This is a genomic window from Sorangium aterium (assembly GCF_028368935.1).
GTDB lineage: Bacteria > Myxococcota_A > Polyangia > Polyangiales > Polyangiaceae > Sorangium > Sorangium atrum.
The window spans coordinates 518,211-748,896 of record NZ_JAQNDK010000005.1 but is presented as its reverse complement, the minus strand read 5'-3'; the positions used below and the strand labels follow the sequence as shown (position 1 = coordinate 748,896).

General features: G+C 70.8%; 165 protein-coding genes, 1 tRNA gene and 1 pseudogene (1 of these 167 running past the window's edge). 84 read left to right on the top strand and 83 right to left on the bottom strand.

All coding sequences use genetic code 11. The features are described from left to right. Positions 1-167: 167 nt before the first annotated feature. A complete protein-coding gene (locus POL72_RS41110; RefSeq protein ID WP_272102318.1) occupies positions 168-1,142 on the bottom strand; it encodes a Yae1 family protein in 975 nt (324 codons plus the stop codon). Between the two features lie 736 nt (positions 1,143-1,878). On the opposite strand from POL72_RS41110, the gene POL72_RS41105 reads away from it, so the two are divergent. After that, a complete protein-coding gene (locus POL72_RS41105) occupies positions 1,879-3,495 on the top strand; it encodes a serine/threonine-protein kinase (protein ID WP_272102317.1) in 1,617 nt (538 codons plus the stop codon). Between the two features lie 24 nt (positions 3,496-3,519). On the opposite strand, the gene POL72_RS41100 is transcribed toward POL72_RS41105, so the two are convergent. From POL72_RS41100 to POL72_RS41085, 4 genes are all read right to left on the bottom strand, one after another. After that, positions 3,520-4,185 carry a nitroreductase gene (locus POL72_RS41100; RefSeq protein WP_272102316.1) on the bottom strand — a complete coding sequence of 222 codons (666 nt, stop codon included), beginning with the start codon at positions 4,183-4,185 and terminating at the stop codon, positions 3,520-3,522. A 576-nt stretch (positions 4,186-4,761) separates the two neighbouring features. Further along, positions 4,762-5,862, bottom strand: a complete 1,101-nt coding sequence (locus POL72_RS41095; RefSeq protein WP_272102315.1) for an aldo/keto reductase — start codon at positions 5,860-5,862, stop codon at positions 4,762-4,764. A gap of 114 nt (positions 5,863-5,976) precedes the next feature. Next, complete coding sequence (locus POL72_RS41090) at positions 5,977-8,286, bottom strand: multiheme c-type cytochrome (RefSeq protein ID WP_272102314.1); 2,310 nt, start codon at positions 8,284-8,286, stop codon at positions 5,977-5,979. A gap of 80 nt (positions 8,287-8,366) precedes the next feature. After that, positions 8,367-10,418, bottom strand: a complete 2,052-nt coding sequence (locus POL72_RS41085) for an arylsulfatase (protein WP_272102313.1) — start codon at positions 10,416-10,418, stop codon at positions 8,367-8,369. Between the two features lie 564 nt (positions 10,419-10,982). On the opposite strand from POL72_RS41085, the gene POL72_RS41080 reads away from it, so the two are divergent. From POL72_RS41080 to metH, 3 genes are read left to right on the top strand one after another with little or no spacing between them, the layout of a single operon-like run. Continuing rightward, complete coding sequence (locus POL72_RS41080) at positions 10,983-11,936, top strand: ArsR/SmtB family transcription factor (RefSeq protein ID WP_272102312.1); 954 nt, start codon at positions 10,983-10,985, stop codon at positions 11,934-11,936. A 2-nt stretch (positions 11,937-11,938) separates the two neighbouring features. Beyond that, the gene (locus POL72_RS41075; RefSeq protein ID WP_272102311.1) at positions 11,939-13,144 is read left to right on the top strand and encodes a homocysteine S-methyltransferase family protein; all 1,206 of its coding nucleotides are present in this window, start codon (positions 11,939-11,941) and stop codon (positions 13,142-13,144) included. Beyond that, entirely contained in the window at positions 13,099-15,780 is a 2,682-nt protein-coding gene (metH, locus tag POL72_RS41070; RefSeq protein ID WP_272102310.1) for a methionine synthase, read from the top strand. Before POL72_RS41075 ends, metH begins: the two co-directional genes overlap by 46 nt. A 139-nt stretch (positions 15,781-15,919) precedes the next feature. Here metH and POL72_RS41065 read toward each other — a convergent pair whose 3' ends face one another. The 12 genes from POL72_RS41065 to POL72_RS41010 form a co-directional block, all read right to left on the bottom strand. After that, entirely contained in the window at positions 15,920-17,329 is a 1,410-nt protein-coding gene (locus tag POL72_RS41065; RefSeq protein ID WP_272102309.1) for a DUF1552 domain-containing protein, read from the bottom strand. Further along, complete coding sequence (locus POL72_RS41060; RefSeq protein ID WP_272102308.1) at positions 17,326-19,047, bottom strand: DUF1592 domain-containing protein; 1,722 nt, start codon at positions 19,045-19,047, stop codon at positions 17,326-17,328. The genes POL72_RS41065 and POL72_RS41060 overlap by 4 nt, the downstream gene beginning before the upstream one ends. A 303-nt stretch (positions 19,048-19,350) precedes the next feature. Then, positions 19,351-20,151 (bottom strand): BPTI/Kunitz domain-containing protein, encoded by an 801-nt coding sequence (locus POL72_RS41055; RefSeq protein WP_272102307.1) that lies wholly within the window; start codon positions 20,149-20,151, stop codon positions 19,351-19,353. A 184-nt stretch (positions 20,152-20,335) separates the two neighbouring features. Further along, on the bottom strand, positions 20,336-21,079 hold the full coding sequence (locus POL72_RS41050) for a hypothetical protein (RefSeq protein ID WP_272102306.1): 744 nt from the start codon (positions 21,077-21,079) through the stop codon (positions 20,336-20,338). 63 nt (positions 21,080-21,142) lie between these two features. Then, positions 21,143-21,997, bottom strand: a complete 855-nt coding sequence (locus POL72_RS41045; protein ID WP_272102305.1) for a hypothetical protein — start codon at positions 21,995-21,997, stop codon at positions 21,143-21,145. Continuing rightward, positions 21,988-22,611, bottom strand: a complete 624-nt coding sequence (locus POL72_RS41040) for an RNA polymerase sigma factor (protein WP_272102304.1) — start codon at positions 22,609-22,611, stop codon at positions 21,988-21,990. Before POL72_RS41040 ends, POL72_RS41045 begins: the two co-directional genes overlap by 10 nt. Next, on the bottom strand, positions 22,608-23,807 hold the full coding sequence (locus POL72_RS41035) for a hypothetical protein (protein WP_272102303.1): 1,200 nt from the start codon (positions 23,805-23,807) through the stop codon (positions 22,608-22,610). The genes POL72_RS41040 and POL72_RS41035 overlap by 4 nt, the downstream gene beginning before the upstream one ends. Positions 23,808-23,866: 59 nt before the next feature. Further along, complete coding sequence (locus POL72_RS41030) at positions 23,867-24,727, bottom strand: BPTI/Kunitz domain-containing protein (protein ID WP_272102302.1); 861 nt, start codon at positions 24,725-24,727, stop codon at positions 23,867-23,869. Positions 24,728-24,987: 260 nt separating this feature from the next. Then, the gene (locus POL72_RS41025; protein WP_272102301.1) at positions 24,988-26,703 is read right to left on the bottom strand and encodes a metallophosphoesterase family protein; all 1,716 of its coding nucleotides are present in this window, start codon (positions 26,701-26,703) and stop codon (positions 24,988-24,990) included. Positions 26,704-26,825: 122 nt separating this feature from the next. Beyond that, positions 26,826-28,079, bottom strand: a complete 1,254-nt coding sequence (locus tag POL72_RS41020) for a c-type cytochrome (RefSeq protein WP_272102300.1) — start codon at positions 28,077-28,079, stop codon at positions 26,826-26,828. Then, positions 28,076-29,467: a DUF1501 domain-containing protein gene (locus POL72_RS41015; protein WP_272102299.1), complete on the bottom strand. Its 1,392-nt coding sequence runs from the start codon at positions 29,465-29,467 to the stop codon at positions 28,076-28,078. The genes POL72_RS41020 and POL72_RS41015 overlap by 4 nt, the downstream gene beginning before the upstream one ends. 191 nt (positions 29,468-29,658) lie before the next feature. Next, complete coding sequence (locus tag POL72_RS41010) at positions 29,659-30,486, bottom strand: HAD family hydrolase (protein WP_272102298.1); 828 nt, start codon at positions 30,484-30,486, stop codon at positions 29,659-29,661. A 429-nt stretch (positions 30,487-30,915) separates the two neighbouring features. On the opposite strand from POL72_RS41010, the gene POL72_RS41005 reads away from it, so the two are divergent. The 3 genes from POL72_RS41005 to POL72_RS40995 all read left to right on the top strand — a co-directional run bounded on the left by POL72_RS41005 (position 30,916) and on the right by POL72_RS40995 (position 33,372). Further along, positions 30,916-31,917, top strand: a complete 1,002-nt coding sequence (locus POL72_RS41005) for a tetratricopeptide repeat protein (RefSeq protein WP_272102297.1) — start codon at positions 30,916-30,918, stop codon at positions 31,915-31,917. Between the two features lie 247 nt (positions 31,918-32,164). Then, complete coding sequence (locus POL72_RS41000; protein WP_272102296.1) at positions 32,165-32,875, top strand: hypothetical protein; 711 nt, start codon at positions 32,165-32,167, stop codon at positions 32,873-32,875. Between the two features lie 47 nt (positions 32,876-32,922). Next, a complete protein-coding gene (locus POL72_RS40995; RefSeq protein ID WP_272102295.1) occupies positions 32,923-33,372 on the top strand; it encodes a hypothetical protein in 450 nt (149 codons plus the stop codon). A gap of 53 nt (positions 33,373-33,425) precedes the next feature. Here POL72_RS40995 and POL72_RS40990 read toward each other — a convergent pair whose 3' ends face one another. From POL72_RS40990 to POL72_RS40965, 6 genes are all read right to left on the bottom strand, one after another. Further along, entirely contained in the window at positions 33,426-34,160 is a 735-nt protein-coding gene (locus POL72_RS40990) for a hypothetical protein (protein WP_272102916.1), read from the bottom strand. Next, positions 34,160-36,172 (bottom strand): DUF1585 domain-containing protein, encoded by a 2,013-nt coding sequence (locus POL72_RS40985; protein ID WP_272102294.1) that lies wholly within the window; start codon positions 36,170-36,172, stop codon positions 34,160-34,162. Before POL72_RS40985 ends, POL72_RS40990 begins: the two co-directional genes overlap by 1 nt. After that, a complete protein-coding gene (locus tag POL72_RS40980; RefSeq protein WP_272102293.1) occupies positions 36,169-37,725 on the bottom strand; it encodes an ABC transporter ATP-binding protein in 1,557 nt (518 codons plus the stop codon). Before POL72_RS40980 ends, POL72_RS40985 begins: the two co-directional genes overlap by 4 nt. Beyond that, positions 37,722-38,804 carry an ABC transporter permease gene (locus POL72_RS40975; protein ID WP_272102292.1) on the bottom strand — a complete coding sequence of 361 codons (1,083 nt, stop codon included), beginning with the start codon at positions 38,802-38,804 and terminating at the stop codon, positions 37,722-37,724. Before POL72_RS40975 ends, POL72_RS40980 begins: the two co-directional genes overlap by 4 nt. Positions 38,805-38,866: 62 nt before the next feature. Continuing rightward, a complete protein-coding gene (locus tag POL72_RS40970; RefSeq protein ID WP_272102291.1) occupies positions 38,867-39,964 on the bottom strand; it encodes an ABC transporter permease in 1,098 nt (365 codons plus the stop codon). 19 nt (positions 39,965-39,983) lie between these two features. Beyond that, entirely contained in the window at positions 39,984-41,018 is a 1,035-nt protein-coding gene (locus POL72_RS40965; RefSeq protein WP_272102290.1) for a BMP family lipoprotein, read from the bottom strand. Positions 41,019-41,380: 362 nt separating this feature from the next. Here POL72_RS40965 and POL72_RS40960 point away from each other — a divergent pair, with 362 nt between their 5' ends. The 5 genes from POL72_RS40960 (at position 41,381) to POL72_RS40940 (ending at position 46,042) form a co-directional block, all read left to right on the top strand. Beyond that, on the top strand, positions 41,381-41,968 hold the full coding sequence (locus tag POL72_RS40960) for a hypothetical protein (RefSeq protein ID WP_272102289.1): 588 nt from the start codon (positions 41,381-41,383) through the stop codon (positions 41,966-41,968). Between the two features lie 5 nt (positions 41,969-41,973). After that, positions 41,974-43,248, top strand: coding sequence for a c-type cytochrome (locus POL72_RS40955; protein ID WP_272102288.1), 1,275 nt, complete (start codon positions 41,974-41,976; stop codon positions 43,246-43,248). 195 nt (positions 43,249-43,443) lie between these two features. Next, positions 43,444-44,874 carry a sensor histidine kinase gene (locus POL72_RS40950; protein WP_272102915.1) on the top strand — a complete coding sequence of 477 codons (1,431 nt, stop codon included), beginning with the start codon at positions 43,444-43,446 and terminating at the stop codon, positions 44,872-44,874. A gap of 14 nt (positions 44,875-44,888) precedes the next feature. Beyond that, a complete protein-coding gene (locus tag POL72_RS40945) occupies positions 44,889-45,263 on the top strand; it encodes a response regulator (protein ID WP_272102287.1) in 375 nt (124 codons plus the stop codon). Positions 45,264-45,421: 158 nt separating this feature from the next. Then, entirely contained in the window at positions 45,422-46,042 is a 621-nt protein-coding gene (locus POL72_RS40940; protein WP_272102286.1) for a DUF1349 domain-containing protein, read from the top strand. Between the two features lie 123 nt (positions 46,043-46,165). Here POL72_RS40940 and POL72_RS40935 read toward each other — a convergent pair whose 3' ends face one another. Further along, on the bottom strand, positions 46,166-47,077 hold the full coding sequence (locus tag POL72_RS40935; RefSeq protein WP_272102285.1) for a LysR family transcriptional regulator: 912 nt from the start codon (positions 47,075-47,077) through the stop codon (positions 46,166-46,168). A 141-nt stretch (positions 47,078-47,218) separates the two neighbouring features. On the opposite strand from POL72_RS40935, the gene POL72_RS40930 reads away from it, so the two are divergent. Further along, on the top strand, positions 47,219-47,989 hold the full coding sequence (locus POL72_RS40930) for an SDR family NAD(P)-dependent oxidoreductase (protein WP_272102284.1): 771 nt from the start codon (positions 47,219-47,221) through the stop codon (positions 47,987-47,989). Positions 47,990-48,173: 184 nt separating this feature from the next. Further along, positions 48,174-49,709: a hypothetical protein gene (locus POL72_RS40925; protein WP_272102283.1), complete on the top strand. Its 1,536-nt coding sequence runs from the start codon at positions 48,174-48,176 to the stop codon at positions 49,707-49,709. A 70-nt stretch (positions 49,710-49,779) separates the two neighbouring features. Here the strand turns inward: POL72_RS40925 and POL72_RS40920 are convergent, their stop codons facing one another. Next, positions 49,780-50,253, bottom strand: a complete 474-nt coding sequence (locus POL72_RS40920) for a MarR family winged helix-turn-helix transcriptional regulator (RefSeq protein ID WP_272102282.1) — start codon at positions 50,251-50,253, stop codon at positions 49,780-49,782. 190 nt (positions 50,254-50,443) lie between these two features. On the opposite strand from POL72_RS40920, the gene POL72_RS40915 reads away from it, so the two are divergent. Beyond that, positions 50,444-51,610 carry a serine hydrolase domain-containing protein gene (locus POL72_RS40915; RefSeq protein ID WP_272102281.1) on the top strand — a complete coding sequence of 389 codons (1,167 nt, stop codon included), beginning with the start codon at positions 50,444-50,446 and terminating at the stop codon, positions 51,608-51,610. Positions 51,611-51,930: 320 nt separating this feature from the next. On the opposite strand, the gene POL72_RS40910 is transcribed toward POL72_RS40915, so the two are convergent. From POL72_RS40910 to POL72_RS40880, 7 genes are all read right to left on the bottom strand, one after another. Continuing rightward, positions 51,931-54,225 (bottom strand): substrate-binding domain-containing protein, encoded by a 2,295-nt coding sequence (locus tag POL72_RS40910; protein WP_373372295.1) that lies wholly within the window; start codon positions 54,223-54,225, stop codon positions 51,931-51,933. A gap of 77 nt (positions 54,226-54,302) precedes the next feature. Then, the gene (locus POL72_RS40905) at positions 54,303-55,226 is read right to left on the bottom strand and encodes an ATP-binding response regulator (RefSeq protein WP_272102279.1); all 924 of its coding nucleotides are present in this window, start codon (positions 55,224-55,226) and stop codon (positions 54,303-54,305) included. Next, a complete protein-coding gene (locus POL72_RS40900; protein WP_272102278.1) occupies positions 55,220-58,069 on the bottom strand; it encodes a hybrid sensor histidine kinase/response regulator in 2,850 nt (949 codons plus the stop codon). Before POL72_RS40900 ends, POL72_RS40905 begins: the two co-directional genes overlap by 7 nt. Positions 58,070-58,299: 230 nt before the next feature. Further along, the gene (locus POL72_RS40895) at positions 58,300-59,160 is read right to left on the bottom strand and encodes a sugar ABC transporter permease (RefSeq protein ID WP_272102277.1); all 861 of its coding nucleotides are present in this window, start codon (positions 59,158-59,160) and stop codon (positions 58,300-58,302) included. After that, positions 59,157-61,460 carry an extracellular solute-binding protein gene (locus tag POL72_RS40890; protein ID WP_272102276.1) on the bottom strand — a complete coding sequence of 768 codons (2,304 nt, stop codon included), beginning with the start codon at positions 61,458-61,460 and terminating at the stop codon, positions 59,157-59,159. Before POL72_RS40890 ends, POL72_RS40895 begins: the two co-directional genes overlap by 4 nt. Before the next feature lie 7 nt (positions 61,461-61,467). Continuing rightward, the gene (locus POL72_RS40885; protein ID WP_272102275.1) at positions 61,468-62,547 is read right to left on the bottom strand and encodes an ABC transporter ATP-binding protein; all 1,080 of its coding nucleotides are present in this window, start codon (positions 62,545-62,547) and stop codon (positions 61,468-61,470) included. A 39-nt stretch (positions 62,548-62,586) separates the two neighbouring features. Then, positions 62,587-64,536: an alpha-amylase family glycosyl hydrolase gene (locus POL72_RS40880; RefSeq protein ID WP_272102274.1), complete on the bottom strand. Its 1,950-nt coding sequence runs from the start codon at positions 64,534-64,536 to the stop codon at positions 62,587-62,589. 633 nt (positions 64,537-65,169) lie between these two features. Here POL72_RS40880 and POL72_RS40875 point away from each other — a divergent pair. The 10 genes from POL72_RS40875 (at position 65,170) to POL72_RS40830 (ending at position 84,316) form a co-directional block, all read left to right on the top strand. Next, complete coding sequence (locus tag POL72_RS40875; RefSeq protein ID WP_272102273.1) at positions 65,170-68,703, top strand: AAA-like domain-containing protein; 3,534 nt, start codon at positions 65,170-65,172, stop codon at positions 68,701-68,703. A 310-nt stretch (positions 68,704-69,013) separates the two neighbouring features. After that, positions 69,014-72,700, top strand: coding sequence for a serine/threonine-protein kinase (locus POL72_RS40870; RefSeq protein ID WP_272102272.1), 3,687 nt, complete (start codon positions 69,014-69,016; stop codon positions 72,698-72,700). Then, positions 72,697-75,870 (top strand): hypothetical protein, encoded by a 3,174-nt coding sequence (locus tag POL72_RS40865; RefSeq protein ID WP_272102271.1) that lies wholly within the window; start codon positions 72,697-72,699, stop codon positions 75,868-75,870. The genes POL72_RS40870 and POL72_RS40865 overlap by 4 nt, the downstream gene beginning before the upstream one ends. Further along, positions 75,870-76,484, top strand: coding sequence for a hypothetical protein (locus POL72_RS40860; protein ID WP_272102270.1), 615 nt, complete (start codon positions 75,870-75,872; stop codon positions 76,482-76,484). Before POL72_RS40865 ends, POL72_RS40860 begins: the two co-directional genes overlap by 1 nt. 160 nt (positions 76,485-76,644) lie before the next feature. Further along, positions 76,645-76,953 (top strand): hypothetical protein, encoded by a 309-nt coding sequence (locus tag POL72_RS40855; protein ID WP_272102269.1) that lies wholly within the window; start codon positions 76,645-76,647, stop codon positions 76,951-76,953. Between the two features lie 528 nt (positions 76,954-77,481). Continuing rightward, positions 77,482-78,576 carry a tyrosine recombinase XerC gene (locus POL72_RS40850; RefSeq protein ID WP_272102914.1) on the top strand — a complete coding sequence of 365 codons (1,095 nt, stop codon included), beginning with the start codon at positions 77,482-77,484 and terminating at the stop codon, positions 78,574-78,576. After that, positions 78,573-80,885, top strand: a complete 2,313-nt coding sequence (locus POL72_RS40845; RefSeq protein ID WP_272102268.1) for a sulfatase-like hydrolase/transferase — start codon at positions 78,573-78,575, stop codon at positions 80,883-80,885. The genes POL72_RS40850 and POL72_RS40845 overlap by 4 nt, the downstream gene beginning before the upstream one ends. A gap of 193 nt (positions 80,886-81,078) precedes the next feature. Continuing rightward, positions 81,079-81,504 carry a MarR family winged helix-turn-helix transcriptional regulator gene (locus POL72_RS40840; RefSeq protein WP_272102267.1) on the top strand — a complete coding sequence of 142 codons (426 nt, stop codon included), beginning with the start codon at positions 81,079-81,081 and terminating at the stop codon, positions 81,502-81,504. A gap of 78 nt (positions 81,505-81,582) precedes the next feature. After that, positions 81,583-82,554 (top strand): hypothetical protein, encoded by a 972-nt coding sequence (locus POL72_RS40835; protein ID WP_272102265.1) that lies wholly within the window; start codon positions 81,583-81,585, stop codon positions 82,552-82,554. A 199-nt stretch (positions 82,555-82,753) separates the two neighbouring features. Further along, on the top strand, positions 82,754-84,316 hold the full coding sequence (locus POL72_RS40830; protein WP_272102264.1) for an Eco57I restriction-modification methylase domain-containing protein: 1,563 nt from the start codon (positions 82,754-82,756) through the stop codon (positions 84,314-84,316). Between the two features lies 1 nt (position 84,317). Here POL72_RS40830 and POL72_RS52015 read toward each other — a convergent pair whose 3' ends face one another. After that, on the bottom strand, positions 84,318-84,620 hold the full coding sequence (locus tag POL72_RS52015; protein WP_373372311.1) for a DUF6334 family protein: 303 nt from the start codon (positions 84,618-84,620) through the stop codon (positions 84,318-84,320). A gap of 201 nt (positions 84,621-84,821) precedes the next feature. Beyond that, on the bottom strand, positions 84,822-85,778 hold the full coding sequence (locus POL72_RS40825) for a papain fold toxin domain-containing protein (RefSeq protein WP_272102263.1): 957 nt from the start codon (positions 85,776-85,778) through the stop codon (positions 84,822-84,824). Positions 85,779-85,802: 24 nt separating this feature from the next. Between POL72_RS40825 and POL72_RS40820 the strand changes: the two are divergent. Further along, positions 85,803-86,970: pseudogene (locus tag POL72_RS40820) on the top strand (IS3 family transposase). Between the two features lie 44 nt (positions 86,971-87,014). Here the strand turns inward: POL72_RS40820 and POL72_RS40815 are convergent. The 4 genes from POL72_RS40815 to POL72_RS40800 all read right to left on the bottom strand — a co-directional run bounded on the left by POL72_RS40815 (position 87,015) and on the right by POL72_RS40800 (position 97,238). After that, positions 87,015-87,248, bottom strand: coding sequence for a hypothetical protein (locus tag POL72_RS40815; protein WP_272102262.1), 234 nt, complete (start codon positions 87,246-87,248; stop codon positions 87,015-87,017). A 63-nt stretch (positions 87,249-87,311) separates the two neighbouring features. Next, entirely contained in the window at positions 87,312-87,704 is a 393-nt protein-coding gene (locus tag POL72_RS40810; RefSeq protein ID WP_272102261.1) for a hypothetical protein, read from the bottom strand. 20 nt (positions 87,705-87,724) lie between these two features. Further along, positions 87,725-96,763, bottom strand: a complete 9,039-nt coding sequence (locus POL72_RS40805) for a SpvB/TcaC N-terminal domain-containing protein (protein ID WP_272102913.1) — start codon at positions 96,761-96,763, stop codon at positions 87,725-87,727. A gap of 163 nt (positions 96,764-96,926) precedes the next feature. Continuing rightward, positions 96,927-97,238: a hypothetical protein gene (locus POL72_RS40800; RefSeq protein WP_272102260.1), complete on the bottom strand. Its 312-nt coding sequence runs from the start codon at positions 97,236-97,238 to the stop codon at positions 96,927-96,929. A gap of 95 nt (positions 97,239-97,333) precedes the next feature. On the opposite strand from POL72_RS40800, the gene POL72_RS40795 reads away from it, so the two are divergent. After that, positions 97,334-98,419 (top strand): ATP-binding protein, encoded by a 1,086-nt coding sequence (locus POL72_RS40795; RefSeq protein ID WP_272102259.1) that lies wholly within the window; start codon positions 97,334-97,336, stop codon positions 98,417-98,419. A 9-nt stretch (positions 98,420-98,428) separates the two neighbouring features. Next, the gene (locus POL72_RS40790; RefSeq protein ID WP_272102258.1) at positions 98,429-100,873 is read left to right on the top strand and encodes a DUF5682 family protein; all 2,445 of its coding nucleotides are present in this window, start codon (positions 98,429-98,431) and stop codon (positions 100,871-100,873) included. A 75-nt stretch (positions 100,874-100,948) separates the two neighbouring features. On the opposite strand, the gene POL72_RS40785 is transcribed toward POL72_RS40790, so the two are convergent. Both POL72_RS40785 and POL72_RS40780 read right to left on the bottom strand, forming a co-directional pair. Next, on the bottom strand, positions 100,949-101,905 hold the full coding sequence (locus POL72_RS40785; RefSeq protein WP_272102257.1) for a hypothetical protein: 957 nt from the start codon (positions 101,903-101,905) through the stop codon (positions 100,949-100,951). Positions 101,906-102,076: 171 nt separating this feature from the next. Next, complete coding sequence (locus tag POL72_RS40780; protein ID WP_272102256.1) at positions 102,077-103,057, bottom strand: LysR family transcriptional regulator; 981 nt, start codon at positions 103,055-103,057, stop codon at positions 102,077-102,079. A gap of 123 nt (positions 103,058-103,180) precedes the next feature. Here POL72_RS40780 and POL72_RS40775 point away from each other — a divergent pair, with 123 nt between their 5' ends. The 8 genes from POL72_RS40775 (at position 103,181) to POL72_RS40740 (ending at position 110,318) form a co-directional block, all read left to right on the top strand. Continuing rightward, complete coding sequence (locus tag POL72_RS40775; protein WP_272102255.1) at positions 103,181-103,501, top strand: putative quinol monooxygenase; 321 nt, start codon at positions 103,181-103,183, stop codon at positions 103,499-103,501. Between the two features lie 63 nt (positions 103,502-103,564). Beyond that, positions 103,565-103,864 carry a hypothetical protein gene (locus tag POL72_RS40770; RefSeq protein WP_272102254.1) on the top strand — a complete coding sequence of 100 codons (300 nt, stop codon included), beginning with the start codon at positions 103,565-103,567 and terminating at the stop codon, positions 103,862-103,864. Between the two features lie 89 nt (positions 103,865-103,953). Further along, positions 103,954-105,489: a sensor histidine kinase gene (locus POL72_RS40765; protein ID WP_272102253.1), complete on the top strand. Its 1,536-nt coding sequence runs from the start codon at positions 103,954-103,956 to the stop codon at positions 105,487-105,489. Further along, positions 105,486-106,871: a sigma-54-dependent transcriptional regulator gene (locus POL72_RS40760; RefSeq protein ID WP_272102252.1), complete on the top strand. Its 1,386-nt coding sequence runs from the start codon at positions 105,486-105,488 to the stop codon at positions 106,869-106,871. Before POL72_RS40765 ends, POL72_RS40760 begins: the two co-directional genes overlap by 4 nt. Before the next feature lie 239 nt (positions 106,872-107,110). After that, entirely contained in the window at positions 107,111-107,779 is a 669-nt protein-coding gene (locus POL72_RS40755; protein ID WP_272102251.1) for a UPF0158 family protein, read from the top strand. Between the two features lie 23 nt (positions 107,780-107,802). Continuing rightward, a complete protein-coding gene (locus POL72_RS40750) occupies positions 107,803-108,441 on the top strand; it encodes an OmpA family protein (protein ID WP_272102250.1) in 639 nt (212 codons plus the stop codon). Between the two features lie 50 nt (positions 108,442-108,491). Next, a complete protein-coding gene (locus tag POL72_RS40745; RefSeq protein WP_272102249.1) occupies positions 108,492-108,878 on the top strand; it encodes an AgmX/PglI C-terminal domain-containing protein in 387 nt (128 codons plus the stop codon). 198 nt (positions 108,879-109,076) lie between these two features. Next, positions 109,077-110,318, top strand: coding sequence for a VWA domain-containing protein (locus POL72_RS40740; protein WP_272102248.1), 1,242 nt, complete (start codon positions 109,077-109,079; stop codon positions 110,316-110,318). 909 nt (positions 110,319-111,227) lie between these two features. On the opposite strand, the gene POL72_RS40735 is transcribed toward POL72_RS40740, so the two are convergent. The 5 genes from POL72_RS40735 to POL72_RS40715 all read right to left on the bottom strand — a co-directional run bounded on the left by POL72_RS40735 (position 111,228) and on the right by POL72_RS40715 (position 120,697). Continuing rightward, the gene (locus POL72_RS40735; protein WP_308738140.1) at positions 111,228-113,417 is read right to left on the bottom strand and encodes an ATP-binding protein; all 2,190 of its coding nucleotides are present in this window, start codon (positions 113,415-113,417) and stop codon (positions 111,228-111,230) included. A gap of 16 nt (positions 113,418-113,433) precedes the next feature. Further along, the gene (locus POL72_RS40730; RefSeq protein ID WP_276597809.1) at positions 113,434-117,765 is read right to left on the bottom strand and encodes a HAMP domain-containing protein; all 4,332 of its coding nucleotides are present in this window, start codon (positions 117,763-117,765) and stop codon (positions 113,434-113,436) included. A 114-nt stretch (positions 117,766-117,879) separates the two neighbouring features. Next, on the bottom strand, positions 117,880-118,320 hold the full coding sequence (locus POL72_RS40725; RefSeq protein WP_272102247.1) for a response regulator: 441 nt from the start codon (positions 118,318-118,320) through the stop codon (positions 117,880-117,882). Further along, positions 118,317-119,891, bottom strand: a complete 1,575-nt coding sequence (locus POL72_RS40720) for a sensor histidine kinase (RefSeq protein WP_272102246.1) — start codon at positions 119,889-119,891, stop codon at positions 118,317-118,319. Before POL72_RS40720 ends, POL72_RS40725 begins: the two co-directional genes overlap by 4 nt. Positions 119,892-120,322: 431 nt before the next feature. Next, positions 120,323-120,697: a winged helix-turn-helix transcriptional regulator gene (locus POL72_RS40715; protein ID WP_272102245.1), complete on the bottom strand. Its 375-nt coding sequence runs from the start codon at positions 120,695-120,697 to the stop codon at positions 120,323-120,325. 142 nt (positions 120,698-120,839) lie between these two features. Here POL72_RS40715 and POL72_RS40710 point away from each other — a divergent pair, with 142 nt between their 5' ends. Together POL72_RS40710 and POL72_RS51050 are read left to right on the top strand one after the other, a co-directional pair. Then, on the top strand, positions 120,840-121,970 hold the full coding sequence (locus tag POL72_RS40710) for an alkene reductase (protein ID WP_272102244.1): 1,131 nt from the start codon (positions 120,840-120,842) through the stop codon (positions 121,968-121,970). Between the two features lie 184 nt (positions 121,971-122,154). Further along, positions 122,155-125,124, top strand: a complete 2,970-nt coding sequence (locus POL72_RS51050) for a HEAT repeat domain-containing protein (RefSeq protein ID WP_272102243.1) — start codon at positions 122,155-122,157, stop codon at positions 125,122-125,124. Positions 125,125-125,271: 147 nt separating this feature from the next. Here the strand turns inward: POL72_RS51050 and POL72_RS40700 are convergent, their stop codons facing one another. The 8 genes from POL72_RS40700 to POL72_RS40665 form a co-directional block, all read right to left on the bottom strand. Continuing rightward, on the bottom strand, positions 125,272-125,694 hold the full coding sequence (locus POL72_RS40700) for a response regulator (protein ID WP_272102242.1): 423 nt from the start codon (positions 125,692-125,694) through the stop codon (positions 125,272-125,274). A 105-nt stretch (positions 125,695-125,799) separates the two neighbouring features. Continuing rightward, positions 125,800-126,474, bottom strand: coding sequence for a hypothetical protein (locus POL72_RS40695; protein WP_272102241.1), 675 nt, complete (start codon positions 126,472-126,474; stop codon positions 125,800-125,802). Further along, positions 126,425-127,108, bottom strand: coding sequence for a ParA family partition ATPase (gene parA, locus POL72_RS40690; RefSeq protein ID WP_272102240.1), 684 nt, complete (start codon positions 127,106-127,108; stop codon positions 126,425-126,427). The genes POL72_RS40695 and parA overlap by 50 nt, the downstream gene beginning before the upstream one ends. A gap of 455 nt (positions 127,109-127,563) precedes the next feature. Next, the gene (locus POL72_RS40685) at positions 127,564-128,121 is read right to left on the bottom strand and encodes a flavin reductase family protein (protein WP_272102239.1); all 558 of its coding nucleotides are present in this window, start codon (positions 128,119-128,121) and stop codon (positions 127,564-127,566) included. A gap of 146 nt (positions 128,122-128,267) precedes the next feature. Then, positions 128,268-129,062 (bottom strand): glutathione S-transferase family protein, encoded by a 795-nt coding sequence (locus POL72_RS40680; RefSeq protein ID WP_272102238.1) that lies wholly within the window; start codon positions 129,060-129,062, stop codon positions 128,268-128,270. Positions 129,063-129,182: 120 nt separating this feature from the next. After that, positions 129,183-129,728, bottom strand: a complete 546-nt coding sequence (locus POL72_RS40675; RefSeq protein ID WP_272102237.1) for a GNAT family N-acetyltransferase — start codon at positions 129,726-129,728, stop codon at positions 129,183-129,185. Then, the gene (locus tag POL72_RS40670; protein ID WP_272102236.1) at positions 129,725-130,030 is read right to left on the bottom strand and encodes a MafI family immunity protein; all 306 of its coding nucleotides are present in this window, start codon (positions 130,028-130,030) and stop codon (positions 129,725-129,727) included. The genes POL72_RS40675 and POL72_RS40670 overlap by 4 nt, the downstream gene beginning before the upstream one ends. Positions 130,031-130,086: 56 nt before the next feature. Further along, a complete protein-coding gene (locus tag POL72_RS40665) occupies positions 130,087-130,611 on the bottom strand; it encodes a GNAT family N-acetyltransferase (protein WP_272102235.1) in 525 nt (174 codons plus the stop codon). A 948-nt stretch (positions 130,612-131,559) separates the two neighbouring features. Here POL72_RS40665 and POL72_RS40660 point away from each other — a divergent pair. The 3 genes from POL72_RS40660 (at position 131,560) to POL72_RS40650 (ending at position 138,218) form a co-directional block, all read left to right on the top strand. Then, positions 131,560-132,750 carry a PAS domain-containing protein gene (locus POL72_RS40660; protein WP_272102234.1) on the top strand — a complete coding sequence of 397 codons (1,191 nt, stop codon included), beginning with the start codon at positions 131,560-131,562 and terminating at the stop codon, positions 132,748-132,750. A gap of 138 nt (positions 132,751-132,888) precedes the next feature. Further along, complete coding sequence (locus POL72_RS40655; RefSeq protein WP_272102233.1) at positions 132,889-137,031, top strand: hypothetical protein; 4,143 nt, start codon at positions 132,889-132,891, stop codon at positions 137,029-137,031. Beyond that, positions 137,028-138,218 (top strand): UDP-N-acetylmuramate dehydrogenase, encoded by a 1,191-nt coding sequence (locus tag POL72_RS40650; RefSeq protein ID WP_272102232.1) that lies wholly within the window; start codon positions 137,028-137,030, stop codon positions 138,216-138,218. The genes POL72_RS40655 and POL72_RS40650 overlap by 4 nt, the downstream gene beginning before the upstream one ends. A gap of 38 nt (positions 138,219-138,256) precedes the next feature. On the opposite strand, the gene POL72_RS40645 is transcribed toward POL72_RS40650, so the two are convergent. Continuing rightward, complete coding sequence (locus POL72_RS40645; protein WP_272102231.1) at positions 138,257-140,005, bottom strand: FG-GAP-like repeat-containing protein; 1,749 nt, start codon at positions 140,003-140,005, stop codon at positions 138,257-138,259. Between the two features lie 728 nt (positions 140,006-140,733). Here POL72_RS40645 and POL72_RS40640 point away from each other — a divergent pair. Continuing rightward, positions 140,734-141,597 (top strand): nicotianamine synthase family protein, encoded by an 864-nt coding sequence (locus tag POL72_RS40640; RefSeq protein ID WP_272102230.1) that lies wholly within the window; start codon positions 140,734-140,736, stop codon positions 141,595-141,597. After that, positions 141,594-142,466, top strand: coding sequence for an ATP-grasp domain-containing protein (locus POL72_RS40635; RefSeq protein ID WP_272102229.1), 873 nt, complete (start codon positions 141,594-141,596; stop codon positions 142,464-142,466). Before POL72_RS40640 ends, POL72_RS40635 begins: the two co-directional genes overlap by 4 nt. On the opposite strand, the gene POL72_RS40630 is transcribed toward POL72_RS40635, so the two are convergent. The 3 genes from POL72_RS40630 to POL72_RS40620 are packed head-to-tail and all read right to left on the bottom strand — an operon-like array spanning position 142,459 to position 146,726. Then, complete coding sequence (locus tag POL72_RS40630) at positions 142,459-144,588, bottom strand: 2-aminoethylphosphonate--pyruvate transaminase (protein ID WP_272102228.1); 2,130 nt, start codon at positions 144,586-144,588, stop codon at positions 142,459-142,461. The genes POL72_RS40635 and POL72_RS40630 overlap by 8 nt on opposite strands. 25 nt (positions 144,589-144,613) lie before the next feature. Beyond that, the gene (locus POL72_RS40625; RefSeq protein WP_272102227.1) at positions 144,614-145,636 is read right to left on the bottom strand and encodes a TauD/TfdA family dioxygenase; all 1,023 of its coding nucleotides are present in this window, start codon (positions 145,634-145,636) and stop codon (positions 144,614-144,616) included. Between the two features lie 46 nt (positions 145,637-145,682). Next, positions 145,683-146,726, bottom strand: coding sequence for a TauD/TfdA family dioxygenase (locus POL72_RS40620; protein WP_272102226.1), 1,044 nt, complete (start codon positions 146,724-146,726; stop codon positions 145,683-145,685). 597 nt (positions 146,727-147,323) lie between these two features. Here POL72_RS40620 and pheA point away from each other — a divergent pair. The 9 genes from pheA to POL72_RS40575 all read left to right on the top strand — a co-directional run bounded on the left by pheA (position 147,324) and on the right by POL72_RS40575 (position 157,278). Continuing rightward, complete coding sequence (gene pheA, locus POL72_RS40615) at positions 147,324-148,403, top strand: prephenate dehydratase (protein ID WP_272102225.1); 1,080 nt, start codon at positions 147,324-147,326, stop codon at positions 148,401-148,403. 91 nt (positions 148,404-148,494) lie between these two features. After that, positions 148,495-148,620, top strand: a complete 126-nt coding sequence (locus POL72_RS40610) for a hypothetical protein (RefSeq protein ID WP_272102224.1) — start codon at positions 148,495-148,497, stop codon at positions 148,618-148,620. A gap of 89 nt (positions 148,621-148,709) precedes the next feature. Further along, entirely contained in the window at positions 148,710-150,059 is a 1,350-nt protein-coding gene (locus POL72_RS40605; RefSeq protein WP_272102223.1) for a hypothetical protein, read from the top strand. A 264-nt stretch (positions 150,060-150,323) separates the two neighbouring features. After that, positions 150,324-150,818, top strand: coding sequence for an RNA polymerase sigma factor (locus tag POL72_RS40600; protein ID WP_272102222.1), 495 nt, complete (start codon positions 150,324-150,326; stop codon positions 150,816-150,818). After that, positions 150,815-151,996 (top strand): tetratricopeptide repeat protein, encoded by a 1,182-nt coding sequence (locus POL72_RS40595; RefSeq protein ID WP_272102221.1) that lies wholly within the window; start codon positions 150,815-150,817, stop codon positions 151,994-151,996. The genes POL72_RS40600 and POL72_RS40595 overlap by 4 nt, the downstream gene beginning before the upstream one ends. A 204-nt stretch (positions 151,997-152,200) precedes the next feature. Next, the gene (locus tag POL72_RS40590) at positions 152,201-153,193 is read left to right on the top strand and encodes a hypothetical protein (RefSeq protein WP_272102220.1); all 993 of its coding nucleotides are present in this window, start codon (positions 152,201-152,203) and stop codon (positions 153,191-153,193) included. 61 nt (positions 153,194-153,254) lie between these two features. Beyond that, entirely contained in the window at positions 153,255-154,364 is a 1,110-nt protein-coding gene (locus POL72_RS40585; RefSeq protein ID WP_272102219.1) for a hypothetical protein, read from the top strand. An 84-nt stretch (positions 154,365-154,448) separates the two neighbouring features. After that, the gene (locus tag POL72_RS40580) at positions 154,449-156,515 is read left to right on the top strand and encodes a PEP/pyruvate-binding domain-containing protein (RefSeq protein ID WP_272102218.1); all 2,067 of its coding nucleotides are present in this window, start codon (positions 154,449-154,451) and stop codon (positions 156,513-156,515) included. 79 nt (positions 156,516-156,594) lie between these two features. Further along, the gene (locus tag POL72_RS40575) at positions 156,595-157,278 is read left to right on the top strand and encodes a DUF4956 domain-containing protein (RefSeq protein ID WP_272102217.1); all 684 of its coding nucleotides are present in this window, start codon (positions 156,595-156,597) and stop codon (positions 157,276-157,278) included. Positions 157,279-157,388: 110 nt separating this feature from the next. On the opposite strand, the gene POL72_RS52180 is transcribed toward POL72_RS40575, so the two are convergent. Next, positions 157,389-157,940, bottom strand: a complete 552-nt coding sequence (locus POL72_RS52180; protein WP_444547647.1) for a hypothetical protein — start codon at positions 157,938-157,940, stop codon at positions 157,389-157,391. 209 nt (positions 157,941-158,149) lie between these two features. Here POL72_RS52180 and POL72_RS40565 point away from each other — a divergent pair, with 209 nt between their 5' ends. Genes POL72_RS40565 through POL72_RS40555 form a run of 3 tightly spaced genes read left to right on the top strand, consistent with a single transcriptional unit; the run spans position 158,150 to position 162,148 of the window. Next, a complete protein-coding gene (locus tag POL72_RS40565; RefSeq protein ID WP_272102216.1) occupies positions 158,150-159,478 on the top strand; it encodes a hypothetical protein in 1,329 nt (442 codons plus the stop codon). Between the two features lie 32 nt (positions 159,479-159,510). After that, positions 159,511-160,902, top strand: coding sequence for a TolC family protein (locus POL72_RS40560; protein ID WP_272102911.1), 1,392 nt, complete (start codon positions 159,511-159,513; stop codon positions 160,900-160,902). Between the two features lie 10 nt (positions 160,903-160,912). Beyond that, positions 160,913-162,148, top strand: a complete 1,236-nt coding sequence (locus tag POL72_RS40555) for a CotH kinase family protein (RefSeq protein ID WP_272102215.1) — start codon at positions 160,913-160,915, stop codon at positions 162,146-162,148. Between the two features lie 77 nt (positions 162,149-162,225). Here POL72_RS40555 and POL72_RS40550 read toward each other — a convergent pair whose 3' ends face one another. From POL72_RS40550 to POL72_RS40540, 3 genes are all read right to left on the bottom strand, one after another. Then, a complete protein-coding gene (locus POL72_RS40550) occupies positions 162,226-162,582 on the bottom strand; it encodes a hypothetical protein (RefSeq protein WP_272102214.1) in 357 nt (118 codons plus the stop codon). Positions 162,583-162,693: 111 nt separating this feature from the next. Beyond that, positions 162,694-162,924, bottom strand: a complete 231-nt coding sequence (locus POL72_RS40545) for a hypothetical protein (protein WP_272102213.1) — start codon at positions 162,922-162,924, stop codon at positions 162,694-162,696. Between the two features lie 706 nt (positions 162,925-163,630). Next, positions 163,631-163,918, bottom strand: coding sequence for an RNA recognition motif domain-containing protein (locus POL72_RS40540; protein WP_272102212.1), 288 nt, complete (start codon positions 163,916-163,918; stop codon positions 163,631-163,633). Between the two features lie 573 nt (positions 163,919-164,491). On the opposite strand from POL72_RS40540, the gene POL72_RS40535 reads away from it, so the two are divergent. The 12 genes from POL72_RS40535 to POL72_RS40485 all read left to right on the top strand — a co-directional run bounded on the left by POL72_RS40535 (position 164,492) and on the right by POL72_RS40485 (position 181,726). After that, entirely contained in the window at positions 164,492-165,172 is a 681-nt protein-coding gene (locus tag POL72_RS40535; RefSeq protein ID WP_272102211.1) for a class I SAM-dependent methyltransferase, read from the top strand. 82 nt (positions 165,173-165,254) lie between these two features. Beyond that, entirely contained in the window at positions 165,255-167,501 is a 2,247-nt protein-coding gene (locus tag POL72_RS40530) for a glycosyltransferase (protein ID WP_272102210.1), read from the top strand. Between the two features lie 33 nt (positions 167,502-167,534). After that, positions 167,535-168,929 carry a DUF362 domain-containing protein gene (locus POL72_RS40525; protein WP_272102209.1) on the top strand — a complete coding sequence of 465 codons (1,395 nt, stop codon included), beginning with the start codon at positions 167,535-167,537 and terminating at the stop codon, positions 168,927-168,929. 260 nt (positions 168,930-169,189) lie between these two features. Further along, on the top strand, positions 169,190-170,458 hold the full coding sequence (locus POL72_RS40520; RefSeq protein WP_272102208.1) for a glycoside hydrolase family 62 protein: 1,269 nt from the start codon (positions 169,190-169,192) through the stop codon (positions 170,456-170,458). A 92-nt stretch (positions 170,459-170,550) separates the two neighbouring features. Then, entirely contained in the window at positions 170,551-171,312 is a 762-nt protein-coding gene (locus POL72_RS40515) for an SDR family NAD(P)-dependent oxidoreductase (RefSeq protein ID WP_272102207.1), read from the top strand. Between the two features lie 17 nt (positions 171,313-171,329). Further along, the gene (locus tag POL72_RS40510) at positions 171,330-172,658 is read left to right on the top strand and encodes an enolase C-terminal domain-like protein (RefSeq protein ID WP_272102206.1); all 1,329 of its coding nucleotides are present in this window, start codon (positions 171,330-171,332) and stop codon (positions 172,656-172,658) included. After that, positions 172,655-173,464 (top strand): fumarylacetoacetate hydrolase family protein, encoded by an 810-nt coding sequence (locus POL72_RS40505; protein ID WP_272102205.1) that lies wholly within the window; start codon positions 172,655-172,657, stop codon positions 173,462-173,464. The genes POL72_RS40510 and POL72_RS40505 overlap by 4 nt, the downstream gene beginning before the upstream one ends. Positions 173,465-173,838: 374 nt before the next feature. Continuing rightward, the gene (locus POL72_RS52010; RefSeq protein WP_373372294.1) at positions 173,839-174,111 is read left to right on the top strand and encodes an LUD domain-containing protein; all 273 of its coding nucleotides are present in this window, start codon (positions 173,839-173,841) and stop codon (positions 174,109-174,111) included. 310 nt (positions 174,112-174,421) lie between these two features. After that, on the top strand, positions 174,422-175,672 hold the full coding sequence (locus tag POL72_RS40500; protein ID WP_272102204.1) for a glycoside hydrolase family 62 protein: 1,251 nt from the start codon (positions 174,422-174,424) through the stop codon (positions 175,670-175,672). Between the two features lie 212 nt (positions 175,673-175,884). Then, positions 175,885-179,754 carry a serine/threonine-protein kinase gene (locus tag POL72_RS40495; protein WP_272102203.1) on the top strand — a complete coding sequence of 1,290 codons (3,870 nt, stop codon included), beginning with the start codon at positions 175,885-175,887 and terminating at the stop codon, positions 179,752-179,754. A gap of 142 nt (positions 179,755-179,896) precedes the next feature. After that, complete coding sequence (locus POL72_RS40490; protein ID WP_272102202.1) at positions 179,897-180,742, top strand: hypothetical protein; 846 nt, start codon at positions 179,897-179,899, stop codon at positions 180,740-180,742. A 159-nt stretch (positions 180,743-180,901) separates the two neighbouring features. Further along, positions 180,902-181,726 carry an SIMPL domain-containing protein gene (locus tag POL72_RS40485; protein ID WP_272102201.1) on the top strand — a complete coding sequence of 275 codons (825 nt, stop codon included), beginning with the start codon at positions 180,902-180,904 and terminating at the stop codon, positions 181,724-181,726. 52 nt (positions 181,727-181,778) lie between these two features. On the opposite strand, the gene POL72_RS40480 is transcribed toward POL72_RS40485, so the two are convergent. The 9 genes from POL72_RS40480 to POL72_RS40440 all read right to left on the bottom strand — a co-directional run bounded on the left by POL72_RS40480 (position 181,779) and on the right by POL72_RS40440 (position 193,595). Then, entirely contained in the window at positions 181,779-182,789 is a 1,011-nt protein-coding gene (locus tag POL72_RS40480) for a CE1 family esterase (RefSeq protein WP_272102200.1), read from the bottom strand. A gap of 391 nt (positions 182,790-183,180) precedes the next feature. Beyond that, entirely contained in the window at positions 183,181-183,981 is an 801-nt protein-coding gene (locus tag POL72_RS40475) for a hypothetical protein (protein ID WP_272102199.1), read from the bottom strand. Between the two features lie 370 nt (positions 183,982-184,351). Next, complete coding sequence (locus POL72_RS40470) at positions 184,352-185,740, bottom strand: sigma-54-dependent transcriptional regulator (protein ID WP_272102198.1); 1,389 nt, start codon at positions 185,738-185,740, stop codon at positions 184,352-184,354. Between the two features lie 240 nt (positions 185,741-185,980). Next, complete coding sequence (locus POL72_RS40465) at positions 185,981-186,883, bottom strand: DNA-3-methyladenine glycosylase family protein (protein WP_272102197.1); 903 nt, start codon at positions 186,881-186,883, stop codon at positions 185,981-185,983. A gap of 55 nt (positions 186,884-186,938) precedes the next feature. Further along, positions 186,939-187,538 (bottom strand): DUF488 domain-containing protein, encoded by a 600-nt coding sequence (locus tag POL72_RS40460; RefSeq protein WP_272102196.1) that lies wholly within the window; start codon positions 187,536-187,538, stop codon positions 186,939-186,941. Between the two features lie 185 nt (positions 187,539-187,723). Then, positions 187,724-188,062, bottom strand: a complete 339-nt coding sequence (locus POL72_RS40455; RefSeq protein WP_272102195.1) for a carboxymuconolactone decarboxylase family protein — start codon at positions 188,060-188,062, stop codon at positions 187,724-187,726. 235 nt (positions 188,063-188,297) lie between these two features. After that, positions 188,298-189,506 carry a cytochrome P450 gene (locus POL72_RS40450; protein WP_272102194.1) on the bottom strand — a complete coding sequence of 403 codons (1,209 nt, stop codon included), beginning with the start codon at positions 189,504-189,506 and terminating at the stop codon, positions 188,298-188,300. Between the two features lie 15 nt (positions 189,507-189,521). Next, positions 189,522-191,963 (bottom strand): proprotein convertase P-domain-containing protein, encoded by a 2,442-nt coding sequence (locus POL72_RS40445; protein ID WP_272102193.1) that lies wholly within the window; start codon positions 191,961-191,963, stop codon positions 189,522-189,524. Positions 191,964-191,999: 36 nt separating this feature from the next. Then, entirely contained in the window at positions 192,000-193,595 is a 1,596-nt protein-coding gene (locus POL72_RS40440; protein WP_272102192.1) for a sensor histidine kinase, read from the bottom strand. Positions 193,596-193,787: 192 nt separating this feature from the next. On the opposite strand from POL72_RS40440, the gene POL72_RS40435 reads away from it, so the two are divergent. The 3 genes from POL72_RS40435 to POL72_RS40425 all read left to right on the top strand — a co-directional run bounded on the left by POL72_RS40435 (position 193,788) and on the right by POL72_RS40425 (position 195,919). Beyond that, the gene (locus POL72_RS40435; protein ID WP_272102191.1) at positions 193,788-194,264 is read left to right on the top strand and encodes a hypothetical protein; all 477 of its coding nucleotides are present in this window, start codon (positions 193,788-193,790) and stop codon (positions 194,262-194,264) included. Positions 194,265-194,355: 91 nt separating this feature from the next. After that, positions 194,356-194,772 carry a thiol-disulfide oxidoreductase DCC family protein gene (locus tag POL72_RS40430; protein WP_272102190.1) on the top strand — a complete coding sequence of 139 codons (417 nt, stop codon included), beginning with the start codon at positions 194,356-194,358 and terminating at the stop codon, positions 194,770-194,772. An 856-nt stretch (positions 194,773-195,628) separates the two neighbouring features. Further along, on the top strand, positions 195,629-195,919 hold the full coding sequence (locus tag POL72_RS40425) for a cupin domain-containing protein (RefSeq protein WP_272102189.1): 291 nt from the start codon (positions 195,629-195,631) through the stop codon (positions 195,917-195,919). A gap of 137 nt (positions 195,920-196,056) precedes the next feature. Here POL72_RS40425 and POL72_RS40420 read toward each other — a convergent pair whose 3' ends face one another. Continuing rightward, positions 196,057-197,565: an FAD-dependent oxidoreductase gene (locus tag POL72_RS40420; protein ID WP_272102188.1), complete on the bottom strand. Its 1,509-nt coding sequence runs from the start codon at positions 197,563-197,565 to the stop codon at positions 196,057-196,059. 87 nt (positions 197,566-197,652) lie between these two features. On the opposite strand from POL72_RS40420, the gene POL72_RS40415 reads away from it, so the two are divergent. After that, entirely contained in the window at positions 197,653-198,297 is a 645-nt protein-coding gene (locus POL72_RS40415; RefSeq protein WP_272102187.1) for a TetR/AcrR family transcriptional regulator, read from the top strand. A 229-nt stretch (positions 198,298-198,526) separates the two neighbouring features. Here POL72_RS40415 and POL72_RS40410 read toward each other — a convergent pair whose 3' ends face one another. From POL72_RS40410 to metG, 6 genes are all read right to left on the bottom strand, one after another. Then, on the bottom strand, positions 198,527-200,668 hold the full coding sequence (locus POL72_RS40410; RefSeq protein WP_272102186.1) for a hypothetical protein: 2,142 nt from the start codon (positions 200,666-200,668) through the stop codon (positions 198,527-198,529). Between the two features lie 122 nt (positions 200,669-200,790). Then, positions 200,791-202,143, bottom strand: coding sequence for a group II intron reverse transcriptase/maturase (gene ltrA, locus POL72_RS40405; protein WP_272102185.1), 1,353 nt, complete (start codon positions 202,141-202,143; stop codon positions 200,791-200,793). A 674-nt stretch (positions 202,144-202,817) separates the two neighbouring features. Then, complete coding sequence (gene ltrA / locus POL72_RS40400) at positions 202,818-203,810, bottom strand: group II intron reverse transcriptase/maturase (RefSeq protein ID WP_272102910.1); 993 nt, start codon at positions 203,808-203,810, stop codon at positions 202,818-202,820. A 12-nt stretch (positions 203,811-203,822) separates the two neighbouring features. Further along, positions 203,823-205,946, bottom strand: a complete 2,124-nt coding sequence (locus tag POL72_RS40395) for a recombinase family protein (protein ID WP_272095864.1) — start codon at positions 205,944-205,946, stop codon at positions 203,823-203,825. Next, positions 205,943-206,362 carry a DUF5372 family protein gene (locus tag POL72_RS52005; RefSeq protein ID WP_373372238.1) on the bottom strand — a complete coding sequence of 140 codons (420 nt, stop codon included), beginning with the start codon at positions 206,360-206,362 and terminating at the stop codon, positions 205,943-205,945. The genes POL72_RS40395 and POL72_RS52005 overlap by 4 nt, the downstream gene beginning before the upstream one ends. Positions 206,363-207,479: 1,117 nt before the next feature. Then, entirely contained in the window at positions 207,480-209,552 is a 2,073-nt protein-coding gene (metG, locus tag POL72_RS40390) for a methionine--tRNA ligase (RefSeq protein WP_272102184.1), read from the bottom strand. Positions 209,553-209,739: 187 nt separating this feature from the next. Here metG and POL72_RS40385 point away from each other — a divergent pair, with 187 nt between their 5' ends. The 3 genes from POL72_RS40385 (at position 209,740) to POL72_RS40375 (ending at position 212,774) form a co-directional block, all read left to right on the top strand. Further along, the gene (locus POL72_RS40385; RefSeq protein ID WP_272102183.1) at positions 209,740-210,363 is read left to right on the top strand and encodes a Dps family protein; all 624 of its coding nucleotides are present in this window, start codon (positions 209,740-209,742) and stop codon (positions 210,361-210,363) included. Positions 210,364-210,484: 121 nt separating this feature from the next. Beyond that, a complete protein-coding gene (locus POL72_RS40380) occupies positions 210,485-211,774 on the top strand; it encodes a phytoene desaturase family protein (RefSeq protein WP_272102182.1) in 1,290 nt (429 codons plus the stop codon). A 19-nt stretch (positions 211,775-211,793) separates the two neighbouring features. Further along, positions 211,794-212,774, top strand: coding sequence for a sigma-70 family RNA polymerase sigma factor (locus POL72_RS40375; protein ID WP_272102181.1), 981 nt, complete (start codon positions 211,794-211,796; stop codon positions 212,772-212,774). 182 nt (positions 212,775-212,956) lie between these two features. On the opposite strand, the gene POL72_RS40370 is transcribed toward POL72_RS40375, so the two are convergent. Next, positions 212,957-213,289: a polyhydroxyalkanoic acid system family protein gene (locus POL72_RS40370; protein WP_272102180.1), complete on the bottom strand. Its 333-nt coding sequence runs from the start codon at positions 213,287-213,289 to the stop codon at positions 212,957-212,959. A 407-nt stretch (positions 213,290-213,696) separates the two neighbouring features. On the opposite strand from POL72_RS40370, the gene rseP reads away from it, so the two are divergent. The 3 genes from rseP (at position 213,697) to POL72_RS40355 (ending at position 218,644) form a co-directional block, all read left to right on the top strand. Continuing rightward, the gene (gene rseP / locus POL72_RS40365) at positions 213,697-215,367 is read left to right on the top strand and encodes an RIP metalloprotease RseP (RefSeq protein ID WP_272102179.1); all 1,671 of its coding nucleotides are present in this window, start codon (positions 213,697-213,699) and stop codon (positions 215,365-215,367) included. Further along, positions 215,360-216,823 carry an RsmB/NOP family class I SAM-dependent RNA methyltransferase gene (locus tag POL72_RS40360; protein ID WP_272102178.1) on the top strand — a complete coding sequence of 488 codons (1,464 nt, stop codon included), beginning with the start codon at positions 215,360-215,362 and terminating at the stop codon, positions 216,821-216,823. Before rseP ends, POL72_RS40360 begins: the two co-directional genes overlap by 8 nt. A 285-nt stretch (positions 216,824-217,108) precedes the next feature. Then, a complete protein-coding gene (locus POL72_RS40355; protein ID WP_272102177.1) occupies positions 217,109-218,644 on the top strand; it encodes a serine/threonine protein kinase in 1,536 nt (511 codons plus the stop codon). A 28-nt stretch (positions 218,645-218,672) separates the two neighbouring features. Here the strand turns inward: POL72_RS40355 and POL72_RS40350 are convergent, their stop codons facing one another. Next, positions 218,673-219,632, bottom strand: coding sequence for a PEGA domain-containing protein (locus POL72_RS40350; protein ID WP_272102176.1), 960 nt, complete (start codon positions 219,630-219,632; stop codon positions 218,673-218,675). A gap of 225 nt (positions 219,633-219,857) precedes the next feature. Between POL72_RS40350 and POL72_RS40345 the strand changes: the two genes are divergently transcribed. After that, on the top strand, positions 219,858-222,701 hold the full coding sequence (locus tag POL72_RS40345; RefSeq protein WP_272102175.1) for a hypothetical protein: 2,844 nt from the start codon (positions 219,858-219,860) through the stop codon (positions 222,699-222,701). A gap of 44 nt (positions 222,702-222,745) precedes the next feature. On the opposite strand, the gene POL72_RS40340 is transcribed toward POL72_RS40345, so the two are convergent. After that, positions 222,746-224,206 carry a WD40 repeat domain-containing protein gene (locus tag POL72_RS40340; RefSeq protein ID WP_272102174.1) on the bottom strand — a complete coding sequence of 487 codons (1,461 nt, stop codon included), beginning with the start codon at positions 224,204-224,206 and terminating at the stop codon, positions 222,746-222,748. 445 nt (positions 224,207-224,651) lie between these two features. Here POL72_RS40340 and POL72_RS40335 point away from each other — a divergent pair, with 445 nt between their 5' ends. The 6 genes from POL72_RS40335 to POL72_RS40310 all read left to right on the top strand — a co-directional run bounded on the left by POL72_RS40335 (position 224,652) and on the right by POL72_RS40310 (position 229,409). After that, positions 224,652-224,957, top strand: coding sequence for a hypothetical protein (locus tag POL72_RS40335; protein ID WP_272102173.1), 306 nt, complete (start codon positions 224,652-224,654; stop codon positions 224,955-224,957). Then, a complete protein-coding gene (locus POL72_RS40330) occupies positions 224,954-226,309 on the top strand; it encodes a hypothetical protein (protein ID WP_272102172.1) in 1,356 nt (451 codons plus the stop codon). The genes POL72_RS40335 and POL72_RS40330 overlap by 4 nt, the downstream gene beginning before the upstream one ends. A 189-nt stretch (positions 226,310-226,498) precedes the next feature. After that, a complete protein-coding gene (locus POL72_RS40325) occupies positions 226,499-227,836 on the top strand; it encodes a hypothetical protein (RefSeq protein ID WP_272102171.1) in 1,338 nt (445 codons plus the stop codon). A gap of 39 nt (positions 227,837-227,875) precedes the next feature. Continuing rightward, positions 227,876-227,949, top strand: a tRNA-Gln gene (locus tag POL72_RS40320). A gap of 225 nt (positions 227,950-228,174) precedes the next feature. Next, a complete protein-coding gene (locus tag POL72_RS40315) occupies positions 228,175-228,969 on the top strand; it encodes a sigma-70 family RNA polymerase sigma factor (RefSeq protein WP_272102170.1) in 795 nt (264 codons plus the stop codon). Continuing rightward, a complete protein-coding gene (locus POL72_RS40310) occupies positions 228,966-229,409 on the top strand; it encodes a hypothetical protein (protein ID WP_272102169.1) in 444 nt (147 codons plus the stop codon). The genes POL72_RS40315 and POL72_RS40310 overlap by 4 nt, the downstream gene beginning before the upstream one ends. Before the next feature lie 105 nt (positions 229,410-229,514). On the opposite strand, the gene POL72_RS40305 is transcribed toward POL72_RS40310, so the two are convergent. From POL72_RS40305 to POL72_RS40295, 3 genes are all read right to left on the bottom strand, one after another. After that, entirely contained in the window at positions 229,515-229,646 is a 132-nt protein-coding gene (locus tag POL72_RS40305) for a hypothetical protein (RefSeq protein WP_272102168.1), read from the bottom strand. 28 nt (positions 229,647-229,674) lie between these two features. Continuing rightward, the gene (locus POL72_RS40300; protein ID WP_272102167.1) at positions 229,675-230,448 is read right to left on the bottom strand and encodes a Stp1/IreP family PP2C-type Ser/Thr phosphatase; all 774 of its coding nucleotides are present in this window, start codon (positions 230,446-230,448) and stop codon (positions 229,675-229,677) included. Positions 230,449-230,622: 174 nt separating this feature from the next. Further along, positions 230,623-230,686 carry the final stretch of a S1C family serine protease gene (locus POL72_RS40295; RefSeq protein ID WP_272102166.1) on the bottom strand. 1,136 nt of this gene lie beyond the right edge of the window, so only the last 64 of its 1,200 coding nucleotides appear in the window; the start codon falls outside the window, past its right edge; the stop codon is at positions 230,623-230,625.

Sequence of the window (230,686 nt, the reverse complement as noted above, 5' to 3'; positions counted from 1 at the left end):
TCGGGCTCGCCGATGGCCCTGCGGAGCCCGAGCGGCGGAGCCCGACCCGCGCCGGAGGCCCCGTGGGCCTGTCACCGCTGACGGCACGGCGATCGTCGCTTCGGCGCGCGGCCGCGTCGAGCCCCGCGACGGAAGCGTAGACACCGTCGGCGAACGACGGATCTGTCTCAGCGTGCCGCCGGGTCCGCGAGCCAAGCGGCGAGCGCCTCGGGCGGGAGTGCCAGCTTTGCATCGTCGAGGCGATCGGCGCCCAGGCGCTCGAACCGTTCAGCCAACACGGAGTGCTCCATCTCGGTCAGCGGTCGGCCCAGCTTCTTCTCGAACTGCCTCGCCAGCACCCGGAGCTGCCCCTCCTGGAGGCCCTCCTTGCGCCCCTCCTGGAGGCCCTCCTTGCGCCCCTCCTGGAGGCCCTCCTTGCGTCCCTCGGTAAGGCCCTCCCTGCGCGCCTCGTCGCGGAGGGATTGCTTGAGCTGCTCGAACCACTGCTGAACTTCCGTCACGATCTCCTCCTCCTCCGCGTCTTCCGCGGTGCGCGCCGAGGGCTCAGCCGGGACCTCGAAGCGCAATCTTAACAGCCAGGGCAGGGCGATGCCCTTCTCCCAGGCGTCGTCGGGCAGGGCGATGAGCTCACGAATGGCATCCCGGAGCACGGCGCGCGCGCCGAGCAGGCGCAGCAGCAGGGTGTCTCGGGTGCGCGGCAGCTCGGCGATGACAACGAGGTCGATCCGCCATCCCGGCGCGGCCCGGTACAGGCCGGGGCGCCCGGGCACCGGGTCGAAGCCGAACGCGTCGAGCACGGTGGCGGGCCGGCCGCTGCTGAGGACGCATAGCCGCGGGAAGGGCACGGCGCCGCCGGCGCGGCGCTCGAGCTCATGATGCCAGTGGAGCTGCTTGCGGACGCAGCCGCGCAGCTCGGCCGGACCGGGGGTGTCGTGGAAGGGCTCGAACTGACAGGGCTCTGCCGCGAGCTCGCCGAGCAGGCCGAGCTCTGCGCGCAACGCGGCGCGGGCGGGATCGGGCACGTACCAGATGTCCATGGTCTGGGAAGTTGCGATGACCTCGACCTGAGTGTTGGCGCCGCCGACGAGACCGAGGGTCTCGCGCAGGACGCTCTTGCAGAAGGCGTCAAATCTGCTGCGCATTGATGCGGTGACGAGGATGGGATTCATCGAGCGTGCCAGCAAGCCAATTTTCGCGTGGTGCAGGCTGATTTTACGAAGCGACGCAGAGTGACGTCGCGTATGGGGAGGAGAAGAATCGGGCCATTACATGCTCCTCATCGATGTCGTTCAAAAATCGTGTCTTCAGCGCTGCGCCGCTGCGGCTTGGGGGTGCGAATCGATGGATAGGAGAGTGGCAGTTCGTCGGGGGGATGTTCGGGGTGCGCGTGCGCGTACCGCGGGAGAGCGCGAAGGACGCGGCGGTCGAAGGCGTGGACATCGACGCTGGGGATCGAGCTCCTGCGCACGCAGCGCGCTGGCCCGTGTCACGGACGAGCACGGCAGCTCGCTCTGGGCTGCATCGACGTCGGGGTTCGGCGGGCCCCGAGCGCCTGAACAGCGAGAATTTCACTAATATTGTATTCGCAGGAACGATGCCCTGGGCCACCTGGGCGAGAACGGCTTCTCCCTCTTCAGCGACATCGACCCCTCGCCTTGATGCCGCGGAGCGCCCGGAGGGCCTGGGAGCAGCCTGCCGATGCAGGGAGGAGAAGATGCGACAGCAGCCCGCTTGCGCTCGGCCTTCGTCGCGCCGCCGGGCCCGTGGCATGATGGGACGAGATGCCGGCCGCTGTAAGACGCGCGACATGGGGCCCGGCCTCTGCTAGACCGCGGAGGCCCGAACGGACGGACGCTGGGACGCGGAAGGCTCGATCGCATGCTGTCGCTTGAAGCGGGGAGCGTCGTCGGTGGGAAGTATCGCCTGGAGCGGCCGCTGTCGGGCGGCGCCATGGGCTTCCTCTGGGTGGCCCGGCACCTCCATCTCGACGTCGAGGTCGCGCTCAAGTTCATGATGCCGCAGCACGCCGACTCCCCCGTCGCGCGCGCGCGGTTCGAGCGGGAGGCGAAGGCGTCGGCCCAGCTCCGGACGCCCAACGTGGTCCACGTCTACGACTACGGCCTCGAGGGCGACACGCCTTACCTCGCCATGGAGCTGCTCGAAGGCGAGGACCTGGCGGCGTACCTCGCGCGCCACGGGCGCCTCGAGCCGGAGGAGCTGCTCGGCATCGTGAGCCAGGTGAGCAAGGCGCTCCGCCGCGCGCACGAGGTGGGGCTCATCCACCGCGACCTCAAGCCGGCGAACATCTTCCTCGCGCGGCAGGGCGAGGAGATCGTCAAGATCCTCGACTTCGGGGTCGCCAAGTCGACCGGCACCGGGCTGGCCGCCGACGCGACGAAGACCGGCACGCTCATCGGCTCGCCGCACTACATGAGCCCGGAGCAGGTGCGCCGGAGCAAGACGATCGACTTCCGCAGCGATCTCTGGTCGCTCGGCGTGATCATCTTCCAGTGCCTCACGGGCCAGCTGCCCTTCCCCGGCGAAGAGCTCGGCGACGTGCTCGTGGAGATCTGCACGGGCGACATTCCGGTCGCCTCGCAGCTCGCGCCGAACCTCTGGCCCGAGCTGGATCGTTTCCTGGAGCGCGCGCTCAAGCGCGAGCCCGCGGAGCGGTTCCAGAGCGCGAGCGAGCTCGCCCGCGCGTTCGCCGCGGCGGTGCAGCGCAGCGGGGTGGTGCCGGACTCGCGCGACTCGCTGGATTCGACCGAGGCGCTGGCTCAGGGCGTCGCGCCGGCTCACGGCGGCGCGCCGACTCACGGTATCGCGCAGGCTCTCGGCATCGCGCAGGCTCACGGCGTCGCGCAGGCTCACGGCGTCGCGCAGGCCGTCGGGGGTGGCACCGTGGCCCTGGACGACGCGGTGACCGCCGGCGGCACGCTGGCGGCGGGCGGGACGGTCGTGGCGGACCGCACCCAGGTCCCGGGAGGCGTGGGGGGCCCGGGCGACACGCTGGCCGCGGGCGGCACGCTGACCGCCAGCGGCACGCTGGAGGCCGTGGGAGGTGCGCTGTCCCCGCCCGTGGATCGTCGCGCCCCGTCGCGAGCGGCGCTCGCCGTGGCTGCCAGCGTACTCGTGGTCGGCCTGGGGATCGCCGCCGTCGTCCTGCTTCGCTCGCCTGCTCCCGAGGTCACCGCTGCCCCTGCGGCGGCGTCTCCGCCCCACGCTCCGGGATCCGCCGCAGCGCCGGCGCGGGTGGAGGAGGTGCCTTCCCCGCCTCCCCCGGACGAGAGCGCCGTCCCCGCCACGTCGGCTTCGTCGGCCCCGGCGGGCGCAGACGCCGCGTCGGCAGCTCCCTCACCCGCTCCCCCCTCCGGCTCGGCGAGGGCCACGCTCAGATCGACACGTCCGTCGGCGCCTCCGCCGGCGAGGCGGCCTTCCCAGGCTGCGCCCTCCAACAAGGGCACTTCCGAGAAGGATCCGACCTTCGGCTTCTAGTGTCCGGTCCCTGAAGAGCGCGAACTAACCGTCGACGAACTTGATTGTCTCGTCGAGCGGCGCCCGGCCCGTACGGGTGTAACCGACCGTGGGGTCCTCGTAGCCGATCGACATGCCGCAGAAGAGGATGAGCCCGTCCGGGGATGACAGGACCTGCGCGACGGTCTTGCGAACCTGCGACCACGCCATCTGCGGGCAACTGTGCAGCGCTTCGGCGCGCAGCAGCAGCATGACGGTCTGCAGATACATCCCGGTGTCGGCCCATTGGGCCGGGCCCACGTCGCGGTCGATGTAGCAGAACAGGGCGGCGGGCGCGCCGAAACAGTCCCAGTTCGCGATCGCGGCCCTCTGCCGCGCCTCCCAGTCCTCGCGAGCAATGCCGAGCGAGGCGTAGCGCTCCCTGCCGAAGGCGGACCGGCGCTCTCTGTACGGCGACTTCAGCCCCGTCGGGTACATTTCGTACTCCCGCTCGTCCCAGGGGTCGCCTGCAGCCACGCGCTCAACGGCGAGCTTCTTGAGCTCGGCCAGCGGCGCGCCGGTCACCACGTAGATGTTCCACGGCTGGAGGTTCGACCCGGATGGCGACCAAGCCGCCGCGGATAGCACGCGCTCCAGCACTTCCCTCGAGACGGGCTGGTCGGTGAATCCGCGCACCGCCCGTCGGCTCCTGACTGCCTCATAGACGTCCATGACCGCCTGCCTCTTCAGATCTTCTCATTGACATCACAAACCTATTCGACGACTTGACCAGGATCGAATCGCCGCGTGGCGGAGGGAGACCGACTCGGGCGGATAGTGCAAGCAAACGGGTTCCGTAAGTCAAGGGGCGTCTTATCCCACATCGCAGTGGGCAGAACATGCCATCCACCATCCTGGTCAAGTCGTCGAACAGGTTCGTGATTCATTGACACGCCGCACCACTGGACATCGACATGCAGGAGCCCCAACGCCCGGACGACATGGCCGACGCGTGCTCGACCAGGCCCCCCTGCATATCGGACATGGGCTCGCGCCTGGGCGGCGAGGCAGCCGGCCATATCGGACATGCAACCCTGATTCATTCACTCTCCTGAGAAAGCGACGGTAGTTCAAAAACCGATCGATGTCGTCGGCGGCGCTCTCTCTTGTGGGGCTAAAAAATCCATACGCTCGGGCACGTGCGGCGGCTGGCGCGCGCGGGGCGCCGGCGGAGGAGCAGGGCGCCGGCGCGGCGACGTCCGTTGCGAGGCTTGCCCCCTTGCGTTGGGAGCCCCGCGGGGCTCCTGCTCAGAGGTTCGCGGTCGTCAGCCAGTGGGGGTTCCTCGTCGTGCCGTCGAAGCGCTCCGTGGTCTTGAACTTCTCGTGTTCCCCTCTGGCGCCGAGCTCGGCGGTGCGCGCGAGGATCGCCGAGACGCGCTCGCTGCCGAGCGGCTGGAACGTGTAAGCCGCCTTGAGCGCCTGCTTGAGGACACCCAGGCTGTCACAGCCGGTGATGACCACCGACGTCGGCAAGCTCATGGGGTAGTGCAGGCAGGTTATCGGCGAGACCACGCCTGTCTTCGCGATCTCCCCGCCGGCGAACGGCTTCATTCCCAGCACCCCGATGCCCTGCTGCGCCAGCACCGGGAGCACCTTCTTCTCGAAGCTCCGGTAATGGGGATCCAAAACGTTGAGGGGCATCTGCACGGTGTCGAGCGGGACGCCCTGCCGCTCGGCCATCTTCAGCATGGCGAGGTGGATGTCCGGGTCCTTGTGTCCCGTGAAGCCGATGAACCGGATCTTGCCGGCCTTCTTCGCGGCCACGAGCGCCTCCATCGCGCCGCCGGGCCCGTAGATCTGCTCGGGATCGCCCATCCGGATGATCTCGTGCATCTGCACGAGATCGATGACGTCGGTGCGCAGCCGCCGGAGCGACTGCTCGAGCTGCGCCTCGGCGGTCGCCCGGGTGCGGCCGTCGAGCTTGGTCATCAGGAAGACCTTGCTGCGGTATCCGTCCTGAAGCGCCTTGCCCATGCGCTCCTCGCTCTTGCCGTCGTGATAGTCCCAGCAGTTGTCGAGGAAGGTGACCCCGTGATCGATCGCGAAGCGAACGAGCCGGATGCTCTCCTGCTCGTCGTCGGGAACCGCGATGTGGTAGCCGCCGAGGCCGAGGAGGCTGACCTTCACGCCGGTCCGCCCGAGAGTCCTCATCGGCATCACGCCGCCCGCCGGCAGTTCGACGTCCTCTTCCTCCGGCGCCCCGGAGGAAGGCCCCTCGGGAGGCTCCGGAGCGCCCGCGCCCGGGGATGTAGCGTTTTGCCGCAGCTGCGCGCTCCGCGCACACGCGCCGAGCGCGAGGCTGGCACCGGCGGCGTGGAGAAAGGTCCGCCGAGAAGGTCGCTTCGTCATGACAGGCAACGCTCCTTTTCAGGGCGAACCCCGACTGCAGGGGACATGCCATGCGAACGCAGGGACGAGCCCGCGTTCACGACCGAAGTGGTGACCGCTGAGGGCTGGAGGAGCTCATGGCCGTCCGAGACGCGGCTGGGCGTGAGCAGCCTGGGGGGATGATCGCAGGGCGGTCAGCGCGGCCTGGTAGACGGTCTGAAAGCGAGCCTGCTCGGACGCGAGCTCGGCGGCACGTTTCAGCGGCTCGAGCGCTTGATCCTGGTGGCCTTGCCGGACCAGGGCGAGGCCCAGCGAGTGGAGCAGCTCGGCCTCCTCGGGAAGGCGGGTGATTCCGCGCCGGAGCAGCGCGACGCCGTCCGCGTCGCGGCCGAGCTCGCGATAGAGGTCGGCGAGGTTCACGTAGGTGGGGACGTAGCCGGGCTCGATGCGAAGCGCGGCGAGGTAGGCGTGCTCGGCGTCGCGCGGCTTGCCCGTGCGGGTGAAGACGAGGCCCAGGTTGTTCTGGGCCTCGGCCCGATCGGCGTGGAGGGTCTGCGTGGCGATGTACTCGCGCAACGCCCCGTCCAGCTCCTGCGCGGCGCGCTCGGGCAAGGCGCGAAGGTCGACGCCCGCGAGCACGCGCGCGGCTTCGACGCGCACACCGCGGACGGGATCGGCGAGGAGCGGCGCGGCGACGGTCGCGGCGCGACGAGGATCGTAGCCCTCCAGCGCGCTGAGCGCAGCGCGCCGTAGCAATGGCTCGGGATCGGCGAGCGCCGCGCGGAGGACAGCGAGCGACGCGGCCGTCGGGGCGGCGCGCAGCGAGGCGAGCGCGGTGGCGCGCGCGATGGCGGGGATGGCGCGGTCGGTCGCGAGCCGCTGGAGCTCAGCGGCAACGGCCGGATCGCCAGGCGCGGTGCGCGCGAGAGCGAAGACCTCGGTATAGGTCTGGTAGCCCTGCGCGGGGCGGCCGAGCCAGGCTCGCACGGCGTCGGCGGCCCAGCTCGCGGGCTTTTGCGCGTGGCAGTCGGCGCATGGGTTCGGGATCCCGAGGCGGACCGAGAGATCCGGCCGAGGCACCCGGAAGCCGTGATCGTGACGGACGTCGACGCCCATGTACGTGCGCGCCGGCATGTGGCAGTCGACGCAGCGCGGAGCGGCGGGCGCGCCGGGCGTGGCGCTGGCGTTCGCTGCGGCGGCGTTCGCTGCGTGGTGGTGATGCGCGGGGACATCGAAGCGCGCCGGTTCGTGGCAGAACGCGCACACGCCGTTGCCCTCGGCGCGCAGGCGGCCGGAGTGCGGATCGTGGCAGTCGCTGCACGTCACGCCGGCATTCGCCATCTTGCTCTGCTGGAACGAGCCGTAGGTGAAGACCTCGTCGCTCATCACGCCGTCGGGCGTGTAGAAAGGCGCGGTCAGCAGCTCGAGCGCCACGCTGTCGAGCAGCGGGGCACCATGCCGGAACGGCTGCGAGAGGGTCTCGCGGCGGCTGTGGCAGAACGCGCACGTGGCGCTCTCGGTGCCGCTCGATGGACGCTTGCCACGCTGCGCGGTGCCGCTGGGCAGCCGCGTCCACGTGGCGTCCTGGCGCTCGTCGAAGCGCACGTCGAGGCCCTTCGAGGGGTCCGGCGTCCTCGCCTTGGTCCAGTCGAGGTGGCGCGCGCCGCCGCCGTGGCAGCCTTCACACCCGACGCTGATCTCGGACCAGGTGGTGGTGAAGTGATCCGCGGCCGCGTCGTACCCTTTCGTGACGTGCGTCGAGTGGCACTCGGCGCACATGTGGTTCCAGTTCTGGCTGGCGGCGGTCCAGTGCAGCACGTCGCCGGCGCGCACGTCGTCGCGCTCGTTCAGGTGGTACCAGCGCTGCCCACCGCGTGTCTGGGGGCGCGCGTCCCACGCAAATGGCAGCGCCTGCAAGCGTCCGCCCGGGCCGGCAACGAGGTACTGCTGGAGCGGTTCGACGCCGAAGGTGTACAGCACCTCATAGCGGTGCAGCTGACCATCGGGGCCGTCCGTGGTGACCCAGTATTTTCCGTCCTGGCGATCGAAGCGGTGGACCTGCCCGGCGTAACGCAGGCGCGCGCCCTCGAAATTCCCGAGCACGGTGGCGGCGCTCGCGTGCTGCATGGCCCGCGCGTGCTGCGAGCCCTGCCACGCGGCGTGCTCCTCGGCGTGGCACGGCGCGCAGCGGTCGCTGCCGACGAAGCCGGAGGCTGCACGCTCTGGCGACCGCTCCGCGGGGCTGACCCGCGTTGCGGCAGCCGACGAGGCCTCCGCGGCGTCGCCGCGCGCCGCCCCGGGTTTCACCCCCGGAGCGCTCGCCGGAATGGCGCCGGCTGGGGTGAGGGAGGACGCGCTCGTTGGCGCGCGCCAGACCACGAGCCCGCCGAGCGCCAGGATCACGACAGCGATGGGCCACGAGCGAGCGAGTCGGGAATCGGCCATGTGCGGGGCAGAGGCGAGCGCCGCCGCGAGACGCGGATCGTGCAGAGACGCCCGGGTCTCGCGCGCGGCGGGGTGCGCGTTTACTCGGTGAGGATGACTCCGCGAGCGGTGGCGTACTGCGCCCACGCGGCGGCGAGCTCGGCCGCCACGTCCGGATGAGCCGCGGAAACGTCGTTGATCTCGCCGCGGTCGGTGGCCAGATCAAACAGGCTCCAGGCGCGCGGCGTCGGGCCATAAGGCGCGCTGAGCCACAAGAGCTTCCAGTTGTCGCGGATCACGTAGCGGTGATTGCCGTGCTCCCAGATCAACGTCTCACCGGGCGCGCGCAGGCCGGTCGCCCGATCTTCGAGCACCGGCAGGATCGAGTGCCCGCTGATCGGTTCGACTTCCCTGCCCTTGTAGGTGCTCCCCGGATTGGGCACGCCGGCCAGCTCGAGCACGGTCGGCAGGAAATCGATCACGTGCGTGGTTCCGTCGAACTGCGGCCTGGCCTGGTGCTGTCCCGGCAGCCGTGCGATGGCCGGAACGGCGATGCCGCCTTCGGTCGTGTAGCTCTTCCACAGCCGGAACGGCGTGGCGCTCACCTCGGCCCAGCGGGGTCCGACGCCGATGTACGAGCCCGGTCGGCCCAGGTTCTCGAGCGTGTTCACCACCGGTCCGGAGCGGCTCGGGTCGGTGGCGGCGAAGCCCTCGCGCGTGCCACCTTCCGCGCCATTGTCGGACTGGAAGAAGATGAAGGTGTTCTCGTACTCGCCGACCCGCTTGAGGTACTGGATCAACCTGCCGATGTTGGCGTCGAGGTTCTCGACCATGGCGGCGTAGATCTCCATGCGCCGCGCCTCGTAGATCCTCTCGTCCGGTGTCAGCTCTTCCCAGGTCTTCGGGTTGCTGCCGCCGCTCGGCAAGCGGGGATTCGGCGTGAACGATCGGGGGATGACGCCTCGGCTCTTGAGCCGCTCGAGGCGCCGCTCGCGGATGGCGTCGTAGCCCGCGTCGTAGCGGCCGCGGTACCTGTCGATGTACTCTGGCGGAGCCTGGAGCGGCCAGTGCGGCGTTGTGTACGTCGCGAACGCGAAGAACGGCTTGCCGTCGGCGAGGTTGCTCTCGATGTACTGGATGAGCTTGTCCGTGTAGAACTCGGGCGCATAGAAGTCGCGCGGCGGCTGCGTGTACACGCCGTCCTCGCGATAGAGCTGAGCCTGCGCGGTCGTGGGCGGGTCGGCGAACTCGTTGAAGAACGTTGCCACGCCGGGGAGCAGGACGTACGATTTCTCGAAGCCGCGCGCCGGAGGGCTCTGATCCTCCGTGTCGCCGAGGTGCCACTTGCCGGCGATGTACGTATGGTAGCCGGCGTCCCTCAGGATCTCGGCGACGGACAGCGCGTTGTCGGTCAGGTAGCCCTCATAGCCGGGCTGCCCTGCTTGCGGTCCAGTACCACCGCCCATGCGGCCCAGCCCGACAGCGTGGCTGTCGGTGCCCGAGACCAGCATCGCGCGGGTCGGCGCGCACAGCGATCCGGAGCGGTGCCCGGTGAGGATGCGGCCTTCGGCGGCGAGCGTATCGAGGTTCGGTGTGCTGATCTCGCCGCCGAACGCGCCGAGGTCCGAGAAGCCCAGATCGTCGGCCACGATCGTGACGATGTTGGGCAACTCGACGATCGTGCCGCCGCCGCCCGTGCCGCCGTCGCCGCCACCCGTGCCGCCGTCGCCGCCACCCGTGCCGCCGTCACCGCCGCCCGTGCCGCCGTCGCCGCCACCTCCGCCGCCGCCGCCCGTGCCGCCACCTCCGCCCGTACCGCCGCTGCCGCCGGCACCGCCATCTCCGCCGCCCGTACCGCCGCCGCCGCCCGCTGCACCGCCGGCCCCGGCAGCGCCGCCCGAGCCCGCTGCACCGCCGCCGCCTTCGCCCGTCGCGCCGGCTTCACCCGAGTTGCCACCGCCGCCGGCTCCGCTCGTGGCGTTGCCGGTGCCGCCCGAGGAACCGCTCGAGCTGCTGGTCTGAGCAGCATTGCCGCCGCTGCCCGAGTCGTCGTTGCTCTCGCAGCCGATCGGGCCGAGCAGCGTGGCGAACAACCAGGGCCCGGTCGCGAGCGCCGAACCAATCCATCGGTGACGTTCGAAGAACCGCTTCATACCTGTCTCCTTGAGAGTGCTGGAAGCGCCGCATGCCGGAGTCGAACGTCGTCGACAGCGAGGTTCCGCCGTCCTCCCGAAGGGACGCCTCGGCTCACGCACTGGCCAAAAGTCAGCCGGGCGCGCCACGAGAAGGGCAACTCGGACGGTGATGAGCCGCGTGGCTCGGCCGTCACGACGAACGGCAGCGCGGCGCGCCCCGTGGACGCGGGTGCGCTGCCTCGCTGTTCTCCTCACCGCAGCTCGCGCCGCGGCCCATGCGGCTAACTACAGCAAGAGCGACGAGCGCTCGCTCGACAGCACCCGCCAGGGGCCCCCGAGTGAACACCGAACGCCCGCGTGGCCACGAGGAAAGAAGACATGTGTCCGCTATAACGGATTACATGACGCTATACAAGACAATTTTCGCGGTCGGCGGATCGTTCTGAACAGCGGCGGTCCGAAGCCCGGCCAGTGTTCCGGGCTCAGCTCGGCGGCCAGCGCTCGGCGCTCCTCGGGCACCGGCGCGCTTGACTCCGGCAGCCGGCGCCTCTATGACATTCGCACATCTAGATACATGAATACATGAGTCTTTCCGAATACATCGAGACGCTGAACCTCCTCGGGGACGAGAGCCGGATACGGCTCTGCGTGCTCCTCCGCGAGCGCGAGCTGCGGGTGACGGATCTGGTTCGCGTGACGGGCATCGCGCAGTCGCGCGTCTCGACGCACCTCGGGCGGCTCCGCGAGGCGGGGTTCGTCCGGGATCGGCGCCAGGGCCCGCAGTCGTTCTATGCGCTCGCGCTCGATACCCTGCCCGGGACCGCGAAGGCCCTCCTCGATGAGGCCACGAAGTCGCCCGACCCGACGCTGGAAGGCGACCAGCGGCGCCTCCTGGAGCTCGACGCCGAGCGGCGCGGCGGCCTCCCCGAGTCCTTCGCCGGCGAGATGGAGCGGCACTACTCCCCGGGCCGGACGTGGCAGTCGCTCGCGGTCGGCATCGCCGCGTTGCTCCGCCTCGGCGACGTCCTCGACGTCGGATCGGGCGACGGCGCGGCGGCCAGCGCGCTCGCGCCTTACTGCCGCTCGCTCACCTGCGTCGACTCGAGCAGCCGGATGATCGAGGCCGCGAGAGAGCGGTTCTCGACCCAGCCCCACGTCCACGTCCAGGTCGCGGATGTCCACGCTCTGCCGTTCGGAGACGCCTCCTTCGACTCGGTCCTCGTGTTTCACACGCTGACCTATGCCGAGGACCCGCCGCGGGCGCTGGAAGAGTGCGCCCGCGTGCTCCGCCCGGGCGGCAGGGTGGTCGTCCTGTCGCTCGACGCGCACCAGCAGCGGGAGATCACCGTGCCCTACGGCGAGCGCCACCCCGGCTTCTCGCCCGCCGACATCCGCGCCATGCTCACCCGCGTGAAGCTCGATGTCGTCGCGTCCGAAGTCGCCTGCCGCGAGACGAAGAAGCCCCATTTCCAGGTCGTGCTCGCCATCGCCGACAAGCCGACCCCCTGTCCCTCCAAGAGCGCCAAGCGAGGCTGATCATGCCGTCCAACAACCCCACGCCTCCCCTCCATCCACTCCAGAAGCTCCTCCAGAGCCGCATCGTCATCATCGACGGCGCGATGGGGACGACCATCCGCACCTACGGGATGAAGGAAGCGGACATCCGGGGAGAGCGATTCGCGGGTTCGAAGAAAGACCTGCTGAACAACGGCGATCTGTTCTCGCTCACGCAGCCGGAGATGATCTGCGACATCCACCGGCGGTTCCTCGAGGCCGGCGCGGACATCATCGAGACGAACACCTTCGGCGCGACAAGCATCACCCAGAGCGAGTTCTTCGTGGACGACCCGCGGGAGCACGGCGGGCGGAAGGATGCAGCCTTCTATCAAGGGATCATCGACGACCCGTTCCTCAACGACCTCGCCTGGGAGATCAACGAGCAGTCCGCGCGGCAGTGCCGCGAGTGGGCCGATCGCGTGGCGAACGCCGACGGGCGGCAGCGGTTCGTCGCGGGCGCCATCGGCCCGCTCACCGTCTCGCTGTCCAACTCCCCGGACGCCGACGACCCCGGCTTCCGCGTCGTGACGTTCGATCAGGTGAAGCAAGCGTACGTCCACCAGATCCGCGCCTTGATCGCCGGCGGCTCCGACGTGCTGCTTGTCGAGACCATCTTCGACTCGCTCAACGCGAAGGCCGCGCTCGTCGCCGTTCGAGAGGTGTTCGACAAGGACGGCAAGACCCTGCCGGTGATGATCTCGGCCGCGGTCGGGCGCGGCGGAGAGACGATGATCTCCGCGCAGACGGTCGAGGCGTTCTGGAACGCGGTGAAGCATGTGAACCCGCTCGCCATCGGGCTGAACTGCTCGCTCGGCCCGGACCTGATGTATCCGTTCCTGTCCGACCTCTCGGAGAAGTCCAGCGCCGCGATCTCCTGCTACCCGAACGCCGGCCTGCCCAACCCGCTCTCGCCCACGGGCTTCGATCTGGAGCCGCCGGACATGGCGCGCCACATCGGCGGCTTCGCGGACGCAGGCCTCCTCAACATCGCCGGCGGCTGCTGCGGCAACACGCCCGAGCACATCGCGGCCATCGCCAAGGCGCTCGCCGGCAAGCCCCCGCGCGCGCCCTCGCCCCGAAGACCCCCGACGAGGCCCCGCCCGGCGGCGCGCCCTCGTCCGGCCCGCCGATCCCCCTGCGCTTGTCCGGCTCGCAGCCGTTCACGCAGCAGCCCGGCGTTTACATGATCCTGGGCGAGCGCACCAACGTCGCCGGGTCGCCGAAGTTCGCGAAGCTCATCAAGGAAGGGAAATTCGAGGAAGCGGTGAGCGTGGCGCGCCAGCAGGTCGAGAACGGCGCCAACGTCATCGATATCTGCATGGACGAGGGCATGATCGACGGCGTCTCTGCGATGACGCGCTTCCTGCTGCTCCTGGCCAGCGAGCCCGAGGTGGCGAAGGTCCCGTTCATGGTGGACTCGTCGAAATGGGAGGTCATCGAGGCCGGCCTCAGGTGCATGCAGGGCAAGGGCATCGTGAACTCCATCTCGCTCAAGGAGGGCGAGGCGAAGTTCCGCGAGAACGCGAGGACCATCCTCAAGTACGGTGCCGCCGTCGTGGTCATGGCCTTCGACGAGCAAGGGCAGGCCGCCACCTACGAGGACAAGATCCGGATCTGCAAGCGCGCGTACGGCATCCTCGTCGACGAGGTGGGGTTTCCTCCCGAGGACATCATCTTCGATCCGAACATCCTCACGGTCGCCACCGGCATGGAGGAGCACAACAATTACGCCGTCGACTTCATCGAGGCCACCCGCTGGATCAAGGCCAACCTGCCGCACGCCAAGGTCAGCGGCGGCGTGTCGAACATCTCGTTCAGCTTTCGCGGCAACAACCGGGTGCGCGAGGCCATGCACTCGGCGTTCCTCTACCATGCCATCCGTGCCGGCATGGACATGGGCATCGTCAACGCGGGCATGCTCGAGGTGTACGAGGAGATCGAGCCGGAGCTCCGCGAGCTCGTCGAGGACGTCCTGCTCAACCGGCGCCCGGACGCGACGGAGCGATTGGTCGATTTCGGCGAAGCGCTGAAGGCCAAGAGCGCCGGCGCCGCCGCGACCGAGAAGAAAGAAGAGGAGTGGCGCAGAGGCACCGTCGAGGAGCGGCTGTCGCACGCGCTGGTCAAGGGCATCGACACGTACATCGATGTCGACACGGAGGACGCGCGCGCCAAGCTCGGCCGCCCGCTCGCCGTGATCGAGGGCCCGCTGATGGATGGAATGAGCGTCGTCGGAGATCTCTTCGGCGCCGGCAAGATGTTCCTGCCGCAGGTGGTGAAATCAGCGCGCGTGATGAAGAAGGCCGTCGCGTACCTCACGCCGTTCATGGAGGAGGAGAAGGCTGCGATGGCCGCCGCTGGACAGGAAGTGAAGACGCAGGGGAAGATCGTCCTCGCCACGGTGAAGGGCGATGTCCACGACATCGGCAAGAACATCGTGGGCGTCGTGCTCGCGTGCAACAACTACGAGGTGATCGACATGGGCGTCATGGTCCCGTGCGAGAAGATCCTCGAGCGCGCCAGGCAGGAGAAGGCGGATCTGATCGGCCTGAGCGGGCTGATCACGCCGTCGCTCGACGAGATGATCCACGTCGCCCGCGAGATGGAGCGGCAGAACTTCAAGCTGCCGCTCCTGATCGGCGGGGCGACGACCAGCAAGGCGCACACCGCCGTGAAGGTGGCCCCGCATTACAGCGAGCCGGTCGTGCATGTGGTCGACGCGAGCCGCGCCGTGCCCGTCACGACGAGCCTCCTGAGCGAGGAGGGCAAGGCGGCGTTCGTCGCCCAGCACCGCGCCGAGTACGAGAAGCTCCGCCGGCTCCACGCGGCGCCGAAGCACAAGCTCGTCTCCATCGAGGCCGCGCGCGCGAACCGGACGCCGATCGAATGGCGCGCCGAGGATCTGCCGGTGCCCGAGTTCACCGGCGTGCGCGTGCTCGAGGACTTCCCGCTCGCCACTTTGCGCGAGTACATCGACTGGACGCCGTTCTTCCACACGTGGGAGCTGAAGGGCGTCTATCCGCGGATCCTGGAGCACGAGAAGTACGGCGAGCAGGCGCGCCAGCTCTTCTCCGAGGCGAACGCGCTGCTCGACACGATCATCGAGCAGAAGCTGCTGACGGCGCGCGGCGTCTACGGCTTCTTCGCCGCGAGCGCCGTGGGCGACGACGTGGAGGTGTACACCGACGGGACGCGCACGAAGGTGCTCGAGCGATTTCACTTCCTGCGCCAGCAGACGGCGAAGGAGAACGGCGAGCCGAACCGGTCGCTCGTGGATTTCATCGCGCCCAGGGAGACCGGCCTCCGGGACCACATCGCCGGCTTTGCGGTCACCGCCGGGATCGGCCTGAAGGAGCTGTGCGAGCGGTTCAGGGCGAAGCACGACGACTACAACGCCATCATGGCCGAGGCGATCGCCGATCGCCTGGCCGAGGCGTTCGCCGAGTGCCTGCACAAGCGGGTGCGCGACGAGTGGGGCTATGGCCGGCAGGAGGACCTGACCAAGGCCGAACTCATCGAGGAGAAGTACCGCGGCATCCGGCCCGCGGCGGGGTACCCTGCGTGCCCGGATCACACGGAGAAAGGCACGCTCTGGCGGCTCCTCGACGTCGAGAAGAACACCGGCATCCGGATCACCGAGTCGTTCGCGATGTGGCCCGGATCGAGCGTGAGCGGCCTGTACTTCGCGCACCCGGAGGCCCGGTACTTCAGCCTGGGAAAGATCGATCGCGATCAGGTGGTCGACTACCACGCGCGCAAGGGCATGACCGTCGGGGAGGTCGAGCGCTGGCTCGGCCCGAACCTCAACTACGACGCTTCAAACTAGTAAAAATCTCGCCAGGGATCTGTCTCGCGAACGAGGAGAAATTTCGACGCAAAGACGCCAAGGGCGCAAAGTCGCAAAAATGCACAGAATCTGTTCTTTTTTGCGACTTTGCGCCTTTGCGTTGAAATCTCTCGCCGGATCAGGCCTTGAGCTCGCCGAACTCGCCGGGCTCGCCGAAGGAGCCGAAGTTCGCGATCGGCCCCCCGCCCTCCTCGGTGCAGCCGACCGCGTTCGCGAACGTCGTGAGCAGCTTGTTGTGGGGCGCGTCCTTGTCCTGCACCGTGCTCGACTGCCGCGTCACCTTGATGTACTGCCCCGTCTTGAAGTAGCCACCGCAGCTCCCCGCGATGATGTACGGCAGGTCGCGGAAATCGTGGCGCTTGCCGTCGGAGAGCTCGTTCATGAACACGACGGCGCTGTTGTCGAGCACCGTGGCCCCACCCTCCTCGTAGCCCGCGAGCCGGTCGAGCAGATAGACATACTCGCCCACGTACCAGCGATCGATGTTGAAGAGCATCTCCTCGTAACCGTCCACGGCGCTCCCGGTGTCGTCATCCCTCGTGTTTCCGTGGGAGAGCTTGTGGTGGTTGTACTCGTGGGCCATCCCATCCCACTTGAAGATGGGCCCCGCCGCGCCCGAGCCCCATTGCAGCGTCGCCGCCCGCGTCGCACCGGTCGCGATCGCCAGCGCGAGGATGTCCATCTGCATCCGACCGACCTTCTTGAACTCCGCGTCGAACGCCACCGTGTCCGGGTCGATCGCCTCGATCTCCGCCGCTCGCTCCGGCGAGAGCTCGCGCGGGATGATGCCCGTGCCGCCCATCCCCACCTCGAGGTCGCGCACCGTCTGGAAGTGCATCTCGAGCTTGTCGCGATCGGCCTTGCTGAGCTTCTTCTTGAGGAGGGCCTCGTACTCGACCGAGACCAGGTCGAGCACGCTCTCGCGGCGCTTCGTGAGCCGCACGAGCGCCTCCTCTTCGAGGTCCGTCCCGCCGACCAGGTCCCGGTACGCGAGCCACGGGTTGTTCTCGCCGCTGACCGGCGCCTCGCTGGCGGTGTACGAGATGTGCCCGCGCACGTTCGGCGTCTTCGACCCGACCATCAGCGTCAGCGCGGGCGTGCCCGGCGGGTTGAGCTTGTTCGCGATGAACTGGTCGAGCGAGATCCCCGCCGCGTACTGGCTGCCCTGGACGAGCGGCTGCGCCGTGAGCTTGCAGCCCATCCCCTTCGCGTGATCGTCGCCCGCGCTCGGGTCGAAGCCGTAGCCGCGCGGCGCCATGTGGATGCCCCGCGGGATCAAGAGCTTGTCCCGGTACGCGGCGAGGGGCGCTATCGCGCGCGTCGCCCCGAACGACGCGGCCGTCAGCGCGCCGTACTGCGTGCTCGGGAAGAACTTCGCCATGTTCACGCCGTTGCACATGAAGAAGGCGATGAACCGGCGCGGCGCGCTCGCCGGATCGGCCTTGGCGTCGCGCGGGCGCAGCGACTCGAGGAGCGGGAGGCCGAGCATCACCCCGCACGCGCCCCGCAAGAACGTTCTGCGATTCATTGGTCCACCTCTTCCACGGCCCGGTACCTGAACGTCTTCGTCTGCGTGAGCGCGACCAGCAGCTCCTTGATGTTGTACCCGGACGCGCCGAGCTTCGCGTCGAGATCGGCGATCGTGCACGCGTCCTCGCGCGAGAGCTGGCGCGCATTGCCGTAGCGGTACCAGTTCGTCAGATAACACCGCTGCGCCACGGGGCTCTCCGCGAGCTGCGTCGCGAGGTCCACGGCGCCGTCGAAGCTGATCTCACCGTCCCCGACGGCTATCGTGCCTGTCGCGTCGATCGTCTCGCCGTCCTCGTCGGCCCGGTAGCGCCCGACAGCGTCGAAGTGCTCCAGCGCGAAGCCCGGGGGGTTGATCACGCCATGGCACTTGTTGCACGCGTCCGGCGACGTGTGCACCTCCACCTGGTCGCGCGTCGTCTTGATCTCGCCCTGGATGGGCGGCAGCGTCGTGTTGATGTTCGCCGGCGGGTCCGGGAGGTCGGTGCAGAGGATCTGGCGCTGGATGAACACGCCGCGGTGGATCGGCGAGCTCTTGTTGAAGAACGCGTGCGAGCTCAGGAAGCCGGCCTGCGTGAGGAGCCCCGCCCGCTCCGCCGGGTCGAGCGGCGTCTCCACGAGCTCGCTCGTGAACGACCCCTCGACGCCGTAGATCGGGGCGAGCTTGTCGTTCACGAAGCCGACGGGCGCCGTCATCAGCGTCCTGAAGTCGCCTTCCATCTCGAGGACGACGTGCCGGATGAACTGCTTCGTCTCGCCCACCATGGCCGAGGACACGCTGGCGTCGAAGTCCTCGTAGAGCGCCGGATCCTTCGAGAGATCCGCATAGCGGCTCATGTGGAGCCACTGGGCGTGGAAGTCGTCCAGGGCGCTCGTGGCCTTGGGGTCGTCGAGCATGCGCCGCGCCTCGGCCTCGATGCCCTCGGGCGTGCCCAGCGCGCCGCCCTCCGCCGCTTCGAGGAGCGCGTCGTCGGGCAGGCTGTTCCAGAGCAGGTACGAGAGCCTCGTCGCGACCTCGTAGGCGTCGAGCGGGATGATCCCCGCGCCGTCGAGCTCCTCGCTGAGCTCGATGCGGTAGAGGAAGTGCGGCGACTGGAGCATCGCCTCGATGACGTGGCGCACGCCCTGCTCGAACGGCGTGCCCGCGTCGAAGAGGCCATTGCCGCGGGCATATGCGGCCACGTACGCCTCCTCCTGCTCCGCCGAGAGCGGCCTCCTGTAGACGCGCTTGCCGAGCTCCCGGATGAACTGCCGGGCGCAGGCCGCGCCGTCGCCCTCCGGCGCGCACGGCAGGATCTTGCCGAGCACGGCCTGGTCGACGACGGCGTCGGCCGCGATGGTCTCCGCGGCGCGGCGGTAGTCGCGGGCGAGGCGGTCGGAGACGAGGAGCCCCTTGGCGTTGTTGTTGAACCCCTCGAACGCCGGGTCCGCGAGGAACGCCGCCGAGGCCTTCATGTCCTTGCCGAAGAGGTCCCGGATGCTGTTGTCGTACTGCGCGTGCGTGAGCCGCGTCAGGCGCGGGGTCGGACCTGGCGCGGTGACGCCGGGCTCGCACTGGGCGCCGGGGTCGGTGCCGGGACCTGGGCCAGGACCGGTGCCGGTGCTGGTGCCGGGACCGTCGCCCGGATCCGATCCGCCGTCTCCCGACGTTCCCGAGCACGCGGCAGCGCTGAAGAGCGCGATGGCCGCGAGCAGCATCCTCGGGGTGCTTCGATTCACGGGCAGCTCCTTCGTGAATGAGGTCGAAGAAAGATGAATCTACGAGCGCTCCATGGGAAAGGCTATCGGGGCCACGCGCCCAGCGTCAATGCGAGGTGGCGGTGGAGCGGTCCGCTTCAGTTTCTTCAGTTTCCGTCCTTCCCGTCCAGTGCGCCAGAGCTGTTCACCGGAATCGGCGCAGCGCGGCCATTGACGCGCCGAGCCTCGAAAGGCGTCCAGGTGGGCACAGGAAAGTGCCTTATCTACGATTCAGGAGACAGCGCCTGACCGCGCACGCCGGGAGCGCTGGTCGTTCCTGGTCGTTCAAGGTGTCGCGGGCATCTGCGGCTGACACCTGCCCGACGAGCAGACCGCCGTCATCCCGTCCGGGAACACGGGCGCGCACGGGGGGCACGCGCCCATGCCGGCGGGGCAGACAAGGGCATCGAGCTCCGCGCTCTGGCTGAGGGCGACGATGCCTGTCCCGTCGCACCCCTCGCAGCAGCCGAGGCCGTCCCGCAGGGCGCAGTCCAAGTCGACCGTGCACTCCGTCAGCGGCGACTCGCGCACGTCGAGGACGACGCAGCGCCCCGCCTCGCACGTGGCGGTGAAGTACTGGGTCGTGCGCTCCGCCTCGGTGACCTCCGGGCACGCCCCGCACGCGACGCCCCCGCACCCGTTGATGATCTCGTCGAGCTTCGTCCCGGCGCGGTTGATGGCTCTGAAGTTCTCGGCACTGGCCGTGTCACAGGCGCCGCAGCAGCCCCGCGACACCAGGACGCAATCGCTCGGCGCGTTGCAGACGCCTATGTCGGGAAGCTCGCCCCGACAGGCTTCCTCGCACGCGTCGAGGGAATCGAAGCGGTTCTCGTTGCCCTCACAGCCGCCGTAGGTGAACTCCCTGCACGCGCCGGCGGCCGGGTCGTACCAGTATTTCGGGAACGCCGCGTCACACCGGCCAGGATCCGCCGGCAGCAGGCACCGGACGGGCAATTGCCCGTCGCCGCCAGCGCCGCCGCCGCCGGTCTCCGCAGACGAACCGCCGCCGCCCGGGTCCCCGCCGCCCGAGCCTGCGCGGTCCACCTTCCCGGAGCAGCCTGCGGCGAGCAGAAGGGATGTAAGCAAGCCAAGACCCAGGGATAAGCGCCGAGGCATGCCGGGCGAGTTGCAACGGGCATGCCCTGGGCGTCCGGCCGAGGCGCCGGCCGATCGCAGCCCAGATCGCGCGAGCGCTGGGCCTCGATGTGCCAGGCGGCGCGGCACACCATGACGGCGTCGTCGAGGGGACCGGTCCCTGAGCTGCTCGCCGTCAGGGGTCGCGCGTCAGCCGGACGTTGTAGAGCTTGCTCCCGAACGTAATGCTGCCGTTCGCCTCCTGCTCGTCGATGGCAACATCGAAGCCGACCGCACTCTGCGCATCGACGGTGCACCCGGACTCACGACAATCGCAAATGAAGCTTCCACACAGCTCCAGGTATCCGCAGTCGGCGGGCTGCCCGCCCTGGTAGCAGACGTCGGGCCCTCCACTCCACCCCTCGTTGGGCATGCAGAGGTAGGTCTCTGAGCCAGGAGACACGGGGTACGACGCTTGAAGCTCGCACCATCCCTTCCAGAGCTCCCGGGGGTCGATGGAGAACAGCAGCCGGCGGTCGGTGAGCTGCGCACCGAACATGGTGAAATCGAACCCTTCGGAAGGCACGTGGGTATCGTATCGGTGGTCCGGGTCGGCGCTCGGGGGATAGCCCACGTCCGGATCCACGGGCGGGGGGACCGAGGCCCCCGCGCCGAAGCGCACCTTCCCCTGAATCGACGTGCCCTCCACGGTGTCGATGTCGAGCTGGATCACGTCCGTTCCCGAGGGGAATTGGTAGTTCTCGATATATCCCTCCCAGCGCGCGATGAGCAGCGCGGCCGCGCTGGAGTCGTTGCTGTCGTTGCTGTCGGGGCTGGGTTCACCGCCGCCAATGGGCCGGTCCTGCGACTGACAGCCGGTGTTCCCGAGCGAGGCAGCGGTGAAGAGCAACGCGAGCGCGACGCGAGTCGAACTATTCATGTGGTTCCTCCTGTCTCTTGCGGTCCATCGGTACATGGCCGGCGCGAGGAACATCCGTCTCTGTCAGTCGAGATTTTCTCGGAACGCGCATGATGCGCGGACGCGGCCCGCGTGCACCGAGCCCGTTGCTTCGCCGAGGAGCCGCTCGGCCTCCGCGCGCGCCTCCCGCGCCCGCCCCGCGGCGCAGAGGGCGAGCACGCGCGCGGCCATGCGCTCCTCGCGGAGCTGGCCCTCTGGAAACCGGGCGCCGAGGTCGTCGAGGCGCTCGAGCGCGGCCGACGGATCGCCGTCCCGCACGGCGTCCTGCGCCTCGCGCAGCAAGGCCATCTCCGCGGCGAGCGTGCTCGGCCTCGCCGGCTGTCCGCCGCGCGAGCGCGCCGGCTCGCGTTCGCCGCCACCTGTCGAGGGCGCTCGTGCGGCGTCCTCCGCGCCCAGGTCCAGCGGCCGCGGCGGTGCCGGCGCGACCGCGCGAGGGGCGCGCGGGCGCGGGGGCGCCGCCTTCGGCGCCGGCGCGGTCTCCGGAGCCGCAGCGGGCGGCGTCGCCGCGGGCGGCGCCACCGCGGGCGCGCTCGCCGGCGGCGCCGCGCTGGCCGGAGGAGGGGCGTCGACGGTCGCCCTGCCGGTGAAGAAGCCGCCGGCGAAGGCGACGGCGCCGATCAGCGCGCCCGCCGCGATCACCTTGCCCGAGAGCACGCCGCCGGCCGCCTTGCCCGCGAGGACGCCGCCGCCTGCCCCGCTGCCCGCGAGCGGCGGCGGGGGCGAGGTGGGCGCCTCCCCGGACGGCTCCTGCGGCGCGCCGACCGCCAGCTTGCCCGCGAGCGCCGCGCGGAGCCGCGCCTTGTCGGACGGCGCGAGCCCGTCCGCTCGGGCCGCCCTCAGGAGCGCGCGCGCCCTCTCGCCCGGATCGCTCATGGCCACCCGCCCCCGCTCCTCGCCAGCGCCAGCTCGAACTCGCGGCGCGCTGCGCGCAGCCGCGAGTAGACCGTGTTCAGCTTCACGTCGAGCGCCGCGGCGATCTCCGGCGCGCTCATCTCCTCGATCTCCGCCATCACGAGCACCGCGCGCTTGTCGTCGTCGAGCGCCGAGAGGAGCGCGTCGACGAGCTTCAGGGCCTCGACCTGCTCGAGCCGCTCCGCCGGCCCCGGCGCGCGGTCCGCCACGCCGCCCGGCAGCTCCTCGAGCCCTCCCTTGCGCCGGACGAGGCGCCGGTGATCGCGCGCCACCCGGCAGAGGATCGCGAACAGCCACGCCTTCACGCTCGACCGCGGCTCGAACTCGCCGAGCCGCCGGTGGACCACGACGAAGACGTCCTGGAAGGCGTCGTCCAGGCTCGCCTCGCTGACGCCGAGCCGGCGCAGGTTTCGCCAGACGAAGTCGGCTTGCTCGTCGTAGAGCGCGTCGAAATCGAGAGAGACGGGCGCGTCGTGGACGCCAGGGTGCGGATCGAACACGGACCCCGCGAAGGGAAGCGCCGACGCGGGGGACGTCCTCGTCACGCGAAGTACATGGCCGGCGCCGTCTGGATCCGTCACGGAAATCGCACCTCGACCCCCAGCGAGGCGCGGAGCGTGGCGGCGGCGCTCCGGTGGACCGCGCCGATGCCGACGAGCACGAACCGATCCCGCGTCACCGGGAACGGGACGTCGATCGCGAGCGGGACGCGGATCTGGTCCGAAAGGGCGAAGCTCGCGAGCGCTCCGGGGTGCGGCGCGACCCAGAGCGCCCGGTTCGAGCCGGGCGACGCCGCGCCGAAGCTGGCCGCGCTCATGACGCCGACCTCGATGCCGGCGCAGGGCCCGAGCTCGAACGCGCGATAGCGCATGGCATAACAAAGGCGCAGCCCGCCGGTGATCAGCTGGACGTCGCCGCCCATCGTCGTCCGCTCGACGAACGCTTGCTGCGCGCCGAAGTACGTACCGGACAGCTCGGCGCGGACGGCTCCGATCAGCACGCCTGCGGCGATGGCGGCGCCCGGGGCGACCGCCGGGAGCGAGGCGGTGTCGAGGACGCCGGAGGCCCTGAGCGTGCCGCGCAGCTCGAGGGGACGCGACGGGTGCTGCGCCGGGGCCGCGCTGGCCCCCGGCGGGGACGAGACCGCGGGCGGCGCATCGGCGGCGGTGGGCGCATCCGGAGCAGCGTCCACCTCTGGATCCGCGCCGGCGCCTGGATCCGCGCTGGCGCCCGGATCCGCGCCGGCGCCTGGATCCGCGCCGGAGAGTTCGCCTGGCCCCGCGCCAGTGTCCGGATCCGCCGTCGGGGTGCTGCGGCTGGCTGCGTCGGGATCGATGGCGAGCGCGATGATCAGCGCCGCCGCGTCGGCGAGTTCGGCGCAGGTCTCGCCGTGGAGCTCGCGCGAGTGTGTCGTCTCGCCGAGCGTCGTCGTGAGGCGGAGGTCCCACGACCCGCGCTCGTTCCGGGACACCACCGCGCGCGCCTTCAGCGACGGCTCGCCGTTCGCCGCGGACGACCGCCCGAGGCGCTGCTCGATCTCGGCCAGCACGCGCCCTCGATCCGCGCATTCTCCGGGCGCGATCCAGTCGAGCTCGACGCCGCCCGCGCTCACCGCGATGTCGGCACGGGCATCCCCCGCCGCCGCGACGAACGCGGGCGCGGCGAGGAGGAGGATGGCCTTGGCGGCAGCGAGGAAGTCCCGCCGGTGGGGGTCGAGCGGGCCCATCACGTCTCGCGGATCGAGAGCGACGGTGGCGCCGGGCTCCTTCGCCCCCATCCTGCACGAACTGCCCCTGGTTGGGGCCGACGGCGGCGCACGCCGGGCGCGCTTCTCGCTCAAGGTGTGGCGGGCATCTGCGGTTGACACCTGCCCGACGAGCAGACCGCCGTCATCCCGGGCGGGTACACGGGCGCGCACGGATTGCACGCGGCGCCGAGGTTGCCGGGACAGATCATGCCTTGGAGATCCGCGCTCTTGTTGAGGGCGACGATGCCTCTCCCGTCGCACCCCTCGCAGCAGTCGAGGCCGTCGCGCAGGACGCAGTCCGACGCGATCGCGCATTCTGTCAGCGGCGACTCGCGCACGTCGACGACGACGCAGCGCCCGGCCTCGCACGTGGCGGCGAAGTACTGAGAGCTGCGCTCGGATTCGTCGACATCCGGGCACGGCGCGCACGCCACCCCCTCGCACCCGGTGGCCATCTGGTAGTCGTGCACGCTCGCCCGGTTGAGCGCGACGAACGCGCGGGCATCGACGGGATCGCAGGCGCCGCAGCAGCCCGGCGATGCGAGGATGCAATCGCCCAGCGCCTCGCACGCATCCATGTCAGGAACGCCGCCCTGACAGGCCTCCTGGCACTGCTCGAGCGACTCGAAGCGATTCTCGTTGCCCTCGCAGCCGCCATAAGAGAAAGGGACGCACACGCCTGTTCGCGGATCGTGCCAGTAGCGCGGGATCGCGCCATCGCAGGGCCCGATATCCTGCGGCAGCGTGCATCGCGCGGGCAATCCCCCGCCGGCGCCTCCCGCTCCGGCAATCCCCGCGCCTCCGGTCCCCGCGCCTCCGGTCCCCGTCCCCGAGCCGGTCCCCGTCCCCGAGCCGGAGCCGCCCGTGCCCGCGACCGAGCCGGAGTCGCCGGTCCCCGCGACCGAGCCGGCGCCACCCGGATCCCCGCCGCCGGTACCTGTGTGGTTCACCGTCCCGGAGCAGCCCGCGACAAGCAGAAGGGAGGTAAGCAAACCAAGACCCAGGGGTAAGCCGCGGAGCATGCCGCAGCATGTGGCAACCGGTGTGCCCACGACGTCCGGTCGATGGATCTGCGAAACGCCCGCGGAATCGAGGGGGCTGCAGGGCGCGGTGTGCCAAGCGGCGCGGCACATCATGACGTCGTCGTCGAGGGCGACGCCCGCCGCCTCGCGCGCGAAGCGTGGGAGACGTCATCCCGCCTCGCAGCCGATCAGGGCCGGGGGTTGTCCAGATCGGCGGTGATATCGAGCGGCGGCAGCTGCTCGCGGAAGAACGCGTTGTACTTGGGATCGTTGTACCGCTCGTACTCGATCGCGAACGGCGTCAGCTGGCTGACCCCGCCCTTGTACCGGATGGTGAGGGCCATCGGCGTGACCTCGCGGTAATTGCTGGTCGCTGGCAGGTCGTCGTTGGTCTTCCCGCCCGCGGAGAACAGGGTCAGCAGCACCCCGTCGGGGTCGTCGTGAACGACGCGGAAGCCCTCCGGGACGCGCTCGTGGCCGCGGATCAGCGTGGTACAGCCGAGCTTCTGCATGAAGCTCTTGAACTGCCGCTTGCCGAAGGGAAAGCGCGCCGTGGACCTCTGGAGCTCCGCGGGGATCGCGTCGACCTCGCTGGGGTCGCTCCAGAGCATCTGGAACCGGATCTCCGGGTCGTTGAGCGAGGACACCGACGTCCACCGGGCGGCGATGGTCTCGTCGCGCGGGATCCCCGCGTGCACGAAGAGGATCCGGTCGAAGACCAGCATGTTGGGGAGCGCCTCGAAGAGGCGCATGTAGGCGGCGAACACCTCGTTCGGGGCGATGGCCGCGAGCGAGCTCATCGCCTCGGAGGGCCGCACCGGCGCGAGGACGCGGCCGTTCAGCTCGACGTAGTACTCGTGATTGCCGCGCAGCACGAAGACGCTGTCGGGCGCGGCGAGGAAGAGCTGCATCACCGTGCGCAGGATGCCGTTGTAGCTGAACCTGCCGCGATCGATGTAGTCGCCCAGGAACACCAGCATCATCCGCGGGTTGTGCGCGGGATCGTCCCGGTGGGCCTGCACCTTGGCGAAGAAGTCGGCCTGCATCAGCGCCCCCTTGAGGCACGAGTAACAGCCGTGCAGATCGCCGATGACCAGGAGCTCGACGTCCTCGGCGGGATCGGGCGAGGCGACGTAGACGTGGCCGTCGAGGAAGGGCGCCTGCCCGGCGAAGCCCGCGAAATCCGCCGCGCCGTCGAGCCGGCCCGCGCCGCGCGCGCGCTGCTCCTCGAGCTTCGCCTCGAACCTGCGCATCAGGTCCATGTCGACCTTGGCCTGCTCCGCGAACGTGGCCGGATCGCTCGCGTAGTCCCACTCGAACGCCTTGAAGAACGGGTGATCGACCTCGCGCGCCTGCTTGCGCGTGGCCGGATCGATCACGACCGCGCCCTGCTCGATCGTCTCGATGTCCACGTCGTCGATCTCGATCGGGGACGCCGACAGGAGCGACGACAGCTCGTCGCGGAAACGCTGCTCGTTCGGGTGGACGACGCCGTCGGCGAGCATGAGCTCGTCGACGGTCGCGAGCAGCGCCTTCCGGTTGTCGTCGTCGAAGCCGTCGAGGAGCTCGAAGCAGCGGAGCTTGATCTTGGAGAGGACGAAGTCCTTCGGGTCCTCTCCCTCGGCGACGCTCTCGGTGAAATGGCTCTGGATCTGGTGGTCGATCTCGGAGAAGACCTCGTGGAAGTGGCTGGTCCACCGGCCGACGACGTCCGGGTTCTCCTGCCCCTCGCCGCCGAGGGCGTCGCGCGCGCGCTGCCGCACGAGGTCGTGGATGTAGCCGCGAATGAAGGACTTCTCGGTCGGATCGAGCTCGCCGTCGATGTACCCGAACCCGGTGAGGTAGTAGATGATGGCGTGCATCTGCTGCTCTGCGACGCGCGGATCCGGGCTGAACGACATCATCAGGCAGCTCTCCTCTTCGCGATGGTGCCCCAGGGTAGCGCAAGACGGGCGCGCGGCGGCGGCGAGCGCGCCTCACGGACGCGCGGGCGAGCGCGCATCGCGGCCCCGGCGGCGAGCCCGCATCACGGCCGCGCGGGCGGCCCTGCGCGCCGGACGAAGGCGCGGATCCGCGCGCGGTCGGCCTCGGACAGCGTGTTTCCCGGGGGCGGCATATTCCGCTCGTCGACGACCCGGCGCGCGATGGCCTCGCGGAGCGAAGCCCACGCGGCGGGCGTGGAGAGGTCGACGCCGCCCTCGCCGCGCGGGCGGTGGCAGCGCGCACACGCGCGGGCGAACACGGGCGCGATCTCGCCCCAGGCGGGCCCGGCGTCGTCCTCTGCGGCGAAGCGCCGGAGGGCGCCCGACGCGAGCAGCCACACGTCGCCGCTCGGCGAGCCGACGAGCCTGCCGCCCTGCGGGAGGCGCGCGCCGCGGGTCTCGCGCGCGCCGGCCTTGTCGAGCACGCCGAGCTCGTCGCCGTCGGCGAACCACGCGCGGTCGCCGGAGACGGCGAGCCCGTGGAGCGCGGCGCGCGCCCGGAACCGGAGGCGCAGGACGCCGGCGCCGTCCTCCGCGTAGAGCGCCTCGGGCGTCGCCGCGAGCAGCGCGCCCGCGCCGGTCAGGGCGAGGAGCGGCGCGGCGCCGTCCGCCGGGAGCGGGTACGATCGCAGCGCCCTCGTGGCGACGTCGAGGGCGCCGAGCCCGTCGCCCCCGGCCGCGAAGGCCACGCGCCCGGCCCCCGCCGCGAACGTCGCGAGCGGGCCCGTCGCGTAGCGCGTGACGGTCTCGCCGTCCGCCACCGCGATCTCGCGGTCCAGCGCGAAGGTGGCGCCGCCCTCGCCGAGGCCGATCGCGGACCGCACCGCGGCGCGCTCGAGGCCGTAGCGGTCGGAGACGGCCTCGAAGGTCCCCTGGCCCGGGAGCCGGAGCAGCCGGCCCTCGGCGTCGACGCCGACGATCCACGTGCCGTAGCCGTCGGGCGCGGGCAGGGCCGCGGCGCTCACCCAGCGGTGGGGCGCGCGCTCCACCCTCGCGAGGGCGCCGTTCACGAAGACGGCCGCGGCGCCGTCGTGGAACACCACGACGCGGCGCCCGTCGTCGGCGACCGCGCGCACCGGGCCGAGCTCCCCCGGGGACGGCCACGCGACCTCGCGCACGACGAGCGGCGGGAGGGGCGCCGCGGCCTGCGCCGCGCATCCGGCGAGCGAGAGCGCCAGCGCAGACGACGAGAGCGCCAGCGCAGACGACGAGAGCGCCAGCGCAGACCGCGAGAGCGCCAGCGCAGACGACGAGAGCGCCAGCGCGGCGGCGGACGCCGCTCGGCGGAGGAGCGTCACGGCGACCGGAGCAGCTCCGGCACCACCTCGCCGTCGCGCAGGTGCTCGCGCGGGGAGATGCCGAAGGCGAACAGGAAGGTGGCGAGCAGATCCGGCGGGGCGATCGGCCGCGGCCCGCCCTGGAACGTCTTCGCCGGGACCGGCAGGAGCTGCTCCGGGTCGGTCTTGCCGAACGCGAAGCTCCCGCGGAAGCGCGGGGAGATCACCATGGCGGAGTTGTTGGGGTAGTGGTCGCGGCCCATCGCCGTGTTGAGCTGGGGCGTGCGGCAGAAGTCGCTCGTCACGAGGATGTGGGTGTGATCCGAGAGCTTCTTGCCGGCCCGGGTCGGGTGCGGGGTCTTGTCGAGCGAGCCGAGGAGCGCGGCGATCAGGTCGAAGAGCTCCTGCTGGGTGGCCGCGTGCTGGCGGTAGGTGCTCGTGTGCGTGTCGAACCCGCTGCTCGAGAAGCTCACGCAGCGGACCACGTTCCGCCGCATGGCCTCGATCGCGAACGCGGCGTTGACGGCCGCTTGCCTGGCAAAGCGGGCCGCGTGGTTGAACTCCGGGTGCGCCTGGATGAGCTTGCCCCTGGAGAACACCTCCTGGAGGCCTGCGCTCAGCATCTTACCGAGGCCTTCCGCCTGGATGGCGAAGCTGTGCAGGGCGTCGGTGTGGCTGGATCGCGCGGCGAGGGAGCTGGCTTCCTCGGAGAGGAGCGCTGTCACCGCGGCGCGGTCCTCGTCGGTGTCGTAGTGGCGCGCGCGGAACAGCGAGCGGCTCAGGGTGCCGATCTCCCCGACCATGAGCGGGACGGCGCGCCGATCGAGGCGGTCGCCGACGAACGCGGAGGGGAACTGGACCGAGACGACGGGGAAGGTCTGGCTCGCGCCGAGCTCGCTCCCGCAGATCGCGTCGACGCTGGAGGCCACGGTGCGACCGCCGCTGAGGTGTCGTCCCGTGGTCGAGAAGGCCGTGCCGTCGGGGTGGCTCACGGTGTTCATCGCCAGGCCGTTGAGGATGCACAGCCGGTCGTGCATGTCCGCGAGGGCGCCGATGCCCGGGCCGAACACGAGGCTCGATCCCTTGGGCGTGATCGGCGCGAAGCTCTTCGCGCCGCCGGCCGCGGGCGCGTCGACCCAGAGGCGGAGCCCTGCGGTGTCGGTGTTGTCGGTCGTCGCCGGGCTCACGAGGCCCCTGGCCTCGTTCCGAGGATCGGCCCAGAGCGTCACGTCCCAGCCGCCGGACGCGTGGATGAAGAGGAAGAACTCGTCCTCCGCGGCCTTGCCCTGCGCGGCGAGCACGCGCGCCGGCAGGCCGAGGACGCCGGCGAGCGCCGCGCCTGCAGCGGCCTCGAGCAGCGCGCGGCGCGGGACGGCGAGGCGGCGGGGGCAAGGGGCGTGGCGAGGCATCGGGCGTGCTCCTCAGGATACCCTCCGGGGCCGCGCGCGCCCGCACGACCTTGCCGTCGAACGCGACCGCCGTCGCGTGGACCGGCGCTACACGAGCGAGCTCATCGGGGATCTGGTCGTGATGCCGCCTCGAGGTGGCGAGGCCGAGGTGCGCTCTGATGCCGCCTCGAGGTAGCGAGGCCGAGGTGCGCTCAACACCAGCTCGGAACGAAGCCGAGGTGCGCGAGCCGCTCGAGCACGAGGGCGACGCCGTCGTGATCGTTGGCGCTCGTGACCTCGTCGGCGGCGGCGAGCACGTCGGGATGGGCGTTGGCCACGGCGACGCCGCGCCCTGCCCAGCCGAGCATCGGCAGGTCGTTGGGCATGTCGCCGAACGCGATCACCTGCGTCGCCGCGATGCCGTGCTCGGCGCAGTACGCCTCGAGCGCAAGCGCCTTGGTGACGCCAGCCGCGGCGACCTCGACGAAGTTCGAGCCCGAGTGCGTGACGCTCGCGAGCGCGCCCGCGTGGGCGCGCGTGATTTCCAGCAGCTCCTCGAGCGGCCAGCCGGCGTGCTGGACGATCAGCTTGGTGACACCTGCCCTGCACAGCGCGACCGCATCGTCCCGCCGCATCCGCGGGTCGTCGCGATCGTTCGGATGTTCGCCGGGGATCACATAGCCGTGCTCGCACCCGTACTGGATCCCCGCCTCGACGGCGAAGGCGACGCCGGGTACAGCGGCGCGCAGGCTCTCGATGAGCACCGACGCGGAGGCAGCCGACAGCAGGTTCTGCCGCAGCACGGCGTCGTTGGTCACGTCATAGACGAGCCCACCGTTGCTGCAGATGGCCGTACCGCGCAGGCCGGTCTGAGCCGCGACCTGTCGAACGCGCCGGGGCGGCCGCGCGGTCACCGACATGAGCGTCAGACCTGCCGCCTCGGCCATCGCGAGGGCGCTGCGCGTCCGCGCGGAGATCGAGCCATCCGTCCGAAGCAGCGTGCCGTCGAGATCGAGCGCGACGAGTCGGAGGGCTTTCATGCTGGCCAATGCGGCGCATAACACGCCTCATACGGCAGCTCAACTCACCGCGCGAAAGACACCCTCGCTGGGGGCCTCCCGCAGAACCAGGAACGAATTGCGGCAGTGCGTTATCAATACCGATGAAACTCCGGGTACCGGGCAGCCCGCGAGCGCTCTTGCCGTGCAAGGGCCATCCTCCACGCGGGTGCGATTTCGGAAGGATGAGACGGCGAACGATGCAGGTGGGATGAGAAATTTCGTCACCGAAATGCAATGCAACGCCAGATGCCTCGCGGCATCGCTCACATGCCGGGAGCGCTGGCCAGGCACACACGGAGGATGGTAGAGAGCGAGCGTGACGCTGGCGCGCGGTCACGTGCGTTGGCGCGCCCGAGGTGGAGCGTGCAAGGTCCTCGATCAGCATCCTGGCTTCCGTCGTGGGCAGCGTTGCTCCTCGTGCTGCTCGCGGCTGCTTCCGCGCATGCGGAGGCGCCTCCGAAGCGCTCGCGAGCCGTCAAGGAGCTCATTCGCGAGGCGGGGGCAGCGCTGGATCGGCTCGACATCGCGCAGGCCCGGGAGTTCTGGGGCGAGGCGTACGATATCGAGCGGTCGAACGTCGCGATGTGCAACATGGGGCAGCTCGACCTGCGGATGGGCCGCTGGGAGGAGGCCGTGGTGGAGCTCTCGCAGTGCGTCGAGCACATGCCGGCCCCGCGCACGGAGGTGGAGCGGCGCCTGTATGAGCACCGGCACGCCGACCTCGCCCGGGCCCGGCGGCGCGTGGGCGAGGTGGTCCTCATGCCGCCGCCCGGCGTCGTGGGCATGTTCGTGAACGGCCGGGGGGTGAAGGACGGCAGCCGCGTCTACGTGAGGCCTGGCCAGCACGAGGTGATGGCCGTCGGGCAGGAGGGGCAGGTCGCGCGCGCGGGCGTGAAGGTGGAAGCAGGCGAGTCGAAGGCGGTGCCGCTCACGTTCGACAAGCCGGCACAAGCGCCGGAGGACCACGCGCAGCCGCCGAAGGACCACGCTCAGCCGCCGAAAGCGGCTTCCGGGCCTGGAGCGCCCGGGCCTGCGGCGCCCAAAGGGCCGCCGCAGGGCGCGGGCCGGCCCGGGCCGGACCTCCGGATCGTCACGACGGGCGCGGTGGCCTCGGTCGGGTTCATGGTGGCGGGCGCCGTGTCCCTGCAGAGCGCGCAGGGGTACGAGCAGGAGGCGAAGGCGGCTTGGTATCACGCTCAGGAGATGAGCAAGCTCGATCCCGCATTTCAGCCTGACTACAATCAAGTCATTGATCCTGCCGCCAACTGGAAGCTGATGCGTCTCCTGGGTACCAGCGCGTTGATCGCTGGGGCGGCAGCAGGCGCGGCCACACTCGTGTACGTCTGGTTGCCAAACGACACGCAGATTCGAGTGGCGGCGCACGGCGCGGAGGTTCGCGTTCGATGGTGAGCGTCGGCGAGGTCGCTTTGGGCCGCCAGCGCGCGAGCATGGTGAAGCTGGCACGGAGGCATTCCTGATGCGACGTCCGATGTTGCTGTTCGTCTCCGCGACGGCGCTGCTCGCGTGCGAAGACGAGTGGTATGTACCGCTGCTTCCGCCACCTGCCGATTCGGGTCCAGTGCTGTGGATGTGGGTAGGTCCGGAAGACGATGCGCCTCCCTGTATCGACGGCCAGCCGCCGAAGTGGGAAGGCTGGATGGCTGACGCGCCTGAAGGGCTGCCGGACACGTGCGATGGGTGCGAATGCGGTCCGGCGGCGTGCGAGCTGCCCTCCACGGTCATGGCGAACGCGATGACCTGCCCAGGCGGAAGCACCTCGATCGCGCTCGACGCCGGAGCGGGATGGGATGGGACGTGCGCTGCGCTCCCGTCGACCGTCCAGCCGGACGATTTCGCGTCCGTCGTCTACGAGGCGCCGACGCTCTCGCCGTGCACCCCCTTGGCGACGCCCGAGCCGCCGCCCGTTCCGGCAATGTTCATCCGGGTGTGCGCCGGCAACACGGCGCAGGACCCGCCGGGGTTCATCCCCTGCATGCAGGCCAGCAGCGAGGGGACCTGCAGGCGTGGCCTGACACGACACGAGTTCTTCGAACAGCTCATCGACAACCGCGCCTGCGCTCCGTGCGAGTGTGGTCCCCCAGCGGGCGGCAGGTGCGTCGCCGACATCGGCTTGTATGCGGACAGCGCATGCAGCGACCGCATGGACGCGGGGCTCCCCGTCGGCCTCGGGGAGATGCCCTGCGCGGACGTCACCTCGCCCCTCCCGCTCAGCGCGATCCGCGCCACGCTCGTGGAGGAAGAGCCAGGCGCCTGCTCCCCCAGCGTCGCTGCCGTGCTCGGCACCCTGGAGCGACGCGAGCCGCACGTCGTATGTTCCTATTCCGAGATCTGGTGGGACACCCCGTGAGGCGGATGACGATGTCCATGTCGAGCGCGCGGCACACGCTCCTGGCCGTGCTGTCGCTGCCAGCGATGGCGTGCGTCAACCATCCGGACATCGCGGGGAAGGCGGTCGTCGCGCTCGACGGTGAAACCCTGAGTTACGATACTGGCGATGATGGACGGAGGTTCGTGAAAACAGGGGAGAGGTGGTCGACGGGGTGCTTCCTGAAAGACTCCGCGCCGGAGATGGCCCTGGACCGCGCGCGCGACGACGACCCGCCAATCAGCGGAATTTCATTGGACGTCGAGCGCGAGGATGACGACGGCGAGCCTCTACCGAATGTCACGATGGACATAGGAGAGGATTTCTACGATGGCTTTTGCCACGTCGTGGCGACAGTCGGCAGCGACCCGCACGAGGTGGACTTCTCGACGGGCGATTGCGAGCTGCAGCGGGCCCTCGACGGCCATCCCGCGCTGCTCGTCTCCGCTCTGTTTCACGTCAAGGAGTGCGACGAGTAGGTCACGGCCGGCGCGGCCGGAGCCACGCGCGCCGTGGCCCGCTGAGAGTACCCCTAATACAGGTGGAACTCCGGGTGCCGCACGAGCCCATAACAGACGGCCGCCCACCCCGCCTCCTCCGGCGAGAACCGCGACTTCGGCGCGCCCTTCGCGCGGTGCCGCGCGACCGTGCCCTGGTAGAGCGCGAAGAACTTCGCCTCCCGGTCCGGCGGCGCGAGGCGCGCCGGGTAGCTCAGGAACGTCCGGTGCAGCACGTCGAAGCGCGGGGCGAAGGCCGCCGCGTCGAGGTCCTGCGCTGGCAGGTCGAACGCGAAGATCAGCCGCCGCTCGATCGGGACGCGCTCCTTTGCCTTGAGATCGTGCTCCAGGGCGCGGTCGCAGAGCGCGATCCCGAGCCGCTCGAACGCCGCCAGCATGAGCGCGTTGGTCTGCGTGGCGCGCGGGAGATCCAGGCCGTAATCGGGGAGCCCGAGCGCCGCGAGGTAGTCTCCCCAGGTGTCGAACAGCGCCGCCTTGTCGTCCCCCCGCGCGCGGCGCTCGACCTCGGCGGGCGCGAGGCCGCCGAAGAGCCGGAGATAGGTCCTCAGGTACGCCTCTGCCGGGATGAGCCGCAGATCCTGCTTCGGAGCCCGGCTCTGCGCGACGCGCCCCGTCTCCCGGAGCGGCGCTGCAGGCCGCGGCGCGATCGCCTCCGACGGGCCGCACGCGCCAGCCAGCGCGGCCACCGCGGCCACGCCAGCAAGGACGAAGGCCCCCGTCCGACCGGGCGCCCTCCCCCGGCCCTGCATCACCGCGCCCCCTCGCCGCGCGTCTCGCCGCCCCGCTCCCCCGCCCCGCCCTTCGCCGCCCCGCCTCGCTCCTCCGCCTCGCCCTTCGCCGCCCCGCCCCGCTCCAGCGCAGGCCGCACGTTGCTCGCGCGCGCATACGCCGGCGAGCGGACGATCGCCTCGACCAGCGGCCGCATCCGGTAGCCGCGCGACACGAACCGCTCGCGCAGCGCGCTGAGCAGCGCCTCGTCCTCCTCGCGCAGCGGCCGCCCCAGGAACGACTCGGTGACGCGCTCGACCGCGCACGACGCGAACTCCGGCATGCGCGTGAGATCGGCCGCGGCGCCGGCCGGGCCGCGCTCGGCGTGATCCGCCGAGGCATAGGCGCCCCGCAGCACGCCGCGCTCCCGGCTCGAGAACACGGGGTCGTAGAAGCGCTGGCACGATTGCCCCGTCTTCCCCTCCGCGTTCAGCTTGCACACCGGGTTCTCGATCGGGAACCTCTCGGCGGGCAGATAGGTCCACGTCGTCTCCTCGACCCGCGTGAAATACGCCGCGAGCGGCTCCAGCGTCGCATGACAGCTCGCGCAGCCCGGCCGGATCATGAGGTCGGGCTCCTCCGACGGCGGGAGCTCCGCGTGCTCGGCCGTGAAGCTCTTGCACAGGAACGCGCTGTAGAGCGCCGCCGCCCGCGCGCGCCGCGAGGAATACTTCGTGAGGAACACCGGCGTCGTGAGGATCCCCGCCGCGCGCGGCCCGCGATCCGGGATGAACGTCCAGGTCGAGACGTCGTGCGGCGCGACGACCGGCGGCACCGCGCCCGGCAAGAACAGGGGCGCCTCGTCCTCGCGCATCCCAAACGACGGGTGCAGAGAGCAGCACGCCGCGGGCGCGCTCGACCGATAAAACTGCGCGAGCGGGCCGTTGATGAACGTATAACGACCGGTGAGGATCTCCCGAAAATCGCGATCCGCCGCAAAGACGTGATTCATCGTATGAATCGCCTCCTGCGACCACCAGAACTTGTTCCAGCCGGTGATCGTGTGCGGCGCGGAGCCGATGGGATCCTCGATGCCGAGCGGGATATGGGCGGGCAGCACGAAGCCGCGCGGATCCCTGCCCGCGCTGTCGGCGGGAAGGCAGTGCTCGAGGCCGATCCCGCAGCCGCAGTCGACGCTCATCGCCGGCGCGAGCGCGCTCCGGCACGAGATGGGCTCGCCCCGGTGCGCCTGCGCATAACGATCCTCGCGCACCGGCGGGCGCGCGCGGCCCGGCGGCGGAGCGCCCTTCGGCGACGAAGGGATATCGCTCGCATAGATGTGGCCGACCTCGGCGGTCTGCGCCTCTTCCTTGCAGACCCTGACCTCGACCGTCGGCGTCTTGCCGTCAGGCTCGACAAGGAGCTGCGGCAGCGGGACATAGGCGCTGTCCGGGTCCTTCCACCCGTCACCATAACGCTGCGTCGGGACGACGGAGAGGTAATCCCGGTAAAGCCAGTAGGGGCGCACGAGCGTTGTCCGCTCGTCGAGCAGCCGCTGAGAGATGCGGGCAGGCGTCCCCGTGACGGGCGCGTAGGCCGCGACCCGGAGCCCGCTCTCGGCGTCGGAGAAGCAGAACTCCCCGTCGATCACCGGGTTCAGGCGGCGCTGGCTGACGCGGTAATAGACGTAGAGCGGCTTGCCCTCCGGGCCGAGCACCTCCACCCGGCGGAGCGTCGTCGCGGGCGGCGTGAACAGCCCCGTCGGGCCGAGCTCGAGCCGCAGGACATCCATGTAGATGCGCGTGAGCCGCTCGGCATACCCCGGGCCGTCGAGGTGGCGCTCTATCCAGGCGTCCAGATCGAAGCCCGGCGACTCGAGCTCGGCGAGCTCCTCACGCGTCGGGAGCCGCCCCTCCAGGTCGAGGGAGAGCGCCCGGAAATACCGGTATTGCTCCAGCGTCGGGGCGGCGGCGGACGGCGGCGCGAACGAGGCCGCGGCCGACGCCGCGAGGGGCGCCGCCACGGCCAGCACGCGCAGCGCGCGCCCCCTCATGCGTCGACCTCCTCCGCGGCGGGCGGCGGAGCCTCCTCGCCAGGGACCACCCCGGCCATCAGCATCCCGAGCTCCGTCCGCGATACCGCACCCGCGTCCCGCGTCGCCACGATCTCGCCCCGGTACATGACCGCGATCCTGTCCGACAGCGCCAGGATCTCGTCGAGCTCCGCCGACACGAGCAGCACCGCCGCCCCCGCGTCGCGGGCCGCGACGATCTCGCGGTGGATGTGCTCGATCGACCCGACGTCCACGCCCCGGGTCGGCTGGCTGGCCACGAGCAGCTCCACGGGGCGGCTCATCTCCCGGGCGAGGATCACCTTCTGCTGGTTGCCGCCCGACAGCGCGGAGACGGGCGTCTCCGGGCCGGGCGCGCGGATGTCAAAGGTCTTTATCAACCGCCTCGCGTTCTCCTCGCGGGCGTCGTCGCGGAGCACGCCGCGCACGGCGAACGGGGGCTCGTGGTAGGTGCACAGGACGAGGTTGTCCGCGATCGCGTACGAGAGCACGAGCCCGTGGCGCTGGCGGTCCTCGGGCACGTGCGAGACGCCGCGCTCGATCAGGGCGCGGGGCGGCGCGCCGGTGACGTCGCGGCCACGCAGGAGCACGCGCCCGGCGCGGGGCGGCGAGAGGCCGGTGATCGCCTCGCAGAGCTCGGTCTGGCCGTTGCCCTGCACGCCGGCGATCCCGAGGATCTCGCCCGCGCGCACCGAGAAGCTCACCTCGCGCACCACGTCGCCGCCGGACCCGCGGCGACCCGCGACGCCGAGGCGCTGCACCTCCAGCACGACGTCCTTGGGGCTCGCCGGCGCCTTGCTCACCTGGAGCGCCACGTCGCGGCCCACCATCGTCGCCGCCAGGCCGCGCTCGTCCGTCTCCGCCGGGATCGCTGCGCCCACCACGCGCCCGGCGCGCATGACCGTCACCCGGTCCGCGACCGCGAGCACCTCCCTGAGCTTGTGCGTGATGAACAGGACCGAGACCCCCCGCGCCGTCAGCCCCCGCAGCACGCGGAACAGGTCGTCCGCCTCCTGGGGCGTGAGCACGGCCGTGGGCTCGTCGAGGATCAGGATCTCCGCCTTCCGGTAAAGAGCCTTGAGGATCTCCACCCGCTGCTGCACGCCGACCGGGAGGTCCTCCACCCGGGCGTCGGGATCGACGTCCAGCCCGTGGCGCGCCGAGAGCTCGCGGACCTCGGCGCTCGCGCGCCGGCGGTCGAGCAGGGCGCCGCGCACGGGCTCCGCGCCGAGCACGACGTTCTCGGCGACCGTGAACACAGGGATCAGCATGAAGTGCTGGTGCACCATGCCGATCCCGAGCGCGATCGCGTCGCTCGGCGAGCGCAGCGCGACAGGGCGCCCGCCCCGGAGGAGCGTCCCCTCGTCCGGGCGCAGCAGCCCGTAAAGGATGTTCATCAAGGTCGATTTGCCGGCGCCGTTCTCCCCGAGCAGGGCGTGGATCTCGCCCTCGCGGAGGTCGAGATCGACCCTGTCGTTCGCCAGGACGCCGGAGAACCGCCTGGTGATCCCCCGGGCCTCGAGGACCGCCGTCACCGCCGCCCCTCCCGCTCGTACGGCAGGCCGTCGGCGGCCGGCGACGTGGTCTTGCCGATGACGCCGGTCAGGAGCAGCAGCGTCAGCAGATACGGCACCAGCCCGACGACCGACGATTGCTGCAGGAACGACCACGACGGCGGGATCTGGTCGCGGAAGAGCTGGAGGTTGATCTGGAACGCCTGCGCCGCGCCGAAGACGAGCGCCGCGGCCCACGAGCCGAACGGCGTCCAGTCGCCGAAGATCATCGCCGCGAGGGAGATGAAGCCGCGCCCGTTCGTCATCATCGGCTCGAAGGACGGCACCGACTCCAGCGTGAAATACGCCCCGCCGAGCCCCGCGATCGCGCCGCCGATCACGACGTTCACGTAGCGCACGCGGGCCACGTCGATCCCGACCGTCGCGGCCGCGCGGGGGTGCTCGCCCACGGCCCGCGCGCGCAGGCCCCACCGCGTGCGGAAGAGCACGAGGTGCGTCAGCGCGACCAGCGCGACGGCGGCGACGGCGATCGGCTGCTGCTCGAACACCGGGCCCACGACCGGGATGTCCGCGAGCAGCGGGACGCCGAGGCGCGGAAGGACGCCCGGCGCGTGAGGCACCTGCCCGCCGAACGCGCTTCCCGGCCCGAAGAAGAGCTGGCGGTTGAAAAAGCCGGTGAGCCCCACGGCGAGCAAGTTGATCACCGTCCCCGCGAGGATCTGGTCCACCGAGAAGGTCACCGCAAGCGCGGCGAGCAACAGCCCCAGCGCGGCGCCTGTGGCGACCGCGATCACGACGCCGAGCAGCAGGCTCGGCAGCGGGGGAAAGCCCAGGATCGAGCTCGCGTAGATCGACCCGAACCAGCCCGAGAACGCCGCCGCGAGCATCATGCCCTCGATGCCCAGGTTGACGACCCCGGAGCGCTCGCAGAAGACGCCCGAGAGCGCCCCCAGGGTGAGCGGGGTCGCGACGGCGAGCGTCGTGGCCGCCATGCTGGCCACGATCGTCAGCGGCGGCACCTGCGACGCGCCGACGAGCGCCACGACGAGGACCAGCACGCCCACGACCACCGCGATGAATGCGTAGCGTCGATAAGCCATCTTCGTCCTTCCCTGCTCGCGTTCCCCGCTCTGGTCCCCGGCCGCTCGCTCGAGCCGGCGCGCTAACCGCCCCACCCGCGCGTGAGCACGAGCCGCTCGCTCGAGCCCCGGACGCGGTAGATGCGCCGGACCAGGGCGTCCGCCGCGACGAAGAGCAGGACCAGCGCCTGGATGACGGAGATCACGTCGATCGGCACCTGCGTGAGGTACTGCATCCGGGTCGCCCCGCTGCGCATCACGCTGAACAGCAGGGCCGCGAGCACCGTCCCGCCGGGGTGCGCCTTGCCGAGCAGGGCGATGGCGATCGCGTCGAAGCCGTATCCCTGCGAGAACCCGAGCTCGTGCCGGTGGTGCAGCGCGCTCACCTCGATGGCGCCGGCCAGCCCGGCGAAGGCGCCCGAGAGCGCCATGGTCGCGATCACGGTGCGGCTCACCCGCACGCCGGCGTAGCGCGCGGCGTCCGGGCTCTGCCCGGCCGTGCGGATCTCGAAGCCGAACGTCGTCCGCCGGAGCGCCCACCCGACGAGCGCCGCCGCGAGCAGGGCGAGCGGGAAGCCCCAGTGCAGCCGGTAGCCGTCCACGAGCGCGGGGACCCAGGCGCTCTCGTCGATGAGCGGCGTGCGGGAGAGCACGTTGGACGCCTCGGGGTCCTTCATCGGGCCGTTCAAGAGGAAGCTGACCGCGTTGAGCGCGACGTAGTTGAGCATGATCGTGCTGATCACCTCGTGTCCCCCGGCGCGCGCCTTGATCCAGCCGGGCACCGCGGCCCACAGCCCGCCCGCGAGCGCGCCGAACAGCAGCGTCACGGGGACGTGCAGCGCCGCGGGCAGGCCGCCGCCCACGAGCTGCGGCAGCCAGTGGCCCGCCCAGGCCGCGGAGAGCGCCCCGAGCGCGAGCTGCCCCTCCGCGCCGATGTTGAAGAGGCCGCCCTTGAGCGCCAGCGAGACCGACAGGCCAGCCAGGATGTACGGCGTCGCCCAGACGAGCGTCTCGCTCACCGCCCGCGGCGACCCGAGCGCGCCCTCGAGCATGCCGGCGTAGGCCTCGAGCGGGTTGCCCCCGGCCACGGCGATGAGGACGCCGCCCAGGACCATCGCGGTGAACACCGAGAGGGCCGGAAGGAGCAGCGGCTCGAAGCGCCGGATCAGCTTCTCTCGCATCCTCGGGAGCCCAGGGCGGTCACGGCCCCTTGGCCGGCGGCACCGCTGTCTTGAGCGTCCCGTCGAGGAGCCCTTTCCGGAGCTCCTCCATCTTCGCCTTCACGTCGGCCGGGACCTTGGCGTCGAGATCGTGATACGGCGCATACCCCGACTTGCCCTGGAAGTTCCCCGACGGCAGCTTCCCCTCCTTGGCCGACTTGATGAGCTCGAAGGCGCCGTCGGAGATGAGCTTGACGGCGCTGGAGAGGAGGACCTTCTGGGCCTCGGGCACCGTGAAGTACTGGTCGGTGTCGACGCCGATGGCATAAACGCCCTTCGTGGCCGCGCCGAGCAGCGCGCCGTTGCCCGTCTTGCCGCCGCCGCCGAAGACGATATCGACCCCCTTGTCGATCATCGAGACGGCGGTCGTCTTCCCCCACTCGGGATCGGTAAACGTCTTATCGAAGCCGACGTCGTTGTGATAGACGACGCTGAGCTCGATGTCGGGCTTGACGTGGCGCGCCCCGGCGCGGAAGCCCTCACCGAAGCGGAAGACGGGCGGGACGGCGTCGGTGGCGAGCACGGCGCCGATCTTCCCCGTCTTGGTCATCATCGCGGCCAGCGCGCCGACGAGGAAGCCGCCGTGGTCCTCGGGGAAGACGAGGCCCACGACGTTCGGCTTGGTCGCCATCTGGAACTGGTCGATGCCGATGAACTTGACGTCCTTGAACTGATCCGCCGCGCCGCGCGTCGCCTCGGTGAGCCCGAATCCCGACGTGACGACCACGTCGTAGCGCTCCTCGGCGAACGTCGCGATGTTCTTGGGGTAGTCCTTCGGATCCGTCGTCTCGATGTACTGCGTCGTGGCGCCGAGCTCCTTCTGCGCCCGCTGGATCGCCTCCCAGGCCGACTGGTTGAACGACTTGTCGTCGATCTTGCCCATGTCGGTGACGAGGCCCACGCAGAACACCTCGGGGCTCGCGCAGTCGGCCTTCTTGCTGCTGCTGTTGCACCCCGGGAGCGCGCTGGCGAGGGCCAGCAGGACCGCGATCGCGACGCGCCGCTTCTTCAACATGCCGGATCTCCTTGGAAGGCCCGCATTGGACACCGGGCCGCGCACCAAGGCAACCACCGTATCGCAGCGGCGCACCTTTGCTCACACGAGCGGTCTCATCTGCTGGGCGGGAGCACGGTCGACTGCGCGGGAGCACGGCGCGCCGTCCCTCGAGTTCGCGATCGGGGAAGCAACATTTTTTCCTCGAGCGTTGTCACAGTCGATCGGCAGCGCCCGATGAGCGACGGGGCGCGCCGGCGCAGCCTTCCCGAGGAGGTCCTTCCATGAATGGTCCCGCCGTTCGATTCACGCTTTTTTGTGCTCTCATCGCGTCCGCCCTCGTCCCTTCGGCGGACGCGTCGGCCTGCGGTGGAGTCGAGATCATGCCCGCGATCGACCACCGCGTGATGGGGATCGCCCAGGCCGAGCAAGCGCTTCACGACGGCCGGTTCACCGCGGCGGCGGGGAGCGTGATCCGGATGTTCCCCGAGATCCGGCGGATCTCTTATGACAAGGACCCGCTGATCAACAGGGCCTTCCGCGTCCTCGCGGTGGCCACGGCGCGCGCGGACGGGGCGCTCCAGGTCGGCCCGCAGCTGCCGCGCGAGCTGCTCGAGACGTGGGGCGGGGCGTCGGCCGAGGAGCGCAAGGGGAACATCGACTGGTCGATCCGCGCGCTGCGCCGGCTGAACGAGCAGCGGAAGAACGATCCGGCGCTCCAGACCGACCTGGGCGAGGCGCTCGCCAGGGCGCCCGAGCACCGCGGCGAGGCGCTCAAGGTGCTCGGCGATCTGGCCGAGAAGGACCTCCTGACGAGCCCCGAGGCGTACGCGGCGCTGGCGCGGCTGCGCGCGCTCTCGGGGGACAACGCGGGGCACGACGCCGCGGCCACCCGGTGCGAGACGATGGCGCAGAACAAGGCGCTCTGCCGGACGACCGGCGCGGTCGGTGCGGTCGGCCAACAGAGCTGACGCCGATGCGCGCACGTCCGCTGCTCGCCCTGCTCGCGGCGCTCGCCTCGGGCGCCGCGGGGTGTACCTCCGAGGACGCGCGAGGGTCCGCGCTGGCCGCGCCGCCACCCGCCAGCGACGGCGGCGCCGGGGCGAACGCTCCGGCCGCCGCCGCGGCGCTGGCCGGCGATCCGGCGCGCGGGGAGCGGCTCGTCGCGGAGTTCCAGTGCAACCGCTGCCACGACGGGACGGGGCACGCGCCCGCGGCGCGCGACGCCCACTGCGTCCAGTGCCACCAGGACATCGCGGCGGGGCGGTTCCAGGCGCCGGCCGCGGCGATGAAGCGGTGGAACGAGAACCTCGTGCAGCTGCGCGACGTGCCGTCGCTCGCCGCCGCCGGCGACAGGCTGCGCCGCGACTGGATCCGCGGGTTCTTGCTGTCGCCGCACGACGTGCGCCCGCGCCTGCACGCGACGATGCCGCGGCTCGCGATCGGGCCCGAGCAGGCGAGCGATATCGCGGCCTACCTCACGCGCGAGCGGCGCGAACGTCCGACTGCGCCGCTGGAGGGCGCGAGCGCGGCCCGGGGGCGCGAGCTCTACGAGGCCAAGGGGTGCGGGACGTGCCACGCCTTCTCCGGAACGACCGGGCTGACGGCGGTCGCGCCCGTGAAGGGGATGGAGAAGGAGACGCGCGCCGCGATCGCCCTGGCGCCGGATCTGAGGCACGCGCGCGACCGGATGGAGCCCGCCGATCTCGCCGCGTGGGTGCTCGACCCCGCGGCGATCAAGCCGGGAACGCCGATGCCCCAGGTGCCGATGTCGCCCACCGAGGCGCGGGACCTCGCGGCCTTCATCACGACCGCGGAGCTCTCGCCGCGGGCGCCGGCGAGCACGCCCGAGCGGCTGCCGCTGCTGTCGCGGCGGGTGACCTACGCCGAGGTCGATCGCCGGGTGTTCCGCGTCACGTGCAGGCACTGCCACTCCGAGCCGGATTACGCGCTCGGCGACGGCGGGCCCGGGAACACGGGCGGCTTCGGGTTCAAGCCGCGCGGGCTGAACCTCGCCACGTACGAGGGGATCGCCGCGGGCTACGTCGACGATCAGGGCGAGCGGCGGAGCGTGTTCTCGCGCGGGCCGGACGGCGCCCCGCGCCTCGTCGCCGCGCTGCTGGCGCGGCAGGCGGAGGAGGCGGGCCGCGCGGCCCCGGCGGTGCGCGGCATGCCGCTCGGGCTGCCCGCGGTCGGGCCGGAGGAGATCCAGCTCGTCGAGAGCTGGATCGCGCAGGGGCGGCCGCAATAGCGAACGAGCGGGAGGGGGCGATCGCCAGGGTCGGTCCAGCGTTGTCGTGGTGCCTCCCTTGCTTCCACGGCGACACCGAGGAGGTGGCCAATGCCTCGGTGGTCTCAACGCGCTCAGCACGCGGGCTCGCCTCCGAGCGGCGGGGGCAACGGTCTTCCGGGGAAGATGTCCATAGGAAGGCGTCTTTCCTTGCTCGTGTTGAGTCAGCTGATCCTGGCCGCCCTGGGCGTCACGATGTCCATTGTCGCGCTCAAGCGGCTGGCCACCGAGACAGCCTACCTGCGTCACTACGTCTTCCAGCCGTTCGTCGTCATCAGCAGCGGCATCGAGTCATCGAACGCTCTCTATCCCCTGCTCGCTCGCCCGCCGTCGGACGTCTCGATGGAGGTCCGAGAGCCGATGGTGCGGCTCCGCTCCTTCATCGATCGGTACCAGCGAGAGTGGTTGACGGCGACCTCGACCCTACCGGAGGCCATTCACCTCCGCGCTGCGCTCGCTCGGGCCGGTGAGCTCGTGCTCCTGGAGGAAGAGCGCGAGGCGGCGGACACCATCGCCGCTGTCGTGATGCACCTCGAGCGCACGACCGGGCTCATGGGTCCAACGCCCGCGCCGCACGTGCGGCGCGCCGACGTGGAGCACCTCAGCGACGCCCTCGTCAAGCTGCACAAGATCAACCTGCGCTACATGGAGGTCGCTTACGACACGTTCGACCGAGTCCGGCGGCGCATCCTCCTCGTCTTCATGGCCGTCGGCCTCGGGGGCGTCACGGCGGCGTCGCTCTTCGGCCTCGCGGTGCGCCGCGCGATCGCGCCGCGCATCCACCGGATGGTGACCGCCGTCCAGCGCTTTCGCGAGCGCGGCGTGTACGAGCCGCTCGGGGACCGGGGGGACGACGAGCTCGCCGTGCTCGCCCACACGCTGAACACGAGCTTCAAGGCCATCGCCGAGCGCGACAAGGATCGCGACAGGTTCCTCGCCGTCGCCGCGCACGAGCTGAAGACGCCGCTCACCACCATGAAGGGGTTCTCGCAGGTCGCGCTCACCCACCGGAACGACACGGCCATCCGCGAGCGCGCCCTCGCGATCATCGATCGCCAGGCGACGCGCCTCGGCCGCCTGGTCCAGGATCTCCTGTGGTCGGCGCGCATCTCCGGAGGCGAGCTCCCCTTCAAGCCCGAGGCGATCGACGTCGAGGAGCTCGCCCGCCGCGTGATCGGAGAGTTCGAGCTCGTGGCCAAAGATCACAGCATCCGCCTGGTGCCCAGGGGAGACGCGCACCTCCTTGGCGATCCAGAGCTCGTCGAGCAGGCGCTCTGGAGCCTGCTCGTCCAGGCCGTGTCCATCGCGCTCGAGCGCGATCCGGTGCTCGTCACGATCGACGCCGGCTCCGCAACGCGCGTGCTCATCACGATCGAGGTGCGGGGCGGGAAGGATCTCCCGGAGGACCTCGAGAAGCTGCTGGAGCCCTTCGCCGTCGTCGCGTTCGAGGGGCGGCGTGACGAGCCGCGCAGCACGGGCATCGGCCTCCACCTCGTCCAGGGGATCGCCCGGCTCCACGGCGCGAGGTTCTGGATCGAGCGGAGGGCCGGTGACCTCATGGTCTTTTCGCTGGAACTGAGGCGCTAGCTAGCAGAGGGAACATGCTGCGAAACCGCGTGCTGGTCATCGACGATGACCCCGATTTCCGGGAGCTCGTCGCCCTCAGCCTGACCGGGTGGGGGCTCCATTGCCTCCAGGTCGCCGACTGCGCCGGGGCGCTCCCGCTCCTCGAGCGCGAGCGCGACGGGCTGCGGGCGGTGCTGTGCGACTACTTCATGCCAGGGCTCTCTCCCAGCGTCTGCGCGAAGGCGATCCTCGCGCGGGTCGATCCGGCGGTGCGCGTGGTGCTCGTGAGCGCGGCGGTGGACGTCTCGGCGCTGGCCGCGGAGCTCGGGCTCGCGCGGTTCCTCCCCAAACCCTTCGATCTCGACCAGCTCCACGACGCGGTGCTCGGCCCGCGCGAGCCCTCGGCGTGAGCGGCACGGCCGGTCGCAGCGGGGCGCGGCTGGATCGCAGCGGGGCGCGGCTGGATCGCAGCGGGGCGCACCCGGACGCGGCGCGCTCCGTGGTAGCCTCCCGGCCCTCGCCGCGCGCGGGCGGACCGCGCGCCGTGCGGCGCTCGGAGGTCTGCGTCATGACAGGACAGCTTCTGGAAGAGGGATTTACCAACCCTGGAATCGATCCGCGGCTCACGTGGCGCAACCCGCCGGCGCGCTGGGCGGTGGCGCCGGAGCGGAGCGTGCTCGTCGTCGAGCCCGCCGCGAAGACGGACTACTGGCAGCGGACGCACTACGGCTTTCGCAACGACAACGGGCCTTTCCTCTTCACCCGCGCCGGCGGCGACTTCGTGATGACCTGCCATGTGCGGTTCCGGCCGGCGCACCAGTACGATCAGGCAGGGCTCATGGTGCGGATCGCGGAGTCGTGCTGGCTGAAGACGTCGGTCGAGTTCGAGCCGGACGGCCCGAGCCGGCTCGGCGCGGTGGTGACGAACGCGGGCTACAGCGACTGGTCGACCCAGCCGTTTCCCTCGGATCGCCGCGAGATCTGGCTGCGCGTCCGGCGGGAGGGGCCGGATTACCTCGTCGACAGCTCGGGCGACGGCGCGGCGTGGACGCAGATCCGCATGGCCCACCTTCACGAGGACGACGGCGCGCGCGAGGTGGAGTGCGGCCTTTACGCTTGCAGCCCGCTGGGCGAGGGCTTCGTGGCGGAGTTCGATCTGCTGCGGATCGCGCCCGGGCGCGCGGGTTAGAGCGGCGGTCACCCGCACAGGAGACGGGTCCAGATCGGCGTTTTCGGCGCGGAAGCGCACTCCGGTGCGCTGAGCACCGAAAACGTCGAGATGGGCCCGTATCCGAAGCGGGTGACCGCCGCTCTAGCGGTCGAGCGCCTCGAGGTGCGGAGAGAGCACCTCGGTGATCCAGCTCATCACCGCGCGCACGCGGCGCGGCACGCTCCTGCCGTGCGTGTGGAGGAGCGAGACCGGCATCGGCGCGCAGGTGAGGGAGGGTAAAACCTCGACGAGCTCCCCCGCGGTGATGCCGGCGAACTTGCCTACCCGCGGCGCCTGGATGATGCCGAGGCCCGCCAGGCACGCCGCGAGATAGGCGTCCGCGCTGTTGACCGTCACCACGCTGCGCATCGGCCACTCGCGGTAACCGCCGTCGTGGGGGTACTCGAACGACGGCGCCTCGGCGCCGAGCGTCGACGAGTAATGCACGAGGAGGTGCCGTTCGAGATCCTCGAGGCGACGAGGCGTACCATACTCGCGCAGATAGGACGGGCTCGCGAGGTTCACCATCCGCAGGACGCCGAGCCTGCGGCCGACGAGCCCGTCGCCCCCCGGGGCGCCGATGCGCAGGACGCAGTCGAAGCCCTCGCGGAGCGGCTCGACGCGCCGATCGGTCGTGCTGAGGAGCACCTCGAGCTCGGGGTGGCGCGCGAGCAGGTCGGGCAAGCGCGGGATGATGACGTCGCGCGCGAAGTTCACCGGCAGATCGATCCGCACCCGCCCGCGCAGGCCCCGCGCGGCCTGGAACATCGCGCCGAGCTCGTCGGCCTCGAGCGCGAGGCGCCGCGCCCGCGGAAGGAGCTCCTCTCCGTCCGGCGTGAGGCGCACGACGCGCGTCGACCGCTGGAGGAGCCGGGTGCCGAGCTCGGCCTCCAGGGCCTTCAGCCGCAGCGACACGCGCGCCTTGGGCATGCCGAGGTGCTCGCCAGCGCGCGTGAAGCTGCCAAGCTCCGCCACCTTCACGAAGATCTTCAGCGATCCGACGTCGACGGTCATTGTTTCGATTGACGAAACAGTCTGTCGGAGCCTCGGGCCTTCCGCAACCGGGATCGGATCGCTATTCACACTCACAGACGGCGGCGAGCAGCCGCCACGGACAGCGGCGAGCAGCCGCGTCGCCATCGAAAGGACCCGACCATGAGCACATCCAAGCGTAGCCCCGTCGCCCTCATCACCGGCGGAAGCCGCGGGCTGGGAAAGAGCATGGCGCTCCACCTCGCGGATCGCGGCGTGGACGTCATCATCACCTACCGCGGCGGCGCGGCCGAGGCGGCAGATGTGGTGAAGCAGATCGAGGCCAAGGGGAGCAAGGCGGCGGCCATCGCGCTCGATCTGGGGAGCACCCGCGGGTTCGACGCGTTCGCCTCCGCGGTGAAGGCCGAGCTCGCCGGTCGCTTCGGGCGCGATCGCTTCGATTACCTGGTGAACAACGCCGGCATGGGCGGCCACGCGAGCTTCGCCGAGACGACCGAAGAGCAGTTCGACGCCCTCATGAACGTCCACTTGAAGGGGACGTTCTTCCTCATACAGAAGCTCCTTCCGCTCATCGCGGACGGCGGGCGGATCCTCAACGTCTCGTCGGGGCTCACGCGGTTCAGCTTCCCCGGCTACTCCGCCTACGCCGCGATGAAGGGCGGGGTGGAGGTGCTGACCCGCTACCTGGCAAAGGAGCTCGGGCCGCGGAAGATCGCGGTGAACACGCTGGCGCCCGGCGCGATCGAGACCGACTTCGGGGGCGGCGTCGTGCGCGACAACGCCGAGCTGAACAAGATGATCGCCGCCCAGACCGCCCTCGGCCGGGTCGGCCTCCCGGATGACATCGGCGGCGCGGTCGCGGCGCTCCTCTCGCCCGAGGGCCAGTGGATCAACGGCCAGCGCATCGAGGCGTCAGGCGGGATGAATCTCTGAGGCGCTCCGAGCCCGCGGCAGGCGCGTGGTCGTCGGGCCAGCGCCTGCAGCGGGAGCAGCGAGCACATCGAACATTCCGACACAGAACGGCACAAGCCATCGAGCGTGAGGGCGGCTTTTGCGGAGGAGCTCGACTGGCACGTTTGGTGCTGGATGAGAGCGCATCGCAAGGAGGCGAGCGCTCATGCGCAGAGAATTGCAGTTGCTCACCGTTCGAATCCTCGGGGCCGGCATGCTCGCCGGCCTGTCGCTGACGCTCGGGTGCCAGGGAGATACCAGCGTGCCAGCTGGCACGGGAGGGGCCGGCGGCGCCGGGGGTGAAGGCGGCGCCGGCGGTCGAGGCGGCGCCGGCGGTCAGGGCGGCGCCGACGGTCAAGGCGGCGCCGGCGGCGGACCGGTGACGTGTGATTCGCAGCGGGGCGACCACGGTGACGCCTGTCCCGCGGACGCGCCTTGCGCGATCACGCTCGACGTGGAGGTGACGTGCACCGACTTCGACTTTGCAGCGGGCGGGGTGCGGGCCGTGCCGGCGACGGGCGCGACGTACCTCGTGACGAGCAGCAACGCCCCGACGCGGCTGTTCGAGCTCGACGGCGATGGGGCGACGCAACGCGACTTCGACGTGCAGAGCAATAGCGTGAGCGTGGCGCTCTCGCCGGACGGAAAGGCATATGCCGCGGTGGACGAGACGCAAGGCAGCGGTGACGGTTATCCCGGCGGTGTCGTGTTCCTGCCGCTCGCAGACGGCGCGGCCGAGAAGCAGATGGTGTTCGATCGCGACGACAAATACGTGCCGGTCCTCGATGTCGCGGTGGACTCCCAGGGTGAGCCGCACATCTGGATCCTCACGGACGCGCCGGAGAGCATCGCGCACGCGACGCGCACCTCCGGCGGCGCCTGGGACGTCGCGCCGGCGAGCCGGCCGGTCGACAGCGGCTGGACCCGCTTCGCCCTCGCGCCCGACGACGCGCCGCTGGCGTTTGGCATGGTCCAGGCGCGCTCCGATAGCTGGCAGCTCGAGGTGCTCGACGGCACCACGGAGCGCAGCATCGGCGCTCCGGTCTCCGCGAGCTCGCCGCTCCGTTACGAACCCGTCCCGCCGCCGCAGCCCCCTGGTCAAGCGACGATTCCGCGCTTCGCGGCGGTCGTGCAGCACCCCGACGGGCTGCGGCTGGAGAGCGCCGGCGAGGACGACGGCGTCGACGAGGTGGCGATCCCCGGCACAGCGACGCCGACGTACAGCTGCCAGCGCGGCTTCGGCGACCCCGCGTCGGAGGGCTGCCCGGCCGAATGCCACGAGGTGACCTCCGGCCTCGAATGGTCGGCCTTCTCGGCCGCGCGCACGAGCGACGGCGACGTGTGGATCGCATTCCTGATAAGCCACATCGACTGGACGATCGCCTACGAGGTGCAGAACGTCGATCTGCCGACGTGCGTCGGCAACATCGCGGCGGACGCGAGCCGCGGCGAGCTGCGCCTCGTGCGCGTGCCTGCCGCCGGAGGGGCGCCCGAAATCGCTGTGACGCTGCCGCTCCCCGCGATCGCAGGCGAGAGCCATTTCAGCGATGTGTACCAGCGCCACCCGCTCGTCGATGTCTCCGCGTTCGGCACGGAGCTCACCGTAGCCATGCGCACGCAGGCGTCACGCGTGGGGCCCTTCACGGCCCGCGTGCTGCGCGTCGACACCTCGCTCCTCACGCCTGCCGCGCCGGGCGACTGAGACGCGCGCTGCGCTTCTACGCCTCGGTCGCCGCCCCGGCCGCGCAGCCGCCGGGTCGGACCCGGGCGCGCTACGGCTGGCGGAGCCGGCGCGAGGACAGGAGCTCGAGCCCCCCCGTGCGCTCGGCGACGCGCTGGAGCGACGCGAGCAGCGCGCCGGCCTGCTCCTCGCCGAGCAGCGCGCGGAGCCGCCTGTTCACCGCGGCGCGCGCGGCGCGCCCCGCCTCGACCGCCGCCCACCCGCGGTCGGTGAGCTCCACGAGGCGGTTGCGCTGGTCGTCCTCGGCGACGCGCCGGCGCACGTAGCCGAGCTCCTCCAGCTCCGCCACCGCCTTCGAGGCGCCCTGCGCCGTGATGCCGAGCCGCTCCGCGAGCTCCCTCACCTTCACCGGCCCCGGGATGAGGTGCTGGAACACGTAGCCATGGCTCGGCCGGAGATCGCCGTGGCCGGCCCGCTCCACGCGGCGCATCACCTCGTCGCTGTTCGCGGCGGCGATGGCGGCGAAGAGCAGCACGAGGTCCTCGTCCGGGCGCGCAGGCTTCACGGCCGGAGCGTGTAACCCGCAACCGAGGTTGCGCAAATGACGTTGACGGCCGCGGGCGGCGGTCCTATCCATCAACCAAGGTTGCGCAACATGGGTTGCGTATCATCGGGGTCGGGCTCGAAGGGCCGGGCGGCTCGCCCGCGCGCGCCCGGGCCCGTGCTGCCCCGAGGAAGGGACGAAGGGACGAGCGATGCACCTCGCGATCCATGGCACGTGCGACCCGGCGTTTGCGCCCGTGCGCGCGGCGTTCGCCTCGAATTTCGAGCGGTTCCCCGAGCTCGGGGCCGCCGTGTGCGTCGCCGTGCGCGGCCGCGTGGTCGTCGACCTCTGGGCCGGCTTCCGGGACGCGGCGAGGACCGCGCCCTGGCGCGGCGACACGATCGTGAACGTCTTCTCGGCGACGAAGGGCGCCGTGGCGCTGTGCGCCCACGCGCTCGCAGAGAAGCGCGCGCTCGACGTGGATGCGCCGGTCGCCGCCGCCTGGCCGGAGTTCGGCGCGGCCGGCAAGGGGCGCGTCCTCGTGGCCCAGCTGCTCGATCACAGCGCCGGCCTGCCGGCGCTCCGCGCCGAGCCGAAGGAGGGCGCGCTCTACGACTGGCAGGCCATGACCGCCGCCCTCGCCGCGGAGGAGCCGTTCTGGGAGCCGGGCGCCCGGCACGGCTACCACGCCGTGACGTTCGGCTTCCTCGTGGGCGAGGTGATCCGGCGCGCGAGCGGCCGGCGCGTGGGCGCGTTCCTCCGGGAGGCCGTCGCGGGCCCGCTCGGCCTGGACCTCCACATCGGCACCGGCGCCGAGCACGACGGGCGGATCGCCGAGGTGCCGCCGACCATCGCGAGCCCGACAGGCCTGGGCGGCGCGTTCGGCGCGAGCTTCCGCGACCCGGCGTCGCTCACCTCGATGGCCTTCACCAGGCCGCGCGACCTCGTGTCGCCGGGGCTCGTCAACACCGTCCGCGCCCGGCGCGCGGAGATCCCGGCGCTGAACGGCCACGCGAACGCGCGCGCGCTCGCGCGGATGTACGGCGCGCTCGCGAACGGCGGGGCCCTCGCCGGCGCCGCGCGCGTGCTGTCGCCGGAGGCGATCGAGGCCGCGCTGGCGGAGCGGTCGGCCGGGCTCGACGCCGTCCTCCTCGCGGAGAGCCGGTTCTCGCTCGGGTTCATGCTGCCGAGCGCGCTGCGCCCCTTCGGGCGCGGCCCGCGGACCTTCGGCCACCCCGGCGCGGGCGGGGCGCTCGGCTTCGCCGACCCCGACGCGGGGCTCGGGTTCGGCTACACACCGAACCAGACCATCGCGAGCGGCGAGGGCGGCGACCCGCGGTGGCCGGCGCTGATCGAGGCCGTGTACTCGTGTCTATGAGCGCTGGGTCCGCGCGGCCGGGGTGCGTGCGTGGTCTTTTGAGAGGACGACCCGTGAACACATACAAGGTATCTAGGAGAGGACGAAACCAGGACTACGGGTCAGGAGTCCTGCCGTGCGGCTCAGGACGACTTCTTGTTACGCACGAGCTGGCGCTCGTTGCCCTGCTCGGCACTCGACGTGCTGCGACGGACACCTGTACTCACAGGCCTGCTCGCCCTCTTCATGGGCAGAGATCAACCGCTTTGCCTTGGCGTTCACCGCCTCCGCGTGCTCGGAGCGAACCCCCGAACCACAGCCGAGCGGGCTCCCACCGGCCATCAGGCGATGCGCGCCGCGCGGCGCCTCGCGCCGGCACGGCGGCGGCCCCTCGCCGTCAGCTCGTGAAGGGCGGCCGCAAGGGACGAGTACGTGGACAGATCGCCGAGCTCCACGTCCACGAGGCTCCTGGCGAGCTCGGGGCGCACGCCGACCAGGACGACGCGCGCCCCGAGCAGGGCGACCGCGCGGCTCGTCTGGCCCAGCGCGTGGGCGACCTGGACGTCCACCGCCGGCACGCCGGTGATGTCGAGCAGCACGAAGCGCGCCTCGTGCCGGTCCACGCCCTCGACGACGGCCGTCAGCACCTGGAGGGCGCGGTCGCGGTCGATGGCGCCGATCAGCGGCACGAGCAGCACGCCGGGCAGGAGCGGGATGAGCGGGCAGCCGAGCTCGCGCACCGTGTCCGAGAGCGCTCGCTCGCTCGCGTAGGCGGTCTGCAGCTCCGCGTTCTTGGCCGAGAGCGACTGGACGAGCTCGTTGCGCTCGAGGGCCGCGGCGAGCAGCGACGCCCAGACCCCGAGCGTGCCCTCGTCGCCGGTCAGCTCGCGGAGGGTCGACCCCATGAGCGCCAGGACCCCCCAGTCGCGCCGGGCGGTGCGGATCGGCAGGAGGATCATCATGAGCGCGCCGCTCGCGACCGAGGGCGGCAGCAGATCCGCAGGCGGGAACGCCTCCTGCCGATAGCGGCTGCCGATCGGGGGCGTCGCGTCGCCGTCGCGGCTGTAGGCGCCGGCGACGACGAGCGTGGACGCGTCCTCCCGGAGCGCAAGGCACGCCCAGCCCGCTTTGGTCTTTGCAAGCCATGAGAGCGAGAGGGATTCTTCCTGGGAGCCGCTGAACAGCGCGAGGCCCACGTCGTGATTCGACCTCACGAGCATCCCGAGCTGCGCCACGAACTCGGCCTCGACGCTGAGCCGAGCCCGAGCGATCGAGAGGTGCGCGCTGTCCAGGAACGCCTCGACCCGCTGCGCGGACGCCGCATCTCCGCCCAGCCGCTCGCGGCGCCGCTCGTGGGCCCGGCGGAGCACGCGGACGATCGCCATCAAGGTGCCCATATCGGACGAGATGCCGACGGCCTCCTGGTAGGCGCGCTCCAGCGCCTTCGCCGGAGGGAGCGCGGCGCCCTGGATCGCCGCTTCATACGCCTCGAGCACCAGGCCGACCCCCGGCCATACGGCGGCAGCCGACGTCTCCGGCGCGAGGCGCTGGGGCGCGAGGAGCAGCTCGACCATCCGTCGGTCCAGGTCGCCGCCGGCGCCCTCCGCCGGCGCCGCGTCCTCGTCGAGGTAGCTCTGGAGCACGTCGCATCCGCACGAGATCCGCTGGATCAAGGTGTTCGGCGTGAGCACGAGATCGGGCGGGGCGGCCTCGCCGGCGACCATCGAGACGACGAGATCACACGCGGCGCTCCCCAGCATCTCGAACCGCTGGCGCACGGTGGTCAGCGGCGGGTCGGCCGTTTGCGCCTCCGGCACATCGTCGAAGCCGACGATCGCCATGTCTTCGGGGATACGGACGCCCGCCGCCTTCAGCAACGGCATCATCCCGAGCGCGTTCTTGTCCGTCCCGAAGATCGCCGCCGTGCACGCGTGCCGCCGCGCGATGAGCTGCGGGGCGGCCTTCTCGCCGCCGGGATACCAGTTGTCGTCGGTCCGGATGACCAGCTCTGGATCGAACGGTATCCCCGCCTCGTCGAGCGTCCCTCGGTAGGCGTCGAAGCGCTCGCGTACATCGGACTCATGGAAGCAGCCGACGAACGCGATGCGCCGGTGACCGTGGCCGATCAGGTGGCGCACCGCGCTCCGGATCCCGCTGTGGTTGTCCGGGATCACCGACGGGCAGTCGCCCTTGTGGACATGGGTGCCGACGACGACGCGCGGGACCCGCTCGCCAGCGAGCTGCTCGATGCCGTCCACCCCGATCACGACGATCCATCCATCCACCTGCTCTCTGGCGAGCGAAGGGGCCTTTAGCGAGGCGGGCGTGCCGCGCATCACCAGCGTCCGACAACCGTGCTGCTGCGCTGCCTCGTGGATGCCCGTCAGGACCGGGTTCCAGAAGGAGCCGTCCAGATAGGGGGTGATGACGCCGACGGTCATCACACGTGGTGTTTCATCGACGCCTGTTCCGCCGAGGGGCGGCTCCGCGAGGCGATTCGCGACGCGCGTCGAGCCGCCGGCGTCTCCTCCCGTGGCTCGCTGTCCGGCAGCGCCATCTCCCTGGACCGAGCCGTCAGATCCGCCGCCCCGCTGCCCCGGCGACTCGACTTCACTGCCCCGGCTACCCTGAACCATCACCTCGCTCTCCCTGCTCCCCCGTCCCACGGCTGCGCGCGCTAGCGCCGAGGATAGCAGGTCGCGTCGCGACGGCGTCAGCCGCCGTCCTCGCCCGGCTCGCCGCTGGCCCCCGGCGAGCGACACCGCATCACCATGCGGATCTCGTTGCCCTTCTCGTTGTGCCGCACCTCGTCCATGAACGTGCGGATCAGCATCAGGCCGCGGCCGCTCGGCTTGTCCAGGTTGGCGAGGTCGGTCGGATCCGGCAGGTTGCGTGGGTCGAAGCCGGGCCCCTCGTCGCGCACCACGTACGTCGCCTCGGTGCGCGTCTCCCGCGCCACGACGACCACGCGCCGATCCCGGAAGGGGCTCTCCGTCCGGCGTCGCTCGACGAGCGCGGAGAAGGCGCTCGGCTGCTCGTCGAGCAGCTTCGAGCTGACCTCGAGGTTGCCGTGCACGATGGCGTTCACGAGCGCCTCGCGCAGCGCCACCGCGACCTGGATCCGGCCCGTCTCGTCGCACAGCCGCATCCGGCCGAGGCTCTGCTCGACGTGGCCCACCAGCGCGGGGACCTTCGCCACGTCGTTGTCGAGCTCGAAGTGGGACTCGGTCGCCGTCAGGCACGAGAGGAGCTGCTGCTCCCGCCGATCGAGCCGCGCCACCGCGAGGACGTTCTCGACCGTGTTCACGAGCTCCGCCGCGAGGCTCCGCTTCGCGACGTAGCTCGCGGCGCCGCGCCGCAGCGCCTGCACCGCGATCTCCTCGCTGCCGTGCGCCGTCATCAGGATCACCGGGAGGTACGGGTGCTCGCGGCGGATCGCCTCGACCAGCTCCAGGCCGTCCATCTCCGGCATCTGGAGATCGGTCAGCACGATCTCGGGCATCGACCTGGCGATCGTCTCGAGCGCCTCGACGCCGTTCTCGGCGTACACGGGCTCCATCCCGGCGCGCTTCTTGAGCAAGCTCCCGGAGAGGCGCCGATCCATCGGGGAGTCGTCCACCACGAGCACCCTCACCATCGCGTCACCTCGCTATCAGAGCGCCGCTCGCCCTGCACCGGCGGCGCCGGGTCCGCCGGCGCGCCCTCGCGCACGAACGCGGCGAGCTCGGGCAGCAGGCGCTCGATCTGCGCCCGCAGCGCGAACTGCGCCTCGGCCAGGCTGCCGAGCTCGTTCGCGCGCGCCATCTTCTCCAGCGCGAAGGAGGCCTCGAACGCGCCCCGCGCGCCGAAGCTGTCGACCCCGCCCTTCAGGCTGTGCGCGGCCCGCTGGAGCTTGCGGGCGTCGCCGGCGGCCACCGCGTCGTCGATGTCGCCCATCCAGCGCGGGCACTCCTCCAGGAAGACCTCGGCGAGCTCGCGCAGGAGGTCGGCGTCGCCGCCCGTCCGCTCCAGCGCCTTGGTGCGATCGAACATCGGCCGGGCCGCGATCGAGGAGGGCGAGGGCTGCAGCCGCTCCTCCGCCCGGGTGCTCGGCGGCCCGCTGTCGAACGTCGACGAGGGCACCGACGCGTACGAGCTCGGGGCGCCGAGCGACATGCGCGCCGGGTCCTCGATCTCCAGGGCGGCGGGCCCGGCGGCGAACCGGTCGAGCATGTCGTAGAGCTCCTCGACCTGCACCGGCTTCGACACGTAGCCGTCGAAGCCGGCCCGGAGGCAGCGCTCGCGATCGCCCTTCATCGCGTAGGCGGTCACGACGATGAGCGGCATGTGCCCGCCCACGCGCCGCTCGCGGGCGCGGACGACCCGCGCGACCTGGAGGCCGTCCATCTCGGGCATCTCCACGTCGAGCAGGGCCACGTCGTACTGCCCGCCCGCGATCTTCTCGACGGCGAGGCGGCCGTTCTCGACGATGTGCACGTGGTGGCCCTGCCGCTCGAGCCAGCGGCGCATCAGCTTCTGGTTGATCGCGTTGTCCTCGGCGACGAGCACGCGCAGGCCGCGCGCGCGCATCCCGGACGCGGCGCGGCGCGGGTCGGCCGACCGGAGCGAGGTCCGCGTCGGGATGCCGAAGGCGTGGAACACGGCCTCCTGGAGGTGGGACGTCTTCACGGGCTTCGTGACCATGCCGAAGACGCCGAGATCGCGGCAGCGCGCGACGTCCGCCTGCGCGGACGTCGAGCTGAGCAGCATGAGGACGCGCCCCTTCAAGATCTCGCGCTTCCGGCAGTGCTCGACCACGGCGAAGCCGTCGACCTTCGGCATGCGGGCGTCGACGATGGCGAGGCCGAACGAGCTGCTCGGCCCCACCGCGTTGCCCCCCGGCTTGCCCCAGGGCAGCGCCCACACGCCCGAGTCCTCCGAGAGCGCGGCGATCGCCGCCGCCCCCGAGTCGACGGGGACCGCCTTCATCCCCCAGCCCTCGATGGTGTCCGCGAGGATGCGCCGCGCGGTCGCGTTGTCGTCCGCGATGAGGACCTTCGTGCCGAGGAGGTCCTTCGGGATCTCCAGGCGGCGCGACCGGGCGGCGCCCTCGAGCGCCCGGAGCTGGAGGGTGAAGTGGAACGTGCTGCCCTTGCCGACCTCGCTCTCGATCCAGATCTTGCCGCCCATCATGTCGACGAGGCGGGCGCAGATCGTGAGGCCGAGCCCCGTGCCGCCGTACTTGCGGGTGGTCGAGCCGTCCGCCTGGGCGAACGCGTCGAAGACGAGCCGCTGCTTGTCCGGGGCGATCCCGATGCCCGTGTCGATCACGCTCACGCGGAGCACCACGGCGTCGCCGAGCGCCTCGCCCGCGTAGAGGCTCGGCGTGCCCTGGCTGTCCGCGCTGGCCTCCTCCTCCGGCGTGAGGGGGGCGCGCGAGTCGACCTCGGCGCGGACGACGACCTCGCCGGCGTCGGTGAACTTCACCGCGTTGCTCACGAGGTTCACGAGGACCTGGCGCAGGCGCAGCGGATCGCCGACGAGCGCCTCGGGCACGTCGGGGCCGACGTCGTAGGCGAGCTCGAGCCGCTTCTCGTGGGCGCGGAGCGCGAGCGTCTTCACGGCGTCGCCGATGATCTCGCTCGGGTCGAAGACGACGGGCTCCATCTCGAGCTTGCCGGCCTCGATCTTCGAGAAATCGAGGACGTCGTTGATGATGGAGAGCAGCGCGTCGGCCGAGATCTTGACCATCTCGAGGTACTCGCGCTGCTCCTGGGTGAGCTCGGTCTGGAGCGCGAGCGACGTCATGCCGATGATGCCGTTCATCGGGGTGCGGATCTCGTGGCTCACGCTGGCGAGGAACTCGCTCTTCGCGCGGCTCGCCGCCTCGGCGGCCTCCTTGGCCTGCTGGAGCTCCTCCTCGACCGCCTGGCGCTGCATGAGCAGGGCGCGCAGGCTCGCGGAGTGCTCGCGCTCGTTCTCGAGCGAGGCCTCGCCCATGGCGTCCGCGCGGCGCTTGGCGATGCTCGCCATCACCGCCATGGCGGGGGTGGTGACGGCGTAGACGACGACCCGGAGGAGCTTGTCGTCCTCGTACGACAACAGGACGCCATCCTTGGAGAAGTAGAGCGCGAAGTACACGCACGAGATGAGCGCGGTGACGATGCCGCTCCAGAGGCCGCCGCTGAACGCCGCGAAGACGATGATCATCGAGAGGATCGCGGGCGGGTTCGGGACGGTCCAGTCGAGCGCGGCCTCGAGCGTGGCGACCGCGCCGATGACGAGCAGCGCGAGCACGGGGCCGAGCAGCGGGAGCACGAACTTCTCCCACGAGGGCCGGCTGAGGCGCCGCTGCAGCGCGGAGGGGAGCGGCAGGAACGTGCCGCGGCCGTCGGCGTCGCCGCCCAGCGATGGGCGGGGCTCGCCGCCCAGCGACGGGCGGGGGTCCGCGTGAGCGGTCCCCGGCGCGGCGACTGGCGGGGGATCCTCGGCCTTCGGCATGGCTTCATGGAGATAGCGGGGTCGCGATCGGGCGTCCACGGCCGCGAGGGTCGGGTCCCATGGACGGGCGACGCCGGGGCACAGCGGGCAAGTAGGAGGGACGCCGCTCGACCCCGAGCACCACGAGGCCGAGCAGCGCGGGTCGCGTCGCCGGCGGACCCGGCGCTGACGGCCCGCGCCGCCGGTGCGCGGCGGCCGAGGCGCCCGCCGCCGCGCTCACCGCGGCGCGCTCACCCCTTCACGCCGCCCGTCGTCAGCCCCGCGATCAGGTGACGCTGCACCACATAGAACGCCGCCATGACCGGCAGCGACACGAGGAGCGCCCCCGCCGCGAACCGCTCCCACTGCGCGTCGTACTCGCCGATGTACCGCTGCAGCACCACCGGCAGCGTGAACATCTCCTCCTTGCCGAGCAGCGTCGCCGCGAGGATGAACTCGTTGTACGCCGTCATGATCGCGAACAGCGCCGTCACGGCGATCGCCGGCCGCGCCGCCGGGAGCACGACCCGGAGGAAAGCCTGGAATCGCGTCGCCCCGTCGACCATCGCCGCCTCCTCCAGGTCGACCGGGATGGCCTCGAACGCCGCCCGGAGCTGGAAGATCGAGAACGGCACCGCCGTCGACGCGTAGCAGAGCACGAGCCCGGTCCGCGAGTTGAGCAGGCCGAGCGCGTCGAGCAGGAGGTACAGCGGGATCGCGCTCGCCACCGTGGGGAACATCTGCGTCGCGAGCAGCGCGCGCAGGCCGCGGTCCTTGCCGAGGAACTGGAAGCGCGCGAGCGCGTACGCCGCCGGGACCGCGACGGAGACGCCGACCGCCGCCGTCGCGAGCGCGACGACGATCGAGTTGGCGAGCTGGCGGGGGAAGAGCCAGATCGGCTCGCCGCCGACCTTCTTCGACGTCGTGACCACCGCCACGAGGTGCTCGAACGTCGGCTGGTTCGGGATGGGCAGCACCTCCGGCACCGGCGGGCGCGCCCCGGAGAAGGCGATCGAGGCGACCCAGAGCACCGGGTACAGCGCGAAAGCGACCGCCGCGATCAGCGCGGCGTGCACCGCGATCGACTCGACCGGAGAGGGCCTCCGCGTCACGCGGCCTCCGTCGCCGCCGCCGGCACGGGCGCCGATCCCGCCTCGGCCCCGCCCTTCGGGAGGGCCGACACAGGCGTCCGCCGCCGGAAGCGCCACTCCCGCGTCGCGAGCGTCAAGAGCAGGAAGATGAGCACCGAGTACGCCGCCGCGTAGCCGTACTGGGCCTCGCGGGTGAACGCCCACCGGTACGCCTCGGAGACGAGGATGTCCGTGGTGCCGTCCGGGTCGCCGCCGGACACCAGGAACACGACGTTGAACATGTTGAACGTCCAGATCGCGCCCAGCGTCACCGCGGGCGCGAGCACCGGCCTGATCAGAGGCAGCGTAATTTTCCGCAGACGCTGCCACCGCGTTGCGCCGTCGACCTCGGCGGCCTCGAGCACATCGTCCGGAACGGCGGTGAGCGCGCCCAGCGTGACGACCATCATGAACGGGAACCCGAGCCAGACGTTGGTCGTCACGTTGGCCGTGAACGCCGTCGTGAAGCTCGAGAACCAGGAGATGGGCTCGATGCTCGTCCCGAGCGCGGAGTTCACCGCCTCGATGAGGCCGGTGACGGCCCCGAACTGCCGGTGGAACATGCCCTTCCAGGACAGCGCGGTCACGTAGCTCGGCACGGCCCAGGGCACGATGAGGAGCACCCGGTAGAGCGCCCGGAGGCGCAGGGTCGGGCGGTGCAGGAGCAGCGCGAGCGAGACGCCGAGGAGGACGTGGAGGCAGAGGTTCACCGCGGTCCAGAGCACGGTCACCGCGAGCACGAGGTAGAACGAGCCGCTCGCGAAGAGCGGCCCGCCGCGGGCCGTGAGGATGCTGATGAAGTTGGCGAGGCCGACATACCGGAGGCCCTCGCCCCTGCCGGCGAAGAGCGACGTCGCCGCGCCGATGACGAGCGGGACGACGACGAGCACGCCGATCGCGACGACCGCGTGCGCGACGTACTTGTAGGCTGGAATCGAGCGTCCGAACGAGCGTTTGAGGGACCGCCGGAACAAACGCCAGTGCGCGGTGCCAGGCGCCGCGCGCCTCGAGGCGCGGACCCACCGGAGCGCGAGCAGCAGCGCGAGCGCGCCGAGCGCGGCGAGGAGCGGCGCCGGCGAGGCGGGGGGCGGGAGCGGCCGGCGGACGTCGTCGAAGCGGCGCTTGGCCTCGGAGAGCGCGGCGTCGGGGGGCGCGTCGCCCCGGAGCACCTTGCGGATCGCGCGCGTGGACGGCTCCCAGGTCGAGCGCATCGCCGGCGAGGTCGGCATCGGGATGGCCACCTTGGCCTGCTCGGTGAACGCCACGATGAAGGCGTCGCCGGCCGGGATCGCCACGTCGCTCCGCACCGGCGGCGTCCGCGCCACCCGGAGCCGCGTGGCCGCGGCCGCGGCGCCGGCGAGGTGGCGCGCGAGCGCTCGCGCCCCGGCGCGCCGCGCGCCCTGGGGAGAGAGCATCACCGCCTCGACGGTCAAGAACGGCCGCATCGGGAGGCCGGTCTCGCGCACCTTCGGGAGCGGGACGACGCGGGCGCGCCGCCTCGCCTCTTCCCGGAGGCCGCCCGCGAACCACGGCCCGCTGATCACGAACGCGGCGCGGCCCGCGTTGAACAGGTCGGTCACCAGCGCGCCGTTCGCGTCCTCCGGGACGATCCGCCGCGCGATCAGCGAACGGACGAGCTCGAGCGAGCGCTCGGGCCCCGGGCCGACGAAGCCGAACTCGTCGTCCTCGCCCAGCATCGCGCCGCCGAACGCCGCGAGGATCGGCATGTGCGCGTAGGCGTTCGCCGCCTCGTACGCGAGCGGATAGACGCCCTGCGGGAGCGAGCCGGCCAGCGCCTCGATGTCCTCGAGGGTCGCCGGGGCCTCCTTCACGAGCGCGGTGTTCATGTAGAGCGCCACGCATTTCTGGCTGATCGGCAGGCCGAGGATCTCGCCCCCCTGCCGGACCGCGGCGAGCGCCGGCCCCTGGAACACGGCCTCGCCGCCCGGCTCGAGCGCGTCGCCCACGGGCGCGACGAGGTCGCGCGCGCGGAAGTCGCCGAGCCGCTCGTGGGCGTCGATGAACAGATCGGGCCCCTCCCCCATCGGGATCGCGGCCTGGAGCTTCGAGGCGTAGGCGTCGAACGGGACGGCGAGGACCTCGACCTCCTCGCCCTCGAAGGCCGCGACGATGGCGTCGAGCGCCCTGGCCTCGTCGTCGCGGTAGGCGTGCCACAGCCGGATCGGTGCCGCGGCCGCGAGCGCGGGCAAGAGGAGGATCAGCGCGGGCGCAGCGAGCGTGAGCGCGAACGCGAGCGCGAAACGACAGCGACGGCTCGGCACGGTCGCCTCACGCTTCTCGCAGGCTCAGCCCGGAGTCCGCGTCGAACAGGTGCACCTGGCGGAGCGCGACGCGCACGGTGTCCCCCTTGCCGACGCGCGCCGCCGGGTCGAGGCGCGCAACGAACGGCGCCCCCGCGACGGTGCCGTGCGCATACGACTCGGCCCCGAGGGCCTCGACGATCGCCACCTCGAACGGGGTGCCGCCGTCGCGCGGGGCGAGGTCCACCTCGTGCGGGCGCACGCCGACCGTCACGCGCCGCCCGGACGAGAGCGCGCCCGGGAAGTCGGCCGCGTCGATGTCGATGGCGAGGTCGCCCTGGGCCGCGACCCACCTGTCGCCGCGCCTCTCCAGGCGCGCGTCGACGAAGTTCATGGCCGGGCTGCCGAGGAAGCTCGCCACGAACTGGGTGCGAGGCCGGGCGAAGACCTCGAGAGGCGGACCCGACTGCTCGACGACGCCCTTGTTGAGCACGAAGATCTCGTCGGCGAGCGTCATGGCCTCGACCTGATCGTGGGTGACGTAGACGCTCGTCGCGCCGAGCCGATCGTGCAGCTTGCGGATGTCGACCCGCACCTGCGCGCGCAGCGCGGCGTCGAGGTTCGAGAGCGGCTCGTCGAACAGGAAGAGCTGCGCCCGCCGCACGATGGCCCTGCCCATGGCCACGCGCTGCCGCTGGCCGCCGGAGAGCGCCCGGGGGTGCCGCTCGAGGAGCGGGCCGAGCCCGAGCATCTCCGACGCCTCCTTCACGCGCGCCTCGATCTCGGCCGGCGGCGTCTTCCGGAGCTTCAGGCCGAAGGCGAGGTTCTCGCGCACCGTGAGGTGCGGGTAGAGGGCGTACGACTGGAACACCATCGCGATGTCGCGATCGCGCGGCTCCAGCCGCGTGACGTCGCGGTCGTCGAGCGCGATCGTGCCGTCGTCCGCCTCCTCGAGCCCGGCGAGCAGCCTGAGCAGCGTCGACTTGCCGCAGCCGCTCGGGCCCACGAGGACGGCGAACGATCCGTCGGGCACGTCGACCGAGACGCCGCGCAGCACGTGGGTCTGGCCGAATCGCTTGTTGAGTCCGCGCACTTTGACAGACGCCATATTGGAGACTCTCTTGGAAGGCAGGAGTGCCAGGGAGGATCAGAGACCATGGATGACCTGGTCTTCCGGGATGAGCAGCGCCCCGCTCACCGGGGGCAGCGTGACGGTGACGGCGCCGTTCGCGCCCACCCTATATCTCTTTTTTTCGGGCGAGAGCACGTCGACGAGCACGGTCCCCCGCGTCAGGCCCGTGGTCATCGCCGCCCCCTCGAAGCTCGTGGCGCTCTGCTTCCGGGGGTGCGTGTTGAGCACCACGAGCGCGTAGTCGCCGTCCGGCTCCCCCCGGTCGAACGCGAAGATCCCCGCGTCCTCGTCCTGTTCGCCCGTCCGCTCCGTCGACCAGCGCACCCGCTGCTCGCCGAGGGTGAGCGCCTGGTAGCCCCTGCGCAGCGCCGTGAGCCGCTGGACCCACCGGAAGAGCGGGCGCTGCGTGTCATAGCCGCTCTCCCAGAGATCTTCGCGGTTCGCCGGGTCGTCGCCGCCGCTGAAGCCCTGCTCCGTGCCGTAGTACAGGCAAGGGATGCCGTCCTCGGTGAAGAGGAACAGGAGCGCGTTCTTGAGCGCCGCCTCGGGATCGGCCTTGAAGGGCGAGGCGCCCGGGCCGACATGGAGGAAGCGCGGGACGTCGTGGTTGTCGATGAAATTGACCAGCGCCTTCAGCGGCGGAACACCGATGCCGTTCGCGTTCGGCTCAGCGCCGTAGTTGAGCGCCCGCGCGTCCCAGAGCTCCTCGATCCGCCGCGTGGCCCGGGCGTCCCGGAAAACATCTCGAAAGACCTGATAGTGCTGGGGGAAATACAGGACGGAGTCGACCGAGTCCCCCGTGATCGGCGCGGTGCCCGGACAGCCCCCCTCCGCCTCGCCGCCGTTCTCGCGCGCGAGATCGCCGCCGAGCGCTTGGTCGTGCGGGTGAGCCGGGACCTCGTGCCTCGTGAAGCTGCCGACGAGGTCGTCCTCGCCGTCGAAGGCCTCGCCGAACATGAAGAAACGGGTCTTGCCCATCGCGGCCAGCTGCAGCCGGACGTTCTGCGTGAAATAGCGCCAGAACTCGTGCTCGACGTGCTTCAGCGTGTCGATGCGGAACCCGTCGACGTCGGTGAGCTCGACCCAGCGCACGAAGACGTCGACCATCGCCCGCTTCACGTCGCAGCGGGAGGTGTCGATGTCCTTGAGGCCGCCCGGGAGATCGCCGTGCACGAGCTGGTCGAGATCCTCGAAATCGAGGATGCGCCCCTTGCGGTTGTACACCTCGGGGTTCTGGAAGACCTCGGGCCGCGGCGGGAGGTGGTTGGTCGCGGGTTCGCGGCGGAAGACGATCGGCGCCCGACCGGACTTGCCGAGCGGCGTCCGCGCCTGGACGCCGCGAGGGTCGAACTCCGGATCGTACTCGTTCACCGCCTCGAGCTGGAGGCGCCCGTCCCCGCCGCTGCCGTGGGCGTCCGCGTCGGGCTGCCCGTTCTCGTTGATGTCGTAATAGAACAGCTGGCCGACGTGGTTCGTCACGATGTCGAGGATGACCTTCATGCCGCGGTCGTGGGCCGACGCGACGAGCCGGCGCAGCGACGCGAGGTCGCCGAAATGGGGGTTCAGCTCCGTGAAATCCTGCGTCCAGTAACCGTGATATCCGTCGACACCCGCGTCGGTGTCGACGTTCTTGACGATCGGCGAGATCCAGAGCGCGGTGACACCGAGCTCCTCGAGGTAGGGCAGACGCTCCTCGAGCCCCTTCCAGTCGCCGCCGTGCCACCTGCCCGGCCCCGAGGACACCCGGGTGTTGTTCCCCGCGTCGCCGTCGGCGAAGCGGTCTATCAGCACCTGATAGATGATCTCCTCCCGCCAGTCGCTCGCGTGCGTCCCGAGCGAGAGCGAGACCGACCGCGCGGGCTCCTGGTCGAGCTCGGCGCACGCCCCCGCGAAAAGCGCGAGCGAGGCGGCCCCGGCCGCCCGCGCGGTCCGCCAGAGGGAGAGTCTCGATCGCCGCCGGTCCATCGTGATCACCTTAGCTCGGCGTGTCGCGCCATCACACATCCACGCGAGCCGACACACGCGCCGGACGAGAGCCCATCTCGCCTGATGAGCCCGATGGGCAGCGGCGCGGCCGGCGCGAGCGCGTCCGGGTCAGGCCGCCCGCGCGCTCCGGCAGGCACTTCTGGAGTGTCAGGCAAAGCCGTAGTATCCGCAGGAGCCCTCCGAGCCGCAGAGCGCAATGCACAGACGAGCAGCGGCACGGCGGCCAGCGCGGCCACGACGCGATTCTGCCCCACCCTCAACGCACCTCGCACGGCGCGGACGCTACACCGGCAGCAGTGGACCGGTCCACGATTTCTGGACGTAAAAGCGGGCTTTCGCGGCGCGACACGATCGGCGCACACGCAATCGCGCCGCGCGCAACGCAGGCGCGCAGGCGCGCAGGCGCGCAGGCGCACAGCAGAGCCCGGGCCGCGCGTCGCCGGCGCCTCCGCGGACGAGTCCCGATCGCGTGAGCGCCAGCCCATCCGGTCGAGGCGACATTCGCGTGACATTCACCGCGCCGTCGCGAGCCCTGTTGTTTCACCGCGGACGCCAGCGACACGGGCTGTCGTTCCGTTGACGGTCCTGGCGTCGCATGGCACCGTCAGATTCGTGACCTTCTCGGCGCCTCCCGACCTCGATCAGGCGAAGGCCAGTGCCCGAGATCACAGGCGCCGGTTCCAGGCGGGCGGGACCGTGGGCGAGGGCGTGATCTATATCGAGCGCCCCGCGGACAGAGAGCTCTTCGAGGCGCTCCTGCGCGGAGAGCTCTGCTATGTGCTGTCGCCCCGACACATCGGGAAGTCCAGCCTGCGACTCCAGGTCTCGATGCGGCTCCGCGCCGAGCAGGTGGAGTGTGCGAGCGTCGATCTCGGGGCGCTCGGCACCGACACCACCTCGCCGGTGAGCTGGTACCTCGGGCTCGCCTCGGAGATCGCCGAGCAGCTCGGGCTGGAGCCGCCGGACGAGTTCTGGGACGCGCACTGGCACCTCGGGCCGGTGCACTGCTGGTTGCGCTGGCTCGAGGACGTCGTGCTCGTGGAGATCTCCTCCGCGATCGTCCTGTTCATCGACGAGGTCGACGCCACGCTGAACCTGCCGTTCTCGCGGGACGATTTCTTCGCCATCCTCCGGGCCTTCGTGAACCGGCGCGCGGAGCGCCCCGCCAACGCCCGGCTGACCTTCTGCCTGCTCGGGGCGGCGGCGCCCTCGGAGCTCGCCGCGGATCCGGCGCGCGCGCCGTTCAACATCGGCCGCCCGATCCGGCTCGACGACTTCACCCGCGCCGAGGTGCGCGGCTTCCGCGCCGGCCTGGAGGGGCTCGCGGCCGACCCCGACGCGCTGCTCGACGCGGTCTTCGCGTGGACCTCGGGGCACCCTTACATGACGCAGCGGCTCTGCGCCGATCTCGCCGGAGAGCGGCGCGATCTCGACGTCGACGAGGCCGTGGCGCGGCGGTTCCTGGACCAGGGCCGGACCGAGGACCCGAACCTGCGCCACGCGGAGCGATGCCTGGAGGCGCAGGGGCCCCGCTGCGGGCGGGCGCCGGCGCTCCTCCGGCTGTACAAGCAGCTGCTCGATGGCCACCGGGTGGGCGTCGACGCCGGGGACCCGATCCAGCGGACGCTGCTGCTCTCGGGGCTCTCCGTGGAGCGGACGGCGGCCTCGGGCGCGCCGTACCTCGACGTGCGCAACCGCGTCTTCCGCCGCGTCTTCGACCGGGCGTGGGTCCTGTCGCGCGAGGCGGACCGGGCCACGAGGGAGCCTCTCGCGCGCTGGCTGTCGCACGGGCGGAGGGACGACTACCTCGTCGGCGGCGTGGCGCTCGCGGAGCTCACGTCGTGGTGCGACGGCCGGGGGGACCTCTCGGCGGAGGAGACGGCGTTCCTCTCCGCCTGCGCGCGGGCGGAGGGCCAGAGGCGATCGACGCGGCGTCTCATCACCGTGCTCGCCGTCGCCGTCACGCTGCTCGGCGGCCTGATCCTCGTGCTCGTCTGGCAGATGGGGAAGGAGGAGCGGGCGCTGCTCCGCGCGCAGCAGGAGTCGCGCGAGAACGACGCCCGGCGGCTCGCGGCCCAGTCGGCGAAGGAGCGCGCCGAGGGCCTGCTGCCCCGCGCGCGCCTGCTCGCCGTGGAGGCGGCCCTCGCCGCCAGGGCGAGCGGCCGCCCCGCGGGCCCCGCCGTGGTGCAGGCGCTCGGCGACGCGGTCTGGGGCCCCGCCGTCGACCAGGAGGTGCTCGTCGGGGGCGGCGGCGCGGTCCAGCACGCGGCCTTCAGCCCCGACGGCCGCCTCGTCGCCACCGCCTCGGCCGACGGGGCCGCGCGGATCTTCCGCCTCGGCGGGCACGACGAGCCGCTCGTGCTGCGCGCCCGCACCCCCGGCGGCGTCGTCGCCGTCGCGTTCAACCACGACGGGAGCCTCCTGGCGACCGCGTCGACCGACGGCGCGGTGCGCCTGTGGCGCCCCGACGGCCGCGAGGACCGCGCGCTCAGCACGAGGGACGTCGCGCCGACCAGCGTGGCGTTCAGCCCGGATGGCAGCCGCGTCGTCGCGGGGACGACGGGCGGCGCGATCTACGTGTGGCGCCCCGACATGGAGGGCGAGCCGCCGCTCGTCGTGCCCCTGGGCGAGCGGCTCATCCGGCGCGCGGTGTTCAGCCACGACGGCGCCCGGATCCTCGCCACGGCGATCAGCGGGACGGTCTACGTCGTCCGCGCCGACGGGCACGGCGCCCCCGCGGCGCTGAAGGGGCTCGGGCCGGGCGTCGAGGGCGCGGACACGAGCCCGGTGGACGACCGCGTCGTCCTCGCGACGGGCGACGGGACGGCGCGCATCCTCGGCGCGGACCGGCGTGAGCCCGTCGTCCTCCGCGGGCACGAGGGCGCGGTGCGCAGCGTCGCGTTCAGCGCCGATGGCGCCGCGGTCGTCACGGCCTCCGCGGACGGGACCGCGCGCGTCTTCCGCGCGGACGGCAAGGGCGCGCCGATGGTCCTCGAGGGCCACGAGGGGGTCGTGAACAGCGCCGCCTTCAGCCGCGACGGCGCGAGCGTCGTCACCGCGTCGGAGGACGGCACCGCGCGGGTGTGGCGGCTCGACGGGCCGGGCGAGCCGCTGCTCCTGCGCGGCCATGCGGGGCCGCTGACCGGCATCGCCGTCAGCCACGACGGCAGCAGGATCGCCACCGCCGGGACCGACAAGACCGCGCGCGTCTTCCGGGCCGACGGCTCGGGCGAGCCCGTCGTCCTCCGCGGGCACGAGGACCACCTGCTCAGCGTCGACTTCAGCCCCGACGGGAGCCGCGTCGTCACCGGCTCGGCCGACAAGACGGCGCGGATCTGGCGCGCCGATGGGCGGGGCCAGCCGATCGTGCTCGGCGTCCACGACGACCGGGTGGTGGGCGTCGCCTTCAGCCCCGAGGGCACCCGGATCGTCACGACCTCGTGGAACGGCATCCTGCGCGTGTTCGAGGACGGCGTCCCGGGCGAGCCCGTCGTGCTGCGCGACGAGCGCGCGGGGCTGCTCAGGGCGGCGTTCAGCCCCGATGGCCAGCACATCGTGGCGACGTCGGGGCCCAACGTGAAGGTGTGGCCCGCGGACGGCCGCGGCGTCCCTCGCGTCCTCCCGTCGGGGTACGAGGATCGCGCGATCGCCGCGATCGCGGTGAGCCCGGACGGGAACCACGTCGCGATCGCCGCGCTCGACGGCTGCGTGCGGCTGCTCCGCGTCGACGGCCAGGGCCAGCCCCTCCTCCTGAGCGGCCTCGGCGCGGCGGTCCGGACCGTCGCGTTCAGCAGCGACAGCGCGCGCCTCGTCGCGGTGTCGAGCGACGGCATCGCGCGGGTGCTCCCCGTCGACGGGCAGGGCGAGGCGATCACCCTCCGCGCCGAGGGCGTCACGCTGACGGACGCCGTGTTGAGCCCGGATGCCACCCGGGTCGTGACCGCCGCGAACGACGGCGCGGCGCGCGTCTTCTCGATCGCGGCCGAGCCCCTGATGGCGCGCGCGTGCGCCTACGCCGGGCGCAACTTCACGCGCGAGGAATGGGCGCAGCTCATGCCCGGCATCGACTACCGCGCCACGTGCCCCGAGTGGCCAGGCGCCCCCGAGCAGGACGCCGGCGCAGCGCCGCGGCTGGACGTGCGCTGAAGCGGGGAATCGTCGGTGATTGTCCGGGAGTGTCGGCGCTCTCCGCGCTGGGCCGTGCTCGTCTATCGGCTGCACGCGTAAACGTGAACCGGCGTGAATCGACGTGAACCGACGTGAACCGGCGTGAACCAACGCGAACTGCGAGCGGCAAGGCGCATGGCAGCAGCCCCACAGGATGCCTCTCCCACCTTTATTCCGTGGGGGCGGACGTTCTTGTCATGGTTCGCGCTTGAGCGGGAACCATGTATGCTCGGCCAGGCTTGCTCGCCCTCTGCCGCGCACTGCGCGGCCCCTGATCGCTGCCCGGTCTATGGCCCCGCTCGACCTGCACGCCGAGGAGCCCAACCTCGTGGACACCGCCGCTGCGCGGATCGGGACAGCCCTGAACGCCAAGTGGCGGCTGGACGATCTGCTCGGCGTCGGCGGCATGGGCGCGGTGTTCGCGGCGACCCACCGCAGGGGGACGCGGGCGGCGGTCAAGGTCCTCCACATCGAGTTCGCGCGCAACGCCGAGCTGCGGGACCGCTTCCTGCGCGAGGGCAAGATCGCGAACCGGGTCGATCACCCGGCGCGCGTCGCCGTGGTCGAGGACGACCTCAGCGACCGCGGGGAGCCGTTCCTCGTCATGGAGCTGCTCTCCGGCACCACGCTCCAGCGGCTCGCGAGCAGCGCCGGCGGCACCCTCCCGGTCGCCCAGGTGCTGCCCGTCTTCGACGTCGTGCTCGATCTGCTCGAGAAGTGCCACTCGATCGGCATCGTCCACCGCGACATCAAGCCGGCGAACATCTTCGTCACGAGCGCCGGCCACGTGAAGGTCCTCGACTTCGGCATCGCCCGGATGCGCGATCCCGAGCGGCAGGCCACGCGCGCGGGGCTCACGTTCGGCACGCCGGCCTTCATGTCGCCCGAGCAGGCGATGGGCGTGTCAGGCATCGACGGCCGGTCCGACCTCTGGTCGGTCGGCGCGAGCCTGTTCACCCTCCTTTCGGGCAAGCGGCTCAACCGCGGCCGGAGCGAGTCCGAGTCGTATTTCCTCGCGGCGACGCAGACCGCGCCGTCGATCGCGACCGAGGTCCCCGACCTGCCTGTCGAGATCGTGGCGTTCGTCGACAAGGCGCTCGCCTTCGAGCGCGGGGGCCGCTTCCAGAGCGCCGCCGCGATGCGCGGCGAGCTCCGCCGGCTGACGGCCGCGCACGCCGCCGGCCAGCTGACGCCCTCGCGCGAGAAGAAGGCGCCGCGCGTGCTCGTCCGCGGCAACGACACCATCGACGAGGACCAGGATCCGCCGTCGATCGCGCTCGTCGAGCAGACCTGCCAGCGGCTCGTCGGCGTCTGGAAGCAGCTCGCGCTCGTGCTCAGCAACATCCGCCAGTACGGGTGGAACCACCCCCACGTGAACAAGGGCATCCACTTCGCTTTCGACGAGATCACGCGGACGCTCTCGCAGAACCCCCTCGGCGTACGCTGGGAGGTCACCCCGAGCGCGTTCACCTCGGGCGGCCAGCCGATCTGGCAGCCCGACAGGCCCCCGTTCGATCGCATCCCCTACCAGCTCTTCGCCGACGGCATCCGGAAGATCCAGATCAAGGCCGGCATCACCGAGGCCGAGCTCCGCGATTTCGCCGCCATCCTGCTCCGCGACCAGAGCTTCGGCATGGGCGAGGACGACGACGCCGTGACGGCGCTCTGGGACCGGCGCTTCGAACACATCGCGTACATGGCGATCGACCAGTTCGCCGAGGGCGACGAGGATCTGGAGGATTTCGAGGAGCAGTGCCGGGAGGTCGCGGTAGGGGCGCGCGCCCTCGCGCAGATCGAGAGCCTCTGGGACGAGAGCTCGCTCGCGGGCAGGGCGCTGCAGAGGAACGTCGAGGCGGCGCTCGCGGAGACCGGCGCGGCCGCCTCGGCGCTCGCCATCGACCCGCTGACCCGGAGCACGCTCGGCGCCCAGATCTCGCTGCCGTCGGAGCAGTGGAACGAGCGCTACATGGACGCGTTCGTCGACGGCTACGTGGACGCCGTCCGGCACGGCGACGAGGTCCGCATGACGGGGGCGCTCACCGCGTGGACCGCCGACCAGATCGTCCTGCACAGCTACGAGCTCGCGTTCGAGGTGCAGACGATGCTCCGGCGCGCGTTCTTCGCGCGGCTCGACGGCATGCAGCGCGGTACGACGGGTGCGGCAGGTGCGGCAAGTCGAGCGAGCGCCGCGCTGCCGCAGCTCTCGCCGCGCGCCGTCGACCGGGCGCTCGCGCAGGCGATGTTCCCGGTCGAGGCGCTCAGGGCGATCCTCAACGATCTCGCGACGGCTCACCCGGAGGAGCCGGCGGCCGCCGGCGCGGCGGCCGCGGGTGCGTCAGCCCCCGGCGCGGCGGGCCATGGCGCGGCGGCCACCGGCGCCGCGTCCGCAGGCGCTGCCCTCGGCGGCGCGGCGTCCGCAGGCGTGGCAGCGCAGGCCGGCGCGGGCAGAAGCGCGGCGCAGGCCGGCGCAAGCCGGAACACCATGCTGGCCGGCGCAGGCCGGAGCGCGGCGCAGGCCGACGCAGGGCGCAGCGCGGCGCAGGCCGGCGCAAGCCGGAACACCATGCTGGCCGGCGCGAGCCGGAACGCGGCACAGACCGGCGCGAGCCGGAGCGTGGCGCCGCTCGACCCGGCGATCGTCGAGGGGCTGGCCCACGCGCTCGACGCGCTCGAGGACGGCTCGCTCTTCAGCGCCGCATGCCAGTGCCACGGCGCGGTGCAGTCCGAGCGCCTGCGCGAGGTCCTGTTCGCGTACATGCGGCGGTGGGCGCCGGGCCGGGAGGCCGAGCTCGGGGACCTGCTCTCTCGCGCCCCGGTCCCCCTCGCCCTGACGCTCCTCCAGCTGCTCGCGCAGCTCAAGACCCCCGGCGCCCTCGCCGCGCTGGAGGCGGGCTTCGTGAGCCCGCACGTCGAGGTGCGCATCAGCGCGCTCGCCGAGCTCCCCGACGCCGCGGCGAGCGAGAGCGGCTCCGCGAGCTCCGCCGCCGAGCGCGTCCGGGACGAGCTCCAGAAGCTCCTCGACGACCCCGCGCCGCCGGTGCGCTGCGAGGCCCTGCGCCTCATCGGCAAGCTCGGCGTCCTCGCCGCGGGCCCGACGCTCGTGCGGAGGATCGTCGCGCCGTCGTTCCACGACCTCTCGGGGGCAGAGCGGCGGCAGTGGCTCGAGACCGTCGCGCAGCTGAACCCCGCGCGGGCCGAGAAGCTCGCGATCGAGCTGCTCGAGAAGCGCCAGCTCATCCCGTCCGAGGCGATCGAGCAGACCCGCGAGCTGGCCGCGCACTTCCTCTGCCAGGCGCGGAGCTACGAGGCGCTCCGCGCGGTCAAGGAGGCGACCAAGCCGCGCTGGTGGAACACCCCGCCGGTGCGCGACGCCGCCGCGCGCGCCGCGGTCGCGATCGCCGCGCGCCTGGTCGCGCCGACCCGCCCGAGCGAGCGCCCGCCGGTGCCGGCGCCCCCGGACGCGAGCGCGCCGCCCTCCCGCGCAAAGCGCTCGTACTCACCCGTCTCGGTCCGGCGCGTGAGCCCGGGCGGGCCGCTCAGCCTGCCGGACCAGCTCGAGCCGTGGAGCACCCCGCGCCCCGGAACCATGGCCCCGAACGGCGGCGACGCCGGCCGACCCGCCTACAGGGCGCCGCTCGTGTCGCCGGTGCCCGCCTCGACGAGCGCCGCCTCGGCGCCTCCCACCTCCGTGCCGTTCAGCCGGCGTGGGCCGCCGCCGCCTTCCTCTGCCGCGTCGTCCACCCCGACGGCCGCGCCGCCGCCGATGCCGGCGTCGATGCCGCGCCCGGCCATGCCGCCGAGGTCCCCCGCCCCGCCCTCGAGCGCCAGCGCCACGCCGTACAGCGTGCGGCAGGGCCCCGCCTCGTTGTCGCTCGGCGCGCCGTCCCGCACGGCCGTCGAGCCCGCGCCGAGCAGCGCGGTCCCCTCGACGAAGCCGGCGCCGTCTCCGTCCCCCCGGGGCGGGAGGAAGCCGTGAGCGAGGAGAAAGCCAACCTCCACGAGAGCACCGGCGACACGGCGATCTCGGGCGTGAAGGCCGACGTGCGGCGCCGCGCGGCGCTCGGCCTCGTGCAGATGATCTACCGGCTCGCGAAGGCGTGCCTCCTGCACAGCGACTCGAACCAGGCGGTGCTGTCGCTCGTTCCATCCGCGATCGACAGCATCGTCCAGTTCTGCGAGCTGTCGGGGAGCGAGGCCGCGACGATCGTGTTCGCGGGCAACACCCTCTTCATCAACGGCCAGATGCTCCGCGCCTCGCGCGAGACGTACGAGGTCGCCCTGGAGCTCGGCAGCTTCTTCGAGGCCTGCGACGTCTCGGAGCTCGTGCTCGACAAGACGGTCCGTCGCGCCGAGCTCGCCGCCTTCGCCCGCCTCCTCGCCGACGCCCAGCGCGACCGCAGCATCGCCGCGCGGCTCCTCCAGTCGAGCCTGAGGGGCGTCCGGGTCCGCAAGCTCACGAACCCGTTCCCTGGCGGGGCCATCGACGGCGACGGCACGCGCATCGGCCGGATCAGCCGCACCTACGCGGCGGCGATCCTCGTGATGCGGTCGTTCTACGCGGCCCTGCGCTCGTCCCCGGCGATCCTGCCGCAGCGGGTGAAGCGCGTCGCGCAGAAGCTCGTGGCCGCGGCCGAGGAGGACGCGCGCCTCCTGCTCTCGGTCGCGGCGGGCAAGATCGCCGACCCGGACGAGGCGGGCATCAGCGTGTCCACGGCGATCGTCGCGCTGGGCATCGCCCGGCAGCTCACGACCGACAGGAGGATGCTCGGGAGCCTCGTCACGGCGGCGCTGCTCTACGACGTGAGCCGGCTGCGGCTCACGGGGGTGCTCGCCGGCTCGGCCGACGGGGGCGAGCCTGTCGCGCGCTCTCTCCTCGAGCGCGGCCTGAGCGACGATGAGAAGGAGCGGCTGCCCGCGAGCGCGGCCGTCATGTTGACGGCGCTCGGCAAGCTGCACGCGCCCTCGATCACGCGCACGGTGATCGCCTACGAGGCGCTCGGGCTCCGGCAAGGCGGCCGGCAGGGCCCGCTCTACGGCGGCCGGCGCAGCCCCACGGTGCTCGCGCGGATCCTCGCGGCGGCCCGCCAGTTCACGGAGCTCCGGACGGCGCCTTTCCCGACGATCGAGACCGCGTCGGGCGGCGCCTCGTCGCTCGACGCCGTGCTCCAGCGCATGATCGCGGGCGCCGAGAGCGCGACCGACCGGGCGATCGGCAAGCTGCTCGTCGGCGCGCTCGGCATCATCCCGACCGGGACGTTCGTGCAGCTGAGCACCGGCGAGCTCGGGGTCGTCCTCTCGACGCCGCTGTCGCCCGCGCACTTCGCGCAGCCGCCGGTGCGCGTCCTGTTCGACGAGCAGGGTCACCTCCTCGGCGCGCCGCTCGACGTCGACCTCTCGGTGCGGGCGCCGGGCGCGGAGCCGTGCTTCATCGTCCGGCCCGTCGAGGTCGAGCCTCACCACGAGCGGGCGATCCGCGCCGCGTTCGGCTTCCGCCCCGGGAGGGGCGGCGCAGCGGGGGTGGAGTCGCGCGTGACGGCAGCCGCGCCGGTGCTCTTCGGCGACGAGGTCCCGCCGACGGAGCCGGGCGACACGCTCGCGCCGCGCGCGCTCCGCTCGGAGGACGGCGCGCGCTCCGCGCAGGCGCGCAAGGAGGCCGCGTGGCTCGGCAAGCCGCTCACGAGCGCCGCGCAGGCCGGATCGTCGCCGACCAGCGTGCAGCCGCGGCAGCCCGCGCAGGCGGAGCGCCCGGCGCCGGCCGAGCGGGGTCGCGACGAGAACCTCATCTCGACGCAGCCGCCCCCCTCGACGGCGGCGGCGCGCGCGGCGATGGCGGTCCCTCCTCCGCCGCGGTTGCCGCGGGACTCGCGGCCCTTCGGGCAGGTCGCGTCGACGAGGTACTCCGTGCCCGCGCCCGAGCCGACGCGCCCGTCGCGGCAGACCGAGCGCCGGGACGACGCGCCGGCGCGGGACCAGGGCGTGGGTCAGCTGCCGACGATCGGCCCTCCGGCGGGGTTCCCGGCGTCGCGGAGGTCGGGTGATCTCCGGCTCGGCGCGTCGGCGCGCCGGTCGGATTCCCGAGTCGATCCGGAGGATTGGGACTGGGACGACGAGCTCCCGACCATCGATCCGCCGCCGCCGGGGCCGCCGCCGACCTCGCGGAGCCCCTCCTTCACGTCCGAGCATCCGCCCGCCAGCGCGCTCGATCACGCGCCCACGTACACCCCGCCCCGTCCTTCCAGCCATGCGTCGGACCGCGCCCCTGGCTACCTGCCGCCCCGTCCTTCCTGCCATGCGTCGGACCGCGCCCCTGGATACGCGTCGCCACGTCCTCCCAGCCACGCGTCGGACCGCGCCCCTGGCTATCTGCCGCCCCGTCCTTCCAGCCATGCGTCGGACCGCGCCCCTGGCTACGCGTCGCCACGTCCTCCCAGCCACGCGTCGGACCGTGCCCCTGGCTACGCGCAGCCCCGCATCCCCAGCCCGGCGCCGGCCCGTGCTTCCAGCCACGCATCGGACCGTGCCCCTGGCTACGCGCAGCCCCGCATCCCCAGCCCGGCGCCGGCCCGTGCTTCCAGCCACGCGTCGGACCGTGCCCCTGGCTACGCGCAGCCCCGTATCCCCAGCCCGGCGCCGGCCCGTGCCTCGAGCCATGCGCCGGGTGGTGCCCCGAGCTACGCCCCGGAGCCTGTCCCGACGGAGCGGAACGCGCCGCGCGCGTTCTCCAGCTCCGGGTCCGGCCCGAGCCTGGACGAAGCGGACCTGACGTGGACCGACGAGCTGCCGACGCTCGATCCTCCCCCGCCGCCGAGCACGGAAGAGCTCGAGCGCGATCGGCTGCTCGCGGCGTACCTGGCCGAGCGCACGCCCTTCCCACAGGCTGGTCTTCATGAGTGGAGCGCGACGTCCAGCGAGGCGCCGGGGCGGGCCGAGGCGGACGTCGACGGCAGGTGGCGCGGCGACGCGCTGTCCCAGCGCGCGACGCCGGACTCGCGGGTGATGGCGCCGATCACCATGGCGCCGATCACCATGGCGCCGACCAGCTCCAGCTCCTTGGGCGCCACGAGGCGCCCGCGCGCGCCCATCCCGCGGGAGGAGCCGGAGGACGACGGGGATGAGCCTCCGGCGCCGGAGGGGCGGGACCGCTGATGGTCTGGCCCGCTGCGGCGAGCCGTGGGCTCGCTGCGCTGCTGCTCGCCGCGCCGGCGTGCGCCGACGACGGCGGGGATCCCCCTCCGGTCGAGGACGCCTGCAAGCTCGGGTACCTGGGCGAGGAGGGCGCCGACATCCGCATGGAGGTCACCGCGCTCGACTCGAGCGACGCGGCGCACCCGGTGAGCGACGGCGACGGGATCGACATCATCATGCCGCCGCAGGGCGGGCGGGTGCTCTTCCTGGGCGTCCGCGCGACGAACCTGAGCGCCTGCGGTGTCCAGCTGTCGGGCTCGCTCCGCGATCCCATGTCCGGGCGTGTGATGTCCGAGTCGAGGACGGTCAACCTCAAGCCGACCGGCGACGGCTGGGGAGCGAGCGTCGACGCCGACATCTCGACCTTCGCGAACGTGGGAGTCTGCCCGAACAACTGGTCGAGCAGCGACATCTTCGATCACGACTACGAGATCGTGGTGCAGGTGAAGGACAGGGAGGGCCGGACGGCGAAGCAGGTGCGGCAGGTCCGGCCGGCGTGCAACGAGCCCGAGTTCGAGGTCGAGTGCCGCTGCATCTGCAAATACGGGTACGTCCTCGGCGAGGCGTGCGAGTAGGCCGAAGCGCTGCGAGTCCAGCAGCGGAATGGCTGATCCGAAAAAAATAAAACTCGTTGGCAATGCGATCTCGTGATGCGCATGCACCGCCGCGCGTAACAGGCCAATCGCCAAGAACACGGCGCTCGCATGGGTGCTCGGCATGGTAAGATTCACCGCGATGTCGACGACCGTGCGCGAAGAGCTGCTGTGGTGGGTTGGCAAGGGGGAGGACCCAGAGGTCAAGGCGCGGGAGCGGGAGATCCTTCAGGCTCTGCTGGGCGCAAACCCGGACGTGCAGCAGAAGCTGGTCGAGCGGGGCCGCCTCTCCGAGGCCCGAACTGCGCTGCGCAGCGTGCTCGCGCAGCGGCAGCTCGCGCTGCGTCCTGAGGAGGACGCACGCATCGAGGGCTGCACCGAGCTCGAGGTCCTGGAACGGTGGCTCGAGCGCGCCGTCACCGCCATGACGGCGGCCGAAGCGTTGACGTAACGTCGAGCTGCCCTCCCTGGAGACGCCGCTCGTGGGGCAACCGGCTGAGCCGGCCGGCGTCGGGCCCTCGCCTCGCTCGCGCCGACGCACCGCCTCGCCCTACACTGCATCCCGTCGCGGTCCGTCATGGGCAACGACGATTGAGGGGCTCCTTCGCTGCGAGCGAGCGGGCGTCGGTCTCACGCGCGTCGAAACAGCAGATCGTCACCGCCTTGCTCGGCAGTCCCATTCACGGTTCGACAGCGCAGCTCATGGACCATCCTGGACAGCACGGCGCTCACGCCATGTCGCCCACCGGGTGGGTGTTCGCTCGTGATCCGTGAAGTGCGTTTTTAACAGGGCATGGCGCGACGCGCCCTGCGACCTCCACCTGCCGCCGGGACCTGGCGACCGCCGACCGCGGTCCCCTCCGGCCAGCGCCCGGCTCCCTCGCCGGGCCGCGCAGCGGCGCCGGCCGAGCGGCGCTCCAGCTCGGCCAGCGGCGAGTCTTTGCCTGCGGCGCCGTCCTGGTGGTAGGGCAAACCCGTGATGCACGCGCGGCGGAGCGGCGATCGATCCGGCGGGACCACGCTGGAGCAGGCGATCGCGCGTTTCCTGACCTACCTCACGGCCGAGCGGCGGGCCTCGCGCCACACCGTGGACGCGTACCGGCGCGACCTCGAGCAGCTCGCGCGCTTCGCCCGCGAGAAGGCGGCCGCGAACGCCGACCACCGCCCTGCGCCAGCGCGCAGCAAGGCCTCGGCCGCCGGCAAGGCCTCGGCCGCCGGCAAGGCCCCGGCCGCCGGCAAGGCCCCGGCCACCGGCGAGGCTCCCTCTCCGGACGAGGCCCCGGCCGTGGATGGCCTCGACGTGCTCCTCCTGCGCGGCTGGCTGGGCTCGCTCGCGCGCACCCACGCGCCCGCCTCGATCGCGCGCAAGGTGGGCGCCGCCCGCGCCCTGCTCCGCTACCTGGAGCGGCGCGGCGAGGTCGACAAGAACGCGGCGGCCCAGCTCGCCCTGCCCAAGGTCCGGCGCCCGCTGCCCACCTTCCTGGACGTCGACGCCGCCGCCGAGGTCATGGAGATCCCCGGCGCCGAGACGGCCGAGGGGCTCCGCGACCGCGCCATGCTGGAGACCCTCTACGGCGCAGGCCTGCGCGTCTCCGAGCTCTGCGGGCTCGACCTCGCCCACGTCGACCGGCACCCGGCCGACAGGGCCGCGGTGCGCGTCGTCGGCAAGGGCAACAAGGAGCGGATCGTCCCGCTCGGCTCCCACGCCCTCGCCGCCATCGAGCGCTACCTCGAGCGGCGCGACGAGCTCACCGATCCGACGACCGGCGCCCGCGACCCCCGCGCCCTCTTCCTGTCCCGCCGCGGCGCGCGCATCGGGGTGCGCCGCGTCCAGGCGCTGGTGCAGCGCTACGGCGCGCTCGGCGCCGGCCGGGCCGACCTGCACCCGCACGCGCTCCGGCACACCTGCGCGACCCACCTGCTCGACGGCGGCGCCGACCTCCGGGCCATCCAGAAGCTGCTCGGGCACGCCTCGCTCGCCACCACGCAGCGGTACACGCACGTCTCGATCGACCACCTGCTCAAGGTCTACGACGCCGCTCACCCCATGGCGCGGAAGCGGAGCCCGGCGTGAAGCGAGCCTCGAGCTCGCCGGGCCCCGCGGTCCCGACGCTGGCCCGCGCGTGGGCGGGGCGGCTCGCCAGGAGCGCGCTCGGCGCCAGCGTCTTCGGCGTCGTGGCCGCGTCGCTCGACGCCGGGTGGGCCACGGCGGGCGCCGGCGACGACGCCACCTTCCAGCTCGCCACCTACCTCGCCGACATCGGGGTGTTCGCGCCCGTCGCGCTCGTCGTCGGCCTGCTCGCGGGCGCCTCCGCGATCGTGGTCGACCCGTCGGGCCCGCCGTCGCCGGCCACGCTCGTCGGCGCGCTGCGGGTGCGGGCGATCGGCCGGCCCGCCGACATCGCGGCGTTCGTGCCGCTCGCGGTGCTCGCGGCGTTCCTCTGGATGACCCTGTGCGCCCACCTGGCCCGCGCCCTGCTCGGCCTCGAGGCCGCGCCCCTCCTGGTGGGCACCGCCGTCGCCGCGGGCGCGCTCGGCCTCGGCCTCATCGCGGGCCTCGCCGTCCTCGCCCTCACGCCGCCGCTCCGGCGCGCGCTCGCCAACGCCAGCGACGGCCGCCCCGCCTGCGTCGATCCGGCGGTCACGGGCGGCGTCGCGCTCGGGATCGCCGCGGCCCTGTTCGCGCTCGGGGTCGCCACGGGCGGCGTCTCGGGCGAGGGCGGCTTCCTCGGCATCTACGGCATCTTCAAGCGCCCCGAGCTCGACCTGCGCGCCCCGGCGCTCCTGCTCGTCGTCGCGCTCGCGGCCTTCCTCGCGCCGGCCGCGGTCCGGACGGCGCGCGCCCCGGTCGCGCTCCTCGCCGCGCTCCTGCCGCTCGCGCTCACCACGCGCGCCGCCTCCGCGCTCAACGCGGAGCCCGCGGTGGCGCAGGCGATCGAGCGCGGCGCGCCCGTCGGGGGCAAGAGCCTCGCGGTCCTGCGCCGCCTCGCCGATCGCGACGGCGACCACGCGGCCGCCCTCTTCGGCGGCGGGGACTGCGACGACCACGACGCGCGCGTCCACCCGCTGGCCCAGGAGATCCTCGACAACGGCGTCGACGACGACTGCTCCGGCGGCGATCTGACGTCCGCGGCGCTCGCCGCGCTCGCCCCCGCCCCCAAGGCGGCCCCGGGCGCCGACTCGCCCGGGTCGTCCGCCGCGCGCCTGCCGGCGGACCTGAACGTCGTCCTCGTCACGGTCGACACGCTCCGCGCGGACCTCGGCTACGCGGGCAACCAGCGGCCCGTGTCGCCGAACCTCGACGGCCTCGCGGCCCGCTCCACGGTGTTCGAGCGCGCGTACTCGCTCGCGTCCTACACGGGCAAGAGCGTCGGCCCGATGCTCATCGGCAAGTACGGGAGCGAGACCCACAGGAACTGGGGGCATTTCAACAAGTTCAGCGAGGAGGACACGTTCGTCGCCGAGCGCCTGAAGCGCGCCGGGGTGCGCACGATGAGCGTGCACGGGCACCGCTACTTCGGCAGCTTCGGCGGGCTCGATCGCGGCTTCGACGTGGTGGACATGTCCGCGGCGCCGCCCGAGGGCGCGCCCTGGGACGTCGACAACAAGGCGACGAGCGCCGCGCTGACCGACGCCGCGCTGCGGCTGCTCGGGTCGACCGAGAACACGGGCGGGCGCTTCTTCCTGTGGGTCCACTACCTCGACCCGCACGCCGACTACCTCCGGCACGACGACGTGGCGGGCTTCGGCGCGGCCTCGCAGCGGGATCTCTACGACGGCGAGGTGGCGTTCACGGACCGGCACATCGGCCGGCTGCTCGACGCGATCGCGGCGGCGCCGTTCGCCGGGCGCACGGCGATCGTCGTGACGAGCGATCACGGCGAGGCGTTCGGCGAGCACAAGATGTTCCGCCACGGCTTCGAGCTCTGGGAGGAGCTCGTGCGGGTGCCGCTGCTCGTCCACGTGCCGGGCGCGGCGCCGTCCCGGGTCTCGGCGCGGCGCAGCCTGATCGATCTCGCGCCGACGCTGCTCGATCTGATGCGGGCGCCCGGGCCTGGCGAGGGCGCGCACGCGAGCGACTTCCTGTCGGGCGCGTCGCTCCTGCCCGACGTGTTCCTCGCCCCGGGCGAGCAGGCCGAGGCGCGCGACGTGCTGATCGACATGCCGGCAGGGCCGTACAACGACGCGCGGCGGTCGTTCCTCCGCGGCGACATGAAGCTGACGATCTCGGGCGGCGCCCGGTTCGAGCTCTACGACCTGGCGAGCGACCCGGAGGAGCGGAAGAACCTCTGGGGCACGCCGGCGGCGAAGGAGATCGAGCCGTACTACGCGGCGGCGCGGGCGCGCCTCCGCGAGGTCCACGTGACCGGCGCGCGGAAGTGACCGGCGCGCGGGGGCCGGCGCAGAGGTGACCGGCCTACGCACGTGATGCGCCGGTGACCGGCCGCGCGGCGCGTCGCCGAGCCGGTGGCCTGCCGCGCGGCGGCCTCGTCCGATCTCCGCGGCGGACGGACCCGCACGCGATCACGCCGAAAATTACTTGCGCATAAGCAATCAATGCGTAAACAATAATATTGTGAGCAAGCAAAAGGTCCTGGGCTCGCCGATCGAGCAGTTCGCGCGGATGATGTTCTCGCGCATCATCGCGGGGCTCGCGCGGACGCTGCACGAGGAGGACTTCAGCGTGGCGCAGGTGGCCGCGCTGCACCTCGTCGATCAGGAGGGCGCGATGCGCGTCACCGCCCTCGCCACGTCGCTCGGGCTCTCGGCCTCGGCCGGGAGCCGGCTCGCCGATGGCCTGGTGCAGCGTGGGCTCCTAGCGCGGGAGGAGGATCCCGAGGACCGGCGCGCGAAGACGCTCGCGCTCACGCCGCTCGGCCGCCGCTTTGTCGACCGGGCGAGCGTGGAGCGGGTGCGGGTGATCATGGAAACGGCCAGGTCGCTGCCGGAGGAGATCTCGGCGGCGATGCTGATCGCGGTCCGCGCGTTCCGGCGAGAGTGAGTGTCTTTCATCGAATCTCGCGTGAGGTGTGGTGTGTGAAACCCCTTGTGGGAAGAGGAGGTCAACATGGATATCGTCGTGCTTGAGTCTCATGAGATCCCGGCCGCGCTCGCCGCGCTCCGGGAGGTGGCCCTGGCCGACGGCATGCTCGCGCCCGCGGAGCGCGGGGTCCTCGAGGAGATCGCGGCCCTGCACGGGGCCCGCATCGACGTCGTCGACGTTGACGCGCTGCCGCGCGTCGCGCCCGAGGCGGTGGCCCGCGCCATCCCGGATCGGCACCGGCGCAAGCGCCTGGTGCAGCTCGCGCTCGTGACCGCCATGGCGGACGGCGAGGTGACGGCGGCCAAGGTGGACACCGTGGAGGCGCTCGACCGGGCGCTCGGCGTGCGCGAGCCGGGCGTGGGCGTGCTCCGCCTCGTGGCGCGCGGCCACAGGCGGCTCGCCCAGACCGCCGTGAGGCGCCGGCTCCTCGGCTCGTTCATCCGCGAAGCCATGGACGAAGCGGGCCTCTCCGGCGTGCGCAGGCTCATCGGGCCCTTGTTCGGCGCGGGCGTCGAGGATCGCGCGCGGGCCTTCCGCTACAAGCAGCTCGGGCTCCTGCCCGAGGGCACGTTCGGCCGGGTGTTCTGGGAGCACTGCACCGCGCGCGGCTTCCTGTTCCCCGGCGAGAGCAGGGACGCGATCGCCGAGCGCATGGTGTTTCACGATCTCGGCCACGTGCTGGCGGCGTACGACACGGATCCGGCGGGCGAGATCCAGGCCGGCTCCTTCCAGGCCGGGTTCATCCGGCGCGACGGGTTTTCCTACCTGATCTTCGTGCTCCTGCAGTTCCACCTCGGGATCCAGATCACGCCCATCGCCGCGCCGGAGGTGGGCTTCTTCGACGCGCACAGGGTGCTGCGCGCGGTGGCGCGCGGCGCGGCCTGCAAGGTCGACCTGAGCGATCGCTGGAACTTCTGGGATGTCGTCCACTTGCCGCTCGACGAGGTGCGCGAGCGGTTCGGGATCCCGCCGCTCGCCGCGGTGGCGGCGCGGCAAGAGGCGGCCTGAGCGGCGCGCCCGCCCGCGGCCTCCAGGACGGTCGCTTCACCGCGCCGCACGCGCGCGCCTGCTGGAACCCGTCCATCTCCTTCCGGTGCGCGTCGAGCTCGAGCGCCGTGGGCGCCGCCTCGCTGGCAAGGCGCCCCCGGAGCGTTCACCGCCCAGGCACGGTTGGCTCGATGCCCCAGCTGCGGTAACCACGTCATCGATGAGCCGGGCAGCGAGACTCGAGGCAGCCGCCCTGCCGCCGCTCCTCGACCGCGTCGACCTCCACCGCATCGAAGCCGCACGGGCGCTCGATCCCCGCACGCGGTCCGAGCTGGGTCAGTTCCTCACGCCGCCGCCGGTGGCGTCGTTCATGGCGTCGCTGTTCGAGCGGTCCTGCGAGGAGATCCGCGTGCTGGACGCCGGCGCCGGTGTGGGCAGCCTCCTCGCCGCGTTCACGGCCAGCGCATGTGCCCGCCGGATACGCCCGAGCGCGATCCGCGCGACTGGCTTCGAGATCGACCCGCGGCTCGCCGCGTACCTGCGTCGGTCGGCGCGCGCGTGTCGCGACGAGTGCGCCGGCGCCGGGATCGACTTCACTGCCCGCGTCATCGAGGCAGACTTCATCCGGTCGGCCGTCGAGCAACTCGACGGCGGCCGGCCTCGCCCGGGCATGCCGCGCTCGTTCACGCACGCGATCCTGAATCCACCCTACAAGAAGCTCAACTCGGACACCGAGGCCAGGGCGGCGCTGCGACGCGTGGGCCTCGAGACCGGCAACCTGTACACGGCCTTTCTTGGTCTCGCGATCCTTCTTCTGGAGCCGGGCGGGGAGCTCGTCGCGATCACCCCCCGGAGCTTCTGCAATGGCCCTTACTTTCGACCGTTCCGGGAGCTGTTCTTCCGAGAGATGTCGCTGCGAAGGGTGCACGTCTTCGAATCGCGCAAAGCGGCGTTCGCGGAGGACAAGGTCCTTCAAGAGAACGTCATTATTCACGCCGTCAGGGGCGGCCGGTGCGATTCTGTCACCATCTCGTCGTCGCGCGGTCCCGGGGGCGGGCCGTTGTCCGTCCGCTCCGTGCCGTTCGAACACGTCGTCCGACCTGGAGATGCCGAGCTGTTCGTGCACGTGGTGCCGGACGACGCCGGGGAGAGGGTCGCTGCCGCGTTCGCGCGCATGCCATCCCGATTGACGGATTTGGACGTGGGCGTCTCGACGGGAAAGGTCGTCGACTTCCGAGCGCGCGAGTTCTTGCGGCAGGAGCCCGACAGGGGCACCGGTCCGCTGATCTACCCGACGCACCTCGCGTCCGGCGTCGTTCGCTGGCCCAAACGCGGCAAGAAGCCGAACGCCCTCGTGGACGCCCCGGGGACCGCCGACCTCTGGATGCCCAGCGGGAACTACGTGCTCGTCAAGCGCTTCTCGTCGAAGGAGGAGCGGCGGCGGGTCGTCGCTGCCCTCTTCACGCCCGAGAGCGCGCCGGGAGCCAGGATCGGGTTCGAGAACCACCTCAACGTGCTCCACCGAAGCGGCAAGGGGCTGCCGGCCGTGATGGCGCGCGGCCTCGTGGCCTTCTTGAACTCGACGCTCGTGGATACACACGTTCGACAGTTCAACGGGCACACCCAGGTGAACGCAACCGACTTGAGGAACCTCAGGTATCCGACGGTCGAGCAGATCGAACGGCTCGGGCGGCGAGCACCTGATCCCGGCCTTCCACACGATGAGCTCGATCGGATCGTCGGCGAGGTGCTCGGCCTGGAGCATGTGCGCAGCGCCTGCTAGACTAAAGCACACGCAGCACAAGCGTCGAAGCGCGAACCAGGATCTGCAGCGAAATCGAAGGATGGTCAACAGCACCAAACTCGATCTGCAACCCATCGATCCTGCCCTGCGTATTGGTCATTACCCACGCCCATAGAATGGGACATCCGATCGCCGAGGACCATCCGACAGGCGCCGCTGTGCCACGAATCGACGCGTCCGAAAGAGCAGTGGGGAAAACCTCCGAGACACGCACTGAATCATCGACTCCTTCTGCATAAGCAATAGCTCTTTCTCCGAGAACGCGAGGCGGACACCGACGCATTGCCAACCAAGGTCCTCATCTATGTACATTTCAGCCACAGTCAACAATCTACCTTCGTCGACAAATGGCCGCATCGCGTCAAGCACGCTCATCGCTCTCCGTCTACTGACCGTGATTTTTGCCGCTTGGTCCAGAGCCGTTGTGCGGCTCCCACGGTATTAGGACCAAACTCCGACGCCCTGCTCCCCTTGCAGGATGGGCTCATTCCATTCCTGACACGGACCTCCTGAACTCTTCCCATAACGCAACAAAGGCTCGAAGCCCGCTGATGTCGGCTCCCTCGAACACACGGATCATCGCATACCAGGAAGCACCCGACTGGGCATAACGATCGGACAACCATTGTTCAAACAAATCAAATCGCTCTCGTTCATGCAGAGCTGCATTCGGGTCGACCTCGTCCAGTCCTGCGAGAAAGCCTTTCCAGAAGTTCGCGCACCAATCAACGGTAGGCTCAGCGAGCACCATTCCCGTTCGCCCACTCACGATAGGCTCGCGCACGATCTCCACAAACCCGAGCTGTGCATTCGCCGGCCGACTACCTGTCAATGCCGGCTCTGCAGCAAGCATTGAGCTCAGCGCGTCCAACACACGTCGAAGGGCATGCTCCGTGTTCCGAGCGCTCAGATACGCTCGCGTGCATGCGTCTGCCTGATCCGGCCCCTCGAATCGCCTTGTAAGCTCATGAAGAATCGGAGCGCAATTTTCGTTCGCCATCCGATACCCAAACAGAAAGGCTCCGAGGGCCAGCACGCACGCCTCGGTGAGGTACTCCCCCGGATTCTTTCGAATCGCGTCGATCTCGCTCGCAAGTCCCATTACTGCTCTCCAAAACCCAACAGCTTTGATTGCCACACCGCCGATCGCGTGCAGTGAGTCGACGTACGTCTGATATGGAACGCCTCCGGGAAAGAAGTTGTCGAAGACCGTGTCCCCGACGCGGACGGCCTCATGGTAGCCGTTCCGGGTGATGCTTGTCGTGCCCGATTTGACGAGGTCGCTAGCGATGAACTCGCCAGCCTTGGCACGAATTTGCAGTACCTGCCCCGGAATCCCTCGAGCTTTCAAGGCATTAGCCATGGCACTCGCGCACTGCACGCATTGCAAGGGCTTGAACAGGCTCCCGGAGACCTGGTCCTCCCCCGCTTCTGGGGACACCCCCGGAGGCACCAGGAGGCAGGGATGGGACGGAGAAAGAGCATGGCGTTCACGCCCGAGTTCAAGGCGGAGGCGGTACGGCTGGCGACCGCGGGCGACCGGAGCATCGGCCAGGTGGCGAAGGACCTCGACCTGACCGAGACGGCGCTGCGCGACTGGATCAAGCACGCGAACATTGACGCGGGCCACGGCCCGCCGGGGGCGTTGACGACGGCGGAGCGTGAGGAACTGCAGCGGCTGCGCCGCGATGTGAAGCGGCTGGAGATGGAGCGCGACATCTTAAAAAAAGCGGCGGCCTTCTTCGCGAAGGAGAGCGAGTGAGGTTTGAGTTCATCGACGCGGAGAAGGCGCACTACCCGGTGCTGGTGCTGTGCGCCGTGCTGCAGGTCGCGCGCAGCGGCTATTACGCATGGGCCAGTCGCTCGGAGTCCGCGCGGGCCCAGGCCGATGCCCAGCTCAGCGCGCAGATTAGGGCCGTGCACCACAAGAGCCGGGGCAGATACGGCAGCCCGCGCGTCCACGCCGAACTGCGTGCTCGCGGCATCCGTGTCGGGAAAAAGCGGGTCGCACGGCTGATGCGCGCGGAGCGGCTCGCGGCACGCAGCAAGCGGCGCTTCCGCCGCACCACCGACTCGCGGCACAAGGGCCCGATCGCGCCGAACGTGATCGCGCGGCAGTTCGAGGCCCAAGCCCCCAACCAGGTCTGGGTGACCGACGTGACGTACATCCCCACCGGCGAGGGCTGGCTGTACCTGGCCGTCATCCTGGACCTGTTCTCGCGCCGCGTGGTCGGCTGGGCCGCGAGCGCGACCAACGATCGCGCCCTGGCGCTTGCCGCGCTGGCGCCCGCCTTGAGGGCGCGCCGTCCAGCGCCTGGGCTGGTGCACCACTCGGACCGCGGTAGCCCCTACGCCAGCGACGACTACCGCGGAGTGCTCGGGCGCATGGGCTCATCCCGAGCATGACCCGCGCCGGCGACTGCTGGGACAACGCCGTGGCCGAGAGCTTTTTCGCGACGCTGAAGGTGGAGCTGGTCGAGCAGGAGCACTACCCGACGCGCGCGGCCGCCATCGCGTCAATCGGCGACGACATCGAGAACTTCTATAACCTGAAACGACGGCATTCACGGCTCGCCTACGTGAGCCCGATCGAGTTCGAATTGAAGACCTATGTGACCGCGTTCGCGGCATAGTGAAACTGTCCGCGGAAGCGGGGGAGGACCACCATCCGCGTGCGTCACGATGCTCGTCCGGTACGCATGCACCCCGTACACCCCCGGCGCTCCCTCCACGCCCTATCCATCTCCCCGAGCGCCCCCTCGCTCGGCACGACTAGGTTGCCCTCCCGCTGGTAGTCCAGCTCGATGCTCCCGCCGAGCGGCCGGCTCACCCGCCGCAAGAGGTTCGTCTTGCCGAGCGCGTTGACCCGCGCGTACACCGTCGCGTCGCCGTCCGGCTTACAGGAACCCACTGGCCGCAGAGCAAACAACGTCTCGCCCTTGCGGCCGGGAAGATGCTTTCACAGTAGACGGCGTCATGCCAGATGCGGGTAATGCTCTGCGAGATCGAGCCACTCGAGCGAGAAGTCCTCGCACACAACGGCGATCACCATACCACTTCCATGAATACCAACGATCCAAAATGGACGAGCAGCATCCCCATTTTCAATATATTGGTATCGACGAAGCTCCTCGCCACTCATAACCCTGTGCTCCGCAGTTGTCTCAACAACATTATACCGAGTTTCGTCGCGATCGGTAGAATCGTGCGAGCAGTTCAGATAGACAAGACCAAGCGGAACGAACCTTAGCAATCGATCCAAGCACAGAAGATCAATAGTCCACGTTGCCGATGGCTCGTCCAATCTGATGGCAAGCACGGCTGATACATTTTCGATTGGTTGACGCTTGTGCCCAGAGTCTGCCACGGCTGACATCTCACTTCACCCTACTTTGTCTTCAGAGTTTCCTTTGGATGCTGGTCGTGCGGCAGCTCGCGAGGAATTGATTTACCTGTTGCGTCCAAGCGCTGCCCCTTGTTGGTTATCGTACGCCCGTCAGGTCCTCGCTCCGGAGCGGCAGTTCTTACCATTCTTCCTGTTCTCCAGTTGATATCGACCTTCGATCCATCCGGATGCTTCCAGGTCTGCCATCCGCCATCCGAAACTTTCTTTCCATTGAACCCCGCTTCGGCCAAAGCTCGTTCCGCCTCGCTCCTCGTCATGTCGCTCATGTCCCGAAGTCCCGCCGCACCCGTTGCAGGCCTCTGCGGTGGCTCCGGCGATTCCGCCGCAGGGGGCGCAGGCGGCTTCGGGGGCTCCTTCGCCCCACCCCCGCCCGCTGCAGGCGGTGGGGGTGGCGACGGTACTTCCGCGGGAGGCGCGGGTGCAGGCGCAGCTTCAGATGGCTTGGGGGAGTCTCCATCCGAGATGGCATCGTAGATCAAATAGCCCACGAAGCCTACGCCTCCGATAATGACCGCGCCAGCAACGATCACCTCCCCAAATGGCGAGGGCTCGGCCAGTGCCATCGCAGTGGCCGACCCGGCTGTCTTCGCGGCAGTTTCCAAAACCTGCGCAGCTTCCTTTGAATACCTCCCATCCGGATCAACGAAAGCTACGGGGTTATTCCATGTATACGTGTACAGGCCCAGGTTGATCGGCTTGAATACCCCGCCGTTGATCCTGCCGACCATGTACTCTGCCAGCACCGGATCCGGGCTCACCCACACCCCCAGCCGCGGCTCATAGCTCCGCGCCCCGTAGTGGTAGAGCCCCGTCGACAGGTCGAGCTCCTTCCCGTTGAACAGGTACGGCTGCCGGTTCTGGAACCGCGAGTCCGTCTGGTCCGCCCACAGCTCCCCGCTCGGCAGGTATTCCACGTGCTGGCTCAGCGCCTGGTCCTGGTCGGTGACGTACTGCGTGCTCCCGAGGTGGTCCGGGTGGTAGTACAGCACCGGCGGCCTCTGGTAGTAGTCCGCGTCGATCTTGCTCGCTATCCGCGTCTCCCCCGCGAACAGGTGCTTCGTCGCGATCACCCCGTTGCGCACCACGAGGTGCTGGTCGACGTACGCCGTCTCCTCCTCCCCGGCCACCCGGTGCAGGTGCACCCGCCGCTCCCCCGCGCCGTCGTACAGCGCACGCGACATCTCCTGCCCGTTCTCGCTCACCGACACCAGCCGGTTGTCCTCGTCCCAGCTCAGCGTGCGCTGCACGCTGCCCCGGTACTTCCACTGCTTGTGGTTGCCGTTCGCGTCGTACGACAGCTCCCTCAGCCGCGGCTGCGACTCCGCCGGCACGTACTCGTCCACCTGGTTTGCCGCGTGCGGCCTCGGCCCCGTGTAGCGGTAGTCGTTCCGGTACGTCCTCTCCCGGATCGGGTACTGCATCTGCCAGTTGTTGCCCCCGCTCCGCGCGTACCGGGCGACCTCCTGCCGCTTCGCCGTCGCGTTCCCGAGGACGTCGTAGTCGATGCCCAGCGTGTACCGCTCCTGCTCGTTTCCCCGCTCCTGGTAGATCCCCGACGCCTCCGTCAGCTGGTTCAGGTCGTCGTACGCGAACCGCTGCTGCGTCCGCGCGACCATGACCGCCCCGCCCAGCGACTCGTCGAACGGCACCTCGTTGTTCAGCTCCCGGATGTTACCGACGAGGTCATACCGGTAGCGCAGCCTCTGAAACGGCCTCGGCGGCCGTCCCATCGACCGCATCTGCGCGCTCTGGTGGTCCGCGTTGACCTCCGTCATCCGCCGCGTCGACTCGTCGTACCGGTACTTCGTCTCGATCCCGTTGCCCGCCACCACACGCACCCGCTGCCCGAACTCGTCGTACCCGATGTGCCTCAGGTACTCCGTCGTCCTCGGCTCGCTCGGGTGCTGCGGATTGACCCGCTGGTTCTCCCCGACCACCGACACCACCGCGCCGCCTCGGTCGTACCTGTAGCGCACGATCTCCTCGCCAGAGCCCGGGAAGTGGAGCTCCTGCATCCGCCCCAGCGCGTCGAACACGTACTTCAGCGTCGCCTGGTACGGCCCACGGTGCGGCTCCCGCAGCCGCGGGAACTCCGAGGTCAGCTCCGCCGTGTTGCCGAACCGATCGTAACGGAAGCTCCGCTTGCCCGCCGCGCTCGTCTCCTCCACCAGCCGCGCCGCTCGGTTGCCTTCCTCGTCCCCGGCATCGTCCGGCTGGCCGTACGTGTAGACCACGTCCTGCGTCACCGGATAGTCGATCTTCCGCAGCCGGTTGAAGTCGTACTCGTACCGGATCAGCTGCCCCCGCGCCGCGAGCTCCGCCGTCTGCTTCTCTCGAAGGTTCCCGACCAGATCGTAGCGCCACTCCGTGCGGCCCGCGTCGGGGCTCACCAGCGCCACCATCCGGCCGACCGAGTCGTAGGTCGCCGTCGTCGCGTTGTTGCGCGCGTCGGTCACCCGGACGAGCTCGCCGAGGGGGTTATGCTGGTAACGCGTCACGATCCGCGTCTCCGTCCCCTTGATCCGGTTGAACTCCTCCACCGTCGCGATCCGCCCACCCACGTCCCGGTACGTGTTCCGCACCTTCCTGTTGGCGTCGATCACCATCTCCTGAAAGAGCAGCTGTCCTTCCAGCGCCACCAGGTCGTGCTCGATCGCCGTCCGCGCGTAGCCGCCCGGCGCGCTCGTGTCCGGCATGGCGACCTCCCGCACACGCGAGACCGCGTCGTAGCGCGTGAGCGTCGGCCGCAGCAGCGCCAGGCTCACGAAGGCCGTGTCCGGCTCCGCGCTGAAGCCCGGCTGCCCTTGCTCCACCACGCGACCGAGCGCGTCGAACGCCACCGCCCCGCTGACCGTCATCCCGACCTCGGTGCCCGTGCCCGTGTCGCGCTCGTGGTCCTTCTTGGTCTGCAGCACCCGCCCCAGACCATCCGCGAGCGTCACCGTCACGATCGGGTCGCCCGGATGCTCCACGTCCTTGTGGCTCGTCTTCGCCCACGCCGGCAGCGCCGCCGTCTGACCCGGTTGGAGCGCATACTCGAATCCGATCGTCGGCTCCCCTTCTCCCGCCGGCGCCTCCGCACTCCAGACCTTGCTCGGCTCGCACCCGACCGGCACAGCGTCCTCGCCGTCCTCCGCGAGGTCGCTCGGTCCCCAGACCTCGATCAGCCGCCCGAAGTCGTCCATCCGGTGCACCATCGTGTGCCCGTTGACGTCGGTCTCCTGCGCCACCGTGCCATACAGCAGATTCGGCACGCTGTTCGAATGGTACCCAAAGCTATCGCTCGCGCACGTGCGGTAGCTGTGCGTCACCTCATCGTAGCTGTAGGTCAGCTTGTAGCTGTTCGGGTCGGTCGACGTCTCGAGGTTGCCGAAGTCGTCGAACACATAGCTCCACGTGGCCTCCGCGTTGGCGTAGGTCGTCCCATCCGCCCGCTTGCCACCCGAGATGACGTTCGTGACCGCCCGCAGCGCGCCCGTTCCCGGCCAGTACGTCGCCGTGCGCCGGCGCAGCACGCGCCCCAGCTCATCCGTCGTCTCGACGAGCTCCGGCTTCACAATGTAGGCCGAGCCAGGCTCCGTGTACTCCACCCTCTGATGCACATCGTCGTCCGGCGTATTCGCCTCGCCGTCGGCGTGCAGCTCGATCAGGTTGCCGAGCTCGTCGAAGACCCGCGTCTCGCGCGTGCTCTTGTGCGGCGCGCTCGGGTCGTCGGTCGTCCCCTCGTAGAACGCGCTCCTCCTCTCCGTCTCCTTCGGGAAGAACGAGCCCACCCTGGGCTCCAGCCCCTCGGGCGGCGGCGCGTAGTCCACCTCGTTCACCGTGTAGAGCAGCCCGTCGCCGTCGCGCAGCGTCGAGCGCGCGACCAACCCGCGGCGGTAGACGTCGTGGTTCAGGTGCTCGACGTCCTCGCTCGACATCGCCGTGACGCCATCCTCGCCGAGCGCCGTCGTCGTCACGAGCCCGTACCCGAGCTCGACTCGCTCCTCCCGGTCGTAGACCCCATCGGCGTGCGTCGCGATGCTCGTCCGGTACGCATGCACCCCGTACACCCCCGGCGCTCCCTCCACGCCGTCGTGCACCGTCACCTCGCTCAGCACCCACTGGCTCGACGGCATGTCGACCTGAGGCGCCCTGTCCACCTCCCCCAGCGCCCCTTCGCTCGGCACGACCAGGTTGCCCTCGCGCTGGTAGTCCAGCTCGATGCTCCCGCCGAGCGGCCGGCTCACCCGCCGCAAGAGGTTCGTCTTGCCGAGCGCGTTGACCCGCGCGTACACCGTCGCGTCGCCGTCCCGCTTGAGCACGTGATCCTGAAGCCCATCGCCGTCGATGTCCTCGAACGCGAGGTGCGATGAGCCGGCGCCCTCCGAGTAGAACACCGAGCCGCCGACGCACACGAAGTAGCAGACATCGACCTTGAAACTGCCCTCGTAGCTCTCCGACCTGCGGAAGCTCACCGCGTCGCCCCCGCCCATGAACGCGTACTCCGGCGGATCGATCGACACGCCCCACGCCCCCGCGGGCCAGGACTCCTCCGGCGCGAACCGGCTCCCGAGGTTGAGCTGCACACGGAACCACGGCTCGTCCGGCGCCTTCATCACCTTGTCCGGCAGCCCGTCGCCGTTCACGTCCGCGAAGTCCACCACCGTGCGCGCCGTCGTGTAGGTGTACCCCGCGCCGACGGCGGCCACCGTCGCGTCCACGCCGACGCCGACGCTGTTCGCGCCCGTGTCCTCCAGCCGCACCGCGTCCACCCCGGCTGCGTCCGTGAACTCGCTCAAGATGTCGCCGAGCGTCTCGCGCAGCGTTCCCGCATCGAAGTCGCTCTTCTCGAAGCGCGCCCGCTCCAGCGCCACCGGCCCCGCGAACCGATGCCCCAGGTTGAACGCCACCGTCATCACCCCGCTCTGCAGATCCTGCGTCACCTGGTCCACCAGACCATCGCCGTTGACGTCCACCAGATCCACGTGCGTGGCGGACAGGCCGTAGCTCGTCCCCAGGCGGAATTGCGTGTGCAGGTACCCCTCGAAGCGCCCCTCGCTCGTGGTCTTGGAGATCGTCTGGATCTCGCTATCGACAGTGACCGAGGCGCTCCCTTCCAGCCGGATCGCGCGGTGCTCGATCCGCCGCAGCGCCTCCGGCAGCCACCAGCTGTCCCGCGGGCCGAACCCTCGCCCCGTGTTGAGCACCGCGCCCTCGCGCGTCACGCTGTCGGGCAATCGGTCGCCGTTGACGTCGATCAGGTCCAGGTCCGACGTGGTGCTGCCGAAGCTGTAGCCCGCCCCCAGCGGCCCGAGGTTGGCGCCGATCTCCGCGTTCCACGTCTCCGCGCTGCGCAGCCGGCCGAGCTGACCGTCTCCCCGCCTCACCCTGCCCACGATCGACGGTTTGACCGAGCTGCCGCCGACGAACGCCTCCGACGCGGCCGCACCCCACACCGGCGCGCTCCCCTGCGGCAGCGGCACAGCGAGCGTGAAGCCGCGCTCCGGGTGGAGCGTCGGAAAGGCGATGTCCGCCTCCGAGAACGCGCGATCTCCATCGAGGAAGCCGACCGACCAGCCATGAAACCCGCCGGCCATCGGATCCTCTGACCCGCCGCTCGTCGCCGCCTCGGGAGCGAACACGCCGAGCGACACCGGCTCCCCGTCGATCGTCGCGTGCAGGGCGGCGCCCGTGGGCGCCTCCTGCGCGAAGGCCGTGACGAAGATGGGCTCGCCGGCCTGGACCTCCAGGTCGAGGTCCACGGGGAATGCGGTGCCAGCAGCGCTCGGCGCGGAATACGCCTGCTTGAAGAGGAGCCGATGCACGCCCTGAACGACCAGGGTCAACGGCTGAGAGAATGGGTTGGTCCCCGGCACGAACAGCATTCCCTCGAGCCGCGCTGTCCCCGTGCTCGGCGCGATCCACGGCCTCGGGCGCGTCGCATGCGACCACCTCGCGACAGGCATCGATACATGCGCCCGCTGCTCGATGAGCGCGAGCGGCAGCGGCGCGTCCCCGGGCCCGTCGTTGTGCAGCGTGCAGCCGGTGCGGCCGTTCGGCTGCGCGCCGCACTGCACTTGCCCGCGCCGCGGCGCGCCCGTCGCCCGGTCCACGCGCGTGTACTCCTCGTAACGGACCACCGGGCTCCACGCGATGCGCGCCGGGTCGTCGGGCAAGTCCGCCTTCACCCGGAACCGGAGGCGATCGCCCGCGAGCACCGGGATCGCCTCGGGCAGCAGCGCGCCCATCCCGAGCCCACCGGCGCCCGCGTCAACGTGCTGCGGCGCCAGGATCGACTCCGCCGCGGAGCTGCCGCGCTCCCGCACGATCTCCACCCACAGCTCATCGCTCGTCGACCACTTCGAGAGGTCGCCCGTGATCCGGACGCTGCCGTCGGCCGGCGCCACCCACGGCACGTCGGGGCGCCCCGCGAGCCGGTGGTCGTGGCTGTACTCGAAGCGGTGGATCGGCGCCCCGTCCGGCCCCGCCTGCGCGAGCTGCGTTTCGCTCACCTCGTAGGTGATCGACGGGCTCCACGAGACCAGATCAGCCGCCGTGTCCACGCGCCGCTCGGGGTCGACCGTCGGCGCCGCGCTCACCCGGAAGTAGATCCGGTCGCCCGCGGCCACATGCGTCGTGAGGACATCGCCGCCGCACCGATGCGCGCCAAGGAGGCAGGGAGTCAGCTCATCCCAGTCGAGCACATCGTCGAATAGCGGCTCCTCCTCGCCGCTCCGCACGATCTGCACCCGCACCCCATCGCCGCCCGCCTCCTGCTTCTGCAGCGCCCCGCCGATGCGGATGTCTCCCTCGAACGGCGCGATCCAGCGCAGCAGCGGATCGGCCGGATGCAAGTCCTTGCGCGCCGCCTGGGCCAGGTCGGGACGGCCGGACGGCGCGCCGCTCGTGTCGAGCGCGCCCCACGGCTGCTTGCTCCCGAAGCGACCTCGCCGGTCGTTGAGCGCGGCGTAAACGCCCCCGAGCGGGCCGCCCGACACCAGATCGGGGTAACCGTCGCCGTTGATGTCCGTGACGATCTGCTCGTCCTCCGCGCTGCTCCGCGTGTACCCCACCGAGCCGCTCAGCGCCGCGACGTTCAGGCCCGCATACACGCTCCATCCCGAGCGGTCCGTCAGGCCGAGATCCCTGTCGAACAAGCCGAGCGCGCTCGCCGCCGTCAAATGGCTCCCGGACGCCGCGCGAAGAAGGTTGAGCCCGACATCGCCGCTGTCCTCCAGGAAGTCGGACACCCCGTCGCCGTTGAGATCGAACACGCTCTTGCGCACCGTCTCGTCGCCGAAGAAGCCGCCCCCGCCGACCGAGATCGAGAACATGCCGATGCCCAGCCCCACCGACGCGCTGCCGCCCGCGGTCGATTCCTCCGTGCGCGACAGGCCGTCCTTCGTCTTGGCCTGTCCCCATGCCTCGGCCGCCTGCGCGAACGCAGCCACCTCGCCGGACGCGGTGCGCGGCGCCGTGAAGTACTCGAACGTATGCCGGTACAGCTCCTCGCCGAGCGTCACCTGCCCGCCCGCCTGCCGCGCGCCTCGCCCATGGAACGCGATGGCCTGTAGAAGGCGCTTGCCGAAATCGCCGTCGATGTAATGGAGCGCGTAGCTGCGGACCACGACGTCGCCGAACCGCACGTCCACACGCGAGAGCCGCTTTTCGGTCTGCTCGAGAAAGCCGGGCCTGCCGCTGAGCATGACGTCGGGCCGCCCTCTCTCGGACACGAAGTCCACGGCATAGGCCGCTTCGACCCCTCGTGACGCGTTCGCCGTGTACTCGATGCGCTCGGGGTGCACCTCGATGCGCGGCGGCGGACCGGCCTCGACCTCCCGATCATAGCGGACCCGCATCTGGTTGCCGAACGTGTCGCGCACCTCGTCGAGGTACCAGCGGAACACGTTGCGCGGCTGGCCCGGCCCCGGCTCGGGATCGTCGAGCCGCGCGTCCGCGTCGCGGCCGTAGACAACCGTTGTCCCGTCCTTGTCCGTCACCTCCCAGAAGTAGCTGGCCGCGCCGGTGCCGTGCCGCACGATGCGGTCGAACCGCCCTTCCACCCGCCGCCGGAACAGGCACGGGTCGCCGCAGGCGCCGCCTTCGGCCTGCACGAGCTCGCTCCCGTCGAGCAGGTAGCGCGGCGTCTCCCCCGCCGCGTACGTCGGCACCCCGAAGCGCGTGTCGATCTCGATGCTCGACAGCCGCAGATCCCAGCCCACGCCGAGCCATCCGTTGCGGTGCTCGCTGTCGTACCCGATCGCGAGCGCCGGCTGGATCCCGTTGCGCCCCGGCGGAACCTCGATCGCATGGCTCAACCGCGCCGCGCCGCTGGAGCTCGCCTCCGGCGGCGCGACCACCGTCACCGCGGCGAACGGGCTCCCCAGCGCGAGCCCCTTGATGCTGTTCGGATCGAAGCTGCGCGTGCCCGGCGCGTCCGGCATCGCGAGCGTGGCATTCACGAAGTCGGTGAAGTGGTCGGTCAGGCTCGCCAGCTTGCCCTTTGCGGCCTCGCCGTCCCGCGCGACGCGCTCCCACTGGCCCTGCGCCTCGTCGAAGTAGAAGCCCATCACGTGCTGCGCGGTCATCCCCGGGGGAATCGCGTGCTCGTCATAAGGCAACGTCAGCCGCACGGGCTTCTTGAACCTGAGCCCGTGCGGCCCGAAGCGATACGCCCTCCCCGCGGGCGTGACGTTGACCATCGCGCGCCCCATCAGACGCACCTCGCCCTGGTCGAGCGGGCGAATCGTGATCCGCACCGGCTCGTCCACCGCGCCTTGAGGGATCTCCAGCACGGCCCCCTCGAACGCCACCACCCGCGCCTTGTCGGGCACCACCATCTCGCCGAACGGCGCCCCCGCGTCCTCGACCAGCGGCGCATCGACCCGAGGCCCCAGGGACAGCCCCCCGACACCGTCGCTCGGCAGCCGGAAGGGAATCGAGGAGAGCGCTACTCCGCCGCCCGGCGGCGACAGCTGCATGAGCCGCGGCTCCGGCGGCCCTGCCAGCGCGAGGCCTTCATGCCCCCGCCCGAGCATCAGCACCACCGCACAGAACAAAGCAAGACGATACAACCAGCCCGCGTGTCGCATTCGAGACACTTCCGACGCAAGGTCTGTTGAATTCGAGGCCACCTATGTCCGGCGTCACACGCGATGTCAACACCCGCTCGATTATAAGCGATTACAGATCGCGGCGCGGTCAGCCCCTCGCGGCTTCCCCTGCGAGGGTGCCTGAAGGCCCTCGACTCGAAGACAGCCCAACAACAAGCCGAAGGCTCAGGCGAAGAAGCTCAACACCAGCGGCAAGCAACCCTTCCTCACCGAGGACGCCGAGATCGCACGCCACCACTTCCGATCCATCGTGGAGCAGACTCCAGAGGACGATCTCGACCCCTGAACCGGCGACGCGCTCATCGTCCGTCTCAACCCGGCCCGCGCCGTCGGTGCGCTGAGGCCCCATGAGGCGCGCCGCCGCCACCCCGCCGTCGAGCGCCACGACGCCCGCCGCCATGCCGCCCGCGGCCCCGCCGGCCGCGCAGCCCGCCGGCCGCTGATCTCCCCGGAGGGACGCCTCGCCCGGTTCTGCGGTAACCTCCTGCGCCACCCATGAGCGACCTGCGCCAGCCCGCCGAGACCAAGTACGAAAACGAGCTCGCGGCCCTCGCCGCCAACGACACGGCGCCGAGGCCGCCCGGGTGGCGCCTCTCGCCGAGGGCCGTCGAGACGTACATCCTCGGCAGCGACAAACCCGTCGGCGGCGTCGCGATCTCCCCCAAGTACATCGGCGATCGCGCCCTCGTGCAGGTCGCCCTCGCGACCCTCGCCTCCGACCGCGCCCTCATGCTCGTCGGCGAGCCGGGCACCGCCAAGAGCTGGCTCTCCGAGCACCTCTCCGCCGCCATCAGCGGCACGAGCGCCCTCGTCGTCCAGGGCACCGCTGGCACCAGCGAGGAGCACGTCAAATACGGCTGGAACTACGCCCTGCTCCTCGCAGAAGGGCCCTCGCAGAAGGCGCTCGTGCCCTCGCCCATCCTCCGCGCCATGCGCGACGGGCGCTTCGCGCGCTTCGAGGAGATCACCCGCACCTCGTCGGAGATCCAGGACGCGCTCATCTCCATCCTGTCCGAGAAGCAGATCGCCGTCCCCGAGCTCGACCAGGTCGTCCCCGCGCAGCGCGGCTTCAACCTCATCGCCACCGCCAACACACGCGACCGCGGCGTCAACGAGATGAGCGCCGCCCTCAAGCGCCGCTTCAACTTCATCACCGTCCCCGTCGTCGACGACCTCGAGCAGGAGATCCGCATCGTGCAGAAGCGCGAGGCCGAGCTCCGGGGCGACTACCAGGTCGGCGTCGAGCCGCCCGCCGAGCTCGCCAAGCTGCTCGTCACGCTCTTCCAGGAGCTCCGCGCCGGCGTCACCAAGGACGGCAAGACCAAGGTGAAGACCCCGGGCTCCGTCCTGTCGACCGCGGAGGCCATCAGCGTGCTCTTCAACAGCGGCATCCTCGCGCAGCACTTCGGCACCGGGAAGGTTACCGCCGACGACCTCTCCCGGTCGCTGCTCGGCGCCGTGAGCAAGGAGGGCGGCGACGACCTCAAGGCCGTCCGCGAGTACTGCGAGACCGTGGCCAAGGGCCGCGCAGGGCTCTGGAAGGAGTTCTACGCCTCCGCCAAGAAGCGCCTCGCGATCTGAAGGGACCCGATGGACCTCGACCGGCTCGCCGCCGTGCACCTCTTCCCGGTGCGCCACCACTCGCCGCGCTCCAGCGCGACGCTGCGCGCCTACCTCGACGAGGTGCGCCCGAAGGCGATCTTCGTCGAGGGCCCGAGCGACGCTACGCCGCTCCTCGAGGCGCTCGTCGACCCGAAGACCGTCCCGCCCGTGGCGATCCTCGGCTACCGCACCGACGGGGAGCCCGCGTCGTCGCTGTGGCCGTTCGCCGCCTACTCGCCCGAGTACGTCGCGGTGAAATGGGCCTTCGAGCACGGCGCGCGCGTCGAGCTCATCGACATCCCCGTCGGCACGACGCTCGCGCCCTTCGACGGCGCCCCGGTCGGCCACGACGACGCCGACGATCCGGGCGGCCACGAGCGCGAGATCGACGAGGACCGCGGCGAGCACGGTGACCACGGTGAACACGGCGAGCACACAGACGACGGCGGCGCAGGGGACGGCGGCGACGGCGGGCCGCCCAGCGCGGAGGAGCCGCAGGAGAGCATCTATGCGGCCTGCGCGCGCGCCCGGGGCTTCCGCTCGTTCGAGGAGTTCTGGGAGGCCTCGTTCGAGGCGCCCCGCTACGATCCCGGGCCGTTCCGCGAGGCCCTGCTCGCGTACGCGGACCTGGTGCGCAGCGACGGGGACCGGCTGATCCACCGGGCGCGCGACGCCTACATGGCGCGGAGCATCCTCGAGCGCATGGGGCCGGACCTCGCCCCGCACGAGGTCGCGGCCGTGCTCGGCGCGGCGCACGCGGCGGCGTTCGCGGCGCGCGACGTCGATCCGGCGCTCGAGGCGCGGCTGCCGGCGCCGATCCCGTGCGCCGTGACGCTCATCCCGTTCAGCTTTCCGCGGCTCTCCGAGCAGCTCGGCTACGGCGCGGGCAACCGGGCGCCGCAGTACTACCAGCGCGCGCACGACGCGGGCGGCGACTTCCGGCGCGCCACCCTCGAGGTGCTGATCGACTTCACCGAGCACCTCCGCCTCCGCGGCTTCATGGCCTCGCTCGCCGACACCATCGAGGCCTTCCGCCTCGCGGTCTCGCTCGCCGAGCTCCGCGGCAAGGCGGAGCCCGGCCTCGACGAGGTGCGCGAGGCGACGATCGCCACGATGTGCCGCGGCGACGCCACGCACGTCGACGGCTTCCTCTGGCCTGCCGTCATCGGGCGCAACGTGGGCCGCGTCGGGGGCGGCATCGGGAAGAACTCGCTCCAGGAGGAGTTCTGGCGCGAGGTGCGCGAGCGCAGGCTCCCCGCCACCGACGCGCCCGAGTCGTTCCGGCTGTCGCTCACGAACGAGGTCGAGGTCGGGACGAGCGTGCTCCTGCACCGGCTCCGCATCGCGAAGATCCCCTACGCGGCGTACGCCGGCGCCCGGGCGGCCGGGCGGGGCGGCGCGGGCGCTCGCGGGCAGCGGCGCGGGCAGGCGGCGAGCGAGGTGCCGCCGGACGAGCTGCTCCGGCAGCTGAGCGAGACGTGGGAGGCGCAGTGGACGCCGGCGACCGACGTGGCGCTCGTCGAGAAGATCGTCCTCGGCGACACGCTGGAGCAGGTGGCGACGCGGCTGCTCGAGGAGGACCTGGCGGCGTGCCACACGACCGGCGAGGCCGCCGACGTGCTGCTGAACGCCGTGCTCGCGTCGAGCGCCCGCGCGGCGGCCTCGGCGCTCGACGCGTGCGACCGGTTCGCCGCGGGCGACAGCGACCTGCCGTCGCTCGCCCGGGCGTGCCGCGCCTTCGCGGGGCTCGCGTCGTTCGGGTCGTCGCGCTCGCTGTCGTCGCTCGGCGACGGCGTGATCGCGACGATGCTGGAGAAGACGTTCGCGCGCGCGGTCCTGCGCGTCCACGGCGGCTGCACGGGCAGCGACGAGGCGGTCGCCCCGGCCAAGGAGGCGCTGCGCACGCTGCACGACGTGGCGCTGTCGCAGCCGATCGTCGACCGCGCCGCGTGGTTCGAGGCGGCGCGGGCGCTCGTGGACAGCGACGCGGTGAACCCCACGGCGTCGGGCCTCGCGTGCGGGCTGCTCTACCTGGCGCAGGTGATCGACGACGCCGAGGTGGCGAGGATCGTCGGCCTGCGGCTCGGGAGCGCGGCCCCGCCCGAGGCGGCGGCGTCGTTCCTGGCCGGCTTCCTCGAGGTGAACGCGCTGGTGCTCGTGAAGAGCCGCCCCGTGGTCGAGGCGCTCGACGCGTTCCTCGGGGGCATCCTTCCCGAGCGCTTCAAGGACACGCTCCCGGTCCTGCGGCGCGCCTTCGCGGCGCTCGGCGCGACCGAGCGGCGGTACCTGCTCGAGAACGTGCTCGCCGCGCGGAAGCTCGGGGACAAGGCCCGCGCGGCGCAGGCGGTGCTCCTGGAGAAGGACCGCGAGAAGCTGAAGGAGATGAGCGAGGACCTGTCTCAGGCCATGGACGACCTGGACGACCTGCTCTGACGCGGGGCCGTGACCGCGGCGCACCGCGCGCCGCCCTCGTCGCGCGGCCGGCCGAGCCAGCGTGGCTCGCTCGGCTCACTCGGCCCTGCCGGCCCGCGACCAGCCGCCGACGATGAGGTCCGGGTGCTCCGCCAGGAAGCTCTGCATGCCGGACGGCGGGGACGCCCACGCCGCGAGGCGCTCCGGCGCCTTCTTGGCGGGCACCACCGCCGAGCGCGTGTAGGAGCTCCACGCGCCGTCGCCGCAGGCATAACACGCAGAGCGCGCGAGCTTCGCGGTCACCCGGAGCGCTCCCCGCGCGTCGTAGGCCGGCGCGATCTGCACGAGCTCCGGCGCATTCTCCTCTTGCCGGGCGGCCTCCGGGTCGTCCTCATCCTCGTCGAGGAGCGCCTCGGCCTCGCCCTGCAGCGCCGGCACGCTGGACACCTCGGCGAGCAGATCGACGATCGCGCCCTTGTCGGCGTCCCACACCATGAACCCCACGCCCACGAAGCCGTGCGCGCCGCACGCGTCGCTGTACGTCCGCTCCTCGATGAACAGGTACGGCCCGACGCTCCCGATCGCCTCCGCCTCGTGCTGAATCACGTTGCTCCCGTCCGCGTCCGACGGCGCGATCACCTGCTGGCGCGCGCCCGTCCCGCGCAGCACGAGCTCCGCGCGGTGCGCGGTCCCCTCGCCCGGCTCGCGCGTCTCCCCGGGCCCGAACTCGCAGGCCGAGGTCTCCACCTTCACCTCGCTCACCTCCCAGCGCCACTCCCCTCGACCGGTCGCCACGACGATCCCGGGCTCCTCGCGGATCACCGCGCCTTCGTCGGTGAGGTGCCATGTCCGAGGCGGCCCATCGCCCGTGCGGCCCCAGACCAGGAGCGCCCCGCCGGGCGCGGCGTCCTCAGCGCCCTTGGACTCGGACGAACGCGGGGCAGGCGGGCGCGGGACGTCGAGGGCAACGGGAAGGGCCGACTGCGGGCGGGCGGCGCAGCCGGAGATGAGCGCAAGCAAAGCGATCGACGAGGCGAGTCGGGAGCACGGCATGCCGGCCGGAGGAGCACGGCACATGCCGCGAAGCGCCGCCCAGAAAACCCACACTGCGCCGAGGACCGGTGTCGCCGCGGGCCCACGCCGCGTGGCAGGCCAGCCCCATCGCGAGCCGGCCTCGACCTGCGCCTCGCGGAGGAACTCCCGCTCCACGTCAGGAGCTGATCCTCAGCCGCCTTCGCCCAGCCCCGCGACCGGCTCACACGCGACGGCGCGCTCGATGGCGGCGCGAAGCCAGCTGTGGCCCTCGTCGCCCTCGGAGCGTTCCGGCCAGACGAGCGTCAAGGTGTAACCTCTGGCATCGAGCGGACACGGCCGCACCACGAGATCGAGCTTCCGGGCCAGCGCCACGGCGACCCGCGCAGACACGGTGAGCAGCAGGTCAGAGCCGGAGAGGATGAACGGAGCGACGAGGAAATGCGACACGGTCAGGGTCACCCGACGACGCAGCCCCCGCGCCGCCAGCTCCTGATCGATGACGTTGTGGTCCTCTCCGTGCGGCGAGATCATCAGGTGCCCGCAGGCCGCGTAGCGCGCCGCGGTGAGCGCCTTCCGGGAGGCCGGGTGGCCCCGCCGCATCAGGCAGACGAGCTGCTCGGCCGCGAGCTGCGTGGACCGGCATCCGTCGGGCACCGGCCCGCCGCGCCCCAGCTTGGCGTCGAGCTCGCCACGGCGCAGGAGCTCGGCGAAATCCGGCGGGATGTTGCGGCACCGCAGGTTGACGTGCGGCGCCTCGGCGGCGAGGATCCTGGTCAACGACGGGAGCACGAGCAGCTCCAGGTTGTCGGTCGCGACGAGCCGGAACGTGCGGGTCGAGCGCCTCGGATCGAACCGCTCGGCCTGGCCGAAGACGTGCTCGAGCCGCTCGACGGCCTCGGCGGCTCTCGGCAAAAGGTCCCGCGCTCGCTCGCTCAACGTCATCTTTCTGCCCACCTGGACGAGCAATGGATCCCCGAAATGGGCGCGCAGCCGTGAAAGCGCGTGGCTCATCGAGGGCTGCGTCACGCCCACCCGGCGCGCAGCGCGCGTGACGCTCCTCTCCTGGAGCAAAGCGTGCAAGGCCACGACAAGGTGGGTGTCCACCGATTGCAAACGCATCGTCGATGTATAGTACGCCGACCCATAGACATCGTCTATGAATCGGCTCACCGACTGTCGATTCGACGCTCGATCCGCCGGCGCGTATCTCTGGTCCCCGGACGGCTCGTGCTGCCGCACGGCGCCCCCAGGTGCCGCCGCACAACCCCTCAGGCCCCCAACCAGGAAGCTGCCATGATCATCGAGTACATTCGCTACGCCATCCCCGCAGAGCAAGCGCAGGCGTTCCTGTCCGCTTATCGCGCTGCAGCCACGGAGCTGCGCGGCTCCGTGCATTGCCTCGACTACGAGATCTCCCGATGCACCGAGGAGCCGACGAGCTTCGTCGTCCGCATCCGCTGGGACTCGCTGGAAGGCCACCTCCAGGGGTTTCGAAAGGAGGCTTCGTTCCCGTCATTCTTCGCCAAGGTGAAGCCCTTCTTCGAAAATATCCAGGAGATGAGGCACTACGCCTTGACCGATGTCGCCGGCGCGGGGGGCCGCCCTGGCGGCTGAACGCGCGCGCGTACGACGCGGGCTCTCCTGGTCTCACGCAGGCCATCGTGCGATGCTCCGTCGGTGACGCGGAAGATCGCATTGGTCCGGGCGCGCTGGCCCCTCGCGGCGCTCCTCATGCTCCTCGCGGCGGGCGCCGCGCTCGCCGCCTGCTCCAGGGTCACCGGCGCGCCGAAGGGCCGCGAGGCAGCGCCGGAGCGCGACAGCGCCTGCGCGGATCCAGCGAAGCCGAAGGCGTACTTCTATCCTGCGGAGAACCGGACGGACTACGCGCCTGACGACCCCTGGAAAGACGGCTGCGCCATGCTGGTGCCAGATCACCTGTTCTGCTGCCCAGAGAAGGCGCCCGCCGGGCCGCGGTAACAGGTCCTACCGGAGCGGGCCACCAGGCTCCGCCGAGGAGCGCGCTCCGGCGGCCCGCGCGGCCCATCGCCGGTGCCGCAAAATGCGGCATGTCGTACTTTGCGGCGGCGTCGAGCGGCGATGGCTCGCCGCGCTCCACCTGCGCTACGACGTCGGGCATGAAGCTGGCGCGCAAGCTGACGCTCGCCCTGGTGTTCGGCGTTTTCCTTGTGCTCGCGCTGAGCGCCTACGTGCAGATCCGCAGAGAGGCCAAGACCTTCGAGAACGATGTCCAGCGGGACCATCACGCGATGGGCCGCGCGCTGGCCGCCGCCATCACGGGGGTGTGGCGCACGGAAGGGCCCGCCCGGGCGCTGCGCCTCGTCGAGGACGCCAATGAGCGCGAGAGACAGGTGGACCTCCGGTGGGTCTGGCTCGACGAGCAGGCGGATGACGCCCATCGGCCCCAGCTCGCGCCGGAGCTGCTCGTCCCCGTCTCGCGAGGGGAGGCGGTCGTGCACAGGCTCCCTCGTGAAGACGCGGACGTGCTCGTCACGTGCGTGCCGGTGCCGGTGCCGGTGACCGGCGACCGCGTCGGCGCGCTGGAGCTCTCCGAGTCGCTGGCGGGAGCTCGCCGCACCACCCACGGCATGATCCTGAACACGGCGGTCACGACGGCCGCTCTGACGCTGGTATGCGGGTTGCTCGCGACGTCCCTCGGAGTCGGGCTGGTGGGACGTCCCATGCGAACGTTGATCGATCAGGCGCGGCGGATCGGCGCCGGCGATCTCTCCCGGCGCCTGTCGCTGCGCCAGGAGGACGAGATCGGCGAGCTCGGACGGGAGATGGATGCGATGTGTGACCGCCTCGCCGCGGCGAACCGAAAGCTCGAGTCCGAGGCCGTCGCGCGGCTCGCCGCGCTCCAGCAGCTCCGCCACGCCGAGCGGCTCGCTACCGTCGGCAAGCTCGCGTCCGGGATCGCACACGAGCTGGGAGCGCCCCTCCAGGTCATCGTGGGGCGCGCGCGCATGCTGGTGGACGGGGACGTCACGGGAGAAGAGGTGCCGGCCAACGGGCAGATCCTCCTCGAGCAGTCACAGCGGATGACCCAGATCATCCGCCAGCTGCTCGATTTCGCCCGGCGCCGCAGCGCAGAGAAGCAGGAGACCCCGCTGAGGAGCGTCATTCACAGCACGTTCGTCATGCTGAGGCCGCTGGCCGAGAAGCAGGGCGTCACGATGGTCCAGGAAGGGGACACACCGGAGCTGGTCGTCCACGCAGACGCCGAGCAGCTCCAGCAGGCGCTCACCAACGTGGTGGTCAACGCGATCCAGGCCATGCCGTCCGGCGGCACGTTGGCCGTGGGCCTCCGGGCGGAGCGCGCCAGTCCCCCGGCCGACCAGGGAGGGGCCGAGGGGGATTATGTCGCGCTGTCCGTTCGTGACGAGGGGCAGGGCATACCGGCCGACGTCCTGGAGCACATCTTCGAGCCGTTCTTCACGACCAAGCCCGTGGGCGAAGGGACCGGGCTCGGCCTGTCGGTCGCCTACGGCATCATCAAGGAGCACGGCGGCTGGATCCACGTCGACAGCCGGGCGGGCTCGGGGAGCCGCTTCACCATGATGCTGCCGCGGGGGAACTCATGACAGGGCGCGTCCTGATCGTCGACGACGAGCGCGGCGTCTGCGAGCTCCTCGACGCCGGGCTCAAGAAGCGCGGGTTCCGGACGGCATGGCGGACGTCGGCCGCAGAGGCGTTCGAGCTCCTCGGCGTGGAGGATTTCGACGTCGTGATCACCGACATGACCATGCGCGGCATGAGCGGCCTCGACCTCTGCGAGCGGATCGTCGAGAACAGGCCCGATCTCCCGGTTATCGTCATCACCGCGTTCGGGAGCCTCGACACCGCCACGTCCGCCATCCGCGCCGGCGCGTACGACTTCGTGACCAAGCCGTTCGAGCTCGAGGCGCTCCGGCTCACCGTGGAGCGCGCCCTGCGCCACCGCGCCCTCCGCGAGGAGGTGCGCCGCCTGCGGCGCGCCGTGGCCGACGCCCACGGGTACGAGCAGATCCTCAGCGGCAGCCCGGTGATGAGGAGCGTATTCGATCTGCTCGATCGCATCGCCGACTCGGACACGTCGATCCTCATCACGGGAGAGAGCGGGACCGGCAAGGAGCTCGTCGCCCGCGCCGTGCACCAGCGCAGCCGGCGGAGCGAGGGCGCGTTCGTGGCGGTCAATTGCGCTGCGGTCCCGGACGCCCTCCTCGAGAGCGAGCTCTTCGGCCACGCGCGAGGCGCGTTCACCGACGCCAAGGGGGCCAGGAGCGGCCTGTTCGCGCGGGCCCACGGCGGGACCCTGTTCCTCGACGAGATCGGCGAGCTGCCGATCGGGCTCCAGCCGAAGCTCCTGCGCGCCCTCCAGGAGCGCGTCGTCCGGCCCGTCGGCGCCGACGAGGAGCTCCCGGTGGATGTCCGGCTCATCGCCGCGACGAACCGCGACCTCGAGACAGCGATCGAAGAGCGCCGTTTCCGCGAGGATCTCTACTACCGGATCAACGTGGTTCACGTCGACCTGCCGCCGCTCCGCTCCCGCGGCGCCGACGTGCTGCTGCTCGCGCAGCATTTCCTTGAGCACTTCGCGACCGTCAAGGCGAGGCCCATCCAGGGACTCTCGGCGCCCGCCGCGGAGAAGCTCATGGCCTATGCGTGGCCCGGCAACGTGCGCGAGCTCCAGAACTGCATCGAGAGGGCGGTCGCGCTCGCTCGGTACGATCACATCACCGTTGACGACCTGCCCGAGAAGATCCGGACCTACCGGCGCTCCCACGTCCTTGTCTCGAGCGACGACCCGACCGAGCTCGTCCCCATGGAGGAGGTCGAGCGGCGCTACATCCTGCGCGTCCTGGAGGTGGTCGGCGGCAACAAGAGCCAGGCGGCGCAGATCCTGGGCTTCGACCGGGCGACCCTCTATCGGAAGCTCGAGCGGTACGGCATGCGCGGAGGACGCTCGAGCGACCCGAAGCCGTGATCCGCCCGGCGGCCCCGCCGCCGCGCGCGCTCGACCGGGCCCGCCCTGAGCTGCCGCGCCCGGGCCGAGCGCGCTGCGACCTCCCAGGGGGCCGCGAGGCGCGCGACTCCCCTCCTCATCGACCTGTTGCACAACGCGACACCCGCAGCTGCCTGCGGAAAACAGGCTCTCGGGCGCCCCGCGCAGGCGCGTGCGTCCTGCACGCCTGGCATGGGAGCTGCCTACAGGCCGGGCTCGCAATGTGCACCACCACGCCGGAGTCCACTGCTGCGAACCGGAGAATCCCTGTCGACTGGAACGCTCTCGCGAACGCCTTCGACAACACCGCTGAGCATATCCGCTATTTCCTTCACCTCGAGACAGGCGCCGTGATCCGGCTGGTCGATGGGCTCACCGACCCGGACACGTGCGCGCGCATCGAGGCGGATCCGCGCTGCGTGCGCGTCGAGGCGATCGGCGCGCGGGAGCAATACGGATGGCTGGAGGCGTTCATCCCGACGGTCGACGACCTCGAGCTCCAGGTGACGCTCCTGCATTCCCTCCAGGGCCGGGGATCGTTTCGGCGGTTCAAGGCCGTGCTCTCTGGCAGGCCAGAGCAGCTACGACGCTGGCGCGTCTTCCGGCTCGCACAAATCCGTGCCAGCATCCTCGCGTGGTTTCACACCCGCGGTCTGATACCGGCTTCGTTCGAGCATGCGTGGCCCAGCGAAAGCGCTGAGCCGAGGAGATCTCACGCCGCCGACTCGGCTCGCCGGCGGCTCCACGCGGCGGCGAGCGCCCTCGCGCCCGGCGATCTCCACGCGCTCACATCGCTCGCCGAGTTCCTGCGCGCGACGCGCTCCGGCGTGCCGATTCCCGCGGTTTCATCGAGGGGCGACGCAGAGCGCCCCGGTGGCCTGGGCCCGTGACAGCGGGCCATGGAGACGCGATCATGAATGAGTTCGACGATAAACGAGATGTGACGAGCCGCCCGAGCCCCCGCTGGCTCGTCGCACGGCGCAGCGCGCGGCGGGCCACGGGCCTCGGGCCCTGGGTCGCCGCTGCCGCGCTCACGGCGGTGGGCCTGGGCCCCATCGCCTGCGGCGGCGTCACCACGTTCGAAGGAGGGAAGGCGCTCGCCGTCGTGGGCCGGCCGCCCGCGCCGCCCCCGCCGCCCGCGCCCCCGCCGGAGCGCGTGGTCGTGACGGACGACAAGATCATCATCAACGAGAAGATCCAGTTCGAATACGACCAGGCGACGATCCGGTCGGAGTCACACAGCCTGCTGGACGAGGTCGTCAGCACGATCAAGAAGCACACGCACATCAAGAAGATCGCCATCGAGGGTCACGCGAGCGCCGAGGGATCGGACGACCATAACCTGAAGCTCTCGGATCGCCGCGCGAAAGCCGTGATGAAGTACCTCGTCGACCACGGGATCGCCGCCGGCATGCTCACCGCCAAGGGCTTCGGCAAGTCGAAGCCCATCGCGGACAACGACACCCCGGAGGGGCGCGAGAAGAACCGTCGCGTCGAGTTCAACATCGTCGAGCAAGACACCGCGCAGAAGACCGCGGACGCCGGCAAATGAACGCTGGTCCGAAACCGAGCCGCAAGGGCGCTCCCCGCAAGGAGGCGAGCATGAAGAAGTTGTTTTCGGGTCTCACCATGATGGTTCTGGCGAGCGCGTCCGCGGGCTGCTCCTTCGCCGTGCGGAACGCCGAGATGTACCGCGACGATACGGCAGCGCTGCTCGAGACGAGGCGCGACGAGATCAGCGCTTGTTATGACGCAGAGCTCGCACGGAACCCCCGCGCGCAGGGCAAGGTCACCGTCGCTTTCACGGTGCTCGAGGACAGCGGCCGCATCACGAACGTCGCCGTCGATCCCGCCGGCACCACCGCGTCGGACGATGTGGCGAGCTGCGTCGTGAAGTCGATCGACGGGCTCGTCCTCACCCCGCCGGACGAGAAGCAAGGGAAAGGGAAGTTCGTCTGGGAGTTCACCGTCGGGGCTCCGAAGGCGTAGCGCCGGCGGCGGCGGAGCGCGGCGGCGCCGCCGCGCTCCGCCGCGCCGTCCTCCTTGTGCCTCGCGGCCACGCCCCCTATCCTGCCGCTGTGCGGCACGCACGCACCGCGCTCGCTGCTCGCGCCGCGGGGCGGCTCATCGGGCTTCCGCCAAACAGGCTCTCTGGAGAGCTCGCGACCCCTCCGACACCCCACAGCGATGAGCGCCCGCACCCCCAAGAAAGCCCCTCCGCCCCCCTCCCCTGCCGGCGCGACGGACGACCTCACCGACGGCGATCGCGACGCCCTCCTGCGCTGGCGGCTCGCGCTCGGGCCCGAGGCCGAGCGCGTCGATCCCCGCCTCTCCCTGGGCGGCCTCGGCGGCGCGGCGTCCGCGCTCCACGTCGACCCGCGGCGGCTCGGCGACCTCGACAAGGCCCTCTCGTTCATCTACGACGAGCGCGCCGGCAACCTGGGCGGCTCGCGGCCGTACGTCCCCGAGTGGCTCTCCGCGGTGCGCGAGTTCTTCAGCCACGACATCGTCGCGCTCGTCCAGAAGGATGCCATCGAGAAGCGAGGGCTGACGCAGCTCCTCTTCGAGCCCGAGACGCTGCCCTTCCTCGAGAAGAACGTCGAGCTCGTCGCCACGCTCATGAGCGCGAAGGGCCTTATCCCCGACGCCGCCCGGGAGACCGCCCGGCAGATCGTGCGTGAAGTCGTCGAGGAGGTGCGGCGCGCGCTGGAGTCCGAGATCCGCACCGCCGTCCTCGGCGCCCTGCGGCGGAACACGACGAGCCCGCTCCGCGTCCTCAGGAACCTCGACTGGAAGCGCACCATCCGCAAGAACCTCAGAGGATGGGACGCGGAGCAGCGCCGCCTCGTCCCGGACAAGCTCTATTTCTGGGCGAACCAGACGCGGAGACACGAGTGGGACGTCGCGATCCTCGTCGACCAGTCGGGCTCCATGGGCGAGAGCGTCGTCTACAGCTCCATCATGGCCGCGATCTTCGCGTCCCTCGACGTCCTCCGCACTCGGCTCCTCTTCTTCGATACCGAAGTCGTCGACGTGACTCCGATGCTCGTCGATCCGGTCGACGTGCTGTTCACGGCGCAGCTCGGCGGCGGCACCGACATCAACCGCGCGGTGGCCTACGCCCAGGCGAACTTCATCGAGCGCCCCGAGAAGACGCTGTTCATCCTGATCACCGACCTGTTCGAGGGCGGCAACGCCGAGGAGCTCGTCGCCCGCATGCGCCAGCTCGCCGACAGCAAGGTGAAGTCGATCTGCCTCCTCGCGCTGTCCGACAGCGGCAAACCCTCGTACGACCACGACATGGCGCAGAAGCTCGCTGCCCTCGGGACCCCCTGCTTCGGCTGCACCCCGAAGCTCCTCGTCAAGGTGGTAGAGCGGCTCATGCGAGGTCAGGACCTCGGCCCGCTGCTCGACGCCGAGGCGCGCTGAGCGCCTGGCGAGGGCACAAAACCACGGAGGCACAGAGGACACAGAGGTTCATTTCCTTCCTCTGCGTCGTCTGTGCCTCCGTGGCCCTCGCACCGCCAGAGCGGGGCGCATCGTCGCGCCGTCGCGCGCTACAGGCTCCTCCGCGTCGCTCGGCTCGCTGCGGCGCGCTCTCTCGAACACCGCCGGCGTCAGCGAGCGCGTCCGCGGCGCCCCGCGCCGCCGGCCCTGTCACCGCGCGCGGCGGGTCGACTTCGCCGAGCGCTCGTCCGTCCGCCGGGCGGCGGCGCGCTTCCGGGACGTGGCGCCCCGGGCAGCGCTCGCAGAGACCCGCCGACGGGCCCCGGCCGCGCGAACCACCTCTTCCAGAGAGGGTGTCTTGACCAGAAGGGGACCCGCGCTGCTCTCGGCGCTGATCGAGGGGCCAACTAGGCTGATAGAAAGTTTCACTTGAACTACCGATAGATGTTGCGGACTGATCACGTCGCTCGGCGAGGGCTCATCACCTATAAACTGTTTTGATCTTTTACGCAGCGTCGCAGTGCGGAGATCACGAGCCCTGAGCGCCCGTCCGGACGTGAACTTGTCCACCCGGGAGATCCACTCGCCTTCCGCCTCTCACGGCGGATGCACGCATGCACCACGGAGGCACGAAGGCACGGGTCTGGGTTCGCTCCGTGCCTCCGTGTCTCCGTGGTGATCGGCGAGGGACTGCCCCCGGGTGTCGCACCGGGCGCTCTGTCACGAGCTTGTTGCACGATGCAGGCCAACGATGGCCGGATGCCGGCGTCGCCGCTTTTCACGGGGGGACCGTGAGCCGTCTTTCACGGTTGAAACCACCGGTTGCAACGGTGGCGCAGCGCGACCGCATCCCTGCCCCACGGACGGCAGGTGAGCTCAGGAGAGCGCCTCTCAGCCGGCGGGACCGGTCAACGACGATCCAGGGCGCTCGCCCAGGGGCCCGGACGGACCAGCCGCTCGGGGCGGGAGCGGCAACGCCACCTGGAATCTGGCCCCCATGCCCGGGGCGCTATCCACCTGGATGCTGCCGCCGTGAGCCCTCAGGATCTGGTCCACGATGTACAGGCCGACACCGAGCCCGCCATACGAGCTGGTCGGCGCCGCGCGCTCGAAGCGCCCGAAGATGCGGGCGATGTACTCCTGAGCGATCCCGATGCCCTGATCTGCCACCTGGAGCACCGCGGACCGCCCATCCACCGAGATGCGCACCTGGATCGGCTTACCCCGCCCGTATTTGATGGCGTTCATGAGCAGGTTGGTGATCACCTGATCGATCCGCAGGCGGTCCCACCGGCCGACCGCGGTCACCGGCATGTCCAGATCGAGCGTGCAGCCGGCCCGCTCCAGCTCGGCTTCGAGGCGGCCCGCCACCTCGCGCGCCACGTCGCACAGATCGACGTCATCGAGGCTGAGCTCGAGGTGGCCGCTGTTGATGCGCGCCACGTCGAGCAGCGTGTCGATGAGCCGCGTGAGCCGCTCGATCTGTCCGCCGGCCTGGGAGAGCTTCGCCAGCACCTGATCCGCCGGCAGCCCGCCGTCTGCCCGGTGGAGGGCGCGCGTGAGGCCCTGGACCTGGAGCACCAGCGCGCTGAGCGGCGTCCTCAGCTCGTGCGAGGCGACCGCCACGAAATCCTCGCGGATCTGCACGGCTTCGCGCGTCATCCGCAGCAGCCGGGCGTTCTCGAGGCAGAGCGCCGCGCGCTGCGCGACGTCGAGGGCGACCGCGAAGTCGGGCGGCTCGAAGCGCTCGCCCGGCTCGACCCACACCATGCTGAGCGCCCCGAGCACCTCGCCGCGCGTGACGAGCGGCACGCACAGGTAGCTGCTGGCGCCGATCTCCTGGATCACGGCGCGATCGTCGATGTCGAGCGCCACGGCGACGTCGCGCGGAGCGCACTCGACGCGCAGGTCGGGGCGGCCGGTCGTGAGCACCGCGCCGACGCCCTCCGCGGTCAAGGCGAGCTCCCTCGGGCCGAACCGATCCATGAACCGCGCCCCGTCGCGGGCCCGATGAGCGGCCGCGAGCCTGCGCGCGCCGCCGTCCTCCCGCAGGTCGAGCACGCACCAGGTGCAGATGCGCTCCGCGGCGACGCGCACGAGGGCCGTCGCGACGCTGTGCTCGTCGAGCGACGCCGAGAACGAGCTCGACGCCTCCGCGAGGATCTCCGAGCGGCGCACGGCGGCCTCGGCCTCCGCGCGGGCCGCCCGCTCGCGCGTCAGGAGGTGCAGGCGCTCCTGCTCGTGGCGCTTGCCGTCGTCGATGTCCGTGAAGCTGCCGAGCCAGGCGACCACCCGCTTCCAGACGTCCCGCTCCGGCACCGCCCGGCACAGGTGCCACCGGTAAGCGCCGTGGATCGACCTGAGGCGACACTCGCCCTGAAAGGGCTCGCCCGACTCCAGGCAGCGCCGCCACTTGCTGACGAACTGGTTCAGATCGTTCGGGTGTACAGCGGCCTGCCAGCCCCAGCCGCGGAGCGCCTCGAACGCGAGCCCCGTGTACTCCAGCCAGCGCGAGCTCACGTAATCGATGCCGCCGTCGAGCTTCGCCGTGAAGACGCACTGCGGGATGGCGTCGGCCAGGTTCTGGTACCTCGCCTGCGCGGCGCGCCGGAGGTCCTCGACCTCGGCGTCGCGCCGCCGCTGCTCGGCCTGGCGCAGGAGCTCCGCCTGCTCCTTGATCTGCTCGCCGCGCCGGTGGAGCTCGACGAACACGGCGACCTTCGCCTGGACGACCTCCGGCTCGAGCGGCTTCAGGAGGTAGTCGACGCCGCCCACGGCGTACGCCCTGTAAATGGCCGCGAGATCGTCCGTCGCCCCCGTCAGGAAGATGATCGGCGTGTGGCGCGACCGCTCCCGCTGCTTCACGAGCGAGGCGACCTCGAAGCCGTCGATGTCGGGCAGCCGCACGTCGAGCAGGATGACCGCGAAATCCTCGGACAGGATCCTGAGGAGCGCGTCCTTCCCGCTCGCGGCGGTCACGAGGCGGTAGCTCTCGTCGGCCAGGATCGCCCTGAGCGCCGTCAGGTTCTCTGGCTGATCGTCGACTAGGAGAATGCTGGTCGTCGCGGGCGCGGTAGACACGGTGCGGCTCCGTGGCTCAATCCGGCCGCACCCAGTGCAGGATCGTCGACATCAGCCGCCCCTCGTCCACCGGCTTGGCCACGAAATCGTTCAGGCCGGCGTCCAGGCACTTCTGTCGATCTTCCGGCATCGCCTTGGCCGTCACCGCGATGATCGGCAGCTCGTTGAAGCGGGGATCGCTCCGGATCTCCCGCGTCGCCTCGTAGCCGTCGAGCTCGGGCATCATGATGTCCATGAGGACAATATCGATGGGCGAATCGGCGTCGCGCAAGATTTCGATACCGTGCCTCGCGTTCTCGGCCAGGACCACGTGCGCCCCGCGCCGCTCGAGCAGGCTCGTGATCGCGAAGACGTTGCGCGCGTCATCGTCGATGACGAGCACGCTGCGCCCCGCGAGCGCGACCGAGGAGGTGCCGTTCGTGAGGAGCGGCGCGACCGGCTCGGTCAGCTCGGCGCGCGCCGGCCTCGTCCCCTTCTGCTCCGTCCGCTCCGCAGGCAGGTACAGGGTGAACTTGCTGCCGAGCCCGGGCGTGCTGTTCAGCAAGATCTCCCCGCCGAGCAGGCTGGCCAGCTCCCGGCTGATCGTCAGGCCGAGCCCTGTGCCGCCGTAGGTGCGGCTGGTCGACGCGTCGGCCTGCTGGAACGCGTCGAAGATGAGCGTCTGCTTCTCCGCCGGGATGCCGATCCCCGTGTCGGTGACGGCGAACGCCACGACGGTCTTCGCCTTGATGAGCGTCTCCCGCTTGAACGTGAGCGCCTTGCTGGCCACCTCGATCTCGAGCGAGATCCGCCCGGACGACGTGAACTTGAACGCGTTGGACAGCAGGTTCTTCAGGATCTGCTGGAGCCGCTGCAGATCCGTCATGATCCCCGCGGGGACGCCGGTCGCGACCCGGACCCAGAACTCGAGCTCCTTCTGCTCGGCGATCTGCCGGAAGCTCCGCTCGACGTACTCGGCCAGCTCGGAGAGCAAGACCCGCTGCGTCTTCACGTCGATCTTGCCGGCCTCGATCTTCGAGAGGTCGAGGATCTCGTTGATGAGCTGCAGGAGGTCCTGCCCCGCCGCGGCGATCGTCTTCGCGTACTCGACCTGCTTCGACGTGAGCGTGTGCTCCTCGTTGTCCGCGAGGATCCTGGCGAGGATGAGCAGGCTGTTCAGCGGGGTGCGCAGCTCGTGCGACATGTTCGCGAGGAACTCGGACTTGTACTTCGACGTGCGCGACAGCTCCCTCGCCTTCTCCTCCAGAGAGGCGCTGGCGCGCGCGATCTCGCGGTTCTTGATCTCGAGCTCCGACGCCTTCTCCTCCAGCTCCTGCGACCGCGAGCCGAGCTCGGTGTTGGACCTCTGGAGCTCCTGGAGCAGCTCCTCCGTCCTCATGCTGGCGCCGATCATGTTGAACACGACGCCGATCGACTGCGTGAGCTGCTCGAGGAACGTGAGGTGGATGGGCGTGAAGTTCTGGAAGCTCGCCAGCTCGATGACCGCCTTGAGGCCGCCCTCGAAGAGCACCGGCAGGACGCAGATGTTGCGCGGCGGCGCGTCGCCGAGGCCCGAGCTCACCCGGATGTAGTCGTCCGGGAGATCGGTGACGACGATGCTCTTCTTCTCCAGGCCGCACTGCCCGACGAGCCCCTCGCCCAGCGCGAACCGGTTGGAGATGCCCTTGCGCTTCTGGAACGCGTAGCTCGACGTGAGCTTGAGCGCCGGGTACTTCTCCTCGGACTCGAGCACATAGAAGGCCCCGTGCTGCGCCGACACGAGCGGCGTCACCTCGGACATGATGAGGCGAGAGAGCGCCTCGATCGTCCGCTGCCCGGCCATCATCCCGGAGAAGCGCGCCAGGTTCGTCTTCAGCCAGTCCTGCTCCTGGTTGGCGCGCGTCGTGTCCCGCAGGTTCGAGATCATCTGGTTGATGTTGTCCTTCAGCTGGAGGACCTCGCCCTGCGCCTCGACCGAGATGGCCCGCGTGAGGTCGCCCTTCGTCACGGCGGTCGCGACCTCGGCGATGGCGCGCACCTGCGTGGTGAGGTTGCCCGCGAGCTGGTTCACGTTGTCGGTGAGGTCCCTCCACGTGCCGGCCGCGCCGGGCACCTTGGCCTGGCCGCCGAGCTTGCCCTCGATGCCGACCTCGCGCGCGACCGTGGTCACCTGCTCGGCGAACACGCGGAGCGTGTAGGTCATGTCGTTGATGGTGTCCGCCAGCGACGCGATCTCGCCCTTGGCCTCCAGGGCGAGCTTCTGGCGGAGATCGCCGTTCGCGACCGCGGTCACGACCTTGGCGATGCCGCGCACCTGCGAGGTGAGGTTCGAGGCCATGACGTTGACGTTCTCCGTCAGGTCCTTCCACGTGCCGGAGACCCCGGGCACCTGCGCCTGGCCGCCGAGCTTGCCCTCGGTGCCTACCTCGCGCGCGACGCGCGTCACCTCCGCGGCGAACGCGCGCAGCTGATCGACCATCTTGTTGATGGTGTCCTTCAGCTCGAGGATCTCCCCCTTGGCCTCGACCGTGATCTTCTGGGACAGGTCGCCGCTCGCGACCGCCTTCGTGACGAGGGCGATGTTGCGCACCTGGTTCGTCAGGTTGCCCGCGAGCTGGTTCACGTTGTCGGTGAGGTCCTTCCACGTGCCGGCGACGCCCGGCACCTGCGCCTGGCCGCCGAGCTTGCCGTCCGTGCCTACCTCGCGCGCGACGCGCGTCACCTCCGCGGCGAACGCGCGCAGCTGATCGACCATCTTGTTGATGGTGTCCTTCAGCTCGAGGATCTCCCCCTTGGCCTCGACCGCGATCTTCTGGGACAGGTCACCGCTCGCGACCGCCTTCGTGACGAGGGCGATGTTGCGCACCTGGTTCGTCAGGTTGCCCGCGAGGACATTCACGTTGTCCGTGAGGTCCTTCCACGTCCCGCTGACGCCGCGCACCTCCGCCTGCGCGCCCAGCTTGCCCTCCGTGCCTACCTCGCGCGCGACGCGCGTCACCTCCGACGCGAACGCGCGCAGCTGCTCCACCATCTTGTTGATGGTGTCCTTCAGCTCGAGGATCTCCCCCTTCGCCTCGGCGGTGATCTTCTGAGAGAGATCGCCCTTGGCGACGGCCGTCGTGACGAGGGCGATGTTGCGCACCTGGTTCGTCAGGTTGCCCGCGAGCTGGTTCACGTTGTCGGTGAGGTCCTTCCACGTGCCGGCGACGCCCGGCACCTGCGCCTGGCCGCCGAGCTTGCCGTCCGTGCCTACCTCGCGCGCGACGCGCGTCACCTCCGCGGCGAACGTCCGGAGCTGCTCCACCATCTTGTTGATGGTGTTCTTCAGCTCGAGGATCTCCCCCTTCGCCTCGACCGTGATCTGCTTCGACAGGTCGCCGTTCGCCACCGCCGTCGTCACGACCGCGATGTTGCGCACCTGGTTCGTCAGGTTGCCCGCGAGGACATTCACGTTGTCCGTGAGGTCCTTCCACGTCCCGCTGACGCCGCGCACCTCCGCCTGCGCGCCCAGCTTGCCCTCGGTGCCTACCTCGCGCGCCACGCGCGTCACCTCCGACGCGAACGCGCGCAGCTGCTCCACCATCTTGTTGATGGTGTTCTTCAGCTCGAGGATCTCCCCCTTCGCCTCGACCGTGATCTGCTTCGACAGGTCGCCGTTCGCCACCGCCGTCGTCACGACCGCGATGTTGCGCACCTGGTTCGTCAGGTTGCCCGCGAGGACATTCACGTTGTCCGTGAGGTCCTTCCACGTCCCGCTGACGCCGCGCACCTCCGCCTGCGCGCCCAGCTTGCCCTCCGTGCCTACCTCGCGCGCGACGCGCGTCACCTCCGACGCGAACGCGCGCAGCTGCTCCACCATCTTGTTGATGGTGTTCTTCAGCTCGAGGATCTCCCCCTTCGCCTCGACCGTGATCTGCTTCGACAGGTCGCCGTTCGCCACCGCCGTCGTCACGACCGCGATGTTGCGCACCTGGTTCGTCAGGTTGCCCGCGAGGACATTCACGTTGTCCGTGAGGTCCTTCCACGTCCCGCTGACGCCCTGCACCTCCGCCTGCGCGCCCAGCTTGCCCTCCGTGCCTACCTCGCGCGCCACGCGCGTGATCTCCGAGCCGACGGTCTGCAGCTGCTGGACGACGTCGTTCACCTCATCGGCGATCTGACCGATCGTCCCCGGCACCTCGCCGATGCCGACGCGCGCGGAGAAGTTGCCGGCCTTCACCGCCTTGAGCACCTCCAGCACCGCCTGGAGCTGCATCTCCCGCACATCCAGGTGGCTCCCGTTGGCGCCGCGCTTGCGGGGCGGCGACTTCTTGCTCGCCCCGCTCCCGTGCTTGTCCTTCGAGGTCGCCGCGATGTTGTTCGATTGCATGACCACCTTCCTGACGACGATAGCGCGCCTGGAGTGCTTGTTCCCGTTTCAGGTGTTCAGGCCTCGTCGATGCCGGGGGAGCTCGGCGTCATGAGACCCTGGAGTACCGCCGTTTCACGACTTGCCGCGGCGCAATACTTCTGCGACTTGCCGCTGGAGACGAGCATGCTCGATATCGCGAGCGCGACGCTCGAGCGCGCGTCGCATGCGAGAGCTTAGCTCATCGGAGCGGAAAGGTTTGGAGAGGTAGTCGGAGGCGCCGACGCGGAGGGCGCGCATCCCGGTCTCGACGGAGCCGAACGCGGTGATCGCGATGATCGCCAGCGACGGATCTTGCTTCTTCGCCCGCGCGATCAGCTCGATGCCGTCCATCCCCGGCATGCGGATGTCGGTGATCAGCAGGTCGAAGTCCCCCGACGGCAGCAGGCCGAGGCCCGACATCGCATCGGCCACGTGCGTCGCCTGGTAGCCGTGGTCCTTGGCGATGTCAACGACGAACCGGCCGAGATCATCGTCGTCTTCGACAACCAACACGCTCGGTGAGCTCAGACTCATGCTTTCTGCCCTTCCTCTCTACCCCCTCTACTTGACTCCGAGCTCGCTTCCGCGCTCGCCGGTGAATCGGACACGATCGCGGGCAAGGTGATCCTGAAGCGCGCCCCGCCTGTCGCCGAGGCGGCGGTCTCCACCGAGCCGCCGGCTTCCTCGACGATCCCACGGACGATCGCGAGCCCGAGCCCGCTCCCGCCGCCGGCCGCCTTCGTCGTGAAGAACGGGTCGAAGATCCGGTGCAGATCCTCGGCGGGGATCCCCGGCCCCGCGTCGGCGACCTCGAAGCAGGCGACGCTAGAGCCCGCTGGACCATCGCACTCGGGCAGGACGCTCACCACGAGCTCGCCGCCGCGGGATTGGGCCTCCACGGCGTTCAGGCACAGATTGAACACGACCTGAAACAGACGATCGGAGTCGAGGGCGACGCGCACCCTGGCGGCGCCCTCGAGCGGGCACAGGACGCTCGGCTCGATGCCGCGCCTCCTGCACTCCGGGCCCAGGAAAGCGACCACATCGTCGATGACGCGCCGGAGATCGCTGTCCGCCTGCTGCGGTCTCGGCGGACGAGCGAGGGAGACGAGGCGAGAGACGACGCGCGTGATCCGCTCGGATTGCCGCGCGATGGTCTCCAGCTCGGCGCGCAGGTGCTCTGGGCAGCCGGGCAGGTCGGCCGCGCGGCGCGCGCGGCCATGGATCACGTTCAGCGGCGAGCCGATCTCATGGCCGAGCGAGGTCGCCACCTGCCCCGCGGCGGCGAGCGCCTGCGCCTGCTGCAGCTTGCGCTCGCCGTTCACACGCGCCGCCTCCTCCCGCACCGCGCGCTCCCGCGCCTCGCGGAGAGAACAGGTCATCGTGTTGAAGGCGCTCGCCAGGCGAGAGAGCTCCTCCGCGCCACGCTCGGGCACGGCCGCGTCCAGATCGCCGCTCGCGACGCGCTCGGCCCCGGCGAGGATGGCCCGCGCGGGGAGCGCGACCGTGAAGCGCCCGACGAGCCCGGCGACGACCGCGCTGATCAGCAGCAGCACGACGCCGGTCACAGCGAGGCCGTGGTTCAACGTCCTCTCCAGCACCTCGACGTAGTGACGATCGCGCACCAGGACGGCGACCAGGGGCTGATTGGCGCTGCTCGGCCGGATGGAAACCGTGCGGAGCAGCACGGATTGCTCGGCCAGGCTGGCTGTCTCCTCGATGTCGCCTCCTTCGAGGAACGCCCGGCGCGCGAGCTGCTCGAGGCGCTCCGCTTCGCGCTCGACTCCCTTCGTGATGAAGATCGCCTCACCTTCCCTGGTGAACGCGGCGATGCCAAGGATGCGCTCGGCGCTCGCGAAGTCCTCTGCCCTCCGCCGGACGAGCGCGACGTCCCTGCGCTGCAGCGCGCTCTCGACGAACGCCTGAAGCAGGGTGGCGTAGTTGCGGAGCTCCGCCGTGGCCTCCTCCCGCAGGACCTGCTTGCGATGCGCCGACGCGAAGATGCCATACAGCAGGATGGCCATCGCGATGGGGAGGACGAGAGACAACCAGAACTGGTGCGCGAGCCTCATCCCCCCCGGTCGGCGCTGGTGCTGCAGTACCATACGGCGATCCACCGCGACCCCCAGGGGACGCCCTCGCGTTGACGCTTCGCGTTGTCGCGGGGTGCGTCTTCCTATTTGGCGAGCTCATCCGCGTCGTTCGGCGCGCTGCAGCGTACTTTCGTACGCCTCGCTCGCCGGCCTAACGGCTGAGCTCGTATCCCACGAATCTGCACCCCATTTTATCAGCCACCGAGATGCGAAGCCCTCGAATTACATCACCATTCCACCGGAGCGGCAAGCGCAACCTCGAGATCGACAGAGGCGCTCATCTCGCTACCTTGCCGCTACCTCGCCGCACGAGCGCTCGGCGTCAGGTATTGCCTGAGCGCTGCTCAGGAGCGGGCGGACTCCTTCGTGGCATCCGTCACGCGACCTGCGTGGACGCTACGTGGATGACGTGGATGACGCCCGCGCGCGGTTCGCCGCGGTCGTCACCGTGCCGCCCGCGCCGCGCGCGCGCCACGCTTCACCCCTCCGCCGCGCGCCGCGCTCACCGCGAGCCGCTCTCCCCACCGCGAGATCGCCTGCGCCACCTCGCCGAATCCCCGCCCGGCGTCGGTCAGCTCGTACTCCACGCGCACGGGGGGCCCCGGCAGGACGCGCCGCACCACGAGGCCCAGCGCCTCGAGCTCCTTCAGCCGGCTGGAGAGCATCCGATCGCTGATCGCGTCGAGCCGCTCGCCGATCTCGCCGAAGCGCAGCGCCCCCTCCTCGAGCGTCGCAATGATGAGCCCGTTCCAGGGCTTCGCGAGCACGTCCATCGCGACCTGAAACTTCTCGCAGAGGTGCTGGCACGCGTGCTTCATGTGTCGTCCCAGACACCAGCATGACCTGTTCACTTCCAAAAGGGAAGTGACTTGACATCGTGCAGTGCAGATTCATCATGCTCGCCGAACGGATGCCACTTCCCTTTCGGAAGCTACATCTTCTTTGCAAGGAGCATCGATCGTGACCACCGCCAAAGACCTGCTCTTCAGCCCCTTCGCGCTCGGCCCCCTCTCGCTGCCGAACCGCCTCGTGATGGCGCCGCTGACGCGCTGCCGCGCCGGCGAGGGCAACGTGCCGACCGAGCTCAACGCGCGGTACTACGAGCAGCGCTCCTCTGCGGGCTTCATCATCACCGAGGCGACGCAGGTCACCCCGGAGGGCGTGGGATATCTCCGCACACCTGGCATCCACACGGACGCGCAGGTCGCCGGGTGGCGGCTCGTGACGGACGCGATCCACCGGGCGGGGGGGCGCGGCTTCCTCCAGCTCTGGCACGTCGGGCGGGCGTCGCACCCCTCGTTCCAACCGAACCGGCAGGCGCCCGTCTCGTCCTCGGCCGTCGCGATCCGCAAGGGCCACGCGTACACGCCCGAGGGCCCGCAGCCGTACACCACCCCGCGCGCCCTGGAGACGGACGAGATCGCCGGCGTGATCGCGCGGTTCGAGGACGGCGCGCGCCGGGCCAAGGCGGCCGGCTTCGATGGAGTCGAGATCCACGCGGCGAACGGCTACCTCATCGACCAGTTCCTCCGGAACGGCGTGAACCAGAGGACGGATCGGTACGGCGGCTCGATCGAGAACCGGGCGCGGTTCCTGCTCGAGATCACCGAGGCCGTGACCGGGGTGTTCGGCGCCGACCGGGTCGGCGTGCGGGTCTCGCCGCTGGCCGACTTCAACGACATGAGCGACTCCGATCCGAGGGCGCTCTTCGGCCACGTCGCCGCCGAGCTCTCGGCGCGCAAGGTCGTCTATCTGCACGTCGTGGAGCCGCTCTCGGGGCAGGCGCTCGGCGCCGCGGAGCGGGTGACGCCCCTCCTCCGCGAGCGGTTCCGCGGCGCCCTCGTCGTGAACGGCGGCTACACGCTGGAGACCGCGGAGGAAGCGCTGCGGACCGGCGCGGCGGATCTCGTCTCCTTCGGCGCGCCGTTCCTGGCCAACCCCGATCTTCCGGAGCGCCTGTCGCGCCGCGCGCCGCTCAACACGCCCGACGTCGCGACCTTCTACTCCGAGGGCCCGCGCGGCTACATCGACTACCCGCGCCTCGGCGAGGCCGCGGCGGAGCGCGCCAGCGCCGCCGCACAGCCGGCCTGACGGCCCGAGGGCCCGATCTCATGAGCCGATGGCCCGATCCGGGGGAGGCGAGCGGAGGCAGCGAAGAGCTCCCGCGCCGTCGCCCGTGATAGGCTTCCAGGCCGATGCCGGCCGCCTATCCGCTGCTCCCGAACGACGAGATCCCCACGTCGCCGCGCCCGGCGCGCTCGCCCGCGGAGGCGCCGTGAGCGCGGCCCCGGGCGACGTGAAGCGCATCGGGGCCGGCGAGCTCCGGGCGTTCATCCAGGACGCGGGAGAGCTCAAGAAGGGCACGCTGCTCTACGACGGCGGGCAGCTCCTGAACCTCGCGCGCTACGAGAACAAGCTGTTCTGCGACGCCAAGGGCTCCGGAGCCTCGCCTTACAAGGTGTCGCTCGTCTACAGCGACGCGCCGGCGCCGGCGTTCAAGGGGCGCTGCTCCTGCCCGGCGCGGACCTTCAACACAGCGTTCTGCAAGCACGCGGCGGCGCTGCTCGTCGCGTGGGCGCGCGCGCCCGAGTCGTTCGCCGTGAGCGAGGCGGCGCCGCCGGGCGCGCCGGGCGGGGACACCGCGCGCAAGAGCGTGAAGAAGGGCAGCGCGAACGCGCAGGCCATGATGAAGTCCGGCGTCGAGCAGGTCGGCACGCTCGTGCGCGAGCTCGGCGTGTCCGGCGTCGCGACGATCGGGGGCGACCGCATCGAGCAGATGGAGAAGCTCGCCGAGGCGCTCCGGGAGAACCGCCTCCGGCGCCTCTCGGCGCGGACGCTCGACCTCGCCGCGCTGCTCCGCAGGCAGGCCGCGGGGGGCCGGCAGGCCAAAGGCGCTCCCCGCGGCGCGCTGCCGGCGGTCGCCTACGCCAACGTGATGGCCGATCTCCTGCTCACCGCCCGCAAGCTGGAGAAGCACCTCGCGGGCGAGCCGCTCGACGACCGCCACGTCGAGGAGCTCGTCGGCAAGACGTGGAAGGCGTCCGACAGGAAGCCCGCCGGGGACCTCACGCTCGTCGAGTACGCCTTCTCGACGCGCACGACGAGCGACGATTTCGTCATCCGGGAGAGCCGCTTCATCGACCTCGAGTCCGGCCGCCACTTCAGCGAGAAGCAGATCCTCCCGGTGTTCCTGGCGAAGCGGACCGAGCCGAAGCGGAGCTTCGCCGGCGAGGTGCTCGCCGGGGCGCGCGCGACGACCTACCCGGGCTACCCGCCGCTGCGCGTCGACTTCAGCGATCTCGGCGACAAGCGCCCGCTCGACGCCGGCGCCCTCGAGTCCGTGCTCGCGCGGGCGCTGCCCGACGTCGGCGCGGCGCTCGCGGCGCTCCAGGAGCACCGCAAGGACGTCTTCGCGCCCGACCTCGTGCCCGTGGCGGTGCTCACCGACACGCTCTTCGCGCGCGGCGCGCGGCTCTCGGCCGTCGACGACAAGGGGGAGGCGCTCCACCTGCCCGACGACCCGGCGCTCGAGGAGCGGCTCGCCGGCTCGCTCCGCGACGCGCGGCTCCGCGCGCTGCTCGGGGACGTCGGCATCGACGCCGCGCTGCCCACGCTGTGGCCGCTCGCCGCTGTCGTCGAGGGGCCGCTCGGCCTGGAGCTGCGCGCTGTCTTCGATCAGGGCGCCGAGCAGGGGAGCGCGGCGCGGGGCGGGCCGCTCGAGGGCTCCGCGTGGAACGCCGCCGCCCGCGAGGCGGGCGCCTCGCCCGCGGCCATCGCGCTCGGCGAGGTCCGCGAGGAGCTCGCCGAGGCGCTCGTCACGGGCCTGACCGGGCTCAGCGCGCGCGCGACCGACCCGCTGGCCGCGCGGCTGCGCGACCTCCGCCTCGAGAAGCAGGCCGCGCTGCTCCAGGCGCTGCCGCAGCGGACCGAGCCGGCCGATCGGCTCGACGACTTCATCAAGCTCTACCAGGTGCTCGAGATGGCGCTCGTCCGCCTGGCCGGCGCGACGCAGATCGACCGCGCCTCGACCGAGCGCGTGCCGACCTACGAGAGCGTCGCCGTGGCGCGGCCCGACGAGGCGCTCTCCCCGGACGAGGTGGCACGTCGGCGCGCGGCGGGCGCGATGAACCGCTACGTCGCCGCGGTCCACCACGCGCGCTACTACGCGGCGCTGCCGGCGAGCGAGCTCGTGGCGAACATCTTCCCGATCTGGGCGGACGGCACCGCGACGCCGACCATCGCGAGGACGTTCGCGCCGCTCGGGGCGGAGGCGATCGCCGCCGCGGAGAAGGCGCTCACGGTGAAGGCGGGCCGCGTGGCGAAGCTGACGGCGGTGCGGGTGCTGCAGGCGGTCGTTCTGCACGGCGGCCCGGCCCGCGCCGAGGCCACGGCGATGCTCCGCAAGGTCGAGGAGCACGCGAAGGACGCCGGCCTGCGGGCGCTCGCCCGCGACGCGCTCGACGTGATCGACGTCGCGCACGTCACGCACGCCACGCAGCCGGCCGGGCCGGGGGGCGACTGGGTGCGCGCGCGGCGCGCCGCGCGGCTCGGGCGCGTGCACGAGCTCGCGAAGACGCTGGGCGCCGCGCCGACCAAGGAGGAGCGGCTCGAGGCGCTGAAGGCGCTCTCCGAGCTGGGCGACCTCGCCGCGCTGCCGGCGCTCCGCCGCGCATTCTACGGGGACGTCGCCCGCGGCGTCCGCGAGGAGGCCGCCTACGCGCTGGCGCAGCTCGGCGACGTCGAGATGGTCGAGACCTTCGTCCGGATGCTGGCGAGCCGGAGCGAGAACGAGCAGGAGGCGAAGATCGCCGCGTACGCGCTCGGCTTCCTCGGCGACGTCCGCGGGCTGAGCGAGCTCCTCTCGGCCTACGCCGACGGCTACAAGCCCGGCATCGTGGCGGACGCGATCCGCGCGTTCGGCCCCGTGGCGCTCACGCCGCTCGTGGACCTCATCGAGGCCCGGCCGGAGCTCGCGAAGCGCGCGGCGGCGCTCGACGCGCTGAAGAAGATGGACGACGCCGCGGTGGCCGCCTGCCTCGTCGAGCGGATCGAGGCGCGGCGCGGCGACGCCGATCTCGCCGACAAGGCGCAGCTCTACCTGAAGCTCGCGGACGTGCACGCGCACAGCCGGCGCGAGGTCGCGACGGCGCTCATCGCGGCGCTCTCGAGCGCCCCCGGCAAGGAAGCGCAGGCGGCCGTCAAGGCGGCGCAGAAGGCGCTCGGCGTCGTCAAGCGCAGCAAGTAGCCGCGCTTCCCCGGGCCGCCTCCGCTCAACGCGCGACGCACGGGATCTCGGCGGACGCCTCCTCGGCCGACGCTCCGACCGCGTGTGTGCGCGCGCCGCGCGGGGCGCTCGCCGTCACGACAAGAACGAGAAAGACGATGTGTTTCGCTACGGTAGCTCCACAAGTCTCCAGTACTTGTTCAGCGCCGCCATGAGCTCGACGAAGCTGAGGAATGTGACCGGCTTGAGGAGATAGCCAGCGACGTTGAGGTTGTAGGCTCCCACCTTGTCGCGATCGTCGTTCGATGTGGTCAACACGACAACCGACGTGGCCCCGAGCTCTGGATCGGCCCGCAGCTCGCGCAGGAACTCGATCCCGTTCATCTTGGGCATGTTCAGGTCGAGCAGGATGAGGCGCCGCTCCACCGGGACGACGCCGCTGCGCAGCATCTCGAGGGCCTCGACGCCGTTCCCGGCGACCCAGAGGGGATTCGAGATATTGTTCCGCTTGAACGCCCGGCGGACGTTCATCACGTCGACGTCGTCGTCTTCGACGAGGAGGATGTTCAAGAGTTTTTCTTCGACGTCCATTGTCTCCTAGCTTCTCATTGGCGAGACGGACGCGAACGTCAACTCCTGTCGAGGCGGCCGCGCCAGTCAGGTGCGAGAGGGGCGGAGTCGATGCGCGCGGGTCGGTCAGCTCGCCCTGGGCCGCTGCCGCCAGAGCGTCATCAGCACCCGGCCGACCTGGACCACGCGACCGACCCGCCCTTTCGGGCCGGTGTCCGCCGGACGGAACGGTTCGGTGCGGTAGCTCGCGCTCGGGGGCGGCGCCTCGCGGGGGGCGGCGGCGGCCTCGGCCGGGGCCGCGGAGACGGACGCCGGTCCGAGGCGCTTGTCGAGGTGGACCTCGACCGCCTCGCCGACCAGGTTGCTCATGTCGCGATCGTTCTCGATGCAATGGAGCAGCAGCCGATCCGCGAGCGGATCGGGCAGGTAGACGGTGACCGCGCGCCGGGAGCGGCCGTCGTTCCCGAGGAGCACCGGCGGGCCGGCGTGCGGCTCCGAGGTGGTGGCGAGCGCCTGGGGCCCGGCGGCGGCGCTCGCCGCCTGCGGCGCCGTCGCCGCGGGCGGCTCGGCGTCTGGACGCGCCTCCTGCGAGCGCTCCTGCTGCGCCTCGGGCGCCTCCGGCGCTCGCTCGTGGCGCGCCTCGACGGGCTTCTCGCCGTCGTGCGCGCGCGGATCTGCGGCGGGCCTCGACCTCACGACGTCGTCTGCCGCTTTGCCGCCCTCGCCGCCCGCGACGAACGCGTCGGCCTTTTCAGGCGACGGCGGCTTTCGTAGCGAGACCGCGACTTGCTTTTTGGCCATGGTGAAGCTTCTCCAGTTCTTCGAGAAGGTGGGTGATCTCTCTGGCCGCGGCGTCCCGCGGTGCGTAGCCCGTCACCCCTTGCCCGCAGGCGAGGGACTCCTGGTAGGCGATGCGATAGCCGAGCTCCGTGGAGAGCACCGGCAAGCCCGACGTCTCGAGCACCGCGCGCGCCGATTTGCCGAGCGCCGTGCGGCCTTGCTTGCGTGTGATGAGGATGCAGCCCTTGAGCGCGCTCCGCAGCGCGGCGGCCTCGCGGAACACCTCGAGCGCTGCGGTGAGGGCCCACGCGTCCGCGGCCGTGGGGCCGCAGGGGTAGATGGCGATGTCGGCGACCATGAGCGCCGATCGCGCGATCTCGCCGTGGCGCGGCGGGCAATCGATGACGGTGAGGTCGTAGGCGGCGGCGACTTCCGGCAGCTGTCCCGGCTTGTGCATCGAGGCGCCCATGGCCATGACGGTCGGCGTATCGTGCCCCGCCTCGGCGGCCACGTCGCCCCACGTGCGGACGGTCCCCTGGGGATCGGCGTCGACGAGCAGCACACGCCGGCCGTTCGCCAGCGCGGCCACGGCGAGGCTCACGGCCGTGGTGCTCTTGCCGATCCCACCTTTCTGTCCGGTGAGCGCGATGATCATGATAGACCCCCCTAGCAGAACCTTCGCCGCGCGGTCCACTTTCTTGCAAGCGCGGACAGGGCTTCTACCGAGCCGTCCTGAGGGGAATTCCCGACGAGGACGTTGATTTCTCGGTCGTGTCGGCGGGTTGGCCGGCACATCGCAAGAGGTTGTTCAGCTCTCTATCCGGCGGGAGCGTCTCCTCGCGCGCGTCGCATAGCCGTCATGATGAGGATGCTCACGGAAGAGGTGCGCACGGCGCGCGAGCGGCGCCTCCGGTGCGCCCGCCGCGCTTCGTCGCTGCGGGCGCGCACGGCGCTGGCGGGCGAGCGGGCGGGAGCCATTGCCGGATCGCGCAGGCGATTGAATCGAAGCGGCAGCGATAACACTTCGGACGGTCGGCCTCGGGGTGCGGGAGCTGCGGATCGCGGCAGCGGGGCCTCGGGAAGCGACGTTGCAGTCCTGCGCCGGGCGACCTACAGGTTCTCCGGTTTGAAGAGCCTCCGGTAGCTGACGTTGCGACCGGACACCATGAACACCCCGTCGCCGCGGTAGTGGACGGTCGTCGGATAGCGCGGCGATGTCGCGACGTGCGCCTTCACCACCTCGAAGACGAACAGGCTGAAGCGCTTGACGGCGCTCGTATCGACGAGCTTGCACTCGAAGCTCGCATAACACTCGGCGATGAGGGGCGCGCCGACCTTCGTCGCCTCGACGGCGGTGAGCCCGAACTGCTCGAACTTGTCGACCTCGGATCCGTGGCTGTTCCCTATCCCGATGACGGCGCGCACGAGATCGACCGTGGGCACGTTGATCACGCACTCCTTGCTGCGCCGCACCATCTCATAGCTATCGTTCTGGTCCCAGAGGAAGCACCCCACGAGGGACGGCTCCTGCATCATGACCATGTGCCAGCCCATCGTCATGATGTTCCGCTGGCCCTTGTGCGCAGAGCTCACCAGCACCACAGGACCCGGCTCCAGGAAGCGCCGGACGTTCGCGACAGGAAAATCTGCCTTCTTGTAGGTCTTCATGCGATCACCCGACGCACGGATGCACGACGAGCAGGCCGGACCCTGACTGCCCGCATGGCCGATCGGCAGCGACCTGCTCGGCGGCAAAGCGCATTGTGCCATGCGCATCGCGGGCAGCAACGTCGGCTACCAGCGCACGAGCGGCGTCAGAGCACCTGTTTGAGCAACTTCAGCGGGCTCAACCGGTCCCAGACGTCCGCCTCGCGAAAGCTCGGCCGCGCCTTGACGGCCTTCGCATACCGGGCGAGGTGTGCTCGCCTGGCGATCTCGGCGTCGAGGCGCACGAAGCCCATCCGTGCGAGGAACACGGTCCACACCACGTCCGCGGGCCCGTAACCACCGGGGACGAGCGACTCGCGCCCATCCGCGAGCGCATCATCGAGCGCGTCCAGGAGCTCGAACGCCGCGTGCTTGCGCTCGCCGAACATCGCCACCACGCCCTCCGGGTCAAACGTCTTGATGCGCCCGGCGAACACCTCGGCCCGCCGCGCGTAGATGTCCGCGAGGTCCGCGTGCTCGGTCGCGAGCTGGCGCAGGCGCTTCTCCGTCGCCACGAGCGTCCTTCGCACGGCCGGTCGCGCGAGCGGGTTCCACGAGAGCAGCCACCCGAACGTGAGCTCCTCGATGGGGAAGGCGTAGTGGCGGTCGAGCCAGCCCCGCGTCGCGTCGTCGAGCGCGGCCTCGGTCGTGCCGAACGCGAACAGGAGGATGTCGCGGCTCTGCGAGAGCACGCGGCCGTCGACCTGCAGCGTCGGCACCGTCAGGTTCGGGTTGAGGCGCGCGTAGTCCGGCGCGAGCTGCTGCGCCCTGCGGTGGATGTCGACGCTCACCGATTCGAAGGGGACGCCGCGCTCGACCAGCGCGAGGCGCGCGATCATCGAGTAGTACGACGAGGCAGCGTGATGGAGGCGGAGGCGTGCGGGGCTCGCGGAAGCGCTCATCGCGCCGCAGCGTACCACCGCCGCGCCCGAGCAGGTGCCTGGCCAGGCGGCGATCTGCTCGGCTGCGCCTCGCTGTCGGAGGGCGACGCGAGCCGCGCGCGCGTCGACGTGCTGACCAGATCAGAGCTTGCGGTACATCCACACGCTGGGGATTTCGATGTCGAACCCCGCCTTCCGGTACGCGCGTCGCGCCGGAGCGTGGCTCGGATCGCCGCCGGTTCCGACGGTGGCGACCTTCATCCCGGCCTGCTTCAGGCACGCCGCCGCGAACTCGTACATCGCCGTGCCGATTCCGTTGCCGGCCTGCGCGGGGTCGACGGCATTGAGGCCGATCTCGCCTACAAGCGTCTCCGGAGCGAGCCGAAGCGCCACGAAGCCGACGACCTCGTCGCCGGATTGCGCCACGTACAGCTCCCAGCCCGAGTCGGCCGCCATCAGCGACGTCAGCAGCCCTTCCTGCGCTTCGTCGTCTCGCCGCTGCGCAAGTTCGTAGAGATCGTCGCCGAGGATCGAGCGGAACGACGCGAACACGGGAGCAAAGGCCGCGCGCCGGATGTCCTGAAGGCGGGCCGCGTCCTCGGGATGGGAACGGCGGAAATGGAGCTCAGGCAACTGGCTTTCCTCCTGCAGGGCGCCATGCACAGCATGGCGCTCGTGAAGCTTCATGCGGACTCACCCTCCTGAGAATTCCGCGATCCGAGCGCCGCGAGATACCCTCGGAGCCACTTCATCCTCGAGCTCTCAGCCCATCCCATCGCCGCCATGGCGCGCTCGATGGCGTCAAACTGGGCTTGGTCGACCGGGAGATCGAGGTCGGCGATCCAGTCGATGACGTGCTCCATGGCGAGCCCCCACTCCCCGTACCGGTGAACCCAGTCGTGCGCATCGCGGAAGCGCTCTGGGGGGAGCACGTCCTTGAAGGACTCAAGCGCGACAGCGCATAAGGCTTGGATCTCTTGTTTCGTCACAGGGTCGACGGCCTCGATAGGGTGCAATGAAGCTGGCGCAGGCCCAGCGTCCGCGCTCAATCTCGCGCGTCGCTCGCAGCGCCTCGCTGGGCACCCAGGCGCAGCTCTGCCAGTCGGGTTGCGAGCACCACCATATACACGAAGGATGCGACGCCGGGGTCATCTTCCGGGTACGGGCTTTCCACGAAGCCCAGCCTCCGGTATAACCGCATTGCGGGCGTGTTGTCCGCAACGACGAACAAGGAGCATTCGCCGACGCCGAGCTCCTGAACGCCAAGCTCGACAAGGCCACCGACGAGCCACCGGCCCAGCCCCGCACCCCGGTGCTCGGGCGATATCACGAGCCGTCCGAGATGACAGCGACCGGCCCTCAGGTAATACTGGCCAAAACCGAGAAGCTGGTCACCAGCTCCGAGCATCACATAGGAGGGCAGCACATGGCTACGCGTGTCCTCCAGGAAGGTGCTGTCCGTAAACGGGAGCCTGAACTGCGGACCACCCCATATCTCGCAGCTTCGCCGATCGGGGAACCATTTCCTCATCGCCATCACATGGCTGTCTTCTGCGCGTATGAGCTTCATCTTCTTGGTATCGATCCCTGCGCTAGAGGTCATAAATGTGCACGGACAGTCCGGCGGCACAGAACGTTCTCTGGACAATGGACTCGACCTCTGGCCACTCCCCGCCAGGCCGCAACCGATCCTTGGCATATGGATTGATGCGCTGACACGCTGCGCGTGCTCCGTGAGCCGGGCGGTTGCAGACGTGGCAGATGATCCTTGCGCCCTCTCCGACGGGATCTGTCGCATCACCCGTGCGGTAGTCGATCGCGTTCATGGTAGACGCCGCGCCTCCTCGTCCTGTCGAACGTAACCGTTCACGAATGGGCACACCAGAGGGGATTCGCGAGCTCCGCGACGCGCGCCACCCGCTGAAGCACCGTCTCGTGCGAGTGGCGCCGCCGCACTTGACCGGTCTCGCCGCGCGGATACGTCCGGGTCGCGAGGAACACCCACTTCACGGCCGCTCACGACCCGCGTTGGGCTACCTTCAGACCAAGGCGTCGCGCAGCTCGCCCCGGTCCGTGCCGTCACCAAGGTCCGCCGCAACATGACGGCGGCCCCCGCTCCATGTGTGCCTTGTGCCTCGAAGGGCTCGACCCCGCGGGGCGGCCCAGGTTGGCGGCGGCACATGGGGGCGACCCCGCAGGCTGGAACCCCCTGGGCGACCCAGGTTGGGCGGCGGCCGCCTGCACACCCGCCGGCGAAGCGCATCCGCGCCCTGTCCCTGCGCGCGCCCACGCGCGGCTCACAGCAACCCGCCCCACCGTCGGTCAGGTCACGCCCGCCTGCGGAAGTCCGCATTTGCGCCCCAACGAAGTTCATCTCACAAGCTCGGCTCACCTATCGTCCTCCCTGCCGGCCTCCCGTCGCTCGTCCTCGACACCGACAGCCAGCCCCGTTTACCTTGGACGAAAGATGATGAGCACAGGGACTGCTCCCGGATCTCCGGGCCTCGCCGCGAGTTACATGAGGGCTGTCCGCAGCGCGCCTTTCGCGGTGATCGAGTGCGCGGGGAACCTCGACGAGCTCGTGGTCGCCGAGTGGAACGCCGAGGCAGAACGCATCTTTGGATATACCGCTGACGAAGCGGTGGGCCGCCGCCTCGCGGACACGATCGTGAGCGAGCCGGACGCCGAGACCTTCGGGCGTGCGCTCGGGAAAGAGAGCGCCCCGCTCCGCTGCACCCACGCCCGCAAGGACGGGCGCGTTGTCGTGTGCGAGTGGCGGTATGCGCCCGTGCTCGACGACGGCGGCGAGCCGATTCGGCTGCTCTGCTTCGGGCAGGATGTCACGGAGCAGGTCGAGGCCGTCGAGAAGTTCAAGGAGGGCGACATGATCCTCCGGGCCATCCTCGGCACCGTGGATGCGGCCGTGACCCGGATGGATCGGGATGGAGTCTGCACCTTTCACGAGGGCAAGACGCTCCAGTCCCTCGGCCTCCGATCGGGCCAGTTCGTCGGATTGAACGTGTTCGACGAACCTCCCGCGCCGATGGACATGGAGCCGATGCGCAGGGCGGTCCGGGGCGAGTTCGTCCGCACGCGCGTCGAGGCGTTCGGGATGGCCTGGGAGACGTGGCTCGTCCCGCTGACCGACGAGCGCGGGGAGCGCAACGGCGCGGTCAGCTTCACGCTCGACGCCACCGAGGCGAAGGTCAGGGAAGACGAGCTGAAGGCGCGGCTCGACCTCATCGAGCGCCAGCAACAGGTGATCCGCGATCTGTCGACGCCCATCATCGAGGTCTGGGACAGCGTGCTGACCCTCCCGATGGTGGGCGTCGTCGACAGCAGGAGGGCCGCCGACGTGATGGACGACCTCCTGGCCGCCATCGTGGACAAGCGGGCCCGCTTCGCGATCCTGGACCTCACCGGCGTCGAGGTCGTCGACACGGAGACAGCGAGTTATCTCATCGAGCTCATCCGCGCCATCCGGCTCCTGGGCGCCGAGGGGGTCATCACGGGCATCCGGCCCAACGTGGCGCAGACGATGGTCTCCCTCGGGCTCGATCTGTCGGGCATCGCGACCGTCGGAAATCTCCGCGCGGGCCTGAAGCTCTGCATGCGGCGCGTGGCAGCGGACGGCGCGGCGCCGCCCGGAGCGCCGCCGCGCGCCCCCGGGGGCGCAGCGCCGAGGCTCCCGGGAAGCGACGGGCGCTGAGGTCCAGGACACGAGGCTGGCCTTGGAGGTCGGGGAGATCGCGGTGGCCTGCCGAAGTTCACCTTTGCGTCGGCAATCCCAGGCCCGTAAGGAACGGCGGACAGGCACCGCGCGCGCGGCGCCGTGGAGACGCCGATCGTGACCACCCACCCCCGCAGCCCCACGAGCGCCGGCCAGCGCCCCGGGAGCCCTCGCCCCGCCGAGCGCCCCCACGTCGCCCGCCGCCCCCTCCTCGTCGCTCGCCGCGCCGCCCTGGCGCTCACCCTCGCGCTCGCCGCCGCCGCGCCCGCTGCGTGCGCGCCTCGGGGCGCCGCGTCGCCGCTCGCCGCCGACGCGCCGCTCCCCTCCGCGTTCTCCGCCGCGCTGGAGGCCGAGATCACGAGCTCCGCCGCCGCCGCGCCGTACCTCGACGCCCTCGACCGCGCCGTCGACGCGCCGAGCGCCGAGGGCGCCCTCGCCACCGTGATCGCGTCCCTCGACGCGCTCGTCTTCGGCGCCGGCACCGCGGGCGGCCCCGACCCCGACGCCGCGGCCATCGCCTTCCGCTCGCGCGGGGCGCTCCCCGAGGTCGCACGGCGGCTCCAGCGCGCCTGGGCGTTCGCGGACGTCTCCGGCCGCGGCGCGCCGGAGATGCCGTTCGTGCGCGGCGCCCTCGCGAGCGCCCTCCACCGCATCGCCCTCTTCGTCGGCGACGAGGCCGCGGCAGCGACCTGGAGCGCGCGCCGCGGCTGCGCGGGCGAGGCCGCCATCGTCGGCCCGCTCGACGCGGCGCCCCTCCACGGCCTCGCCCGGCCGTCCCCCGTGAGCTCCGCGCCGGGCGCGCCGCTCGCCAGGGCCTACCCGGGGCTCGCGCCGTTCGCGCAGAGCGCCTCGCCCATCGTCGTCCGCGCCGATGCGTGCGCCATCGACATCGACGCGGTGAGCGCCCTCCAGGGGACGCGTGCCGTGGTCGTCGACCTCCACAACCCGATCGCCCAGCGGGTGAGCCTCGCGCTCGCCTCGTCGTCCGCCGCCGTGCTCGAGGTGGGCGGCGTTCCCGCCCTCCAACGCGACTACGCGGCGGGCGGCGCGCAGGTCACGCGCTTCGCGACGGTCGAGGCCCAGCCGGGGACGCTGCGCGTCGTCGTGCGCGTGGCGCAGAAGGGCGACGGCGACGCCATCGAGCTCACCGCGTGGGGCGAGAACGGCCTGCCGCTCCGCGCCCGCGCGCCGCGCCCCGGCGCCGCCGCGACCGCGTCGGCGTCCCGGCCCGCCGCCGTGAGCCTTGCTCCGGCCGCGGCGTCGAGCGGCGCCGCCGGCCAGCGCCCCGGCGCGGCGAGCATCGAGGTCGCTGCCGCGGCCCTGCTGGCCCTCGGCGACGCGCGCACGGCCGAGCACCTCCTCGATCCTGACGGCGACGGCCGCCTCCACCAGAGCGACGCGCGCTCCGCAGCCTCCGCGCCACGCCCGGCCGCCTCTGCGCCACGCTCGCCGGCCTCCGCGCCGCCCCCGGCTGCCGCCGCGCCACGCTCGCCGGCCGCCGCGCCGCCCCCGGCCGCCGCCGCGCCGCGCTCGCCGCGCCTCGACCTGCTCTACGCGAGGGCCATCCGCCGCGTGGGCGATCTGCCCGAGGCCGAGGTCGTCGAGCGCATCCGCGCCGCCGTCGATCGCGTGCTCGCCGCATGGCCCGCGTCGTGGGAGGCGCGCCTCTACAAGGCGGAGCTCGCCGAGCGCCGCGGCGGCCGTGGCGAGGGCACCATGGACGCCCTCCGCGAGCTCGGCGTCCGGGTCGCGCCCCCCGGGCCGACCGGCCCGAGCGCGCCCACCGTCGCCGACGCCGATCGCATGGTCCTCGCGGAGCTCGCGGCGGTCGCTCACCGCGCGAACGTCACCGACGTCGCCGAGGCCGCCTACGCGAAGCTCGCCGCGGCGGCGCCCGGCTCGACGCTGCTCGCCGTCGTCGACGACCGCATCCACGGCCGCGCCGGCGTCGACGCGGTGAAGGCCGCCTGCGAGGGCGGGCTCGATCGCTCGAGCGCCGCGTGCCTCGGCGCGCTCCTCGGCGCGAGCGATCGCGACGCGGTCCTCGCCGAGATCAAGCGGCTGCGCCGGCTCCGCCGCGCGCCCGACGCCCTGCGCGACGTCGAGCTCCGCGAGCGCGTCGCCCGCGGCGACCTGCGCGGCGCGCTCGCCGTCTACGACGCGATGCCGCCGGGGCAGCGGGCGATGCTCGAGGCGCTCGGCCTCGCCGCCGGCCGCGGCGACGCCCGCGCCGTCCGGGGCCGCCTCGCCCGCGACCGCACGACCGCGCGCGACACCCCCGCCGGGATCGGCCCCATCACCCGCGCCCTCGGCCTCGCGCCGGATCCGGCGCCGGCGCTCGAGGCCGAGGGCCGCAAGCTCGTGCTGGAGGACCAGCAGAAGGCGTTCCTCCCCGGCGCCGCCACCGCGGTGCTCCGCCACGTCGAGCGGTTCACGATCTCGCCCGACGGGCTCGTCCACTACGTCACGTACGACCTCCGCCGCGTCTCCGGCACCACGGACGTCGCCCAGGGCACGGCCACCTACGGCCCGCTCATCGAGGGCCGCGCCATGCCGCGCCTCCTGCGCCGCCGTATCCACAAGCGGGACGGCCGCATCCTCGCGCCCGACGCGGCCTCGAACGCCGCGCAGGACCAGAGCGACCTCTCCCAGCTCGAGCAGGGCGACTACGTCGAGCAGGTCACCGAGGGGTACGCGCTGCCGGGCGACGGCGGCCAGCTCGTCATCGACACGTGGGACCTGCTCCCCGAGCGCACGAGCGTCCGCGAGGCGACGATCGAGGTCAGCCGCCCGACGTCGCTCCCGCTCGCGCTCTGGTCGCACCCGCTGCTCGGCGCCGCGGAGCAGCGCGCCGAGGGCGCCTCCACGGTCAGCGTCTGGCGCATCAAGGATCAGCCGCCGCGGCGCATGGAGGACGGCGTGCCTCGCGTGGAGATGGGCGTCGGCGTCAGCCTGGGGACGCAGACCTGGGACCACGTGGCCGCGGCGCTCGACGAGAACATCCGCGCGCTCGAGGACCGCGATCCCACCATGACCCGCTGGGCGCGGGAGGCCGCGGGCGCCGACCGGACGCCGTCGCCCGCGCTGCTCGAGCGCGTCGTCGCGGCCGCGGGCAAGGCGGTGAAGGTCGCCGGCGGCGCCGAGCTCTCGGACATGGCGGCGCTCCTCGGCGGCGGCCCGCAGCGCACGACGGCGCGCGCGATGATCGAGCTCGGCCAGGGCAGCCGGTCGTGGGTCGTCTACCGCGCGCTGCGCGAGCTCGGCGTGCGCGCCGATCTCGCGATCGCCGAGACCGAGCCGTTCAGCTCGTCGGCGGACTTCCCGCCGCACGCGGGGCGCTTCCGCCACCCGCTCGTGATCGCCCGCCTTCCGGGCGGCGACGTGTGGATCGACGCCGACGTCGAGGGCCCGCCGCTGCCCCCCGGCCGCATCAGCCCCGAGCTGCGCGGCCGCGCCGCCATGCTGCCGAGCGGCGAGCTCGTCACCGTGGCCGGGACGAGCGGCGAGACCGGCGACGAGGTCGACCTGCGCCTGACGGTCGACGCGCAGGGGAACGCCACGGGAACGTTCACGATCCTCCTGCATGGCCGCGCGGCGCAGGCGCTCTCGGAGGCGTTCGAGACCGTGGTCGGCACCGCGCGGCGCGAGATGCTCCGGGGCGTCGTGCTCGGCTGGCTCCCGTGGGCCGACGTCGAGGACGTTGTCGTCTCGTCGACGGAGGGCTCGTGGGAGGTCGCGCTCCGCGCGGCCGTGACGATCCACGGCTTCGCGCAGCCGGCGGGCAAGGACGCCGCGGCGTGGACGCTGCCGGGGCTCGAGCCGGTGCACCTCGTGTTCCCGCGCGCGTACACGAGCACGCTCGGCGCCTCGTACGCCTCGCGGGGGGCGCGCAAGAGCGCGCTCGCGATCGAGACCGCGCTCCAGTACCACGTGCGCCGCCGGATCGAGCTGCCCGAGGGCTACGCGGTGGCGCGCGCGCCCGAGGGCGTGCGCGTCGAGCACGCGGGCCTCGCGGCGTCGCGCAAGGGCAGCTACGGCGCGGCGATCGAGGAGGACTTCGCGCTGAGCTTGCCGACGGGGACCGTGTCGATCGACGAGTACAAGGCGTTCGTCGAGCGGGTGCAGGCGGTCGACAGCGGCTTCATGGCCGGCATCCGGGTGGCGCGCCCGGCGGCGCCCGCGCGGCAAGCCAGCGGCGCGCAGGGGCCCGGCGCTGTCCGCGGCGGAGCGCGGCAGCAGGCGCCGGAGAAGAAGCCGTGAGCCTCGACGTCCGCGAGTCCGTCCCGCTGGCCGCGCTCACGACGCTCGGCGTGGGCGGGCCTGCGCGCTATTTCGCCGAGGCCGCCGATGAGGCCGCGGTGGTCGACGCGTTCCGCTTCGCCGAGGCCCGCGGCGTGCCGCTCTTCGTGCTGGGCGGCGGCTCGAACCTGCTGGTCGCGGACCGGGGCGTCGACGCGCTGGTGCTGCGCGTGCGCGTCCGCGGGATCGAGCTGCTGCGCGGGCGCGGGGTGGCCAGCGGCGCGGAGACCGACGGCGCGGAGGCCGGCGGCAGCGCAAAGGCCGGCGGCAACGCGGAGGCCGCGCGCGCCCTAGTGCGCGCGGGGGCGGGCGAGGCCTGGGACGACCTCGTGGCGCGCTCGGTCGCCGAGGGCTGGGCGGGTATCGAGTGCCTGTCGGGCATCCCGGGCGACGTCGGCGCGACGCCGATCCAGAACGTGGGCGCGTACGGCCAGGAGGTCGCGGAGACGATCGTCGAGGTCCGGGCGATCGATCGCGCGACGGGGGCGGCCGTGGTCCTCTCCGGCGCGGACTGCGGCTTCGGCTACCGCGACAGCCGGTTCAAGCGCGCGTGGCGCGGGCGGTACGTCATCACGGCCGTCACGTTCGCGCTGCGCCCGGGGGGCGCCGCGACGGTGCGCTACCCCGAGCTCCAGCGGGCGCTCGCCGTGCCCGCGGGGGGCGCCGCGCCGCCGCTCGGCGAGGTGCGCCGCACGGTGATCGCGCTCCGCCGCGGCAAGTCGATGGTGCTCGATCCGGCGGACGAGAACGGCCGGAGCGCGGGGTCGTTCTTCATGAACCCGACGCTCGCGCCCGACGTCGCGGCGGCCGTCCTCACCCGCATCGAGGTGGCGGGCGTGCTCGCGCCCGGCGAGGCGATCCCGCGGTATCCGGCGGACGGCGGCCGGGTGAAGCTGTCCGCGGCCTGGCTGATCGAGCGCGCCGGCTTCACGAAGGGGACGCGCCACGGCGCCGCGGGCATCTCGACGCGCCACACGCTCGCGCTTGTGAACCGCGGCGGCGCGACGGCGGAGGAGCTGCTCGGCCTCGCGCGGCGCGTGCGGCGAGGCGTGCTCGATCGGTTCGGCGTGGCGCTCTCGGCCGAGCCCGATCTGGTGGGGTTTGCGCCCGGCGAGATCGACGATCTCGTCAGCGGCGCCCACCTGTGAGAGGGGACCCGGGCGGCCGAGGCCCCCTGCTCGACAGCTCACCGCCCGGCGTCGTGGAGCATGCCCTTGATCGCCCAGCCGCTGTCGACCTGGCGCGGGTACAGGTCCCCGACGAAGTGCGCGCCGTGCATCAGCCAGATGGCGACCTGGCCGTTCGTGTGCCGCCAGACGATGTCGTCGCGGCGATCGTGATCGAAGTCGCCGACGCCCTGCACCTGCCATGCGAGGTCGCCGGGCCCGTGCGCGTTGTTGTATGAGGGCGAGTCGAAGCCCTGCTCGCCGCCGAACCAGATGGCGAGCTGGCCACTTTCGTCCCGCCACAGGATGTCCGAGCGCAGGTTGCCGTCGAAGTCGCCGATGGCCTGCACCTTCCAGAAGAGGCTCGGGTCCTGGCCGCCGGGGTAGGCCTCGCCCACCCGCGTCCCGCCCGACATGAACCAGAGGGCGACCTGACCGTTCGTGTTTCGCCACAGGATGTCTGAGCGCGCATCGCCGTCGAAGTCGCCGACGCCCTGCACCTTCCACGCGTTGTCGACCGGCGCGGGCTGGTTGTTGTAGCCGGGATAGGCGGCCTGGGCGGCGTCGCCCTTGAACCAGATGGCGAGCTGGCCGTTGGCGTCGCGCCACAGGACGTCCGAGCGCCCATCGCCGTCGAAATCACCGACGCCAGCCACCTTCCAGAAGAGGCTCGGGTCCTGGCCGCCGGGGTAGGCCTGACCGACGACGGCTCCGCCATCCATGAACCAGATGGCGACCTGGCCGCTCGTGTGCCGCCAGAGCACGTCGCTCTGGCCGTCGCCGTCGAAGTCTCCGGAGCCCTGGATCTTCCAGGAGAGGCTCGGATCCTGGCCGCCGGGGTAGGCCTCGCCGACGATGTCGCCGCCGTCCATGAACCAGATGGCGACCTGGCCGTTGGTGTGCCGCCACAGCAAGTTGGTGCTGGCCGAGCAGTCGCACGTGTCGCCGTGGCCGCTGCACTGGTTCGAGCGTGACGACGGGCACATATGCGACTTGATCCAGTCGAACTCGGAGCCCGTCGTGACCCCTTTGCTGACCCAGCCGTGGGTCACCGTCCACGTGTGCATCGAGTGGACGGCGTAGAGCCGGCTCGCCTCGACGTTCAAGACGGCCCCGCCCGAGTCACCGCTGCAAAAGACCTGGTCGTTGAAGCGCAGGATGTCGTGGCCATCCTCGTACCCGCCGACCACGGCGGCGTCGAAGTTCAGCGTGCCGAAGGGGGTGCTGCAGTCGGCGCCCGTGCGCCCGAAGCCGGCGATCGTGACGCGCGATCCCTCGCCGGGGTAATCGTTGGCCACGACGAAGGGCTTCACGTGCGCCGGCGCGACGCCATTCAGCTTGATGACCGCGACGTCATGCTCGATCTGCCTCTCGGTCCAGGACGGGTTGTAGTCCGGCTGGATCCTGGCCACGCCGCTCAGCACGCGTGGGCGCGCGCCCGGCGTCGCCGGATCGGGGCGAAAGGTCACCGTCGCGTCCGTGGAGCAGGCATTGTCGCCGACGTAGCCATCCTCGCAGAAGCAGTGCGCGGCGGTGAGGACCGTGTCCGCAGCGATGACCATGCCCGAGCAGCTCCCGTGCGAGGTCGACACCTTCACCATCGCGAGCAGATCGCTGGGCCCCGCCGGCGTCGGGTCGACGATCGGCGATGCGACCTGGGCCGTCTCCTCGAAGTCGCCCGCCTCGCTGGCGTCGGCCGCGCAGGCGGCCAGCGGCAGCGCCAGCAAGGGACACAGCCAGCGCCGTCGGCGAACATGCTTTTGAGTCATCGGTTCAATCCTCATTCCGCTACCCTCCTTTTCGCTTCGCCCGCCGCAGTGACGCGCGAAGGGGACATGCATCGCTTGCGCTGGCGCGCGCTCCCGCCCTCCGTCGTCAGAGGGCGTTCAGCGGGCCTCGTCAGCGACGCTTCGTTCTTCAGCTCTCCAGCCTTCAGCAACGCACGTGCCGGGTCGGGGCGGCGCTCGCCCCCGCGGATCGTCGACGCGCATGAGCGGGAGGAACGCTTCTTCCGGCCCCCTCGCGAGCCCGTCGCCTCGAGCGAGCTGTCGCCCCGGCAGGACCAGGTGTCTCCTCGACAGAGACAGGGGTCCAGCGGCGGGGGCGCGACCTGGGCTCCCCGGCCGAGCCATCCGTAAGCGTGATCACCTCCCCGGACCGGAGGGCGCGCGCCGCGCCGGCGCTGCGCCTCCACTCGCTGCGCTCGAGCGGCGACTTCGAAGCCTGCTGGGCGTTCCACCTGCAGCAGGAGCATGACCGAACGCACCGTGCACGTTATGCAGGGGGCGATGTCCCCTCACCGCTGCCGCCGCCTCGACCCAAGCTGCGCCGAGCGAAATGAGCAAAACGCTCTCGCTCCAGAAGCGCCGCCCCCAAAGCTACTCCGGACACCCACGGTCAACGCCCATGGGCGCCGAAGCGACCCCGGTCGTAGACCACATCGTTGATGCCCAACCTCCGACACATCTCCCCAGCACGGTTTCAGGCGAGAAGGCTCATGCAATCAAACAAGCATCTTTTCTTGGCTGAATTACGTGCCCTGAGCTCAGAGCTTGAAGAGCTTCGCCAGGAGGCCGACCGTTGCGGCAATTTCGATCCCTTGGAAAAGAAGCTGGGCTCCGTTCGCCAGTTCGTCATGAACGCGGAGAACGCCTCGTGCTGGCGGCGCTGGGAAGGCGATCTCGAGCTTCTTCACGAGGCCACGATGCTTCGCGATGTCCTGGATCGCGCTCTCTGCGACCTGGAAAAGAACCATTCCCGCCACCTTTGCCAGCGACCGGCAGAGGGAACCTTGCCTCTGGAAGCCTATCTGGACGCGACTTACACGGAGTTTCGGAGGTCGTTCCGGGCGGAATTGGCGGCCTCCGGGATAGGCCCGAAATCGAGGATTGTTTTCATAGGGGCCGGGGCGCTGCCCGTCACGGCGCTGCTCTTCGCCCGGGAGAGTGAGGCGGAGTTGCTGTGTCACGATATCGATCCTGAAGCGACCCGTCTCGCGGAAAAGCTTGTCATGCATCAGGGGCTGGCGGAGCGGATCCGGTGTAGCTGCCGTCCGCTCGAATCGATCCCTTGGGTCAGACAGGCGAGCCATTTCATCATCGCCTCACTGGTCAAGGAGAAGGCCGCCGTTCTTCGGCAACTGGGCAGCCAGATGCACGGGCAGGCGAAGATCATCCTTCGCTACGGCAACGGCATCAAATCGCTCTGCAACTATCCGTTCGACAAGGAGTTCTCCGGGTCCTGGCACGTCACCCCGCTCATCTATACCGGCGCGGTCTATGACGCCGTGCTTCTCGAGCGACACGATGGAAGCGAGCCGGGCGTGGTTGCCGCCGTCGACCAGAAGCAGGGTGTGCCGTGAAGCTGCTACTGGCGACCTGCGCAAAGATCCCTCCCGAGGCAATCGGCTGCGATCTGGCCCTCAAGAAGGCCCTGGAACATCGGGGCGTGGAGACCGTCTTGCGTCCCTGGGACCAGATCGAACCGCAGGAGGAGGCAAAAGGCCATGCGGCGGGCGTGGTGGTCCGCTCCGTATGGGACTACACGGAACAGAGTGAGAAATTCTTCCGATGGCTCCACGGATTGCGGGACGAAGCCATTCCCGTGATCAATGAAGTCGACGTGCTACTGTGGAACTCGAACAAGCGGTATTTGCTGGACCTCATCGCCCACGGAGTACCCTGCCCGGTCACGCGCATCGTCGATCAAGATCCAGAGATAGAAACCACGGCGTCCCAAATTCCTGGAGATCGGCTCGTCTTGAAGCCTTGCATCGGGGAGAGCGGCGTGGGCGTGACCCTCGTTGAGCGCCACCAGGTGGCCGCGCAGGCCGAGGCCCTGCGCGCCGAGACGGGCCGGAGCGATCTCTTGCTCCAGGAATTCATGCCGGAAATCCGCGAAGGCGAACTGTCGCTCGTGTTCATCGACGGACATTTCGCCCATGGCGTGAGGAAGCGTCCCAATCCCGACGATTTTCGGGTAAACGGGCGCTACCGCCCGCTTGCTCCGGTGCTCGTCGTTCCCGAGAAGGAGCATGTGGCGGCCGCGGAGGAGGTCTTGCGGCATGTTTCTGGTCGTCCCGTTTACGCGCGGATCGACGGCATCCTGCGCGGTGGCCAGTTTGTCCTGATGGAGATTGAGGTCATCGATCCCGCGCTCTATCTCGACATGGTCCCCGCGTCGGCAAATGCGCTGGCGGACGCCATCGTGGCGGCGATACGTCCTAGCTGATCCGCGGCAGGTCCTTGTAGCGCGAGTCGATTTCGCCGAGGACTTCGCGGATGACGTTCATGATCATGCGGATGTCCGATTCGACCAGATCGCCCATGACACCGATGCGGAACGTCCCGGCGGCGGTCAGCCGTCCCGGGAAGATGGTGATCCCGCGCCGCTCCAGCGCTTCGTACAAGGGCCGGAAGTCATGCGCGAACGGCTCGGGAACATGGAAGGTCGCGATGATGGGGATGGCCACCTCGTCGGGGATCAAGGTCCGGAATCCCCACTGGCGGAAGCCGTCGATCAGGATGCGCCAATTGCGCCGGTAACGTGCCCCGCGGGCGGCCACGCCGCCTTCCCGCCGGTGTCGTTCGCAGGCCCTGGCCAGGCCCGCGACGACGTGGGTTGGCGGCGTCCAGCGCCAGGTGCCGCTCTTTTCCATCGTGCTCCATTGGGCATGGAGATCGAGCGAAGGCGACATGGACCTGCCCGCCGAGGCGGCCAGGGAGCCTTTGTGGACGAGGACGAGGCCGATGCCCGGGACGCTTTCCAGGCATTTGTTGGGAGAGATGATGAGCGCCTCGAGATCGAGCGTGGCCACGTCGATGGGAAAGCCGCCGAAGGAAGCGACGGCATCGATGATGAGGCGCTTGCCCCTGCACCGGGCCACTTCCGCTACCATCTCGACCGGATTGAGCACGCCGGTGCCGGTCTCCGCGTGGCACATGGCGATGTGCGTGATGGAGGGGTCGGCGTCGAGGGCTCTTTCGAGATCCTCGCGCGTTGGTAGCGGCAGCATCGGAAGGTCGAGGGTCGTGACCTTGAGGCGAATGCCCTCGGCGATTTCCCTGAGCCGGCTTCCGTAGAAGCCATTCTGCACGATCAGGATCGTGCCGGTACGCGGCACCAGGGTCTGCATGGCCGCTTCGATGGCGTAGCTGGCGCTGCCTTGCAGGGGAACGCAGGCATGCGTCTCCGGGCCGTTGGCGATCTCGAGCAGATAGCGGCGGATCGCAGCGGTCATGTCGACGAAGTCGCCCGCGTAGGGGTTCCGGTCGAGCAGCATCGTCTTACGGATCTCCGTCGGGACCGTAAGGGGCCCCGGCGTGAGCATGTAGTGGTCGTGTCGGCGCTTCACTCCAATTTCAAGGCATCCACCCTCAGCAATGGAAACAGGGCCGCCCGTGGAGAGGGATCGGCCAATGGCTTCGAAAGCCGCCACGCCGTTGAGCACCTCGTCCATGGGAATGGGATACGGGGCCTCTCCGGAGATGGCATCGGCAAAAGCCTCGATCTCGGCGCGCTCCGTGGAAACAGCCTCAAAGGAAAGGGGACCGCCTTTGCCTGTAAGGTCGACGATCTCGAGCGTGTCCGGGCGACGGATCTCCGCGGAACCCTGGGTCCCGAATACCTGAAGGCGAAATGTCGGCGCCGTGGCCATCATCGTCGTCACCGAGGCCGTGGCTCCGGAGGCCAGGGTGAGGCGGGCGGAGACGGTGTCCTCAAGAGGCTCCAGGGCCGGAATGCGCGAGGAGCCCGCCGCGAACACGCCGGCGACGGGTCCGCCGAGATGGATAATGGCGTCGATCATATGAATGCCACCCCCGGCGAAGCCGCCCGCCGGATTCTCCTCCGCTGTCAATCGCCATTGCCCGGGGGAAAATCGCCCGATGAGGTTCGCGGTGAAGTTGCATTCGATGTGACGAAGGGTGCCCAGGCGGCCCTCCCCGACGACGCTCTTCAGTTTGCGCATCGCGGGAAGGAACCGACGGTTGAACCCCGCGGCCACCACGACTCCCGCCGCCGATGCGGCAGCGGAGACCTGCACCGCGCTGGAGGAGGTGAGCGTGAACGGCTTTTCGACGAAAACGGGGCGCCCCGCGCGGACGCAGGCCTCGATCTGCGCGGCATGGAGGGAATGGGGTGTGGCGAGTACGATGCCCGCGATCGTCGGTTGGGCCAGCGCTTCTTCCAGCGAGGCGAGGACCTTGATTCCCCGCGAGGCGGCCGCCTGTTCGATGCGTCCGGGAGTACGGCTGACCGCGGCGGCAAAACGGACCTTGGGGCTGACGCCCTGCACGGCATCCACGAGGAAGGTGCCCCACCGCCCAAGTCCGACGATTGCCAGGTCGATCATCGACGCCTTCCAGGTAGAGGTTCCGTCACGCGGCCGGTGCCTGCGGCGCTTCGCCGTTCTTGGCCGACACGTAGAACCCGTCATGGGTCTGCAAGCGTTGCAAATCGGGATGGAGGGGACGGCGGTCCCCGGGATGCAGCTTGAGCCAGAGCCGCAGGAGGAGCCGGCGCCGCTCGACTTCGGGCCAATCCTCGAAGGTGGAGCGCGAATGAAGGACCGTGTAGTTGCTCATCAACGATGCTTCTCCTGGTTCCAGCATGAACTTGTAGGCGAACTCGTCGCTGTCGGCGACTTGCTGGAAATAGTCGAGCGCGTCCCGCTGAAGGTGGGTCATTTCCTTGTTCCTCGCGGCCTGCTCAACGAACGGCTTGACCATGAAGACGCTGAGCTGGCCCTCGACTTCGCTGAAGACCGGAACACGGTAATCGGTTATCAGCGACCGCTCCCCCTTCGCCTCCTCTCCCTGCCAATGGACGTAGTAACCGGCATAGAGCGGGGCGAGATATTCGGGATGGGTCTCGACGATCTTGTCATGAATGGCGAGGGCGCTCGCTATTCCGCTGTGGCCGCCCAGCTTGGCCTTGCGGATCGCCAGAAGCCCGACCAGCGCGCCGAAGTCGCTGTGCATGTCCAGGGGAATATTGGAGTTGTAGGCCCGCCCGCCCCCGCGATCGATGACCTGGTTCAGCCGGTCGCCGTGATGGCTCTGCTCGACCGGCACTCCGAGCTGCTTGCCCACGGCCCAGAACAACAATCCCATTTCCTCCGGCGTATAGGTCTCGACCGGCCAGCCGCGGATGATGATGACGCCGCGCCTGTGGAGAACTTCGTCGGCGATCCGGCGGATATCGTCGTGAATCTCGACGAGAGGAAAATCGCTCTCGGAAGCGGTCCGGAGCGTGAGGTTGCGTTTCCGCGCCTCCTCCATGATCTTTTCGAACGCCTTCAGGTGCCGGGGCCCGAGATCGAAGGAGATTTTTTCTTTCGTCAGGTCCGAGGCTCTCCAGGCCCCGGGATGGCCAGTGTACCTTGCAAGGCTGTTGGACATGTCGCTTTCCCGCGTGAAGGTTGCAGGGCAAGACGGCCAATTGCCACTAAATCAATTTCGCCGGCGGTGGGGAGAAATTTCCAGCCATTATGTCGTAAAAACGACGGACGCTCGAATGGACCGGCTGCTTTTCCTGGGAGGTCCTCAGCCACAGCCGCAGGAGAAAGCGGCGGCGTTCCTGTTCCGGCCAGTCCTCGAAGGGAGCGCGGTCGTGCAGAATGGCGTAGTTGTTGACGAACAACGCCTCGCCCGCTTCCAGCATGAAGGTGAATTTCAGTTCATCCCCGACGGCATGAAAGTATTCGAGCGCCTCGCGCTGCAGCTCCGTGAGCGGCTCTTTTCGCTCCGCGGCTGCCTGCTCGACGACCCTTCTGTTCATGAAAGAAACGCTGACCTGCCCGTCGAGCTCGCTGAAAAGGGGCACGCGGTAGTCGAGGTTGATTGGACGCTCACCCTTTTTCTCGTTGCCCGTCCAGTAAATATAGTAGCCCTCGTACAGCGGCGCCAGATATTCCGGATGCGTGGCGGCGATGCGGTTATGAATCTCTATTCCGCTGGCCAGGCCGCTCAATCCCCCCGATTTGGCCCGCCGGATGGCCATCAGCCCCATGATGCCACCGTAATCTGTATGGAGCGTCAGCGCGTTCTCGGAGGTGAAACCTTTGCCCCGCGTCCCCGGTACCAGCTGGGGAACATCGGTCACATAGCCGAGACGATCCCCTTTCCAGCTTTGAACGATGGGCTCTCCCCATTGCTTGCCCAATGCCCAGTAAAGGAGAGCGATCTCCGCTTCCGTACAGCGGTCCATCGGCCATCCGCGGACGATGACCACGCCGCGGCCATTCAGGATCCTGTCGGCGATGAGCTGCACATCGCCCTGGATGTCCTCGAGCTGAAAATCCTCGTTGGAAGCGTTCTCGAGCGTGACGCTGCGTCTCCGGGCTTCCCGGATCACGCGGTCGAAGGCCTCCAGGTGTCTGGGCCCGAGATCGAAGGCAACATCGTCCTTGGTCAGGCTCTTTCCATCCCAGGCCCGGGGGTGTTTAATTTGTTTCGTTTGGATCTTGGAGGGAGCAAACGATGTTTCCACGGTGGGTCATCCTCTCGGGGGCGTGAAGCCGGCAAAGCTGACGAGATCGTCGTTTCCCGCCTGATCCTTTCGATAATGCCGCATTGTCGCCGCACAGTATACCGCTTCCCAGGCAACGTCATCATGGGATCCTGACGGGGACCGGCATCAATCGCCTCGGACCAGAGCGCGTCCATGCTGTTGCGGGCCGGTGCAGGCAGCCGTCTCGACAAGCTCGGCAGCTGAGCCCGAAAGCATAAGTCCTCCTACGGGCGCCGTTCTCTCGCTCCGGCAGCCGATCCTCCCGCTCCGGCGCCCGATCCTCCCACTCCGGCAGCCGATCCTCCCGCTCCCGCGCCCGATCCTCCCACGCCGGCAGCCGCTCCTCTCGCTCCAGCTCCCGCGCCAAGAGCTCTCTCTTCCTCTCCCCTGCTCCCTCACCGGTCCTCTCTCGCCCATCCGCTCCATGCGTCGAGCCCGCACGGGTGCCGCTTCGCCCCTGACGTGCATCGCCGTCGCGCGCGTTCCGCGCGCATTCCCGGCTCCGAGGCGAGCCTTGCGCTGCGGCGCCCCCTGCGCTTTGATGGCCGCCCTGCCCCTTCCGAGGTGAAACAGTTCATGGCGACCCTTGGCGAGCTTCGTGAGCGCATCGACAGCATCGACGACCGGATCCTCGAGCTCCTCGCGGAGCGGGCCGAGGTGGCCTTCGAGGTCGCTCACGCGAAGCGCGCCGCGAACGCCACGCAGTTCCACGACCCGGAGCGGGAGCGGCGCGTGCTCGCCCGCCTGCAGGCGAAGGGCGCGGGCCGCTTCCCGCGCGACGCGATCCGGGTCCTCTTCCGGGAGGTGATGAGCGCCTGCCTGTCGCTGGAGGAGCCCATGAAGGTGGCCTTTCCGGGGACGGAGGGCGCCTTCGCGGAGGTCGCGGCGCGGCACCTGTTCGGGCTGGCCGCGCTCTACCGGGAGACGGGCACCATCGAGGGCGTCTTCGATGCGGTGCGCGCGGGCGAGGCGGCCTGCGGCGTCGTCCCCGTCGAGAGCTCGACCGACGGCTCGGTGACCCTGACGGCGGACGCCCTGATCGAGAGCGACCTCCAGATCCGGCAGGAGCTCGTGCTCGACGTCGCCTATTGCCTGTTCAGCAAGGCAGAGGGGCTGAGCGGCGTCGCGCGGGTCCACGGGCACCCGCACGCGCTCTCGCAGTGCCGCCTCTGGCTCGCGAAGCACCTCCCCGGCGCGCAGATCGTCCAGACCGTGTCCGCGGCCGCGGCGGCGCACGAGGCCCTCGGCGACCCCGCCGCGGCGGCGATCGGCAGCCGCGGGGCGGGCGAGCTCTACGGGCTGCCGCTCCTGCGGGAGCGCATCCACGACCGCGCCGAGAACGCGACCCGCTTCATCGTCATCGCCGCGGGCGACGCGCCCGCCACGGGCGCGGACAAGACCTCGATCGTCTTCTCCGTGCAGGAGGAGCCCGGCGCGCTCCGCCGGGTCCTCGCCATCTTCGACGACGCGGGCATCAACCTGACCCGGATCGAGTCGAGGCCCAGCCGGCAGAAGCACTGGGACTACGTCTTTCTTGTCGATCTGGAGGGCCACCGGAGCGATCCGCGCGTCGCCGACGCGATCGAGCGGCTCCGCGCGCGCTGCGAGATGGTGAAGGTGCTCGGGAGCTACCCGCGGTCGACCGGCGCGCGCTGAGGCGCGGGCGCGGCCCATCCGGCCGGTCCCCGCCGGGGGCAAAGGCGTTAACGAAGCCTCGCGCCGCGTTCTCCTACAGCCGAACGTTTATGTGAACGTTTACGTGGTCGTGAACGTGGTCGTGGTCGTGGTCGTGGTCGTGGTCGTGGTCGTGGTCGTGGTCGTGGTCGTTCACGGCTTGCCGTTGACGACCACGACCACGACCACGACCACGTAAACGTAAACGTTCACGTTGGTGGCCGATGGGTGGGAACGCCTACGCCCCGACGGGGGATGGTGCCCCGCGAGGAACGGTGATAATTTTCCGTGCCCGTGCCGGCCGCGTCGCTCGCGCTCGCCCTCCGCGCTGCCCGAACGGCCGCAAGCGCGGTCGCCGGCACGCTGCTGGCCGCCGTCGCCCTGCCCGCCGCAGCGGCTGAGCCTCGCGCCGCAGGCGAGCCGGTGCTCGTCCTCGCCGCCTTCCCGGGCGCCGGCGGCATCGACAAGCGCGCCCTCGACCTCGTCGTCGCCCATATCCGCCCCGTCGGCGTCCGCCTTCAGATCGTCCGCCCCGGCACGCCGAGACCCGTGCTGCAAACGCTCCTCCCCGAGGCCAACGCGCTCGCCGACACATGGGACGCGCGAGGCGTGCTCTGGATCGACGCCGGGTCGAGCGACGAGCTCGCCCTGTACGTGGTCGAGCGCGACGGCGAGCAGATCTACGGCCGCCGCATCCCGATCTTGCCCGGACAGAGCGCGACCGCCCTCGAGTCGCTCGCCAACATCGCCGGCGCGGTCGCCGAGGAGCTCCGCGAGGGCCACGTCGCCGGCCTGGCCGAGGTGAAGGTCGCCCCGGCCCCACCGGCCCCGGCGGCTCCACCCGAGCCCGCCGCTGCCCCCGAGCCCGCCGCGTCCCCTGCGGCGCCCGCGAACGCGACGCCCACGGACGCCGCGCCGGACCTGCAGGCGCCCGCGGGCCCGCCGTCGCCATCCACGCGCGCCCGCCGCGACGCGAGCCCGCTGCCCACGTTCGCCGTCCTCGCCGGCTACACCGGCGCGAACTTCAGCAGCGACGCGCCCTGGCAGAGCGCCGCCGCTGTCCGCGCCTCCTGGGCGCCGGTGGACTACGCCGTCCTCGGCCTGGGATACGAGCTCATGCCCTCGACCTCCGTCGGCGGCGAGCAGTCCACGTTCGAGCTCTCGCGCCACCCGGTGATCACGACCGGCCAGGTCCGGCTCAGGCTCCCCCTCGGCCTCGACCTGCAGCTCGGCGCGCGCGCCACCGTCGATATCGTCGAGCGCGTCCCCGAGGAAGGCACGACCCAGCAGGCGCTCACGGAGCCACCACCGTTCCCTCCGCCTCCCGGTCATGGCCCGCCACCGCCGCCCCCGTGGCGGTGGCCACGGATGTTTCCGCAGCAGCTGCCGCCGCCGGAGGCCCGGACCGACGTACTCGTGAGCGTCGCGCCGGTCGCGGAGCTCGGAGTCCCGCTCACCGGGTGGCTCCGCCTCAAGACGACGGTGGGTGTGGACGTGCTCCTGACGAAGCCAGACGCCGCCGTACACCCGGCCCTCGCGCTTTCGGCGGATCCGGTGCGGATCCTGGCCGGCGTCGGGCTGGAGCTCGGCCTCGCCCTGCCGGCCTCGCCGGCCCCCGCGGGCATGGTCAGGAAATGACCATCCGCGCCGCATGACCCGACACGAAAGGAAAATTGACCCGCTTCGGACCGTGCATCGCACCAGGTCGAAGCGATGGACGCTGAGCACGCGCGAGCTCTCTCCAGGCGCCTCGGCCCACTGCCCGAGCCGCTCCTGGCCAGCGCCATGACGCGCCCCGTCCCCGCCCCGCCGCCTGCCCCGTCACCCTCTGGGCCCGTGCCGTCTGACCTCGAACGGATGCGCCGCGCCGGCGCGGGTGACCCGGAGGCCCAGGCCTGGCTCATGACCCACGTGATCTCGCGGGTCCGCCGGATCGCGCGGACGTTCCTCCGCAGCGCGGCCGACGCCGACGACGCCGCGCAGCTCGGCCTGCTCGCGATCCTCGAGAGCGCGTCGAGCTACCGCGGCGAAGCCACCGTCGAGGCCTGGGCCAGGCGCGTCGCCGTCCGGACCATCCTCCGGTACGCCAGGCAGCAGCGCCGGGAAGGCGCGCCCGTGGCCCCGGAGAGCGCGATCGACGACGAGATCGCCCTGGCGCCACACCAACCCCCGTTCGAGGCCCTCCCGCGCGAGGCGCGCGCGTACCTCGACGAACTGCCGGAGGCGCAGCGCACTGCGATCCTCCTGCACCACGCGCTCGATCATTCCATCGAGGAGATCGCCGGAATGACCGAGGTCAGCCCCGATACGGTCAAGAGCAGGCTGCGCCTCGGGATCGGCGCGCTCCGCAAGCAGGTGCGACAGGACCTCGCCGTCGGCCGGAAGAGAGCATCATGACAGGGACGCAGAAGTCCGAGATCGATCTGGACCTCGTGCCCGCGATCCTCGCCGCGGAAGCGCGCGGCGAGCCGATCCGCCCCGAGGACGCGGAGCTCCTCCGCCGCGCCGAGCAGGACGACCCCGAGCTCCGCAGCGAGGCGCCGCTCTGGGCCGCCATCGGCAGGCTCGGCGACGCGCGCGGCGACGGCCGCGAGCTCAGCGACGCCGCCATGCTGCAGCAGGTGCTCGCGCGCGCCCGCCTCGAGCCCGGGGGCGCTCGCCTCGAGCCCCGAGGCGCTCGCGTCGACGCCAGAGGCGCCCGCCTCGAGGCCGCGCCCGAGAGCACCGCGAGGCCGCGCGCAGCGCCTCGGCCAATGCTGCGGCGAGGGATCGCCGGGTCGCTCGCGGGCGTCGCCGTCGCGGCGACGCTCCTGGCCGCGCTCGCGGCGGAGCTGTTCGATGAGCCTGCGCACGCACCCCCGACGGCGCCGAGCGGGAACGAGGCGCTCGATCCGAGCGGCGCGCGGCGCACGGTCCTGAGCCTCCCCACGCTTTCGGTGCCGGAAGCGCCTCCGCCGGGCGCCGGCGCGCCCACCGCCGAGCCCTCACCAGGCGCCGGCGCGCTCTCACCGGGCACCGGCGCGCCCTCGCCAGACGCCGGCGCGCCCACCGCCGAGCCGCCGTCCGGCGCGAGCGCGCCCGCCGCCGAGCCCTCGCCCGGCGCCGGCGCGCCCACCGGCGAGCCCGCGGCCGCCAGCGCCGTCGGGGCCCGGGATCGCGCGCAGCCGCCGCCCAGGCCGCGCGCGGAGGAGCCCGCGACGGGTCCGCAGGCGCTGCTCCTGCGCGCGCAGGCCCAGCTCGGGCAGGGGAAGAGCGCCGAGGCGAACGCCGCCTACCGCGCCCTGCTCGCACAGCACCCGGGGAGCCCCGAGGCGCGCGCGGCCCTGGTGTCGCTCGGGCAGATCGCGCTCCACCAGGGCAAGGCGGCGGAGGCGCTCGGCTATTTCGATCGCTACCTCGCCGGCGCGGGCGGCCCCCTCGCCGCGGAGGCCCGGGTCGGCCGGGTGCAGTGCCTGCGGCGGCTGGGGCGGGCGGCCGACGAGCGCGCGGCCATCGCCGATTTCCTGGCGCGTCACGGCGAGAGCGTCCACGCGCCGCGGCTGCGCGCGCGCCTGTCCGAGCTCGGCGGCCGCTGAGCGCCGGGGCCTGACGCCGGCTCGCTGGCGTCCGCGCGGTGGGACGCCGGCTCGCTGACGTCCGCGCGGTGGGGCTTCTTCAAAAAAGATTGACCCCTGATCCCGCCGCGTCGCCACCTGGCCATCGAGATGTCGCAAAACCTTTGCCGAATTGAAAAATTACCTTCACGAAGCGCATGGCGCGCCGGCGTCCTTGGCGGGGTCGTGGCCCTCGCCTCGCTCGCCTGCTCGAGCTCCGTGGACGGCACCAACGACACGTCGGGCTCGGGGGGCTCGGGCAGCTCGGGCAGCTCGGGCGGCTCCGGCGGCTCCACCGGGTCGGGTGAACCGACCGGCGATCCCACGAAGCTCGTCGGCGCCTTCCAGGTGCGCTCGCTGCCTGCTGCCGAGCCGGGTGCGGCGGGTAGCACGTCGGTGATCGGGAAGATCTACGACGGCCCCACGCCCTCGCAGATCGTCTGGGAGGTGCAGGCCGAGGAGGGGGGCTGTCAGCTCCTCACGCCGCGCGTCCCGTTCTGCAACGAGCCCTGCGGAGGCAGCGCCGTCTGCGTGGAGGACGACACGTGCCAGCCCTACCCGGCCGCGCACAGCGCTGGAGACGTGACGGTGACCGGCCTGAACCTGGAGTCGGGCGCCGCGTCCCTCGTCATGAGCCCCACGGCGAACAACTACCAGCCTCCCGCCGGCACGAAGCTCGGCTACCCGCCCGCCAACGAGGGCCAGGTGGTCCGCTTCGAGGCGAGCGGCGATTTCTTCAGCGCCTTCACGGTGGAGGCCAAGGGCGTGAGCCCCCTCGATCTCCTGAACGAGACGATAGCGCTCGAGCCCGATCAGCCCCTGCAGCTCACGTGGACCCCGCCGGGGCAGGCCGACATCGCCAAGCTCCACGTGAAGCTCGACATCAGCCATCACGGGGGCACGAAGGGGATGATCGAGTGCAACGTCGAGGACACCGGCTCGCTCGAGCTCCCGGCATCACTCGTCAAGCAGCTCCTCGACCTCGGCGTCGCGGGCTTCCCGACGATCATCGTCACGCGCAAGTCCGTGGGCTCCACGACGATCCCGCCCGGCCGGGTCGATCTGGTCGTCTCGTCCCAGATCGAGCAGGCGGTGGCGATCGCCGGGCTCACGTCGTGCAACGACGACTCGCAGTGCCCCGAGGGCCAGACCTGCCAGAGCGATCTCACCTGCAAGTGAGCCTCGCCGATCCGCGGCGCGGCCGACCGTCTAGCTTAACAAGGAAAAGGACACAGAGACCATGACACGCACTTATCGCCCCTTGCTGCTGCCCCTCACCCTCGCGCTGCTCTCCCCTGTGGTCGGCGTCGGCTGCTCCAGTTCGGACCCGGAGGTGGACATCGGAGGCGACAGCTCGACAAGCACCTCGTCCAGCTCCGGCGGCAACACTTCCTCGTCCAGCTCCGGCGGCAACACTTCCTCGTCCAGCTCCGGCGGCAACACCTCCTCGTCCAGCTCCGGTGGCAACACCACCTCGTCGACCTCCGGCGGTAACACCACCTCGTCCACCTCCGGCGGTAACGCCACCTCTTCCAGCTCCGGCGGCGGGACGACCGAGAAATTCAGCTTCTTCGTGACCAGCCTCGTCGCCTTGCAGGAGCTGTCGGGCTCCCAGGACGGCTTCGGCGGCGATCTCCGCTTCGGAGAGACGGGCCCCGGCGCCGGGCTCCGCGGCGCGGACAAGATCTGCGCGACCATCGCCGAGAAGAGCATGCCCGGCGCGGGGGGCAAGCAGTGGCGCGCCTTCCTGAGCGCCGTCGCAGGGGAGGACGGCAAGCAGGTCAACGCGATCGATCGGATCGGCAACGGTCCCTGGTACGACCGGCTCGGCCGGCTGCTCGCCAACAACAAGGAGGAGCTGCTCAACGACCGCCCCTCCGCGGCCGACCCTGCGATCATCGACGACTTTCCGAACGAGGACGGCATCCCCAACCACCAGCCCGATCCGAGCCAGCCCGAGGTGGACAACCACGACATGCTGACGGGGACGAACGACAAGGGACAGCTCTACAGCGCGACAGCGACCTGCAAGGACTGGACGGCCAAGTCGGGCGACTCGAGCGAGGGGCGGCCGCGCGTCGGTCACTCGTGGCCCAGGAACTTCGGAGGTGGCGGCTTCCCGACCGGCGGCAGCTCCCCGGCCGGCGGCGGCTTCCCGACCGGCGGCGGCAGCACCGGCGCCGGCCCCGGCGGCAACATCAACATGGCCAACTGGATGTCGTCGCTCGACGAGTCAGGGTGCGCGCCGGGCATCAACCTCCTGGAGCAGGGGGGACCGCTGCCCGGCGCGGTCACCGTCGGGTCCGGCGGCGGCTACGGCGGGTTCTACTGCTTCGCGCTGACACCTTGACACCTTGACACCTTGACGCGGGATTGACGCGGGATGACCGGCGCGCGCCGCTGCGCGGTCAGCTTACTTGTCTCAGGAGGAATCATGTACAAAGGCACTCGCATCACGTCGATCGTCACGCTCGCCTTGCTCGCCGCGGCGCTCCCGGGCGCGTGTGGCGGCAGCGGCACGGACGACCCCGGCGTGACCGGAGAGGTCTGCGAACGCAAGAACGCCGATGAATCGACGGAGTTCCTGAAGCGCATCGGGTGCGCCGCGGACTTCGAGGCCCTCGCGTCGCAGCCCATCGACGCCACCTTGCCCGGCGCGCGGTCGGTCAAGGTCGTGCTGGATCAAGCCGACAAGAACGCGCTGTACTTCCAGAACAGCGTTCTCTACCTGATCCACTACGACTTCGTGTCATCGCACCTCTCCGGCGACGCGCTGCCCCTCGTCCCGCCCCTCGCCGAGTTCAACGCGACCGAGTACTTCACGCCGGATCGCCGCTTCGTCCTCGGCGCTGTGACGCACTACGAGGGTCCAGACGTGTGGGCCCTCGAGCTCTCCCCCTACGACACCGCGTCCGCGGACATGATCACCACCCTGTTCAGGGCGGCCAAGGCGGCCTCCTTCTTCGGGTCGAAGCTCGCCTTCCACCCGACGTCGGAGGCCGTCGCGGCCGAGGCGAAGAAGCTCCCCTCCGACATCCCCGTGGTCAGCACCGGCGATCTCTACGCCGGGATCGACTACCAGCCGCTCTCGCTGGGCACGGCGGTGGGTCGGCTCCACTTCGCGAAGGCGGCGGATCTCGACTCGGAGTACCTGTCCCACCAGGACATCGTCGTCCTCGACGAGGCGCCCAACGACATCTCGGTCGTCCAGGGGATCATCACCGAGGAGTTCCAGACGCCGCTCTCCCACGTCAACGTGCTCTCCCAGAACCGGCGCACCCCCAACATGGGGCTGCGCAACGCCATGAGCCGCCCCGAGCTGCTCGCGCTGAAGGACAAGCTCGTCGAGCTCACCGCGGGGCCGTCGTCCTGGAGCGTCCGCGAGGTCACCGAGGCGGAGGCCGAGACGTTCTGGGAGGCGCACAAACCCACGCCCGTCACGCTCCCCGAGCTGGATCTGACGGTCACCGATCTGCGCGACATCGAGGAGGTGACCCCCGATCCGCCGGAGGGCGAGCCGCTCCGGGACGCGATCAAGCAGGCCGTGCTCGCCTTCGGCGGCAAGGCGGCCCACTACTCCATCCTGGCCAGGCTCCCCGAGGTCCCCATCCTGAAGGCCTTCGCGATCCCGGTGTACTATTATGACCAGTTCATGAAGCAGAACGGGTTCTACGAACAGATCGACGCGCTGCTCGCCGACCCGAAGTTCAACACCGACGCCGCGGCCCGCGACGAGCAGCTGAAGGCGCTCCGCGACGCCATGAAGAGCGCGCCCATCGACGCCGAGTTCCAGGAGCTCCTCCGGGCGAAGATCGAGGCGGACTACCCCGGGCACAAGATGCGCTTCCGCACCAGCACGAACAGCGAGGATCTCGACGGGTTCCCGTGCGCCGGCTGCTACGACTCGAACACCGGCGATCCGACGGACTGGGAGGATGTCCTCGACGCCATCCGCAAGACCTACGCGAGCGCCTGGAAGCTCCGCACCTTCGATGAGCGCACCTATTACGGCATCGATCACCGGACCATCGGGATGGCCTTGCTCGTGCACCACAATTTCCCGTCCGAGGAGGCGAACGGCGTGGCCGTGACCAACAACCCGTTCGACACGGCAGGGGTCCAGCCCGCGTTCTACGTCAACGTGCAGAGCGGCGGTGACGTGGAGGTGGTCGCCCCGCCCGCGGGCGTGACGAACGACGCGTTCCTCTACTTCTTCAACCAGCCGAACCAGCCGGTCACCTACCTGACGCACTCGAGCCTCATGCCGGAGGGCCAGACCGTCCTCTCGACGGCGCAGGTCCATCAGCTCGGCGTGGCGCTCGACGCCATCCACGAGCGGTTCTCCCCCGCTTACGGGCCCGCGAGCGGCAACGACGGCTGGTACGCGATGGACGTGGAGTTCAAGTTCGACGACGACGCGAACCCCGACGAGCCGCCGACGCTCTACATCAAGCAAGCGCGCCCCTACCCTGGCCGCGGGGCCGCCTCCGAGGCGCCATGACGCGGACGCGCGTGGATCGCGTGGATGGGGCTCGGCGCGCGCCGCGCCCCGCGATCGCCCCGGGAAAGAGCGGCTCGCCGTGATAGACTGGCTCGGATGGGTCACCCAGGGGAACGCCATGGACTTCCGCAAGGCGGTCGTGGCGCTCCTGCTCGCGTTCGGGCTCGGCCAGGGGGTCGCGCTCGTCTACATGGCCACATTTCGCGGGCTCTCCTACTCCCGCTCATCCGTGCACAGCATGGCGATGGGCAGCGTCATCACCTGCATGCTGATGCTCGCCGTCGGCAGCAGCATCGCCGCCGGCATCGGCGTCGCCGTGGGCCTGAGCGCGGTCCGGTTCCGCACGACCATGCGCGATCCCCGCGACATCATGTTCGTCTTCGCGGCGCTCGGCGTCGGCATCGCCTGCGGGCTCCAGGCGGTCGGCGCGGCCCTCGGCGGGACCGCGATCTTCGCCGCCGGAAGCGTGCTCCTCCATTTCTCCGGCTGGGGCTCGCGACGACAGCCGGATGGCCTGGTCCGCTTCACCGCGCCCGTCGGGCCCGAGGTGGACGACGCGCTCGCGAAGGTGCTCCGCGCGCACTGCCGGACCTTCTCGCTGGTGACCCTCCGGGAGGCTGCGCAGGGGACCGCGATGGAGCATGCTTACCAGATCACCGTCCTCGCGCCCGATCTGCGCTCGGCGCTCGTCGCGAAGCTCCAGGCCATCCCGGGCGTGCAGGACGTCTCTCTCATGCTTCAGGAGCCGACGCTGGATCTCTAGCGGCCGAGGTCCATCGCGGAGGATGCCTGTCGGTCACGCCCTCGCGGGCCCTCTCGCTTCGTTGACACAGCCGCCGTCGTCATCACCGCGCAAGGATCATCGATGTACAGCTACCAGCGACTCCGCTCGGCGCTCCAGGACGCCACCCCCGCGATCACCTTCGTGCTCACGCTCGGAGCCGCCCTGTGGCTCCACCTGGGCAGCGGCCCGCGCGGGCGGGTCTTCGGCTTCGCGGAGGCGCTGCCCGAGGTGCTCTCGCCGGTCGAGACCGCCCGGGTGGCCTCCGTCGAGGTGAGCGTCGGCGAGGAGGTCGAGGCCGGGCAGATCATCGCGACGCTGGACAGCTCGGTGATCGACGCCGAGATCGCCGTCGCCAAGGCGGAGAAGACCCAGGTCGAGGCCGATCTGCAGATGGAGCTCGCCGTCTTCGAGCAGGAGCTCGACACGAACCGCGAGACGGTCGAGCGCCACCTCGCCATCCACCGCGAGGAGCAGCGCCGGGCGGTCGCCGAGGCGAAGGTGCTGGACAGCGAGATATCGAGGGTGAAGGCGCTCGTCGAGAACCGGCAGGCGGTGCTCGACGACCTGACGAAGCTCGACCTGCAGCAGGCGACGGTCACGGCGATCGCCAGCGAGAAGCCGCGGACGCTGAGCATGCTCACGGAGCAGCTCAAGGCGACCGAGCGGCGGCGGAACGGCCTCCGGGATCGGACGTCGGGGCTGGCGGCGAAGCTCGACGCGGACGTGCGCGTCGCGACCGAGAACATCGCGATGCTCGAGCAGCGGCGCGCGAGCTACGTGCTGCGCGCCGCGAACGCGGGGGCGCGTCATCTCCATCGACAGGCAGCCCGGCGACGTGGTCCCGGCCGGGATGCCCCTGGTGCAGCTCCTGAGCGCGCGCACGGGCGCGCGCGCGCTGGCCTGCGTCCCCGAGCGCTTCGCCCTCGGCGTCAACGACGGGGACGCGGCCGAGCTCTACATCCGGGGCCAGCTCGGCGACGCGATCCCGGGCACGGTCGTCGCCGTGGGGCCGCTCGTCGCGCAGCTCCCCCCGCGCTGCTGGCCGACGCCGGAGCTGCCGGCGTGGGGCCGCGTCGTCACCATCGCGCTGGACGCGCCGATGGCGCTCGTCCCCGGCCAGGCCTTCGACATCACGTTCGACGCGCGCCGCGGCGCGGCCCCCGCCCAGCCGCCGCCGAAGCCCACCTCCACCGCGCCGAAGGCCGGGGCCGCGCCGAAGGCCGGCGCGGTCGCGTCGCAGTCCCCCATGAAGGTGCCCCCGACCCTGGCGAGCCGAACGCGCTTCGAGCCGTCCGGCGTCCTCGCGCGCCCCGGCGAGTCGCGGTACCTCATCGTCAGCGACGACACGGGCCACGAGCAGAACGAGGGCGTGCCGTGGCTCTTCGCGATGTCCGCGGGCGGCGCCGTCGCCGCAGAGCCGGTGCCGGTGAGCGGCGTCGACGAGGTGAACGACCTCGAGGGGATCGCGGCCGGGGACGCGGGCGAGATCTACCTCCTGTCGTCGCAGAGCTACAGCAAGAAGGGGAAGCGCAAGCCGGAGCGGACCGCGCTCCTCCGCGTCCGCCAGGACGGCCAGGGCTTCCGCGTCGACGGCGAGATCCACCTGGCCGAGGTCATCGACGCGGATCCCGCGCGCGCCGCGGCGCTCGGCCTCCCCGAGGGGACGCGGGAGCTCGACATCGAGGGCCTCGCCTTCCGGCAGGGCGCCCTGTACCTCGGGCTGAAGGCGCCGCTCGACGCGCAGGGCAACGCGATGATCTGGCGGGTCGGCTCCCCGGGCGCGCTGTTCGGCGGGGAGGTCGAGGCCGCGAGCGCGAAGAAGAAGGAGCGGACCGCGGCCGAGGCCGCGCGCTTCGACGCGGCCCGCGTCGCGCTGTGGGCGCGCGCGCGCGTCGACGTGGAGGTCGCGGGGAAGGCCACGCCGGGCGGCATCTCGGAGCTCGTCTTCATGCCGGACGGCGCGCTCGCCATGACGTCCACGCCTTCGACGGCGGACGGCGACGCCGGCGCGCTGTGGCGCGTGGATCGCCCCGAGGGAGGCGTCCTCTCGCCGCGCCTCGTCCAGCGGTTCCCGGGGCTCAAGCCCGAGGGGATCACGCCGTCGCTCACGCCGGGCGCGCTGACGATCGTGTTCGACGCCGCCACGCCCTCGTTCCAGGAGCTCTCGTGGGGCCAGTGAGCCAGCGCCGCCGCCGCGCGGCGATCCCCGTCATGTTGATTTGCGCGGCCCTCTCGGGCTGCTCTTCCCCGCCGAGGCCGGCGGCGTCCGACCGCGCGATCGCCCTCTACCGCGAGGGCCGCGCGTCCGCCGGCGCGCCGGCGCCCGGCCGCGCGGCCCCGGGCGCGCGCCCGGGCGCGTCCAGCGCGGCGCCGCTCGCGATGACCGTGGAGGACGCCGTCGCCTGGGCGAGGGACCACAGCGCCGAGCTCGCCGCGCAGAGCGCCCGCGCCGAGGCGGCCGCGGCGCAGGTCGACGCGGAGGACCATTTCGATAACCCGGAGCTCCGCATCACGAACGTCGATCTCGAGCGCATCCTCGAGCGCCGGCCGAGGGTGAGCACCGCGCTCCGCTTCCCGGTGACCCGCCCGGGCGAGGTCGACGCGAACGTCGCGGCCGCGCGCGTGGACGAGGCCAAGGCGCTCGCCGAGGCGCGCGAGGTCGAGATCGCCCTCGAGGCCGACGTCCGGTCGCTGTTCGACGAGGTGCTCCTCTTCGACGCCGAGATCGAGGCCGCCGACGCGGTGGCCGAGGCGCGCCGGTCGCTCGCCACCTGGATGAAGGGGCAGCTCGCCGCCGCGCGGACGACGGCGGTCGACGAGGCGATGACGGAGCTCACCGCCGTCGACGCGGAGCAGGACGGCGTGGATCTGCGCGCGCAGCGGAGCGCGGCGCTCGCGGCGCTCCTCTCGCGCATGGGGCTCGATCCCGCGGTGCCCGTGCGCCTCATCGGCGCGCCGAAGGGCGCGTGGCCTCCCCCGGAGCTCCCCACGGAGGCGGAGGCCGTCGAGCTCGCGCTCAAGCGTCGGCCCGAGATCGAGCTCGCGGCGGCGCAGGGCGACGCGGCGGACGCGGCGCTCCACGCCGAGCGCGCCGCGCGGTGGCCGTGGCTCTCCTTCGTCGAGGTCGGCTACGAGTTCCGGCCCGAGAGCGTGCTCGGCCGCGCATGGACGTTCGGGCTCGGCGTCGAGCTGCCGGTGTTCGACACGCACCGCGCGGCCACCGTCGCGGCGGACACGGCGCGCAAGGCGGAGCAGCGCGCGCTCGGCGCCGCGGTCGAGCTGGTGACGCGCGAGGTGCGGACGAGCCTGAGCGAGGCCCAGGCCACCCGGGCCCTCGTGACCGAGCTCCGACGCCGGATGACCCCCGCCGCCGAGCGCGCGGGCGCCGAGGCGCAGCGGGCGATCGAGGGCCGCAACGTCGACGTGGGGCGGGCGCTCGAGGTCGACGAGCGCCGCGTGCGCCTGGAGCTCCGGCTGATGCGCTTCGTGCGCCGCTACTGGACCGCTGTCGGCGAGCTCCGCCACGCCGTGGGCGGCCGGCTCCCCGCCGAGGCGGGCCACCCTGGCCGGACTCCGGAGTCCAGGAGCGATGCGGAGCAGTAGGCCGGGATCGATGAGAGCCCTTCATGCGTCCGCGGGCCTCGCGCTCGTCGCGGCGAGCCAGGGCGGCTGTGTGCCCCTCGACCCGGGCAGCGACGTCGTCTTCGATCGGGCGGCGCTGCACGAGATCGCGATCACCGTCGATGAGGCCCACCTGGGGCAGCTCCGCACGAACCTCGACGACCGCGCCCCGTGCACCATCGTCTACGACGGCGAGGTCGTCAGCGGCGCTGGCATACGGCAGAAGGGCAACTCGGCCGTGGAGCTGTCCGAGAAGCCGAGCTTCAGCGTCAAGCTCGACGAGTTCGCCGAAGAAGCGAACCTGCACGGGCTCAAGAAGCTCCTGCTGAACAACTCCAAGCAGGACCCGACGTTCCTGCGCGAGCAGATCGGCGAGGAGCTGCACGACCGTGCCGGCGTGCCCGCGGCGCGCACGGCGCACGCGGTGGTGAGCCTCAACGGCGTGGACCAGGGGATCTACGTCGTCACCGAGGCCATCGACAAGCGGTTCCTGCGGCGGCACTTCGGCGAGGTGAACGACGAGGGCGTGCTCTACGAGGGCCCGTGCTGCGGCGACTTCGCCGAGGACGTCGACGCCGTGGAGCTCGACAGCGGCGATGACGGCGGCGGGGCAGAGCTCCGGTCTCTCGCCGCCGCCATCCAGGACGCGCCGGACGAGCAGCTCGCCGCGGAGGTGAGCGAGCGCCTCGACCTGGATCGGTTCCTCACGAGCTACGCCCTCGAGACGCTGCTCGGCCACTGGGACGGCTACGCCTACCGGGCGAACAACTATTATCTCTACGAGAACCCGGCCGACGGGCGTTTCGTGTTCATCGCCCACGGGATGGACCGCATCCTGGACGACCCGCATTTCGACACCGAGACGGAGCCCGTCGCCGTGCTCCCGCGCCGGATCCGCGAGATCCCGGCGCTCGACGCGCGGTATCGCGCCGAGCTCGCCCGCGTCGTGAGCGCGGCGTGGGACGAGGGCGCCGTGCTCGCGGCCATCGATCGGGCGGAGCAGGTGCTCGGCAAGGCCAGCGCCGGCGCCGGCGCCGCGACCCGAGGCGACCTGAGCGCGTTCAAGGCGCACGTGGGCGCCCTGCGCAGCGACCTCACGCTGCGCCGCGCGCTGGTCGATCCCGCGATCGTCTGCGGCGACGGCGACGTCGCGGGGCTCGAGACGTGCGATGACGGCAACACGGCGGGTGGCGACGGGTGCAGCGCGAGGTGCCGCGCCGAGCCTTGACGGGAGGCGAGCTCGGGCCTCAGCCCTGCAACCGCGCTGAGCCGGATCCTCGGATTGGCATCCGAGCGCGACGGCGCTCAAACACTACCGCTCACCTTCGCTGCGCGGGTGCTGCCGTCGAACGATGACTCGATCGTATACAGCGCTCCATGGAAGGAGATGCTCCCGTCCTCGCTCAAGCTCCCGCCGCGCAGCACGTTGGCGGCGCTCTCGTACAGAAGAAAGGGCGCGAGGCCGACGGGCAGCTCGCGAGCGAGCGTCCAGGTGCCCTCCGCGCCGCCAGAGGCGATCACGAGGTACTGCTGAGCGCCGGACGCGTCGACGAGCACGCCGAGCGTCGAGCCGCTCCGGTCGCGGGACGTCGCGCGGAAGTTGAGGTGGGCAGCGGTGGCGAGCAAGGCGGCGGAGGTGACGGGCTTCTGGGAGGTCGACATGGCTGTGTTGCACGACTCGGTTGCTAGCTCAGCGACAAGTTCACGGTTCCGCGTCATGCCGGAGATGGATGCTGTCCTCGCTTCCGGCCGCCACGGTCCAGCCTCTCACTCTCACGGACCGAACCCGTCGTCGCTCGAGCTCTTTGGCGAGCTCTTTGGCTGCCAGAAGAGCCCATCGTACTTCCGGGGAGATCCCGAGCGGTCCAGCCGCTGGAACGTCTCGCCCAGCTTGAGGTTCCGCTGGCGGTCGCGATCGAACGGACCGTGCGAGCCGTCCGCCGGCTCGTACATGGCCTCGCTCCGCCCGTGCACCTGGAAGCGCCAGCAGAGCCTCTGTTCCACGCCATCCACGACCCGCGATAAACACGCTTTCATGGCGACCACTTTCCTTGCGCTCAGCCGCACGAACGCGGAAGGCACGCCGGGCGCGTGCTTCCGGGTGTGCATGCACGAGCTGCCTCGAGCGGCGCTTTACGGACTTGCCTGTCGCTCGAGCCCAACGGGTCCAGGCGGCATCTCTATCCAACTCGTCCACTTCGCCGCGCGACCGTCATCATGTACCAGAAAACGAGCCGCAGCACCACGATAATATAGAGACCGATCTCGTCGATGCGGGGCTTTTTCACGATCCTACGCTTCAGGTATCAGCGGCCAGAGACGACCGTGAACCCCTCGACACGCGCGGCCGCGGGCTCCAGGCGGGCGACCTGATAGCTCGCGTCGACCTCGGACCAGCGCGCCGCGACGCACCGGCAAGCTCGGGCTCATTGAGGACTCGTGGCGGTCGTTCTGGGAGAGCTCGCCGAGCGTCACGATATCGAGGGCCAGCATGTCGCGCGAGCCGTCGTCGTCGTTGAAGCCACGGTCGCCCCAGCGGTGGCCGCACCAGCTCACGATGGCGCCCGTGCGGCGGCCTCAGGGTCCAGCGGCCCCCTCGCCTGGCGCGGCGCTCGCGCGCACCGGCCTGCGGCCCGGGCGGCTCGAAGACAAAATAAACGCGGCGGGCCTTCATGGCCCGCCGCGATGTTACGACGCGACGAAGGGGCGATCAGTAACGACCGCGACCGCCGCCGCCGCCGCCGCCTGCCGGACGCTCCTGCGCCTCGTTCACCTTGAGCGAGCGCCCATCGAGCATCATGCCGTTGAGCTGCGAGATGGCGCTGTTCGCCGCCTGGGCCGAGCCCATCGTGACGAACGCAAACCCGCGCGGCTGGCCGGTCTCCCGATCGGTCGGCATCGAGACCTCGCGGACCTCGCCGCTGCCAGCGAACGCGGCCTCGAGGGACTCGCGGGTGGTGCTGTACGAGAGATTGCCGACATAGAGACGATTACCCATGACACGTTACTTTCACGGCTTGCAGCTGCGCTCGTGAGCGCTCTTCGCCTGCCATTCGATGAAGCCGTCGCGGTTCGAACGGAGGCGTGCCGCGCAGCGAACCCGCGCAGGCACACGGTGCGTCGTCCAGTCATCCGCGCGAGCAACGATCTCCCTCGCGTGGAGGGAGAGAGAACGCATCGTGTCGAGAGCCAGTGACGTCGTGAGGGGCCCAAGCTACTCCCTTGGGGCACCAACAGCAAGGAGTGTCTCAGCAATCTTTTCGCTTTCCGCCCGCAGCGGCAACCAGCGCGCGGTCGCGTGCTCGCGCGGTCGCGCGGTCGCGCGGTCGCGTGCTCGCGCGAGCACGCGATGCGTCCGGGGGTGCTCAACAGCGTCTCCCGGCGGACCTGCTCGATGCGCGCTGCACCGCACCGTCAGCGGCCTCTCACACGACCAGGGAGCCACCACGGCGGCGACCAGGCGGATCGCCGCCTCGACGTTCACGTCGGAAGATGACCGCGCGGTCACATCGGCGGGCGCCGAGCGGTCGCCGGGGTGAGGCTCCGCCGCCCCCGTGCTATGGGCCCGGCCATGGCGAACGCCGCCGGCGACATCGACGTGGAGGCGCTGAACGACCGCCTCGCCCGAGAGCACCCGATCGACGACTACTACGACCGCGCCCCGCTGCCGATCCGGCTCATCGAGCGCGAGCGGCTCGCCATCATCCGCGGCATGCTCGGCGACTGCGCCGGGCTCGACCTCGCGGAGGTCGGCTCGGGCGGCGGGCACGTGCTCCGGATGTTCCCGCGGGCCCGCATCACGGCGATCGACGTCTCCGATGTCTTCCTCGGCACCGCGCGCAAGAACCTCGCGGGCTACGACGCCCGCTTCCTCAAGGGCGAGGTCGACAAGCTCGACCTCCCCGCCGCGAGCTTCGATCGCATCGTCTGCACCGAGGTCCTGGAGCACACCGTGGATCCCGCCGCTGTCCTCGCGGCCATCGCGCGCCTCTTGCGCCCCGGCGGCGTGGCCGCGATCACGGTGCCGAACGACCCGCTCATCGCGCGGCTGAAGGGCATCGTCCGCCGCACGCCCGTCGGCTACCTCCTGCGGGATCGCATCCAGTGGGGCGGGGACGCGTACCACCTGCACCAGTGGACTCCCGACGAGTTCGGCCGCCTCCTCGACCGCCATTTCCGCGTGACCGAGCGCCGCGCGGCGCCGCACGGCGCGCTGCCGATCCGCGCGTGCTTCCGCTGCGTCCCCCGGTGAGCGCTCCGGCGCGCCCGGGCCGCCCGGGCCGCCCCTCGCCCTGCTGCGGTGTCTCCTTCAAGGCAAGATAGGCGAACACACCATGTCCGAACCCCGAACCGAGCTCGCTCCGGACGCGCCGATCGAGCTCTCCGTCCTCGTGCCCTGCCTCAACGAGGAGCTGAACATCCCCGAGCTCACCGACCGCATCCTCGGCGTCTTCCGCGAGGGGGCGCTCACGGGCGAGCTCATCCTCGTCGACGACGGCTCGACCGACGGCACCGCCACGACGATCCGCGCGCTCATGGCCGCGCACCCCGGGCTCGTCGTGGGGTGTTTCCACCCGCAGAACCGCGGCATCACGGCGGCGTGGCGCACCGGCGCCGCCGCCGCGCGCGGCAAGCTCGTCGCCACCATCGACGCCGATCTCCAGTACCAGCCCGAGGACCTCCTGCGCCTCCGGCGCGAGCTCTACGAGCACAGCGTCGATGTCGTCCAGGGCTGGAGGAGCGCTGTCGGGCGCCGCAGGGACCGCCGGTACCACCTGAGCCGCGGGCTCAACCACCTCTTGAACACCACCTTCGGCATGTCGCTCCACGACAACAAGAGCGGCTTCGTGATGTGCGCCCGGGAGGTGTTCCAGGATCTCTTGACGTACAAGGGCAGCTATTTTTACTGGCAGTCCTTCATCCTGGTCGCCGCCCACGCCAAGGGCTACTCCTACAAGGAGATCGAGACGCTCTTCGAGCAGCGGCGGCAGGGCGTCTCCTTCCTCGATCAGGCGGCGGCGCGCGCCGTGGCCAAGTCGTTCTACGACCTCGGCAAGGCCGCGTGGGAGTACCGCGTGGACCGGATCCCGCCGGACGTGGCCACCCAGTATCTCCGCCGCAATCCGGTGGTCGACCGCTCGCCGGAGCGCGATCCGCTCTCCACGGCGCGGTGGCGCGCGTACCTGGCCGCGTTCAACCACACCCACTGGATGATCACGCGCGACGTCGAGCACTACTACGAGACGCTGCGCAGGACGCAGTGGCTCACGCCGGCGCAGACCCGCGAGCTCCAGGACGAGAAGCTCAGGCGGCTGCTCCGCCACTGCTACCGCAACGTGCCCTACTACCGCGCTCGCATGCAGGAGCTCAAGCTCCGGCCCGAGGACATCCGCGGCCAGGAGGACCTCCACAAGCTGCCGTTCCTCACCAAGGCGGATATCCGGCGCCACATCTACTTCGACATCATGTCGGAGAACCACGACAAGTCGCAGGTCCTCAAGATCACGACGAGCGGCTCCACCGGCGAGCCCTTCGTCTGCTACGCGGACCGGGCTCAGCTCGAGTTCCGCTGGGCGGCGACGCTCCGGGCCCAGGAGTGGACGGGCTACCGCTTCGGCGACCCCACGGTGCGGCTCTGGCACCAGACGATCGGCATGACGAAGTGGCAGGCTGCCCGCGAGCGCGCGGACGCCGTCCTGTCGAACCGGACGTTCATCCCGATCTTCGAGCTCTCCGACGACAACCTGGGAGAGATGATCGCGAGGATCGCCGGCGCGCGGCCGGTGCTCATGGATGGCTACGCCGAGGCGCTCGATTTCCTGGCCCATTACGTCAAGGGCACCGGAAAGGTCGCGGCCCGGCCGCGCGCGATCATGTCGAGCGCGCAGACGCTGCCGCTGCCGAGCCGCCGGCTCATCGAGGAGGCGTTCGGCTGCAAGGTCTTCGACAAGTACGGCAGCCGCGAGTTCTCGGGCATCGCGTACGAGTGCGACGCGCACGAGGGCCACCACGTGGTGGCCGAGGGGTACATCGTCGAGGTCCTGCGCGACGGGCGCCCCGCCGAGCCGGGGGAGATCGGAGAGGTGGTGATCACCGATCTCAACAACTTCTGCATGCCGTTCGTCCGCTACCGCATCGGCGATCTCGCCGAGGCGATCTCCCCGTCCGCGCCGTGCCCCTGCGGCCGGGGGGCGCCGCGCGTCGGCCGCATCGAGGGACGCGTCCAGTCCATCATCCGGGGGACGGACGGACGCTATCTGCCCGGCACGTTCTTCGCGCACTACCTCAAGGAGTTCGATTACGCGATCAAGCGCTTCCAGGTGGTGCAGGAGGAGCGCGACGCCATCACGTTCCGCGTGGTCAAGGGCGGGCGGTTCTCGCAGCAGGTCCTGGAGGAGGTGCTGGCGACGTTCCGCCATCACCTCGGCGAGCGGATGCGCATCGACGTCGAGTTCGCCGACGACATCGCGCTCGTCCGCACGGGCAAGCACCTCGCGAGCGTCTCGCGCCTCAACGTCGATTTCCAGCGCGCCGCGCCGGCCGAGATCCTCGCGCCCGGCCCGAACGGCGCGGGCGCTTGACCGGGGGCCCCGATGACAGCGACGAGCCGCCGCGTGGTGACGGTCTCTCGGCCGGGCGTGAGCTACGGGGGCAGCGCGCCCTACGGCCCGCCGGGCGCCGTCTACGAGGCCGTCGAGGCGCTCTTCCGCCGGCTCGGCCTCGATGCGGCCCGCGCGGGCACGCCCGCGTGGAACCCGCTCGGCGACCTGATCGCGCCGGGGGACCGCGTCGTCGTCAAGCCGAACCTCGTCTCCTCGAAGAACCTCCACCAGAAGATCACGGGCGAGCGGCTCGCCGCCTCCAGCACCCACGGCTCGCTGCTCCGGCCCGTGCTCGACTACGCGCTCCGCGCCGCCGGCCCGCGCGGGAGGGTGCGCGTCGTCGACTCCCCTGTCGAGGGCTGCGAGATCGAGAAGGTCGCCGGCCCGCTCGGCATCTTCGACGTCATCGATCACCTGAAGGCCCAGGGGCATGACGTCGATTTCATCGACCTGCGGTATTTCCGGATCGCGCCTGTGTTCGCGCTCGACGACGTGCGCCGCTTCGGCCGCTCGTGGAACCTCGGCCTGCTCCTCCGCCGCCGCCTGCCCGGCGATCCGCGGGGCTACCGGGTCGTCGATCTGGGCTCGAACAGCTTCTTCGCCGGCGCGGGCGCCCCGCGCGGCGCTGCGCTCCGCTTCCACCGCAGCCATTACGCGACGCCGGTGCCGCACCACACGGGGCAGCGGCACGAATACAGCATTCCCCAGACGCTGCTCGACGCGGATGTCGTCATCAACCTCCCCAAGCTGAAGACGCACAAGAAGACGGGTATCACGCTGTCGTTGAAGAGCGTGATCGGCTTGACGAACGAGAAGTACTGGCTCCCGCACTTCACCGAGGGCGATCCATCGGTCGGCGGCGACGAGTTCGATCGGCCTCAAGGTCTCGGAGAGGCGGTGGAGAACAAGCTCAGCCGGCTCCCGCTCCCCGGCGATCACTCGCTCGTCGCGCGCGCGCCGCGGCTCGGGGCGCCGCCGAAGGTCATCGACGGCAGCTGGGAGGGGAACGACACGCTCTGGCGGACCATCCTGGATCTCAACCGCATCCTCTTCTTCGCGGACCGCGGCGGCGCGCTGCGCGGGGAGCCGCAGCGGCGGTACCTGACGATCGTGGACGGCATCGTCGCGGGCGAGGGCGAAGGGCCGCTCGGGGCGACGCCCGTGCGCGCAGGGCTCCTGATCGGCGGGTTCGATCCGGGCCTCGTCGACGCGATCGCCTCGCAGGTGATGGGCTTCGATCCGGCGCGGATACCGCTCGTGCGGGCGTCGCTGGGCGGGGTGTTGCTCCCTGGCAGTCGCCTCGACGAGGTCGAGCACGTCGTCGACGGGCCCGCGCCGACCCACCGGTTCAAGCCGCCCCGCAGCTGGCCGTCGCTGCTCCCCGGCATGGCCGGCGCGGCGGCGTGACGGGAAGAATCCAGTCTGCGTCCCTGTGACACCGCCGCCGGCCGCCGCTGCGCCCCCATCGGGATCGAGGATGGACCGCGCGCCGGTTTTTGATTGACGACGACAATGTGAACGTTCACAATTTGGTCTCCGGGTATCCTTCTGCTTTGCCCTGGGTAGGCCGTCATGCGCCCCGGCTTCTCGTCCTCATGCGCGTTCACCCTGGCGGTCGGGCTCTGAGGAGCTCGATGGCCCGATTGGGCATCCCTCTGGAGACTAGCATGATCACTCACCTCGATTTGCCCTGCCACGCTCTGGCTCCGTGCCGTTCCCTCCTTCGTCTCTCTGCTCTCGGCTGTGTGCTCGCGGCGCTCGCCGGCTGCAGCGGCGGCACGACCGACGACCAGCCCTCCCCTGATGGGACGGGTGGCTCGGAGAATCCGGTGACGGGCGCCAGCAGTACGACGGGCGCCAGCAGTACGACGGGCACCGGCGGGAGCACTGCTACGTCGAGCTCCGTCGGGAGCGGGGGAAGCGGTACGACGGGTACCGGCGGGAGCACGTCGGCCTCGGGGAGCGGCGGCGATCCAGGGGACGGTGGTGGAGGCGCAGGCGGCTCCCCGCCGACCTGCGACTTGCCCACCACGTTCAAGTGGAAGTCGGGGCCTCCGGTGATCAGCCCCAAGCCGCCTGCCGGCCGCAGCTGGGCATCCGTCAAGGACCCGACGATCGTGTTCTTCGAGAACAAGTACCACGTGTTTGCCACCGTGTTCGACACCACGTCGGGCAACGGCGGATGGCAGTCCATGTACTCGAATTTCACGGACATCCCTCAGGCGAACGCCGCTGAGCAGCACTACATGGCGAGCTGGCCCACCGGCAGCACTGTCGCGCCCCAGGTCTTCTATTTCCAGCCGCACAAAAAGTGGTACCTCATCTACCAGTGGAACGGCCGGTACTCGACCAACGATGACATCAACAACATGAACGGCTGGAGTCGGCCCCAAGGGCTGCTCCGAGGCGAGCCGAACGGCGCGCTGGACTTCTGGAACATCTGCGACGACAAAAACTGCTACCTCTTCTTCTCGCGGGACGACGGAAAGCTCTACCGCTCCAAGGTCAGCATCGACAAGTTCCCGAATTACGACGGTTACGAGACCGTCATGTCGGCCCCCAGCGCGAGTCTCCTGTTCGAAGCCAGCAACGTCTACAAGGTGGATGGGTCGAACAAGTACCTGCTCATGGTGGAGGCGTACGACAACAGCCCTCGCTTCTTCAGGTCGTGGACGTCCGAGAGCCTCGACGGCCCCTGGGCTCCCCTGGCGGACACCAAGCAGAACCCTTTCGCCGGCCCTGCCAACGTGACCTACGAAGGCCAGGACTGGAGCGACGACATCAGCCACGGCGAGCTGATCCGCTCCGGGCACGACGAGAAGATGACCATCGACCCGTGCGACCTGCGGTTCCTCTACCAGGGCAGAGATCCGAAAGTCGGGGGTGATTACGGCAAATTGCCCTACAGGCTCGGGATGTTGACGCTCCAGAAGTAGCTCCGCTCCCCTCCAGTTGTGGTTTTACCACCCCGGTAAGCCTGGCGGCCGCTCGGGCCGCCAGGCGGACGCAACCTGGATTCCACCCTCCCATGACCCCCTTTCGTCTCGACGCAAAGACTGCGCTCGTGACCGGCGCCGGGTCGGGCATCGGCCGCGCGATCGCCGAGCTGTTCGCGGCGCAAGGGGCTCTCGTCTGGGTGGTCGATCACGACGAGACAGGGGCGGAGACGGCCGTGCGCGCGATCCGCGAGCGCGGCGGGCGTGCGGAGGCGGCCCGGGCCGACGTCGCCGCCGAGTCGGAAATGGCCGCGCTCGGAGAGCGGACCGGACCGGTCGACGTGCTGGTGAACAACGCGGGGACCGGGCACGTCGGGAATTTGCTCGGCACGGCCGCGGCCGATCTCGATCGCCTGTACGCGGTCAACGTGCGCGGAGTATTCAACGGCACCAAGACGTGGGCACCGGCGATGCTCGAGCGCGGCCGCGGCAGCGTGATCACCATGGCGTCGGTGGCCGGGCTCGTGGCGGTGCGCGAGCGGCTCGCCTACACGACGACCAAGTTCGCCGTCGTCGGGCTCACCAAGGCGCTCGCGCTCGACCACTCCGGGACCGGCGTGCGTTTCAACTGCATCTGCCCCGGCCGCGTCGAGACGCCGTTCGTGATGCAGCGCATCGCGGCGTATCCCGATCCCGAGCGCGCGTACCGGGAGATGGCTGCCACGCAGCTGACCGGCCGCATGGTGCGGCCCGACGAGGTCGCCGCTGCCGCGCTCTACCTGGCGAGCGACGCCTCGGAGATGGTGACCGGCAGCTGCCTGTCGATCGACGGCGGCTGGACCGCAGGCAAATGACGGAGGCGTGACGGACCATGGTTTGGACGGGTATCATCACGGATGTCCGCGTGTCGGACGTGCGCTTCCCGACGTCGCTTACGCTCGACGGCTCGGACGCGACCAACCGCGATCCGGATTATTCCGCCGCGTACGTCGTGATCGAGACCGATCGTCGCGACGGTGTCACGGGCCACGGCCTGGCGTTCACCATCGGCCGGGGCACCGAGGTGGTGGTCGCGGGCATTCACGCGCTTCGCCACCTCGTCGTGGGCAAACCGATCGCCGCGTTCACGAGCTCACCGGGTGAATTCTGGAAGCTGCTCACGGGCGACAGCCAGATCCGCTGGCTCGGTCCGGACAAAGGCGTGATGCACCTGGCGACCGCCGCGGTCGTCAACGCGCTCTGGGATCTGTGGGCCAAGCTCGAGCAGAAGCCGCTGTGGAAGCTGCTCTCGGAGCTGAGCCCCGAACAGATCGTCGAGCTCGTCGATTGGCGCTATCTGAGCGACGCGCTCACGCCCGAAGAGGCACGCCGCTCTCTGGATCGGCTCGTCCCGACCCGCGACGCACGCGCGGCCGCGATGCTGGACGAAGGGTATCCCGCCTACACGACCTCCGTGGGCTGGCTCGGCTATCCGGACGAGAAGATCCGGCGCGCGTGCCGCGAAGGTATCGAGCAGGGGTTTTCGCGCTTCAAGCTCAAGGTCGGCCTGGATCTCGGGGACGACCTGCGGCGTACGGCGCTCGTGCGCGACATGATCGGGCCGGAGCACACGCTGATGATCGACGCCAACCAGCGCTGGGGCGTCGAGCAAGCCATCGAGTGGGTGCGGCGGCTCGCCCCGACCCGGCCGTGGTGGATCGAGGAGCCGACGAGCCCGGACGACGTGCTCGGGCATGCCGCGATCGCTCGAGCGCTCGAGCCGCTCGGCATCGGCGTCGCGAGCGGCGAACACTGCGCGAACAGCGTGATGTTCAAGCAGTTCATGCAGGCGGGCGCGATCTCGTTCTGCCAGATCGATTTTTGCCGGCTCGCCGGAGTGAACGAGGTCGTGGCGGTGCTGTTGCTCGCCGCGCACTTCGGCGTGCCGGTCTGTCCGCACGCGGGCGGCGTCGGCTTGTGCGAGTACGTCCCGCACGCGTCGCTGTTCGACTACATCGCCGTGAGCGCGTCGCTCGAACGCCGGTGCATCGAGTTCGTCGATCACCTGCACGAGCACTTCGTCGACCCCTGTGTGGTGCGCGGCGGGCGCTACCTCGCCCCCACGGCGCCAGGCACATCGATCACCATGAAGGCCGACTCGCTCGCGGCGCACACGTTCCCCGGCGGGCAGGTCTGGCAGGACCTCTCGGAGCGCTCATGAAAATCATCCGCTACCTGGACACGAACGGACGCGCCCGCTACGCGAGCGAGCAGGGCGATGGTACGGCCCTGCGCATCGAAGGCGACCTCTTCGAGCACTACACGGTCACACAAGAACGTGCGGAGGTCGCGCGCAGGCTCGCCCCGATCGCTCCCACGCAGATCCTCGGCATCGGCCTGAACTACCGCCGGCACGCCGAAGAGACCAAGGCCAAGCTCCCCGAGCACCCGATCGTCTTCATGAAGGGACTGAACGCCGTCCAGGATCCTGGCGCGCCGATCGTGATTCCGCGTCAGCTGGCGAGCGAGGAGGTCGATTACGAGTGCGAGCTCGCCGTGGTCATCGGCAAAGCGTGCAAGAACGTGAGCCGCGCGCGCGCGCTCGAGCACGTGCTCGGTTACACGTGCGCGAACGACGTGTCGGCTCGCGACTGGCAGCTCCGGCGCGGCGGCGGGCAGTGGTGTCGCGGCAAGACGTTCGACACGTTCGCCCCGCTCGGCCCCCGCCTCGTCACCGCGGACGAGGTCGGAGATCCAGGAGCGCTCCGCATCGCCACCCTCCTGAACGGCGAGCGCGTGCAAGACTGGACGACCGGCGACATGATCTTCGGCGTGCCCGAGCTCATCGAGTTCTTGAGCGGCAGCACGACGCTGCTGCCGGGCACCGTGATCCTCACGGGGACGCCGCATGGTGTCGGCATGGCCCGAACACCGCCGCGCTGGCTGCGCCCGGGAGATCGGGTCGAGATCGAGATCGAGAAGATCGGCGTGCTCGAAAACCACGTCGTCTCCGAAGGGGAAGCGTGAATGACGGCGGCCACGCCGCGCTCGACGCCGGGCCGCCCGTCGCGTCCGCGGCCGGACGCCCCGAGAACGGTGCTGCTCATGGCGACGTGCCTGTGCGATGCGTTCTTCGACGACATCGCAGCCGCGACCGTGGAGGTGCTCGAGCACGCGGGCGTGACCGTGGAATGGCCGGACGAGCGTGCTGGCGAGCGACTGTCGCGAGATCTTGCGCTGCGTCCGCTGCGGCGCGCGCCTGAACGTCTGCCCCGTCTACCGGCAGGCGAGCGGGCACGCTTACCGCGCGTGTATCCGGGACCCGTCGGAGCCGTCCTGTCGCCGCTGCTCGCGGGCAGCGAGTTCCCGAGCTACGCCGACTTGCCGCGCGCCTCGAGCCTGTGCGGTGCCTGTCACGAGGTCTGCCCGGTCGACATCCCCATCGAGGAGCTGCTCGTGCGCCTCCGCGATCGAGCGAAGGCGGCGTTCGGCCCGGGCGCGGGTGCTCCTCCGATGGGGGGTTTCCGCTCGGCGCCGCAATCTCCGCGCTCGGCGGCGACCCCTACGTGGTCTGGTGCACGGGGCCATCCAAGACGGCCGACGTGGAGGGCATCCTGATTCAGGGCGTGCACGGACCGGGCGAGCCAATCGCCCTGATCGTCGATGCCTGGTAGAGCGACGCCGGGAGCGCGTTCTGAGGAATTTCCGGCGATCGGCATCGTGGCCGGCGAGTCCCGCGCGCCGGTTTTCAATTGACGCCGTAGATGTGAGCGCTCACAATTTGGCTCGGAGATCCCTCCGCTTTGCCCTGGGTAGGCCGCCATGCGGCACCGGGCCCTTCGTCCTCGTCCTCGTGCGCGTCAACCTTGACAGTCGGGCTCTGAGGAGCTCGCTGCCCGATCGGGCATCCCTCTGGAGACCAGCATGATCACTCCCTTCGATTTGCCTCGCCAATCTTTGACTCCGTCCCGTTCCCTCCTTCGTTTGTCTGCCCTCGGCTGTGTGCTCGCCGCGCTCGCCGGTTGCGCCAGCGACACGGGGGACGAGCAGCCCACCGGTGGTGGTACGGGTGGCTCGGAGAACCCGACGACGAGCGCCAGCAGCACGACAGGCGCGGGCGCGAGCACGAGCACAAGCGGCACGGGTGGATCAGGCCCCGGCACGAGCACGAGCACGAGCACGAGCAGCGGAAGCGACCCGGGCACGGGCGGCGACCCGACGGGTGGGACCGGGGGGAGCGGCGGCGCTCCGGGGGACGGCGGCGGCGGCGCGGGCGCGGGCGGCTCGCCGCCCGTGACCTGCGACCTGCCCACCACGTTCAAGTGGAAGTCGGGGCCTCCGGTGATCAGCCCCAAGCCGCCTGCCGGCCGCACCTGGGCATCCGTCAAGGACCCGACGATCGTGTTCCACGACGGCAAGTACCACGTATTTGCCACCGTGTACGACACCACGGGCAACGGGGGGTGGAGCTCCATGTATTCGAACTTCACCGACTTCGCTCAGGCGAACTCCGCGCAGCAGCAGCACATGGCGAACTGGCCCACCGGCGGCACGGTCGCGCCCCAGGTCTTCTTCTTCCGGCCGCACAACAAGTGGTACCTCATCTTCCAGTGGAACGGCCGGTACTCGACCAACGACGACATCAACAACCCCAACGGCTGGAGCCGGCCCCAGGCGCTGCTCAAGGGCGAGCCAGGCCAGATGGGGAACACCCTTGGCGCGCTGGACTTCTGGAACATCTGCGACGACAAGAACTGCCATCTGTTCTTCTCGCGGGACGACGGGAAGCTCTACCGCTCCAAGGTCAGCATCGACAAGTTCCCGGCCTTCGATGGGTACGAGACCGTCATGACGGCTCCCAGCCAGGGGCTCCTGTTCGAGGCCAGCAACGTCTACAAGGTGGATGGCACGAACAAGTACCTGCTCATGGTGGAGGCGTTCGACAACAGCCCTCGCTTCTTCAGGTCGTGGACCTCCGAGAGCCTCGACGGCCCCTGGGCTCCCCTGGCGGACACCAAGCAGAAGCCCTTCGCCGGCCCTGCCAACGTGACGTTCGAAGGCGGGGACTGGAGCGACGACATCAGCCATGGTGAGATGATCCGCTCCGGGAGCGACGAGCGAATGACCATCAACGCGTGCAACATGCAGTTCCTCTACCAGGGCAGGGATCCGAACGCCGGAGGGGCTTACGAAAGATTGCCGTACAAGCTGGGTCTGATCACGCTCGAGAAGTGACGCCGCGCCCCTCCTCGAGCTCTCGGTAAGGGACGTCCAGGCAGAAGCGCCGATCTCTCGATCGGCGCCTCCCCGGCGAGCCCGGGCCGGCATCGGCCCGGGTCGGAATCGGGGCAAACCATCGATGCGTCCGGGGCGCCGCGCGCGCAGGATCCGCAGCCTGAATCCAGGGGATCGCTGGACGAACGGCATTCTCCGTCTATCCTTGAGCGGTGCGCACGGGGGAGCTCTTGGGGGGGCGCTTCCGGGTCGAAGCGCTCGCGGAGACCGGGGGGATGGGCGCGGTCTACCGCGCCTTTGACGTCACCACCGGAAGGCGGGTCGCCGCCAAGGTGCTGCACGATCCGTCGCCGCACCACCTCGCGCGCTTCGCGCGGGAGGCGGAGCTCCTTGCCCGTCTCACACACCCCGGGATCGTCCGGTACGTCGCCTACAGCGCCGCGCGCGAGAGCACGCCCTTTCTGGTCATGGAGTGGCTGGAGGGAGAGGACCTCTCCCGGCTCCTCTCGCGTCGGCGGCTCACGGTCGCCGAGGCCGTGGAGCTCGGGGCGCGCGTCTCCGCGGCCCTGGGCGCCGCCCACGCGCTCGGGATCGTCCACCGCGATCTCAAGCCGGCGAACATCTTCCTCGTCGGCGGCCGGATCGAGGAGCCCAAGCTCCTCGATTTCGGGGTCGCCCGTTTCCCGGACATGGCGCCGATCACCGGCGCCGGGGTGCTGGTCGGCACGCCCGACTACATGGCCCCGGAGCAGGCGCGCAGCGGCGATGAGGTCGGCGCCCCAGCGGACATCTTCTCGCTCGGCTGCGTGCTCTTCCAGTGCGTCACCGGCGCGCCGCCGTTCCAGGCAGATCACCTCGTCGCCCTCCTCGCCAGGATCATCTTCGACGAACCGCCGCGCTTGTCGGACCGCTGCCCCGGCGCGCCCCCGTGGCTCGACGCGCTGCTCTCGCAGATGCTCGAGAAGGATCCGGCGCGGCGCCCGCGCGACGGGGCCGCGGCCCACGCCGCGCTCGCGGCGCAGGAGGTCCAGGCCGGGTCGCTCCCGGCGCCGGCGAGCTCCGCCCTCACGAGCAGCGAGCGCCGCTTCCACGGCGTCGCGGTGATCGGCCGCGCGCCAGCGTCCGCGCTGGACGCCACCCTCTCGGTCTGCGACGTGGACGCGGACGCCGGCGCGCTCCGGGAGGTCGCCGCCCGCTTCGAGGGGCGCCTGGAGCTGCTCGCCGACGGTACGGCGGTGCTCATCGTCGGCCGCCCGCACGTGCCCACCGACGTCGCCGCGCAGCTCGCGCGCTGCGCGCTGGCGCTGCGGGAGCGCGTCCCCGAGCGCCCGATCGCGATCACGGTCGGCTGGGGCGAGCTCGGGCGCGGCCTGCCGGTCGGCGACGCCATCCAGCGCGCGGCGGGGCTGCTCCGGAGCGCGGGCGGCGCGGGCGCGCCGCAGATCCTCCTCGACAAGACGACCGCCGGGCTGCTCGAGACCCGCTTCGAGGCCGCGATCACCACGTCCGGCGCCGTCGAGCTTCGCGGCGAGCGCAACGCCGCCGAGCCGTTGCGCCCGCTCCTCGGCAGGCCCACGCCCTGCGTCGGCCGCGATCACGAGCTCCGCCTGCTGGAGCAGACGTTCGCCGCCTGCGCCGGCGAGCCCGCCGCCCGGGCGGTGCTCGTCATCGGCGCCGCGGGCATGGGCAAGTCCCGCCTGCTCCAGGAGCACCTCGCGGCGCTCCGGCGCGCCGGCGCGCCCGCGGAGATCTGGGCGGGGCTCGGGGATCCGCTGCGCGCGGGCTCCATCGGCGGCCTGCTCGCGGAGGTGATCCGGGGCGCGGCGGGGATCAAGGGCGGCGAGCCCATCGAGGAGCGGCGCGCGCTCCTCCGGGCCCGCGTCGCCCGCCGCGTGCCCGAGGCGGAGCGGCGCCGGATCGAGGAGTTCCTCGGCGAGCTCGCCGGGGTCCGCTTCCCCGACGCGGACAGCCTCCCGCTCCGCGCCGCCCGGCAGGATCCCGAGCTGCTCGGCGAGCAGATGCAGCGCGCGCTGCGCGATTTTCTGCGCGCCGAGTGCGCGGCCCAGCCGGTGGTGCTCGCGCTGGAGGACGTGCACTGGGCCGATCGCGCCTCGGTCGCGGCCATCGACACGGCGCTGCGCGAGCTCTCGGATCAGCCGCTCGTCGTGCTCGCCACGGCGCGCCCCGAGATCAAGCAGGCCTACCCCGATCTCTGGGCCGAGCGCGGGCGGCAGGAGCTCTGCCTCAGGCAGCTCTCGCCGAGGGCGTGCGCGCAGCTCACGCGGGAGGCGCTGGGCGACGCGGCCGACGGGGCGCTCGTCGATCGCCTGGTCACGCAGTCCGAGGGGCAGCCCTTCTTCCTCGAGGAGCTGATCCGCGCGACGGCGGAGGGCCGGGGCGACGCGCTGCCCGACACCGTCGTGGCGATGGTGCAGGTCCGGCTGGAGGCGCTCCCGCCCCCCGCGCGCCGGATCCTGCGCGCCGCCAGCGTGCTCGGCGAGGTGTTCTGGCGAGGCGCCGTCGCGCACCTGCTCGGCGGCGACGCCGCTTCGCTCGCGGATCACCTCGCGGCGCTCGTCACCGGGGAGCTCTGCGTCCGCCGCCGCGAGGGCCGCTTCCCGGGCGAGGAGGAGTATGCCTTCCGCCAGGCGCTCCTGCGCGAGGGCGCTTATGCGCAGCTCACCGAGGAGGATCGAGCGCTCGGCCACCGCCTCGCCGCCGAGTGGCTCGAGGCCGCGGGCGAGGCCGATCCGCTGGTGCTCGCGGCGCACTGCGAGCGCGGCGGCCTGACCGCCCGGGCGGCGTCGCTGCTCGTCCGAGGCGCCGAGCTCGCGGCCGCGCGCCGGGCGTACCTCGACGCCGAGGGCTGCTACGGGCGCGCCGAGGCGCTGCTCGGCGCGCTGCTCCCTGCGGCGCGCCACGCGCGGGGCCTCGCTCGCTTCCGGCTCGGGCGCCACACGGAGGCCCTCGCCGATCTCGCCGCGGCGCGCGACGACGCGGCCGCGGTGTCGGAGCCGGGGGCGGAGATCGAGCTCCTCCTCGATGAGGCCATGATCCTCGACTGGATGGGCGAGTACCGGGAGGCAAGCTGGCGGGTCGAGGCCGCCGAGCGCCTCGCCGACTGGGTGGCCTCACCCCTGCTCGGCGCGCGCCTGCTCCTCGGCGTGGGCCGCTCGCTCCACCGCGCCGACCGCGAGGACGACGCCGCCGCGGTGCTGTCGCGCGCCGCGGCGCAAGCTGCGCGGCTCGGGGACGAGGGCCACGAGACGCACATCATCGCCCGGCTGATGCTCGGCTTCATCCTGGCCAGCCTCGGCCGGGTCGACGAGGCGGCGCGGGGCCTCGACGCGGTGATCCTCAGCTGCGAGGAGCGCAGCGATCTCATGCACCTCGGCGCAGCGCTGAACAACCGCGGGCTCGTGCGCGCCCTCCAGGGCGACCGCGCCGGGATGATCGCCGATTGCGAGCGCACCATCGCGCTCGGGCACGACCTCGGCCAGCCAGCGCTCGAGCTCATCGGCCACTTCAACCTCGCCGAGTACCTGTATCTGATGGATGATCTCGAGGCTGCGGCGCCGCATGCGCATGCCGTCCAGGCGATAGCGCCGCGCTGCGGCGAGCGCCACGCGCCGGTCGCCGTGGCGCTGCTGACCGCGCGCCTGCGGCTCTACCAGGGCGACGAGGCGGGCGCTCGCGGGATCGCCCTGCGGCTCCGAGCGGCGCAGGAGGAAGCCGGCGGCGAGGCGCTGAAGCCTTCGGAAGACGTGCTCTGCTCGATGATCGAGCTCGCGACCCGCGACGACGACCACGCCGCGTGGGCCGCGCTCGAGGAGCGCTCCGCGCGCTGCTCTGTAGGGCAGGAGCGGATCGAGGTGCTCGAGGCGCGGGCCCTCGCCGCCTTCCGCCGCGGCCGGCACGTCGATGCCCGGTCTCGGCTCGAACGCGCCCTCGCTGCCGCCTCCACCATTCCGACCGTCATGGGCAATCGCCTCCGTCGCTGGCACGCGGAGCTGACGGAGCTGACAGAGCTGACAGAGCTGACAGAACCGGACGCCCCGGACACCCACCCTCGCCGCCGCTGAATCACCTTGCACGGGCGCGACAATGCGGGAAAGGTAGAATATTGAGCCCATAGCAAACCTATGGGCAATGGTTGGTGAGCCCGCGCTCGGGCGCCGCGCGCAGGGAGCCGCCGGGTCATACGCCAGAAATGGGGGGGAACCCATGTCTCTCAGGCAGACATTCATCGTGCTTGGCTGGGCTGGGGTGCTGTCGGGCTGCGCCGCCGAGGTGGTGGACATCGGTGCGTGGGATGAGCCAGTGGGGGAATCCCAGGGGGCCCTCCTGAGCGGCAACGCGCTCAGCGCCAACGCCCTGAACCTCAACGCCTTGAACCTCAACGCCTTGAACCTCAACGCCTTGAACCTCAACGGTCTCAGCGCGCAAAACCTCGCCGCGCTCCGGGATCCCGGCCCGGGCGGCGCGCTGGCGCGCGAGTTCGTGCGTTATGCGACGAGCTGCGCCCTGACGAGCACGGAGTCCTTCGCCTTCTCGTGGACGGACTCCAAAGGCAAAATCCACAACGAGCGCTACCCCGGGCTGCTCGGCACCGCACCGACCTGGGCGAGCGGGCCGCTCGACGAGCTCGGGCAGCGCATGGTCTCCAGCTGCGTGGCGGCGCGCGTGAACTACTATCAAGTACCGGTGCTCCTCTCCGCACGCTCGCTGCGGGATCCGCTGAAGACGCTCTCCTCCAGCCAGGAGCTCGTCGATTATCCGGACGTCGAGGGGGCCTTCTGGGGCAACCTGTTCGCGGCGCAGCCCTACATCAACGCCTGCTACAACAGCGCGACGGTCGACAACTCGCGCGCCTACCAGCGCGACTGCGCCGCAGGCCACCTGATCTCCGGGAGCCAGATCGTGGAGTGCGGGGTGATCCGCATCGTCGGAGCGTGCAGCCGGGTCTGCCAGACTCTCAACGGGGCCGGCCAGTACTACCCGTCCTGTATCGACCGCCCCGGCCAGAGCACCGCGACCACCAAGGAGGTGGTCACCACCGCCTTGCCCTGACCGGCGCGGGCGCCTCTCGGGCAGACGCCGTACTTTACAGACGCGAAGGCCCCTTGAGTCCGCCCCTCGCGGTCGAGCCTCCTCGGCCCTAGATTCGGCACGCTGACAGCAAACTCGGCTGCCGGGCGCAGCCGATCCGCTCGAAGGAGGAGAATCGCGATGCGTCCTATTATGCCGACCCTCACGCAAAGCCTCACCGCAGGGCTCGCGCTCGGGCTCATGACATGCGTTTCATCGACCGCGCTCGCCGGGCGCCCCGCCGCCAAGCGCCCCGCAGCGGATAGCCTCGCAGCCGAGGAACCCGAGGCCACGACGGAGAACGCCGAGAAACGGATCATCACGATCGGCGGCAACGGCGAGGTCACGAGGCCTGCGGACTCGTTGCGCACGAGCATCGGCGTCGAGGCCCGCGAAAAGACGCTCGAGGCCGCGCGCGACAAGGCCGCGACCAGGTCGCAGGCCGTGCTCGCCGCCCTGCGCGGCCTCGCCATCCCAGGGCTGGAGATCCGCACGGTCGATATCTCGCTCTCGCCGATCCACGAGTCGAGCCTGGCGCCCGTGGAAGTAACCGAGCCCAGGATCATCGGTTATTCGGCTTCCAACCAGCTCTCCGTCGCGCTGCGGGGCGCGTCGCCGGCCGAGCTGCAGGCCGCAGGCTCGAAGATCCTCCAGGCCGCGCTGACCTCGGGCGCCAACGACGTCGGCGGGCTCGATTTCTTCCTGAGCGACCCCACCGAGGCGCGCCGGGCGGCCCTCGCGGCTGCCGTGCAGGACGCGCAGGCGAACGCCAAGGCGGTGGCCAAGGCGGCGAACATCAGGATCGTCGAGCTGCGGTCGATCTCGGTCGGTCAACCGGAGCGTTTCGCCTATGCGCAGCAGATGAAGGCTGAAATGGGAGGCGCGGGCGCCTTCGCCGTCGAGCCCGGCAAGCTCCGTGTCACCGCCACGGTGATGGTCCGCGTCGCGTTTGCCCCGAACCCGTGAGCTCAGGGCGACGGCCCGCAGGCGGCGCTCGCGATCGCGGCTTGGGGCGTCCTTACGGCATGCCCGTGAAGAAGTCGTACATCGCCTTGATGGCAAAACACGGCACGCCGTGGCTCGTGTTGCTGTACGAGGGGTCGTCGTGTGAGCACCAGATCGTCGGCTCCGAACAGCCGCTGTAGGACACGCAGCCGGGGTTCACCGTCTTGCCGCTGCTCTGGCAGCCCATCACCTCGGAATACGGCGTCGAGCTCATCTCGCACATGTTGGCGGAGCGGAACCTCGCGACCGTGCTCGCCCCGTCTCCCCCGCGGACGGTGTCGTTCTTGCCCTGGATGTACATCACGGGCATGGACACCTGCAGCGCGCCGTAATCGGAGGCCGCGACGGGCGCGACCGCCCTGAAGTTCATGTGCTCGGCATCGGACTTGTGCGCCAAGATCTGCACGATCATCTGTGCGCCGGAGCTGTGGCCGGTGGCGAACACGCGGTCCATGTCGATGCAGTAGTTGTCCATCAGGTCGTCGTAGATTCGCAGGACCTTGGCGATGTCGCTGTTGTAGTTCCAGCATCCACCTCCGTCCGACGACCTCCCCACGGCGCGCACGTACTCCGTCTCGAAAGCCGACCCCCGCGTGAGGTTGATGAACTGGTCGATCGGGTTGCCGCAGGCGTGGAACCCCACCAGGAGGGGGAGAGGGGTGTTGCCATCGTAGCTGTCCGGGAACGTGTAGATGTGATCGTTGTCGACCTTCACCGTTCCGCTCGCGGGCCGCCCCGACTTGCCGCAGCCTGGGCTCGGGTTGCCCGCCGGCGGTTCCGTGCCGCCGGTCCCCGTGCCGCCGGCCCCGGCCTGCGGTCCGCCCCCGGTCGACCCACCTGTCGTGCCGCCGCTGGTCGTGCCACCGCTGGAGGCGCTGGCGTCATCGCTCGTTCCCCCTGTCGAGGTGGTCTCCCCGGCGCTCGCAGACGTGTGGGCTCCGCCTTCGCCGCCCGTGGCCTGACCGGCTCCGCCACCTCCCGTACCGGGTGAGCCTGTCTCGGACGAGCAAGCGAGGAACAGCAAGGCGACTGCGGGGAAAGCGGAATAAGCACCTGGTCTCGGCATCGTCTAGACCCTCTCTTGAACGCCCGATTCGTCTTTCCGCGCTCGCCCCGTGCCGATCCCGCGATGATCTCGGGCGATGATACGCCTCACCTGGAGGCACCAGCCAGTCCGTCAGGGCGGCCGCGCAGAAGGACGAAAGGCCCGGTGCGCATGGCGCGCCTCTCCGTGGCAAAGCGGAAGAAGGATCGACGAGTCGACTGTGAGCGTTCACATGGTCGGCGTCAATCAAAATGGACCGGCGCGACGCCGTCCTTGATGCCGGCCGGTGCGCGGCGACGGCAACCGCGCGTCCGTCGACTCCCACGGCAACGATCCGTGGGAGTTCGACGCGCAGGGGCCCTTCGTCGGGTCAGTTGGCGATGAACGCGCAGCACCCGGCGACACAGATGTAGCCGTCGGCGCACCCATCGCTGCAAGGATCCGAGCACGTCGGAGCCGACCCGCCTTCGCCGCCGCCGGGGTCGGAACCGCCGCTATCGGAGCCGCCGCCGGGATCGGAGCCGCCGGGGTCGGAGCCGCCGCCGCCATCGCTCTCGCCCGTGCTCCCGTCGTCGGGGCAATCGTGCCCGTCGTCGCTGCCGCCCGGATCGCCTGAGCTGCTGTCCCCGGGGTCGTCGGAGCCGCTGCCGGGGCCGCCGTCGCAATGGCCGGGGCCGATGCCGCCCTCGTTGAAGTCCGCAAGCGCATCGGACAGCGCGACGGCACGCTCGGCCGCGCCGCCTTTCTTGATGCCGTACGGGAGCCGGCCATCGGCGTCCTTGTTGTCGGCCATCCACGCCTCGGCGTCCGCGAGCGCCCCGCCCAGGGCCGCGTCGCTGGCGCCGCTGCCCACGTTCAGCAGCGCGGCGATCAGCTGGTGGCCCAGGATGAGGCTGGTGTCGCCCCGCGGCGGCGTCTGGAAGAGCTCGATCAGCTCCGCCTGCGAGTACACCTCTCCTCCGATGGTGAGCGTCGATGTCGGCCAGCTCTCCTCGTGGTTCTTCCAGTAGCCCTGGGTGAGCGTACAGCCGTCGCCGTCGGACGCGGGCGGCGTCTCGACCACGTTGCCTCTCCCCTCGCCGAAGCGATCCGCGTCGCCGTTCCCACAGGCGACGAGAGCGGAGCCCACCAGCGACAGACACCCCACGAGCACCATCCTGCCAAGCATCATGATCCCTCCTGAAGTTGCGCGTCGTGCGATGGGCGCTCCTCGCGAGGAGCGAGCGACATCGCGCGAGCCAGGCGGCGGGCATCGCGCCGGATCGGGGTGCACAGGCGACCCCGAGCCGGCGGGACCAGGTTCTCGATCCACCCGCCCCAGCTGCAGCTCATGAGGAGCCGCGCTCTCGGTTCCTTCAGTGCCGGCCTGCGCTCGGCGCGGCTCATGTTTTTGGGGGTGCGTTCCGGTCACGTGTCGTTCTTGATCGATTGAATTTTTCCTTCATCAACACATGAGTGGCCGACATCACTTCAGCTCGTGAGATCCCGTATCATTCTCGTTCGATCAAATTCTTCCTTCACCAGCGCACGAGTGACCGAGGTCACTTCAGCCCATGACGATCCATCTTGTTGAGCAGCCCCTGCCGCGACAGCCCGAGCCGCGCCGCTGCCTGGCTCCTGTTGCCCTGGGTCGCCCGGAGCGCGGCGGCGATCTCGCGCCGCTCCAGCGCCGCGATCTTCTCTTCCAGCGTCGCCCCGTCAGCCGGCTCGTCGTCGCCTGCCAGAGCCGCGGGACCGCTGCCTCGCCGGGCCGGCGAGAGGTCCTCCTCGAGGATCTCTCCCCTGCCCCCGGCCATCACGAGCGCGCGCTGCATCTCGTGCCGGAGCTCTCGCAGGTTGCCGGGCCAGTCGCAGGCCTCGAGCCGGCGCATGGCGCCGGGCGAGATCGCGGTCGCCGGCGAGCGCGGCACGAGGGCCCGCGACAGGTTCAGGAAGTGCTGCGCGAGGAGCGGTAGATCGCCCACGCGATCCGCGAGCCGCGGCAAGGCGATCTCGATGCCGCGCACGCGCCAGTAGAGGTCGTCGCGAAAGGTCCTGTCCGCCACCATCGACTCGAGCGCCCTGTGGGTGGCGGACACGACACGGACGTCCACGGTCAGCGGGCGCGCCGCGCCCACCGGCAGGATCTCGCCCGTCTCGAGCACGCGCAGGAGCTTCACTTGCAGCGCCGGCTCCATGTCGCCGATCTCGTCGAGGAACAGGGTCCCTCCGTCCGCCTCGACGAACAGGCCGGGAGCGTCCTTGATCGCGCTCGTGAAGGCGCCTTTCCTGTGGCCGAACAGCGTCGATTCCAGGAGGGTCGGTGCGAGCGCGCCGCAATTGACGGCGATGAAGGCCTTGTCCTTCCGGCGGCTCCTTGCGTGCAGGTAGCGGGCGAACACCTCCTTGCCCGTCCCCGACGCGCCGGTGATGAGCACCGGCACGTCGGTCGGCGCCGCGCGCTCGCACAGCGTCCTCGCCTCGAGGAAGGCCGGCGACTGGCCGAGCATCGCGGAGGCGTCGCCCTCGCGGGCGGCGAGCGAGCGCTCGAGCTCCGCCACCCGATCTTCGAGCGCGAGGCGCGCGGCGGCGCGAGCGACCACGGAGAGCAGCACGTCCGGGTCGACGGGCTTGGCCAGGAAGTCGTACGCGCCGCGCTCGACGAGGCGCAGCGCGAGCGGGGTCTCGCCCGCGCCCGAGACGACGATCACCTTGGCCGCGGGCCGCTCGGCGAGGAGCCTGTCCGCGAGCGCCGCGCCCTCCTCGGCGCGGCCCGACGGCGGGAGCATCAGGTCGAGCACGACGAGGCGCGCGCTCGTGCGGCGGAGCTCCGAGAGCGCCTTCGGGGCGGCCCCGGCCTCGGCGACGGCGTAGCCCTCCAGCGCGAGGAGCTCGCGGTAGGCGTCGCGGAACCCCGGATCGTCGTCGATGAGCAGGACGGTCTCGGTCACGGGTGACCGTACCGCGTCGCCAGGGCGCGGATCCAGGGTTGCGCGGGACGCGGCGGCGGGCGGGGCCGGCGTCAGGCGGATCGAGGCGAGCTGTAAGCTTCATCCACCGTCTCGCTCACCGATCCATTCGCGGGCGAGAGCGAGTATCCGGCGGTTCTCCGGGATGTTCTCGAAGACGCTCTTTCCCTACCTCGCTCTTCTGCGCCTGGCCTGCGGGTCATCACCTGGCGCGCGGCCGGTCTACTGCGACGTCGGGCGGGCCATCCGGCTGGCCAGGCGGGATGGCCCGGACCGGTGCGCAGCCAGCGAGCTCAGCAACAGATGGAAGTACAACATCCCGCGATAGGGACCGAGTGCCTCGACGAGCTCGCCCCCGTGCTCGCCGGCGATGGCGCCGAGGCCGCGAGCGGCCGCCACGTCTCCGCCCGGAAAGACATCGAGCCGGCGAAAGCCACGGAGCAGGATGACCGACGCGGTCCAGGGCCCGATGCCCGGAAGCTCGCGCAGGCGCCGCTCGATTTCACCATTGGCCAGTGCTTCGAGCTCCTCCTCCCGCAGCTCGCCCGCCGCGATCATCCGCGCGCATGTCCGCAGCGCGTCCGCCTTCGCTCCGCTCAGGCCGAGGGTGCGCAGATCGTGCGGGGTCGAGCTCGCCACGACCTCGGGCGGAGGGAACGGGAACAGCCGCTGCCCCGCGAGGTCGACGGGGCTCGCGAACCGAAGCACGAGGCGTCGCACCGCCGCCATCGCCGCTGCCAGGCTGAGCTGCTGGAAGACCACCGAGTTCACGATCGCCTCCCAGAGCGAGGCAAAGCGTGGAGGCTTGACCCCGCGGAACCGCGCCGCGAGCGCGGCGACGGCGGGCAACCGCTCCGCTCGCGCGTAGAATGGCACCAGATCGATGTCGGTCCCGAGCAGCCGGGTAACCAGGCCGCGCCACCTCCTCGGATCGTGGACGTCCCCGAAGAGCTCGACGCGGAGCCGCGTCCCGCCTGCCTCCTCGGTCACCGCCCAGGCCACCGGGCCGCGCGCGGTGTCGAACGCCCGCAGGTAGCGGCGATCCGCGGACCACGTGTCGACCGGGTTCTCGGGGCGCCTCTGAAGCGCGGCAACGGTGAGCGCGAGGCGGAAGGGCGTCCTCACTTGAACGGTGATCCTCGTCGTTCGGGCCGCGGTTCGGTGCGACATCGTGCCGAGCTCAATGCGAGCGCACGCGTGGGCCGGTGCGCCGCGCGGGCGACGTACGCGCCTTCGTCGCGCCCAGGGCCCGCCCCCTCGACGAGGTAGGGTGTTGCGCCGCGAGGGCTCGATCTCGCGCCCGGGGGGTGGCCTCTGCCGGGACGTGGGCGGCCGGTGCACGGATGCGAGCCCTGCGCAACCGCTGCTCGATCCTTTCGCGGAGGACGACAGCCTGGTTGTGGAGCTCGTCCTTTGCTCCGTACACGAGCGTGAGCGTCCCGCGCTTCGCCTGCGCGACGAGCTCGTCCACGAGCCCCGAGGCCGGCTGGCGGCGGAGCTCCTCGCGATAGCGCGCCGCGAACTCCTCCCATCGGGCAGCGTCGTGACCGAACGAGCGGCGGAGCTCGTCGCTCGGCCCGACCTCCTTCATCCAGGCGTCGATCGCGAGCGTGTCCTTGCGCACGCCTCGCGGCCACAGCCTGTCCACGAGCACACGGTACCCGTCGGCCGCTTCGGGCTGCTCGTAAGCCCTCTTGAGGAGCACCGCGTCCGCCGTCTCGGCACCGACGCGCGCAGTCCGCGCCCTCCCCGTCGCCGTTCGTCGCCTCACGTTGGCCACGCCCCCTTCTTCCCTTCTCGTTGCAAACCCTACGAGGCGAGGCGCGCTTTGACCACGACGAGCGTACGATCCTCCAAGCCCTCGCGCTGCACGACGGTCTCCCGGCCAATCTGCCGGTGATTCGTGGACTCCGCCTTCCCGGTGCTCATGGCCCTCCTCCTTCGAACATGGGCCTGGACGCCGGCCTATCGGGTCGGCGGCTCCCCCATCGCGGCGATCGCGATGACCGAGTGCGCGAACGCGCCGCCCGCGCGCATCTCGGCTGCGACCCAGATGGCCTCCATGATCTCCTGCTCACTCGCTCCGTGTCGAAGCGCGCCCTGGGTGTGGCCACGGATGCAATACGGGCACTGCGTGACGTGCGCCACGGCGACGGCGATGAGCTGCTTCACCTTCGCCGGCAGGGCGCCCTCGGCGAACACGCGCTTGCTGAACTCGCGGAAGGCCTCGTCCGGCTCGGGCGCCAGATCGTGCCGTTTCTGCGAGGTCTCCTTCGATTGCAGCGGGTACACCTGGTCTCCCATGGCCTTCTCCTCATCTTCTCCTCATCGCTGGCCCGGGGGCTTTTTCGATGCGGCGGCCGCGCCGCACAAGCAAGGAAGCCTCTCCATTCGGCGTCCGGCGCAACGGGTGCCGGCTACGGCATTCGGCCGACCGCCGGCCCTGGCATTCCCCGACGCACCGATCGCGGAGACGTGCTCGTTCGCCGTCGCTCGCGCCCATTCCCAGCACGGGACGCCTATTTCTCGCCGCCGCGCGCTACCTGGCGGGGCGCGCGCACCGGACCGGCATCGCTTTCACGCCGCTCACCCAGTTCGAGCGGAGCCGCACCGCCGGCCCGGCGAGCTCGAGATCGGGGAGCCTGCGCAGGAGCTCCTCGAAGGCGACCCGCGCTTCCAGGCGCGCGAGCACGAGGCCCAGGCACACGTGGGGGCCGATGCCGAAGGAGAGGTGCTCGTTGGGCGTCCGGCCGACATCGAATTTGTGCGGATCGCTGAAGACCGCCTCATCGCGGTTGGCCGAGACGTACCACAGCACCACCTTGTCCCCGGCCGCGATCCGCTGCCCGCCTATCTCGGTGTCCCGCACCGCGGAGCGACGGAAGTAATAGACCGGCGGCGTGAAGCGCAGCATCTCCTCGATGGCGGTCGGGAGGAGCGAGGGATCGTCGAGCAGGCGCCGGCGCTGGTCGGGGTGCTCGAGGAGCGCGAGCATCCCGTTGGAGATGAGGTTCTTCGTGGTGTCGTGGCCGGCGGTGAGCAGCAAGTTGAAGAAGCCGCCGAACTCCGTGTAGGAGAGCTTCTCGCCGTCCACCTCGGCGGCCATGAGCAGGCTCAACATGTCGTCCTTGGGCTCTTTCCGTCGCTGCTCGGCGAGCTGGTGCGCATAGGCGTTCATGTTGTGGAGCACGGCGTTCAGCTCCTCGGGCGTGACGCCATAGGCGGGATCGCTGGCCCCGAAGAACCGCGTCGTCCAGTCGAGCATCTGCTCCTGATCCTCGCGGGGGACGCCGAGCATCTCGAGGATCACGGCGAGCGGCAGCTTGCCCGCGATGTCGCTGGTGAAGTCGCACCCGCCGCGCTCGCAGGCGTCGTCGATGAGCCTCGTCACGAGCTCCCGCACGTGGCTTTCGAGGCGCTGGATGACACGGGGCGTGAACCCCTTGCTGACCAGCGCCCGGAACCGGCCGTGCCTGGGCGGATCCATCATGATCATGACATCGGGGTTGTCGCGCATGTCCCCCGGCGGGAGATCCTCGATGAAGAGGCCGCGCCCCGAGCAGAACGCGGCCGGATCGCGCGAGATGCGGGCGACGTCGGCGTGCCGCGTGATCGCCCAGAAGCCCCTGCCCGCCGGCTCGGGGTGCCAGTAGACGGGCGCCTCCCGGCGGAGGATCTCGAAGCGATCGTGCGGCGCACCAGCGAGGTAGAGGTCCGGATCGAGGATATCGATGGTTTCAGGGGTCATCTGGGCAGGATCTCCTCAGGAGCTTTGCGAACGCAACCGCTTACAACGCATTCTGACCAGCGCGATGAGCGCGAGCGCCGCGGGCCATGGCCACGGGGGCTCGTCACCCCCCACGAAGCGGCACCCGCAGCCGCCCGTCGTATCGCTGCTGGCGGATGGGTCGCCGTTCGAGCTGGCGCCCGCGCCGGTGCCCGACGCGGGGGTGCCGGTCCCCGCGCCGCCGGCGCCGCTGCCCGTCGCGCCGCCTTCGCCCGTGGTGCTGCCGCCGCTCGTGCCGGCGCCGCTGACCGCCGTGGCCCCGCCGGTCGCCGCGCCGCCGGCGCCGCTGCCGGTCGCGCCGCCTTCGCCCGTGGTGCTGCCGCCGCTGCCCGCCGCGGCGCCGCCGACCCCTGCGCCGCCACCGCCGCTGCCCGTCGCGCCGCCTTCACCCGTGGTGCTTGCGCCGCTCGTGACGGCGCCTCCGGTCGCCGTGGCGCCGCCAGTCCCCGCGCCGCCACCGCCGCTGCCCGTCGCGCCGCTCTCACCCGTGGTGCTTCCGCCGCCGGTACCGCCGCCTTCGCCCGTGCCGCTGCGCGGGCAGCCCAGGACCGACACGTCGTCGATCGCGAGACCGGCGAGCTGGACGATCGCGTCGCTGTCGAGGTGGAATACCACCTCGACTCGCTTTCCGGCGTATCCGCTGATGTCGGCGTAGTGCGTGCCCCATCCCGCGCTCTCCTGGAGCACCAGGTTGGAGCTACCGACGGTCGTGGTCATCGATGCGTCGAGGAACTCCCAGAGGCGTCTGGCGTTCGCACCCCCGACCTCTCGGATCTCCACCCATCCGTAATCCGAGGACGCGTCGTCGAGCTGGTACTTCATCGCCCAGCGGAGCTGGATGGGCGCCTGCACCCCGGACAGGTCGATCGGCGGGGAGACGAGATCCTGATTCGAGCTCGCGTTGTACACGCCGGAGAGGTTCGTCTTCCAGCATTGCGTCCCGCCGTTGCACGTCGCGATCGGCGCGGCGCTCGGTGTGCCGACCGCCCACGCGTCGGCCGTGCCGGCGTGCGTGAAACCCTGCGCGCCGCCCTCGAAGTCCGCTGACAGCAGGGCGGCCGGGGCGTCGCCGCTAGAGCACGAGGGCGCGGGGATCGGCGCGTCGCAGATCGTGAGGCTCCACGCGGACAACACGCCGAGGTTGTTCGAGTTGTCCGTATCGTCCCGGAGCGTGAGCGTCCACCGGCCTCCAGCGTTCTCCCCATCGAACCAGTGCAAGCGGTAGTCGAGCTCCGGCTGCACCATCATGCCGTTCAGCAGGGTGAAGTGTCCGGCCGGGAACGCAGCCTCGTCGTCGATCGTGAGTTCGAGGTTCGGGTAGGTCCTGCTGCCGATATCGGTGAATAGACCGTTGGTGTTGCCGGCCGGCGAGACGAGGTACACGTCCACGTCGGGAGGCATGGGATGGCTGAGCCGGACGCTCACGTTCAGGTCACCGATACGGGGCGCGCCCGGGACGTCGATGAACGACGTCGTGGGCGCGCCGAAGAGGATGTCCCTGGGCACGTTCGCGCTGTCGTACGTGGTGCACCCCACGCTCGGCGCCGCAGGATGCACGCTCACGCTGAGCCCGTAATCACCCGCCGTCACCGAGCCCGTCACCGTCACCCTGTAGGTACCCGCTGATTTCACCGTCGCGAAGATGGCGTCCGAGTACGGTGTCTCGACAGGCCCGGCTTGATTGTCCACCTGGATGTCGAACCCGGACCCGAAGGGGCCGATCGCGAGCGCGGCGGCGAACTGCGTGAGGTCGCGCGTCGGGTCCTGATCGAGGCTCGCGAAGAGGGTGTCGCCGGCGTTGAGGGAGAGCGAGTAGCTGTCGACATCGGTCGCGCCGCTGTGCGTGCCAGCGATCCAGCCGGTCGCGGGGAGCGCCTGCGGTGTCGTGTCGTTCGGCTCGACCTCCGCTATGGGCACGCCGCTCTGCACCTTGAGGTGGAGGTCGTAGGGGCGCACCTGGACGGTCGCGGAGGGCACGCGCACGCGCGCGTAGTACGTTCCTGCGGTCGCGAGGGGCGTGCCCGCGATGCTCGGCGACAAGCCCCCGAACGACCCGTTGAAGACGTCGGTCTCCAGCACTGTTGTGCCGTCCTGATCGAGGATGTCGAGGTCGGCGTCCTGCGACGCGGTGGAAGACGCGGACATCACGGCCGCGTAGACACGGCTCCCGGCGGGCGCCTGGAACGAGAAGAGATCCGCATCGCCGTCCGGAACGAGGTTGGCGCGCACGACCGTGTCGCTGGAGATGGCGTTCGCCTGCAACGCCGTCCCGTTGGGCTCCGCCTCCGAGGCGAGTTCCTGTCCGACAGCCAGTCGTGCTTTGCCAAGGCCGTCGCCTTCGTTTGCGCCGCAGCCGGCGAGGATCAACGCCGCCGCCCCCAGCGCAGCGGACGAGCTGATGAAATCGCTGCTTTTCACGTCGTTTCCCTTCCGTTCAGCTGCCCCGATGCCACCTCACCCCGCCGCCTCCGCCGCCCTCTCGGGCCACCGCGCCTCGAAACGCGCGCCGCCCCCCGGGGCGCGCTCGTGGCGCAGCGCTCCCCCGTGCCGCTCCAGCCAGCGCGCCGCGACGGCCAGGCCGAGGCCCGTGCCCGGGTGCTTCGCGTCTCGCCCCCGCCCCGTCACGAACGGCTGGAACAGCATCGCCTCGATCTCGGCCGGCACCCCAGGGCCGTTGTCTTCCACGCGCACGACAACGAAGCCGCCCTCGCCGCGCGTGACCACCGCCCGGATCCGCCCCTCGGGGCTCCCGTCGAGCGCGATGGCCGCGTTCTGCAGCAGCGCCGTCGCGACGTCGAGGAACGCCCCGCGGTCGGCCTCGACGAAGATCGACCCGCCTGACTCGGACGCCACCTCGATGGGCGGCGCGCCCTCGCCGACGATCTGCCGGACCTGGCTCGCCGCGAGCCGCAGCGTGGAGAGCACGTCGACCTCGCTCACCTCGAGCGGCCTCGGGCGGCTGTAGCGGAGGAGATCGTCGAGGAAGCGCCTCGCCCGGTCGACCTGGGCGCGCAGCGACGCCACGGTCTCGGGCCTTATGCCCTGCCGCTCGAGCAGCTTCGCCTGCGCGGCGATGACCCCGAGCGGATTGCGGATCTCGTGCGCGACCGCGCTCGCGAGGCGGCCGAGCTCGGCGAGCCGCTCGGCCTGGTCGGCGCGCACCTCGACGCGCTCGATCTCGTCGGCGAGGTCGCGGACGCCGATGGGCCTCGAGAAAAGCCGGCGCCCGAGGTGCTCCACGACGAGCATGCGCAGCGGGTCGGACGGGAGCGCGGCGAGGAAGACGACGAAGGCGAGCCAGCCGAGCGACGCGCCGCCGCCCGGCGCGAGCCCGGGCAGGACCTTGAAGAAGACAACGAGCCCGAGCGTCGAGACGAGCGCCGTCAGGCCGGCGTAGGCGAGCCCCTGCGCGAAGACGCGGCGGGAGCGGCCCAGCTCGCCGATGAGCACGGCGTAGGCCACGAGCAGGATGGCGAGGAGCAGGAGCGGCGCGCCGAGGAGCACGTCGCCCAGCCGGAGCACGCGCAGCCCCACGACGAACCCGCCCCCGAGCGTCGCGAGCACGCTGCCGAAGAAGAGCGCAGCGATGCGCCGCCGCTGGAGCCCCCGGGCCGCGAGCGCGGCGCGCCCGATGTGAACGGCGACCACGACCCAGGCGACGGCCATGACGACCGAGAGCGGGAAGAACAGCGGTCCCGGCGAGCGGGCCGCAGGACCGTAGAAGAGGCGCGGGTCCACGGCCCCGAGCAGCGCGACCGCGGCGCTCACGGCGTACGCCAGGGCGACGGGGCGGCGCGAGGCGCCGGCGACGTCGGTGTAGGCGTGGGCGAGGCCCGCGGCGACGATGATCCCGCTCGGGAGGACGTGCTCGGCGAGGGCGAGCGTGCCGTCGGTCTCGAGCAGGATGAGCCCTGTGACCCAGAAGGCGAGGAAGAAGCAGAGGGCGACGAGGCCGCGGCCCACATTGCGCCCGAGCCGCAGCGCGGTGACAGCGACGGTGACGGCAGCGGCCCAGAGCGGGTAGTACGCGAGAGCGACCAGGGGTCTCACACGGCCTCGGCGGGGTAGGAAGCCCCGACGATAACGCCGAATGCCCCGGGGGCGCGAGGTGTCCACGGCGTGGGCAGCGGCCTGCCCATGGCCTGGGCACCGCGGCCCGGCGCCGCGCCTTGATCCAGCCGATCGGCGCGGATCCCGCGGATGGCACGGGCGCTGCTGAGAGGCCTGTCGAGGAGACGAACCATGGCAGACGGGGTCGAAAGCTATCTCATCGCGGTGTACGGGGCCTATGCGGTCATCAGCGTCGGACTGACGATCTGGATCGCCCGCACGCTGTTCAAGAATGGATCGGTGTTCCTGGAGGAGGTGTTCGCCGACAACCCGAGGATGGCCGAGGCGGTGAACCGCCTGCTCGTGGTGGGGTTCTACCTGGTGAACCTGGGGTATGCGTCGCTGATCCTGAAGGCGGAAGGCTCGGCGACGCTGACGGAGGCGGTCGAGGTGCTGTCGTCGAAGCTGGGCCTGCTCTTGCTCTCGCTCGCGCTGATGCACTTCACGAACCTCCTCGTGTTCCACCGCATCCGCCGCCGCGCGAAGCTCGCGGTCCTGCCGCCTCCGGTCGCGCCGCAGATGCGCATCGATCCGCGCACGGAGCGCGCGGAAGAGGAGATGGCCGCGCAGCGACAGCGCCGGCGGGCCGTCGCGGAGGTCTCGGCGTGACGAACCCGGACGCGGGCGCGGGGCGCCGTGGCGCCTCGCGCTGGCGGCACGGCCAGGCGCCCTGGCCTCCGCGCTGCGAGGAGAGCGGGCCATGATCGAGCGAATCACCGTGCTCTATGACGCCGAATGCGCGCTGTGCGCGCGGTGCCGCCACTGGATGGAGCACCAGGCGGCGCTGGTCGAGATGGAGTTCCTGCCCGCCGGCTCGCCCGAGGCGGCGGAGCGGTACGGGGCCGTGCCCTGGCTCGGCGAGGAGCTCGTCGTGATCAGCGATCGCGGCGAGGTCTGGGCCGGCCCCGCGGCCTTCATCGTGGCGCTCTGGGCGCTCGAGGGGTATCGCGAGTGGTCGTACCGGCTGAGCGGCGACACGCTCTCGAAGATGGCGGAGCGCTTCTTCCACGCGCTGTCGGGCAACAGGAAGTGGCTCGCGGGCTGGTTCGGCCACCCGTCCTGCGCGAGCGGCTCCTGCCGGCTGCCGGGAGCGCCGGCAGCAGGGCCTTATCGGTGAAGAGAGCTAGTTTCGCCCGCCAGAGGTCCCGCCAGGGACCCGGAGAGAGATTTCAACGCAACGTCGCAAAGCCGCAAAGTCGCAAAAAAGAACAGATTTTGTGTAGTTGATCGCCCGCGCGCAGCGGTTGCGTTCCAAAGCGCCGGCTTCGGAACGCGCTCCGCGGAGCGGCTACGCCTTGGATGCGACGCGCTCGCATCCAAGGCGTCAGCCTGCCGGTGATTGGTTGCAACCGGCCCGACGGCTGGCCTTCTCCGAGACGCTGCCCCTGACCGGGCCGTGTCCCCCCTGCTTTGGACCGTTGACAAGCGGCAAGCTGTGAACTACAAATGTAGTTATATGGGGGGGGGCGTTCCAAGAACCTCTCCTGATGCGGAGACGCGTGCGGGCCCTGTCAGGAAGTGTGCGATGAAGAGGCGCTCGGCAGCGGCAGTTGCCGCAATCGCCACGCATCTCTGAGCTCGCCCCGGACGGTTTGACTTAGAAGAGGAGTGCCATGGGAAAGAGCGTGCTCGATTGCAAGTTTCCCTCGACGTTGTTCGGCGGTGCGGCGTTGTTGCTTTTCCTGGTGAGCGCTTGTGCGACGCAACCGTCGCCGGCGCCTGTGTCCGCTGACTCGAAGCTCCCGCTGAACGGGCCGGAGGCGACGCCGATCGTTCGAACGCAGGAAACCGAGGGCGGCGCGGCTCCAGTGCCGGCGGCCAACGCCAACCAACTTGCCTCGCCTGCGGTGGAAACGCACCCGAATGCACGAGCTCCGGCGACGACCGCGCCAGGCTCCGCAGGAAGCGCGGAGCGCGCCCAGGAACCGAAAACTGCCCAGGGGATCTCGCGCACGCTGCTCGATCAGTCGGACTTGCAGGAGCTTCCCGGGTGGGAGACGCGGATGTACCTCATCGAGTATGCGCCCGGCGTCGCGGCGCCGCCGCACCACCACCCGGCGGCCGGCGTCGGGTACGTAGTGAACGGCAGCTTCGAATCCACCTTCGAGGGCGGCAAGACCACCGAGGTCCGCGAAGGGCAGAGCTTTCGGGACTTGCCGAACGTGCCCCACGTGATGTTCAAGAACACGAGCGCCACGAAGCCGCTCAAGTTCGTCATATCTTACGTGGTCCGCAAGGGCGCTCCAGTGCTGGTCGTCCCGTGACCACGCTTCGCATCGTCGAAGCAACGGTCGGCTGGCGCCGAACGCCCTCATGGCCCTCGCCGCTGCCAGAGCGCACTTCGCTCACATCGGGTTTGCGCTTCTCTGTCGCGCCCGTCGCAGACCCGCCGTCGCAACGCTCAGCTGAACGCGGCGAGATGGTCCGACACTGCCGAGGCGTCGCCGGCGTCGGAGATCAGCGCGACGTAGCCGTCGGGACGGATGAGCACGAGGGTGCGCTCCGTCGCGCCGTAGGCGTGGGCGAGATGGCCAGCGGTGTCGGCGACGTCGTCGGGGCCCGTCGGCTGTCCGACGACATGGAGCGTCCTCAGATCGGAGGCTGAGGCGCCGATCGCAGGCGCAGGCCCGAAGCGCAGCAACGTGAAGCGCCCGCCGCGCGTCAGCTCGAACAGCCGTCGTTCACCTTCCACCGTGGTCAGCTTCGTCGCGTCGGGGGCGCGGTCGCCGGCGCGGAGCAGGGCACCCTCGTCGCGGTCGTCGCGCGCCAGGGAAGAGCCGCGGTAGTGGATGTCGAGCTGGGTGATGCTCGCATCGCGGCGGAGGGCGACGTCCTTCCGCTCGAGCACCTGCTGGAGGCGCGTGTTCGAGATCGCGAGCACGCCGGCCGCGATCGGCCGCCGCTCGGCCTCGTAGCTGTCGAGCAATGCCGGCGAGGCGCCCTTCGCGACAGCCGCCAGCTTCCAGCCGAGGTTGTGCGCGTCCTGGATGCCCGTGTTCATCCCCTGGCCGCCGGCGGGCGAGTGGATGTGCGCCGCGTCGCCGGCGAGGAGCACGCGACCCTCGCGATACCTGTCGACGAGGCGGACGTTCGCGCGCCACAGCGACGACCATATCGGCTCGTGGAGCCGGAGGTCGGTGCGGCCGCTCCGCCGCTCGAGGATCGCCAGCATGTTCGCGAGGCTGAGCTCGGGGTCCTGTCGCGGCGCGACGACGGCGTGATACTGGAAGAGGTCGGTCGAGGGCAGCGGGCAGAGGCCGAAGACGCCCTCCTCATGCCACCAGATGTGCCAGGCGTCGCGGTCGAGGCCGTCGACGCCGACGTCGGCGACGATCATCCGCACTTCCTCGCGGGTCTCGCCCTCGAACGCGATGCCGGCCTGCTTGCGGACGACGCTGTGGCCGCCGTCGCAGCCGACCAGCCAGCGCGCGACGACCGTCTCCGTCTCGCCGCCCTTGACGACCACCGCCGACACGCCTTCGTCGGACTGCTCGAAGCTCGCGAGCGCAGCGCCGAATTCGACCGCGCCGCCGAGCTCCAAAAGCCGGAGCCGCAGCGCTTCCTCGGTGCGCCACTGGGGCGTGATCAGGCTCGCCGGATAGGGGATGTCGGAGCGACCCGTCAACGCCTCGGGGACGGCGCCGCCCAGCGTCACCCGGCCGTCGGGAGCCGTGGAGCGGATCGGCATCGCCATCCGGCCGTGGGCGATCACGCGATCGACGATGCCGAGATCGTCGAAGACCTCGAGCGTGCGCGGCTGGACGCCCTTGCCGCGCGAGCCGGGCCGCGGGCCTGGGGCGGCCTCGATGAGGCGGAAGGACACGCCGCTGCGGGCGAGCCCGCAGGCCAGCGTCAACCCGGTCGGGCCGGCGCCGACGATCAGCACTGCGCACGCCTCGGGATCCGCCATCGTCAGCCTCCGGTTGAAGAGAGTGATCCATCTCTTATCATCCGCGGCGTTGATAAGAAATGAAAATATCTCTAAACAAGCGGGGCCATGACGACAGGAACACGAACGCGAGCGCGCCGCAGGCGACGCGGCGCGCAGCTCGAGGCCGATCTGCTCGACGCGACCTGGGAGGAGCTGGTCGAGGTCGGCTTCGCGAACCTGACCATGGAGTCGGTCGCCGCGCGCGCTCGCACGGGGATCGCGGTCCTGTACCGTCGCTGGGCGAACAAGGACGAGCTGGTGTTCGCCGCCATCCAGCACCGCCGGGACGTGAGCCCGGTCGCGGTCCCCGACACCGGCGCGCTGCGCGGCGACCTGCTCGCCCACCTGACGGCCCTGAGCGACGCCCTCGCCGGCTTCTTCGCCATCGCCGCGGCCGCCGCCTTCTCGGGGCTGCTGGCCGGCACCGGCCTGACCCCTTCGCAGGTGCGCGACAAGGTCATGGACACCCAGAAGCCGCGCGTCCGCATCCCCTACCAACGCGCCCACGACCGCGGTGAGATCAACCTCGAGCGCATCCCCTCCGCCGTGCTCGCCCTGCCGTACGACCTCGTGCGGCACGACCTGCTCATGGGTCTCAAGCCGCTGAAGCCCGCGCGCATCCAGTCCATCGTCGACGAGCTCTTCCTGCCCCTCGTACAGGGCTTTGGGGCGCGCGAAGGCGATGCAGCACGTCGCGTTCGGCGTCGATGACGTGCTGACGGGTCCACGAAAGCGCGGCGCGTGCAGCGTGGCCGCACCGTGGAACCGGTGATGCCGCGAGCCCTTCACCGCGGGCGACGCGGCGGCGGAGGGCGCCCTGTCGGGCCACACCGGAGCCGCCTTCGGCGGCGAAACAGGCGGAAGCTACGAAAATCGCTCGTGTTCCCGGCCGCTGATCGTCATCGACCGGTGTTTCTGGCGGGACCTGTGACACGCGGAGCTAGGGGAGCCATTGGCCCACCTCGGCGATGGCACGGGCGACCCCCACGATCGCCGCCGTCCCGCCGAGCCGCAGCAAGAGCGGAGAGAGCTCGGTGAGGCTGCCGAAGCCTACCAACATCCGCGGAAGCTCGTCCGTCCAGTCGTTGCCGAGCTCGTTGCAGATGACCCTGGCTGCATCGGGGAGGGCCATCCAGGGCGCGCAAGCCGAAAGGACGCGCAAGGCCAGCCGGTCGCCGTGGGCCCAGTAGGAGGACATGACCTCTCGTACGGCCTTCTCGCGCATCTCCTCGGGGAGATCGGGCAAGATGCCCGCGAAGGAGACCATCCGAGATTCCCCTTCTCGGCTCTCCGCGAGGCGCCAAGCTTCATCGGGCGAGAGGTCCGTGGGGCGAATCACTATGTCCCTCGACAGATACGCGTCGACCTCGTCGTACGTCGCGCCCGCGCGGATCCGGCGGGTGCGCTCGGGGTCGGCCGCGCTCCGGTCCGTCGTCACGTGAGGGATGGACCGGGGAAGGATCTCATCGAGACCTGCGCACGCATCCGTTGCCCATCCCTGAATCAGCTGCTGCTCCGAGCCTGTCACCAGGGAGGCGAACGTCACCAGCGCCTCGGCACGCTCGCGCACGGCTCCAGTCGGCCTCGTCACATCCACCGTTGGCTCTACATAAGGCGCCGTGCGATAATCTACTTCTTCGACACTTCTCTCCTTCGCGAACAAGGAAGCTTCGACCAGGGCGCACCGAACGATAACGCAGAGAAGCGTTGCCCTCTCTTGCTCGGCCGCTGCAGCGCGCTCCGGACGGCAGGCTTCGATGAGCGCGTCCTCGGCGGCGTAGCGCGCGCGGCGAGCGTCCGTGGTGAACCCGACCAAGCCTCCGGGATGGCTCATCCAGATTCGGAGCCACTCGGGTGACACGAGCGTCAGCAAGTCAAATATTGATACAGAGCGCCGCTTCATGTGGGCGCCCAGGTACTCCACGAGGTAGGATGGCCACGCCTCGGGCGAGATGGTTCCACGCGTGAGCGCCGCCAGCCCCCTCACGATGAGGGCATCTTCGATGGACGCGACTTTGTTCGTGTCCATCGTCCAACCTGCACGAGTCGCGTCGTCGCGGAAGGAAAACGTGCCATCGTCGCTCAGCACGACGAGCCGCTGAGCAGCGTGCGGCCCGTCCTTGAAGGCCTCAACCTCGGTTGGGTCCAACCTTAGTGCCGAGACGAGGCCGTCGTTCGATACAGGAGCGAGCGCCGTCCCAAGCGCATCGAAGAAGCGGGCCAGCGAGGGTTCCATGTCGCCAGCGCTCTCGGCCGTCCGCCGCGCCTGCGTCGTTTCTTCCGAAGAGTCGCGCTCGCCGGCAAGCAAGAACACTCTCGTCTGCTCCGGAGACCAGGCGAGCCGTTCATGCAACCCAACGCCGCGCGCCGAAGGACTCTCCGGGCTGGTCGAGACAATGATGTGTGCCCCGTCGTAGGCTTCACTCAGGAAGGGCATCCTCCTGTGCGGCCACCCATCTGCCGCCCGCTCGATCCCGTCCACGATGACGAGCAACTGAGGGCATTCCTCGTTGGGAACCGACGAGACTGAGTCGACGCCCCGAAGCGCCATTCGGATTGACAGCATCAGCTCCTCGGGGCTGCGCGGCCGACTGAAGACCGCCGTTGCTGAACTCCGAAATAGACCGAAGAACAGCTTCAGCATATCGCGTTCGACCGCGGTTCCGATGCAGGGACTTACCGGCAGGAAGATCACCTCGGCTGACTTGCGCTCCACGATCGATAGAGCCCATCGCGCCAGGAGGGCCGTACGTGTCCCGGGATCGGCGCTCACCACCAAGGCGCAGGCAGGCCCGCCGGCAAGCCAGTCGTCGAGCTGTGTGAGCAAGGGGAGGAACTCTGGCGGAGTCGGCCGAACGAGAACCTCGTCCGCGATGGTTCGCCAGAACGAGGCAAGCCCGCGATGCGAACGCGCATAGCCGCCCTCCGGGCCGCGCAAGGATTGGAGTGCATCTCGCCTGGCGGCGAGATCGTGCCCGCGACCGCCGGAGCCACCACCACCGCCGCCGCCCCCCATCTCGAAGACGCCGGGGTTCATCCCGGGGATGGCAGGGATGTTCGGGACCGGGGCGATACGGGCCATTGGTAGATCCTACTTTCTCCTGCCCGGCTGTGAAGCCGGGCGATGAAGGGCAAGACCCCCTTTCAAACCGTGCATGCGGATTTCCCGCACACGGCTTACCGGTGGTCTCTCGGGCCGCTGCATTACGCAGCCTCCGGGTACTGGATGGTCCCGCGCAGGCGGTACAGCCCGTGGCCTTCGACGAAGAAGTCGCGCGTCCAACCCTCGGTCTCGCCCGCCCGCAGGTTGCGCCCCTTGCGCTTCACGAGGAAGCCACAGAGCCGCCGCCACACGTAGCTGTCGATCTGGTTGAACTTGTCCGCCGCATTCCCGGTGCGGAAGTAGTTGCCCCAGCCGCGCAGCACCGGGTTCAGGTCGCGGATCAGCACCCGCACGTCCTTCACGCCGTTCCTGGCTCGACCGGTCAGCTCCTTCACGCGCTGCCGCACCCGCCTCATACTGCGCTGAGAAGGCCAGCGCTGGAGAAAGTACACGCGCCGGCGTGACTGCTCCCAGATCGGCCCGCTCATGCGCTTGCGCAGGTGGCAGCCGAGGAAGTCGAAGCCCTCCTTGCCCCAGGAGAGATCCACCCGCCTCGTCTTGTCCGGGTGGAGCTCCAGACCGAGCCGCGCGAGCACCTCGCGCACGCGCTTCTCGGCCTGCTCGCACGCCGACCTCGTGCTGCACACGATCACGAAGTCGTCCGCGTAGCGCACCAGCGTGCCCAGGTGGGCACCGTGGCGCTCCCACGCCGCATCGAGCACGTGCAGGAAGATGTTCGACAAGAGCGGCGAGATCACGCCGCCCTGCGGTGTCCCAGAGAGCGTCGCTACTTCGCGCCCCTCGTCCATCACCCCGCACCGGAGCCACTGCCGCAGCAGCTTGAGTACCCGCCGATCCGAGACGCGTCGCTCGACCAGCTTCATCAGCTTGTCGTGGTCGATGCTGCCGAAGTAGTCGCGGATGTCCGCGTCCAGGACGTGGTTGCCTCCGCGAGCTCCCAGCTTGCGGAGGGTCTCCAGCGCCTCTGTCGCGCTGCGACGAGGCCGGAAGCCGTACGAGTTCGGACGAAAGTCCGCCTCGAAGATCGGCTCCAGCACAAGCTTCGCCGCCATCTGCACCACCCGGTCCCGGATCGTCGGGATGCCTAGCGGCCGCTTCTTTCCGTCAGCCTTCGGGATGTACCGGCGCAGCACCGCTGCTGGCCGGTACGAGCCTGCGCGCAACGCGACGCGGAGCTCTTCAAGGAAGCGCTCCACGCCGTGCTGCTCGATGTCGGCGAGCGTCTGAGCATCGACGCCCGCCGCACCGCGGTTCCGCTTCACCCGCTTCCACGCTTCCGCGAGGACGTCACACCTCGCGATGCGGTCATACAACGCGTGGAACCGGCGCCCCGGATGCCGCTTGGCCGCGACCCACAGCCGGCGTTGGAGTTGTCGCACTTGGTCCACGGGCTCGCGCCCGCGGGGGTGGTTGGGACCGGTCCTGCCGGCCATGCCCTCGCGCTTACCTCCTCGACCGACGCGACCACCGCAGGGGCCTCTCCCTCCGACCGCGTTGTTCGTCGCGGCCCTCGACGGTACTACGGCCCCCTCGGACTCCCGCTGCGCGGCGCTCGACTTCACCTTCGGCTTATACGAGCCACCTTGCCGCGACGACGGCAACGCAGACGGGTCTCCCGTGTTCCGCACCTCTCCTTGAACGCGTGCTGCGCCCTGTACCCCGGAGGGACCCGTCGCGCGTTCTGCTCCGGACTGCGGCGCGACGGACGTGGCCTTCGCCGTGGCATGCGCGGCTCGGCTCCCTCGTTGTTTCTCTGTCGAGGCGGCAGGCTTCACTTCATGTTGCGGCCCGCGTTCTTGCTCCCTCCGTGGAGGCTTTCGACGCCCCGCTCGGGCCGCGGGGTCTCCCCCGCCAACCTGGGGCCTGCTACCGGGCGCTCCGGCGCTTACCCGGACGGGACTCTCACCCGCTGGAGACGTGCAGCGTGAGACCGCTCCCTCGCCCCGCGGGCGGGGTCCAGGCTCGATCTCGTCACGACGCACCATTGGTAGATCCTACTTTCTCCTGCCCGGCTGTGAAGCCGGGCGATGAAGGGCAAGACCCCCTTTCAAACCGTGCATGCGGATTTCCCGCACACGGCTTACCGGTGGTCTCTCGGGCCGCTGCATTACGCAGCCTCCGGGTACTGGATGGTCCCGCGCAGGCGGTACAGCCCGTGGCCTTCGACGAAGAAGTCGCGCGTCCAACCCTCGGTCTCGCCCGCCCGCAGGTTGCGCCCCTTGCGCTTCACGAGGAAGCCACAGAGCCGCCGCCACACGTAGCTGTCGATCTGGTTGAACTTGTCCGCCGCATTCCCGGTGCGGAAGTAGTTGCCCCAGCCGCGCAGCACCGGGTTCAGGTCGCGGATCAGCACCCGCACGTCCTTCACGCCGTTCCTGGCTCGACCGGTCAGCTCCTTCACGCGCTGCCGCACCCGCCTCATACTGCGCTGAGAAGGCCAGCGCTGGAGAAAGTACACGCGCCGGCGTGACTGCTCCCAGATCGGCCCGCTCATGCGCTTGCGCAGGTGGCAGCCGAGGAAGTCGAAGCCCTCCTTGCCCCAGGAGAGATCCACCCGCCTCGTCTTGTCCGGGTGGAGCTCCAGACCGAGCCGCGCGAGCACCTCGCGCACGCGCTTCTCGGCCTGCTCGCACGCCGACCTCGTGCTGCACACGATCACGAAGTCGTCCGCGTAGCGCACCAGCGTGCCCAGGTGGGCACCGTGGCGCTCCCACGCCGCATCGAGCACGTGCAGGAAGATGTTCGACAAGAGCGGCGAGATCACGCCGCCCTGCGGTGTCCCAGAGAGCGTCGCTACTTCGCGCCCCTCGTCCATCACCCCGCACCGGAGCCACTGCCGCAGCAGCTTGAGTACCCGCCGATCCGAGACGCGTCGCTCGACCAGCTTCATCAGCTTGTCGTGGTCGATGCTGCCGAAGTAGTCGCGGATGTCCGCGTCCAGGACGTGGTTGCCTCCGCGAGCTCCCAGCTTGCGGAGGGTCTCCAGCGCCTCTGTCGCGCTGCGACGAGGCCGGAAGCCGTACGAGCTCGGACGAAAGTCCGCCTCGAAGATCGGCTCCAGCACAAGCTTCGCCGCCATCTGCACCACCCGGTCCCGGATCGTCGGGATGCCCTACGCATACTGCTTCTTCTCCTGCACGCGGGTTTGGGAATGTCTTCGCGGTCGCGGGCCGTAGCCGCAGGCCTTGGCCTCGTTCAGACGTTTGATCGTTGCCCGGTCGAGCTTGAACCACAAAGTGCGACCGAGGCCGCCCCCCTCGACGCTTTTCAGCCAGCCTTTTGCGACCCAGTAGCGCACGACGTGCTCGGTGACCTGAAAGCGCGCAGCGACGCCGTGGATGGAATACAGGCCGTCGGCGCGCTGGTCCGGCCGACGTACGGAGGGGGGCGGGAGGCCCGGGCGCCGCAGGCCGCGGCGCCAGCGGATCCAGCGGACAGACATCGCGCTCCACCGCGCGCTGCGTCCCGTGCGCAGGCCGCGACGGTTGAGCTCATCGGCGATCACCCAGTCGGGCTTCTGAGCAAAGACAAGCTCTTGGATAAGCTCGATCGCTTCGGGAGGCGTTGCCACAGCCATGTCCTTGCTGCGTCGCGGAACGGTGAAGTCGCTGACCACGCCCGTCTTCCAGAGCAGTTGCACGCGGGTCATGCGCGCAGGAACCTCGATGGGGCTCAAGGTCACTTGCTGGACGAGCATGCGGAGAAGATTCTTCCGCTCGGCGTGCGTGGTGGATGGCGCGTTCCAGACCTGAGTGAGGTCTCTGGTAAGCGACAAGATGCGGAGACGGTCCTCGTCGGTGATATTGACCTTTTCGCGTCGGCAGATCTCCTGGTGCTCTCGTTCCAACGCCTCGACCTCGCGAAGCTTTTCATTCCAATCGCGTTCAAGCGTGCGCGCGACGACGCGATTGTCCGGGTCGACTGCCTTATACCGACGCTCCGCCAGCCGCGCCTCATACCGCGCCCGCTCCAGTCGCAGCTTCCACTGGCGGTTCACCTCGCTTGACTGTCGCTCTGCTTCGCGGACGACAGCCAGACCAATTTCGATATCAGGCGGATGGGCCGCCTCCAGAAAGAGCCTCGCGACCGCCTCATCGATGGCCCGCGCCGAAACGGTCCAGCACACATGCCGACCGCCGGCATATGTGATCGGGGCTCGGCATTCATAGTGTGCGCGTCGCAGCGTGCCTTGATAATTCGTGGCCATGCGGTGACCACACTTGCCACACAACGCGAGGCCTTGGAGCAAGGCCGGTCCTTCACGAGCGGCCCCGTGCTGATCCGGCGATGTTTGATGGGTCCGGTTGTTATGCAGCTTTCGTTGGTTGGCCATGAATTCCTCCCATGGAATGTAGGCCGGATGGCGATCGCGAATGCATGTCTTCCATGCCTCTTGCGTCAGACGGGTCACGCGGCGGCGACGCAGTTGACCGTCAACAAGGGCGATGCGTTCCTCATGTCGACCAAAGACGTACGCACCGGCGTACGTCGGATTATGAAGCATGCGAAGGATCGTACTATGCCGCGGAGGCACCCAGCTTAGCTCGCGTGTCGCGATGCTGCGCGCCGGCATCTTGAGTCCACGGTCGGCGAAGTACCGCATCACAGCGTAGGCGCTCCCATCGAGGCGGAAGCGTTCGAAGACGAGGCGGACAGCACGCTGGATGTGCTCGTCCGGATCGAATCGGAAGCGGCACGCAGCTTCATCCCATTCATAGCCGGTTGCAGCGTGAAGAAAGAGCTCTCCGCGACGCGCCTTGCTGAGCTTTCCGCCGTGCAGTCGCAAGCGCATCCACATTTGCTCTGCCTCGCTCATCGTACCCTTAAGTCCAAGGAGCAGCCGATCGTTGGAATCGCGTGGAGTGTAGACGCTGTGCTCATCAGCGAGAATCACATCGGCGAAACCGCACAAGTCGAGCAGCCGGTACCAGTCCGCAGAGCAGCGGGCGAGCCGTGAGACTTCCAGCGCGAAAATGGCGCCGATGCGTCCGTGCGCTACATCATCGGCCAGCCGCTGGAAGCCGGTGCGCCACTGGGCGCTTGTGGCGCTCTGACCAACGTCCTCGTCGATCACGTCGATACGGTCGGCAGGCCAGCCAAGCGCGATCGCACGCTGTTGCAGCGCGTATTGCCGGGACGTAGACTCAGGATGCTCGTAGACTTGGCGGAGCGTGGACTGGCGCATGTAGACGATCGCACGACGCTCCAGATGCTGCGGCTGGATCTTGTCGCTCATGGCCGGCCTCGACGGGTGTGGGCTCGACGCGGAGGATCTTGAGGACGAGCGTGGCCCACGCGCCCAGCAGATCTCGCTGCATTGTTGCGGGGAGCGTCGACCACGGAGGGGTCTTCGGCCGATGCATGGGCGGGTTGGCTCGCTTTGGCGGATGCCACTGTCTGTGTATTGGGCTCCTCTCGGTGGAGGTCCAGGGCGGTCCTCACGGCGCGAGCGAGCTCAAGCAAACCGCGAGCATCCAGACGGACTTCGCGGCCGTGCCACCGCGGGGTCACCCCTGGACCAGCTCGATCGGTCCACTCGATGGGAAGCCGGATCGTCCAGCCCTGCGGATGCTCGGCGTCGACGTACCGCCGCCCATCCTGGCCTCGCACGGACGAGACCACAGGAAGCCGCTGTCCCTTCAGAGGGTGGATGGGCAGCGTGACGGTGACGTAGTCCGAAGGGGGTGCTGCACGTGGCGCAGTTTGTCGATGGTGTCGGGATGCCTAGCGGCCGCTTCTTTCCGTCAGCCTTCGGGATGTACCGGCGCAGCACCGCTGCTGGCCGGTACGAGCCTGCCCGCAACGCGACGCGGAGCTCTTCGAGGAAGCGCTCCACGCCGTGCTGCTCGATGTCGGCGAGCGTCTGAGCATCGACGCCCGCCGCACCGCGGTTCCGCTTCACCCGCTTCCACGCTTCCGCGAGGACGTCACACCTCGCGATGCGGTCATACAACGCGTGGAACCGGCGCCCCGGATGCCGCTTGGCCGCGACCCACAGCCGGCGTTGGAGTTGTCGCACTTGGTCCGCGGGCTCGCGCCCGCGGGGGTGGTTGGAACCGGTCCTGCAGGCCATGCCCTCGCGCTTACCTCCTCGACCGACGCGACCACCGCAGGGGCCTCTCCCTCCGACCGCGTTGTTCGTCGCGGCCCTCGACGGTACTACGGCCCCCTCGGACTCCCGCTGCGCAGCGCTCGACTTCACCTTCGGCTTATACGAGCCACCTTGCCGCGACGACGGCGACGCAGACGGGCCTCCCGTGTTCCGCACCTCTCCTTGAACGCGTGCTGCGCCCTGTACCCCGGAGGGACCCGTCGCGCGTTCTGCTCCGGACTGCGGCGCGACGGACGTGGCCTTCGCCGTGGCATGCGCGGCTCGGCTCCCTCGTTGTTTCTCTGTCGAGGCGGCAGGCTTCACTTCATGTTGCGGCCCGCGTTCTTGCTCCCTCCGTGGAGGCTTTCGACGCCCCGCTCGGGCCGCGGGGTCTCCCCCGCCAACCTGGGGCCTGCTACCGGGCGCTCCGGCGCTTACCCGGACGGGACTCTCACCCGCTGGAGACGTGCAGCGTGAGACCGCTCCCTTACCCCGCAAGCGGGGCTCGGGCTCGACCTCGTCACGACGCACCATGCGCCGAGGATACGTGAGCAAGCCGATATCCGGGCGACGATCGACACCCGCTCGTTACCCGCTCGTTATCCGGCAGCTCTCACATCGACGGGGCACTCCTCGCGGGCGGCACGCGACCGCCAGCGACGACCTCCGTGAGTTCCCTCAGTGCACCCGCATCCCCGGCTTCGCCCCCGAGTCCGGCGCCAGGATATGCACCGTCTCGTCCCCCGCCGCGAGCACCATCCCCTCGCTGAGGCCGAACTTCATCTTCCGCGGCGCCAGGTTCGCGCACACGATGACGAGCCTCCCGATGAGGTCTTCCGGCTTGTAATACGCCTTGATCCCGGCGAACACCGTCCTCCGCGCCTCCCCGCCGAGCGAGACGGTCAGCTTGAGCAGCTTCTTCGCCTCAGGCACGTGCTCCGCCGCGACGATGCGCGCGACGCGCAGGTCGACCTTGCTGAAATCGTCGATCGTGCACTCCGGCGCGAGCGGCTCCTTGGCGAGCGCCGCCCCGTCGTCCTCCGCGCCCGCCGTCGCCGGCGCCGCCGCGGCAGGCGCCCCCGCCGTAGCCGCCGCGCCGCCCGGCGCCGCCGCCTCCTCGGCAGGGCGGCCCTCCGCGATCATCTTCTCCACTGCGCCCGGCTCGACCCGCTTCATGAGGTGCTCATACGCGGCCACAGGCGTCCCCACAAGCGGCGTCTTCGCGAGCTCCCACCGGTCCATGGGACACCCGAGCAGCCGCCCGACGTCGTCGGCCAGCTTCGGGAGCACCGGCGCCAGGTAGAGCACGATCTGCCGGAACAGGTTGAGCGCCACGGTGCAAACGGCCTGCACCTCCGCCTTCTTCTCCGGCTGCTTCGCCAGCGCCCACGGCTGCATCCGGTCGACATACTCGTTCGCCCGATCCGCCAGCGCCACGATGCTCCTCGTCGCCCGCGCATAGTCGAACGCCGCGTACGCCGCCCCGATCGCGTCGCCCTCCGCGGCCGCCGCCGCGAACAGCCCCCCGTCCTCCGGGTAGGCCGCCGACAGCCCCGCCTGCGCCACGAAGCGCGACGACCGGCTCGCCAGGTTCACGACCTTGTTCACGAGCTCGGCGTTCACCTTGTTCACGAGCTCTTCCAGGTTCAGATCGATGTCGTCGACCTTCGAGCTCAGCTTGCTCGCGTAGTAATAACGGAGGTACGCCGGGTCGAGGTGCTTCAGGTACGTCGAGGCCAGCACGAAGGTGCCCTTGCTCTTCGACATCTTCTCTCCGTTCACGGTGAGGAACCCGTGCACCTGCACGCGCGACGGCAGCGAGAAGCGCGCGCTCTTCAGCATCGCCGGCCAGAAGAGCGTGTGGAAATACACGATGTCCTTCCCGATGACGTGGACGACCTCCGTCTCCTCGGATCGCCACCAGTCGTCGAACGCCTCGCCTTCCCGGTCGCACCACTCCTTGCTCGCGGCCATGTACCCTATCGGCGCGTCGAACCAGACATACCAGTAGTTCCCTGGAGCGTCGGGGATCTCGAACCCGAAGTACGGCGCGGGGCGCGATACGTCCCAGTCGCGGAGCGGCTCCGACAGGAAGTGCCCCGCGAGGTAGTTCGCGATCTCCTTCGGCATCCGCCCCTCGCCCTGCGTCCAGGTCGACAGGAACGGCCGCTCCGGCTCGATGGCCACCATGAGGTGCTGCGCGCTCCGCACCTCGGGCCGCGCGCCGGTGAGCGCGCTCCTCGGCTCGACCAGATCGGTCGCGGCGTAGGTCGAGCCGCACCGGTCGCAGCTATCGCCGTACTGGTCCGGGGCCGCGCACTTCGGGCAGGTGCCCTTGACGAAGCGATCCGCCAGGAACATGCCCTCCTGCGGATCGAAGAGCTGCGTGACCTCCTTCGTGGTCACCATGCCGCGCTCGCGCAGCGACGCCCAGATCTCCTCGCACAGCGCGCGGTTCGCGGGGGAGTTCGTGCTGCCGTAGTGGTCGAACCGGATCTGGAAGGCCGCGAAATCGCGCTGGTGCGCCGCGCTCATGTCCGCGATGACGTCGGCCTCGCTCCGCCCCTCTTGCCGAGCGCGGATCATGATGGCCGTGCCGTGGGTGTCGTCGGCGCACAGGTAAATGCACCTCCGCCCGGTCATCCGCCAATAACGGGCAAAGATGTCGGTCTGGGTGTACTCGACGAGGTGGCCGATGTGGATGTGCCCGTTGGCGTAGGGCAGCGCGCTGGTGAGCAGGAGCCGTTTCATGCTGCGCTGGACTTTGCACGAAATCCCGGCCGGATGCGAGCCGAGCGGCGCTCCGCGGGGGCCCGCGGGCGCGCCCCCCAGCGGAGCGCCGCGCGAGCCGGCCTGGACACGACAGCGGACGTGCAGCCATGGACGGAGCAGCCTCGGGCTCTAGATACGTAGTGAACCGATCGACGGGGAGGGGCCCATGGCAGTACAGCGGAAGCAACAGAGGAAACAGGGGCGTGGCGGCAAGGAAGGCGGAGCGCGGGCGCTGGAGGCCCAGCCGCTCCTCCGCCAGCGAAGCGAGGAGATCCAGCCTTTCGGGACGGTCGTGGACTATCCCCTGGCGCTCGCCTCGAAGTCGCGCGCGGAGAGCATCCGGGCGCTGAATCAGATCCTGTCGGACACGCTCGTCCTGCGCGACATGTACAAGAAGCACCACTGGCAGGTGTCCGGGGCGACCTTCTTCCAGCTCCACCTGCTCTTCGACAAGCACTTCAAGGAGCAAACCGCGCTGATCGACATGCTCGGCGAGCGCGTCCAGATGCTGGGCGGCGTCTCGATCGCCATGGCGCACGACGTCGCGGAGACGACGAGGATCGAGCGGGCGCCCCGCGGCCGCGAGCAGGTGCCCGCCCAGCTCTCGCGCCTGCTCGACGCGCACGAGGTCATCCTCGCGGAGACGCGCGAGGCGGTGAAGCTCGCCACCGACAACCGCGACGACGGCACCGCCGACCTGCTCATGAGCGACGTCCTCCGCACGAACGAGATGCAGGTGTGGTTCCTGTCCGAGCACCTCGTCGACACGCCGCTCGTCCGCGCCACCTGAGCGCCGGCACGCCGCTTCCCCCTCCCCGCCCAGCCCTCCGGGCGCGCTCCGGAAATTCGACACGGCGCGCGTAACCTTTCCGGCCCTCCGATCGTGGTACCGCCAGGAAAGGGGTTATGTGATGCGTACTACAAAAGACGTGGTGGTGATCGGCGGCGGGCTCGCGGGCCTGGCCGCGGCGGCGTACCTGGGCCGGGCGGGTCGGTCGGTCGCCCTCGTCGAGAAGGCGCACGCGCCGGGCGGCCGCGCCTCCACGCAGGAGAGCCACGGCTTCTCGCTGAACCTCGGCGCCCACGCGCTCTACCGCGGGGGCACGGCGCACGAGGTGCTTCGCGAGCTCGGCGTCCGGTTCACCGGCGCGCCGCCGTCCCAGTCGGGCGCGCTCGCCCTCGACCGCGGCGCCCTTCACACCCTGCCGTCCGGCGCCCTGTCGCTCCTCACGACGGGCCTCTTCCCCCTCGCCGCGAAGGTCGAGATGGGGCGCGTCCTTGGCAGCCTCGCCGCGGCGAACCCCGCGCCGCTCGCGTCGGTCCCGGTCTCGGCCTGGCTCCGTGACGCCTTCCGGACGCCTGAGGTGCGGCGCTTCGTCGGCGCGATCGTCCGGCTGTCGACCTACTGCGCCGACGACGATCGCCAGAGCGCCGGCGCGGCGCTCGCGCAGGTGCAGCTCGCCCTGAGCCACGGCGTGCTCTACCTCGACGGAGGCTGGAGGACCCTCGTCGACGGCCTGCGCGACGCCGCCGTGGCGGCCGGCGTGGAGATCCTCAGCGGCGTGCGCGCGACGCAGATCGCGGCCGAGGGCGGCGCCGTCTCGGCCGTGGAGCTCGCGAATGGCGACCGCCTCGGCGCCGGCGCCGTGCTCATCGCCGCGAGCCCGCGCGCCGTGGCCGCGCTCGTGCCTACCAGCACGGCGCTCGCCGCGCACGCCGAGCGCGCCCTCCCGGTCCGCGCCGCGTGCCTCGACGTCGCCCTGTCGAGGCTCCCCCGCACGCGCCCGGGCTTCGTGCTCGGCATCGATCGCCCGCTCTACCTGTCGGTCCACTCCGACGCCGCGCGCATCGCTCCCGCGGGCGGCGCCGTGATCCACACCGCCCAGTACAGCCCCGAGCTCGCCGGCCGCGACCCCGAGCGCGAGCTCGAGGATCTGCTCGACCGCGCGCAGCCCGGCTACCGCGACGCGATCGTCGAGCGCCGCTTCCTGCCCTCGCTCATCGTCTCCAACGCCGTGGTCACGGCGGACGGCGGCGGCCACGCAGGGCGCCCCGGCGTCCGCGTCCCGGAGCTCGACGGGCTCTTCCTCGCGGGCGACTGGGTCGGGCCGACGGGCATGCTCGCCGACGCGAGCCTCGCCAGCGCGCGGGACGCCGCGAGGGCCATCCTCTCGCGCCGCGCGCTCGACCGCGCGGCGTGACGGGGTTACCCGACGCGTCATGAGCAGCTCCACGGCCTCTCCTGCCCCGAGCGCGGGGCTCGCCGCCCCCGGCTTCGTCGCCGCGAGCTACCGCGAGCACGAGCGCTTCCTCTGGGCCCTCTCCTACCGGCTCACCGGCAGCGCCGCGGACGCAGACGACATCGTGCAGGAGACGTTCGTCCGCGCGCTGGAGCGCCCGCCCGCGCGCACCGGAGAGCCCGTCCGCCCCTGGCTCGCGCGCGTCGCGCTGAACCTCGGCCGCGACGCCCTCCGGCGCCGCAAGCGCCTCGCCTACGACGGACCGTGGCTCCCCTCCCCGATCGAGGCGGAGCCCGAGCCCCCGTCGTTCGAGATCCCCGGCAAGGACGGCACCGAGGGCCGCTACGACCTCCTCGAGAGCGCGTCCTTCGCCTTCCTCATCGCGCTCGAGGCGCTGACCCCGCAGCAGCGCGCGGTGCTCCTGCTCCGCGACGTCTTCGACTACTCGGTGCAGGAGACCGCCGCCGCGCTCGACCTGTCGGAGGCCAGCGTGAAGACGACGCACCACCGCGCCCGCCGCGCCCTCGAGCCGTACGAGCGCGACCGCTGCCGCCCCTCGCCCGAGCTCGTCGAGCGGTCGGGCGCTGCGCTCGTGCGCTTCCTGCAGACCCTGGCGACGCAGGACGTCGCCGCGATCGAGGCGCTCCTGAGCGAGGGCGTCCGGGTCATCAACGATGCGAACGGCGAGTTCAAGGCGGCGCGCCGGATCGTCGTCGGCCCGAACCGGGTCGCGCGGTTCTACATCGGCCTGCTGAGGATCGACGGCCCCGGAGCGCTCCGCCACGAGCTGCGCCTCATCAACGGCCTCCCCGCGGTCGTCATCGAGCGCAGGAGCACCGTGGAGAAGCTGGCGCCGCGGTTCGTCATGCGCTGCGAGATCGACGCGAGCGGCCTCATCACGGTGATCCACTCCGTGCTGGCCTCGCGCAAGCTGACGGCCGTGAAGGCGCTCGCTCCGTGAGTCCAACGACGGGGGAGCGCGACGACGAGGCCGGCAGGGTGAGCAGCGAGGAGACAGCCCCCTGCCGGCCGAGCACTGGAGTGAGTCGTGTCGCGGGGCGTACTTCGGCCGGCGAAGTAGATACTGTCGGAGCAACATAGCGCCGTCTGGCGCTCATGTCCATAGCGGAACAGCCCGCTCGCTCAGGTAGCTTTGCCGCCTCCCTGGGCCCGTTCGCGGTGCGCCTCTTCGATGAAGTGACGAACCTCCTTGTCGATGGCGGCGATCGCCACCCCCTTGAAGGGGCGCATCAGGAGAGGCACGTCGAGATCCACGTCCACGGCGCCGGGGCGGAGCTCCATGCTGCCTTTGAGCTTGACGCCCTTCACCGAGAAACCGAGCTCGGCGCGCCGCGGATCGCGCCACACGAGGAAAGGCTCGTACTCGGCGTACCGCTCTCGGTACTGCGCGATCGCTCGTTCGGTGGCCAGCTTTGCCTCGCTGTCGCTCAGGTCGTGCTCAATCGTGTGCTTCATGATGGGACCTCGCAGTTCGTATCAGGGCACATCGCGAGAATCGGCCAGGGGACCGTCCGCCGTGAGGCGTCGCTCGCGGGCGCGGCGCCCGGCCGAGTTCCATCGGTGAGATATCACGGATGCGCGGGGCACGCGGCCCTCCGGCGCTCGTCAGCACCGCGCATCGCGCGCCCGCGCTCTGTGACATTTCGCCACGCGGCGGGACTGCGGGTGTTCGTGGGCGGCCGACCCGGGCCATCGCCGTGAAGGCACCTCACGCCGGAGGGCGCCTTTCCACGGACCGGACGGCGTACCTGTGCCGGAGGCCTGCGCCGGAGGCCGCCCTTCGCGCGGAGGCGTCGCGGCCCCGCGCCCCCTCAGTGGCCAGTGGTCACCGAGCCCGGCCTCGCGTAAAGACAACCGCCGCCGTGGACCTCCTGTATTTCGCGCTGCTCTGCTCCGTGCTCATCTTCGTGCACGAGCTCGGCCACTTCGTGTGCGCGAAGATCTTCGGCGTGAAGGTCCTCACCTTCTCGATCGGCTTCGGCCCCCGGGTGCTGCGCCTGCGGGGCCGGGAGACGGAGTACTGCGTCGCGCTCCTGCCCCTCGGCGGCTTCGTGAAGATGCTCGAGGAGAACCGGCAGGAGGCCGTGCTCCCCGAGGATCGCAAGCGCACCTTCGAGTCCCAGGCGCTCTGGAAGCGCGTGATCATCGTCATGGCCGGCCCGGCGATGAACGTGCTCTTCCCGGTGCTGCTCTACTTCGCCGTCTTCATCGGGGAGACCCGCTTCGTCCCGCCGACGGTCGGCGTGGTCCTGCCGGGGCACCCGGCCGAGGGCCGGCTGATCCCGGGCGATCGCATCCTCGAGGTGGACGGCGAGCGCGTCAGCACCTTCGCCGAGCTGCACCGGATCGTGACGAAGAGCCCCAACCAGGAGCTCCGGCTCAAGGTGTTCCGCAACAAGGAGCACGTCGAGGTCACGGTCGTCCCCGAGGAGAAGGTCGTCCAGAAGCCGCTCGAGATCGTGGACCGGGTGGGCGAGATCGGCGTCCGGCCGAGCCGCCCCGCCGCCGTGGTGGGCGTCTCGCGGCCCGACTCGCCCGCGTTCCGGGCCGGGCTGCGCACGTTCGACGTCGTGACGGAGGTGCGCGGCACGCCCGTGAAGACGTTCGCCGACCTGGAGATCGCGCTCGAGGAGAGCCGCGGCGCCACGGTGCCGGTCACGTACCTGCGGCCGGTCACGGTGCCGCGCGCGCTCGGCGGCCTGGCCGAGCTCGCCGTCTACGAGTCGGGCGTGGCCGCGCTGACGCCGGAGAGCGGCCACGGCGATCTGCTCGCGCGGACCGGCATCGAGCCGGCCGACCTCTACGTCGCCGAGGTCCCCGAGGGCTCGGCCGAGTGGGACGCCGAGCTCCGGCCGGGCGATCGCATCACGGAGGTCGACGGCGTCGAGGTCACCGCCTGGTCGACGTTCGTCGAGCGGCTCTTCGCGGCCCCGGATAGATCGCACGTCATCACGTGGCAGCGCTCGGGCCAGCGCAAGAGCGGCACCATCGAGCTCCGCCGCGAGGACTGGATCGACGAGTACGGCCAGCACCGCCCGCGCTTCTACCTGCGCGCGTCGAACTGGTCGCCGATGGTGGCCGAGCCGTTCGTCGACAGCCCGTCGGCCTTCCAGTTCGCCCTGGAGAGCGCGGTCGACGAGACGTACGACGTCATCCGGTTCATCGTGGTCGGGATCGTCCGCATCATGGAGGGCAAGGTCAGCATCTCCACCCTGGGCGGCCCCATCACGGTGTACGACGTGATCGGCGAGGAGGGCGCGAAGGGGGTCAGCTACTTCGTCTGGGCGATGGCGGTCATCTCGATCAACCTCGGGCTCATCAACCTGCTGCCCATCCCGGTGCTCGACGGCGGCCACCTCCTGTTCTTCACGTTCGAGGCCGTGCTGCGGCGCCCGCTGCCGCTGCGCGTCCGTGAGATCGCGAGCCTGGTCGGGCTCGTGGTGCTCATCGGCCTGATGGGCATCGCCTTCAAGAACGACGTCGAGCGCCGCTGGGACGTGATCCAGGGGCAATTCAAGGAGCTCGTTGGCTGACCGGGACCAAGGTGACGGGGGCCGCGGCGCGGCGCGCCCGCCGCACCCGACCGAGAGCGGGCCGCGCGCGGTCGCGGCGCGCGTGCTCGCGCGGGTGTGGGGCTCGGAGGCCTTCGCCTCGGCGGCCCTCGACGCCGAGCTGCGCCGCGCGCAGGCGCTGGACCCGCGGGACGTCGGCCTCGCGACGGAGCTCGTCTACGGCGTCCTGCGCGCGCAGGCGGCGCTCGAGGCGCGCATCGCCGAGTTCGCCGCGAAGAGCCGCTGGACGACCGACCCGCTGGTGCGCGCCCACGTGCTGATGGGGGCGTACTCGCTCTGCTTCCTCGATCGCGTCCCCTCGTTCGCCGCGGTCTCGGAGGCGGTGGACGGCGCCCAGGCGGCCGGCGGGCCGCGGGTCGGCGCGTTCGCGAACGCCGTGCTGCGCCGGCTCGCGGCGGCCGTGGAGTCCGGCGGTCGCCCGCCGCTCGCGAGCGCGGTGGTCGCCTCCGCGCCGGGGTGGCTGCGGGGCGCCCTGCGCCGCTCGCTCGGCCGGGCCGCGGCCGAGGCGTTCCTGTCGGCCGGCCCGGTGCCGCCGCCGACCGGCCTCTGCGTCGCCCCCGGCGAGGACCGCGGCGCGTGGATCGAGACACTGCGAGCCGCCGCGCCCACCGCGACGTTCGAGGCGGGGTGCGTCTCGCCGGCCGCGATCGTCGCGCGGGGCGCAGGCGATCTCCGGCGGCTCCCGGGCTTCGGCGCCGCGTGGATCGGCCAGGAAGAGGGCGCGCAGGCGCTCGCCTTCGCGCTCGGCGCGCGGCCCGGCGAGGCCGTGCTCGACGCCTGCTCCGGCCGGGGCAACAAGTCGTGGCTCCTGTCGCGCGCGGTGCTGCCCGGCGGCGCGGTGGACGCGGCGGATCTGTACCCTGCGAAGCTCTCGCAGCTCCGCGCGGCGCTGGGCGCGCCTCCCGTGAGCGCGGAGGGCGCAGGCGCGGAGGCCGGCGGTGCGCAGGGCGGCGCGCTCGGGCGGGCTGCGGCCTCCGTGCGCGAGACCTACGCCGTCGACTGGACGGTGGGCGCGGGCGACGTCCCCGAGGGCTACGACCGGGTGCTCGTCGACGCCCCATGCTCCGGGGTGGGCACGCTGCGGCGGCGCCCGGAGATCGCGCTCCGGCGCGAGGCGGACGATCTCCCGCGCCTGGCCGACCTCCAGGTCGCGATCGCGCGCCGCGCCGCGACCCGCGCCCGGGACGGCGGCCGGCTCGTGTTCGCTGTGTGCAGCGTGCTGCGCGAGGAGTGCGAGGCCGTCGCGGCGCGGCTCGCGGCCCCGGCGGACGACGGCCTCGGCGTCCGGCTGGAGCCGGCGCCGTTCGACGCGGAGCTCGCGCGGGAGCTCGCGGGCGGCGGCGACGCGTTCCGGCTGCTGCCGCACGTGCACGGCACAGACGGGTATTTCGCCGCGATGTTCGTCGTGCGGCGGTGACGACGCGCGATGGCGCGTGACGACGCGCCCGTCCGCCGTCCTTGTACGATGGTAGGCGGATAAGAGCAGCTTGACTTCCGGACAGCGTTTGGACTTGCTAACGGCGTTTTGGCGGCAGCTGCCCATCCGCGAAGCGCCGCCGCCAGCTGTCGGCGAATGTAAGGAGGTGGGGTCATTGGTGCGATAGCCGCAATTTGTCTCCGCGGTGTTTCTTATCGCTAGGCACTCGCCTCGTGTCGCCGCACACTCGTACGGTCAGGGCACTTAACAAACCTTCTGAGTAGCGTGAATCCTGCGCCGAACCTCCTGCCCAACACCCCGGCCGAGCTCGGGCCCGGGTCCGTGTTGGGTCGTTACGAGCTGCTGCTGCCGATCGCGGCAGGCGGCATGGCCATGGTGTGGGCGGCGCGGCTGAAGGGAACGCGCGGCTTCCAGAAGATCGTCGCAGTAAAGACGATGCTGCCGACGCTGTCCGAGGACGACCAGTTCGAGCGCATGTTCCTCTCGGAGGCGTCGCTCGCGTCGCAGATCCGCCACCCGAACGCCGTCGAGATCCTCGATCTCGGCGAGCAGGACGGCGTGCTGTTCCTGGCGATGGAGTGGATCGACGGCATTCCGCTCAACCAGGTGATGAAGGTCGCGAAGCGGCAGAACGGCATGCCGATCCCGATCGCGGTGCGCATCGTGGCGCAGGCCTGCGCCGGCCTGCACGCCGCGCACGAGCTCAAGGACAAGAGCGGCAAGCTCGTCGGCCTTGTGCACCGCGACATCTCCCCGCAGAACATCCTGGTCACGTACAACGGCCTGGCCAAGGTGGTGGACTTCGGCGTGGCCAAGGCCACGGCGCTCAACGACAGCACGACGCAGGCCGGCCAGCTCAAGGGCAAGGTGAGCTACATGGCGCCGGAGCAGGTGCGCGGCGACGCGATCGACCGGCGCGTCGACGTGTTCGCGATGGGCATCGTGCTCTACACGCTCACCACCGGCAAACACCCGTTCCGCAGGGAATCCGAGGGCGCGACGCTGTTCGCCATCTCGTCGACGGACCCGGTGGAGGCGCCGCACGAGTTCCAGGCCGACTACCCGGCGTCGCTCGAGGACGTGCTGATGCGCGCGCTCGAAAAGGAGCGCGACGAGCGCTACGCCACGGCCAACGAGCTGATGCGAGCGCTCGACAAGGCGCTGCCGCCGAGCCAGCGAGCCACCGACGAGGACGTCGCCAATTTCGTCCGCGAGCTGTTCGAGGACCAGCAGGAGCAGACGCGCGCGGCCCTCACCGAAGCGCTGGAGCGCGCCGACCGCAATCAGCTGAGCAACAACTCCGGCGTCTCCGACGTGACCGGCCGGAGCCCCTCGTCGGTGAGCGCCTTCAGGACCGTCAACCTCCGCGGCGCAGCCCCGGGCGTGGCAGGAAAGATCACGCTCGACGACGAGATCCCGCCGTTCGCGCGCTCCAGGAGCCGCGCGCTGCCCGCCGTCGTGATCCTCGGTCTCCTCGCCGCCGGCGTGCTCGCCGTGCTGCTCCGGAGCGGCGACGCACCAGCCCCGCTTCCTTCGGGCGCCGCGCCCGCCGCCCCGGCGTCCGCCGCGCCGGCGCCCGCGCCTCCCAAGGCGGAGGCGCACCCTGCGACCGAGCCGGGCGAGCCCTCTGCCTCCGTCTCGGCCAGCGCTGCGCCGGCCCCGGCGCTGACGCCGCTCCCGGCGTCACCCGCGCGCCCGGCGCCCCGCCGTCCGACCAAGCCCGCCGAGCAGACCAGCTCGCCGAGCCCGACGCCAGCCCCCGCGACGCCGAAGTCGTGGAAGCATGATCCGGGGTTCTAGCGCCCCGCTCTCGACGAGCTCGACTCCCTCAGAATGTCCCTGAGAGACTCGCGCCTATCTCGGATCCGCCCGCGACGGGCACGAGCTCGAGCGAGGTTTTCTCGGGCTGCTTTGGCTTCCTGTTCTGAAGAAGCAAGATTGCGGTCGCCGTGCCGACCGCGACGACGCCGACGCCGAGCGCCACCTGCGCGCCATAATGATAGAATTTGAGGTCGTCGTAACGCGACTGCATGGACGGAGGGCATGACTTGCCGGCCGGACCGCAGGCGTCTTCCAGATCCTGGAGCGCTCCCTGGCGGAGCCCGAACAGCACCCCCGAGCCGATCAGGCTCGCGGCGCCGACGCCCCCGATGACGTACGGCACCACCTTGGAAGGCGGCCTCTCCCGCAGGGCGCCCGCCTGGATCAGCAGCTCTTGCGGCAGCGCTTCGAGCGTCACCTCGACGCGCGTCACCCCCTCCTCCTTCAGCTCCACCGTCTGTTGGAACGGCCTGTAATTGGGAGCCTTCGCGGTGAGCGCGTGAGGCCCGGGATCGAGCGGCACCTCGACGCCGATGGACGTCCCGCCGAGGGCGATGCCATCGAGCGCAATGGCCGCGGAGGCCGCCCCCTTGCCGCGCACGATGACGAGCTTCGGGATCCGGGCGCGCAGCCGGCCGATCGACTGATCGACCTCGGCCCGAAACTCGGGCCCGACGACGTCGGCCTCGGCGAGCGCCAGCTCGTAGCCACCGAGCGCGGCCACGAGCCGCCCCAGATTCTCCTCGCACACGGCGATGTGGAAGCGAACCTGCGGCGTCATCCGCACCTGGCCGACCTCTCGAAAGCGCTGCAGGGCCGCGGCCCAGTTGCCTGCTTGCTCGAGCTCGGTCGCCTGCTGAAACTGCGCGCGGGCTTGCTTGAGCTCGTCGGTGTCCTGGGCGAGCGCGGGCGCCTCGAGCAGGAGCAGCACCGCTGCGACGCGGAGAATTCGCGGGAAATTCCTCATGCGGCGCTTGCCATGGTGACTTGACGCCTCCTCTCCTGTCAACGTGGCGGCGCGCCTTCGCCGCGCGCGTCAACGCGGCGGCGCGGCCTTCGCCGAGCGCGACGCCGCACCGCGTCGTGGCCGCAGGTGCGCGCGCGCCGGCGGGGCTTTCGCGCGCGGATCCCGACGCCGTCTTTTCACTTTATGGCCGCGAAATCCGCCAGCGAATGGTACTTTTGTCGTTCGATGTCGACCCCTAGCTTTCTGCGTCGCTTCGCGCTGCTCCGCGCGTTCTCGGCCGCCGCGCTGACGGCGGGGATCTTCGCCGCCGCCGCTTCGTGCAGCGTGCCGGACTTCGAGTTCGCGTCGGTATCCGGCCCGCCGGCGCACTGCACGGACGACGCGCAGTCCGACGGCGAGACGGGCCTGAACTGCGGCGGCGAGTGCGATCCATGCCCGCTCGGCTCCGGCTGCGCCGCGAGCCGCGACTGCGCCGAGGGCGAGTGCATCGACGGCGTCTGCCAGGAAGCGGGCTGCATGAACGACGCCCGCGACGGCTCGGAGTCGGACGTCGATTGCGGCGGCAGCTGCGACAAGAAGTGCGCGACCGACCAGAAGTGCAACCGGGCCAGCGACTGCGAGAGCGGCGTGTGCCAGGAGGGCCAATGCGTCGCGCCGACCTGCACCGACGGCGTGCCCAACGGCACCGAGAGCGACGTCGACTGCGGCGCCGACTGCGAGGGCTGCCAGGACGGCAAGAAGTGCCGCTCGAGCAAGGACTGCCTCAGCGACGATTGCATCGACGGGGTGTGCGGCCCCACCTGCTCGGACGGCTACGCCAACTGCGATCGCCAGGCCGAGGGCGAATGCGAGGTGAACGTCCGCACCGACACGGACAACTGCGGCAGCTGCGGGCTGAAGTGCGCGCTGCCGAACGCGACCGCCGAGTGCCAGGGCGGCGCCTGCAAGGTCAAGGCGTGCGAAGCACCCTACGCCGACTGCGACGGCGATCCCGAGAACGGCTGTGAGGTGAACACCTCGACGGACTCGAGCCACTGCGGCGGGTGCGACGAGCTGTGCCCGGCCGCGAACGGCGACGCCTATTGCGAGGCGTCGGAGTGCAAGGTCGAGTGCGACGCGGGCTTCACCGACTGCAACGGCGAGGTCGTCGACGGTTGTGAGAGGGCGACTACCCGTGACGTGTTGCACTGCGGCGGGTGCGGCATCGAGTGCGTGCCCGAGGCAGGCGGCAGGCCCTGGTGCCGCGACGGCGTTTGCGGCGAGACGATTTGCCCGGCCGGCAGGGGCGACTGCAACGGCGACCCCGAGGACAGCTGCGAGGTGAATCTGGCCGCCGATCCGGAGAACTGCGGCACGTGCGGCGGCCTGTGCACGGTCGCCAACGGCACCGGCAAGTGCACGGCCACCGGCTGCGCCATCGGCAGCTGCGAGCCGGGCTTCGCCGACTGCGACGGCCGCTACGACAACGGCTGCGAGACGAACACGGACACGAGCCTCAGCCACTGCGGCGCCTGCGGCGAGACCTGCACCATCGCCGGCGGCACCCCCAAGTGCGAGGGCGGCGACTGCAAGGTGCGGACGTGCAACAGCGGGATGGGCGACTGCGACGGCAATCCGGACAACGGCTGCGAGACGAACGTCAACTCGAACCAGACCCACTGCGGCGCCTGCGCGGCCGCCGGCGGCGTCAACTGCAACACGATCTACGCGAACGCCACCGCGACCTGCCAGGGCGGCGCGTGCTCCTTCGCCGGCTGCAAGGCGGACTACGGCAACTGCAACAGCTCGCTGACCGACGGCTGCGAGGCCAACGTCAGGACCGACGAGGGGAACTGCGGCGCCTGCGGCACCCAGTGCAACATAATCCACACCACCAGCAACCTGTGCCTCGACGGCACCTGCAACCCGGTGTGCACGAGCGCGCAGTACGACGACTGCGGGGTACCGAGGAACGGCTGCAACATCGACCTGTGGGACGACGAGAACAACTGCCTCGGCTGCAACCTCGTGTGCCAGAGCGGGGCCAGCGCCCACGTCGCCAGCAATCAATGCAGCTCGTCGGGCTGCACCCCGGTGTGCAGCGGCCTGTGGCGCAGCTGCGACGGCAACGGCATGAACGGCTGCGAGAAGGACGTCTCCGGCGACGTCAACGCCTGCGGCGCCTGCAACACCCAGTGCCTCCAGGCGCACGCGAGCGCCACCGCCTGCACGGCCGGCACCTGCGTGCCCACCTGCGACCCGGGCTGGAAGGCTTGCGGCGACCCCAGCGGCGGCTGCACGACCCAGCTCGGCACCGCCAGCAACTGCGGCGACTGCGGCCACGTGTGCTCGGGGACGAGGTCCATCTGCTCGAACGGCAACTGCGTCGTCTCGCCGGACATCGTCGTCGTCAACTCGGGCACGACCGGCACCTTGAGCACCATCGGGAATTCGGCGCCCACCATCAACGTGAGCCACGCCCTGCAGACACCGCGGGACAACGATCGCATGGTCCTTGTCGGGATCGTCGCCTCCGAGAACTCGCTCGTGCCGGTGAGCGTCACCTACGACGGCACGCCGATGACGCTCTTCAACACGCGGCAGGCCGACAACAACTCCGCCGCGCACATCTACTACCTCCTGGACAGCCAGCTTCCGGCCGCCACCGGCAACAAGCCCGTGGTGGTGCAGATGGCGAACGCGAACACCTGGGGCGTGTACTTCGCCAACGTGGTGGAGCTGAAGGCCGTGCACCAGTCGAACCCGTTCGCGAGCGCCACCACGACCGGCATCCACACCAACACGACGGACTGCAGCGGCACGGTGTCCCGAGGGGTCAGCACCAACTTCAGCGCGACCAACTCGTTCGTGTACACGGTGATGGCGGCGCGCAACGCCAACACCGGCGCCACCATCAGCCCCACCGCGGCGACCTCCACCATGAACCGGCGCCTGACCGATCCGACGACCATGGTCGCGCTGGCCGGCTATCTCGTGGCCAGCTCCAACACCACCATCTCCTGGACGGTGAGCGGCTGCTACAGCACCGCCGGCGTCGGCGTCGCCGTGCGGCGCGCCAGCGGCGGCTGAGCGCCTCGAGGCGCCACGCTCCTCCCTCGATTCGCGGGCGCCGGCTACCTGACCAGCCGCACAACGACGAGCTCGCGCTGCCCACCGACGGGTCCGAAGCCGAAGTCGCCCGGACCGTCGAGCTGGCCGGCGAGGTAGACGGAGTGTTCTCCTCCCGTGCAGACGGCGAAGAAGCGTCCGGGAGCGTCGAAGACCTCCGGTTCGCCCGGCGTGCCGTCGGCGGCGAGGCGGACGAGCATCGGGCTCTCCAGAGCGCCGTGAGCGCCGCCCGTGATGAACACGCCACCGTCCGCCGCGACGGCGGAGGCTCGTGCGTAGTAGTCGGCCCCGTCGCCGAAGACGGAGCTCCACATCGGCTCGCCGCCGGGGCCGAAGCGCGCCGCGAAGAGCTTCGTGGAGCCGAGCGTGTCCCGCGAGCCTCCGCCAAAATCGGCCGTCCCGTTCATGTAACCGACGATCAGCGCGCCGCCGCCCCGCACGCCGCTCATGTCGTTCGCCAGCGTGTAGCCATCAACACCGAAAGGTTCTCGGGTCAAGATCTGCCCAGTCGGTGAGACCTGCGTCAGGTACGAGCCGTAGCCGAACGACTGAGCGGCGTATCCCGTGAGCCAGACGGTCCCGTCCCCGCCGAGCGCCATTCCGGTTGCGTTCGTCATGGGCCAGGTGTCGAGATCACTCCTCGGGGAGAACACCTGGCTGGTGACGTAACCGCCGTCGGCGTCGAGCGTCAGCAAGAAGGCGTTGTCCCCACCGGCGTCGTGGACGCCGCCTCCGAAGTCGATCGCACCGTTGGCGTAGCCCGAGACGACCACATCGCCGTTCGGCGCCACGGCCGCGCTCTCCGCCACGTCGTACCCCATACCGCCGAAGTGCCGCGCCCAGATCACCTCGCCGTCCGCCGCGACCTTCATCACGAACATGTCGGGGCCCCAGTTCTCGTTCGTGGGCACCCAGATCTCGCCGCGGATGGCGACCGTGGTGCGGTACGTGCCGACCGCGATGATCGACCCGTCGGCGAGCGGAGCAATCCCGTTCACCTGCGTGTCGTAAGCGGCGCTGCCGAAGCTCCTGGCCTGCACGAGCTCGCCGCTCGGAGAGAGCCACATCAGCACGGCGCCGGCGTGGTCTTCGCCCTTCAACGAGAGGGTTCCATCCGCGCCGCCGCCGACCACGAGCCGCCCCTGTGCGTCGAGCGCCGCCGCATAGAGGCTGTCGTTGACGCCCTCTCCGGGGAACACGACGCTGTAACCGGGGCCGTCCTCCGAAGGAAAACCGCCGCCGGGGCCGTCACCTCCCGCGCCCGGGCCCCCCGAGGTACCGGCGCCGGCCGCGCCGCCCGTGGCGCCGCTCGAGCCCACCTCCGCGCTGGAGCCGCCTGTTCCCGCGGCGTGACCGACGCCAGCGCTTCCTTGCGCGCTGCCCTCGCCCGCGCCGCCGCTCGATGTCGAACCGTTCTCGTCTTCGCCGATCCCTCCAACGACCCTCCCATCACACGCGACCGTCACGAGCGCCGCCGCGAGGAACCAACTCGCGGACGCCCCCCGCCGGCGCCGAAGCCCACGCCCGTCGCTACCGCCCCGCCCGATGACCGGTACCACCATGAAGTCAAAACTATCACGGATACCCGAGCGCCCCCTACGCTCCCCTATGCATATTCCCCGTTGAAAACATTACCGCTCAGGCATCCTTCGGCGCTCACAAGAAATGACCCACCTGCGCTTGTCAGCAATGGTCCGGGCTGCTCGACAATCGTTGCGTGGACGGTGAGCGCGGACCTGGAGCGCGCGACCGACGCTTGCGCCCGCTTCCGTGCCCTGCGCCCACGCCGATCTCTCACCGCGCCTCGAAAGCCGACCGCCTGGACGGTCGGGCGAGCCCAATCGCGGCCATGTGGCGCGTCTTCCAGGCGCTGTACCGTGCCGCGCGCGTGTGAGAGGATCGCTCTCGACCATGAAGAGGATCAAGCTCAAGCTCCACAGCGACGAGTACCACCTCAGCGCCGTCGGCTATCTGTTCGAGGACCCGGCGCCCACCGCGGATCCGGCGGGGGTGAGGCCGTTCTCGATCCGCAACACGGTCTTCCCCGAGTTCGATCTGGATCCCGGCAACTACGTGTTCCGCTTCAGGGTCCGGAACGGAAGCGGCAAATTCCAGATCTTCGCCTTCGATCCCAAGACGAACCAGAGCACCCGCGCCGAATTCGACACGTCGAGCGGCGCCGACTGCCTGACCTTCCGTTTCACGGTGGCGCCGTGAGGGGCGCCCTGCTGCTCCAGCGCGCCGCAGCGCTGCTCTCGCTCACGCTGGCCGCGCCCGCGCTCGCCCAGGGCGCGGGGCAGCCGTCGGCTCCCGTGCCGCCGGGCGCAGCGCCCCCGGCGCCCGTCCGTCCCGCCGCCAGCACGCCCGGCGCGCCCACGGCGGCCAGCGCCCCCACGGCGCCCGTCCCGTCTGCCGCGCCGAGCACACCTGTCGCGCCGACGCCAATGCCGCCGACGCCGATGCCGGGCGCTGGCGCGGCCGCCGCGCCCGCACAGCCGGGCCGCGCGATTGCGCCGGTCGCCCCGGCCGCGTCGGGCGCTCCCATCGCCCCCATCGCGCCGCTCGCGCCAGCCGGGGGCGCGGCCATCTCGCCGGCCGCCACGGGCCGCGAGCTCGTCTACCTCGTTCCGGCCAAGGTCACGGGCAGCTCCGATGGCGCGGCGCTCGCGCGGGTCGGATTCGGCGTGCTGGCCGGGTTCGGTGAGGTGACGGACCCGACGGCGTGGGATGTGAGCGCCGTGATCGAGGCCGAGGTGGCGGCCGAGGACGGGCTGGCCACGCTGATCGGCCTTTCCGGCACCGACGATTCGGCCCAGACGCCCACAGGCACCCTGCGCCTGTCCGCCTCGTTCGCGCGCCTCGACTTCGAGGGGGAGGGCAGCTCGGCGTATCCGCCGCTGATCCTCTATGTCGGCGGCGCGGTCGGCCGCACCCGGTTCAGCTACCTGGGTCCGGGCCCCGAGCGGCGCGACCAGAGCCTGCCGCCGACCTACGCGCCGCGCGAGCTCACCGCCGTGCCCTGGAGCGTCGGCGCGGCGGCGGTCTACGTCGGAGAGGGCGGAAAGAAGCTCGCACCCACCCTCGAAGGGCAGATCAAGTTCGACTCGCGCTGGACCGCGTCGACGGACACGCTCGAGTGGTGCGAGCCCGCGGGCGACGTCGTCCACGGCGTGGATCCGGTCACCCAGTCCACCACCTTCGTCCCTGCCACGCGCTGCAGGAAGGAGGTGCTCGGCGCGCCGGTGCAGAGCCAGGAGCTCACGATCGCGGCGCACGCCGGGCTCGTCGACAAGGCGGCGAACGCCTCGTTCCGCGCGGCGCTCGGCGCGAAGGTCGCTGTCGCGCTCAACGACGAGGCGCCCGCCGATGTCCGCCTCAGCCTGCGCGCCCCGGTCCACGTGACGCTGGCGCGCGCGCCGGTGGGGACGGAGTACCGCGGGCTCATCCGGCTGATGCCAGCGCTCAACGTGGTCCGTAGCTCGACCGGGGGCACGAGCGTCGGCGGCATGCTCGAGATCGCCTTCCTCGGCCAGCGCGCGATGTTCGCCGACAACTACACCGACCTCTGACGTCGGGCCGCGACGCGCCCCCCGCGGCCCTGCCGCCGGACGCAGCGCTCCCGGCCTGGTGGGCGCCTGCCCCACCCGGCACCTTTCTTGGCCCACCGCGCCAGCATCCGCTACCGACGCACGAGAGCAGCGGAGGTGCACCCGGAAGCAGCATCGGGTGGGCCGCCGCGGCTCGCTAGGGAGACAGCGATGGGCCCGAGCGCAGCGTACAAGGTGGAGGGGCTTGGCGACGGCGTGCCGGCGTCGGGCGGCGCGGAGGGGTGCGGGCAGGGGCAGCTGAGCAGCCTCTGCAGCGCCCCCACGATGCCGTTCACGTCGCACGCCGGCGGCGCGGAGGAGGCCCCGACGGAGTCGAAGCCCTGGTGCATCGACCACGGCGGGTTTCTCGAGGCGATGAGCACGGTCGCGCTCTGGCGCGCGCTGGAGCTGGGGGAGCTCCCCCACAGCACGCGCGTCTGGCGCGAAGGCCTCGAGTGCTGGACGCCCGCCGGCGAGGTGAAGGCGCTCGGCTGGACGATTTCCCAGCCGCCCCCGCGCGACGAGGCGTCCGCCCTCTCCGCCGTGGGTGAGGCGCCTGAGTCCACCGGCCCGCTCAGCTTCGCGCTGACGCCGGACGACCTCAGCTCCGTCGCGCCCCGCTTCCACCAGGGCGCCCCCGCGAAGGCGCGCGGCGAGCGCGCCGAGGCATTCACCCTCGGCCGGTTCCCGCTGACCGAGACCGTGCTGCGGCAGGACAGCCCCTCGCAGCCGATTTCTCTTGACATTCCGTCCGGTTTCCCGGCGGCCCCCTCGTCCCCGCCCGACACGCTCCCGAGCGCCGGGGCGCTGAGGCCCGGCGCCGCGAAGCCCGGGCTCGGGCCGGCGCGCGGCGCGCGCGACGCGGATCAGGCGCCGCGCGGGCGCGTGTCGGGCGCCTGGTCGCGGCTCGCGCGGCGCGCCCGCGTCTCTCGCGGCGCCGCCGGAGCGGCCGCGGGCAGCGCGGCGCTCGTGCTCGTGCTGGGCCTCTCGGTGCTGAGCATGGTCGCCCCTGCGGCCGCGCCTGCGAGGCCTGCCGCCGCGCCGGCTGCGCACCCCGGCGTGGCCCAGGGCGTCGCGGCCGCCGCCGCGCAGATCGCCCTGCCTGCCCCGAAGCTCGAGACGGCCGGCGCTGCGGCGCTCGCCGTGACGGCGCCCGTCGCGACCCAGGCGCGCGACGGCGCGGCGACGGAGGCCCCCTCGCCGCGCGACGGCGCTGCGACGGAGGCGACCCAGGCGCGCGACAGCGCTTCTCCGGAGGCGCCCCAGGCACGCCGGGAAGCGGCCGCGGCCTCGGTCGAGGACACCGACGCGCCCGCGTCGCCGCTCCACCGCGCGGAGAAGGCCTCGGCGTCCGGCGCGAAGCCGGCGCCGGCGGGCCGCCGTGAGCGCGGGCAGTTCCGCCTGAGGCGAGGTCGATCCGAGGCGGACGCCACGCGCGGCATCAGCTATCCGGCCCGCAGAGCCGACTCCTGGATCGGGACGGGTGCCATCCTGCGCGACTCGCGCTAAGGTGCGCGCCGCGCGGCGGTCGGCTCCGTCCCGCAGCACTCCGGCGTCGTTCAAGGGCAGGACGGGGGACTTTGAATCCCCTAATCGTGGTTCGAATCCACGCGCCGGAACCATCGAGCACCCGCGCCCTCTGAGGAGGGTCATGGCGGCCGATCGTCATCGCGCGGGCGGGAGCGCCTCCGGCGAGGTCGCACCGCCTCACGGGAGCGTCCTGCGCCGTCATCCGCTCGCTATTGTCTGGCGCGGTCGAGCCGGGGTTGTTTACCGTGGTCTCACCGAGGGCTCCGCGCCTGCCGCGCGGCGTGCGCGAGCCCCTGGCTCCTGGAGGACCGGACGGCGTGGCGAGCGATGAAGGGGCCCGCGGACGCGGAGCCCCGACCCATGTAGATGCGGACCGCGGACGCGGCGCGCCGGCCCATGGTGATGCGGCCCGCGGACGCGGCGCGCCGGCCCATGGTGATGCGGACCGCGGACGCGGCGCGCCGACCCATGCGGGCGCGGAGCTCGAGCGCGCGTCGGCGGCGCCGCTCGAGGCGGGCGAGGCGCAGTTCATCGCGCGGCTCGTCGCGCGGGACGAGAGCGCGTTCAACGAGCTCGTGATCATGTACGAGCGCCGCGTGTTCGCGCTCGTTTACCGCATGCTCGGCCGGCGTGACGAGGCCGAGGACGTATCCCAGGAAGTCTTCGTGCAGGTCTTCAAGGCCATCGATCAGTTCCGCGGCGAATCGAAGCTCTCGACGTGGATCTATCGAATCGCCGTGAATCTCTGCAAGAACCGGACGAAGTACCTCTCGCGGCGGCACGCCGGCGCCCAGGACGACGTCGACGCCATGGCCGAGCGGGTGCCGCTGTCCGCGGCCAAGGGCGTGAGCGTCGGCGACGTGAGCCGCCCGGACGAGCTGGTGGAGGGGATGCAGCTCGAGGCGGTCGTGAAGCGCGCCATCGGCCAGCTCGATCCCGAGTTCCGGGAGGCGCTCATCCTTCGCGACGTGGAGGACATGTCCTACGAAGAAATCGCCTCGGTGACGGGTTTGCCGGACGGGACCGTGAAGAGCCGGATCCATCGCGCGCGCGGGCAGCTCCGCGCGCTTGTCGAGAAGATGATGGGCGAGAAGGTGAGAGGCGGGAAATGAGCGAAGCGGACGACCCGAGGCGCACGGGGCAATCCGATGAGCCGGCCGCTTCGGGCGCGGAGAGCGGCAGCCGTCCCACGGCTCCCCCCGTGGAGCGCCCGCCCGCCGCCGCCGCGCCCCGAGACGATCTCCCCGAAGACGATGACTTCCCCGAGGAAGGCGACCTCCCCGAGGAAGGCTCGTTGCCGCTCGTCGACGAGCTCGATCTGCGCGAGCTGGTCCGAGGCGCGATGCGTCCGCCGCCCGCGGCGCCGCCGAGCCTTCTCCGCGGCGTGCAGCGCCGGATCCGGGTGCGCTCGCGGGGGAAGTTTTACGGCGACGGCTGGAGCACCGCGCGTTCGCCGCGCTCGACCTACCTGATGACGAGCCTCTTCATGCTCGCCCTCATCGCCTTCGTCTTCCTCGTCCTCATCCCCTGGAGCGGCGGCGCCCTGCCCTGATCGCCGGTCGCCCCTAGGCTCCCCCCACAGACGTTGACCAAGCTCGTCCGGTCACGCTCAGGGCACGAAGCCCGCCCCCTCCACCCCACCACCGGTCACCAACGTTTACGTGAACGTGGTCGTGGACGTGAACGTGGTCGTGGTCGTGGTCGTGGTCGTGGTCGTGGTCGTCAACGATAGGCCGTGAACGACCACGACCACGACCACGTTCACGACCACGTAAACGTCAACGTTCACGTTGGAATGTAGGAGAACGCAGCGCTGCTCACTGAGTCCAACGAACGAGGACGCACGTCACGTTGTCCGGGCCGCCGTTCTCGTTGGCGCGCTCGATCATCTTGGCCGTCGCAACCTGGATGTCCTGATGCTCCGTCAGGATCTGGGTCATCTCCAGATCGCTCACCGGGCCGGAGAGCCCGTCGGAGCAGAGGATGTACGTGTCGTTCAGCTGCGGCACCTCGAAGCGGGTGTCGACCTTGACCGTGTCCTTCATCCCGAGCGCGCGCACGATCACGTTCTTGTGCGGGAAGTTCGCGATCTCCTCGGGCGTGAGCCGCTTCATCTTGATGTAGTCGTTGAGGAGCGAGTGGTCCTCGGTGAGCATCTCGAGCCGGCCCTCGCGGAAGCGGTAGACCCGGCTGTCGCCGACGTGGGCGACGTACACGCCGTCGTTCGCCGTGAAGATGCCGACGAACGTCGTCCCCATGCCCCGCTTCTTCGCCTCGCGCTGCGCGGTCTCGTAGATCCGCAGGTTGGCGAGCTTGATCCCCGTGATCAGCCGGTTCTCTTCGTAGCCCTTGGACCGGTCCATCTTGTAAGGCCAGGTCCGCTCCGGATCGTCCTGCGTCTGGGCGAAGAAGTCCTGCATCGCGTCGACGGCCATCTTCGACGCGACCTCGCCCGACGCATGCCCCCCCATCCCATCGGCGACCATGAAGAGGCCGTACTCGACCATGATGCCGAAGTTGTCCTCGTTGTGGTTGCGCTTGCGCCCGACGTTCGTCTCGCCGGCCACTTCGATTCGAAACGTTTGGGACACGGATCACCCGATCGATGGCCCCCGCGCGAGGCGCGAGGTTGAATGAGAACCGCGAGCGCGCCCGTCCGAGCCGCTCGAGCCCGATCCTGGAGGTTCGGTTGACGGGGTGTCAACCGGATCGGGCCCGAGCGCCGAGCTTATAGAATCCGCGCGCGACCCCGCATCATTTTTTGCCTACTTGCGGTACTCCTCGGTCGCCTTGCCGCCCGAGCTCGGCGGCGGGAGCTCGGCCTCCGGC

What these genes read in the sequence shown, in the direction of transcription:
- POL72_RS40730 (WP_276597809.1), bottom strand. Translation starts at nt 117,765, where the DNA reads ATGCAATCGAACAACATCGCGGCGACCTCGAAGGACAAGCACGGGAGC.
- POL72_RS40555 (WP_272102215.1), top strand. Translation starts at nt 160,913, where the DNA reads ATGAGAGCCCTTCATGCGTCCGCGGGCCTCGCGCTCGTCGCGGCGAGC.
- POL72_RS40505 (WP_272102205.1), top strand. Translation starts at nt 172,655, where the DNA reads ATGAAAATCATCCGCTACCTGGACACGAACGGACGCGCCCGCTACGCG.
- POL72_RS40760 (WP_272102252.1), top strand. Translation starts at nt 105,486, where the DNA reads ATGACAGGGCGCGTCCTGATCGTCGACGACGAGCGCGGCGTCTGCGAG.
- POL72_RS40765 (WP_272102253.1), top strand. Translation starts at nt 103,954, where the DNA reads ATGTCGTACTTTGCGGCGGCGTCGAGCGGCGATGGCTCGCCGCGCTCC.
- POL72_RS41035 (WP_272102303.1), bottom strand. Translation starts at nt 23,807, where the DNA reads ATGGGGGCGAAGGAGCCCGGCGCCACCGTCGCTCTCGATCCGCGAGAC.
- POL72_RS40630 (WP_272102228.1), bottom strand. Translation starts at nt 144,588, where the DNA reads ATGATCGACCTGGCAATCGTCGGACTTGGGCGGTGGGGCACCTTCCTC.
- POL72_RS40925 (WP_272102283.1), top strand. Translation starts at nt 48,174, where the DNA reads ATGCGCAGAGAATTGCAGTTGCTCACCGTTCGAATCCTCGGGGCCGGC.
- POL72_RS40740 (WP_272102248.1), top strand. Translation starts at nt 109,077, where the DNA reads ATGAGCGCCCGCACCCCCAAGAAAGCCCCTCCGCCCCCCTCCCCTGCC.
- POL72_RS40325 (WP_272102171.1), top strand. Translation starts at nt 226,499, where the DNA reads ATGGGCCCGAGCGCAGCGTACAAGGTGGAGGGGCTTGGCGACGGCGTG.
- metG (WP_272102184.1), bottom strand. Translation starts at nt 209,552, where the DNA reads ATGAAACGGCTCCTGCTCACCAGCGCGCTGCCCTACGCCAACGGGCAC.
- POL72_RS40775 (WP_272102255.1), top strand. Translation starts at nt 103,181, where the DNA reads ATGATCATCGAGTACATTCGCTACGCCATCCCCGCAGAGCAAGCGCAG.
- POL72_RS40475 (WP_272102199.1), bottom strand. Translation starts at nt 183,981, where the DNA reads ATGATGCTTGGCAGGATGGTGCTCGTGGGGTGTCTGTCGCTGGTGGGC.
- POL72_RS40385 (WP_272102183.1), top strand. Translation starts at nt 209,740, where the DNA reads ATGGCAGTACAGCGGAAGCAACAGAGGAAACAGGGGCGTGGCGGCAAG.
- POL72_RS40395 (WP_272095864.1), bottom strand. Translation starts at nt 205,946, where the DNA reads ATGAGCGACAAGATCCAGCCGCAGCATCTGGAGCGTCGTGCGATCGTC.
- POL72_RS41025 (WP_272102301.1), bottom strand. Translation starts at nt 26,703, where the DNA reads ATGATGTCGTTCAGCCCGGATCCGCGCGTCGCAGAGCAGCAGATGCAC.
- POL72_RS40535 (WP_272102211.1), top strand. Translation starts at nt 164,492, where the DNA reads ATGGCGAACGCCGCCGGCGACATCGACGTGGAGGCGCTGAACGACCGC.
- POL72_RS41050 (WP_272102306.1), bottom strand. Translation starts at nt 21,079, where the DNA reads ATGAATAGTTCGACTCGCGTCGCGCTCGCGTTGCTCTTCACCGCTGCC.
- pheA (WP_272102225.1), top strand. Translation starts at nt 147,324, where the DNA reads ATGGCGACCCTTGGCGAGCTTCGTGAGCGCATCGACAGCATCGACGAC.
- POL72_RS40720 (WP_272102246.1), bottom strand. Translation starts at nt 119,891, where the DNA reads ATGGTACTGCAGCACCAGCGCCGACCGGGGGGGATGAGGCTCGCGCAC.
- POL72_RS40410 (WP_272102186.1), bottom strand. Translation starts at nt 200,668, where the DNA reads ATGGCCCGTATCGCCCCGGTCCCGAACATCCCTGCCATCCCCGGGATG.
- POL72_RS40885 (WP_272102275.1), bottom strand. Translation starts at nt 62,547, where the DNA reads ATGGCGTCTGTCAAAGTGCGCGGACTCAACAAGCGATTCGGCCAGACC.
- POL72_RS40310 (WP_272102169.1), top strand. Translation starts at nt 228,966, where the DNA reads ATGAGCGAAGCGGACGACCCGAGGCGCACGGGGCAATCCGATGAGCCG.
- POL72_RS40580 (WP_272102218.1), top strand. Translation starts at nt 154,449, where the DNA reads ATGTACAAAGGCACTCGCATCACGTCGATCGTCACGCTCGCCTTGCTC.
- POL72_RS40510 (WP_272102206.1), top strand. Translation starts at nt 171,330, where the DNA reads ATGGTTTGGACGGGTATCATCACGGATGTCCGCGTGTCGGACGTGCGC.
- POL72_RS40880 (WP_272102274.1), bottom strand. Translation starts at nt 64,536, where the DNA reads ATGGACCGGCGGCGATCGAGACTCTCCCTCTGGCGGACCGCGCGGGCG.
- POL72_RS40750 (WP_272102250.1), top strand. Translation starts at nt 107,803, where the DNA reads ATGAATGAGTTCGACGATAAACGAGATGTGACGAGCCGCCCGAGCCCC.
- POL72_RS41075 (WP_272102311.1), top strand. Translation starts at nt 11,939, where the DNA reads ATGCCGTCCAACAACCCCACGCCTCCCCTCCATCCACTCCAGAAGCTC.
- POL72_RS40585 (WP_272102219.1), top strand. Translation starts at nt 153,255, where the DNA reads ATGACACGCACTTATCGCCCCTTGCTGCTGCCCCTCACCCTCGCGCTG.
- POL72_RS40595 (WP_272102221.1), top strand. Translation starts at nt 150,815, where the DNA reads ATGACAGGGACGCAGAAGTCCGAGATCGATCTGGACCTCGTGCCCGCG.
- POL72_RS40975 (WP_272102292.1), bottom strand. Translation starts at nt 38,804, where the DNA reads ATGGCTTATCGACGCTACGCATTCATCGCGGTGGTCGTGGGCGTGCTG.
- POL72_RS40540 (WP_272102212.1), bottom strand. Translation starts at nt 163,918, where the DNA reads ATGGGTAATCGTCTCTATGTCGGCAATCTCTCGTACAGCACCACCCGC.
- POL72_RS40945 (WP_272102287.1), top strand. Translation starts at nt 44,889, where the DNA reads ATGCTGCGAAACCGCGTGCTGGTCATCGACGATGACCCCGATTTCCGG.
- POL72_RS40755 (WP_272102251.1), top strand. Translation starts at nt 107,111, where the DNA reads ATGTGCACCACCACGCCGGAGTCCACTGCTGCGAACCGGAGAATCCCT.
- POL72_RS40435 (WP_272102191.1), top strand. Translation starts at nt 193,788, where the DNA reads ATGGCAGACGGGGTCGAAAGCTATCTCATCGCGGTGTACGGGGCCTAT.
- POL72_RS40990 (WP_272102916.1), bottom strand. Translation starts at nt 34,160, where the DNA reads ATGCAGGGCCGGGGGAGGGCGCCCGGTCGGACGGGGGCCTTCGTCCTT.
- parA (WP_272102240.1), bottom strand. Translation starts at nt 127,108, where the DNA reads ATGATCATCGCGCTCACCGGACAGAAAGGTGGGATCGGCAAGAGCACC.
- POL72_RS41090 (WP_272102314.1), bottom strand. Translation starts at nt 8,286, where the DNA reads ATGGCCGATTCCCGACTCGCTCGCTCGTGGCCCATCGCTGTCGTGATC.
- POL72_RS41110 (WP_272102318.1), bottom strand. Translation starts at nt 1,142, where the DNA reads ATGCGCAGCAGATTTGACGCCTTCTGCAAGAGCGTCCTGCGCGAGACC.
- POL72_RS41105 (WP_272102317.1), top strand. Translation starts at nt 1,879, where the DNA reads ATGCTGTCGCTTGAAGCGGGGAGCGTCGTCGGTGGGAAGTATCGCCTG.
- POL72_RS40855 (WP_272102269.1), top strand. Translation starts at nt 76,645, where the DNA reads ATGTCGACGACCGTGCGCGAAGAGCTGCTGTGGTGGGTTGGCAAGGGG.
- POL72_RS41095 (WP_272102315.1), bottom strand. Translation starts at nt 5,862, where the DNA reads ATGACGAAGCGACCTTCTCGGCGGACCTTTCTCCACGCCGCCGGTGCC.
- POL72_RS40985 (WP_272102294.1), bottom strand. Translation starts at nt 36,172, where the DNA reads ATGAGGGGGCGCGCGCTGCGCGTGCTGGCCGTGGCGGCGCCCCTCGCG.
- POL72_RS40935 (WP_272102285.1), bottom strand. Translation starts at nt 47,077, where the DNA reads ATGACCGTCGACGTCGGATCGCTGAAGATCTTCGTGAAGGTGGCGGAG.
- POL72_RS40420 (WP_272102188.1), bottom strand. Translation starts at nt 197,565, where the DNA reads ATGGCGGATCCCGAGGCGTGCGCAGTGCTGATCGTCGGCGCCGGCCCG.
- POL72_RS40660 (WP_272102234.1), top strand. Translation starts at nt 131,560, where the DNA reads ATGAGGGCTGTCCGCAGCGCGCCTTTCGCGGTGATCGAGTGCGCGGGG.
- POL72_RS40800 (WP_272102260.1), bottom strand. Translation starts at nt 97,238, where the DNA reads ATGGCGGCGGGCGTCGTGGCGCTCGACGGCGGGGTGGCGGCGGCGCGC.
- POL72_RS40715 (WP_272102245.1), bottom strand. Translation starts at nt 120,697, where the DNA reads ATGAAGCACGCGTGCCAGCACCTCTGCGAGAAGTTTCAGGTCGCGATG.
- POL72_RS40640 (WP_272102230.1), top strand. Translation starts at nt 140,734, where the DNA reads ATGCAATCAAACAAGCATCTTTTCTTGGCTGAATTACGTGCCCTGAGC.
- POL72_RS40560 (WP_272102911.1), top strand. Translation starts at nt 159,511, where the DNA reads ATGTTGATTTGCGCGGCCCTCTCGGGCTGCTCTTCCCCGCCGAGGCCG.
- POL72_RS41080 (WP_272102312.1), top strand. Translation starts at nt 10,983, where the DNA reads ATGAGTCTTTCCGAATACATCGAGACGCTGAACCTCCTCGGGGACGAG.
- POL72_RS40790 (WP_272102258.1), top strand. Translation starts at nt 98,429, where the DNA reads ATGGACCTCGACCGGCTCGCCGCCGTGCACCTCTTCCCGGTGCGCCAC.
- POL72_RS40380 (WP_272102182.1), top strand. Translation starts at nt 210,485, where the DNA reads ATGCGTACTACAAAAGACGTGGTGGTGATCGGCGGCGGGCTCGCGGGC.
- POL72_RS40685 (WP_272102239.1), bottom strand. Translation starts at nt 128,121, where the DNA reads ATGAAGACCTACAAGAAGGCAGATTTTCCTGTCGCGAACGTCCGGCGC.
- POL72_RS40930 (WP_272102284.1), top strand. Translation starts at nt 47,219, where the DNA reads ATGAGCACATCCAAGCGTAGCCCCGTCGCCCTCATCACCGGCGGAAGC.
- POL72_RS41065 (WP_272102309.1), bottom strand. Translation starts at nt 17,329, where the DNA reads ATGAATCGCAGAACGTTCTTGCGGGGCGCGTGCGGGGTGATGCTCGGC.
- POL72_RS41000 (WP_272102296.1), top strand. Translation starts at nt 32,165, where the DNA reads ATGGCTGACGCGCCTGAAGGGCTGCCGGACACGTGCGATGGGTGCGAA.
- POL72_RS40520 (WP_272102208.1), top strand. Translation starts at nt 169,190, where the DNA reads ATGATCACTCACCTCGATTTGCCCTGCCACGCTCTGGCTCCGTGCCGT.
- POL72_RS40415 (WP_272102187.1), top strand. Translation starts at nt 197,653, where the DNA reads ATGACGACAGGAACACGAACGCGAGCGCGCCGCAGGCGACGCGGCGCG.
- ltrA (WP_272102185.1), bottom strand. Translation starts at nt 202,143, where the DNA reads ATGGCCGGCAGGACCGGTCCCAACCACCCCCGCGGGCGCGAGCCCGTG.
- POL72_RS40370 (WP_272102180.1), bottom strand. Translation starts at nt 213,289, where the DNA reads ATGAAGCACACGATTGAGCACGACCTGAGCGACAGCGAGGCAAAGCTG.
- POL72_RS40530 (WP_272102210.1), top strand. Translation starts at nt 165,255, where the DNA reads ATGTCCGAACCCCGAACCGAGCTCGCTCCGGACGCGCCGATCGAGCTC.
- POL72_RS40700 (WP_272102242.1), bottom strand. Translation starts at nt 125,694, where the DNA reads ATGGACGTCGAAGAAAAACTCTTGAACATCCTCCTCGTCGAAGACGAC.
- POL72_RS40805 (WP_272102913.1), bottom strand. Translation starts at nt 96,763, where the DNA reads ATGCTCGGGCGGGGGCATGAAGGCCTCGCGCTGGCAGGGCCGCCGGAG.
- POL72_RS40965 (WP_272102290.1), bottom strand. Translation starts at nt 41,018, where the DNA reads ATGTTGAAGAAGCGGCGCGTCGCGATCGCGGTCCTGCTGGCCCTCGCC.
- POL72_RS40375 (WP_272102181.1), top strand. Translation starts at nt 211,794, where the DNA reads ATGAGCAGCTCCACGGCCTCTCCTGCCCCGAGCGCGGGGCTCGCCGCC.
- POL72_RS40915 (WP_272102281.1), top strand. Translation starts at nt 50,444, where the DNA reads ATGCACCTCGCGATCCATGGCACGTGCGACCCGGCGTTTGCGCCCGTG.
- POL72_RS40850 (WP_272102914.1), top strand. Translation starts at nt 77,482, where the DNA reads ATGCACGCGCGGCGGAGCGGCGATCGATCCGGCGGGACCACGCTGGAG.
- POL72_RS40970 (WP_272102291.1), bottom strand. Translation starts at nt 39,964, where the DNA reads ATGCGAGAGAAGCTGATCCGGCGCTTCGAGCCGCTGCTCCTTCCGGCC.
- POL72_RS40335 (WP_272102173.1), top strand. Translation starts at nt 224,652, where the DNA reads ATGAAGAGGATCAAGCTCAAGCTCCACAGCGACGAGTACCACCTCAGC.
- POL72_RS40675 (WP_272102237.1), bottom strand. Translation starts at nt 129,728, where the DNA reads ATGAAGCTTCACGAGCGCCATGCTGTGCATGGCGCCCTGCAGGAGGAA.
- POL72_RS40665 (WP_272102235.1), bottom strand. Translation starts at nt 130,611, where the DNA reads ATGAAGCTCATACGCGCAGAAGACAGCCATGTGATGGCGATGAGGAAA.
- POL72_RS40455 (WP_272102195.1), bottom strand. Translation starts at nt 188,062, where the DNA reads ATGGGAGACCAGGTGTACCCGCTGCAATCGAAGGAGACCTCGCAGAAA.
- POL72_RS52015 (WP_373372311.1), bottom strand. Translation starts at nt 84,620, where the DNA reads ATGCGTCGGTGTCCGCCTCGCGTTCTCGGAGAAAGAGCTATTGCTTAT.
- POL72_RS40345 (WP_272102175.1), top strand. Translation starts at nt 219,858, where the DNA reads ATGTCGACCCCTAGCTTTCTGCGTCGCTTCGCGCTGCTCCGCGCGTTC.
- POL72_RS40680 (WP_272102238.1), bottom strand. Translation starts at nt 129,062, where the DNA reads ATGAGCGCTTCCGCGAGCCCCGCACGCCTCCGCCTCCATCACGCTGCC.
- POL72_RS40745 (WP_272102249.1), top strand. Translation starts at nt 108,492, where the DNA reads ATGAAGAAGTTGTTTTCGGGTCTCACCATGATGGTTCTGGCGAGCGCG.
- POL72_RS40450 (WP_272102194.1), bottom strand. Translation starts at nt 189,506, where the DNA reads ATGACCCCTGAAACCATCGATATCCTCGATCCGGACCTCTACCTCGCT.
- POL72_RS40830 (WP_272102264.1), top strand. Translation starts at nt 82,754, where the DNA reads ATGAGCCGGGCAGCGAGACTCGAGGCAGCCGCCCTGCCGCCGCTCCTC.
- POL72_RS41085 (WP_272102313.1), bottom strand. Translation starts at nt 10,418, where the DNA reads ATGAAGCGGTTCTTCGAACGTCACCGATGGATTGGTTCGGCGCTCGCG.
- POL72_RS40550 (WP_272102214.1), bottom strand. Translation starts at nt 162,582, where the DNA reads ATGTCGACCTCCCAGAAGCCCGTCACCTCCGCCGCCTTGCTCGCCACC.
- POL72_RS40905 (WP_272102279.1), bottom strand. Translation starts at nt 55,226, where the DNA reads ATGGTGAGGGTGCTCGTGGTGGACGACTCCCCGATGGATCGGCGCCTC.
- POL72_RS41100 (WP_272102316.1), bottom strand. Translation starts at nt 4,185, where the DNA reads ATGGACGTCTATGAGGCAGTCAGGAGCCGACGGGCGGTGCGCGGATTC.
- POL72_RS41015 (WP_272102299.1), bottom strand. Translation starts at nt 29,467, where the DNA reads ATGCCTCGCCACGCCCCTTGCCCCCGCCGCCTCGCCGTCCCGCGCCGC.
- POL72_RS40900 (WP_272102278.1), bottom strand. Translation starts at nt 58,069, where the DNA reads ATGCCGAAGGCCGAGGATCCCCCGCCAGTCGCCGCGCCGGGGACCGCT.
- POL72_RS40600 (WP_272102222.1), top strand. Translation starts at nt 150,324, where the DNA reads ATGACCCACGTGATCTCGCGGGTCCGCCGGATCGCGCGGACGTTCCTC.
- POL72_RS40785 (WP_272102257.1), bottom strand. Translation starts at nt 101,905, where the DNA reads ATGCCGTGCTCCCGACTCGCCTCGTCGATCGCTTTGCTTGCGCTCATC.
- POL72_RS40645 (WP_272102231.1), bottom strand. Translation starts at nt 140,005, where the DNA reads ATGACTCAAAAGCATGTTCGCCGACGGCGCTGGCTGTGTCCCTTGCTG.
- POL72_RS40695 (WP_272102241.1), bottom strand. Translation starts at nt 126,474, where the DNA reads ATGGCCAAAAAGCAAGTCGCGGTCTCGCTACGAAAGCCGCCGTCGCCT.
- POL72_RS40725 (WP_272102247.1), bottom strand. Translation starts at nt 118,320, where the DNA reads ATGAGTCTGAGCTCACCGAGCGTGTTGGTTGTCGAAGACGACGATGAT.
- POL72_RS40795 (WP_272102259.1), top strand. Translation starts at nt 97,334, where the DNA reads ATGAGCGACCTGCGCCAGCCCGCCGAGACCAAGTACGAAAACGAGCTC.
- POL72_RS40870 (WP_272102272.1), top strand. Translation starts at nt 69,014, where the DNA reads ATGGCCCCGCTCGACCTGCACGCCGAGGAGCCCAACCTCGTGGACACC.
- POL72_RS40955 (WP_272102288.1), top strand. Translation starts at nt 41,974, where the DNA reads ATGCGCGCACGTCCGCTGCTCGCCCTGCTCGCGGCGCTCGCCTCGGGC.
- POL72_RS40490 (WP_272102202.1), top strand. Translation starts at nt 179,897, where the DNA reads ATGTCTCTCAGGCAGACATTCATCGTGCTTGGCTGGGCTGGGGTGCTG.
- POL72_RS41010 (WP_272102298.1), bottom strand. Translation starts at nt 30,486, where the DNA reads ATGAAAGCCCTCCGACTCGTCGCGCTCGATCTCGACGGCACGCTGCTT.
- POL72_RS40960 (WP_272102289.1), top strand. Translation starts at nt 41,381, where the DNA reads ATGCCCGCGATCGACCACCGCGTGATGGGGATCGCCCAGGCCGAGCAA.
- POL72_RS40625 (WP_272102227.1), bottom strand. Translation starts at nt 145,636, where the DNA reads ATGTCCAACAGCCTTGCAAGGTACACTGGCCATCCCGGGGCCTGGAGA.
- POL72_RS40350 (WP_272102176.1), bottom strand. Translation starts at nt 219,632, where the DNA reads ATGAGGAATTTCCCGCGAATTCTCCGCGTCGCAGCGGTGCTGCTCCTG.
- POL72_RS40860 (WP_272102270.1), top strand. Translation starts at nt 75,870, where the DNA reads ATGGTCTGGCCCGCTGCGGCGAGCCGTGGGCTCGCTGCGCTGCTGCTC.
- POL72_RS40940 (WP_272102286.1), top strand. Translation starts at nt 45,422, where the DNA reads ATGACAGGACAGCTTCTGGAAGAGGGATTTACCAACCCTGGAATCGAT.
- POL72_RS40485 (WP_272102201.1), top strand. Translation starts at nt 180,902, where the DNA reads ATGCGTCCTATTATGCCGACCCTCACGCAAAGCCTCACCGCAGGGCTC.
- POL72_RS40515 (WP_272102207.1), top strand. Translation starts at nt 170,551, where the DNA reads ATGACCCCCTTTCGTCTCGACGCAAAGACTGCGCTCGTGACCGGCGCC.
- POL72_RS40565 (WP_272102216.1), top strand. Translation starts at nt 158,150, where the DNA reads ATGCCCCTGGTGCAGCTCCTGAGCGCGCGCACGGGCGCGCGCGCGCTG.
- POL72_RS40430 (WP_272102190.1), top strand. Translation starts at nt 194,356, where the DNA reads ATGATCGAGCGAATCACCGTGCTCTATGACGCCGAATGCGCGCTGTGC.
- POL72_RS40910 (WP_373372295.1), bottom strand. Translation starts at nt 54,225, where the DNA reads ATGGTTCAGGGTAGCCGGGGCAGTGAAGTCGAGTCGCCGGGGCAGCGG.